This window comes from Pseudomonas sp. CLCA07 (genome assembly GCF_053615335.1).
Genome location: NZ_CM132131.1, coordinates 976,261 through 1,206,946, shown reverse-complemented (window position 1 = coordinate 1,206,946; position 230,686 = coordinate 976,261). Strand labels below are relative to the sequence as shown.

General features: G+C 58.7%; 191 protein-coding genes, 5 tRNA genes, 1 other RNA gene and 5 pseudogenes. 96 read left to right on the top strand and 106 right to left on the bottom strand.

Going from position 1 to position 230,686, the window contains the following annotated elements:
- Positions 1-13 precede the first annotated feature (13 nt).
- Entirely contained in the window at positions 14-565 is a 552-nt protein-coding gene (locus ACWGZX_RS05515) for a glutathione peroxidase (protein WP_452627582.1), read from the top strand.
- Between the two features lie 89 nt (positions 566-654).
- Here ACWGZX_RS05515 and ACWGZX_RS05510 read toward each other — a convergent pair whose 3' ends face one another.
- The 3 genes from ACWGZX_RS05510 to ACWGZX_RS05500 form a co-directional block, all read right to left on the bottom strand.
- A complete protein-coding gene (locus ACWGZX_RS05510; RefSeq protein WP_452627581.1) occupies positions 655-1,926 on the bottom strand; it encodes an OmpP1/FadL family transporter in 1,272 nt (423 codons plus the stop codon).
- Between the two features lie 146 nt (positions 1,927-2,072).
- Positions 2,073-2,555, bottom strand: a complete 483-nt coding sequence (locus ACWGZX_RS05505; RefSeq protein WP_150778613.1) for a hypothetical protein — start codon at positions 2,553-2,555, stop codon at positions 2,073-2,075.
- A 276-nt stretch (positions 2,556-2,831) separates the two neighbouring features.
- Positions 2,832-3,056, bottom strand: coding sequence for a hypothetical protein (locus ACWGZX_RS05500; protein ID WP_007945191.1), 225 nt, complete (start codon positions 3,054-3,056; stop codon positions 2,832-2,834).
- 952 nt (positions 3,057-4,008) lie between these two features.
- Here ACWGZX_RS05500 and ACWGZX_RS05495 point away from each other — a divergent pair.
- Together ACWGZX_RS05495 and rmuC are read left to right on the top strand one after the other, a co-directional pair.
- On the top strand, positions 4,009-4,332 hold the full coding sequence (locus ACWGZX_RS05495; protein ID WP_452627580.1) for a sel1 repeat family protein: 324 nt from the start codon (positions 4,009-4,011) through the stop codon (positions 4,330-4,332).
- A 175-nt stretch (positions 4,333-4,507) separates the two neighbouring features.
- Positions 4,508-5,872 (top strand): DNA recombination protein RmuC, encoded by a 1,365-nt coding sequence (gene rmuC, locus ACWGZX_RS05490; protein ID WP_452628969.1) that lies wholly within the window; start codon positions 4,508-4,510, stop codon positions 5,870-5,872.
- Between the two features lie 113 nt (positions 5,873-5,985).
- On the opposite strand, the gene ACWGZX_RS05485 is transcribed toward rmuC, so the two are convergent.
- Both ACWGZX_RS05485 and ACWGZX_RS05480 read right to left on the bottom strand, forming a co-directional pair.
- Positions 5,986-9,456, bottom strand: a complete 3,471-nt coding sequence (locus ACWGZX_RS05485; protein WP_452627579.1) for a hybrid sensor histidine kinase/response regulator — start codon at positions 9,454-9,456, stop codon at positions 5,986-5,988.
- A gap of 165 nt (positions 9,457-9,621) precedes the next feature.
- Entirely contained in the window at positions 9,622-10,158 is a 537-nt protein-coding gene (locus ACWGZX_RS05480) for a TetR/AcrR family transcriptional regulator (RefSeq protein ID WP_452627578.1), read from the bottom strand.
- 154 nt (positions 10,159-10,312) lie between these two features.
- Between ACWGZX_RS05480 and ACWGZX_RS05475 the strand changes: the two are divergent.
- The 4 genes and pseudogenes from ACWGZX_RS05475 to ACWGZX_RS05460 all read left to right on the top strand — a co-directional run bounded on the left by ACWGZX_RS05475 (position 10,313) and on the right by ACWGZX_RS05460 (position 15,090).
- A pseudogene (locus tag ACWGZX_RS05475) lies at positions 10,313-11,506 on the top strand (MFS transporter).
- Between the two features lie 42 nt (positions 11,507-11,548).
- A complete protein-coding gene (locus tag ACWGZX_RS05470) occupies positions 11,549-11,860 on the top strand; it encodes a cupin domain-containing protein (protein ID WP_452627577.1) in 312 nt (103 codons plus the stop codon).
- A 105-nt stretch (positions 11,861-11,965) separates the two neighbouring features.
- Positions 11,966-13,117, top strand: coding sequence for a TDT family transporter (locus ACWGZX_RS05465; protein ID WP_452627576.1), 1,152 nt, complete (start codon positions 11,966-11,968; stop codon positions 13,115-13,117).
- 98 nt (positions 13,118-13,215) lie between these two features.
- Positions 13,216-15,090: an MFS transporter gene (locus ACWGZX_RS05460; protein WP_452627575.1), complete on the top strand. Its 1,875-nt coding sequence runs from the start codon at positions 13,216-13,218 to the stop codon at positions 15,088-15,090.
- A 124-nt stretch (positions 15,091-15,214) separates the two neighbouring features.
- Here ACWGZX_RS05460 and sugE read toward each other — a convergent pair whose 3' ends face one another.
- From sugE to rdgC, 3 genes are all read right to left on the bottom strand, one after another.
- Positions 15,215-15,529, bottom strand: coding sequence for a quaternary ammonium compound efflux SMR transporter SugE (sugE, locus tag ACWGZX_RS05455; protein WP_007945200.1), 315 nt, complete (start codon positions 15,527-15,529; stop codon positions 15,215-15,217).
- Positions 15,530-15,648: 119 nt separating this feature from the next.
- Positions 15,649-16,614 carry a bile acid:sodium symporter family protein gene (locus ACWGZX_RS05450; RefSeq protein ID WP_452627574.1) on the bottom strand — a complete coding sequence of 322 codons (966 nt, stop codon included), beginning with the start codon at positions 16,612-16,614 and terminating at the stop codon, positions 15,649-15,651.
- A 176-nt stretch (positions 16,615-16,790) separates the two neighbouring features.
- Positions 16,791-17,711 (bottom strand): recombination-associated protein RdgC, encoded by a 921-nt coding sequence (gene rdgC, locus ACWGZX_RS05445; RefSeq protein WP_452627573.1) that lies wholly within the window; start codon positions 17,709-17,711, stop codon positions 16,791-16,793.
- Positions 17,712-17,872: 161 nt separating this feature from the next.
- Between rdgC and ACWGZX_RS05440 the strand changes: the two genes are divergently transcribed.
- The 4 genes from ACWGZX_RS05440 to ACWGZX_RS05425 all read left to right on the top strand — a co-directional run bounded on the left by ACWGZX_RS05440 (position 17,873) and on the right by ACWGZX_RS05425 (position 18,411).
- Positions 17,873-17,948: transfer RNA gene (locus tag ACWGZX_RS05440), tRNA-Val, on the top strand.
- Positions 17,949-17,967: 19 nt separating this feature from the next.
- Positions 17,968-18,044 (top strand) — tRNA-Asp (locus tag ACWGZX_RS05435).
- Between the two features lie 199 nt (positions 18,045-18,243).
- Positions 18,244-18,319: transfer RNA gene (locus ACWGZX_RS05430), tRNA-Val, on the top strand.
- Between the two features lie 15 nt (positions 18,320-18,334).
- Positions 18,335-18,411, top strand: a tRNA-Asp gene (locus tag ACWGZX_RS05425).
- Between the two features lie 143 nt (positions 18,412-18,554).
- Here ACWGZX_RS05425 and ACWGZX_RS05420 read toward each other — a convergent pair.
- Both ACWGZX_RS05420 and ACWGZX_RS05415 read right to left on the bottom strand, forming a co-directional pair.
- Positions 18,555-19,688, bottom strand: a complete 1,134-nt coding sequence (locus tag ACWGZX_RS05420; protein WP_452627572.1) for a catalase family protein — start codon at positions 19,686-19,688, stop codon at positions 18,555-18,557.
- A complete protein-coding gene (locus ACWGZX_RS05415; RefSeq protein WP_452627571.1) occupies positions 19,685-21,493 on the bottom strand; it encodes a di-heme-cytochrome C peroxidase in 1,809 nt (602 codons plus the stop codon). Before ACWGZX_RS05415 ends, ACWGZX_RS05420 begins: the two co-directional genes overlap by 4 nt.
- 271 nt (positions 21,494-21,764) lie before the next feature.
- Between ACWGZX_RS05415 and ACWGZX_RS05410 the strand changes: the two genes are divergently transcribed.
- The 6 genes from ACWGZX_RS05410 (at position 21,765) to ACWGZX_RS05385 (ending at position 25,280) form a co-directional block, all read left to right on the top strand.
- On the top strand, positions 21,765-22,478 hold the full coding sequence (locus ACWGZX_RS05410) for an FKBP-type peptidyl-prolyl cis-trans isomerase (protein WP_452627570.1): 714 nt from the start codon (positions 21,765-21,767) through the stop codon (positions 22,476-22,478).
- A gap of 293 nt (positions 22,479-22,771) precedes the next feature.
- Positions 22,772-23,236, top strand: a complete 465-nt coding sequence (locus tag ACWGZX_RS05405) for a YkvA family protein (RefSeq protein WP_223513997.1) — start codon at positions 22,772-22,774, stop codon at positions 23,234-23,236.
- Between the two features lie 104 nt (positions 23,237-23,340).
- Positions 23,341-23,682, top strand: a complete 342-nt coding sequence (locus ACWGZX_RS05400) for a helix-turn-helix domain-containing protein (protein WP_452627569.1) — start codon at positions 23,341-23,343, stop codon at positions 23,680-23,682.
- On the top strand, positions 23,679-24,050 hold the full coding sequence (locus ACWGZX_RS05395; protein WP_007945207.1) for a hypothetical protein: 372 nt from the start codon (positions 23,679-23,681) through the stop codon (positions 24,048-24,050). The genes ACWGZX_RS05400 and ACWGZX_RS05395 overlap by 4 nt, the downstream gene beginning before the upstream one ends.
- Positions 24,051-24,458 (top strand): sel1 repeat family protein, encoded by a 408-nt coding sequence (locus ACWGZX_RS05390; protein WP_452627568.1) that lies wholly within the window; start codon positions 24,051-24,053, stop codon positions 24,456-24,458.
- A 498-nt stretch (positions 24,459-24,956) separates the two neighbouring features.
- Positions 24,957-25,280 carry a hypothetical protein gene (locus ACWGZX_RS05385; protein WP_452627567.1) on the top strand — a complete coding sequence of 108 codons (324 nt, stop codon included), beginning with the start codon at positions 24,957-24,959 and terminating at the stop codon, positions 25,278-25,280.
- Between the two features lie 230 nt (positions 25,281-25,510).
- On the opposite strand, the gene ACWGZX_RS05380 is transcribed toward ACWGZX_RS05385, so the two are convergent.
- Positions 25,511-27,301 carry a bifunctional diguanylate cyclase/phosphodiesterase gene (locus tag ACWGZX_RS05380; RefSeq protein WP_452627566.1) on the bottom strand — a complete coding sequence of 597 codons (1,791 nt, stop codon included), beginning with the start codon at positions 27,299-27,301 and terminating at the stop codon, positions 25,511-25,513.
- 148 nt (positions 27,302-27,449) lie between these two features.
- Positions 27,450-29,531: a carboxy terminal-processing peptidase gene (locus tag ACWGZX_RS05375; protein WP_452627565.1), complete on the bottom strand. Its 2,082-nt coding sequence runs from the start codon at positions 29,529-29,531 to the stop codon at positions 27,450-27,452.
- Between the two features lie 139 nt (positions 29,532-29,670).
- Between ACWGZX_RS05375 and ACWGZX_RS05370 the strand changes: the two genes are divergently transcribed.
- Complete coding sequence (locus tag ACWGZX_RS05370) at positions 29,671-30,633, top strand: zinc-binding dehydrogenase (RefSeq protein ID WP_452627564.1); 963 nt, start codon at positions 29,671-29,673, stop codon at positions 30,631-30,633.
- Between the two features lie 103 nt (positions 30,634-30,736).
- On the opposite strand, the gene ACWGZX_RS05365 is transcribed toward ACWGZX_RS05370, so the two are convergent.
- The 6 genes from ACWGZX_RS05365 to ACWGZX_RS05340 all read right to left on the bottom strand — a co-directional run bounded on the left by ACWGZX_RS05365 (position 30,737) and on the right by ACWGZX_RS05340 (position 36,102).
- On the bottom strand, positions 30,737-31,390 hold the full coding sequence (locus tag ACWGZX_RS05365; protein ID WP_452627563.1) for an HAD family hydrolase: 654 nt from the start codon (positions 31,388-31,390) through the stop codon (positions 30,737-30,739).
- 34 nt (positions 31,391-31,424) lie between these two features.
- Positions 31,425-32,414, bottom strand: coding sequence for an ABC transporter ATP-binding protein (locus ACWGZX_RS05360; protein WP_452627562.1), 990 nt, complete (start codon positions 32,412-32,414; stop codon positions 31,425-31,427).
- A complete protein-coding gene (locus ACWGZX_RS05355; RefSeq protein WP_452627561.1) occupies positions 32,411-33,211 on the bottom strand; it encodes an ABC transporter permease in 801 nt (266 codons plus the stop codon). The genes ACWGZX_RS05360 and ACWGZX_RS05355 overlap by 4 nt, the downstream gene beginning before the upstream one ends.
- A complete protein-coding gene (locus ACWGZX_RS05350) occupies positions 33,198-34,043 on the bottom strand; it encodes an ABC transporter permease (RefSeq protein ID WP_452627560.1) in 846 nt (281 codons plus the stop codon). Before ACWGZX_RS05350 ends, ACWGZX_RS05355 begins: the two co-directional genes overlap by 14 nt.
- Positions 34,040-34,846, bottom strand: coding sequence for an alkaline phosphatase family protein (locus ACWGZX_RS05345; protein WP_452627559.1), 807 nt, complete (start codon positions 34,844-34,846; stop codon positions 34,040-34,042). Before ACWGZX_RS05345 ends, ACWGZX_RS05350 begins: the two co-directional genes overlap by 4 nt.
- A 191-nt stretch (positions 34,847-35,037) precedes the next feature.
- Complete coding sequence (locus ACWGZX_RS05340) at positions 35,038-36,102, bottom strand: ABC transporter substrate-binding protein (RefSeq protein ID WP_223513964.1); 1,065 nt, start codon at positions 36,100-36,102, stop codon at positions 35,038-35,040.
- Positions 36,103-36,463: 361 nt separating this feature from the next.
- Here ACWGZX_RS05340 and ACWGZX_RS05335 point away from each other — a divergent pair, with 361 nt between their 5' ends.
- Positions 36,464-37,177 carry a UTRA domain-containing protein gene (locus ACWGZX_RS05335; protein WP_223513962.1) on the top strand — a complete coding sequence of 238 codons (714 nt, stop codon included), beginning with the start codon at positions 36,464-36,466 and terminating at the stop codon, positions 37,175-37,177.
- Between the two features lie 131 nt (positions 37,178-37,308).
- Here the strand turns inward: ACWGZX_RS05335 and ACWGZX_RS05330 are convergent, their stop codons facing one another.
- The 7 genes from ACWGZX_RS05330 to minC form a co-directional block, all read right to left on the bottom strand.
- On the bottom strand, positions 37,309-39,465 hold the full coding sequence (locus ACWGZX_RS05330) for a mechanosensitive ion channel family protein (protein ID WP_452627558.1): 2,157 nt from the start codon (positions 39,463-39,465) through the stop codon (positions 37,309-37,311).
- Between the two features lie 77 nt (positions 39,466-39,542).
- Positions 39,543-39,719 (bottom strand): hypothetical protein, encoded by a 177-nt coding sequence (locus ACWGZX_RS05325; RefSeq protein ID WP_452627557.1) that lies wholly within the window; start codon positions 39,717-39,719, stop codon positions 39,543-39,545.
- Between the two features lie 225 nt (positions 39,720-39,944).
- The gene (locus ACWGZX_RS05320) at positions 39,945-41,234 is read right to left on the bottom strand and encodes a M18 family aminopeptidase (protein ID WP_223513957.1); all 1,290 of its coding nucleotides are present in this window, start codon (positions 41,232-41,234) and stop codon (positions 39,945-39,947) included.
- A gap of 189 nt (positions 41,235-41,423) precedes the next feature.
- Entirely contained in the window at positions 41,424-42,059 is a 636-nt protein-coding gene (locus ACWGZX_RS05315) for an RluA family pseudouridine synthase (RefSeq protein ID WP_007944430.1), read from the bottom strand.
- 181 nt (positions 42,060-42,240) lie between these two features.
- Positions 42,241-42,495: a cell division topological specificity factor MinE gene (minE, locus tag ACWGZX_RS05310; RefSeq protein WP_007944431.1), complete on the bottom strand. Its 255-nt coding sequence runs from the start codon at positions 42,493-42,495 to the stop codon at positions 42,241-42,243.
- Positions 42,495-43,307, bottom strand: coding sequence for a septum site-determining protein MinD (gene minD / locus ACWGZX_RS05305; protein ID WP_452627556.1), 813 nt, complete (start codon positions 43,305-43,307; stop codon positions 42,495-42,497). Before minD ends, minE begins: the two co-directional genes overlap by 1 nt.
- 201 nt (positions 43,308-43,508) lie before the next feature.
- Positions 43,509-44,246, bottom strand: a complete 738-nt coding sequence (gene minC / locus ACWGZX_RS05300) for a septum site-determining protein MinC (RefSeq protein ID WP_223513952.1) — start codon at positions 44,244-44,246, stop codon at positions 43,509-43,511.
- Between the two features lie 118 nt (positions 44,247-44,364).
- Here minC and ACWGZX_RS05295 point away from each other — a divergent pair, with 118 nt between their 5' ends.
- Entirely contained in the window at positions 44,365-45,297 is a 933-nt protein-coding gene (locus ACWGZX_RS05295; protein WP_452627555.1) for a lipid A biosynthesis lauroyl acyltransferase, read from the top strand.
- 35 nt (positions 45,298-45,332) lie between these two features.
- Positions 45,333-46,505 carry a patatin-like phospholipase family protein gene (locus tag ACWGZX_RS05290; RefSeq protein ID WP_452627554.1) on the top strand — a complete coding sequence of 391 codons (1,173 nt, stop codon included), beginning with the start codon at positions 45,333-45,335 and terminating at the stop codon, positions 46,503-46,505.
- Between the two features lie 138 nt (positions 46,506-46,643).
- Here ACWGZX_RS05290 and ACWGZX_RS05285 read toward each other — a convergent pair whose 3' ends face one another.
- From ACWGZX_RS05285 to puuE, 7 genes are all read right to left on the bottom strand, one after another.
- The gene (locus tag ACWGZX_RS05285) at positions 46,644-47,429 is read right to left on the bottom strand and encodes an outer membrane protein OmpK (protein WP_452627553.1); all 786 of its coding nucleotides are present in this window, start codon (positions 47,427-47,429) and stop codon (positions 46,644-46,646) included.
- Between the two features lie 590 nt (positions 47,430-48,019).
- A complete protein-coding gene (locus ACWGZX_RS05280; protein WP_452627552.1) occupies positions 48,020-49,378 on the bottom strand; it encodes a nucleobase:cation symporter-2 family protein in 1,359 nt (452 codons plus the stop codon).
- 163 nt (positions 49,379-49,541) lie between these two features.
- Complete coding sequence (locus ACWGZX_RS05275; protein WP_452627551.1) at positions 49,542-50,843, bottom strand: urate hydroxylase PuuD; 1,302 nt, start codon at positions 50,841-50,843, stop codon at positions 49,542-49,544.
- Positions 50,844-50,893: 50 nt separating this feature from the next.
- The gene (locus tag ACWGZX_RS05270) at positions 50,894-51,397 is read right to left on the bottom strand and encodes an ureidoglycolate lyase (protein WP_452627550.1); all 504 of its coding nucleotides are present in this window, start codon (positions 51,395-51,397) and stop codon (positions 50,894-50,896) included.
- 122 nt (positions 51,398-51,519) lie between these two features.
- Positions 51,520-52,515 (bottom strand): allantoicase, encoded by a 996-nt coding sequence (gene alc, locus ACWGZX_RS05265; RefSeq protein WP_121733428.1) that lies wholly within the window; start codon positions 52,513-52,515, stop codon positions 51,520-51,522.
- An 87-nt stretch (positions 52,516-52,602) separates the two neighbouring features.
- Positions 52,603-53,118: a 2-oxo-4-hydroxy-4-carboxy-5-ureidoimidazoline decarboxylase gene (uraD, locus tag ACWGZX_RS05260; protein WP_452627549.1), complete on the bottom strand. Its 516-nt coding sequence runs from the start codon at positions 53,116-53,118 to the stop codon at positions 52,603-52,605.
- Positions 53,115-54,041 (bottom strand): allantoinase PuuE, encoded by a 927-nt coding sequence (gene puuE / locus ACWGZX_RS05255; RefSeq protein ID WP_452627548.1) that lies wholly within the window; start codon positions 54,039-54,041, stop codon positions 53,115-53,117. The genes uraD and puuE overlap by 4 nt, the downstream gene beginning before the upstream one ends.
- 428 nt (positions 54,042-54,469) lie before the next feature.
- On the opposite strand from puuE, the gene uraH reads away from it, so the two are divergent.
- Complete coding sequence (gene uraH, locus ACWGZX_RS05250; RefSeq protein WP_007944445.1) at positions 54,470-54,823, top strand: hydroxyisourate hydrolase; 354 nt, start codon at positions 54,470-54,472, stop codon at positions 54,821-54,823.
- Between the two features lie 220 nt (positions 54,824-55,043).
- Here uraH and ACWGZX_RS05245 read toward each other — a convergent pair whose 3' ends face one another.
- The 5 genes from ACWGZX_RS05245 to ACWGZX_RS05225 all read right to left on the bottom strand — a co-directional run bounded on the left by ACWGZX_RS05245 (position 55,044) and on the right by ACWGZX_RS05225 (position 59,228).
- Positions 55,044-55,670: a LysE family translocator gene (locus ACWGZX_RS05245; protein WP_452627547.1), complete on the bottom strand. Its 627-nt coding sequence runs from the start codon at positions 55,668-55,670 to the stop codon at positions 55,044-55,046.
- A 79-nt stretch (positions 55,671-55,749) separates the two neighbouring features.
- Positions 55,750-57,099 (bottom strand): NCS2 family permease, encoded by a 1,350-nt coding sequence (locus ACWGZX_RS05240; RefSeq protein ID WP_223513925.1) that lies wholly within the window; start codon positions 57,097-57,099, stop codon positions 55,750-55,752.
- A 431-nt stretch (positions 57,100-57,530) separates the two neighbouring features.
- The gene (locus tag ACWGZX_RS05235; protein ID WP_452627546.1) at positions 57,531-57,902 is read right to left on the bottom strand and encodes a glutathione S-transferase N-terminal domain-containing protein; all 372 of its coding nucleotides are present in this window, start codon (positions 57,900-57,902) and stop codon (positions 57,531-57,533) included.
- Positions 57,903-58,006: 104 nt separating this feature from the next.
- On the bottom strand, positions 58,007-58,552 hold the full coding sequence (folE, locus tag ACWGZX_RS05230; protein WP_452627545.1) for a GTP cyclohydrolase I FolE: 546 nt from the start codon (positions 58,550-58,552) through the stop codon (positions 58,007-58,009).
- Between the two features lie 22 nt (positions 58,553-58,574).
- Positions 58,575-59,228: a site-specific integrase gene (locus tag ACWGZX_RS05225; protein ID WP_452627544.1), complete on the bottom strand. Its 654-nt coding sequence runs from the start codon at positions 59,226-59,228 to the stop codon at positions 58,575-58,577.
- Between ACWGZX_RS05225 and ACWGZX_RS05220 the strand changes: the two are divergent.
- The 3 genes and pseudogenes from ACWGZX_RS05220 to ACWGZX_RS05210 form a co-directional block, all read left to right on the top strand.
- Positions 59,228-59,374: pseudogene (locus ACWGZX_RS05220) on the top strand (DUF2514 family protein); the annotation flags it as partial. The gene ACWGZX_RS05225 and the pseudogene ACWGZX_RS05220 overlap by 1 nt on opposite strands.
- A 128-nt stretch (positions 59,375-59,502) precedes the next feature.
- Positions 59,503-59,658, top strand: a pseudogene (locus tag ACWGZX_RS05215) (DUF2514 family protein); the annotation flags it as partial.
- Positions 59,659-59,678: 20 nt separating this feature from the next.
- Positions 59,679-60,851 carry an acyltransferase family protein gene (locus ACWGZX_RS05210; RefSeq protein ID WP_452627543.1) on the top strand — a complete coding sequence of 391 codons (1,173 nt, stop codon included), beginning with the start codon at positions 59,679-59,681 and terminating at the stop codon, positions 60,849-60,851.
- Positions 60,852-61,763: 912 nt separating this feature from the next.
- Here the strand turns inward: ACWGZX_RS05210 and ACWGZX_RS05205 are convergent.
- The 3 genes from ACWGZX_RS05205 to ACWGZX_RS05195 all read right to left on the bottom strand — a co-directional run bounded on the left by ACWGZX_RS05205 (position 61,764) and on the right by ACWGZX_RS05195 (position 63,455).
- A complete protein-coding gene (locus tag ACWGZX_RS05205) occupies positions 61,764-62,321 on the bottom strand; it encodes a Smr/MutS family protein (protein WP_452627542.1) in 558 nt (185 codons plus the stop codon).
- Positions 62,322-62,407: 86 nt separating this feature from the next.
- Positions 62,408-62,728, bottom strand: coding sequence for a hypothetical protein (locus tag ACWGZX_RS05200; protein ID WP_223518693.1), 321 nt, complete (start codon positions 62,726-62,728; stop codon positions 62,408-62,410).
- A gap of 136 nt (positions 62,729-62,864) precedes the next feature.
- Entirely contained in the window at positions 62,865-63,455 is a 591-nt protein-coding gene (locus ACWGZX_RS05195) for a cysteine hydrolase family protein (protein WP_223518694.1), read from the bottom strand.
- A gap of 239 nt (positions 63,456-63,694) precedes the next feature.
- Here ACWGZX_RS05195 and prmB point away from each other — a divergent pair, with 239 nt between their 5' ends.
- Entirely contained in the window at positions 63,695-64,603 is a 909-nt protein-coding gene (gene prmB / locus ACWGZX_RS05190; protein ID WP_452627541.1) for a 50S ribosomal protein L3 N(5)-glutamine methyltransferase, read from the top strand.
- 125 nt (positions 64,604-64,728) lie between these two features.
- On the opposite strand, the gene ACWGZX_RS05185 is transcribed toward prmB, so the two are convergent.
- Together ACWGZX_RS05185 and ACWGZX_RS05180 are read right to left on the bottom strand one after the other, a co-directional pair.
- A complete protein-coding gene (locus ACWGZX_RS05185) occupies positions 64,729-65,520 on the bottom strand; it encodes a hypothetical protein (RefSeq protein WP_452627540.1) in 792 nt (263 codons plus the stop codon).
- Between the two features lie 95 nt (positions 65,521-65,615).
- Positions 65,616-66,615: pseudogene (locus tag ACWGZX_RS05180) on the bottom strand (alpha/beta hydrolase).
- Positions 66,616-66,699: 84 nt separating this feature from the next.
- On the opposite strand from ACWGZX_RS05180, the gene aroC reads away from it, so the two are divergent.
- The 3 genes from aroC (at position 66,700) to ACWGZX_RS05165 (ending at position 69,635) form a co-directional block, all read left to right on the top strand.
- On the top strand, positions 66,700-67,791 hold the full coding sequence (gene aroC, locus ACWGZX_RS05175; protein WP_452627539.1) for a chorismate synthase: 1,092 nt from the start codon (positions 66,700-66,702) through the stop codon (positions 67,789-67,791).
- 28 nt (positions 67,792-67,819) lie between these two features.
- On the top strand, positions 67,820-68,971 hold the full coding sequence (locus ACWGZX_RS05170; RefSeq protein WP_223518702.1) for an MFS transporter: 1,152 nt from the start codon (positions 67,820-67,822) through the stop codon (positions 68,969-68,971).
- Positions 68,972-69,089: 118 nt separating this feature from the next.
- Positions 69,090-69,635, top strand: a complete 546-nt coding sequence (locus ACWGZX_RS05165) for a 1,2-dihydroxy-3-keto-5-methylthiopentene dioxygenase (protein ID WP_452627538.1) — start codon at positions 69,090-69,092, stop codon at positions 69,633-69,635.
- A 165-nt stretch (positions 69,636-69,800) separates the two neighbouring features.
- On the opposite strand, the gene ACWGZX_RS05160 is transcribed toward ACWGZX_RS05165, so the two are convergent.
- Positions 69,801-70,079, bottom strand: coding sequence for a DUF3509 domain-containing protein (locus ACWGZX_RS05160; RefSeq protein WP_223518706.1), 279 nt, complete (start codon positions 70,077-70,079; stop codon positions 69,801-69,803).
- A gap of 341 nt (positions 70,080-70,420) precedes the next feature.
- On the opposite strand from ACWGZX_RS05160, the gene ACWGZX_RS05155 reads away from it, so the two are divergent.
- The 9 genes from ACWGZX_RS05155 (at position 70,421) to ACWGZX_RS05115 (ending at position 78,361) form a co-directional block, all read left to right on the top strand.
- A complete protein-coding gene (locus ACWGZX_RS05155; protein ID WP_452627537.1) occupies positions 70,421-72,259 on the top strand; it encodes a long-chain-acyl-CoA synthetase in 1,839 nt (612 codons plus the stop codon).
- Positions 72,260-72,355: 96 nt separating this feature from the next.
- Positions 72,356-72,874 (top strand): ankyrin repeat domain-containing protein, encoded by a 519-nt coding sequence (locus ACWGZX_RS05150; RefSeq protein ID WP_223518709.1) that lies wholly within the window; start codon positions 72,356-72,358, stop codon positions 72,872-72,874.
- Between the two features lie 114 nt (positions 72,875-72,988).
- On the top strand, positions 72,989-73,519 hold the full coding sequence (locus ACWGZX_RS05145) for a hypothetical protein (RefSeq protein WP_452627536.1): 531 nt from the start codon (positions 72,989-72,991) through the stop codon (positions 73,517-73,519).
- A gap of 80 nt (positions 73,520-73,599) precedes the next feature.
- On the top strand, positions 73,600-73,791 hold the full coding sequence (locus tag ACWGZX_RS05140; protein WP_452627535.1) for a PLDc N-terminal domain-containing protein: 192 nt from the start codon (positions 73,600-73,602) through the stop codon (positions 73,789-73,791).
- A gap of 210 nt (positions 73,792-74,001) precedes the next feature.
- Positions 74,002-74,235 (top strand): hypothetical protein, encoded by a 234-nt coding sequence (locus ACWGZX_RS05135; protein WP_223518716.1) that lies wholly within the window; start codon positions 74,002-74,004, stop codon positions 74,233-74,235.
- Positions 74,236-74,448: 213 nt separating this feature from the next.
- Positions 74,449-74,790 carry a ribonuclease E inhibitor RraB gene (locus ACWGZX_RS05130; RefSeq protein WP_223518717.1) on the top strand — a complete coding sequence of 114 codons (342 nt, stop codon included), beginning with the start codon at positions 74,449-74,451 and terminating at the stop codon, positions 74,788-74,790.
- Positions 74,791-75,182: 392 nt separating this feature from the next.
- Positions 75,183-76,592 (top strand): circularly permuted type 2 ATP-grasp protein, encoded by a 1,410-nt coding sequence (locus tag ACWGZX_RS05125; RefSeq protein ID WP_452627534.1) that lies wholly within the window; start codon positions 75,183-75,185, stop codon positions 76,590-76,592.
- A 12-nt stretch (positions 76,593-76,604) separates the two neighbouring features.
- Positions 76,605-77,555, top strand: coding sequence for an alpha-E domain-containing protein (locus tag ACWGZX_RS05120; RefSeq protein ID WP_452627533.1), 951 nt, complete (start codon positions 76,605-76,607; stop codon positions 77,553-77,555).
- A complete protein-coding gene (locus ACWGZX_RS05115) occupies positions 77,552-78,361 on the top strand; it encodes a transglutaminase family protein (protein WP_223518722.1) in 810 nt (269 codons plus the stop codon). The genes ACWGZX_RS05120 and ACWGZX_RS05115 overlap by 4 nt, the downstream gene beginning before the upstream one ends.
- 120 nt (positions 78,362-78,481) lie before the next feature.
- On the opposite strand, the gene ACWGZX_RS05110 is transcribed toward ACWGZX_RS05115, so the two are convergent.
- Entirely contained in the window at positions 78,482-79,303 is an 822-nt protein-coding gene (locus ACWGZX_RS05110) for a c-type cytochrome (RefSeq protein ID WP_223518724.1), read from the bottom strand.
- A gap of 594 nt (positions 79,304-79,897) precedes the next feature.
- On the opposite strand from ACWGZX_RS05110, the gene ACWGZX_RS05105 reads away from it, so the two are divergent.
- The 3 genes from ACWGZX_RS05105 to ACWGZX_RS05095 all read left to right on the top strand — a co-directional run bounded on the left by ACWGZX_RS05105 (position 79,898) and on the right by ACWGZX_RS05095 (position 84,093).
- A complete protein-coding gene (locus ACWGZX_RS05105; RefSeq protein ID WP_027922518.1) occupies positions 79,898-81,103 on the top strand; it encodes an acetyl-CoA C-acetyltransferase in 1,206 nt (401 codons plus the stop codon).
- 27 nt (positions 81,104-81,130) lie between these two features.
- Positions 81,131-83,275 carry a 3-hydroxyacyl-CoA dehydrogenase NAD-binding domain-containing protein gene (locus tag ACWGZX_RS05100; protein ID WP_452627532.1) on the top strand — a complete coding sequence of 715 codons (2,145 nt, stop codon included), beginning with the start codon at positions 81,131-81,133 and terminating at the stop codon, positions 83,273-83,275.
- 95 nt (positions 83,276-83,370) lie between these two features.
- Positions 83,371-84,093, top strand: a complete 723-nt coding sequence (locus tag ACWGZX_RS05095; RefSeq protein ID WP_452627531.1) for an amidotransferase — start codon at positions 83,371-83,373, stop codon at positions 84,091-84,093.
- A gap of 169 nt (positions 84,094-84,262) precedes the next feature.
- Here the strand turns inward: ACWGZX_RS05095 and ACWGZX_RS05090 are convergent, their stop codons facing one another.
- The 3 genes from ACWGZX_RS05090 to ACWGZX_RS05080 form a co-directional block, all read right to left on the bottom strand.
- Positions 84,263-85,237, bottom strand: coding sequence for a magnesium and cobalt transport protein CorA (locus ACWGZX_RS05090; RefSeq protein ID WP_452627530.1), 975 nt, complete (start codon positions 85,235-85,237; stop codon positions 84,263-84,265).
- Positions 85,238-85,384: 147 nt separating this feature from the next.
- Positions 85,385-86,107, bottom strand: coding sequence for a lysophospholipid acyltransferase family protein (locus ACWGZX_RS05085; RefSeq protein ID WP_452627529.1), 723 nt, complete (start codon positions 86,105-86,107; stop codon positions 85,385-85,387).
- A gap of 213 nt (positions 86,108-86,320) precedes the next feature.
- Entirely contained in the window at positions 86,321-87,010 is a 690-nt protein-coding gene (locus ACWGZX_RS05080) for a crotonase/enoyl-CoA hydratase family protein (protein WP_222585383.1), read from the bottom strand.
- A gap of 65 nt (positions 87,011-87,075) precedes the next feature.
- On the opposite strand from ACWGZX_RS05080, the gene ACWGZX_RS05075 reads away from it, so the two are divergent.
- Together ACWGZX_RS05075 and ACWGZX_RS05070 are read left to right on the top strand one after the other, a co-directional pair.
- Positions 87,076-87,213: a hypothetical protein gene (locus tag ACWGZX_RS05075; protein WP_452627528.1), complete on the top strand. Its 138-nt coding sequence runs from the start codon at positions 87,076-87,078 to the stop codon at positions 87,211-87,213.
- 105 nt (positions 87,214-87,318) lie between these two features.
- Positions 87,319-87,408, top strand: a tRNA-Ser gene (locus ACWGZX_RS05070).
- A 390-nt stretch (positions 87,409-87,798) separates the two neighbouring features.
- Here the strand turns inward: ACWGZX_RS05070 and ACWGZX_RS05065 are convergent.
- The 8 genes from ACWGZX_RS05065 to ACWGZX_RS05030 all read right to left on the bottom strand — a co-directional run bounded on the left by ACWGZX_RS05065 (position 87,799) and on the right by ACWGZX_RS05030 (position 96,624).
- A complete protein-coding gene (locus ACWGZX_RS05065; RefSeq protein ID WP_452628968.1) occupies positions 87,799-88,686 on the bottom strand; it encodes an IS630 family transposase in 888 nt (295 codons plus the stop codon).
- A 129-nt stretch (positions 88,687-88,815) separates the two neighbouring features.
- Positions 88,816-89,193, bottom strand: coding sequence for a hypothetical protein (locus tag ACWGZX_RS05060; protein ID WP_452627527.1), 378 nt, complete (start codon positions 89,191-89,193; stop codon positions 88,816-88,818).
- 64 nt (positions 89,194-89,257) lie between these two features.
- Positions 89,258-90,052 carry an SDR family NAD(P)-dependent oxidoreductase gene (locus tag ACWGZX_RS05055; protein ID WP_452627526.1) on the bottom strand — a complete coding sequence of 265 codons (795 nt, stop codon included), beginning with the start codon at positions 90,050-90,052 and terminating at the stop codon, positions 89,258-89,260.
- 58 nt (positions 90,053-90,110) lie between these two features.
- Entirely contained in the window at positions 90,111-91,349 is a 1,239-nt protein-coding gene (locus tag ACWGZX_RS05050; protein ID WP_452628967.1) for a thiolase family protein, read from the bottom strand.
- Between the two features lie 209 nt (positions 91,350-91,558).
- Positions 91,559-93,115, bottom strand: a complete 1,557-nt coding sequence (locus ACWGZX_RS05045; RefSeq protein ID WP_452627525.1) for a class I adenylate-forming enzyme family protein — start codon at positions 93,113-93,115, stop codon at positions 91,559-91,561.
- 21 nt (positions 93,116-93,136) lie between these two features.
- Complete coding sequence (locus ACWGZX_RS05040) at positions 93,137-94,267, bottom strand: saccharopine dehydrogenase family protein (RefSeq protein ID WP_452627524.1); 1,131 nt, start codon at positions 94,265-94,267, stop codon at positions 93,137-93,139.
- 40 nt (positions 94,268-94,307) lie between these two features.
- Positions 94,308-95,588, bottom strand: coding sequence for an acyl-CoA dehydrogenase family protein (locus ACWGZX_RS05035; protein ID WP_452627523.1), 1,281 nt, complete (start codon positions 95,586-95,588; stop codon positions 94,308-94,310).
- A 61-nt stretch (positions 95,589-95,649) separates the two neighbouring features.
- Entirely contained in the window at positions 95,650-96,624 is a 975-nt protein-coding gene (locus ACWGZX_RS05030) for an NmrA family NAD(P)-binding protein (protein ID WP_452627522.1), read from the bottom strand.
- A gap of 252 nt (positions 96,625-96,876) precedes the next feature.
- Here ACWGZX_RS05030 and ACWGZX_RS05025 point away from each other — a divergent pair, with 252 nt between their 5' ends.
- The 8 genes from ACWGZX_RS05025 (at position 96,877) to ACWGZX_RS04990 (ending at position 110,648) form a co-directional block, all read left to right on the top strand.
- Entirely contained in the window at positions 96,877-97,731 is an 855-nt protein-coding gene (locus tag ACWGZX_RS05025) for a helix-turn-helix domain-containing protein (protein WP_452627521.1), read from the top strand.
- 334 nt (positions 97,732-98,065) lie between these two features.
- Complete coding sequence (locus ACWGZX_RS05020; protein WP_452627520.1) at positions 98,066-100,672, top strand: LuxR C-terminal-related transcriptional regulator; 2,607 nt, start codon at positions 98,066-98,068, stop codon at positions 100,670-100,672.
- A 174-nt stretch (positions 100,673-100,846) separates the two neighbouring features.
- The gene (locus ACWGZX_RS05015; protein WP_452627519.1) at positions 100,847-102,010 is read left to right on the top strand and encodes a thiolase C-terminal domain-containing protein; all 1,164 of its coding nucleotides are present in this window, start codon (positions 100,847-100,849) and stop codon (positions 102,008-102,010) included.
- A 68-nt stretch (positions 102,011-102,078) separates the two neighbouring features.
- Positions 102,079-103,908 carry a DUF1302 domain-containing protein gene (locus tag ACWGZX_RS05010; protein ID WP_452627518.1) on the top strand — a complete coding sequence of 610 codons (1,830 nt, stop codon included), beginning with the start codon at positions 102,079-102,081 and terminating at the stop codon, positions 103,906-103,908.
- Positions 103,909-103,941: 33 nt separating this feature from the next.
- On the top strand, positions 103,942-105,303 hold the full coding sequence (locus ACWGZX_RS05005; RefSeq protein WP_452627517.1) for a DUF1329 domain-containing protein: 1,362 nt from the start codon (positions 103,942-103,944) through the stop codon (positions 105,301-105,303).
- 77 nt (positions 105,304-105,380) lie between these two features.
- Positions 105,381-106,445, top strand: coding sequence for a WD40/YVTN/BNR-like repeat-containing protein (locus tag ACWGZX_RS05000; protein WP_452627516.1), 1,065 nt, complete (start codon positions 105,381-105,383; stop codon positions 106,443-106,445).
- A gap of 36 nt (positions 106,446-106,481) precedes the next feature.
- Complete coding sequence (locus ACWGZX_RS04995; RefSeq protein WP_452627515.1) at positions 106,482-108,917, top strand: efflux RND transporter permease subunit; 2,436 nt, start codon at positions 106,482-106,484, stop codon at positions 108,915-108,917.
- 96 nt (positions 108,918-109,013) lie between these two features.
- On the top strand, positions 109,014-110,648 hold the full coding sequence (locus tag ACWGZX_RS04990; RefSeq protein WP_452627514.1) for a 3-(methylthio)propionyl-CoA ligase: 1,635 nt from the start codon (positions 109,014-109,016) through the stop codon (positions 110,646-110,648).
- A gap of 4 nt (positions 110,649-110,652) precedes the next feature.
- Here the strand turns inward: ACWGZX_RS04990 and ACWGZX_RS04985 are convergent, their stop codons facing one another.
- The 4 genes and pseudogenes from ACWGZX_RS04985 to ACWGZX_RS04970 all read right to left on the bottom strand — a co-directional run.
- The gene (locus ACWGZX_RS04985) at positions 110,653-111,921 is read right to left on the bottom strand and encodes an anaerobic sulfatase maturase (RefSeq protein ID WP_452627513.1); all 1,269 of its coding nucleotides are present in this window, start codon (positions 111,919-111,921) and stop codon (positions 110,653-110,655) included.
- 58 nt (positions 111,922-111,979) lie between these two features.
- Positions 111,980-114,343: an arylsulfatase gene (locus ACWGZX_RS04980; protein WP_452627512.1), complete on the bottom strand. Its 2,364-nt coding sequence runs from the start codon at positions 114,341-114,343 to the stop codon at positions 111,980-111,982.
- 79 nt (positions 114,344-114,422) lie between these two features.
- The gene (locus tag ACWGZX_RS04975) at positions 114,423-114,899 is read right to left on the bottom strand and encodes a 2,4'-dihydroxyacetophenone dioxygenase family protein (protein ID WP_452627511.1); all 477 of its coding nucleotides are present in this window, start codon (positions 114,897-114,899) and stop codon (positions 114,423-114,425) included.
- Positions 114,900-115,054: 155 nt separating this feature from the next.
- Positions 115,055-115,224, bottom strand: a pseudogene (locus ACWGZX_RS04970) (IS5/IS1182 family transposase); the annotation flags it as partial.
- 165 nt (positions 115,225-115,389) lie between these two features.
- Here ACWGZX_RS04970 and ACWGZX_RS04965 point away from each other — a divergent pair.
- From ACWGZX_RS04965 to ACWGZX_RS04925, 9 genes are all read left to right on the top strand, one after another.
- On the top strand, positions 115,390-115,593 hold the full coding sequence (locus tag ACWGZX_RS04965) for a hypothetical protein (RefSeq protein WP_223516784.1): 204 nt from the start codon (positions 115,390-115,392) through the stop codon (positions 115,591-115,593).
- 147 nt (positions 115,594-115,740) lie between these two features.
- Positions 115,741-117,033 (top strand): serine hydrolase domain-containing protein, encoded by a 1,293-nt coding sequence (locus tag ACWGZX_RS04960; protein ID WP_452628966.1) that lies wholly within the window; start codon positions 115,741-115,743, stop codon positions 117,031-117,033.
- A gap of 27 nt (positions 117,034-117,060) precedes the next feature.
- The gene (locus ACWGZX_RS04955; RefSeq protein ID WP_452627510.1) at positions 117,061-117,381 is read left to right on the top strand and encodes a YbjQ family protein; all 321 of its coding nucleotides are present in this window, start codon (positions 117,061-117,063) and stop codon (positions 117,379-117,381) included.
- Positions 117,382-117,544: 163 nt separating this feature from the next.
- A complete protein-coding gene (locus ACWGZX_RS04950) occupies positions 117,545-117,733 on the top strand; it encodes a hypothetical protein (protein ID WP_452627509.1) in 189 nt (62 codons plus the stop codon).
- A gap of 328 nt (positions 117,734-118,061) precedes the next feature.
- Positions 118,062-118,433 carry a bacteriocin gene (locus ACWGZX_RS04945; protein ID WP_223516780.1) on the top strand — a complete coding sequence of 124 codons (372 nt, stop codon included), beginning with the start codon at positions 118,062-118,064 and terminating at the stop codon, positions 118,431-118,433.
- A gap of 113 nt (positions 118,434-118,546) precedes the next feature.
- The gene (locus tag ACWGZX_RS04940) at positions 118,547-119,023 is read left to right on the top strand and encodes a glycine zipper domain-containing protein (RefSeq protein WP_452627508.1); all 477 of its coding nucleotides are present in this window, start codon (positions 118,547-118,549) and stop codon (positions 119,021-119,023) included.
- A gap of 126 nt (positions 119,024-119,149) precedes the next feature.
- The gene (locus ACWGZX_RS04935) at positions 119,150-119,377 is read left to right on the top strand and encodes a hypothetical protein (RefSeq protein ID WP_452627507.1); all 228 of its coding nucleotides are present in this window, start codon (positions 119,150-119,152) and stop codon (positions 119,375-119,377) included.
- 69 nt (positions 119,378-119,446) lie between these two features.
- Entirely contained in the window at positions 119,447-119,659 is a 213-nt protein-coding gene (locus ACWGZX_RS04930; RefSeq protein WP_452627506.1) for a hypothetical protein, read from the top strand.
- An 81-nt stretch (positions 119,660-119,740) separates the two neighbouring features.
- Positions 119,741-120,064, top strand: a complete 324-nt coding sequence (locus ACWGZX_RS04925; protein ID WP_452627505.1) for a hypothetical protein — start codon at positions 119,741-119,743, stop codon at positions 120,062-120,064.
- A gap of 55 nt (positions 120,065-120,119) precedes the next feature.
- Here the strand turns inward: ACWGZX_RS04925 and ACWGZX_RS04920 are convergent, their stop codons facing one another.
- From ACWGZX_RS04920 to ACWGZX_RS04905, 4 genes are all read right to left on the bottom strand, one after another.
- Complete coding sequence (locus ACWGZX_RS04920; RefSeq protein ID WP_452627504.1) at positions 120,120-120,518, bottom strand: hypothetical protein; 399 nt, start codon at positions 120,516-120,518, stop codon at positions 120,120-120,122.
- A 3-nt stretch (positions 120,519-120,521) separates the two neighbouring features.
- On the bottom strand, positions 120,522-120,938 hold the full coding sequence (locus ACWGZX_RS04915) for a hypothetical protein (RefSeq protein WP_452627503.1): 417 nt from the start codon (positions 120,936-120,938) through the stop codon (positions 120,522-120,524).
- Between the two features lie 67 nt (positions 120,939-121,005).
- On the bottom strand, positions 121,006-121,386 hold the full coding sequence (locus tag ACWGZX_RS04910) for a hypothetical protein (protein WP_452627502.1): 381 nt from the start codon (positions 121,384-121,386) through the stop codon (positions 121,006-121,008).
- On the bottom strand, positions 121,379-126,169 hold the full coding sequence (locus ACWGZX_RS04905; protein WP_452627501.1) for an RHS repeat-associated core domain-containing protein: 4,791 nt from the start codon (positions 126,167-126,169) through the stop codon (positions 121,379-121,381). Before ACWGZX_RS04905 ends, ACWGZX_RS04910 begins: the two co-directional genes overlap by 8 nt.
- Before the next feature lie 252 nt (positions 126,170-126,421).
- Between ACWGZX_RS04905 and ACWGZX_RS04900 the strand changes: the two genes are divergently transcribed.
- Complete coding sequence (locus ACWGZX_RS04900) at positions 126,422-127,117, top strand: HAD-IA family hydrolase (protein ID WP_452627500.1); 696 nt, start codon at positions 126,422-126,424, stop codon at positions 127,115-127,117.
- Positions 127,118-127,243: 126 nt separating this feature from the next.
- Here ACWGZX_RS04900 and ACWGZX_RS04895 read toward each other — a convergent pair whose 3' ends face one another.
- The gene (locus ACWGZX_RS04895; protein WP_223516766.1) at positions 127,244-127,990 is read right to left on the bottom strand and encodes a 3-oxoacyl-ACP reductase family protein; all 747 of its coding nucleotides are present in this window, start codon (positions 127,988-127,990) and stop codon (positions 127,244-127,246) included.
- A gap of 124 nt (positions 127,991-128,114) precedes the next feature.
- Between ACWGZX_RS04895 and ACWGZX_RS04890 the strand changes: the two genes are divergently transcribed.
- Complete coding sequence (locus tag ACWGZX_RS04890) at positions 128,115-129,038, top strand: LysR family transcriptional regulator (RefSeq protein ID WP_452627499.1); 924 nt, start codon at positions 128,115-128,117, stop codon at positions 129,036-129,038.
- A 177-nt stretch (positions 129,039-129,215) separates the two neighbouring features.
- On the opposite strand, the gene ACWGZX_RS04885 is transcribed toward ACWGZX_RS04890, so the two are convergent.
- Positions 129,216-129,956: a phosphoadenylyl-sulfate reductase gene (locus ACWGZX_RS04885; RefSeq protein WP_452627498.1), complete on the bottom strand. Its 741-nt coding sequence runs from the start codon at positions 129,954-129,956 to the stop codon at positions 129,216-129,218.
- Positions 129,957-130,129: 173 nt separating this feature from the next.
- On the opposite strand from ACWGZX_RS04885, the gene thrH reads away from it, so the two are divergent.
- On the top strand, positions 130,130-130,747 hold the full coding sequence (thrH, locus tag ACWGZX_RS04880) for a bifunctional phosphoserine phosphatase/homoserine phosphotransferase ThrH (RefSeq protein ID WP_452627497.1): 618 nt from the start codon (positions 130,130-130,132) through the stop codon (positions 130,745-130,747).
- Positions 130,748-130,877: 130 nt separating this feature from the next.
- Here the strand turns inward: thrH and pabB are convergent, their stop codons facing one another.
- The 4 genes from pabB to rloA all read right to left on the bottom strand — a co-directional run bounded on the left by pabB (position 130,878) and on the right by rloA (position 135,505).
- Positions 130,878-132,215, bottom strand: a complete 1,338-nt coding sequence (gene pabB / locus ACWGZX_RS04875) for an aminodeoxychorismate synthase component I (protein WP_452627496.1) — start codon at positions 132,213-132,215, stop codon at positions 130,878-130,880.
- A 226-nt stretch (positions 132,216-132,441) separates the two neighbouring features.
- A complete protein-coding gene (locus tag ACWGZX_RS04870) occupies positions 132,442-133,428 on the bottom strand; it encodes an alpha-L-glutamate ligase-like protein (RefSeq protein ID WP_452627495.1) in 987 nt (328 codons plus the stop codon).
- Entirely contained in the window at positions 133,428-134,963 is a 1,536-nt protein-coding gene (rloB, locus tag ACWGZX_RS04865; RefSeq protein WP_452627494.1) for an osmotic stress tolerance membrane protein RloB, read from the bottom strand. Before rloB ends, ACWGZX_RS04870 begins: the two co-directional genes overlap by 1 nt.
- A gap of 5 nt (positions 134,964-134,968) precedes the next feature.
- Positions 134,969-135,505 (bottom strand): retropepsin-like aspartic peptidase RloA, encoded by a 537-nt coding sequence (gene rloA, locus ACWGZX_RS04860; RefSeq protein ID WP_223516750.1) that lies wholly within the window; start codon positions 135,503-135,505, stop codon positions 134,969-134,971.
- A gap of 302 nt (positions 135,506-135,807) precedes the next feature.
- On the opposite strand from rloA, the gene ACWGZX_RS04855 reads away from it, so the two are divergent.
- From ACWGZX_RS04855 to prpD, 6 genes are all read left to right on the top strand, one after another.
- Positions 135,808-136,524, top strand: coding sequence for a GntR family transcriptional regulator (locus ACWGZX_RS04855; protein ID WP_404942948.1), 717 nt, complete (start codon positions 135,808-135,810; stop codon positions 136,522-136,524).
- Positions 136,521-137,411 (top strand): methylisocitrate lyase, encoded by an 891-nt coding sequence (gene prpB / locus ACWGZX_RS04850; protein ID WP_027922545.1) that lies wholly within the window; start codon positions 136,521-136,523, stop codon positions 137,409-137,411. Before ACWGZX_RS04855 ends, prpB begins: the two co-directional genes overlap by 4 nt.
- Before the next feature lie 42 nt (positions 137,412-137,453).
- A complete protein-coding gene (prpC, locus tag ACWGZX_RS04845; RefSeq protein WP_452627493.1) occupies positions 137,454-138,581 on the top strand; it encodes a bifunctional 2-methylcitrate synthase/citrate synthase in 1,128 nt (375 codons plus the stop codon).
- A 204-nt stretch (positions 138,582-138,785) separates the two neighbouring features.
- Positions 138,786-141,380: a Fe/S-dependent 2-methylisocitrate dehydratase AcnD gene (gene acnD, locus ACWGZX_RS04840; RefSeq protein ID WP_452627492.1), complete on the top strand. Its 2,595-nt coding sequence runs from the start codon at positions 138,786-138,788 to the stop codon at positions 141,378-141,380.
- 66 nt (positions 141,381-141,446) lie between these two features.
- On the top strand, positions 141,447-142,637 hold the full coding sequence (prpF, locus tag ACWGZX_RS04835) for a 2-methylaconitate cis-trans isomerase PrpF (protein WP_452627491.1): 1,191 nt from the start codon (positions 141,447-141,449) through the stop codon (positions 142,635-142,637).
- A 204-nt stretch (positions 142,638-142,841) separates the two neighbouring features.
- A complete protein-coding gene (gene prpD / locus ACWGZX_RS04830) occupies positions 142,842-144,326 on the top strand; it encodes a 2-methylcitrate dehydratase (RefSeq protein ID WP_452627490.1) in 1,485 nt (494 codons plus the stop codon).
- 122 nt (positions 144,327-144,448) lie between these two features.
- On the opposite strand, the gene ppsR is transcribed toward prpD, so the two are convergent.
- Positions 144,449-145,267: a posphoenolpyruvate synthetase regulatory kinase/phosphorylase PpsR gene (gene ppsR / locus ACWGZX_RS04825; RefSeq protein WP_223516734.1), complete on the bottom strand. Its 819-nt coding sequence runs from the start codon at positions 145,265-145,267 to the stop codon at positions 144,449-144,451.
- Between the two features lie 174 nt (positions 145,268-145,441).
- On the opposite strand from ppsR, the gene ppsA reads away from it, so the two are divergent.
- The 8 genes from ppsA (at position 145,442) to ACWGZX_RS04785 (ending at position 153,654) form a co-directional block, all read left to right on the top strand.
- Positions 145,442-147,817 (top strand): phosphoenolpyruvate synthase, encoded by a 2,376-nt coding sequence (ppsA, locus tag ACWGZX_RS04820; protein ID WP_452627489.1) that lies wholly within the window; start codon positions 145,442-145,444, stop codon positions 147,815-147,817.
- A 248-nt stretch (positions 147,818-148,065) separates the two neighbouring features.
- Positions 148,066-149,055: an alpha/beta fold hydrolase gene (locus tag ACWGZX_RS04815; RefSeq protein ID WP_452627488.1), complete on the top strand. Its 990-nt coding sequence runs from the start codon at positions 148,066-148,068 to the stop codon at positions 149,053-149,055.
- Positions 149,056-149,175: 120 nt separating this feature from the next.
- Entirely contained in the window at positions 149,176-149,667 is a 492-nt protein-coding gene (gene rraA / locus ACWGZX_RS04810) for a ribonuclease E activity regulator RraA (protein ID WP_027922555.1), read from the top strand.
- 24 nt (positions 149,668-149,691) lie between these two features.
- Positions 149,692-150,687, top strand: coding sequence for a zinc transporter ZntB (locus ACWGZX_RS04805; protein ID WP_452627487.1), 996 nt, complete (start codon positions 149,692-149,694; stop codon positions 150,685-150,687).
- A 63-nt stretch (positions 150,688-150,750) separates the two neighbouring features.
- Positions 150,751-150,999 carry a CrfX protein gene (locus tag ACWGZX_RS04800; RefSeq protein ID WP_223516729.1) on the top strand — a complete coding sequence of 83 codons (249 nt, stop codon included), beginning with the start codon at positions 150,751-150,753 and terminating at the stop codon, positions 150,997-150,999.
- Between the two features lies 1 nt (position 151,000).
- Positions 151,001-151,825 carry a mechanosensitive ion channel family protein gene (locus ACWGZX_RS04795; RefSeq protein WP_008027407.1) on the top strand — a complete coding sequence of 275 codons (825 nt, stop codon included), beginning with the start codon at positions 151,001-151,003 and terminating at the stop codon, positions 151,823-151,825.
- An 87-nt stretch (positions 151,826-151,912) separates the two neighbouring features.
- A complete protein-coding gene (sigX, locus tag ACWGZX_RS04790) occupies positions 151,913-152,503 on the top strand; it encodes an RNA polymerase sigma factor SigX (protein ID WP_223516727.1) in 591 nt (196 codons plus the stop codon).
- A gap of 107 nt (positions 152,504-152,610) precedes the next feature.
- Positions 152,611-153,654, top strand: coding sequence for an OmpA family protein (locus ACWGZX_RS04785; protein WP_452627486.1), 1,044 nt, complete (start codon positions 152,611-152,613; stop codon positions 153,652-153,654).
- An 85-nt stretch (positions 153,655-153,739) separates the two neighbouring features.
- Here the strand turns inward: ACWGZX_RS04785 and cobA are convergent, their stop codons facing one another.
- From cobA to ACWGZX_RS04745, 8 genes are all read right to left on the bottom strand, one after another.
- Complete coding sequence (cobA, locus tag ACWGZX_RS04780) at positions 153,740-154,504, bottom strand: uroporphyrinogen-III C-methyltransferase (protein WP_452627485.1); 765 nt, start codon at positions 154,502-154,504, stop codon at positions 153,740-153,742.
- A 10-nt stretch (positions 154,505-154,514) separates the two neighbouring features.
- Positions 154,515-157,232, bottom strand: coding sequence for a nitrate reductase (locus ACWGZX_RS04775; protein WP_452627484.1), 2,718 nt, complete (start codon positions 157,230-157,232; stop codon positions 154,515-154,517).
- Positions 157,232-157,549, bottom strand: coding sequence for a nitrite reductase small subunit NirD (gene nirD / locus ACWGZX_RS04770; RefSeq protein WP_452627483.1), 318 nt, complete (start codon positions 157,547-157,549; stop codon positions 157,232-157,234). Before nirD ends, ACWGZX_RS04775 begins: the two co-directional genes overlap by 1 nt.
- On the bottom strand, positions 157,546-159,999 hold the full coding sequence (gene nirB / locus ACWGZX_RS04765; RefSeq protein ID WP_452627482.1) for a nitrite reductase large subunit NirB: 2,454 nt from the start codon (positions 159,997-159,999) through the stop codon (positions 157,546-157,548). The genes nirD and nirB overlap by 4 nt, the downstream gene beginning before the upstream one ends.
- 452 nt (positions 160,000-160,451) lie before the next feature.
- Positions 160,452-162,122 carry a protein kinase domain-containing protein gene (locus ACWGZX_RS04760; RefSeq protein ID WP_452627481.1) on the bottom strand — a complete coding sequence of 557 codons (1,671 nt, stop codon included), beginning with the start codon at positions 162,120-162,122 and terminating at the stop codon, positions 160,452-160,454.
- A gap of 7 nt (positions 162,123-162,129) precedes the next feature.
- Complete coding sequence (locus ACWGZX_RS04755; protein WP_452627480.1) at positions 162,130-163,341, bottom strand: nitrate/nitrite transporter; 1,212 nt, start codon at positions 163,339-163,341, stop codon at positions 162,130-162,132.
- Positions 163,342-163,713: 372 nt separating this feature from the next.
- Positions 163,714-164,289 carry an ANTAR domain-containing response regulator gene (locus ACWGZX_RS04750; RefSeq protein WP_223516712.1) on the bottom strand — a complete coding sequence of 192 codons (576 nt, stop codon included), beginning with the start codon at positions 164,287-164,289 and terminating at the stop codon, positions 163,714-163,716.
- A 15-nt stretch (positions 164,290-164,304) separates the two neighbouring features.
- Positions 164,305-165,516, bottom strand: a complete 1,212-nt coding sequence (locus tag ACWGZX_RS04745; protein WP_452627479.1) for a CmpA/NrtA family ABC transporter substrate-binding protein — start codon at positions 165,514-165,516, stop codon at positions 164,305-164,307.
- 226 nt (positions 165,517-165,742) lie between these two features.
- Here ACWGZX_RS04745 and ACWGZX_RS04740 point away from each other — a divergent pair, with 226 nt between their 5' ends.
- On the top strand, positions 165,743-166,762 hold the full coding sequence (locus tag ACWGZX_RS04740; protein WP_452627478.1) for a quinone-dependent dihydroorotate dehydrogenase: 1,020 nt from the start codon (positions 165,743-165,745) through the stop codon (positions 166,760-166,762).
- Positions 166,763-166,978: 216 nt separating this feature from the next.
- On the opposite strand, the gene rmf is transcribed toward ACWGZX_RS04740, so the two are convergent.
- Positions 166,979-167,197, bottom strand: a complete 219-nt coding sequence (gene rmf, locus ACWGZX_RS04735; RefSeq protein WP_007948532.1) for a ribosome modulation factor — start codon at positions 167,195-167,197, stop codon at positions 166,979-166,981.
- A 529-nt stretch (positions 167,198-167,726) separates the two neighbouring features.
- On the opposite strand from rmf, the gene rlmKL reads away from it, so the two are divergent.
- Both rlmKL and ACWGZX_RS04725 read left to right on the top strand, forming a co-directional pair.
- On the top strand, positions 167,727-169,997 hold the full coding sequence (gene rlmKL, locus ACWGZX_RS04730) for a bifunctional 23S rRNA (guanine(2069)-N(7))-methyltransferase RlmK/23S rRNA (guanine(2445)-N(2))-methyltransferase RlmL (protein WP_452627477.1): 2,271 nt from the start codon (positions 167,727-167,729) through the stop codon (positions 169,995-169,997).
- Between the two features lie 140 nt (positions 169,998-170,137).
- The gene (locus ACWGZX_RS04725; protein ID WP_452627476.1) at positions 170,138-172,537 is read left to right on the top strand and encodes a sensor domain-containing diguanylate cyclase; all 2,400 of its coding nucleotides are present in this window, start codon (positions 170,138-170,140) and stop codon (positions 172,535-172,537) included.
- Between the two features lie 150 nt (positions 172,538-172,687).
- On the opposite strand, the gene dacB is transcribed toward ACWGZX_RS04725, so the two are convergent.
- Positions 172,688-174,148 (bottom strand): D-alanyl-D-alanine carboxypeptidase/D-alanyl-D-alanine endopeptidase, encoded by a 1,461-nt coding sequence (gene dacB, locus ACWGZX_RS04720; RefSeq protein ID WP_452627475.1) that lies wholly within the window; start codon positions 174,146-174,148, stop codon positions 172,688-172,690.
- Positions 174,149-174,382: 234 nt separating this feature from the next.
- Between dacB and ACWGZX_RS04715 the strand changes: the two genes are divergently transcribed.
- Positions 174,383-174,727, top strand: coding sequence for a YggL family protein (locus tag ACWGZX_RS04715; RefSeq protein WP_007896965.1), 345 nt, complete (start codon positions 174,383-174,385; stop codon positions 174,725-174,727).
- Between the two features lie 135 nt (positions 174,728-174,862).
- On the opposite strand, the gene ACWGZX_RS04710 is transcribed toward ACWGZX_RS04715, so the two are convergent.
- Positions 174,863-176,053 (bottom strand): benzoate/H(+) symporter BenE family transporter, encoded by a 1,191-nt coding sequence (locus tag ACWGZX_RS04710; protein WP_452627474.1) that lies wholly within the window; start codon positions 176,051-176,053, stop codon positions 174,863-174,865.
- A 358-nt stretch (positions 176,054-176,411) separates the two neighbouring features.
- Here ACWGZX_RS04710 and ACWGZX_RS04705 point away from each other — a divergent pair, with 358 nt between their 5' ends.
- Positions 176,412-177,176 carry a GntR family transcriptional regulator gene (locus ACWGZX_RS04705; protein ID WP_223511768.1) on the top strand — a complete coding sequence of 255 codons (765 nt, stop codon included), beginning with the start codon at positions 176,412-176,414 and terminating at the stop codon, positions 177,174-177,176.
- 184 nt (positions 177,177-177,360) lie between these two features.
- Here ACWGZX_RS04705 and guaD read toward each other — a convergent pair whose 3' ends face one another.
- The 4 genes from guaD to xdhA all read right to left on the bottom strand — a co-directional run bounded on the left by guaD (position 177,361) and on the right by xdhA (position 183,482).
- Positions 177,361-178,665 carry a guanine deaminase gene (gene guaD / locus ACWGZX_RS04700; protein WP_452627473.1) on the bottom strand — a complete coding sequence of 435 codons (1,305 nt, stop codon included), beginning with the start codon at positions 178,663-178,665 and terminating at the stop codon, positions 177,361-177,363.
- A gap of 8 nt (positions 178,666-178,673) precedes the next feature.
- A complete protein-coding gene (gene xdhC / locus ACWGZX_RS04695) occupies positions 178,674-179,519 on the bottom strand; it encodes a xanthine dehydrogenase accessory protein XdhC (protein ID WP_452627472.1) in 846 nt (281 codons plus the stop codon).
- A 116-nt stretch (positions 179,520-179,635) separates the two neighbouring features.
- Positions 179,636-182,035, bottom strand: coding sequence for a xanthine dehydrogenase molybdopterin binding subunit (gene xdhB, locus ACWGZX_RS04690; RefSeq protein ID WP_452627471.1), 2,400 nt, complete (start codon positions 182,033-182,035; stop codon positions 179,636-179,638).
- Positions 182,028-183,482: a xanthine dehydrogenase small subunit gene (xdhA, locus tag ACWGZX_RS04685; protein WP_452627470.1), complete on the bottom strand. Its 1,455-nt coding sequence runs from the start codon at positions 183,480-183,482 to the stop codon at positions 182,028-182,030. Before xdhA ends, xdhB begins: the two co-directional genes overlap by 8 nt.
- A gap of 266 nt (positions 183,483-183,748) precedes the next feature.
- Here xdhA and ACWGZX_RS04680 point away from each other — a divergent pair, with 266 nt between their 5' ends.
- The 6 genes from ACWGZX_RS04680 (at position 183,749) to ffs (ending at position 193,291) form a co-directional block, all read left to right on the top strand.
- Positions 183,749-184,408 (top strand): GntR family transcriptional regulator, encoded by a 660-nt coding sequence (locus ACWGZX_RS04680; RefSeq protein ID WP_452627469.1) that lies wholly within the window; start codon positions 183,749-183,751, stop codon positions 184,406-184,408.
- Between the two features lie 2 nt (positions 184,409-184,410).
- Positions 184,411-187,899, top strand: coding sequence for a chromosome segregation protein SMC (gene smc / locus ACWGZX_RS04675; protein ID WP_452627468.1), 3,489 nt, complete (start codon positions 184,411-184,413; stop codon positions 187,897-187,899).
- 258 nt (positions 187,900-188,157) lie between these two features.
- Complete coding sequence (gene zipA / locus ACWGZX_RS04670) at positions 188,158-189,012, top strand: cell division protein ZipA (protein ID WP_452627467.1); 855 nt, start codon at positions 188,158-188,160, stop codon at positions 189,010-189,012.
- A 166-nt stretch (positions 189,013-189,178) separates the two neighbouring features.
- Positions 189,179-191,536, top strand: coding sequence for an NAD-dependent DNA ligase LigA (gene ligA, locus ACWGZX_RS04665; RefSeq protein WP_452627466.1), 2,358 nt, complete (start codon positions 189,179-189,181; stop codon positions 191,534-191,536).
- A gap of 184 nt (positions 191,537-191,720) precedes the next feature.
- A complete protein-coding gene (locus ACWGZX_RS04660) occupies positions 191,721-192,887 on the top strand; it encodes a zinc-binding metallopeptidase family protein (RefSeq protein WP_452627465.1) in 1,167 nt (388 codons plus the stop codon).
- A 307-nt stretch (positions 192,888-193,194) separates the two neighbouring features.
- Positions 193,195-193,291: signal recognition particle sRNA small type (ffs, locus tag ACWGZX_RS04655), an RNA gene on the top strand.
- Positions 193,292-193,411: 120 nt separating this feature from the next.
- Here ffs and ACWGZX_RS04650 read toward each other — a convergent pair.
- Positions 193,412-194,179: a substrate-binding periplasmic protein gene (locus tag ACWGZX_RS04650; RefSeq protein ID WP_452627464.1), complete on the bottom strand. Its 768-nt coding sequence runs from the start codon at positions 194,177-194,179 to the stop codon at positions 193,412-193,414.
- A 143-nt stretch (positions 194,180-194,322) separates the two neighbouring features.
- On the opposite strand from ACWGZX_RS04650, the gene dnaX reads away from it, so the two are divergent.
- From dnaX to ACWGZX_RS04625, 5 genes are all read left to right on the top strand, one after another.
- Positions 194,323-196,398, top strand: coding sequence for a DNA polymerase III subunit gamma/tau (dnaX, locus tag ACWGZX_RS04645; protein WP_452627463.1), 2,076 nt, complete (start codon positions 194,323-194,325; stop codon positions 196,396-196,398).
- Between the two features lie 66 nt (positions 196,399-196,464).
- Positions 196,465-196,803 carry a YbaB/EbfC family nucleoid-associated protein gene (locus ACWGZX_RS04640; protein WP_027921723.1) on the top strand — a complete coding sequence of 113 codons (339 nt, stop codon included), beginning with the start codon at positions 196,465-196,467 and terminating at the stop codon, positions 196,801-196,803.
- Positions 196,804-197,067: 264 nt separating this feature from the next.
- Positions 197,068-198,102: an NADP-dependent oxidoreductase gene (locus ACWGZX_RS04635; protein WP_452627462.1), complete on the top strand. Its 1,035-nt coding sequence runs from the start codon at positions 197,068-197,070 to the stop codon at positions 198,100-198,102.
- Positions 198,103-198,167: 65 nt separating this feature from the next.
- Positions 198,168-198,770 (top strand): recombination mediator RecR, encoded by a 603-nt coding sequence (gene recR, locus ACWGZX_RS04630; RefSeq protein ID WP_452627461.1) that lies wholly within the window; start codon positions 198,168-198,170, stop codon positions 198,768-198,770.
- Positions 198,771-198,969: 199 nt separating this feature from the next.
- Positions 198,970-200,118 (top strand): acyl-CoA dehydrogenase family protein, encoded by a 1,149-nt coding sequence (locus tag ACWGZX_RS04625; protein ID WP_452627460.1) that lies wholly within the window; start codon positions 198,970-198,972, stop codon positions 200,116-200,118.
- A 177-nt stretch (positions 200,119-200,295) separates the two neighbouring features.
- On the opposite strand, the gene ACWGZX_RS04620 is transcribed toward ACWGZX_RS04625, so the two are convergent.
- The 18 genes from ACWGZX_RS04620 to ccoN (ACWGZX_RS04535) form a co-directional block, all read right to left on the bottom strand.
- Positions 200,296-200,844, bottom strand: coding sequence for an adenine phosphoribosyltransferase (locus ACWGZX_RS04620; protein ID WP_452627459.1), 549 nt, complete (start codon positions 200,842-200,844; stop codon positions 200,296-200,298).
- A gap of 79 nt (positions 200,845-200,923) precedes the next feature.
- Entirely contained in the window at positions 200,924-201,658 is a 735-nt protein-coding gene (gene fnr / locus ACWGZX_RS04615; RefSeq protein ID WP_223511748.1) for a fumarate/nitrate reduction transcriptional regulator Fnr, read from the bottom strand.
- A 126-nt stretch (positions 201,659-201,784) separates the two neighbouring features.
- Positions 201,785-203,167, bottom strand: a complete 1,383-nt coding sequence (gene hemN, locus ACWGZX_RS04610) for an oxygen-independent coproporphyrinogen III oxidase (RefSeq protein WP_452628965.1) — start codon at positions 203,165-203,167, stop codon at positions 201,785-201,787.
- A 216-nt stretch (positions 203,168-203,383) separates the two neighbouring features.
- The gene (locus tag ACWGZX_RS04605; RefSeq protein WP_452627458.1) at positions 203,384-204,067 is read right to left on the bottom strand and encodes a sulfite exporter TauE/SafE family protein; all 684 of its coding nucleotides are present in this window, start codon (positions 204,065-204,067) and stop codon (positions 203,384-203,386) included.
- Positions 204,060-204,278 (bottom strand): cbb3-type cytochrome oxidase assembly protein CcoS, encoded by a 219-nt coding sequence (gene ccoS / locus ACWGZX_RS04600; protein ID WP_223511746.1) that lies wholly within the window; start codon positions 204,276-204,278, stop codon positions 204,060-204,062. Before ccoS ends, ACWGZX_RS04605 begins: the two co-directional genes overlap by 8 nt.
- A gap of 25 nt (positions 204,279-204,303) precedes the next feature.
- Entirely contained in the window at positions 204,304-206,754 is a 2,451-nt protein-coding gene (locus ACWGZX_RS04595; RefSeq protein WP_452627457.1) for a heavy metal translocating P-type ATPase, read from the bottom strand.
- 143 nt (positions 206,755-206,897) lie between these two features.
- Positions 206,898-207,437, bottom strand: a complete 540-nt coding sequence (locus ACWGZX_RS04590; protein WP_223511743.1) for a FixH family protein — start codon at positions 207,435-207,437, stop codon at positions 206,898-206,900.
- 11 nt (positions 207,438-207,448) lie between these two features.
- A complete protein-coding gene (gene ccoG, locus ACWGZX_RS04585) occupies positions 207,449-208,864 on the bottom strand; it encodes a cytochrome c oxidase accessory protein CcoG (RefSeq protein WP_452627456.1) in 1,416 nt (471 codons plus the stop codon).
- Between the two features lie 205 nt (positions 208,865-209,069).
- Positions 209,070-209,480, bottom strand: a complete 411-nt coding sequence (locus tag ACWGZX_RS04580; protein WP_223511741.1) for a type II toxin-antitoxin system VapC family toxin — start codon at positions 209,478-209,480, stop codon at positions 209,070-209,072.
- Positions 209,480-209,734, bottom strand: a complete 255-nt coding sequence (locus ACWGZX_RS04575) for a type II toxin-antitoxin system Phd/YefM family antitoxin (protein WP_223511779.1) — start codon at positions 209,732-209,734, stop codon at positions 209,480-209,482. Before ACWGZX_RS04575 ends, ACWGZX_RS04580 begins: the two co-directional genes overlap by 1 nt.
- Positions 209,735-209,911: 177 nt before the next feature.
- Positions 209,912-210,895, bottom strand: coding sequence for a cytochrome-c oxidase, cbb3-type subunit III (gene ccoP, locus ACWGZX_RS04570; protein WP_223511740.1), 984 nt, complete (start codon positions 210,893-210,895; stop codon positions 209,912-209,914).
- A complete protein-coding gene (locus ACWGZX_RS04565) occupies positions 210,892-211,077 on the bottom strand; it encodes a CcoQ/FixQ family Cbb3-type cytochrome c oxidase assembly chaperone (RefSeq protein WP_003175465.1) in 186 nt (61 codons plus the stop codon). The genes ccoP (ACWGZX_RS04570) and ACWGZX_RS04565 overlap by 4 nt, the downstream gene beginning before the upstream one ends.
- 5 nt (positions 211,078-211,082) lie before the next feature.
- A complete protein-coding gene (gene ccoO, locus ACWGZX_RS04560; RefSeq protein ID WP_223511739.1) occupies positions 211,083-211,691 on the bottom strand; it encodes a cytochrome-c oxidase, cbb3-type subunit II in 609 nt (202 codons plus the stop codon).
- Positions 211,691-213,133, bottom strand: coding sequence for a cytochrome-c oxidase, cbb3-type subunit I (ccoN, locus tag ACWGZX_RS04555; RefSeq protein ID WP_452627455.1), 1,443 nt, complete (start codon positions 213,131-213,133; stop codon positions 211,691-211,693). Before ccoN (ACWGZX_RS04555) ends, ccoO (ACWGZX_RS04560) begins: the two co-directional genes overlap by 1 nt.
- A 482-nt stretch (positions 213,134-213,615) precedes the next feature.
- Positions 213,616-214,569 carry a cytochrome-c oxidase, cbb3-type subunit III gene (gene ccoP / locus ACWGZX_RS04550; protein WP_452627454.1) on the bottom strand — a complete coding sequence of 318 codons (954 nt, stop codon included), beginning with the start codon at positions 214,567-214,569 and terminating at the stop codon, positions 213,616-213,618.
- Positions 214,566-214,763, bottom strand: coding sequence for a cbb3-type cytochrome oxidase subunit 3 (locus ACWGZX_RS04545; RefSeq protein WP_452628964.1), 198 nt, complete (start codon positions 214,761-214,763; stop codon positions 214,566-214,568). Before ACWGZX_RS04545 ends, ccoP (ACWGZX_RS04550) begins: the two co-directional genes overlap by 4 nt.
- Positions 214,764-214,781: 18 nt before the next feature.
- The gene (gene ccoO / locus ACWGZX_RS04540) at positions 214,782-215,390 is read right to left on the bottom strand and encodes a cytochrome-c oxidase, cbb3-type subunit II (protein WP_223511736.1); all 609 of its coding nucleotides are present in this window, start codon (positions 215,388-215,390) and stop codon (positions 214,782-214,784) included.
- A 10-nt stretch (positions 215,391-215,400) separates the two neighbouring features.
- Entirely contained in the window at positions 215,401-216,825 is a 1,425-nt protein-coding gene (gene ccoN, locus ACWGZX_RS04535; RefSeq protein ID WP_223511735.1) for a cytochrome-c oxidase, cbb3-type subunit I, read from the bottom strand.
- Positions 216,826-216,936: 111 nt separating this feature from the next.
- Between ccoN (ACWGZX_RS04535) and ACWGZX_RS04530 the strand changes: the two genes are divergently transcribed.
- Positions 216,937-217,614 carry an alpha/beta family hydrolase gene (locus ACWGZX_RS04530; RefSeq protein ID WP_452627453.1) on the top strand — a complete coding sequence of 226 codons (678 nt, stop codon included), beginning with the start codon at positions 216,937-216,939 and terminating at the stop codon, positions 217,612-217,614.
- Positions 217,615-217,805: 191 nt separating this feature from the next.
- Here the strand turns inward: ACWGZX_RS04530 and ACWGZX_RS04525 are convergent, their stop codons facing one another.
- Entirely contained in the window at positions 217,806-219,371 is a 1,566-nt protein-coding gene (locus ACWGZX_RS04525; RefSeq protein WP_223511731.1) for a methyl-accepting chemotaxis protein, read from the bottom strand.
- A 322-nt stretch (positions 219,372-219,693) separates the two neighbouring features.
- On the opposite strand from ACWGZX_RS04525, the gene ACWGZX_RS04520 reads away from it, so the two are divergent.
- Both ACWGZX_RS04520 and ACWGZX_RS04515 read left to right on the top strand, forming a co-directional pair.
- Entirely contained in the window at positions 219,694-227,256 is a 7,563-nt protein-coding gene (locus tag ACWGZX_RS04520) for an SDR family NAD(P)-dependent oxidoreductase (RefSeq protein WP_452627452.1), read from the top strand.
- Positions 227,257-227,264: 8 nt separating this feature from the next.
- A complete protein-coding gene (locus tag ACWGZX_RS04515) occupies positions 227,265-228,614 on the top strand; it encodes an aminotransferase class I/II-fold pyridoxal phosphate-dependent enzyme (RefSeq protein ID WP_452627451.1) in 1,350 nt (449 codons plus the stop codon).
- A gap of 51 nt (positions 228,615-228,665) precedes the next feature.
- Here the strand turns inward: ACWGZX_RS04515 and ACWGZX_RS04510 are convergent, their stop codons facing one another.
- Entirely contained in the window at positions 228,666-229,124 is a 459-nt protein-coding gene (locus tag ACWGZX_RS04510) for an REP-associated tyrosine transposase (protein ID WP_452627450.1), read from the bottom strand.
- Positions 229,125-230,686 lie beyond the last annotated feature (1,562 nt).

Here is a 230,686-nt window from a genome sequence, read left to right as displayed (position 1 = left end):
AGGATGCACCGACATGTTGAAGCGCTGGATTGCAGTCCCCGCGTTGCTGGTGGCGTTTACCGGGCTGGCCCACGCGGGTGAGTGCCCGGAACTGTTGCAAGGCTCGTTGCAAAAGCTGCGCGCCAAGGAATCCATCGACCTGTGCCAGCGGTTTGAGGGTAAACCGCTGGTGGTGGTCAATACCGCAAGCTTCTGCGGTTTCGCCCCGCAGTTCAAAAGCCTTGAAGCGCTCAATCAGCGTTTTAAAGGGCAAGGGCTGGAGGTGATCGGTGTTCCGTCCCATGACTTCAAGCAGGAGGCCATGAACGGCGCCGAGACGGCCAAGGTCTGTTACGTGAACTACGGCGTGACCTTCACCATGACCGAGCCGCAGAAAGTGCGAGGCGATGACGCAACGCACCTGTTCAAGGTCCTGGCCAAACAGACCAGCGCGCCGAAATGGAATTTCTACAAATACGTGGTCGATCGCAAGGGCAACGTCATCGCCAATTTTTCCAGCCTGACCAAACCCGATGATCCCGAGTTCATCGCAGCGGTGGAGCAAGCCCTGGCTTCCCAGCCCTGATCAGCGCCCACTAAAAAGCCCCGCCTCTGTAGCAGAGAGCGGGGCTTTTTTTATTCAGTCGGCGAGTATTTCAGGCTCGCCGTGAATCATCAGAAGCGGTAGGTCGCGCCGAGACCGAAACCGTTCGCCGAGTTTTCATACTTGGCGTTGTAGGTCTGGCCACGGTCGTTGCTGTTGTTGATCTTGACCGACTCTTCGCGCAGGTACGAATACGCCAGGTCGATGGTCAGGTCGTCGGTCGGGCTCCAACCGGCGCCCAGACTGAATGCCTTGCGATCGCCTGTCGGGATGCGTGGGGAGCGGTCAACGTTGTTGGTCGGTGCCTGGTCAACGGACAGACCGCCACGCAGTACCCATTGCTTGTTCAGCTGGTAGGCTGCGCCGATGGCGTGAGCCCAGGTGTCGTGCCAGTTCTGTTCTTCGGTGATGGTACCGAATTGGCCGTTCAGAACGGTTGGAACTCCACTGTTTTCAACGGTGATATCTTTCAGGCGGCTCCAGCGAGTCCAGGTGCTGCCTGCGTAAAGAGTCCACTGGTCGTTGAGCTGGTGAGTGACCGAGAAGTCCACCGATTCAGGCGTGGTCACGTCCAGCGAAGCGTCGTATTTCTGGTTCGGGTTCTGGCCGATCAAGCCCAGTACGTTGTAGTTGACCTTGGTGTTGCCATCGAGCGTGTAATCCACTTTCGAGTGGTAGGTCAGGCCGACGCGAGTGCTGTCGGTCGCTTGAACCAGCACGCCGATGTTGTAGCCCAGCGCGGTGTCGTCACCGGTGATCTTGACCTTGCCGTCTGGCGCGGCCTGGGTGATCGACAGGTTCGATTCCAGGGTGCCGTTGATGTGGTTGATGGTCGGACCGAAACCGATGGAAACCTTGTCGTTGAAGGCGTAGCTGACAGTCGGTTGCAGGGTGACGACTTTTACTTCGCTCTTGCTGCCGAAGTAACGACCGGCAAAGCCGTTTTCGTAGTCAGTCACCAGACCGAACGGTGCGTAGACGCCAATACCGAAGGCCCACTTGTCGTCGATTGGCTTGACGTAGTAGCCCATAGGTACGGCGATGAACGGAACCATGTCGCCGTCGTTGCTGCCGCCGTTCGGGAAGGAGCTTGCGTCGCTGATGTCAGTGTGTGCGTCGATCATCGCAAGACCGCCGGTGACTTGTTCGCGCTTGATGCGGGACATGCCGGCAGGGTTGCCAAAAATTGTACTTGCGTCATCGGCAGAGGAAGATCGCCCGGCAAAGCCTGTACCCATCCCGCTGATGCTTTGTTCGTTAATGGCAAAGCCACTTGCAAAGATCTGGGTGGACGCCATGGTAACGGCGAGGCTAAGGGTGGTTTTGAGCATTACTTTTTTCATTATTCGAACTCGAGGTGATCACCGGGGCGAAAATTACCAACATTTTCGTCCCAGCGCCATAGGCTGTATGCCTTGATTTAGAGCGGTTTTGTAGGACAATCCAACCAGGTTGACGACCGATTGCACGAACTTGTGAAACTGGTGGGTCAGCAAGCGACCTGATTCAGGGGTGAAACACAGGTTTGCCAGGCGCTGGTGAAATCGCGCAGACGCCCTTGAGGCTGAAAGGTCTGACGCCAGATGCGGGCCATGCCTAACAAGTCATCGGCGGCGGGGAGGGGGGTGTTCTGTTCTTCTACCAGCAGCCAGGCGATGGCGGTGGCGTAACGCAGGTTAACGGTCAATTCCAGGTGTGGCCCGCTGAGAAAGGCATGTTGGCTGGCCAGGCCGCGGACAAGGCTCGCCCGTTCGGGGTCCAGTGCCAGATAGTGATCCCAAAGTGCCTGGTGGCGGGGTTCGGCGATTCGGTAGAGGCCGTGTCCACGGCGGTCATGCAGGGCGGAGCCAAGGGCTGACTGACTGGCGGCGATGCCCAGCAGCAAGGATTCGGCAGTTGCGCTATGGCGTCCGAGGTAAATCAATGTCGGACGAATCACATAACGGCACAGTTCGCTGGCAGCGATACCCATAAAGCCCTCGAAACATGAAGTAGGCGGCGATACCTGAGGGACGCGTTGGCAGCGGTGGATCGAATCAGGCTCGCCGGAAGCGGATCAGGCCGCTTGAGTTGAAGTGTAGTGTCATATTCGCGCTGTAAAGGTATGTTTTTAAAATATTTCCAGCTTCGAGTTATAACCGTTATATCGGTTAGTGCTTAGCGGCTATCTGCGAAAAGAGAAATAACGGGCAATAAAAAGCCCCGCTTTTTGAGCAGGGCTTTTGGGTTTTTCAGTCTTTCTGGTGTCTCAGGCAATCAATGCCTGGCGGGTACGCTCGATCACGGCCTGCAGCGGTTCTGCGCTGGAGTATTGATCGGGGTACAGGCGTTCACTGTGACGAGCGATGCCGTGTTCATTGACCAGAGTGAAACTGAAGCAGCCTTTGCGAGCAGCCATGATCAGGCAGTTCATTGGTGCAAAAGCGTTGGTTAGGGTGCGGATTGCATCCTGGGTATGGATTTGAGTAGTCATTATTTGGGTGTTCCTACAAGCGACACGGATAAGAACCGTGCAAAGTTAAAACGTTCCAGTGACGACGACCACCATTGGTCGAACGAAGAACCCGACTGGAACAAAGCAGCCAGTTTGAAGCGCTGATAATTGGCGCGCTTGGGCTGGCAGGTAGGTACTTAGGAGGGCAGGCAACACATCAAGGGCAAAGGTTCTGGGCCCGGGGTGAAGATCCTGATCAATTTGCAGGCTGGTTCGGTCAGAGTAAGTGAGCTTCGCAACACCCTTCGCAATTGTTCGAAGGCTGTGTTGGCGCAAGGTTTACCTGGAAACCATCGAGGTGGTCGATCCTGTTTTGTCGGTGGAGGCTTCTCTTGAGGGAAGGCTGACCGCGAGGATTTGTTCGACCAGAATTGACTTTCAGCTTGGTACTAACGCCGCGGATACTAACGGATTGAATTTGAGAATGGAAGTGTGTTAGCAAAAAAGATAAATCAGCCCGGGCAACGCGCCCTGCAAATGCTCACATTTCGACCGGTGGTTGCAGTCACTCATCGGACCGCGATCTGCCTGGATCAAGGGTTTTCCCGGTTTATCCCCAGAAGTCACGCAAAAACGCGCCGAAAAAGTGCGTCCATATAACTTCCTCGAAGGGAGTTGTGCACATAAGTTGCGCTAACTGTAACCCCACTGTCATTCAGGCCCACGCCGTCGTGGGTGCCTGTATTGAAAATTTAAGTCAATGAAAAACATCGCTTTTTTTTACTGGTGAAAAAATCGTCAGTTTGACTGCGAGCCCCGTCCCACAGGGCTTTGCGCGAGTTCAAGGGCGGTTGTCCACTGAGTTATCCACAGCTTCTGTGGATTGTCCCGAGCGCTTGCTCTAGGACGGGCGTGCCGGGATTTTTTGGGCTTTACCTGTAAGAAAAAAAGAGTAGAGTTGCGCGCCTTCCGATCTGTCCCACAGTGCTTTATGAAGTTTCGCTCAGTATCAATCGCTGCTACCTCCACACCTCCCAATGTGACCCCGCCCAAGCGCTTTTCGATGCGCGTGGCCGAGTGGCTGCTGGACAGTCCGCGACTCGGGGATAACCCCAACATCAAGCACTTCGCCGGACGCTTGCTCAAACAGCCTGCCCGTGAAGGCGTCGTGGCCGCGCAAAGCCGCCTTGGGCAACTGATGTGTCGCGAATGCGGCAATGCCCGTGATCGGCGCATTGGTCAGGATCTGCTGCGCCAGGCCGCGCGAGCAGGGGACGCGCGTGCCCAACAGGAACTGGGGCTGATCGAAGACTGAGCTGTCCAAGTCTGGTTGCCTTGGTTAACCTTCAAGCTTTATCTCATCGGCAGGAATCCCTATGGCTATGGACTTGACCAGCCTCTTACTCGGTCTGGCGGGCGCTGGTCTGCCGTTGCTGGTACTGGCCTGGCAAATTCAGCGCCGTGCGAGCGTCTCGCAAGCCGGGGTAGCGCTGCTGGAGGAGCGTCTGGCCATGGCGCAGTTGGCGCAGGACGGTTTGAATGCCCAGCTCGACGCCAGTCGCGATGAAATCGGTGATCTGAGCCAGGCTAACGCCGCCAGGCAGGCAGACCTTGCCGCTGCGCGCCGTGAAGTCGAACTGCTGCAAATCGAACGCGACGATGCCCGCGATGCAGCTCATGCCTGGAACATTGAGCGCGCCGGTAAAGAAGCTGAGCTGCGTCGCCTGGACATGCAGGCGGCCTCACTCAGCGCCGAGCTGCGCGAGCAACAGGAAAGCCATCAGCAGCGCCTCAGTGACCTGCAAGGTTCGCGAGACGAGCTGCGCGCACAGTTTGCCGAACTGGCGGGCAAGATTTTCGACGAGCGTGAGCAACGCTTTGCCGAAACCAGTCAGCAGCGACTGGGTCAGCTGCTCGACCCTTTGAAAGAACGCATTCAGTCCTTCGAAAAACGCGTCGAGGAAAGTTATCAGGCCGAAGCTCGCGAGCGTTTCTCGCTGGCCAAGGAACTGGAGCGCCTGCAACAGCTGAACCTGCGCTTGAGCGACGAAGCCACCAATCTGACGCGCGCCCTCAAAGGGCAGAAAACCCAGGGCAACTGGGGCGAGCTGATTCTTGAGCGAGTGCTTGAACACGCGGGTCTGGAGAAGGGCCGTGAGTACCAGACCCAAGTCAATCTCAAAGGCCCGGACGGTGAGCGATTCCAGCCGGATGTGATTATTTACCTGCCGGGTGACAAGCAGGTGGTGGTCGACTCCAAGGTCAGCCTGACGGCCTATCAGCAATACGTGGCAGCCGAAGACGACGCGATCGGCCAGATCGCCATCAAGCAGCACGTACTGTCGCTGCGCAATCACATCAAAGGCCTGGCCGGCAAGGATTACAAACGGCTCGACGGCTTGCACAGCCTGGATTTCGTGTTGCTCTTCGTGCCAATCGAAGCGGCGTTTTCCGCCGCCTTGCAGGCGGAACCGACGCTGTTCCAGGAGGCGTTCGACCGTAACATCGTGATCGTCAGCCCCACCACTTTATTGGCGACTCTGCGGGTCATCGACAGTCTGTGGAAACAGGAGCGCCAGAGCCAGAACGCCCGGGAAATCGCCGAGCGCGCCGGGTGGCTGTACGACAAGTTCGTGTTGTTTATTCAGGACCTGGACGAAGTCGGCAATCGCTTGCAGCAACTGGACAAAGCCTACAGCTCTGCGCGCAACAAGCTGACAGAAGGCCGCGGTAATCTGGTCAGTCGTAGCGAACAGCTGAAATTGCTCGGCGCGCGAGCCAGCAAGAGCTTGCCGGCAGATTTGCTGGAGCGGGCGATGACTGATGTGGATGGCCTGGTCGAGTTGCCGGAGTAATCCGAAAAGCATCGCGAGCAGGCTCGCTCCCACATGAACTGCGCAAAACCCTGTGGGAGCGAGCCTGCTCGCGATGGTGGCAGTTGCCCCCTGCAAGGCTAAAATCTGCCGCGCTACAGCGGCAAATGCCGACTCAACAACGCCCTTAACGCCGCCGGTTTCACCGGTTTGGTCAAATAATCCAGCCCTGCCGCATGTACTTGCGCCACCGTCTCCGGCCGGCCATCGGCGCTGATCACCACCCCCGGCACCGGCTCGCCCAGTTGAGTGCGTAACCACGCCATCAGCTCGGTCCCGGTTTCGCCATGGTCCAAGTGGTAATCCACCAGCGCCAATTGCGGACGCATACCGTTGTTGAGCAGCGCGGCACATTCCTCTCGGTTGCGCGCCGTCCAGACTTGGCAACCCCAGCGCGTCAGCAGGCTGTTCATGCCGATCAGGATGCTGTCTTCATTATCGATGCACAGCACCTGCGCGCCGCTCACCACATGGCCGTTGAGTTCAGTGGTCTGTGTCGGCGCCACGGTTTGTGCCTGGGCCAGCGGCACACTGACGCTGAACACGCTGCCGCGCCCCGGCCAGGAACGTACGCGCAGCGTGTGACCCAGAACACGACATAAACCATCGGCAATCGCCAGGCCCAACCCCAGACCTTTCTCGGCGCGAGTCTGGTGACTGTCGAGGCGTTTGAATTCTTCGAAAATTACCTGCAGTTTGTCTTGCGCAATGCCCGGTCCCCGGTCCCAGACCTCCAGGCACAGCTCACCCTTGTGCCGCCGAACGCCGAGCAACACCGGCCCTTTGGCATAGCGGAACGCATTGGTCAGGAAGTTTTGCAGGATTCGTCGCAGCAGTTTGACGTCGCTGTCGACCCGTAACGTGCTGCCCCGAACACGGAAGGTCAGCCCTTGTTCCTGAGCCAGCGCCTTGAACTCGGCACCGAGGGGGGCGAACAGTTCGTTGAGCGCGAAAGGCTTGGTGTCGGGGTTAATCTTGCCGTTTTCCAGGCGGGAAATGTCCAGCAGGTCGCTGATCAAATCCTCTGCCGAGCGCAACGAGCTGTCCAGGTGATGGACCAGTTTCTGCGCCTCGCCAGACAAGCCATCGTCCTGGTGGGACAACGCTGCGGAGAACAGGCGCGCGGCGTTCAGCGGTTGCATCAAGTCATGGCTGACAGCCGCCAGAAAGCGGGTTTTCGACTGGTTGGCGGACTCGGCGGTGCCCTTGGCTTCAGTCAACGCGACGTTGAGTTGCGACAATTCGTGGGTGCGCTCGGCCACCCGCTGCTCCAGGCCCTCATTGGCTTCGGTCAGCGCTTGTTCGGCTTCGCGGAACGCGGTGATGTCGGTGAAACTCATGACGAAACCACCCCCGGGCATCGGATTGCCGATCAGCTCGATCACCCGCCCGTTGGGGAACAGTCGTTCAGAGGTATGGGCGCGGCCCTGACGCATCCAGTGCAAACGTCGGGCAACGTGGACTTCCGCCTCGCCAGGGCCACACAGACCGCGTTCGGCGTTGTAGCGAATAATGTCGGCAATCGGCCGCCCGACACTGATCAATCCGTCCGGGTAGTTGAACAGCTCCAGATAACGCCGGTTCCAGGCCATCAGTTTCAGTGACTGGTCGACCACGCTGATGCCCTGGGTGATGTTTTCGATAGCGCCTTGCAGCAAGGCGCGGTTGAACTGCAGCACTTCCGAGGCCTCGTCGGCGATTCGGACTACATCCTCCAGCTGCATTTCCCGACCTTCGATGGCGGCTTTTACCACCGCGCGCGTCGAAGAAGCGCCGAGTACACCTGCCAGCAAGCGTTCGGTGTGGGCGATCCATTCGCCGTCGGCGTTTTGATTCGGGTTGAAGCCTTTGCCCTGGCGGTAGGCGAAACGGATGAAGCTCTGACGCGCGCGTTCTTCGCCGACGAATCGTGCGGCCAGTTGCAGCAGATCGTCGATTTGCACGGCAAGCATCGAGCGGGCACTGGGGCGTGCGCTGATTTCTTGACCGATGAAGCGGCCCGCCTGCCAGTGCTCCGACACCCGCGTGCGCGACAACACCGACACCCAGGCAAACAATGTGAAGTTGCCAGCCAGCGACAGCACCACGCCTTGGGTCAGCGGGGTGATCGGCAGGTGCAGCGGGTTGCTGTGCAGCCACGCCAGCCCCGGGAAGCTGTCCAGCGACCAGCCGAGGCTTCGGGCAGCGATCGGCAAGATCAGCGTGTAAAACCACAGGAACGTCCCGGCGGCGAGGCCGGCGAATACGCCGCGACGGTTGGCCTGCTTCCAATACAGCGCGCCGAGCATGGCCGGGGCCAGTTGCGTCACGGCGGCGAAGGCGATCTGGCCGATGGTTGCAAGGCTGGCGGTCGAGCCCAGCAGGCGATAACTGACGTAGGCCAGCAGCAAAATCACCACGATGCTGATGCGGCGCACCGAGAGCATCCAATGACGAAACACTTCGAACGGCCGCTCGGCGTTGTTGCGTCGCAGCAACCACGGCAACAGCATGTCGTTGGACACCATGGTCGACAACGCCACGCTGGCAACAATCACCATGCCGGTCGCCGCCGAGGCGCCGCCGATAAACGCCAGCAAGGCGAGGGCAGGGTGAGACTGGGCCAGCGGCAAACTGATGACGAACGAGTCCGGCAATACTGAACTGGGCAGCATCATCTGACCGGCGAGAGCGATCGGTACGACAAACAACGCTGCCAATGCCAGGTAGGCCGGAAACACCCATTTGGCCAGGCGCAAATCCTGAGGATCAATGTTTTCCACCACCGTCACGTGGAACTGCCGGGGCAGGCAGATGATCGCCATCATCGCTACGCCCGTCTGCACCACCATCGAGGGCCAGTTGATGGTTTCCTTCCAGTATTCTTCGAGGCGGGGGGCGAGCATGGCTTGGTCGAACAGGTCGTCGAACCCGTCGTACAGGCCGAAGGTTACGAACGCGCCGACGGCGAGAAACGCGAAAAGCTTGACCAATGACTCAAACGCGATGGCCAGCACCATGCCACGGTGGTGTTCCGTGGCATCGAGGTTGCGGGTACCGAAAACAATAGTGAACAGCGCCAGCACCAGCGACACAATCAACGCCGTGTCCTGGGCTCGAACCCCCATGGCGTCGGCGCCCGCGCCAATCAGCAAATTCACCCCGAGCACGATGCCCTTGAGCTGCAAGGCGATGTAGGGCAACACGCCGACCAGGCAGATCAGCGCCACCACCACCGCCAGTGACTGGGATTTGCCGTAGCGTGCGGCGATAAAGTCAGCGATGGAGGTGATGTTTTCCTGTTTGCTGATCATCACCATTTTTTGCAGGACCCACGGCGCGCCCACCAGTAGCAGGATTGGCCCAAGGTAGATTGGCAGGAAAGACCAGAGCTGTTCCGCCGCCTGGCCCACGGCGCCAAAGAATGTCCAGCTGGTGCAATAGACCGCCAGCGACAGGCTGTACACCCACGCGCGCATTCGCGGCGGCAACGGCGTGCTGCGACGGTCGCCGTAAAAGGCGATGGCGAACATGATGGCCATATAGGCCAGGGCGACGGCGGCGATCAGCCCGCTGGACAGCGACATGGGAACTCCAGACAAAAGACACCCGGGACTCCCACCCGGTCAGACAGTCTCGCACGATGGCCCCGGTTAGTCAGTGTCGACCAAGGTCGTGGCGTGGCGGGGTGTCGCAGGCTTTATGTCGGTCAGATTCTGGTTGTCTGTGCCGGTCTCTTCGCGAGCAGGCCCTTACTGATTCAACGCAATCCCGATCAACCGATGCAATTCCTCAACTTCCAGCGGAGCCTCGGAAAACAGGATTCGAAACACGATAGGGGCCGCCACCATGTTGATCAGCCGATCGACACTCGGTTTGGGCTCATTCGGATAACGATCCAGAATCATCTGCAACTGTCCGCCAATGATCGTCGCGCAATAGCTCGGCTTGAGGCTCGCCTGCACGTCGCGCAGCATGTTGCGGCCAGGTTCGGAGCTCATCTCGTCCAGATACTGTTCTGCCCAGGCCTGCATGTCACCGCACAGGCTGCCGGTATTGGCTGATTCGGTTTCCGGTTGCATGCGGGCGAGGGCGACGTCCGCCAGCAGTGCCGACAAATCACCCCAGCGCCGATAAATGGTCGAAGGTGTAACCCCCGCACGCGCGGCGATTTGCGGCACGGTCACAGTGGCGCGGTCCTGCTCTTCGAGCAATTCGCGTACAGCCTTGTGAATCGATTCCTGCACCCGGGCGCTGCGGCCGCCGGGACGTAAAGTGGGGCCTGTCATTAGGTGTTTCCTGTTCTCGCCGAGACTTGCCGTAAAGGCAAAAGCCCCGGCTCTAAAAGCCATGCACCGGACCTTAACACAAAGAATTTGCTTTAAGCGCCAGCCAATAGCACACTCCGCAAAAGCGAAAAATTAGCTTTTGCGGAGTGTGCCGATGTCCAGTTCTCGTTCAAATCGTGCAAGCCTGTGGTTTCTGGCGATCACTTTACTCAGTTTTCTGGCGGCTTCCACGGCACCGACGCCGTTGTATCGCTTGTACCAGGAGCAGCTGCACTTCTCGGCCGCGACCCTAACCCTGATTTTCGGCGTCTACGCCTTCAGCCTGCTGGCTGCGCTGCTGACAGTCGGTTCGCTGTCTGATCACCTTGGACGCAAACCGGTGATTTTCACCGCCGTGGTGCTGAATGGTCTGGCGATGTTGCTGTTTATCCACGCTGACAGCGTTGCGTGGCTGATCAGTGCCCGGGTGTTGCAAGGGTTTGCCACCGGCATGGCGACCGCCGTGCTCAGTGCAACGCTATTGGACACAGACCGTCAGCAAGGGCCGCTGATCAACAGCGTTGCGCCGTTGCTCGGCATGGCCCTGGGTGGTTTGGGCTGTGGTTTGCTCGCTGAATTTGCACCGGCACCGTTGCATTTAACCTATTGGCTGCTGCTCATCGTGTTTGCGTTGCAGGCGTTGTACATCTGGCGTTTGCCGGAAAGTGTCTCGCGACAGCCTGGGGCATGGGCGTCGTTGCGACCGACCCTGCATGTGCCAGTTCAGGCGCGCCCCACCTTGTGGCGGGTATTGCCGCTCAACACCGCCACGTAGGCGCTCGGCGGTTTTTATGCGTCCCTTGCGCCGTCTTTGGTGCGCACGGCCACTGGTTCCACTTCGAACCTGATTGCCGGGTCAACCGTTGCTGCGCTGACGGTGACGGGGGCGCTGATGATTTTCACCTTGCGCAATCGTCCCGCCGCGATGGCGCTGCAATTGGGGGCGAGTCTGCTGCCGACGGGGATCGTCCTGGTCTTACTGGGCGTGCACAGCGCCAGCCTGCCGTTGTTTTTCTTCGGCACGCTCGTCGCTGGCTGTGGTTTCGGCGCCGGCTTTCTCGGTGCCGTGCGCAGCCTGGTGCCGTTGGCTCTACCCCATGAGCGCGCGGGTCTGATGTCGGCGTTTTATGTGCTCAGCTATCTGGCGTTCTGTTTGCCGTCGTTGCTGGCGGGGAACCTGACGCGATCCTTCGGCCTGGTCGCGACCACCGACGGTTATGGCACAGTGTTGATCGTGCTCTGCGTTGGCGCTTGGCTGGCCTTGATGCGTCAGCGATCGTTGAAAGCCTGTGGCGCTGAGGTGCGTTGATCGCTAGCCTTGGCGTCGGCACTCATTGGACGGACCGCCTTTATGAAGATCATCCGCAGCAAATCCTTCACCGCTTTACGTGCCTGGGGCGCGTTGGATATTGCCAACATGAACGGCATCACCACCCGGTTGCACTGGACGGATCAGCCTTATAAATGGCACGTCAACGATGGCCAGGAAGTGTTTGTGGTGCTGGATGGGCGGGTACAGATGCGTTATCGCGAAGAGGGCATTGAGAAGGACGTGCTGCTGGAGGTCGGTGACATTTTTTATGCGTCCGTTGGCACCGAGCATGTGGCGCATCCGCAAGGCGCGGCGCGGATACTGGTGATCGAATCGGAAGGCAGCGTCTGACGCTATATCTGCAAAATAGATAAGATATAGAGATATTACCCGTTATATAGATATTCGATTCGGTTCTACCATGGCCTCTACCTCACCCGAGGACAGGAGTCTGCCATGACATGCACCAACAGCCTCAAAACCGGCATCAAGCCGTTTAGCCACTTGCACCACCCGCGTGAAGTCATCCGCCAATTCACGCCCAACTGGTTCGCCGCGACCATGGGCACCGGGGTGCTGGCGTTAGCGCTGGCGCAATTGCCCCTCGCCATGCCCGGCTTGCGTGTGTTCGCCGAAGGGTTGTGGCTGTTCAATATTTTCCTGTTCGTGCTGTTCACCGCCGTGTACGCGGCGCGCTGGGTGCTGTTCTTTGAGGAAGCCCGGCGAATTTTCGGCCATTCGACGGTGTCGATGTTCTTCGGCACCATTCCCATGGGGCTCGCGACCATCATTAACGGTTTTCTGGTGTTTGGTCTGCCACGCTGGGGCGACGGTGTGGTTCATGTCGCGGAAATGCTCTGGTGGCTGGATGTGGCGATGTCTCTGGCGTGCGGCGTACTGATTCCCTACATGATGTTCACCCGTCAGGAACACAGCATCGACCAAATGACCGCCGTTTGGCTGTTGCCGGTGGTGGCCGCAGAAGTAGCCGCTGCCAGCGGTGGCTTGCTGGCGCCGCACTTGGCGGATGCCCATTCGCAACTGGTGATGCTGGTGACGAGTTACGTGCTCTGGGCCTTTTCCCTGCCGGTAGCCTTCAGCATTCTGACGATCCTGTTGCTGCGCATGGCGCTGCATAAACTGCCGCACGAAAACATGGCAGCCTCCAGTTGGCTGGCGTTGGGCCCGATTGGCACCGGAGCGCTGGGCATGTTGCTGCTGGGGGCGGACGCTCCGGCCATCTTCGCCGCCAACGGCCTGCCAGGCATCGGTGAAATCGCCGCTGGCCTGGGGCTGGTGGCCGGGATCACCCTGTGGGGTTTTGGTTTATGGTGGATGCTGATCGCGGTGCTGATTACCTTGCGTTACCTGCGCGGCGGCATCCCGTTCAACCTCGGCTGGTGGGGGTTTACCTTCCCGCTGGGCGTCTACTCACTGGCAACATTGAAACTGGCCAGCACCTTGAGCCTGACGTTTTTCAGTGTGTTTGGCTGCGTGCTGGTGGCGTTGCTGGCGGTGATGTGGCTGATCGTTGCCCGGCGCACGCTGCAGGGCGCGTGGCGCGGTGAGCTGTTTGTCTCGCCGTGCATTGCAGGATTAAAGAAATAACCTGCAAAGATTAGGTAATGTGTGGCCTGGATCGACGTTCGGTATTCCAATAACTGTATCCACGCCACTCGCTACCTAACATCAGGGACACATGGAAGATGAGTCACCCCTCACAGTTCACCTTGCTCCGCACCCGGCGCTTCCTGCCGTTTTTCGTGACCCAGTCCCTCGGGGCGTTCAACGACAACCTCTTCAAGCAGTCGTTGATCCTCGCCATTCTGTACAAGCTGACCCTCGACGGTGACCGTTCGATCTGGGTCAACCTCTGCGCGCTGCTGTTCATCCTGCCGTTCTTTTTGTTCTCGGCACTGGCCGGTCAGTTTGGTGAGAAGTTCGCCAAGGATCGCCTGATCCGTCTGATCAAGCTCGGCGAAATCGTCATCATGGCGGTCGGTTCCGTCGGTTTTATCTTCGATCATCTGTCGTTGATGCTGGTTGCGCTGTTCGCCATGGGCACCCACTCGGCGCTGTTCGGGCCGGTGAAGTATTCGATCCTGCCCCAGGCCCTGCGCGAAGAAGAGTTGGTCGGCGGCAACGGGCTGGTGGAAATGGGCACCTTCCTGGCGATTCTCGCCGGGACCATCGGCGCCGGGATCATGATGTCGTCCAGTCACTACGCGCCTATCGTCTCCGGCGCGATCATCGGCGTTGCCGTGCTCGGCTACCTGGCCAGTTGCAGTATTCCACGGGCGGCGGCCGCTTCGCCGGAAATGCGCCTGAACTGGAACATTTTCAGCCAGTCCTGGTTCACCCTGAAGTTGGGTCTTGGGCAGACCCCGGCAGTGTCGCGTTCGATTGTCGGCAACTCGTGGTTCTGGTTTGTCGGGGCGATTTATCTGACGCAGATCCCGACCTATGCCAAAGAGTGGATGCACGGCGACGAAACCGTGGTGACGCTGATTCTGACGGTGTTCTCGGTGGGTATCGCGCTTGGTTCGATGCTGTGTGAAAAACTATCCGGGCGCAAAGTCGAGATCGGCCTGGTGCCGTTCGGCTCGTTCGGTCTGACCGTGTTTGGCTTGCTACTGTGGTGGCATTCCGGTGGAATTCCGGACAGCGCGACGGGCCATGGCTGGGTCGAAGTCCTCGGGTTTGGTCACACCTGGCTGGTGTTGATCGACATCCTTGGCTTGGGGATCTTCGGTGGTTTCTACATCGTGCCGCTGTATGCGCTGATCCAGTCGCGCACCGCCGAGAACGAGCGGGCGCGGGTGATTGCCGCCAACAACATTCTCAACGCGCTGTTCATGGTGGTGTCGGCGATTGTCTCGATCATCTTGTTGAGCCTGGTCAAACTGTCGATTCCGCAGTTGTTCCTGGTGGTGTCGCTGCTGAACATCGGCGTCAACGCCTACATCTTCAAGATCGTCCCCGAATTCAGCATGCGCTTCATGATCTGGCTGCTCAGCCACTCCATGTACCGCGTGGAGCATCGCAATCTGGATCTGATTCCCGATGAAGGCGCGGCGCTGCTGGTGTGCAATCACGTGTCCTTTGTCGATGCGCTGCTGATCGGCGGCGCAGTGCGTCGACCGATTCGCTTTGTGATGTACTACAAAATCTACAACTTGCCGGTGCTGAACTTTATCTTTCGCACGGCCGGGACGATTCCGATAGCGGGACGTCAGGAAGACATTCAAATTTACGAAAGAGCCTTCAAGCGGATTGCGCAGTATCTGAAGGACGGCGAGCTGGTATGCATCTTCCCCGAGGGCAAGTTGACCGCCGATGGTGAGATCGACGAGTTCAAGGGCGGGTTGACGCGGATTCTTGAAGAAACACCGGTGCCGGTCATTCCGCTGGCGTTGCAGGGATTGTGGGGGAGTTTCTTCAGCCGCGATCCGGGCAAGGGGCTGTTTCATCGGTTGTGGTCGCGGGTGACGTTGGTGGCGGGACCGGCTGTGGCGGTTGAGGCGGCGGAGCCGGCGAAGTTGCAGGTGTTGGTGGGGGATTTGCGTGGTGCGGTCAGGTAGTCGGTGATTTTGATGGCCTCATCGCGGGCAAGCCCGGCTCCCACAGGTTTTTTGGTGTGCCACAGATTGTGTGCACTCCATCAATCTTGTGGGGGCCGGGCTTGCCCGCGATGGCGGTAGTGGTTTAAGCGCTGACCTTGAGCCCAACCAACCCGGCAATAATCAACGCCACACTGGCCAGCCGAAACAGCGCCATCGATTCACCAAACAGTATGATTCCGGCAATCACCGTACCGACCGCACCCACCCCCGTCCAGATCGCATAGGCTGTGCCCAGCGGCAATTCCTTCATCGCAAGACCCAGCAAACCAAGGCTGACGGCCATGGCTGCAACGGTCAACGCGGTGGGCAGAGGGCGGCTGAAACCGTCGGTGTACTTCAGGCCAACGGCCCAGCCGACTTCGAACAGGCCGGCGAAAAACAGGATGATCCAGGACATGAAAGACCTCCATCGATTGACGGGGTCGTCCCCAGATTAATGACTCGATCGAGCCGCGAGGTCGTCCTCGCGTTGCGCCATAGAGTGCCCATCATTAACCCGGGGATCAAGTTTTCGGCTTATTCGGTTTCCTGCCGCGCAGCGAATTCCCGGTCTTCTTTCTCGCTCATCCGCCGGAAATACGTCGAGAGCAGCGCCCCGGAAATGTTGTGCCACACGCTGAACAAAGCACTCGGCACCGCCGCCAGCGGCGAGAAGTGTGCACTGGCCAGCGCGGCACCCAGCCCGGAGTTTTGCATGCCGACTTCCAGCGCAAGCGATTTACGTTGGGCCAATGGCAGCTTGAACAGGCGCCCGGTGAAGTAGCCCAGCAGATACCCGAAGCTGTTGTGCAGCATCACCACCGCCATGATCAGCAGACCGGACTCGGCAATCTTCGCCTGGCTGGCGGCCACCACGGCGGTGACGATGATCACGATGCTCACAACCGAGATCAGCGGCAACACTTCCACCGCGTGGCGAACCCTGGCACCCAGTACACGTTGAGCCACCACGCCCAGGATGATCGGCAACAGCACCACTTGCAGAATCGACCAGAACAGCTCCATGAAGGACACCGGCAACCAGGCCGAAGCCAGCAGCCAGATCAACGCAGGGGTCAGCAACGGGGCGAGGAGGGTGGTGACGGCGGCAATGGCCACCGACAGGGCCAGATCGCCGCGTGCCAGCCACGTCATCACGTTCGAGGAGGTGCCGCTTGGGCAGCAACCGACCAGAATCACACCGACGGCGATTTCCGGTGGCAGGTGAAACGCCTGGCAGAGCAACCACGCCACGCCGGGCATGATCACGAAATGCGCAACCACGCCCAAGGCCACGCGCCATGGATGGCGGGCGACTTCGGCGAAGTCTTCAAGTTTGAGGGTCAGGCCCATGCCGAACATCACCAGCCCCAGCAGCGGCACGATCGCGCCTTTGAGGCCGATGAACCACGCCGGTTGCAGGAAGGCCACGACCGCGAAAATCAGTACCCAGTAAGCGAAGGTGTTGCCGACAAAACGACTCAATGCAGCCAATGCGCGCATGGCCTGATCCTTGTTGTTAATTAGCGATCCCAGGGTGGAAACCCAATCAATGTAGGAGCCGGGCTTGCCCGCGATGGCGGTGTGTCAAGCAGCTGAAATGTAGACTGGCCCACCGCCATCGCGGGCAAGCCCGGCTCCTACAGGTGAACCGGTTTCTTCAGGGGGGAGTCGGTTTTTTAGATCCCCTGCCGAGTCTCTTCGCCGCCCAGCGCTTCAACCAACGCCGGCAGGAAGTCGCCGAAAGTCAGCATCATCAGGGTGAAGCTGGCGTCCAGTTGGCCCAGGGCTTCTTCGCCACCGTCCTGTTCCGCCTGGTCTTGCAGCAGGTCTTCGAACTTCAGGCGCTTGACCACCATCTTGTCGTCGAGCACGAAAGACAGCTTGTCTTGCCAGGCCAGAGACAACTGAGTGACCACTTTGCCGGTGCTCAGGTGCAGCTGGATTTCTTCGCTGGTCAGGTCCTGACGCTTGCAACGCACGATCCCGCCGTCTTCGTGGGTATCACGCAGCTCGCATTCGTCCAGTACAAAGAAATCGTCCGCAGCTTTTTGGGTGGTGACCCATTCAGTCATGGTGGCAGTTGGCGACATTTTTACGGTCAGTGGACGTACCGGCAGGGTGCCGATCACTTCACGCAGGGTGGACAGCAAGTCTTCGGCACGTTTCGGGCTGGCCGAGTTGACCAGGATCAGCCCCTGTTTCGGCGCGATGGCGGCGAAAGTCGACGAGCGACGAATAAAGGCGCGCGGCAGGAAAGCCTGGATGATTTCATCCTTGATCTGGTCGCGCTCCTTCTTATAGACCTTGCGCATTTGCTCCGCTTCGATCTCTTCGACCTTTTCCTTCACGGCGTCACGCACGACGCTGCCCGGCAGAATGCGTTCTTCTTTACGCGCAGAGACCAGCAGAAAGTCGCCGCTGACGTGGACCAGCGGTGCATCTTCGCCCTTGCCGAATGGCGCGACGAAACCGTAGGTGGTCAACTCCTGGCTTGCACATGAACGCGCCAGTTTGGTGGCCAGTGCAGTTTCCAACGCCTCGGCATCAACAGGCAGATCTTGGGTCAGGCGATAGATAAGCAGGTTTTTGAACCACATGGGGTAAGTCTCTCCTTATATACAAAGGGGGGCATTATTCTCTTCGCGGCGCCATAGGCCAACCCTTCGCTAAGCCTTTGGAAGGCCTGAGAAAATTATTTAAAAAAGTGCTTGCCAGAGGTGAGGTCGCTCCGTAGAATGCGCGCCACACCGAACGTGAAGGGTGATTAGCTCAGCTGGGAGAGCGTCTGCCTTACAAGCAGAATGTCGGCGGTTCGATCCCGTCATCACCCACCATTCGCATTCAGTGTTACGCGCAGCGGTAGTTCAGTCGGTTAGAATACCGGCCTGTCACGCCGGGGGTCGCGGGTTCGAGTCCCGTCCGCTGCGCCATATTCGGTTACCTGGAACGCTGAACGCCAGGTCACCACGGAAAAGCCCGCAAACGCGGGTTTTTTTCTGTCTGTAGATTGTCCGTTGTTCCTGCAGGTTGCATCGTTTCACCGGTTTTCGGATTTTTTTGAAAAATAATTCAATTAAATCAACACTTTACGAAAACCTGTGGCATAATGTGCCCCGCAACGAAGGTAAAGGGTGATTAGCTCAGCTGGGAGAGCGTCTGCCTTACAAGCAGAATGTCGGCGGTTCGATCCCGTCATCACCCACCACTTTCAACGCTACGCGCAGCGGTAGTTCAGTCGGTTAGAATACCGGCCTGTCACGCCGGGGGTCGCGGGTTCGAGTCCCGTCCGCTGCGCCATATTCGGTAACCTGGAACACTGAACGCCAGGTCACCACACAGAAAGCCCGCTTAATGCGGGCTTTTTGCTGTCTGGCATTTGGAAAATCCCCGATTTTTACTGAAAAAGCGACCTTCGGGCCGCTTTTTTCGTTTTTGCTGGCTTACTTCTCAGCGTTGCGACTGTGGCGGTAATCGCTTACGGCTTCATACACCGCTTTGCGCAGACGATTGATGCCCCCAATCGGCCGATGGGCCTCAAGACCAAACCATGGGTTGAACGACAGGTTGTCGCATTGCAGGTTCAGCGCCGGTGTATCGAAGTCTTGAGCGGGCAGTTTGATCCGCGCGACCGTCTCGAACGGCGCATCGTTTTCGCTCCATTCGATGCTGGTGTCTTCGATGGGCATGTATTGGCTCGGGTCCTGGCGCTGAATCTGCAGGACGAAGCAGGCTGGCACCTGGTCGGTCGACAATTGCTGGTTCAGTGCATTGCGCAAGAAGTTAGGCAGTTTCTGGTTTTGTGCGGGCAGGGTATAGGTCGGGCAGCTATCCGGGTCCGGCATTACCCGGAATTTTGCATTGGCTTCCCCGAACTTGTAGGGCGAAACCGAAAAGTAAGTCGTCTGTGTCGGGCTTTCCGGTGCGATGGAAAGTGTCGCCAGGGCGATAAACAGATGGCGAACCTGCCAGGTGCGCGGGTCCCAATCAGGAAAAAACGCCATCAGCTTCTGGCCGTCAGCCTGCGCCGCCACATTCTGACGGTACTCGGCGACATCGCTGACGAAGAAATTTGGATGGCTGAACATCACAAAGTCCTGTTCACCGCGGCGCTGTTGATCGGCGAGCAGTTTCTTGCCGGGCACATCGTGCAATTTGATCGCCATGCCCCGGGCATCGCGAATACTGTCGAACTGCGGATACGCGTTGCCGTTGGACAGACGCATCGTCGCTTGCCAGGTTTTGCCGGGTTCGCTGAACACGCCTTGGCGCAGTGCTTCTGAAAGATCCGGCAGCACCTGAACCTCGGCTTTTACGCAGCCATGGGCCTTGGCATGGGCGTCGCGCAGGTAGCGGGTACTTTCCCGGTGTTGATCGACGATGCGCACCGCGGTTTGAATGACGTCCTTGGTCATGGCGGCTTCGCCGTCCGGTATCAGTTCTTGCGCCGAAACCGGTCCGCTGTGCTGCCAGGCAAACCACGCCGTGACCAGCGCCCAGCCGAGGAATCCAAGGCCAAGCAACCACAAAAGGGACTTGCCGAGAATCGCGCCAAAGCGCATCCAGAGTGTGCTCATGGCAATTGTGCCTCCAAGGGGCCGCCCAATACTTTCAGGTACTCAAGCAGCGCCCAGCGTTCCTCCGGTTGCAGCAAGCGGCCAATTACGCCGTTGCCGCGCTTGCCGGCACGGAACTCATGACCGCTGTTGTGATTGCCGGTGATGCGCGTGTCGAACACAAAGCCATTGGTGAAGGCCTCGGTGCGATAGCCAAGGTGTTGGGGGTCGTACTCGAACGTGCCTTTATAGAAGGTGGTGGCGCGTTCATCCTCGGGCGAGAGCAATTGATAAAGGCTCGGTACTGAGCCGTTGTGCAGAAAGGGTGCTGTCGCCCAAACTCCCGCGAGGGGGCGTGCCTTGTAGGCGCGCAACTCACGCACGCCAATCGGCAGGCCGAAGCCATTCATAGCTGGTTGTTCAGCGGTAGGAATGTTCGCATCACGGTAGGCACGATTTCCGACGAAAGCGGTGATGTAGGCCAACCCTTTGGCCGACGACAACTTGCTCAAATCCAGCGGTTCAGTGGGTGTCGGTTGCAAATGCACCTCCATCTGCTTGAGCTCCGCGAGATCCCATTGCAGGGCGGAAAGGTCAAAACGATGGTCGGCGATGTTGTTGGCGGCCCCCGGGTCTGTGCCAATGAATTCGACCGGGAGCATTTTCAGATGTTGTACCCAGCGTCCGTCGCTCTCGACTGAGCGCGGGTTATGGCAACCGGCGCAATTTTCGCTGAACAACTCTCGACCTTTGGCTGCCAGCGGCTTGTCGACTGCACCGAGCAGCGCTTCAGGCCAGGCGGGTGGTTTGAGCCGTTGCAGGGTTTGTTCGATCTGGTGCAAATCGTGCAATCGGACACTCGACGGGTAGCGCTCATCACCTTTGAGCGGTTGGCCGTTGGCATCGAAGAAACTCAGTGTGGCGCCCACCCCCAGGGACTCGCCGATGTTGCGAGCCATGGGTTGTTGCGCCGAACCGTTCCACTGCACCCAGTCGAACGTCCACATGTCCCACAGTTGCGGGTAATCCACCGGGGCATTAGCCACGCGGTAATTGTCGGCTGAAATCGCATCGCCAAACGCGGCGTTGGCAATGCGTCCGAAGGCGTCGGTGCGGCCCGGTCCTTCCTCGGTGGGGTAGAGACCGCGGTGAGTATCGTTCCAGGCAACTTTCACGAAGGTATCGAGAGACGCTTTCAGGTCCTTGCGCAATTGTAGGTGCCGGGCGTCGTAGTTCTCGGCCAGCACATTGCGAGCGAAGCGTTCGAATTTCAAGGGGTTCAGGTACGTCGAGGTCAGACTGGCGACCAGCGATTGCCCGAAACTGCCCCCTTTCAACGTCGGAACACTGGAAGGCAAAACATGCTGCGCCGAGCCGCCGTCAATGCGGATCGCCTGGCCGTTGAAGCGCAACTCACCGGTGTGGCAAGCAGCGCACGTGATGTCCAGAAACACGTCCGGACTGTCGGGGTTTTGGTGACGGGCAAAGCCTGCGGGCAAATTGCCTGGATTGTTTGGCGCGGGCTTCTGGCCGGGGTCAATCAGGAAGCCAAAGCGAGCGAGGTAGTCGGGCGAAGCGAATCGTTGCTGGGAGAAGGGCAGTTCGAGGGCGGTGAACCAGTCATAGCGCAAGCCTTTGACCTGAGTGCCTTGGGGGGTGAAGTAGTAAGTCTGGCGGTCTTCAGCGCTCCACTGCTCCAGGTAATGCACCTGCTGCGCGGGTGACCAGGTCGGTAATTTTGGGTTGGCGACGTAGTACAGAACCACGATGAGGCCCAGTCCCAACAGCACAGCGGCCAGCATCAGCAGGCGAAATAAAAGGCGCACGATAAACTTCCTTGTTAATTTGTCGCTCTCTTATGTCTCAGAGCACCGAGGTGCGGCAAGAGGCCATTACGCCATATGTTGTGGGATACAGGATCAGCTGTTGTAGGCACCAAGATGACAGAAGCTTCATGCTGCCAATGCTGAAATGAGTTAAAACACCTGAACTTATCAGGAGAATCCTGCTCTCATCCCGGTAGCCATTGGTCGTGGCCGCCTGATAAGCTCGCGGCTTTACTCGATTGCCCTTTAGGCGCATGAACAAGGAAATAGCATGAAACAGCATCGGTTGGCAGCGGCGGTGGCCCTGGTTAGCTTGGTACTCGCGGGTTGTGATTCGCAGACCAGCGTAGAGCTGAAAACTCCGGCGCAAAAAGCTTCCTACGGTATTGGCCTGAACATGGGCAAAAGCCTGGCTCAGGAAGGCATGGATGACCTGGATTCCAAAGCCGTAGCCCAGGGCATCGAAGATGCCGTCGGCAAGAAAGAGCAGAAGCTCAAAGACGAAGAGCTGGTCGAAGCCTTCGCCGCCCTGCAAAAGCGTGCTGAAGAGCGTATGGCCAAGATGAGCGAAGAGTCGGCAGCTGCCGGCAAGAAGTTCCTCGAAGACAACGCCAAGAAAGCCGGCGTAGTGACCACCGCTTCGGGCTTGCAATACGAAGTGGAAAAGAAAGCCGATGGCCCACAGCCTAAGCCGACTGACGTAGTGACTGTTCACTACACCGGCAAGCTGACCAACGGTACCGTTTTCGACAGCTCCGTCGAGCGCGGCAGCCCGATCGATCTGCCAGTCAGTGGTGTGATTCCGGGCTGGGTTGAAGGCCTGCAACTGATGCACGTGGGTGAGAAGTACAAACTGTACATCCCTAGCGAACTGGCCTACGGCGCCCAAAGCCCAAGCCCGGCGATTCCAGCCAACTCGGTGCTGGTATTCGATCTGGAACTGCTGGCGATCAAAGATCCAGCCAAAGAAGACGCCGCCAAGTAATCAGCGCCTGCTTTGACAACAACGCCTCGCTAATGCGGGGCGTTGTTGCATCTGGTATTCAGTGACGGTAAACAAAGCGAACGGTTGCTGTACGCTGGAGTCATAGCCATTGAGGACGCCTGTGCTAGCCGCGCCGGGGTTCCAAGTCAATGAAATCTTGGGTTTTTTTATGTGAGTAAAAAACGCCCGATCTGAGCTGGCCCCTTATAAAACGGGGCTTTCAGCCGTGAAAAGCAGCTCTGTTCACAAGGTTATCCACAATTTGTGTGGATAACATTTCAGTGGGAGGAATGATGAAAGCACCCTGGAGTTTCGCTCGATTCTTGCCACTCGCCGGGCGCCTGCTCGCACGCGGGCGCTTGCCGACACTGCTGTTCGCCGTCGCCAGTAAAGGTGCGAGTCAGGGTTATCGCCTGGGCAAGATTAAAGATGATCTGCGCTTGTTGCAGGCACTGTGCCTGGCCTACTGGCGTGGGGAGTACCGTGCCATCAGCCCGAAGGCGCTGATTTCGGTGGTCGCAGGCCTGATGTACTTCCTCAGTCCGGTGGATGCCATTCCGGATTTTCTCCCCTTGTTTGGCATGCTCGACGACATCGCCGTGCTGGCCTGGTTGATGAAAGTGCTCGACGACGAACTCAATGCCTTCCGCGCCTGGCGCAAGCGTCAGGTGCCGGAAAAGTTGGCAGTGGTCGAGCGTCTGCCCGATACCGCGGAACAACTTCGGCTCCAGAGCCCGAAAAAGAACCGGGCCGATTGAGAATCCCCTTTATTCATGCCCCCGCGCGACCTTGGCCGCTGTTAGGATTACACTTCTAGGGAAAAGTGCCGACTCGCAATGTGTCGTTGTCCTACGGGGAAGTCATGGATATTCAGATAATCACACGCGAAGGCGAGCCCGAGTATGCAGTTTTACCGTGGGCTCAGTATCAGGCTCTACTAAAAGCAGCAGGCATTAACGAGCAACCGGCGCCCGACGCGCCAGTGCGTCACGCGCCACCACCAGACCAGATTCTTCCGGGTCTGGATCAACTACGCAGTTTGCGCGAAGGGAAGGGCATCGCCATTGAAGCGTTGGCCCGCACGGTAGGCATCAGCCCGTCTTATCTGGCCTTGATTGAAAGTGGCGAGCGTCAACCCGACGCTGCGATTCGCCGCAGCCTGGCCTGGGAATTGACGGTGCCAGGGTGGAGGGATGAATCGTGAGCGTACGCATCAGTCGTCACCATTGGGACGGATTACTGGGGGAGCTGGACCAGGCACGACGTCAGCGCCATCTTTTGACGTATCGCGCGTTGCTGGAGCGTTTGCAATTGCCCACGCCAGCCATGCAAACCCTGACCGCTGCACTCGAACATCTGGCCGCACTGGACGCCAAGGCCGAGCAGCCACTGCGCAGCTCGCTGGTGATCAGCCAAGGTGCCAGCCGCCTGCCGCGCACCGGCTTCTTCGAATGTGTCGAGCGTCTGGGGCGTTTCTCCGGGCCGTCTGACGGGGTCGCCGCCGCTTCCTGGCATGCTTCGGAAGTGGTGCGAGTGTTTGAATACGAATACCCCGAATCGGCAGAGGCCTGAGTGTTTTTAAAGCTCAAGGCCCGGGCCGGCTACTGGCTGGCCCGCCGGTTGTTTCACTGGTCATGGTTTGTGCGCCAGCCGCGGGGCTGGAGCTGGCTCGAAGGCCAGTTTGCGCGCATGGCGAACCTGGGTGACGTCGGCGCCCAGAGCTTCTATGGCCACATCCTGACCTTTCGCGGCGTCGGCCTTGGGGCTCGCGAGGAGGGCGTACGATTGCTGCGCCTGGCGGCGCTGGCGGGCGATGGGAAAGCGGCGTATCAGGTGGGGGTGATTAGCCTGGCAGGTACGCCGAGCAAGGCGCCGGATCCAGTTGAGGCTGCTCGCTGGTGGGGCATGGCTGCGAAGGCCGGGCATCCGTTGGCTGAGCTCAAGCTGAAAGAGTTGGCGGCTCGTGGTGATGCGCGGTAAATAAATCGATGTCCGATACACAAACGTGGCGTGAGGGAAACCTCACGCCACGTTTGCGTTTCTGGCCCTTGGTTTTATTAATGTCGACGTATTAGAGAATTGCCCTACACCAATTTCATCCTTCACTGGCTTCTTTTCTGATTGATCCCCCTCAAAGTCCTGCGCGTTTAATGCCGCCTAGATACATCGGAGATTTCCTTCAAGTTGTAGCGAATTGCATGAACTGGTGCGAAGCGAGTTCACCCGATAGCCTTTGATGGTCACTGAAAATTCAGTGGTGGGGTGTAGGAACCCTTTCTCAGCATCGGTAATGCGTAAGCGTCGAAACGTGGTTTGCGGTCGTCAATGTGCGTCCGTAATATCTGTTGCGGCGGCTGTGCGCGGGCACGCTTCGGCGTGGTCGAGTCTCCGATGCTCGGTATTCCTACCCCGCGTATAGCTGCCACCCAGCCTGTAGGAAGGCTTTCGGCAGCTCCTATTTTCATCGGAAGGTCTCAAATGCCAACACTTCATCCTGATCCACCCTATGTAAAGCCTGTTTCGCATCCCGACAAACGCTTCATGGCCCTCACCAGCAACTGCACCGACATGCCCACGCTGTTCGTTGATACCCACGCGCCGCTCGATGTTTTGTATGACGCTGCCAACTATCGAATCCGCGCCGTCACCCAGGTGCTGGAGAACATCTCCATGCGTGGCTCAGTTGAGTGCGAATCCTTCATCCTCAGCGATTTTGCGTTGCTCTGCGCCATTCCGTTGCGCGATGGCTGTGATGTGCTGGATGTGATTGGGCGGCGGTTGCGGGCACGGCCTTCGGAGTAGCGTCGAGCGCTATTGTGGTGAGGGGACTTGTCTGTGGCGAGGGGGCAAGCCCCCGTTCGGCTGCGAAGCAGTCGCAAGACCAAGCCCCGCGGTATGTCTGAAAAACTGGATTGTAGGTTTTGGGGCCGCTTCGCAGCCCAACGGGGGCAAGCCCCCTCGCCACAGACAACAAGCCCCCTCAGCACAGGAGTTGGGGTGTTGAGGGGGTGTTGCCTTGTCACGAAACAGGATCAGCGATGCCCGGCGACTAATGCGTCTGCTTTCTCAGGCACCGCCAGGCTATCAATCACGTACACGCTGTAACCCTGCACGTTTTTCGCGTGGTGTTTGGCCTGCGATGCCATCTCTGCCAACTGGCTCGCATCGAGTTGCCCACAGGCCTGTGGATGCAGATGCACCACGCCGATCGACAATGACAACAACGCAAACTCCTGCCGCACACCCTGACGGTTGGGGGCAATGAAGCAGCCGGCTTCCAGGTGTTCGCTGCGGTAGAAACGTCGGCATTGGCTGTGGAAGTCGTCCAGCAACTGGTTCAAGCGTTTGCGCCAGTCTTGCGGGCCGAGCACCAGCAGGAAGTCGTCGCCGCCGATATGGCCGACAAAGTCGCGGGAAGGGTCGACGCGTTCATTCAGGCATTGCGCCAGGCACAACAGGACTTCATCCCCACGGCCGTAGCCGTAGAGGTCGTTGAAGGGTTTGAAACTGTCGATGTCGACGTAACAGATCACTGACTCCCGTTCCTGTTGCAGCAAGCGCGTCAGGCATTGCTGGATCGGTACGTTGCCGGGCAACAGGGTCAGTGGGTTGGCGTAGCGGGCTTGCTGGATTTTCAGTTCGGTAATCAGCCTGAGTACATCAATGACCCGACCCAATCCCAGATAGCCGCCATTGAGGGTGATGATGAAGTCTTCTTCAATGCGTTGGCGCGCGCGGCTGGTGATCAAGCGGCTGACCTGTTGCAGTGACTGGCTCATTTCCACGGCGAGAAAGTCGTCGCTCATCAAGCGGCTGATCGGTTTGCGGGCGAACAGGTCGGTGGCAAACGGCTTGAGCAGGGCGTCTGAGAGCGAATGTCGGTGAACGATGCCGCAGGGCTGTCCTTGTTCGTCGAGCACCGCCAGGGAATTCAGGTTGGCCTGACGGCGGAAAGCTTCCAGCACGGTGGCGGTCGGTGTGTTGCGTGCCACGGCCGGTTGATCGTTGAGCAGTGGACTGAGATCGCTTGCTTCGTCATTCAGTGCCACGGCGCTGCTGTCGTGTTTGGGCATCATGTGGCGAGCATCCAGGGGCGGATGTTCCTGAGGACGGCACAGCAGATAGCCCTGGACCAGATCAACGCCCATCTCGGTCAGCACCGCGAGCTCTTCTTGCAATTCAATGCCTTCGGCAATCACTTGAGCCCGCGAAGCTTTGGCGATTTGCAGGATCGAGCCAACAAACTCGCGTTTGAGCGCGTCCTGGTGAATGCCGTCGATAAAGTGTCGATCGATCTTCACGTAATCCGGGCGCAGTTCGGACCACAATCTCAAGCTTGAATACCCCGCGCCCAGATCATCCAGTGCAATGGAAAACCCCATCGCCCGATAGTGATGCAGCGCGTTTTGCAACAACTGGAAGTCGTCGGTCGGGGTCTGTTCGGTGAGTTCGATCACCACCTGGCTCGGCGCAATGCCGAAATCCTGCAGCAGTTGCAAGGTGCGACCGGGTTGGTGGGCAGCCTCAAGCAGCGATTCCGGGGAAACGTTGAGGAACAGTTTGCCCGGCAGTTGATGCTCGTTGAAACGTCGGCAAGCACTTTCACGACAAGCGATTTCCAGCTCGCTCAACCGACCGGCCTGGCGGGCCACCGAGAACAATGCGAGGGGAGCGTGCAGCGGGCTGTTCGAGGGACCACGGGTGAGGGCTTCATAGCCGACTATACGTCGCTCGGAGAGGGAAATGATCGGCTGGAACAGGCTGTGCAAACCGCTTTGAGCCAATATGGAACTCAAGGCACTCAGCTGTTCTGTCGTGGTCATGGCAATCTCTGGGCGATAAAAAAGGACTGGGAGCAGACTCTTGTTAAAGAGGTGCTCCCAGTCCCTTATTTCACGACAGAACGATGACTGTTTGATGACGCTCCGGAGAGCGTCAGCATTAAATTGCCATCATCTTGCTTGTAACAACTTAGTGCTTGGCGACGGCGCTGTTGAGTTTCAGGTAGTCCAGCAGGATCCGACCGGCCTCGCTCAGATACGCATCGTCTTCTGGCTTGGTCTTGTCCGGCTCGGCCGCAATGGCGTCTTCGTCTTCTTTCTTCAGCTCTTTGAGCGGTTCTTCGCCTTTGGCCTTGCGACGGATGTTTTCCATCACCAGCTGTTTGGCTTCGATGTCGGTGTGCTGCGCCCGACGCTCCACTTCGTTGAGGCTGACGGTTTTTTCATCCATCAGCTTCTGTGCCAAGGCCAGCTTGTCGCGGATGAACACGAACTCCGCGTCTTTGGCCGAGCGTGCATCATGCTCGGACTTGAGCTGGGTGATGTACGGCTTGAACGGATCAACCGCAGGCTTGATGGCCGGCTTGATGGTGTCCCATGGCATGGCTTCCGGCAGGGCGCTTTCGCCGATTTCCTTGGTGTCGATGATCGACGGGTAATCGATGTCTGGCAGTACGCCCTGATGCTGGGTGCTCTGGCCGGAAACCCGGTAGAACTTGGCCAGGGTCAGTTTCAGTTCGCCATGGTTCAGCGGCTGAATGGTCTGCACGGTGCCTTTACCGAAGGTCTGGCCGCCGATGATCAACGCGCGGTGGTAATCCTGCATCGCGCCAGCAAAAATCTCCGAAGCAGAAGCGGACAAACGGTTGACCAGCAACGCCATAGGGCCTTTGTAGAAGGCGCCCGGGTTTTCATCTTCCAGTACATCGACGCGGCCATCGGCGTTACGCACCAGGACCGTAGGACCCTTGTCGATGAACAGACTGGTCAGCTCGGTGGCTTCCTGCAAGGAACCGCCGCCGTTGTTGCGCAGGTCGATGACCACGCCGTCGACCTTGTCTTTCTGCAATTCGGTCAGCAGTTTCTTGACGTCGCGCGTAGTGCTCTTGTAGTCCGGATCGCCGGCACGGAAAGCCTTGAAGTCGAGATAGAAGGCCGGAATCTCGATGACGCCGAGCTTGTAGTCCTTACCATCCTGTTTCAGGTTGAGGACCGACTTCTTCACCGCCTGATCTTCAAGCTTCACCGCTTCGCGGGTGATCGGCACGATTTTGGTGGTCTGGTCGTTCGGCGCATTGCTGGCCGGAATGACTTCCAGGCGCACGACGGTGCCTTTCGGACCACGGATCAGTTTGACCACTTCGTCCAGGCGCCAGCCGACCACGTCGACCATCTCTTTGTTGCCTTGGGCAACGCCGATGATCTTGTCGGCAGGGGCAACCATTTTGGTCTTGTCGGCCGGGCCGGCAGGCACCAGACGCACGACTTTTACCTGGTCGTTATCGCTCTGCAACACGGCGCCGATGCCCTCCAGGGACAGGCTCATGTTGATGTCGAAGTTTTCCGCGTTGTCCGGCGACAGATAGTTGGTGTGCGGGTCGTAGGACATGGCGAAGGTGTTGATGTACGCCTGGAAGATGTCTTCCGCACGGGTCTGGTCCAGGCGCGCCAACTGGTTCTTGTAGCGCTTGATCAAGGTTTCCTGAATTTGCTTGGAATCCTTGCCCGCGATCTTCTGCCGCAGCACTTCGTCCTTGACGCGTTTGCGCCACAGGTCGTTGAGTTCGGCGGTGGATTTGAGCCAAGGTGCGTCCTTGCGGTCGATCAGCAAGGTTTCCTTGGTGGTGAAGTCGATCTTGTCGACGCCTTTGTTCAACTCGGCAAGGGCGAAGTCCAGACGCGCCTTGACGCGGTCCAGGTAGCGCTTGTAGATGGTGAACCCGGCGTTCAGGTCGCCGCTTTTGAGGAAATCGTCAAACTCGGTTTTCCATTTGTCGAATTCGGCAATATCGCTGGCCATGAAGTAGCTACGCGACGGGTCCAACAGCTTGAGGTAGCTGTCGTAGATGATCACGGAGCGCGCGTCATCGAGCGGCGGCTTGCTGTAGTGATGGCGTTTAAGCAATTCGACGACGTTCAAGCTGGCGATTACTTCGTCACGATCAGGCTGAAGCTTGTCCCAGCTATTGGCTGCAAACGTATTGGTCGATAACGGCAAAAGGCCGATACCGATGAAGAGGGCTAGGGCGGTGCCAGGAAAAAAATGCTTCATGCTGATTCGACGCGGGGACAATTGATCACGCATATTAGGCCGTCTTTGAAGTCGCCGGATCCACGAGAACCGGTCGCATAATGCAAGAAAGCCCGGCGCTACAGATACGGGCTCAGTCCAGACTCACTATGGAGGCACTGTGAAAGCATTGCAAGGCGTTGAAGGTCAAGTGGAGTGGCTTGAAGAGCCCAGTCCTACATGTGATGTAGGACAAGTTCGTATCCGAGTGGCGGCAGCGGGACTCAATCGTGCCGATTTGTTACAGAAAGCGGGCCTCTATCCACCCCCGCCGGGAGCCAGTCAAGTACTGGGTCTTGAGTGTTCAGGGGTGATCAGCGAGGTAGGCGCGGGGTCCGCCTGGCAGGTCGGTGATCGAGTTTGCGCCTTGCTGGCCGGGGGTGGGATGGCCGAAGAGGTAGTTGTCGACGGACGGCATGTGTTGCCGGTTCCCGAAGGTCTGTCCTTGGTCGAAGCGGCCGCGTTGCCCGAAGTGTATGCGACCGTCTGGCTGAATTTATTTCAGCTCGCTGCGCTCAAGCCGGGTGAGAAAGTTCTTCTGCACGCCGGAGCAAGTGGAATTGGTTCAGCAGCCATTCAGCTATGCAAGGCGTTTGGTAACCCGTGCTGGGTCAGCGTCGGTTCCGCTGAGCGTTTGGCTTACTGTGAAGCACTGGGCGCGCAGGGTGGGGTGGTACGCAAGGGCGGCCTGGACAGTTTGAATGATCTGGGGCCGTTCGATGTGATCCTCGACCCGGTAGGCGGCAACTACGCCGCGCTGAATCTGAAGCTGCTGACCCGTGATGGTCGTTGGGTGCTGATCGGCCTGATGGGGGGCCGTGAGGCGCAGCTGGATCTGGCGCAGGTGCTGGCCAAGCGCGTGCAACTGCTGGGCTCGACCTTGCGCAGCCGCGACGAGCAGTTCAAGGCGGATTTGTTCAGTGATCTAAGCCAGCATGTCTGGCCGTTGTTTGCCGAAGGACGCTTGAGCCCGCAATTGGCCAAGACATTCCCGATCAAGGATGCCGAAGCGGCGTTTGCGGAGTTGGCGAGCAATATGGTGGCTGGAAAGCTGGTGTTGGTGATTGACGAAAGCCTGACCTGATTCCTGTGGGAGCGTGGCTTGCCCGCGATTCAGGCGACGCGGTGTATCTGTCAGACCGCTTCATCGTTCATCGCGGGCAAGCCACGCTCCCACAGGTTCTCCATTACTTCCAGATATGGATCGGCCAGCCGGCTTTTTCGGCGTGCTCAAGCAGGACCGGGTCGGGGTTTACCACATGTGGGAAATCCACCTTTAGAAGTAGCGGTAAATCGTTACGTGAGTCGGAATAAAAGCTCGCGCCTTCGAGGTTTTCCTCTTCCGCATCCAGCCATTCCAGCAGACGGGTGATCTTGCCTTCGCGGTAGGTCAGCGTGCCAACGGTGTGGCCGCTATACACCCCATGCGCGACTTCGAGTTCGATACCGAGAATCTCGTCGATGCCCAGGCGTTCGGCAATCGGCCGCACCAAGTGCGTGCCGGACGCCGAGATAACCACAATCCTGTCGCCAGCCTTGCGGTGGGCGGCAATGGCTTTGGTGGCATCGCTGAAGATGATCGGCTCGATGAAGTCTTCAACCCATGGTCCGACCAGGTGATCGACCTCTTCGGGCGTCCTGCCGATCATCGGCTCGAGGCTGAACTCCATGTACTCTTCCATGCGCAACTTGCCGTGGCTGTAAGCGTCCATCAGATCGTTGTTCTGACGCATGAACGACTCAGGGTCGACCCAGCCCAGGCGGCCCATTTGCTCGCTCCAGAGGGTGGCGCAGTCGCCGTGGATCAGGGTTTCATCCAGATCAAAAATTGCCAGGGCCATCAGTGCAGTTCTCTCTTCAACTTCAGCAAGGGCATCAGGCTACCTCACAGAGGGCCGTCGGATCGATGGAAAGTGCCAGGCGCTGACCATCGGGATGCAGGTCGGCCGCCGAGCGGTTCAGCACATCGACTACCAATTCCACGCCCCGCGCTTCGACCCGATAACGAATCACGTTGCCGAGCAAGCTGTGGCTGCGTACCTGGGCGTCCAGTTGACCGTTCAGGCTCAGCTCGATGGCTTCCGGGCGAATTGCAATGCGGTGGTTGATTGGTCGTTGCAGCAGCTTTGAAGCACTGTCGGCGTCCAGCAGGTTGTAGTTGCCGATGAAGCCGGCGGCGAATACATCCACCGGCGCGGTATACAGGGTTTCGGCGTCGCCGCTTTGTACGATCTTTCCCTGATTCATCAGGAAGATCCGGTCAGACATGGTCAGCGCTTCTTCCTGATCGTGTGTGACGAAAATCGTGGTCAGGCCCAATTCGCGCTGGATCTGACGGATCTGTTCGCGCAAGTGCTTGCGAATCCGTGCGTCAAGGGCCGACAGCGGTTCATCCAGCAGCAACAGCCGTGGACGGGTGACCAGCGAGCGGGCGAGGGCGACACGCTGGCACTGGCCGCCAGACAATTGATGGGGAAAACGCACGGCGAAGTCGTTCAGTTCCACTAGTTTGAGCACTTCGGCGACGCGCCTTTGGCTGTCGTCGGCGTTGACCTTCTGCATCCGTAAGCCGAAGGCGATGTTTTGTTCCACGGTCATGTTCGGGAACAGTGCATAACTCTGAAAGACCATGCCGATTCCGCGTTTCTGCGGGCTCAATGGAACGAGGTCCTGACCCTCCAGCAGAATCTTGCCACCGTCGACCGATGTCAGGCCGGCGATGCAACGCAACAGCGTGGATTTGCCGCAACCAGACGGGCCGAGCAGGGTGACGAACTCACCTTTCTGGATCTCGCAGTTGATGTCGCTGAATACCGTCGTACCTGAGTAGTTTTTCTGCAGGTGTTGGACGCTCACATAGCTCATTCGCTTTTGTCCTTGTTCAAGATATTGGCCGCCCAGGTCATAACCAGCACAAAGAAGAAATAGGAAATCACCAGCGCACTGGTGAAGTGGCCGCTGCTGTTACGCATGTTATTGAGGTAGACCTGCAGGGTTTCGTAGCGGGTTCCGACCAGGATGTTGGCGAACACGAATTCCCCGAACAGGAACGAGAACGACAGCAGCAACGCCACCATCAAGCCCTTGCGCAGGTTCGGCAGCACCACCAGAAATGCCGCTTGCCAAGTGCTGGCGCCGAGCAGCTGTGCGGCGTCCATCAGGTCGCGCAGGTTGATCGCTTGCAGGTTGTTGGTGATCGCCCGGTACATGAACGGCAACGCAATCGTGAAATAGCAGCCAATCAGAATCCATGGCGTGCCGACCATCGCAAACGGTCCGGAACCGTAAAGCTGCAACAGCCCCACCGTCGACACTACCGGCGGCACCGCGAAGGGCAGCAGGATCAGAATGTTCATCAGCGCATCGAGTTTCGGGAAGTGGTAATGCACCACAAACAGCAACGGCAGAATCAGCACCACCGACAAGATCAACGAGCCGACACAGACCAGCAGCGACTGACCGAACGCACTGAGAAAGCGTGGGTCGCTCCACAGCTGGATGTACCACTTCAAGGTAAAACCGCTGGGCAGAATGGTCGCCGACCAACTGCTGGCGATCGAGTAGATCAGCGTCCCGAACAGCGGCAACAACAGAATGGCAAACAGCAGATACACCACCACGCGGTGGTAGACACCGACGGGGCCCAGTTCAGCGCGAGACATGGTAGCTCCTCTTCAACAGCAGCTGATGCACGAGGGTCACCAGGGTCATCAATGCCACCAGCACCACCGCCAGGGCACTGGCGAGGTTCGGGTCCAGGGAAATATCGCCGGACACCATCGCCGCGATGCGGATGGTCATCACGTTGAAGTTGCCGGTGGTCAACGCGTAAACCGTCGCGTAGGCGCCGAGGGCATTGGCCAGCAGGATCACGAACGTACCGAGCAACGCCGGCGTCAGTACCGGCAAGCCGATGTGCCGCCAGAACTGCCAGCCGTTGGCGCCGAGCAATTCGGCGGACTCGCGCCAGTCTTCGCGCAAGGCATCGAAAGCCGGGTAGAGCAGCAACACGCCGAGCGGAATCTGGAAGTAGGTGTAGAGAATGATCAGCCCGGTTTTCGAGTACAGGTTGAAATCCTGAATGATCCCGGCCTGCTTGAGCATGATGGTGAAGCTACCGTTGAAGCCCAGCAGGATGATGAACGCGAAGGCCAGGGGCACGCCGGCGAAGTTGCTGGTCATGTTGGCGAAAGCGTTGACGAAATTGCGCAGTTTCGAGTCGACCCGGCGCAGGGAGTAAGCACCCAGCACCGCGATAATGATCCCGAAAACGCTGGACCAGAAACTGATCTCGAGGCTGTACTGGATCGCCTGCAAGTAGAACTTTGAATTGAAGATCTTGGTGAAGTTGGCGAGCCCCCAACCGAACTCTTCCGATTGCAGACTGTTAATCATCACCCAGGACAGCGGGGCGATTTCGAACACGATAAAAAACAGGGTGAAGGGCAAAAGGCACAAGGCTGCCAACCACTTCCCACGGGTATTCGAATTCACTTGAGCAGCTCCCTGCACACAGGTTTGTCGTGGGCCACGCCCAGCAGTTCGCAGACTGTGCCGCAGATGTCGGTCTGTTTCGGCGTGGCGTCGGGGTTGAGACTGAACGCGTCACCGAGGACAAACAGCGGCACTTCGCGTTCTTCCGGCAACAGGCCGTTGTGGGAACGGTCGTTGTTCATGCCGTGGTCGGCGGTCACCAGCACTTGATAGCCGGCGTCGAGCCAGGTGCGCAAGTAGTCAGCGAGGATGATGTCGACCGTGCGGGCGCTGTTGCGGTACTGCGGGGTGTCGAGGCCGTGTTTGTGCCCGGCGTCGTCGATGTTCATCGGGTGGATCAATAGAAAATTCGGCGCATGACGCAGACGCAGGCTTTCGGCATCGGCGAACAGGTGCGAATCCGGGTAGTGATCGTTCCAGTAGAAGTGACCGTGCTGGATTGGCAGGTCCTCGTCGTGGGTGTGGCGATCCCGTGCAGCCACAAACGGCGAACGGTTATACAGCTCGCTGACCCAGTGATACGCCGCGGCGGCGGTTGTAAGGCCGGCGTCCGTGGCGTAGTGATAAATGCTGCGCTGGTTGGACAGGCGCGAGACGTTGTTGTGAACGATGCCGCTCTCGATGGGCGGGACGCCGGTGAGAATGCATTCGTAGAGTGGGCGGGACAGGGACGGCAATTCGCACTCCAGTTTGTAGAGCGCGGCGCGCCCTGCGCCGACATAGGCCTGCAGGTGCCCCATGGTGTGGCGCGCGACTTCGTAATTGAGGCCGTCGAGCACGACAAGGATGACGTTGTGCTTCATAGGGGCAAAAACTCCGCGAAACAGTTATTTCAAATACGCAACCAATCCCCTGTGGGAGTGAGCTTTTGTGGTGAGAGGGCTAGCCCCCGTTGGGTCGCGAAGCGGCCCCAAAATCAGTAATTCCGGAACTGCTGCGCAGTTCAACGGGGGCAAGCCCCCTCGCCACAAGGCTCCCACAGGGATCTACTGCATCATTTCATTTCTACGATGACTTCTTCGTTCCACTTCTGAGGAAGGGCTTTGGAGGTCTTTTCCCATGCGTCGGCGTCTTTGATCGGCGTTACGTTTTTGTACTGCTCGTTAGGCAGCAGCTTGGACTTCACATCTTCTGGCAGTTTGATGTGCTCGGCACGGATCGGACGTGCGTTGCCTTTTGCCAGGTTGATCTGGCCGGCGTCGCTGAAGATGTATTCGCGGGTCAGCTTGGCGGCGTTCGGGTTTTTCGCGTATTTGTTGATGATGGTGGTGTAGCCAGAGATCACCGAGCCATCGGATGGAATCAGCACGACGTAGTCATCCGGATTGGCCATCTTGGCCTTGTAGCTCAGGCCGTTGAAGTCCCAGACCACACCGACTTCAATTTCACCCTTTTCCATGGTGGCAATCGTCGGGTTGGCCATCGACAGGCGACCCTGTTTGGCGATTTCTGCGAACAGTTTCAGGGCTGGATCAAGGTTTGCCTCGTTACCGCCATTGGCCAAAGCCGCCGCCAGTACGCCGTTGGCCGCCTGGGCCGCGGTGCTCACGTCGCCGATGGAAACCTTGTATTTGCCACCCTTGAGGTCAGCCCATTTGGTGGGTGCTTCGGAACCGTGCAGCAGTTTTTTGTTGATGATAAACGCGATGGAGCCGGTGTAGGCCAGCGCCCAGTTGCCGTCCTTGTCCTTGGCCCAGGCCGGAACCTGATCCCAGGTCGTCGGCTTGTACGGTTGAACCACGCCTTGCTTGACCGCGATCGGACCAAAGGCTGCGCCCACGTCACCAATGTCAGCGCTGGCGTTGTCTTTTTCAGCGGCGAACTTGGCGATTTCCTGGGCCGAGCTCATGTCGGTGTCAATGTGCTTGAGGCCGTAGGTTTTGGCCAGGTCTGCCCAGGTGCCTTTCCAGTTGGCCCAGTCATCGGGCATGCCGACGCTGTTGACTGCGCCTTCCGCTTTCGCAGCGGCTTCGAGGGTTTTCAAATCGTCAGCCGCCATGGCGGCGGTGCACATGGCAATGGTCGAGCCTAACAGTGATGCCAGGAAAAGCTTTTTCATCCGAAGCTCCTTTGGGCGTTTTCAACGCTGCGATTGCGGTTGTGTTGGTCTAGGTCAGCAATACCTGAGCCAATTTAGGCGGGCTCGATGACACTTTCATGTCGGTGGTCGCACGGCAGCACAGTTATTTGCCCGGTATTGGGCAGGTGCCCGGTAAGCGTAGACCATGGGTAAAGACCCCGTGTGCAAGGGACTTGGCGGATGTATTGCGTGGGGGCGGCGACAGCGGGAATGACCGTTGGGTTGCTTTGTCATCGATCAGTCATCTGCATTGCCTACGCTTGCAGGATGTCGATGAACCGGTTTTACCGCGCGGTTCTGCTCCGAAACAGCGCTGGTCTAGTCCAGATAGGTAACGTTGATGCGTGATGAGGCAACGAAAGCGGTGACGGCCATTGGTCAGGTCTTGCAGGAGCAGCTCGACCACGGTTTGTTGGCGTCCGGCAGCAAACTACCGGCCGAGCGCAAGCTCAGTGAGTTGTTCGGGACCACGCGGATTACCGTGCGCGAGGCGTTGTTGCAGCTGGAAGCGCAGGGCCAGATTTATCGCGAAGAGCGCCGTGGCTGGTTCGTTTCGCCACCGCGCCTGGCCTATAACCTGATGCAGCGCAGTCACTTTCACGCGATGGTCAGCGCGCAGGGGCGCGTGCCGTCCACCGAAGTGATTTCGGCGCGGTTGCAACCTGCCTCAGCCGCGGTGTGCGCCTGGTTGCAGTTGCCGGCGCTGTCGAGCGTGATCCAGATTTGCCGCGCGCGGCGCATTGATGAGCGACTGGTGCTGTACGTGGAGCACTATTTGAATCCGCAGTATTTTCCGGGGATTCTTGAGTTTGATTTGAATCAGTCGATCACCGAGTTGTACGCACGGCATTACGATTTGCACTACGGGCGGGTGCGTTTCGAAATAGTGCCGACGTCGCTCTCGGCGGATGCGGCCGCCGCGTTACGGGTGTCGGTGGGCAGCCCGGGTTTGCGCATTGCCCGTGTTAATTACGATCAGCATGAGCGGCTGATCGACTGTGACCTGGAGTTCTGGCGGCATGATGCGATTCATGTCGGTGTGGATGTGGTTTAGCCTGCTGAAACCGCGTCGACCCCTTCGCGAGCAGGCTCGCTCCTACATTTGATTTGTGTCGTTCACAAAACCCCATGTAGGAGTGAGCCGGCTCCGGGCGGCGTTCCGACGATGGCGGCCGACAGCCGAAGCTATTCCTTCTGCTGCCCACCGGTAGCCGTAGCAACCTGAACACTCATACGCGGCATCGCCAGATCCAGCCCCGCCTCATCCAGATGCCGCTTGAGCGACAGGTTGAACGCCCGCGAAACTTCCCACTGCTTGATCGGCGCGGTTTTGAACCGGGCGCGAAGGATCGCGTTGCCGGACTCGAAACTTTCGACACCCTGGAACTCCAGCGGTGACCAGATGTTGCGACGTTGCAGCGGGTCGGTGCGCATTTTCTGGCCGACTTCGCGCATCAATTTGATCGCTTCGTCAATGTTCATGCTGGCGGGCACCGCCACCCGGAAAATCGCGTAGCCGAATTCCCGTGAGTAGTTCTTGATGCTTTTGATCTCGCTGAACGGAATGGTGTGGACGATGCCGTCGATGTCCCGCAGGCGTACGGTGCGGATGGTCAGCCCTTCGACGGTGCCCAGGTGGCCGCCGACGTCCACGTAATCATCGATGGCCAGGGAGTCCTCGATGATGATGAACAGACCGGTGATCAAGTCCGCCACCAGCGACTGAGCACCGAAACCGATGGCCAGACCGATCACGCCGGCACCGGCCAGCAATGGCGTGACGTTCATGCCCATGTTCGCCAGCGCGACGATCAGCGCGACAATGAAAATCGCTACGAACAACACGTTGCGGATCAACGGCATCATCGTCTGCGCACGGGTATTGGCCAGGCCTTTGCGTGAGCGGGTGAGCGCGAGGTGCACGGCGGTGTCGCTGAGGATCCAGATCAGCCAGGCGAAAATCAGCGTGCCGGCGAGGCTGAACAGTTTGACGCTGACCTCATGGCCTTCACCTTCGGTGAACGTGATCAGCGACATGCCCCAGACCCGCAGGCCGAGTTCGATGAACGCCAACCACACAAGCAGATGAACGAGGGTGTAGAAAAAATTCTTCAGGCGTTCCGAATACAGTGCATGGCGCTTTACACCGCGTTGCGGTTTCAGGGCGTGGCGCCGCACCAAGCCATTGATGACCATGCTCAACACCAGCAACACGGTGCAGATCAGCGACTGGCGCAATGCGGTGCTGGTGTCGCCCGCCGAGACGAACGTGGCGAACAGCGAGACGGCTACCAGCACCAGTGCCGGGACGTACCAGAAGGTGCCAAGAATTTCGATGGTATCGCTCAGGGCGCGCCGGGTCAGGCGCCGGGACAGCGGCTGATTGCGGATCAAGTGCGCGATCGGTCGACGGAACCGCAAGATAAACAGCCCGGTAGAAATCGCGGCCAGCACGTTGGCAGCCGTCGCCGCCGTGTGCGCCAGGTGACTGCCAAGACCGGCGACCAGTCGCGGATCGTTCAGCGCCTCACCAAACGCGGCGAAACTGCCGATCAACCACAACGGCCGAAAGGCTTGGTGCCGCAGGATATACAAGGCGCGGTGGCGGTGCGGGCCATCGAGCAGGGAGAAGGCGATCACACAGATCGCCGAGAAACACGTGCCGACCACCAGCGCGTAAGCCAGCACCATGGCCAGGCTTTTGCCCAATGACGAGGGCAGCGCATAGCTCATGTAGACGGTGATCACCAGGGCGACCATCCATGGCCCGAGCTTGCGCAGGGCGAAGCGCAACATGTCCAGCGCCTTGGGGTGTTGCGGCAGTTCTTCGGTCAGGCCGAAGCGCGTGCGTACCCGGTGACTGACCCAAATCAGAGCCGCGGCAAGCAGGCTCCAGACCATCAGGATCATGGCGAATGCGAAGATGATCGGCAGCCACTCACTGGCCGGCATCATCAATGCCGTCAGTTCGTCCCTGGCCAGCGCGAGTTCGTCAGACCAGCGGGTAAGCGGGCTATCAGCGCCGGAGAATTGCTTTTCGAGCGTGGCCAGCGTGCCGCCGATCAGTCCCAGCACACCTTCTTCGGCGGCGGGTTGCGCCTTTTTGGTGGCGTCGCGCAGTTTCTTCAGGTCGGCCAGCAGTTTACTGCGCTGCTGATCGTTTTCCAGCGATTTGATGACTTCATCCAGCGATTGGCCTAACGGTTCTTGCGCCTCGGGCTGGGCTTTCGTCGAACTGCCGAGCAGGCTCGGCAAACCGGCCGCCTGGGCAGGCGCCATCGGTAGCAACGTCATGAGGCAGACAAGGAAGAAACACGGCAGGGCGAAAAGACGGGCGAGCACTAGGCGGTCAACCTCGGGATGAACGGATCGACCGAGTGTACGAGCCCGTCTAAATCAATGCGAGTCAGGGGGAGGATTTATTCGTTGAGTTTGGCGAGGATCTTGAAAATCACGGTGCCGAAAATGGTCAGCATGCCAATCCACATGGCAAATACACCGGCGTTTTTGTCGCGAAAGTTGAAGCCGATTGCCAGCATGAGCATCCCGGCGAGGATCGGGACCAGCATGGCGTGAAACGCAGACATCGAGATCATGGAGACGGCCTTGTCAGAAGGATAATTTAAGTCTAGGTGGCTTTTGGATGATGGTTGCTGATGCACATCATTGTGGCGAGGGGGCTTGCCCCCGTTCGGCTGCGAAGCAGTCGTAAACCCGGCAAATCCGGTCTGGTTGACGAACCGCGCTGGTTGGTTTTTGGGCTGCTGCGCAACCCAACGGGGGCAAGCCCCCTCACCACATTTGTTCTTCGCAGGATTGAGTTACGGCAATTCCTGGCAGGCGTAAAACGCGCTCAGCACTTTGACCAGGTGCGCCAGGTCGTGGCTGCCGCACAGTTCGCGGATCGAGTGCATGGCGAACGTCGGTAGGCCGATGTCCACGGTGCGCACGCCCAGGTGGCTGGCGGTGATCGGGCCGATGGTCGAGCCACAGCCCATGTCGCTGCGTACCACAAAGCTTTGCACCGGTACTTCCTCGGCCATGCACAGATGACGGAAGAAGCCGGCGGTTTCGCTGTTGGTGGCGTAACGCTGGTTGCTGTTGACCTTGATCACCGGGCCGGCGTTGAGTTTCGGGCCGTGGTTGGCGTCGTGTTTGTCGGCGTAGTTGGGGTGCACGCCGTGGGCGTTGTCGGCCGAAACCAACAGGGACTTCTGAATGGTGCGCACGAACTCGTCACCTTCAGGCAGCAGGCGACGCAACGTCTGCTCAAGCATCGGGCCATCAGCGCCGCAGGCCGAACAGGAACCGACTTCTTCGTGATCGTTGCAGACCAGCACACAGGTTTCGTCGGTTTCGGCGGTCAGCAGAGCTTGCAGACCTGCGTAGCACGACAGCAGGTTATCCAGGCGCGCGCCGGCAATGAAGTCGCCATGCAAGCCGATGACCGCTGCGCTTTGGGTGTCGTAGAAACTCAACTCGTAATCAAGCACGACGTCGGCGTTCAAGCCATGTTCCAGTGCCAGCTGGTTGGTGAGCACGGCGCGGAAGTCCACGCGCTCGTCCCCGGCGAATTGCGCGAGGATCGGCGGCAATTCGGTCTGCGCATTGATTGCCCAGCCCATGTTGGCTTCACGGTTAAGGTGAATCGCCAGGTTCGGAATGGTCGCGATGGGCGCCTTGAAGTCGATCAACTGGCTCTCGACCTTGCCGTCACGGCGGAAGGTCACGCGGCCCGCGAGGGACAGGTCGCGGTCGAACCACGGCGCCAGCAACGCTCCGCCATAGACTTCGACGCCCAATTGCCAGAAACCCTGACGCTGCAGCTCTGGCTGAGGTTTGACCCGCAGGCAAGGGCTATCGGTGTGCGCGCCTACCAGGCGAATACCGCCATGCAGCGGTGAATGACGCCCCATTTTGATCGCGACGATGGAGGAATCATTACGGGTGACGTAGTAACGACCGTTGGCTTCGGTGGTCCAGGGCTCGCGCTCGTCAAGGCGCATGAAGCCCGCCGCTTCCAGGCGTTGTACAAGGCTGGCAGTGGCATGGAATGGGGTAGGGGAGGCCTTGAGGAAGTCGATCAGGCCTTGGTTCAACTCTTCGCGCATAAGAAGCTCCAGACAGCAGTGGCGCCAGTTTAACGTATTGGTCAGAGAATTGGCGGTGGACTGCGGGTGTGGAAAATCACTTGTAGGAGCCGAGCTTGCTCGCGATGACGATGCCACATTCAACGTGGATGTCGGCTGACAGACCGCTATCGCGAGCAAGCTCAGCTCCTACAGGTTAATCATCGGCTGTCAGAACGGTGCCGGGCACTCGAAGCGCAAGCGTTCGCCGGTTTGAGGGTGGGTGAAGCTGAGCATGCTGGCGTGCAGGCACAGGCGCGGCCAGGCGGCCAGGGCTTGCTCGTGGGCATAGAGCCCGTCACCCAGTAGCGGGTGGCCGATAGAGAGCATGTGCACACGCAATTGGTGCGAGCGGCCGGTGATCGGTGTGAGTTCAACGCGGCACCAGTCGCCACAGCGTTCCAGCACACGCCAGAAGGTCAGGGCGTGTTTGCCGAATTCATGGTCGACCACATGGCGTGGCTTGGTCGGCGGGTCATAGCGCAAGGGCAAGTCGATGCTGCCGCTGTCCAGTTCCGGCTGGCCCCAGCACAACGCCGTGTAGGCTTTTTCGGTTTCGCGGTCGTGAAATTGCCGAGACAGCTCGCGATGAGTGTCCGGGTCACGGGCCAGAAGAATGATGCCGGAGGTTTCCCAGTCCAGACGGTGGACGATTCGCGCTTCCGGGTAGCCGTTTTCTTGCAGGCGGGTAATCAGGCAATCCTTGTTGTCGTCAGCCCGGCCAGGGACGGAGAGCAACAGGGTCGGTTTGTTCACCACCAGTACGGCGGCGTCCTGATGGATGATGTGGACGTTGGACAACGGCATTAAAACAGCCTCGTAACAAACGCCAACGGCGGCTCAGAACCTCGCACTCTGTAGGAGCCGAGCTTGCTCGCGATAGCGGTTGGTCATTCAACATCGTCGTTGAATGTAAAACCGTCATCGCGAGCAAGCTCGGCTCCTACACAAGGCAGGTTCTGGGCCGCCGTGGCTCCGACCGGATCGATTAACGATCTGGCAGGGTGATATTGAGTTCCAGAATCGAGCAGCTGCCCTGGTTTTCCAGAGCGACGTGCACGTCATCGGACCCGATATTGACGTACTTGCGGATCACTTCCACCAATTCCTTCTGCAAGGCTGGCAAGTAGTCCGGCGTACTGCGTTGGCCGCGTTCATGCGCCACGATGATCTGTAGACGCTCTTTCGCTACCGATGCGGTACTTGGCTTCTTGTTGGCACGAAAGAAGTCAAAAATGTTCATTATCTACCTCCAAACAGGCGCTCGAAGAATCCCTTCTTCGTGACATCGAGGAAACGATGTTCCACGTTTTTGCCCAGCAGACGATCGACTGCATCGCTGTACGCCTGACCGGCGTCGCTTTGGTCGTCGAGAATCACCGGCACACCGGAGTTGGAGGCCTTGAGCACCGCTTGCGATTCCGGAATCACACCCAGCAGGGCGACAGCCAGAATCTCTTTGACGTCTTCGACGCCGAGCATTTCGCCATCGTTGACGCGTTGCGGGTTATAGCGAGTCAGCAGCAAGTGTTCCTTGATCGGCTCTTCGCCTTTTTCAGCGCGGCGCGATTTGCTGGCCAGCAGGCCCAGCATACGGTCCGAGTCACGAACCGAGGACACTTCCGGGTTGGTCACGATAATCGCTTCATCAGCGAAGTACATGGCCAGGTGGGCGCCTTTTTCGATACCCGCCGGGGAGTCGCAGACCACGAATTCGAAGTCTTCTTTCAGCGCCATCAGGACTTTTTCCACGCCTTCCACCGTCAGCGCGTCTTTGTCGCGAGTCTGACTGGCGGCCAGGACGTAGAGGTTCTCCAGGCGTTTGTCTTTGATCAGGGCTTGCTGCAGGTTGGCTTCGCCGTTGACCACGTTGACGAAGTCATACACCACGCGACGCTCGCAACCCATGATCAGGTCGAGGTTACGCAGGCCCACGTCGAAGTCGACGATCACTGTTTTGTGACCACGCAGAGCGAGGCCGGTACCGATAGCGGCGCTGGTGGTGGTCTTACCCACACCACCCTTGCCGGATGTAACCACGAGAATCTTGGCCAAGGTGTTTCACCCCTAAGGAAAAAGGACATTTAGCCCCTGAAAAACATCTCTTGAAAAACTACTGCAGTCGGACAGCCTTGGCTGAAATCCGGTTCTGAGCGGCGCTTACCCCCGGTAAACACTGCTTGTGGCCGTTTTCCTACTTCGCTTGAGCCGTTTTCGCTAGGTTTTAGAGATGTTTGGAAAATGCGGCAGTATCCGTTAAAGCCGAATGATGTTCAACACGTCGCCGGACAGGCTGACTTGTACGCCCGCACCCCACAAAGGATCGCGACGCAGATCCTCGGAGACCTTGTAGTGGCCTGCGATAGACACCAGTTCAGCGCTCATTTGCTGGCAAAAAATCCTGGCTTTCGTGTCGCCTTTGACGCCGGCCAATACACGACCGCGCATAGGGCCGTATACATGGATATTGCCATCGGCGAGAAGTTCCGCCCCCGGGCTGACCGATGAAATCACCACCAAATCGCAACCCTGGGCATAAATCTGCTGGCCACCACGTACTGGCGAGGTGATGATTTTCGTCGGTTTGATGGTCGGTTCCGGCGGTTTTTCCGGTTTTTTCTTCACCTGGCCTTCGAGCGGGTCAAGCGCACGCTCACGGGCACCGGACGGCGGCAGCACGGGCAGATCGACCGCAATGGCGGCAGCGATGTCTTCGATACGGCTGGCGCGGATGGCCAGCGTGCGCAAGCCATGCTGGCGGCAAACGCGCATCAGCCCTGGCAAATCCACCGCGCCTTCGCCGGCCGGAAGTTTGTCCAGGGCCAGCACCAGCGGCGCATTGCTGAAAAAGTTAGGCGCCTGAGCGACCTTGGCGGCCAGTTGCCGATCAAGGTTCTCGAGGTCGTTGCGGGCCAGTTCCAGCACCGTAATGGCGAGCATGCTGCCCTTCAACTGGAACACGGGATCCTGGTCTTGCGGTTCGGTTTGGCTCATGGTCGGCATACAACGGCTTGTCACTAAAAGTGCCGAGACTTATAACGAGAACGCCCGCAAGCCGCAAGCCGGGTCGAACGATGTAGAATGCGCGGCCATTGTCTTTCCGGAACCTTTAATGGATCGCCCGCGTTTTCGAAAAACATTTCTTATGCCGCGTTTCTGGCCGCTGTGGTGTGGCTTGGGGTTGTTGTGGCTGATTGTTCAGTTGCCGTATCCGGCGTTGCTGTTTATTGGTCGCCTGCTCGGTGCCGGGATGTATCGAGTGGCCGGCGACCGACGGCGCATTGCCAAGCGCAATCTTGAACTGTGTTTCCCTGAAAAGTCCGCCGCCGAGCGCAAGCGCCTGCTCAAGGAAAACTTTGCCTCCACGGGCATCGCCTTTTTCGAAATGGCCATGAGTTGGTGGTGGTCGCGTCAGCGTCTGGCCAAACTGGCCCATGTCGAAGGCCTGGAGTACCTGAAAAAGGCTCAGCAAGATGGCAAGGGCGTGATTCTGATGGCGGTGCATTTCACCACGCTGGAAATCGGCGCGGCGCTGCTTGGTCAACAGCACACCATCGACGGCATGTACCGCGAGCACAAGAATCCGCTGTTCGACTATGTCCAGCGTCGTGGTCGTGAGCGGCACAACCTCGATTCGCTGGCGGTGGAGCGCGACGATGTGCGCGGCATGCTCAAATTGCTGCGCGCGGGCCGAGCGATCTGGTACGCACCGGATCAGGACTACGGCGCCAAACAAAGCATTTTCGTGCCGCTGTTCGGCATTCAGGCGGCCACCGTGACCGCCACCAGCAAGTTTGCGCGGCTGGGCAAGGCGTTGGTGGTGCCCTTCACTCAGGAGCGCCTGGCCGATGGCAGCGGTTATCGACTGGTGATTCATGCGCCGCTCGAAGGCTTCCCCGGCGAAACCGAAGAAGCCGATTGCATCCGCATCAACCAGTGGGTCGAAAGCGCCTTGCGTGAATGCCCGGAGCAATACCTCTGGGCCCATCGCCGCTTCAAGAGCCGCCCACCGGGCGAGCCCAAGCTGTACAAAAAACGCGGTTGAGTCACCGATTCCTTTAAGCGCCATGGAGTGTTGCGATGAGTCCTGCAGAACCGGTTACAGGGTTGATTCTTTCCGGCGGCGGGGCTCGGGCGGCGTATCAGGTAGGCGTGCTGGCGGCGATTGCCGAACTGTTGCCGATGGGGGCAAGCAATCCGTTTCCAGTGATCGTCGGCACCTCGGCCGGGGCGATCAATGCGGTCAGCCTCGCCAGTGGCGCGATGGATTTTCGCGGCGCCATCGAGCGTTTGACCGCGTTCTGGCAGGGCTTTCGCAGCCATCGGGTGTTGCGCAGCGACTGGCCCGGCGTCATCAGTCAGGCCACCCGGTTTGTCAGTCACAGTTTGCTGGGGCTTGGCGCTCACGTGCCGGTGGCCTTGCTCAACAGTTCGCCACTGCGTGGTTTACTCAACGACAAACTGAACATGGCCGGGATCGCCGAAGCCATTGCACAGAAGCAGTTGCAAGCGGTGGCGGTGACGGCGTTTGGGTATGAATCCGGTCAGGCTGTCACGTTCTATCAGGGTGGCGGCACCATCGAATCGTGGTTACGCCATCGGCGCATCGGCGTTCCGACTCAATTGAGTGTCGAGCATTTGCTGGCCAGTTCCGCCATTCCGTTGCTGTTCGCCCCGGTGAAAATCGGCGAGGAATACTTCGGCGACGGTGCGGTGCGCCAATCCGCCCCGATCAGTCCGGCCCTGCACCTGGGCGCCAGCCGGGTGCTGGTGGTGGGCGTCAGTGGCAACCCGCGTGGCGTCGACCCGCAGCAGCCGCTGCAACGCGCTTATACCGGGCAACAGCCGACGCTGGCGCAGATTGGCGGGCACATGCTCAACAGTACGTTCATTGACAGCCTGGAAAGCGACATCGAGTTGTTGCAGCGTCTGAATCAGTTCAGCCACCTGATGCCCGTGGGTACACCGACCCGTGCGCTGGGCGTGGCGCCGGTGGAGGTGCTGGTGATTTCGCCGAGTCAGCCGATCGATGAGATTGCTGCGCGGCATCGACAGGAATTGCCGGCGGCACTGCGCCTGTTTTTGCGCGGACCGGGGGCGACCAAGACGAGTGGGGCAGGGGTGTTGAGTTATCTGTTGTTCGAAGCGGGGTATTGCAGCGAGTTGATCGACCTGGGGCGGCGGGATGCGTTGGCCAAGCGTGGGGAGCTTTGCCGGTTTCTTGGGTTGGCGGAGACTGTGGTTACTGCTTGAGATTGGTGGTGAGGCCATCGCGGGCAAGCCACGCTCCCACAGGTTTTGCGTCGTTTACATAAATTGAGAACGACCTCAAACCTGTGGGAGCGTGGCTTGCCCGCGATGGCGTCCTTGCAGACGCCACTTACTGCCAGATCAGAAGTGAACCTTGACCAGCAAGCTGGTCGCGCTCTGATCAGTCTTGAAGCCCTGGCTGTCTTCGATGCCGTACTTGTTTTTCCAGTAGTCATACTCGACACCGACGTACAACTGCTTGGCGCCCAACTTCAGTGCCTTGCCCAGGTCGTATTTGACCTGTGGGTTGAAGTGCAGGTTGGCGTGGTATTCGCCTTCTTTGTTCACGTCGTTGTCGACTACCCAGTCCATGAAGCCGTCGATCACCACGTCCGAGCTACCCGCCGGGATGGTGTAGGACCAGACCGGAGAGACCTGCCAGATATCGTCACCCGGGCGGCCGCCTTCGGAGTGACGGTTGTAGAAGTTCAACTGGAAGTAGTCGAAGCCAGGGATAGCCAGGTCAAAACCCGGACCGATCAGGTACGACTCGGTGTCGTCCTCGCCGAACTCATAGGTCATGGCCAGCAGGACGTCTTTGATCGGACCGAACTCCAGCTTCTGGTCGAAAATCTTGTTAAACGACAAGCGCGGGCTGAGTTCGCCATAGTGGGTGTTGTCGCCGGCGAAGGCGTCTTCCTTGCCGTTGTAGAAGATCTTGTCGATGAAGAAGTAGTTGTCGCCGTATTTCCAGCCATCGGCGTGTTCGAAGGTCACCGTCTGCTGAATGCGCGGGTTGACCTGGAAATCCTTACCGTACAGGTAAGACAGGCTGTTGGTTTGCCATTGCAGCAAGTCGCCGGCCATGGCCTGACCCCCAGCCAGCATTGATCCCGCCAGCATCAGGCTAGTGCACGTACGTTTCATTCGGTTGCTCCCAAAAAGTAGGTGATTCCACGTTATTTTTTTAAGTTCGGCGCTCTGGTGTGGCGCCTCTATCTGTAGCGGTAAAAAATCATCCAGTCGGTCAGCTTTAATGCTCATAGCAAGAGCTGCGCCAAGGCTTTCAAAAAACAAATAAACTCCCGCTCGGCTGCTCAAAAACAGTCGATTGAGAGGGGGTATGGAGTGCCTTGGTATTGTCCAGAGCCGGGATAAGTTGGCTTTCTGGTCAGAAATTAAATCCGGGCTTTTTTTTAACGAGGATTCAGGCGGCCGCGGAGAATACTGACTACTTGGCCAGGTCTCAAGTGCCCCGCAACAGCGCACCGACGACAGGTGTGGGGCATGGTTGGCGGCGCTTGGCCTGGCGTCGTTAAACGACGGGCTTGAGTGGGTAAAAACCATCTGTTGCTTCCTCTTGTTTTTATTGTTGAGGCGCAGGCAACCCCCCTGTAGGAGCGGGCTTGCTCCGGGCGGCGTTCCGACGAAAGCGTCGGGTCAGTCAACACAAGTGTTGAATGTCATACCGTCATCGCGAGCAGGCTCGCTCCCACAGGGTTTGGTGCTCGTCTGAGTTAATGCGTGTGAGCGGTGCAGTCGTTGATGGCCGCGCGTTCGGCGCCACCAAGAATGTTGAACAGCAGGTTCAGCGTCAGGGCGCTGATCGTGGCCATGGCGATGCCGCTGTGGGTGATCGGGCTCATCCATAGCGGGAGGTGGGCGAAGAACTCCGGGCGCACCACTGGAATCAGGCCCATGCCGATGCTCACCGCCACCAGCAGTTGGTTGCGACGGTCGCCGATGTCGGCTTCCTGAAGAATCTTGATCCCGGTGGCGGCGACCATGCCGAACATCGCAATCGCCGCACCGCCCAGTACCGCTGGCGGAATCGACGCCACCAGGAATGCGGCTTTCGGCAGCAGGCTCAACACAATGAGCAACCCGCCTGCGACGATGGTCACCGAACGGCAACGCACACCCGTCATTTGCACCAGGCCGATGTTCTGCGCAAATGAGGAGTGGGTGAAGGTGTTGAAGAACCCGGCGAAAAACGAAGCGCCGGCATCGCACAGCAAGCCGCGACGCAGCATCCGTGGGCAGACTTCCTGCCCGGTGATTTTGCCCAGGGCGAGGAACATCCCGGTGGACTCGACGAAGATGATCACCACCACCAGGCACATTGAAAGGATCGGCGCGAGTTCAAACTTGGGCATGCCGAAATGCAGCGGGGTGACGAATTGCAGCCACGGCGCTTGCGCCATGCCGCTGAGATCGACCATGCCGATCAGGCCGCAGAGCACGTAGCCCAGGCACATGCCGATCAGCACTGAAATATTGACCCAGAACCCGCGCATGAAACGGTGCACCAGCAAAATGGTGCCCAGTACCAGCGCAGCAATGGTCAGGTAAATCGGCGAACCGAATTGCGTGGCGCCTGCGCCACCGCCGGCCCAGTTCACAGCCACGGGGAACAGCGACAAACCGATCGAGGTGATGACTGTGCCGGTCACCAGAGGCGGGAAGAAGCGTACGACTTTGGACATGAATGGCGCGATGATCATGCCGAAGAATCCGGCGGCGATGGTTGCACCGAAGATCCCTTGCAGGCCGATGCCCGGCATGCCGGCCATGGCGACCATGCTGCCGACGGCGGCGAAACTGGCGCCCATCATCACCGGCATACGGATGCCCATGGGGCCGATGCCCAGCGACTGGACGATGGTGGCGATGCCGGCGACCAGCAGGTCGGCGTTAATCAGAAAGGCGATCTCTTCACGACTCAGGCCAGCGGCCTGTCCGATGATCAGCGGCACCGCGATGGCGCCGCCGTACATCAGCAAAACATGTTGCAAGCCGACCAGGATCAGTTGCAAAAGGGGCAAACGCTGAATGGCGGGTGCGTCGGGGATGCGCGCTTCGGATAGCTCGGACATGCAACACCTCGGATCTTTTTTATTCTTGTGATTTTGTGCATCAGGTTGACCGCGGTGCGGCCAATCGCTGGCAAGCCAGCTCCTACAGGGTTATGTCGTTCATCGGTTATGCGACCGACATGGAACCTGTAGGAGCTGGCTTGCCAGCGAAGCTTTTCAACGATTAGTTGGTCTGAGCTCCCTGAACAATCCAGGCACCAATCAGGTCACGTTCCTGCTGGGTCATCTGCGTGATGTTGCCCAGAGGCATGATCTGGCTGGTAACGGCCTGAGCCTGGATGCGCGGGGCGTTCTGGCGGATCTGCTCGGGGGTGTCGAACATCACACCGGCAGGGGCCGCGCTGAACAGTGGGCTGGTCGGTTTGGCCGAGTGGCAAACCGCGCAACGCTCTTGAATCACGCTGTGCACCTTGTCGAAGCCCGGACCTGCGTTGGACGCCTGAGCCGGTGCGGCTGCGGGCGCTGCCGCCGGTGCAGCTTCAGCCGGTTTCAAACCACCGCCCACTGCGGTTTCCGGCAGCGGTTGGTACTCGATCTTCGCAGGCGCCTTGGCCACTTCCGGGCTGGTCATCGGCGCAGGGCCGGTGACGTAAGCCAGGCTGATCATGCCCACAGCTGCCACTGGCAGCGTCCAGGCAAACTTGTGGCTGTCATGACGGGTGTTGAAGTAGTGACGCACCAACACCGCCAGCACCGCGATCCCGGCCAGGATCAGCCAGTTGTATTGGCTGCCGTAAGTGCTCGGGAAGTGGTTGCTGATCATGATGAACAGCACCGGCAAGGTGAAGTAGTTGTTGTGACGCGAACGCAGCAAACCTTTGGCCGGTAGCGCCGGATCCGGCGTGCGGTTCTCGGCGATCGCCGCTACCAGTGCGCGCTGTGCCGGCATGATGATGCGGAACACGTTACCGACCATGATGGTGCCGATGATCGCGCCGACGTGCAGGTAAGCACCGCGTCCGCTGAACACTTTGCTGAAGCCGTAGGCCGCGCCAATGATCAGTACGAACAGGATGAAGCCGAGCAGGGCAGGGCGTTTGCCCAGGGCCGAGTCGCAGAGGAAGGAGTAGACGAACCAGCCGACGAACAGCGAGCCGATGCCCAGCAGTACGCCTTCAGGACCGCTCAGGCTACTGCCCGGTGCCAGCAGGTACAGCGTCGGGTTGGAGTAGAACACCACGCACAGCAGCGCGACCCCTGACATCCAGGTGAAATAGGCTTCCCATTTGAACCAGTGCAGGTTGTCCGGCATGGTCGGTGGGGCCAGTTTGTATTTTTCCAGGTGGTAGATACCGCCGCCGTGGATCGCCCACAAATCGCCCGCCAGCCCGCTTTTCGGGTTGACCCGATTGAGGTTGTTTTCCAGCCAGACGAAATAGAACGACGCGCCGATCCAGGCCACGCCAGTAATCATGTGAACCCAGCGCACGCTCAGGTTCAGCCATTCAAACAGATGTGCTTCCACAGTCTTTACCTCTCGCCTGTCACTCTGTTGTCGAGTGATCAGACCTTCTCTTATTGGTGGGGGGCGAGGATCAAACGCTCATCCTCTTTGAAAAAATGCTCATCGCAGTTATTGCCTGTGCCACTGCGATCAACCACCAGGAAGTCATCCCGCTTTTCGATCGTCAGCACCGGGTGGTGCCAGACGCCGCGATGGTAATTAATGCCCTGCCTGCCGTTGGTGACGAAGGCGCGGACCAAGCCTGATACAGGTTCATCGCCAAGTGGCGCGACCACGATCAGAAAAGGGTTGCAGAGCAGCGGAATAAACGCCTGGCTGCCCAGCGGGTGACGCTCCAGCATGCTGACGGTCAGCGGCATGTCCTGCGCGTCGGCGCGGAAGATGCTGATGATCGCGTTGTCCTCTGGCGTGGCGGTTTGCACCGTCGCCAGTTTATGGAAGCGCATGGTCGAACCGTTGTTGATCATGAAGTGATCGCTGCCGTCGGTTTCGATCACGTCACCGAAAGGGGCGAAGGCTTCTTTGGTCAGCGGTTCAATCGTCAATGTGCGCATGCTGGTCTTCTTACCTTGAATTCGTTGATGTGTTGCTTTTGTAGGAGTACGGCTTGCCGGCGATGGGGTCCTTACTGACGCCATCGCCAGCAAGCTGTGCTCCTACAGGTTTTCTTCAGCGCTTATTTAGCGACCTTGCCGAGAACACGCAGGCGGCTCACACCACCATCCGGGAACACGTTCAGGCGGATGTGGGTGATTGGCCCCAGCGCCTTGATCTGCTCGGCGAAGGTGTGTTCAGCGTGCATTTCCAGTTTCTGCGCCGGCAGCAGCTCGCGCCAGAACAGCGATTGGGTTTCGATCTGACTGTCAGTGCCGCCCTTCACGAACGCGCCCTGGATCGAGCAAGTGTCCGGGTAGTTGCCTTTGAAGTGCAGAGTGTCGACGATGACTTTCTCGACTTCACCGGCATGACCCAGCGCGACGATCACCCAGTCGTTGCCAGGAGTACGACGACGTGCGGTTTCCCAGCCGTCGCCCATGTTGATGCCACGGCCGGGGTTGAGGATGTTGCTCATGCGGCCAAAGTGTTCGTCGGAGCAGGCGAGGGCGCGACCACCATTCAGCGCTGCAGCCAGGTCAATTTGCTCGTTGTCGCCGACGGCCGACCAGTCGCGGTGCGGAACACCGTACACACGCAGACGGGCCACGCCGCCATCCGGGTAGATGTTGAAGCGCAGGTGGCTGAATGCCTGATCGTTGTTGATTTCGTGGAAGTGGTGGCTGTTGCCTTGCAGCTCTACAGCGGACAGCACTTCAACCCACTGGGTGTTTTCAGTCGGTTCGCCTTCTGCCAGGAAGCAGGCTTCCAGGGAGGCCGACGGCGGGAAGTTGCCGGTGAAGAATGAAGTGTCGATGTCGACGCCTTTGATCGAGCCCGGCACGCCGAGGCGGATCACCGCGCTGTCGTAGCCTTCGAAGCGCTTGCGGCGCGACTCCCAGCCGTCCATCCACTTGCCGTTGTCATCGAACACGCCTTCTTTCCACACAGCCGGGGTCGGCTGGAACAGGCGGTTGGCATCAGCGAACCAGTCATCGGTGACCGAGATGATTTTGGTGCCCAGACGGGCGTCGGCCAGGTTGACGAACTTCTCGAAAGGTACGGCGTAAGCTTTCATTCTTCTTGTCTGCCTTTAAATTAGTTGGCTTGGGATGCTTGCAATGCCCTGGGTGTTTTCGCGTTGTGAACACTCGGGCAAGGCTCGCTATAGGGTCAGTAAACGGAACAACGCAATCTTGTTGATCTCCGCCAGCGCGCATTTGAATTCGGTGTCGACCGAGTTGTGAATGCGCGTTTCAAACGCCGCGAGGATCTGATGCCGGTTGCTGCCTTTTACCGCCATGATGAAGGGAAACTTGAACTTGGCTTTGTAGGCGTCGTTCAGCTCGGTGAAGCGCTGGAACTCTTCGGCCGTGCATTGGTGAATACCGGCGCCAGCCTGTTCGTTGGTGCTGGCTTCGGTCAGTTGGCCCTGGACGGCCGCACGGCCTGCCAGGTCCGGGTGAGCGTTGATCAAGGCCAGCTGGCTGGCGTGATCGGCGCTCAACAGAATGTCGCTCATGCGCTGGTGCAGGGTTTCGATCTCGTCGATCGAGGCGTCCTGGCCCAGGTCGAAGGCCTTTTCGGCCACCCATGGCGAATGTTCGTAGATGTCGGCGAAAGCGGCGACGAACGCATCGCGGCTCAGGCTTGATGGTTTGACGGTTTGAAAGGTGCTCATTTCGCGGCCCCTTGGAATGGGTGGGTTTCGTGCCAGTGGCGCGCGATGTCGACGCGACGGCTGAACCACACCTGTTCATGACTTTTAGCGTATTCGATAAAGCGCTTGAGCGAAGCCAGACGCGCCGGACGGCCGATCAGGCGGCAGTGCAGGCCGATCGAGAGCATCTTCGGTGCTTCTGCGCCTTCGGCGTAAAGCACGTCGAAGGCGTCTTTGAGGTACTCAAAGAAATCGTCGCCCTTGTTGAAACCCTGGACTTGGGTGAAGCGCATGTCATTGGTGTCGAGCGTGTACGGGATCACCAGGTGCGGCTTGCCGGTCGGGTTGTTCGGTTCCCAGTAGGGCAGGTCGTCGTCGTAGGTGTCGCAGTCGTAGAGGAAACCGCCTTCTTCCATCACCAGGCGACGGGTGTTCGGGCCGGTGCGGCCGGTGTACCAGCCCAGTGGGCGCTCACCGGTGATTTCGGTGAGGATGCGGATCGCTTCGAGCATGTGCTCGCGTTCCTGTGCTGCATCCATGTACTGGTAGTCGATCCAGCGATAGCCGTGGCTGCAAATCTCATGACCGGCATCGACCATCGCGCGGATCACATCCGGGTGGCGCTGGGCGGCCATGGCAACGGCGAAGATGGTCAACGGAATATCGAATTCCTTGAACAGTTTCAGAATCCGCCAGACGCCGGCACGGCTGCCATACTCGTAAAGAGATTCCATGCTCATGTTGCGCTCGCCTTGCAGCGGCTGCGCCGAGACCATTTCGGAGAGGAAGGCTTCGGACTCTTTATCGCCGTGCAGGATATTGCGCTCGCCGCCTTCTTCGTAATTGAGTACGAAAGACAAGGCGATGCGGGCATTGCCCGGCCAGTGTGGGTGAGGAGGGTTACTGCCGTAACCGATCAGGTCGCGTGGGTAGTCAGCGCTCACTGCAGTCTTCCTTCTTGTTCGTGTCGACGTGTTCAAGGTTGTGTGGCGGCCTTGCGATGAGATATCAGGCTGGCGTCACTGCGATGGAGTGATTGTATACAACTTTATATTCAATTTGTAAGCCTGATTTTTTGCATTTTTCTCGAAACGTCATGAATTGATGATACTGCAAGAAACCTGCCTGAGTGGTCAGCTAAAGGATAGAAGGTCCGCTGATCTTATGGTGCGGCGTTAAATTCGCTGTAAAACCCCGACTGGCGGGCATCGAGGTAAATAGGTCGTTTTTATTGTGTACAATTTTTTTGAAAAGTGTCTTAATCAATCGCTCGCCGTAGTGATTCGTGCTCCGAATCGGTGCGGTCTCCTTTTTAACTGACTTCGGGAGGCGCGAGGCCTGACTGCTCTACGCAGGCAGGCGCGCAGAATCAATGGGACGTTTGACTACACACGTTTTGGACGCTGCACACGGTTGCCCGGGCAGCTCGATCAAGGTCGAGTTGTACCGCGTAGAAGGTTCGCACCTGGAATTGGTCGCCAGCGCGACAACCAATAGCGATGGCCGTGTCGATGCACCGCTACTGCAAGGCGATGACTACCGTACCGGGGTCTATCAGGTTCAGTTTCATGCGGGCGACTACTACCGCGCCCGTGGCGTTCAGTTGCCGGAGCCTGCGTTTCTCGATGTAGTGGTGCTGCGTTTCGGCATCTCTGCGGAGCAGGATCACTACCATGTGCCGTTGCTGATTTCGCCGTATAGCTATTCCACGTATCGCGGCAGCTGATCCCCCAAGCAGCTGCCTCAACCTGGAAGCGACTGCGCATATAGCTTCTTTGGTCTTTCGCCCGCTCACACTGCGGGCTTTTTTTCGTCCTTGAGAAATGAGTTGTTGCTGCTGACGCCTTCGCGGGCAAGCCTTGCTCCTACAGGGTGTGTGTCGTTCACAAAGCAGGGGGCGACACCAATCCTGTAGGAGTAGAGCTTGCTCGCGATGCTTTTTGGCTTCAGCGGCTCAACAGAGATGCCGCGCCCGCACCACTGAACAACCCCGCACTCACCCGATTGAACCAACTCTGCCCTTTGCCACTGCGCAGATATCGAGCCGCACCATGCGCACCCAGCCCATAAGCCAATTTGCACAGCAGATCCAACACCGTCCAGGTCGCTATCATCACCAGCAACTGCGGCAGGAACGGCTGCTCGGCGCTGAGAAACTGCGGCAGGAAGGCTGCAAAGAACAGAATGTCTTTCGGATTACTCGCACCGAGTACAAACGCACGGCCGAACAGCGCACGAAAGCGTGGCACTGGCGCCGCCTGAGGCACCTCGGCGCCCACCGACGGCTGGCGCGATTGCTGCCAGCTCTGCCAGGCGAGATAGAACAAGTACAGCGCCCCGACGATTTTCAACGCGCTGAACAGCTGCTCCGATGCGAGCAGCAAGGCGCCCAAACCCAGCGCAGAGGCACTGAGCAAGCAGATCGATGCGACCACGCCACCGAGAAACGCGGGGTAAGAACGGCGCAAACCGTAATTCAGACTGTTGCTGATCATCAGCAACGACAGGGGCCCCGGGATCAGGATCACCACCAGCGCAGCGCCGCTGAACAGCAGCCAGGTTTCCAGACTCATCACTTTCCTCCATTTGTGCAAAAGCCCCACCCGGCGGGGTGAGGCTGTTTTGAAACACTGTTTTTGAAACGTAGGCGGCTTACAAGAAAATGAACTTGGCGATGAAGATCGCGCAAAGCACCCACAAGCTGACGGAGATTTCCTTGTATTTACCGGTACCGGCCTTCAGCGCCACATAAGTGATGAAGCCCAGCGCGATGCCGTCGGCGACCGAGAAGGTCAGCGGCATCATGATTGCGGTGACGATGGCCGGAATGCTGTCGGTCGCTTCGTCCCATTCGATGTGCTTCATACCGCCCATCATCAGCATCGCCACATAAATCAGCGCGCCGGCGGTGGCGTAGGCTGGGATCATCCCGGCTAGTGGTGCGAAGAACATCGCGGCAATAAATAGCACACCCACGGTCACGGCGGTAAGCCCGGTCCGACCACCCGCCGCAACGCCCGCGGCACTTTCAACGTAACTGGTGACCGGCGGAACACCCACCACCGCACCAAATACGCTGGAAGCACTGTCGGCTTTCATGGCGCGGGAGAGGTTTTCGATCCGGCCGTCTGCGCCGACCAGGTTGGCGCGCTGGGCCACACCCATCAGGGTGCCGGCGGTGTCGAACATGTGCACAAAGAGGAAGGCCAGGACCACGCTGATCATGCTGACGTTGAATACGCCGGCCAGATTCATGGCCATCCAGGTCGGGGCCAGGCTCGGCGGGGCCGACATGATGCCCTCGTAGTGCACCAGGCCAAGACCCCAACCGGCCAGGGTGACGGTGATGATGCTGATGAGGATTGCGCCGAACACTTTGTGATAGCTGAGAATGGCGATCATCAGGAAGCAAACGGCGGCGAGCAGCGGGCCGGGTTCGCGCAGGGAGCCGAGCTTGATCAGGGTCGCCGGGCTATCGACGACAATGCCCGCTGTTTTCAAACCGATCAGCCCCAGAAACAAACCGACGCCGGCGCCCATGGCGAAGCGCAGGCTCACTGGAATGCTGTTGAGCAGCCATTCGCGAATCCGCGAAAAGGTCAGGATCATGAACAACACACCGGACACAAATACCGCACCGAGGGCGGTTTCCCAGTTGTAGCCCATGGTGCCGACCACGGTGTAGGTGAAGAAAGCGTTCAAACCCATGCCCGGCGCCAGGCCGACGGGCCAGTTGGCGTAGAGGCCCATTAACAGGCAACCCAGCGCAGCCGCGATGCAGGTCGCGACAAACGCGGCACCGTGATCAATCCCGGCGTCAGCCATGATATTGGGGTTGACGAAGATGATGTAAGCCATCGTGATGAAGGTTGTCAGACCGGCAATCAGCTCGGTCTTCACCGTGGTGCCATGCAAGCTGAGTTTGAAGATGCGTTCAAGCAAGCCATTGCGTAATGGCGGCGAGAGATCCAGCGTCGATGCTTCGGATTTGCGGCTTTCCACAGCGAGTACTCCTCAAGAGTTTTATTGTTATTTCCAGGACCGGACCCATGAGGGTGGCAGCGGCCCTTTGAGGCAAGGCACTTGCGAATATGTTGATCACGCGGTCAAGAACTCGCACGAAGTGGATTATGCTTTTGTATACAAAAAAAGCAAATAATGTTTTCCATTTTGTTTGCGAAAAGTTTGGCGATTGAGCTATATCGCCTGTGCCGACGCCATCGCGAGCAGGCTCGCTCCCACAGGGACAAGCGCCGAGCCTGAGGGGGGATGGCAAAAACAAATAAACCGGCCATTGGGCCGGTTTATTTTTGACTGGGATTTGTGGTGGCCTCATCGCGAGCAGGCTCACTCCCACAGTGGATTTGTGGCGTTCACAAACCTGTGGGAGCCAGCCTGCTGGCGATGGCGTCAGTCAGGGCACCACAAAACCATCAGGCTGCCGCGAAACGCTTATCCAGATAATCAATGATCACCTTGGACTCATACATCCAGGTGGTCTGGCCGTTCTCTTCAATACGAAGGCACGGCACCTTGATCTTGCCACCTTGCTCCAGCAGGGTCTGGCGATCCTGTTCGCTGTTTTTCGCGTCACGCAACGCCACCGGAACATTCAGGCGGCGCAGGGTACGGCGGGTCTTCACGCAAAACGGGCAGGCGTGGAATTGATACAGAGTCAGGCCTTTGGCAGCGGAGTTGACCTTGGCCTGAGCCTCGGCGGGGCGTTGCTTCTTGCCGGGACGAGTCAGGAAGTCGATGAAGATGATCAGTTGGCCAAGGCCGACACGAAGCGCTTTTACGAACACGTTGAAAGCCTCACGGAGCGAATGAAGAAGGGCGCGCAGCTTACCTGATTTTTTGCAGACGAAAAAAAACCGGCGATGAATGCCGGTTTTCTTCGTGCCGCACATTACTTGATCAGGCTGAGAAACTCGCTGCGGGTGGCCGCGTTTTCGCGGAACTCACCGAGCATCACCGAAGTGATCATCGACGAATTCTGTTTCTCCACACCGCGCATCATCATGCACATGTGCTTGGCCTCGATCACCACCGCAACGCCCAAGGCGCCGGTGACTTGCTGGACCGCTTCCGCGATCTGGCGGCTGAGATTTTCCTGGATCTGCAGGCGGCGGGCGTACATGTCGACGATTCGCGCCACTTTCGACAGGCCCAGCACTTTGCCGCTCGGGATGTAGGCGACATGCGCCTTGCCGATGAACGGCAGCATGTGGTGTTCGCACAACGAGTACAGCTCGATGTCCTTGACCAGCACCATTTCGCTGTTGTCGGAGCTGAACAAGGCACCGTTGGTGACCTCTTCCAGCGTCTGTTCATAACCGCGGCAGAGGTACTGCATGGCTTTGGCGGCACGCTTTGGCGTGTCGAGCAGGCCCTCGCGGGAGGCGTCCTCGCCCAGTTGGCCGAGAATCGCGGTGTAATTCTGTTCCAGTGTCACAGAGCTTTATTCCGTATGGGTTCTAGAGGGGTACGGGTTCTGTCTGTACCAATTGTGTACCAATCAGGCTTTGTTCAAGCTTCCCGACTTCGCTCCAGTCTTCACTGGAACTGATCCACCGGGCGTAAGTCGACAGTAGCATTTGCACGCTGTGGCCGAGCTGATTCGCAATGAACCCGAGGTTCATGCCTGCCATGAGGCACATGGTAGCGTAAGTGTGCCGGCAGTTGTATTGCCGTCTGGCCCTGATCTTCAGTGCGACCAGTGCCGCCTTGAAATGTTTGTCTGTCACGCTGGCCTGCTGGATGAACTCAAAGTTCTTGGTCGGCGGGAACACATAAGGCGACTGCTTTTGCTGTCGCCGGCTCTGCTTCGCCCTCAACTCGGCCACACTCTTGGCCACCTCAATCGCATTTAATGCCCTGCTGTTCAGCATGACTCGCCGCGCTTCACGGGTTTTCGTGCGCTCCTCGATCTTGTAGTCCGCGACGATCCGACACACGTTGGCGACGCGCCCCTCTGTATTCACCTCATCCCAGCGCAACGCCGCTATCTCCCCTGGCCGCATGCCGGTGTAAAACGCGAACTCGAAGTACGCCGCGTACACCAGCATCGAACCGGTCAGCACCTTATATAAGTGCCCGATAATCAAATCAGCCTCAACCACCGTAGACACTGGCCAATGCCGATTGGCAGGCGAAGTGGGATGACCGTGACAAGCAGGGCGCTGAAGCTCGGACGCTCAACGAAGCAGCCGAGCGCACCAAAGAGCAGACCTACCAACAATCAATCAACAAGTCGGTTCAAGATGGTCAACGCGCGATCGATCAAGCAACTGCTGATGCTGCCGCTGCTCGCGCTTCTGCTGACGTACTGCGCGGGGGGGGGGCAACGCCCTTGCCGCTCGATACGCAACCAGTGAAGCCAGCGGCAATTCCTGTACTGCCGCCGCAAGCAAGGCAACTGCCCGCGCCGCAATGGTGCTTGCCGACGCGCTCAAGCGCGCTGATGAAAGAGCGGGAAACCTGGTGGAGTATGCTGAGCAAAGCCACGGACGCGGAGTGACCTGCGAACCGGCGTATGACGGAATTCAGATCGCCAGATAATGGTAATCTGGCGCCTTTCTGTGATTCGTCATCGGGTGTGTAAAGTGGTAAGAGAGTTCGAGTTCATCAACTTCTTCAGGGCAATCGCTGCGCTTTGGGTGTTGGTGGCACATTGCATGATTTGGGGTGGGTGGTATGGCATCCCACTGCCATCGGCGAAGATTGCAGTGAATCTGTTCATGCTGATCTCGGGCTTTCTGATGATGGCGAATGCCACCGCGCGGAAGCACTCGGAGCCGCTGACTACGGGAAGGAGCTGGGCGCGTTTTTGGGTTCGTCGCTACTTCAGGCTGGCTCCGGCCTACTATCTGTCCCTGGCGCTGGCAGTAATGTTCAGCTCCTACTTTCTCCTTGGCTACAAAGAACTCCAGCACTTGAACCCGGCCCTGTGGGCTGGCGGTGATGGTGGGGTTTATGATCCGATGCGGATCGAGTACACCGCCACAAACATGTTTCTGCACCTCACTTTCCTGTTTGGACTACATCCTGAGTACTCATTCTCGACATTCCTTCCGGACTGGAGCCTCAGCCTGGAAATGCAGTTTTATGCAGTTTTCCCCCTGCTGTTCCTGGTGTTTCGTCGGATTGGCGTCGCAAAGGCGTCGCTGCTGATCGGCGTTCCGGTGTTTCTGGTGGGGGCGTGGATATCCTCAAAAGCCCACTATTTCGAGCCCTCACTAATCGTTCTGCGGCTCAATTACTTCCTCGCGGGCATGGTTTTGTTTGCGGCGATGAAGGAGGGAGTTTCCAAAGCTCGGCAAGCCAGCCTGATCACCTGCGCAATGGTGCTCGTTTATATTGGTTCGAGGGTTGATCCTGATTTCCTTGTGCTTCCAGGCATCCTGCTGCTGATGCTGGCCATCGGCTTGGCCGAGAAGTCTGGCCGGGCTCCGTCCTGGCTAATCAGCATGATCAACAATAAGCCGGTTCGGTTCGCCTCGGACACGTCCTATGGTGTCTACCTTTTCCACGGTTTCTTTATTGCAGCCTCCGGACTCATCATCACGCGGGTTCCATTCCTTCTTGGACTGACACCGCCGCAGCGCGTCGGCGTTATGTTGGTCTTTGTCCTGGCGGGTGCGTACCTGACTGCCTATCTGGTTTACAAAGCTGTTGAGCTGCCAGGTATCCGGCTCGGGGGACGAGTGAATCGGTCGATGCTTTCGATTGAGCGAAAGCCGGTTGTTACTTGATTGATTTTGTTCGGCCGGCAGGACGCCGGATAGGGATGGGCCAATTCTTGGGCCAATTTATCGGGGTGTGTTGGAGTAAGGCGGGGAATCGCCGGGGATTGGCCCTTGAATTCAAAGGCCGATTCCCCGTCTATCCCCGTTTAGAACAGCAGGGAAGGGGACAGATCTGAATTTGGCATGTGCTAATTCTCCGCAGACGAGGAAAGCGTAGCAGTCGATAAGACGATTTGAATGGAATGGTGCTCGGTCGGCAGAACGCCGGTAGAAGGGATGGGGCTGGGCGGCCACGTCCGTGCACATGGCCTCCCTGGTTTTACAACACCGCCAAGACGACAGTAGCCAAAAGAGCCAGTGCAACAGCGGACACTGGATCTATGCCCATCAAGCCGAAGCTAATGGCCATGCCACCGAACGCACGAATGCGTTTGTGCAAAACTGCTGAACCAGCTTGATTAGATATACCCAAAGGTAATCCTCCCTTGCTGTTCTCCGAGTCTCATAGTGTGGCCGGCGCGGAGGTTCAGACTGTTGCTGTTTCTCTGTGTGTTCTCTGGGCACAAAGGGTCAGCAGCCCAACCAGTACTTAGGCAGCAACAGTAGATGCTGATGCTGTCAAAATTACGTGCGGAGAATGACGAGATTCTATTTGAAAAGTAAGGTCTTCAATTTCTCGACTCCGTGTTCGCAGTGCTATCCCGTACCAATTTTTGTACCACTGACCGTGTATTCAGGGTATGAGCCGGGTATTCCCAAGTAACGAAGTGCCCGGTTTCATTGGTTCTGCGTACTTTGGCTTACCCCTTTAGAATCGCGGTGTAATTCTGTTCCAGGGACATGAAACTACCTGTGGGGATTTTCGCAAAGGCAAGGGTATGGTGGCAAACACGGCGCTGCAAGCGTGACGCGACAGCTTTACTCGTCACGACCTTCCATCATGGTGCGTTTGAGCATCACATACACCGCTCCGGCGCCGCCATGTTTAGCCTGGCACGAGGTGAAACCAAGCACTTGTGAATGCTGGCGCAGCCAAGTGTTGACGTGACTTTTGATCATCGGCCGCTTGCCGTCCAGACGCACGGCTTTGCCGTGGGTGACGCGCACGCAGCGAATTTCGAATTTGGTCGCTTCGGCGAGAAAGGCCCAGAGGGTTTCTCGCGCTTTTTCCACGCTCATGCCGTGCAGGTCGAGGCTGCCCTCGAACGGAATTTGTCCGATCTTGAGCTTGCGCATCTGGCTTTCCTGAACCCCGTCACGAGCCCACATCAACTCGTCTTCCGGGCCGACATCGATGACGAACTGATCGGACAGCCCATCAACGGTGGTGGCATCGGTGCGAATGGTCGCGGCTTGACGCAGCTTGGCGATTTGCGCGCGGTCGGCCTTGGGTTTGCCGGTTTCGGCGCGATCGTGCTTGATCGGCTTGACGCCTTGGATCGCACTTTTGAACAGGGAAAAATCGTTGTCTTGCATGTCAGCCTCCGCGAAGGGCGGCCAGTTTACCCAAGTCGAGTCGCTATCCATAACAATTGAGGCCCGGCAAATACCAGGCCTTCTGTTCAGTCGTGTTTTTTCATCAGGTGTGGAGACATGTTCAGCCCGCGCGACTGGCGCGAACGGCGCCGGCACCGACGCCAAAGCCATACACCGAGGTACAGCATGAACAGGCCGATCGCCAGAATCACTGCCGCACCGATCCGGCTGGTGTTCAGTTCGCCCAGCGCGGGTACGTGGCCAAACAGGCTGGCGGCAGCGGCCATGGCGAGCAAGACACCGCACGTTGCCAGCAACGCGGCAAACGCGGCGCCAATTCGAAAACGCCAGTTGCGTTGGCCTTTGGGCCGCAAGCGGCGAGCGTCAAAACCATCGGATAACTTCATTCCGACCTTCCTCAATGGGTATCGGCCCTTCGACCGGGAGTTGACCGGGATGTTCCTGAGGCTAAGACAATTGCGGCAAATGGGTGACTTTTGCGGATGAGCGGCAGTATTGGCCGCTCATCAAGGGCCGATCAAATCAAATCAGATCGTGAGTGAGCGCGAGCGTGGCGAAGTTGTCCGCCATAATCGCCATTTCGGTCTGTTGAACGTGTTCGGCGCTCAACACGCCGCCCTTGTAAGGTAAATCGCGCGTGGCACAGGCGTCTTCCACCAGCGTGCAACGGAAACCCAGATTCTTAGCAGCGCGCACCGTGGTGCTGACACTGGAGTGACTCATGAAACCGCAGACGATCAGGTCAAGGGCGCCGAGGTCTTCCAGGCGCTTTGCCAGTTCAGTGCCGTGGAACGCACTTGGCAGCAATTTGCCGATGATGGTTTCGTCGGGCAGTGGTTCAAGGCCGGGGATGAACTCACCACGCTCGCCTTGTGGATCGAACAGCCCGCCGACCGTGCCGAGGTGGCGTACATGCACGATGGTGCGACCGGCCGCGCGGGCAGCCGCCAGCAATTGCTTGATGTTCGCGACGGCAGCGTCCATGCCGCTCAGGGCCAGCGGACCGCTGAGGTACTCCTTTTGTGCATCGATGATGACAAGGGTCGCATGGCTCAGATTGGCTGCTGCGTAACCGCGGCCGCTGAGTTGAAACATCGTTTTTGGAACGGACATTCTGGGGCTCCTTGGAGTGGGGCTTTTGCGCCATTGTCCTCTGGCTGAGCGGTTCTGTGAATCGCTACTATTGTAGATGTCGTCTTTACTGGCTTGCAGCCTTGTCATTTTGCTCGTTTTGTTCAATAGCCAGCGGTAAAAAGGGATGGATCCTACATCTGGTCCGGTGTTTTTCCTGCGTCGTCGTGGCGCGTTTTGGCTGTTAGAATCGCCAGTCGTTTTTTCTGGAGTTTGCCGCCGTGATCACTTCCCGACTTCGTACCCTGCGTGACCATATCCGTTGGGCCGTCAGCCGCTTCCATGGGGAGGATCTGTTTTTCGGCCATGGGACTGACAACGCCTGGGATGAAGCCCGTCAACTGGTATTGGGTGCCTTGCACTTGCCATGGGAAATTGCCGACAGCTACCTCGACTGCGCGCTGGAAGAAGATGAACTGGTCCACTTGCAGCTGTTGCTCAAACGCCGTATCGAAGAGCGCGTACCGACCGCCTACCTGTTGGGCGAAGCCTGGTTCTGCGGCATGTCATTCATCGTCGATGAGCGTGTGTTGATCCCGCGTTCACCGATTGGCGAACTGATCGAAAACCGCTTCACACCATGGCTGGGCACCGAGCCGGCGCGCATTCTTGACCTGTGCACCGGCTCAGGTTGCATCGGCATCGCCTGTGCCTATGAATTCCAGAACGCCGAAGTGGTACTGGCCGACCTGTCGTTCGAAGCGCTGGAAGTGGCCAATCAGAACATTGAGCGTCACGGTGTCGATGAGCGGGTGTACACCGTTCAGGGCGATGGGTTTGATGGCTTGCCGGGTCAACGTTTCGACCTGATCGTGTCGAACCCACCCTACGTCGATGCGGAAGATTTTGCGGATATGCCGGACGAGTATCAGCACGAGCCGGAGCTGGGACTGGCCTGTGGCGATGATGGTTTGAACCTGGTGCGTCGCATGCTCGCTGAAGCCGCGGATCATCTGACCGAGAAGGGCTTGCTGATTGTCGAAGTGGGCAACAGCCAGGTTCACGTCGAGGCGTTGTACCCGGAAGTCGATTTCGCCTGGCTCGATTTCGAGCGCGGCGGGCATGGGGTATTCATGTTGACGGCTGACCAGTGCCGCGATCATCAGGCACTGTTCGCTTCTCGCGTCTGACTTTAGAAAGCCATCGCGGGCAAGCCCGCTCCCACAGGTTTTGTGTGTGCCACATAATTTGAGCACGTCATAGAACCTGTGGGAGCGTGGCTTGCCCGCGATGGTCGCGCCTCGGTCTCAAACTTTTACCGATGCGTAGCAATCCAGATCAACAACCCCGCCTGAAACACCGCAAACGCCACCAGACACGTAATGGTAAAGCGCAGCCCGGCGTCTTCTCGCCTGTACTTGCTGACTTTTTCTTCGTGCGTCTGCAGCTTCACTTCCTGCTCGGCCAGGTTCTGTTCGGCCTGCTGAAGCATCTGTGCGGCTTCAAGAATTTCCACCTGCTGCAGCTTTTCAGTGTTCCAGTCGCCCGACAGGTCGCCGATCCGTACGGCTTCGACGCGGCCCTTCAAATGCTGGGCATCGGCATACACCACCTCAAAACCATGGGCCCCGAGAAAGTGATCGCGGCGTAGGCGAGTGTCTTCGTTCAGCGCATCTTTGTTGTTCAGGTCCATGCCGTCGACGGTGTAACCAGACCAACGCTTCTTCGCCCAAGTGATCCCTTGAGCGGCCATGTAGCGGCCGATGCCACGGTTCATCGGTTCAATCTGCAGGCCACTGTCGGGCCCGAAATGCACTCTTTTGGTGGTGTGATCGACCCACACGTCCAGATGATTCTGTTCTTTTCGCACACGCTGACCGGGCAGGGTGATGCTCATGCGCATCAGGCTTTGATCCGTGCTGTGGCGTTCGGCATAGCCGAATTCGACAAAGCGCAGCGGCCGCCCGCCGGTGTTGCGGTCGGTTTTCAGCGGCGCCAGACGAAGCATTTTGTGGTGCTCGACGTGGACATCCGCCCACGGCAGCTCAACCGCTGGCGGTGCGTCTTGTTCAGCGGTGGTGTCGGGTGAAGTCTGGGTATCAGTCATAACGGCGAGATCCTGTCCAAGCCCTGCTGCCAGCCAGTGCGCTGGCGACAAAGGCTTATCGGCCGTTTTTGACAGGACTGGAGGGCCAACAGCGCTTAACGGGTGCGAAGTCCGTCAATAAACCCGAGGATTCGTGTGCCAAGTTCGGCAGCCAGCGGCAATTGTGGATCTTTATAAGAGGCCAGTTGGCGTTTTACATCGTTGGGCACGATGCGCATGACGTGATTCATGCCTTCGATCAGCGCCAGTTCGGCGTCCGGTTTGGCGGCCTTCAGCAGCCTGGCGTCACCGACACCGACCTGAATGTCGTTGCTGCCCTGAATAATCAGCGCCGGCATCTTCAATCGGGCAAACGCCGCTGCCGGATCCTGGCGGAACAGCGAAATCAGGTACGGCTGCACACTCGGGCGGAATATCCCCTGCAATGGCGGTGGCACGTTGTCGTCGGTGTGGCCGGCCTTGAGGGTGTCGAGCAGCTCATTACTGCGCTGCATCAGCGCAGGCGGCAGGTGATTGCTCAACTGCTGACGCAACACCTGATCGACCGGTCGCGCGCTGCCGGACAGGGAAATGACCCCGGCGGCATCCACGCTCGGTGCCGCCAGAGTGGCAATCAGGGCGCCTTCGCTGTGGCCGAGCAAAATCAGTTGGCTAAAACGTGGATCGGATTTGAGCTTGCGCCCCCAGGCTTCGGCATCGGCCACATAGGCCTCAACCGACAGATTACGTTCGTCCGGGGTGGCGGCAAGGCTCGCCGCCACCCCGCGTTTGTCATAACGCACACTGGCGATGTTGTGTTTGGCCAGCACCCAGGCCAGCCGTTTCAGGCTGTCGTTGCGTCCGCCATCGGTGTTATTGCCGTCGCGATCCGTAGGACCGGAGCCGGATATGATCAGGACAACCGGCACAGGCGTGTCGGACTTGGGCAGCAGCAACGAGCCGAAAAGCTCACCGCTGCCGGTATCCAGGGTGACGGGGCGTTGCAGGACGGTGGCCTGCACAAAGCCGGTAAACAGGGTCAGGCTCAAGGCTAAAACTCGCAGCATCATCACGCCATCATTCACAAAGATGCCGTTTGGACTCACCGGCACCCATAAGGTTCGAGGATGAACTACTCGGGTAGCCTGCGTATACTGGCGCGCATTACGTATTCAGGTTCTATTTCACGGAGCGTCCTGCATGTCCGGCAATACCTACGGCAAGCTGTTCACTGTCACCACCGCGGGCGAAAGCCATGGTCCGGCGTTGGTCGCCATTGTCGACGGCTGCCCGCCAGGGCTGGAGATTTCCCTGGAGGATCTGCAGCGTGATCTGGACCGTCGCAAGCCCGGCACCAGCCGCCACACCACGCAACGCCAGGAAGACGACGAAGTCGAAATCCTCTCTGGCGTGTTCGAAGGTCGCACCACCGGTTGCCCCATTGGCCTGCTGATCCGCAACACCGACCAGAAGTCCAAGGACTACTCGGCGATCAAGGATCTGTTCCGCCCGGCCCACGCAGACTACACCTACCACCATAAATACGGTGAGCGCGATTACCGTGGCGGCGGTCGCAGCTCGGCCCGGGAAACCGCCATGCGCGTGGCTGCCGGGGCGATTGCGAAAAAGTACCTGGCGACGCAAGGCATCATCATTCGCGGCTACATGAGCCAGCTCGGCCCGATTGAAATCCCGTTCAAAACCTGGGATTCGGTGGAAGAAAACGCCTTCTTCAGCCCTGACCCAGACAAAGTCCCGGAGCTGGAAGCCTATATGGACCAGCTGCGTCGCGATCAGGATTCGGTCGGTGCGAAAATCACTGTGGTGGCTGAAGGTGTGATGCCAGGCCTGGGCGAGCCGATTTTCGATCGCCTCGACGCCGAACTGGCCCATGCGCTGATGAGCATCAACGCAGTGAAAGGCGTGGAAATCGGCGCCGGTTTCGCCAGCGTTGCCCAGCGCGGCACCGAACACCGCGATGAAATGACCCCGGAAGGTTTCCTCAGCAACAATTCCGGCGGCATTTTGGGCGGCATCTCGTCCGGTCAGCCGATCGTCGCGCACCTGGCGCTGAAGCCGACGTCGAGCATCACCACGCCGGGCCGCTCCATCGACATCCATGGCAACCCGGTGGAAGTCGTCACCAAGGGCCGCCACGACCCGTGCGTCGGCATTCGTGCCACGCCGATCGCTGAAGCGATGATGGCCATCGTGCTGATGGATCACTTGCTGCGTCACCGTGGGCAGAACGCCGATGTGCGCGTGAGCACCCCGGTGCTGGGTCAGCTTTAATGGCTGACCTGACAGCCGCTGCAGTCTGATGACGGCAGCGGCGCTCCCGTACTGGCGGCTCTCCAGTTTCTATCTGTTCTATTTCGCCTTGCTCGGATCGACGGCGCCATTTCTGGCGCTGTACTTCGATCACCTGGGCTTTTCCAGCGCGCGGATCGGCGAACTGGTGGCGATCCCGATGCTGATGCGCTGCGTCGCGCCGAACATCTGGGGCTGGTTGGGTGACTACACCGGCCGACGGCTGGCTATCGTGCGTTTCGGTGCGGTATGTACGCTGCTGACGTTCTCGCTGATTTTCGTCAGCAAGACCTACGCCTGGCTGGCAATGGTCATGGCGCTGCACGCGTTCTTCTGGCACGCGGTATTGCCGCAGTTCGAAGTCATCACCCTGGCGCACCTGAAAGGGCAGACCTCGCGTTACAGCCAGATCCGCTTGTGGGGTTCCATCGGTTTCATCATCACCGTGGTTTTGCTTGGCCGATTATTCGAATGGCTGAGCCTCGACATCTATCCGGTGGCATTGGTGTTGATCATGGCCGGTATCGTCGTCAGCAGCCTGTGGGTGCCCAATGCCCAACCGGCTCAGGGTGAGCGGCTGGCGGGTGACGGTTTTCTCAAACAATTGCGCAGCCCCGGCGTCCTGGCGTTTTATGGCTGCGTGGCGTTGATGCAAATGAGCCACGGGCCTTATTACACGTTTTTGACCTTGCACCTGGAACGTCTCGGCTATAGCCGAGGCGTGATCGGCATGCTCTGGGCCGTCGGCGTGGTCGCTGAAGTGTTGATGTTTCTGGCCATGACCCGAATCCTCACGCGGTTCTCGGTGCGCCGGGTGCTGTTGGCAAGTTTCCTGCTGGCCGCCCTGCGCTGGGTGCTACTCGGTTCGTTTGCCGAGTTTCTTTGGGTGTTGCTGTTCGCCCAAGTGCTGCATGCGGCCACCTTCGGCAGCTTTCACGCGGCTGCCATTCAGTTCGTGCAACGTAGCTTTGGCGCCCGTCAGCAGGGGCAGGGCCAGGCGCTATACGCGGCACTGGCCGGCACCGGCGGCGCTTTGGGCGCGTTGTATTCCGGCTACAGCTGGAATGCCCTCGGCGCCCCATTGACCTTTAGTATTGCAAGCGTCGCATCCCTGGCGGCAGCCGTTATCATTGCCACACGACTGCAAGAGGACAGGCCATGAGCCTTACCCGTGGACACCTCGTCCAGGGCAGATCGAGGCCTTTGAATTTTTTCGAGTGCGAGTTGAAGACGCGCGCGCTCTTTAACCGTAAAGCATGAACCGTTAAGGAGTTGCCCTGATGAGCAGCCTGTCCGTTTACCACGTCTCAAGCCCTGACTTGCCGAACAAGGTGCTGACCCATTTCGAAGACATCGCCTCGACCCTGGCCGAGCAGGGCGTGCGCTTCGACCGCTGGCAAGCGGCGGCGAAAATCCAGCCCGGTGCCACTCAGGAAGAAGTGATCGCCGCGTATCAGGCACAAATCGACCAACTGATGACCGAACGCGGTTACATCACCGTCGACGTTATCAGCGTGAACAGTGATCACCCGCAAAAAGCCGAACTGCGCGCCGAGCTCCTCGATGAACACTGTCATGGCGAAGACCTCGTCAGATTTTTCGTTGCAGGCCGTGGCTTGTTTACCTTGCACATCGACGATTACGTCTACGCGGTGCTCTGCGAAAAGAACGACCTGATCTCGATACCGGCCGGTACGCCGCATTGGTTTGACATGGGCGAGCATCCACACTTTGTGGCGATCCGCCTGTTCAATAACCCTGAAGGCTGGGTGGCCAACTTCACCGGCGAAGACATCGCCAGCCGCTTCCCGCGTCTTGAGGACTGACCGTTTCGCGCGGATCAATCCTTCAACTTTTTAAGAACAATGCACATAACCCTGTAGGAGCGAGCTTGCTCGCGAAAGCGGTGTATCAGTCAACATTAATCTCGACTGATACGCCCTCTTCGCGAGCAGGCTCGCTCCCACAGTGGTTTGTACTGTCCTGACGAATTACGCCGTGTGATAGGTCGGCAAAGCAAACCGTTGCTGGCTTTGCAACATGGAGATCTGCGGCAGTTCACTGGCCTGTTCCGCAAGGTCACGACGAATCGCACTGATCACCCACGACAACTGATCGCCAGCATGCAATTGCTGGTAGGAAATCGAACGCTTGAACACCCGGCCTTCGGTGCTGCGCAGGGTCAGCAGAATCCCGCCGTCAGGACGCGCTTGGGTGGTCACTTCGAAGTTGGAGAACAGGGACGAAAATTTTTCTTGGATCAGGTTCATGTCTATCAGCTCCGTGTGCACATGATTGGCAAGCATGGAGAGGTAGTTGCAGCGATTGTGCCAGTATTTTAAGTTTAAAAAATCTATATAAATCAATCAGTTAAACTTTTACCGGATTTTCGGTTTCGTGCAATCTGCATGAATGGCCATCGTGCATCCTGCATTTTGAAAGATCGTTGCTGTTTCGATGGAGCCAATTGGCAGGTCGAGGTTCATCGTTCGTTAGTCCGGGCTGCGGATACAAAACATTGCAAAAACCGCGTGTACAGCTCAAGAACCGCTGACGTATTTTCGAGCTCGAAGAACGCCGCCCGACAATAAAAAAATCAGCGGGAACACGCATGAAACGCACGCCGAACGACACGATTACCTGGGGCATGATGCTCCGCAAGCTGCCGACGATTGCCAAAGCCATTCCCCGCGTGGTGAAAGGCCTGAAAGTCGCCAACATCAAGGATCCGACCCAACCGTGTGGCCTGGGCTGGTGTTTCGAGCAGGCGACGTTGCGCAATCCCGATGGCCCCGCGTTACTGCAGGGCGACGTGGCACTGACGTATACGCAGGTCAATCAATGGGCCAACCGCATCGCTCATCATCTGATTGCCCAAGGCATCGGCAAGGGTGACGTGGTCGCGGTCTTCATCGAAAACCGTCCGGAGTTGCTGGTGACGATTCTGGCGGTGGCCAAGGTCGGCGCGATTAGCGCGTTGCTCAATACTTCGCAGACCCGCGATACCCTCCTGCACAGCCTGAACCTGGTGGCGCCCTTGGCGATCATTGTCGGCGGCGAATTGGTCCCGGCGTTTTCGCAGGTCCGCGAACGGGTGTCCATTGCCCCGGCGCGAACCTGGTATGTCGCCGATCAAGCCACCTACAACCATCCGGGCATTGCGCCCGACGGTTTCGTCAACCTGATGGCGGCCAGTGCCGATGCAGCCGACGACAACCCTGCCAGCAGCCAGCAGGTTTTTTTCGACGATCCTTGTTTCTATATCTATACCTCGGGCACCACCGGGCTGCCCAAGGCCGGCGTCTTCAAGCACGGGCGCTGGATGCGCAGCTCTGCCAGTTTCGGCCTGATCGCCCTAGACATGCAGCCGCACGACATCCTCTATTGCACCTTGCCGCTGTATCACGCCACCGGGCTCTGCGTGTGCTGGGGTTCGGCCATCAGCGGCGCCTCGGGGTTCGCCATCCGCCGCAAGTTCAGTGCCAGCCAGTTCTGGAGTGACGTACGCAAATATCAAGCGACCACCCTCGGCTATGTGGGCGAACTGTGCCGCTATCTGGTGGATCAACCACCCAGTGCCGAGGACAGCCAACACGGCGTGACCAAGATGATCGGCAACGGTTTGCGTCCTGGCGCGTGGAACGCCTTCAAGACCCGTTTTGGCGTTAAGCATATTTGCGAGCTGTATGCGGCCAGCGACGGCAACATCGGCTTCACCAACATTCTCAATTTTGACCACACCATCGGTTTCTCGCTGATGGCCTGGGAATTGGTGACCTACGATCATGACAGCGGCCAACCGATTCGCAATGCCAAGGGTTTCATGAACAAAGTGGCCAAAGGCACGCAGGGTCTGTTGTTGGCGAGAATCGACGACAAAGCTCCGCTGGACGGCTACACCGATCCGCAAAAAACCGAAAAAGTCGTGCTGCATGACGTGTTCAAGAAGGGCGACCGTTACTTCAACACCGGTGACCTGCTGCGCAACATTGGTTTCGGCCATGCACAATTCGTCGACCGATTGGGTGACACCTACCGCTGGAAAGGCGAAAACGTCTCGACCACGGAAGTCGAAAACATCCTGCTGCAATATCCGCAGATTGCGGAAGCCGTGGCGTATGGCGTGGAGATCCGAAACACCAACGGGCGCGCCGGCATGGCTGCGATTACCCCGGCCGAATCCCTGGCCACCCTGGACTTCAGCGAATTGCTGGATTTCGCTCGTCAGCAAATGCCTGCCTATGCGGTGCCGCTGTTCCTGCGGGTAAAAGTGAAAATGGAGACCACCGGGACGTTCAAATACCAGAAGACCCGGCTCAAGGACGAAGCCTTCGACCCCGACAAAACCGGTGATGACCCGATCTACGCCTGGCTACCTGGCACCCAGACTTATGTGCAGGTAACCGAGCAGGTGCTGGCGGATATTCACGGCGGCAAGTACCGCTATTGAATGTAGCTATGGTTACCCTTGAGAAAAAACAAGTGACAGCATGGGGGCTGCTCGGGAAACTGTCGGCTTTGCGAATAACCCAACGTGGAGCCCCCGATGTCAGACCAAAGCCGCCAGATGACCCCCGAAGAAGCCGCTGAATTTGCCGAACAGGTCTTCAACAAAGCGCGCGAGGGTGATGCGGCCATGATGGCTGCGCTGCTGACCAAAGGCCTGCCGCCTAATCTGCGCAACCACAAAGGCGACACCTTGCTGATGCTGGCCGCCTACCATGGCCATGTGGATACCGTAAAAGTCCTGCTTGAACACAAGGCCGACCCGGAAATTCGCAATGACAACGGCCAAAGCCCGATTGCCGGTGCCGCGTTCAAGGGCGACCTGGCAGTGGTCAAGGCACTGGTAGACGGCGGGGCGCAAGTGGAGGGTTCATCGTTTGATGGCCGAACCGCGTTGATGATGGCGGCGATGTTCAACCGCGTCGAAATCGTCGACTACCTGATCAGCAAAGGTGCCGATCCAAAAGCCAAGGACGCCAATGGCGTGTCGGCACTCGATGCCGCGAAAACCCTCGGCGCCACCGACACCATCGCTCAGTTGGAAAAACTGCTCGGCTGATCCTTTGTGGTGGGGTACCAAACCCCTCACCACAGGTCTCACCCTGCTCGGTAACTTCATCCGAATGCGCTATCCTTCGCGCCCTCAAAAATCATTCGCTACAGGATCCACCTCATGAAAGCCGCACTCGTCGAACTCCTCAGCAAAATCAGCTCCGGGTGCATGGGCGATGACGAAATCCTCAAGGTCGCTGACGAAGCGGCTCAGGCTTACGCCGATCCTCAAGCTTTTCTGACGGCCAACCCGGATATCAACTACGACGACACGTTCCCGATCGCCTTGGGTGAATGGGTGGTTGTCGGCAGTCTGCCGGAGACGGTGCTGTTCCAGGCCGACACGTACATGGACCTGTTCGCCCGCATCGTCGCTTCGTTCGGCCCCGGTGTTGATTTCAATATCAAACCCAAGCAACTGGCCAAAACCGAAGCCCTGACCGCGCTCAACCGCATTCAGGTGCAAATGGGCAGCATGAACAAGGAAAACGGCGGCTACACGCTGATAAACTTCAGCCAGTTGCTCGACGACGAACTGCAAGTGGTGCTGGTCTTCGGCAACGACGTGCCACGGGTGCTTGAACTGTGCGCCGAGGTCGGCATTGCCGCTGCGCCATCCCTGGAAGCCTTGAAAGTGGCGATCCATATCTGACGTTAATCCAGTAAAAAATCGGAACCCTGGCATTGGGCGGCTATCCTAAGAGTGCAAAATCACTCTTAGGGAGCGTCACCATGGGTTCTACGTTCAACAGCCTGATTGCCTTGATCATTTTCGTGCTGGATATCTGGGCCATCATCAATGTGTTTAAAAGTGGCGCCACCACCGGGATGAAAGTCCTCTGGGTGCTGTTGATCGCGTGCTTGCCGGTGCTGGGGCTGATCATCTGGGCCATCACCGGGCCGCGGGCTGACGTACGGATCTGACTCATTCCCTGTAGGAGCCGAGCTTGCTCGCGAAAGCGGTGTATCAGTCAATACACATGTCGACTGATACACCGCTTTCGTGAGCAAGCTCGGCTCCTACATGAGGCATGTATTTTTCAGGCTCCAATCCCGTAATCCGTTGAACGAACAGTCCGCGAAAAAGTCCAGATGCATGTAAGCCCATTTATGGGCTTTATCGAGGAGGCACTGATGCAAAAGTGGAAAATCACTTTCGTGGATGATCACGGTGAAACAGTCGATGAAGTCTTTGAGTGCGACGAGTGCCCGGATAATGAGCATGCCGCCAAACTCATCAAGGCCCGACTGCTTCCTGTCGCCGCCGTACTGGATCTGAATGATCTGGAAGGGCGAACTCCCGATGCGACTGTCAAAAGTCTTAAAGCCCAGAACAGCATACAAATCCTCGGCATCACGCCAATCTGAACATCTCCTGTCACATTCTCATCCAGTCCTTGGCAGCGGCTCTCTCTTGAGGCTACTCTGCAATCGAGATCAGCGAATGGATCGCTAAGGTCTGGTCTTGTCAGCTACATGCTTGCTTCCCACCGGCAACGAGGTTGCCGCATCGCTCGCACCACTCGGTTGCGCGTGCCGGGAATACGGAAAGTCTATCCATCAATATGAGGGGGACGTTTCATGAGCACAGCCTATCAAGAAGACATCAGCAGCTCGGTGCTGCGCCGCATGAAAGAAGGCGGTTTCGACTTTTCAAGATTCCATCCCATTGAGTTCTACGCCATTTTTCCCGACGAGGAGCGGGCCCGCAGAGCAGCTGGTCATTACCGTGGTGAGTCCTTGAATGCGCAAATCAGTGTGCGCGACGACGGCGCATGGGCGCTCGAACTGAGTAAAGTCATGTACGCCACATACGATGACATCGGCGATTTCGAGCAATGTTTTGAGGCCGTGGTCGAGCCTCTGGGCGGCATCATTGAAGGATGGGGCGTCAAGCAGGAGGTACGAGGGCTACTCGCATAATCTTATGAACAGTGACACGCACTAACGGCTGGCCTTCGGGTTGGCCGTTTTAGTTTATGGGGCGGCAAAATCCTTCCGGCAAAACCCTGAAACAAGAATCCGGTGCAAAAAAACCGCCTGAGCAGGCGGCTAAAGGGAAGTTCTGACTGTTTTCCAGCGAATGCGCGGATTATCCGCACGGACGGGCGGGCAGTGAAATCAACTCTGACTATGCTGGTGATAGGCGACAACGTCGCCTTGCAATGAAGCGGGGGCAATCAAGTTGGGGCGTTTGCTGCACGGGATTGGTGCGGTATTAACGGTGTTGATTTCCAACTGATTGATATCAAAGCGTTTATGCCGATGGCACGGGCCTTGCGAAGCCTAGGTGTCCGGGTGACAAGGAGTACGGCATGATCCGCACCTATTTTGATGAAATGTACGATGCCGGCGGCCAGGTCCGCCCGCATTATCGGGAGTTTGCCCGTTGGCTGGCCGAAACGCCTGACGAGCTTTTGGCACAACGGCGACGCGAGGCCGATCTGTTGTTTCATCGCGCCGGGATTACTTTTACGCTCTATGGGGACGAGCAGGGGACAGAGCGCCTGATTCCCTTCGATACAATCCCTCGCAGCATCCCTGCCAGTGAATGGCGGGTCGTCGAGCGCGGCTGCATTCAGCGGGTCAAGGCATTGAACATGTTCCTTGCCGACCTCTATCACGAGCAGCGCATCATCAAGGCGGGCATCATTCCTGCCGAGCAAGTGCTGGCCAACGAGCAATACCAGTTGGCGATGCAAGGGCTGAATCTGCATCGGGATATCTATTCGCACATCTCTGGTGTCGATCTGGTACGCGACGGCGACGGCACGTACTACGTGCTCGAAGACAACCTGCGTACACCCAGCGGTGTGAGCTACATGCTTGAAGATCGCAAGATGATGATGCGGCTGTTTCCCGAACTGTTCGCGGCGCAACGCATTGCCCCCATCGATCACTATCCGAATTTGCTCCTGGATACCCTGAAAAGCTCCAGCCCGATCGACAATCCGAGCGTGGTGGTGCTAACGCCGGGTCGCTTCAACAGCGCGTTTTTCGAGCATGCCTTTTTGGCCCGGGAGATGGGCGTTGAACTGGTGGAAGGCGCGGACCTGTTTGTGCGCGATGACAAGGTGTTCATGCGCACCACAGACGGGCCGAAAGCCGTCGATGTGATCTACCGTCGCCTCGACGATGCATTCCTCGACCCGCTGGCGTTCAATCCGGATTCGATGCTGGGCGTTCCGGGCCTGCTGTCATCGTACCGCTCCGGCAATGTGGTGCTGGCGAATGCCATCGGTACCGGAGTCGCGGACGACAAGTCGGTGTATCCGTTTGTCACCGACATGATCCGTTTCTACCTCGACGAAGAACCGATCCTGAAAAACGTGCCGACGTTCCAGTGCCGCAATTCATCTGAACTGTCCCACGTGTTGGCCAATCTTCCCGATCTGGTGGTCAAGGAAACCCAGGGCTCCGGCGGTTACGGAATGCTGGTCGGGCCGGCGGCGACGGCGGCGGAAATCGAGTCGTTTCGCGCGCGGATCAAAGCCAAGCCGCACGCGTACATCGCGCAACCGACGTTGTCCCTGTCGACCTGTCCGACCTTTGTCGAAAACGGCATCGCCCCACGCCACATCGACTTGCGTCCGTTTGTATTGTCTGGCCGCGAAACCCGGGTTGTGCCCGGCGGTTTGACCCGTGTCGCCTTGCGTGAAGGCTCTCTGGTGGTGAATTCCTCCCAGGGTGGCGGAACCAAGGACACCTGGGTGGTCGAGGATTGAAGGAAGCTTGCCATGCTAAGTAGAACTGCCTCGGATTTGTATTGGATGTCGCGTTACCTGGAGCGAGCGGAAAACCTCGCACGGATGCTCGACATCAGTTATTCGCTGTCGCTGATGCCACAGGATGGTCGCGGTGACGGGCTGCACGAACTCGCCATGCCGCTGCTGATCACCGGCACCCTGGATGATTACCTGGAGCGTCACGGCGAGTTGCATGCCGAACGGCTGCTGCACTTTTTCGCCCTGGACGCGGCCAACCCGGCGAGCATCTACAGCTGCCTCGGCGCCGCTCGGGCGAGCGCCCATGCGGTGCGTGGGCGAATCACCGCCGACATGTGGGAAAACATCAACGCCACCTGGCTGGAGATTCGCGGGATCGCCGAACAGGGTTTGAGCCGCTACGGAATGAGCCGTTTTTGCGAATGGATCAAGGAACGTTCCCACCTGTTTCGGGGCGCATCCTACGGCACCATCATGCGTAACGATGCGTTCCGCTTCATTCGTCTGGGAACATTTATCGAACGGGCTGACAACACGCTGCGCCTGCTCGACGCTCGCTACGAAATGGCCGGCGATCAAGCTGAATCCGTCAGTGACAGTACGGCGCATGCCTATTATCAGTGGAGCGCATTGCTCCGTGCGCTGTCGTCGTTCGAGGCGTACACCGAGATCTACCGCGACGCCCCCGGTGCCCGGCATGTGGCTGAGTTGCTGTTGCTGCGGGCCGATGTGCCGCGCTCCCTGCGCGCCTGCACCGAGGAAATCGACCAGATCCTCGCCAGTTTGCCGGGGGCCAACGGCCGTCCGGCACAACGCCTGGCCGCTGAGATAGACGCGCGCCTGCGCTACACCGGCATCAACGAAATTCTCGACGAAGGCCTGCACGCCTGGCTGACCGAGTTCATCCCGCTGGTGCGCCAGTTGGGCAACGCCATTCACAGTTCTTACCTGGAGGCTGCATGAGACTTTCCATTAGCCACGAAACCACCTATCACTATGAAGATCAGGTGCGGGCGAGCATCCAGTACCTGCGACTGACACCCCACGACAGCGAGCGTCAGCACGTGCTCAGCTGGCAGCTCGACCTGCCGCGCCCGGTACGCGCGCAACTCGATCCGTTCGGCAACATATTGCACGTGCTGACCATGGACGAGCCGCATGAGGCGATCATCATCGGCGCCCGTGGTCAGGTCGATATCGACGAACTGCGCGAAGCCGAGCATGAAAGCCAGTCGGCGCTGCCGTTCCTGCGTTTCACGCGCCTGACCGAGCCCGACGAAGCGTTGCGAGCGTTCGCGCAAAAGGAATGCAAAACACGTCGGGATCGCACCGCGCTGATCGACTTGATGCATGGCCTTAACCAGCACATGACCTACACGCCCGGCGCAACCGAAGTCGACACCAGCGCGGCTCAGGCCTTCGCCGGGCGTTCAGGCGTCTGTCAGGACCACACCCATGCCTTTCTCGCCTGCGCGCGCAGCCTGGGCATTCCGTCGCGTTATGTGTCGGGTTATCTGTACAGCGAGAACAGCGAACACCTGGCCAGTCACGCCTGGGCGGAAGCCTGGCTCGATGACGCCTGGTACAGTTTTGACGTGACCAATGAACTGGCCCGACCGGAGCGTCACTTGAAACTGGCCGTGGGCCTGGATTACCTGGATGCCTGCCCGGTACGCGGAATGCGCCGGGGCGGCGGCTGCGAGCAGATGCATGCGAAGGTGTTTGTGTCGCCAACGCCGATGCCGGTTATCTCTGTCCAACAGCAATAATCTGCCGCACCACAAAAACCTGTGGGAGCGAGCCTGCTCGCGATAGCGGTCTTCCAGTCAGCAAACCTGTGACTGACACACCGCCATCGCGAGCAGGCTCGCTCCGACATGGATTCAGGGTCAGGGCTTAACCTTGCGCCCGGCCATATGCTTCAAATACCCCACCAGCATTTCCAGATCCCGCTCCGGTAACACCTGCGCGGTAAACCCCGGCATCTTCGCCTGCGGCCACTGGCGCAAGCTTTGCGGATCACGGATATACCGCTTCAGGAAGTCCGCCCCAAAATACTCGGTCGGGTTATACGGAATATTCAGATCCGGCCCGAATTGCGCATCTCCGGCGCCGTTCAGTCGATGGCACGCCAGGCAGTTCTTCTGAAACAGCGCAAAACCTAGATTGACCGGATCGTCCGCTTTAAAGGCCGGATCCGGCAGCAGGGCAGGGAAGCGTTCGGCCACCGGCGCCATGCGCTTGATGCTGGCGACCTGGTACGGCCATTGCTCGGGGCTGATATTGCCTGTTTGAGGATTCGTCCAGACCAGATAAAACGGCCCGGCACTCGGCTTGCCTTCAGACAACGCTGGCCACGGTTTGGCCGGGTCTTCAATCGCCAACCATGCCTGCGCACCTTGGGTGTTGAGCAACGGTGCAGCGGCCAGTTCGGCGGCAAATCCGTCCAGCGCCACGGCTTGTAGATGGTCAGCAGGCTTGATGCCGGTCAACAACGCCGCCAGCGGCACCGCTTGATAGCTCATGTCTCGTTTGTAGGAAACGTCGTCGGCAATGCGCAGGGTCTGGAGTTGCGGGTGCTTGAGCAGTTCCTCGGTCTGCCAGGTGCGACTGCTCGCGCCCAGCTCCAGGTTCAGCTGTGCGGCAAACAGAGGCGTGCTGAGCAGCAAGGCCCCGATCAGAGTGAGCGTTTTCAATAGATCGCCATCCATGTCGTGAAGGTGCCACAAAGGTTGGCACACCCACGCTGGCTCGGGTAGCGAGCCAGTCACATTTTTAAAATGACGATATAAATACCTGACGCCGTATTTTTTCCCGACTAGCCAATCACCTTGGTCAGATTCGGCAAAATCAACAACAGCGTGGTAGCGAAAAGAATGAGCCCGGCTTGACGTACTTTCGAATGTTTGAACATGGCTTGACCGCCTTTTTTGTTATTTCCTGATGCCTGCCTGCATATCTCCATGACGGCAGAGCGTTGCACTTCCTGTCAGACGAGCGCCTCGGCAAAACCCGACGACAACTTCGTACACTTCACCTTAGAGCCCGCGTCACCCGTGGTTTAGATCCATTTCGTATAGAGCTGCCGCTAAAAGCTCTAAAAATGATATGAGGCCTATTGCCAGCTTCTTGGGCGCCCTTTTACTAGACAGCTCCGTGTCCTGAATCGGTTAATCCTATTGCTCACTACCGTCCGTCTGAGCGTGTCCGTCAACGTCTGTGAGCGCTGCGGTCATTGAATCCGCGGCCGCTCGGCATAAGAGTGAGTGCTCAGTATTTACTCACCGCCCAGGTTCGAGGACGTCATGACCCAAGCTTTGATATTCGATGCGTTACGCACGCCCCGCGGCAAAGGCAAGGCCGATGGCGCCTTGCACAGCGTCAAACCGGTCAATCTGGTGGCCGGGCTGCTCACTGCGTTGCAACAGCGCACTTCGCTCGATACCAGCCAGGTCGATGATGTCGTGCTCGGTTGCGTGACGCCGATTGGTGATCAAGGCTCCGATATCGCCAAGACCGCGACCCAGGTGGCGGATTGGGATGTCAGCGTTTCGGGCGTGCAGATCAACCGCTTTTGCGCTTCGGGCCTTGAGGCGGTGAACCTCGGCGCGATGAAGGTGCGCTCCGGTTTCGAAGATCTGGTGGTGGTCGGCGGTGTCGAGTCGATGTCCCGCGTGCCAATGGGCAGTGACGGCGGGGCCTGGGCGCTGGACCCGGAGACTAACCTGCACAGTCATTTCACCCCGCAAGGCGTGGGCGCTGACCTGATCGCCACTCTTGAAGGTTTCAGCCGCCAGGACGTCGATGCCTACGCGCTGCACTCGCAACAGAAAGCAGCGCGGGCGCGGGCGAACGGTTCGTTCAACAAGTCACTGGTGCCGGTGCAGGATCAGAACGGCATCATCTTGCTCGATCACGATGAGTTCATTCGCGCCGACTCCACCCTGGAAGGCTTGGGCAAGCTCAAACCGAGCTTCGAGATGATGGGGCAGATGGGCTTCGATGCCACGGCGTTGCGCGTCTACAGCCATGTCGAACGGATTAATCACGTTCACACGCCGGGCAACAGTTCCGGGATCGTCGATGGCGCCGCGCTGATGCTGATCGGTTCCGAAGCCAAGGGGCGGGCGCTGGGCTTGCAGCCACGGGCGCGGATCGTCGCCACGGCGGTCACCAGCACCGACCCGACCATCATGCTCACCGGCCCCGCGCCGGCCACCCGTAAAGCTCTGGCCAAGGCCGGCCTGCGGGTCGAAGACATCGACCTGTTTGAAGTCAATGAAGCGTTTGCTTCGGTGGTGCTCAAATTCATCAAGGACATGGCCATCGACCCGGACAAGGTCAACGTAAACGGCGGCTCCATCGCCATGGGCCACCCGCTGGGCGCCACGGGGTGCGCGATTCTCGGCACGCTGCTCGATGAGCTGGAAACCCGACGCCTTCGCTATGGCCTCGCGACGCTGTGTGTCGGCGGCGGCATGGGCATTGCCACCATCATCGAACGCCTCTGAGCCCCCGACTTTCAAGGAAACATGTTCATGACTGAAGCCATTCGTTACGAAAAAGGTCAGGACCAGATCGTCGTCCTGACCATCGACATGCCAGGCCAGAGCGCCAACACCATGAACGCGGTCTACCGCGAAGCCATGGCCGCCTGCGTGGCCCGTCTGGTCGCTGAAAAAGACAGCATTGCCGGGGTCATCATCACTTCGGCGAAGAAGACGTTCTTCGCCGGCGGCGACCTCAATGAACTGATCAAAGTCGGCAAACCCGAAGCCAAAGCGTTCTACGACATGGTGCTGACGCTCAAAGGCCAATTGCGCACCCTGGAAACCCTCGGAAAACCGGTGGTGGCCGCGATTAACGGCGCAGCATTGGGCGGCGGCTGGGAAATCTGTCTGGCGTGCCATCACCGCGTGGCGCTGGACAATCCGTCCGTGCAACTCGGCCTGCCGGAAGTCACCCTCGGCCTGTTGCCGGGTGGCGGCGGGGTCGTGCGCATGGTGCGGATGCTGGGCATTGAGAAATCCTTGCCGTACCTGCTCGAAGGCAAAAAAGTCCGACCGCAACAGGCGTTGCAGGCCGGATTGATCGACGAGTTGGCGAAAGATCCTGGCGAACTGCTGAGCAAGGCACGGGCCTGGATTCTGGCCAACCCAACGGCGATTCAGCGCTGGGACGTGAAGGGTTATCAGATCCCGGGCGGTACACCGTCCAGCCCGAAAGTCGCGCAAATGCTTGCCATCGCGCCGTCGATCCTGCGCAGCAAAACCCAAGGCTGCATGCCCGCGCCGGAGAAAATTCTCTGCGCGGCGGTTGAAGGTGCTCAGGTGGATTTCGATACCGCGCACCTGATTGAAACCCGTTACTTCACCGAATTGACCACCGGCCAAATCTCGAAAAACCTGATCGGCACGTTCTGGTTCCAGCTCAACGAGATCAATGCCGGTGGGTCACGGCCGCAAGGTTTTGCCCCTTACGTGACGCAAAAAGTCGGGGTGCTCGGCGCCGGGATGATGGGCGCGGGCATCGCGTTTGTCAGCGCATCGGCGGGCATCGAGGTGGTGCTCAAGGACATCACCCTGGCGGCAGCAGAGAAGGGCAAGGCCCATTCGGCAGCGCTGCTGGACAAGAAAGTCGCGCGCGGCCAAATGATTGCGCAGCAGCGTGAGGCGATCCTGGCGCGGATCCGCACCACCGAAAGCGATGCGGACCTGGCCGGTTGCGACTTGATTATCGAGGCAGTATTCGAAGACCGTGAACTCAAAGCCAAAGTCTCATCGGCCGCGCAAAAAGTCGTCGGCCCGGATGCCGTGATCGCCTCTAACACCTCGACCTTGCCGATCAGCGGCCTGGCCACTGCGGTGCCGGATCAGACCAAGTTCATCGGCCTGCATTTCTTCAGTCCTGTGGAAAAAATGCCGTTGGTGGAAATCATCAAAGGCGCCCACACCAGCGACGAAACCCTGGCTCGCGGGTTCGATTTCGTCCTGCAAATCAAGAAAACCCCGATTGTGGTCAACGACAGTCGCGGTTTCTTTACTTCACGGGTGTTCGGCACCTTCACCAACGAAGGCATCGCCATGCTCGGCGAAGGTGTCAGCGCGCCGATGATCGAAACCGAAGCACGAAAGGCTGGCATGCCCATCGGGCCTCTGGCGATCTCTGACGAAGTTTCCCTCAGCCTCATGAGCCATATCCGCCAGCAAACGGCCAAAGACCTGCAAGCAGAAGGGAAACCGCTGATTGAACACCCGGCGTTTGCTGTGATTGACTTGCTGCTCAACGAATACAAACGGCCCGGTAAAGCGGCAGGAGGCGGTTTCTATGAATACCCGGCCGCCGGCCAGAAACATTTATGGCCGAAGCTGAAAAGCCGCTTCGAGAAGCCTGACGGGCAGATTTCGCCAAAGGATGTGCGTGATCGCCTGCTGTTCGTGCAAGCCATCGAGACCGTGCGCTGTGTGGAGGAGGGCGTGTTGATGTCGACGGCAGACGCCAACGTCGGCTCGATCTTCGGTATCGGTTTTGCGGCCTGGACCGGCGGTGCGTTGCAATTCATTAATCAATACGGCGTGCAAGACTTCGTCGCCCGCGCCCAATACCTGGCGGCGCAGTATGGCGAGCGCTTCAATCCGCCGGCCTTGTTGCTGGAAAAAGCCGCTAAAGGGGAGGCGTTTTAAGGGACCGGTGACGCCTCGCGGGGCTTGCCTTGGAACGGTGTTTCGAGGCAGGCTCTGGGGTGTGCATTATTCCCATCACGCGTCAGGTATTTTTTATGTCGTTACGCATCTGCATTCTGGAAACCGACCACCTGCGTCCGGAATTGGTCGACCAATATCAGGGCTACGGGCAGATGTTCAAACACCTGTTTTCGCAGCAGCCTATCGCCGCCGAGTTCACCGTCTACAACGTGGTGCAGGGCGAATACCCAAGCGACGACCTGACGTTCGACGCCTACCTGGTGACGGGCAGCAAGGCCGATTCCTTTGGCACCGACCCGTGGATCGAAACCCTAAAAACTTACCTGCTGACCCGCTACGAGCGCGGCGACAAACTGCTGGGCGTGTGTTTCGGCCATCAGTTGCTGGCGCTGTTGCTGGGCGGCAAAAGCGAACGTGCAACCCAAGGCTGGGGCGTCGGCACCCATAGCTACAAACTCGCCGCCAAGGCGCCGTGGATGAGCCCGGTCAGGGAAGAGTTGACCTTGTTGATCAGCCACCAGGATCAGGTGACCTCGCTACCGGAAAACGCCACGGTCATCGCTTCCAGCGATTTCTGCCCGTTCGCCGCTTACCACATCAACGATCAGGTGCTGTGCTTCCAGGGGCATCCGGAGTTCATTCACGATTATTCGCGCGCGCTGTTGGATATCCGTCAACAAGCGTTGGGCGAGCAAATCTACTCCAAAGGCGTGGCCAGCCTTGAGCATGAGCATCATGGCGCTACCGTTGCGGAGTGGATGATGCGGTTTGTGGCGCACAAGTCAGAAACGGTTTAACGGGCTGACACGAAACCTGTGGCGAGGGAGCTTGTGTGGTGAGGGGGCTTGCCCCCGTTGGGGTGCGAAGCACCCCCCCTGCATTTTTTCTGACAAAACGGGTCGCCTGAATTGCGCCTGCTGCGCAGCCTAACGGGGGCAAGCCCCCTCGCCACAGGTAAGCAAGCCGTTACAACCACCCCGACTTCTTGAAACTCGCCCACAACCCTGTGCATCCCACTGCAATAAACCCCAGCACCCCAAAGTACCCGTATTGCCACGCCAGCTCCGGCATGTTCTGGAAGTTCATCCCGTAAATCCCGGCCACCGCCGTCGGAAATGCCAAAATCGCTGCCCACGCCGCAAACTTGCGCTGCACCACGCTCTGGCGTGAAGCTTCCAGCAGCACTCCAATCTCAATCGTCTGGCTGGCAATGTCTGCCAGGGTTGTCAGGTCTTCCATCTGCCGCGTCACGTGAATCTGCACATCACGGAAGTACGGGCGCATGGTCTTGTCGATGAACGGGAAGCTCAGCTTCTGCAGCTCCTCACCGATCTCCACCATCGGCGCCGCATAACGACGCAGGCGCAATACGTCCCGGCGCAGGCCGTGAAGTTTCTGGATGTCACGTTCATTCAGCGCACCACACAACAACACGCTGCGTTCCAGTTCATCGATTTCGGCATGGATCGCTTCGCCCATCGGCTGGTAGTTTTCAATCACGAAATCGAGGAGGGCATAGAGGACGAAGTCTTCCCCGTGCTCAAGTAACAGGGGACGCGCCTCACAACGCTGTCTGACATAGGCGTAGGACGCCGAGTGGCCGTTGCGTGCGGTAATGATGTAACCGTTGCCGGCAAAGATATGAGTCTCGATGAACTCCAGTTTGCCTTCGTTACGAATCGGCGAATACGTGACGATAAACAGTGCATCACCGAACGTTTCGAGCTTCGGTCGGCTGTGCTTTTCCAGGGCATCTTCAATGGCCAGTTCATGCAGGTTGAACTGGCGTTGCAGGTTGGCCAGTTCCTGGGCATTCGGTTCTTCGAGGCCGATCCAGACAAAGTGACCAGGTTTTGCAGCCCAGGCAGCGCCTTCGTCGAGAGTGATATTGGTGACTCTCTTACCGGCGCTGTAAACCGCAGCAGCAACAACTCTACCCATGATTCAGGTTCACTTCTTATTAGCAGATGGCAGTGGCAGGCAATCTTCAGCTTAGCCTTGTCTGCTGCTTGAGAGTGAGCGAACTCTGCAGAGTTCGAAGGGAAAAGCTCGCAGGCAAAAGAAAACCCGCACCAGGCGGGTTTGTTTTTACGCGGATTGCAGTTGCCGATCCATCGAAGCGATGCACTCGCGCATCTGCTCGCGGCATTGATCCATCAGCATGGGCATGTCGTCCTGGCTCAATCCCGCTGTCGGTATCGCCGGCAACGAGCGAATCAGAATTTTCCCACTGCGCCAGCGGTTCAAACGCATGTGTTTGACGTAACTGCTGACACACACCGGCACGATCGGCACACCGGCAGCGATCGCCATCTGGAACGCGCCTTTCTTGAACGGCAGCAACTCTTCGCCAAGGTTGCGCGTGCCTTCCGGGAAGACCCAGATCGAAGTGTCTTCATGCTGCAAGGTGCGCGTGGTGGTCAGCATCGACTGGCGCGCCTTTTGCGCATTGCCGCGGTCGATCAACACGTTACCGGCCAGCCAGAACAGTTGCCCGAACAGCGGCACCCACTTAAGGCTTTTCTTGCCAATGCACACGGTGCGGCGGGGCACCACGTTGCCGAACACAAACAAGTCGTAGTTGGACTGGTGATTAGCGACGATGACGCAGCTGTCAGGCTTGTTCATCAATGGCGCGACATCGGTCTTCACCCGTAAACGCAAAATACACATCGCCGGCCACGCGTACAGGCGTGCGCACAAACGGCTGTTGTCCGGGTTGAACGGGCGACACAGGCCCAGAATCACCCCAAGCACACCGGCCAGAACAAAGTGCAGGCCCATCAAGAACATACGAAACACAAACAGCATTTGCAGGCCCCACCGGGACAAAAGGTGGCGCAGTGTACGGATGTGCACTGTTTTCGGCAATTGCCGCTAAAGGGGGGGGGGAAGGCGATGTTTGTGAGCATGTTTCTGACTTGTTGGTCAGATGCGGCCTAGAGCGGTTGCAGACTTTTCAACGCAGCGCGCAAGAAAAAGCCCGACACGACGGTCGGGCTTTTCGGTGCAGCAAGTTTAGGCTTAACCCATATGCTCCTGGTCCAGGATGATCGCGTTGTCCAGCGTCTCCAGCAACGCCTTGCGTACTTTCAGCTTGGTGTTCTTGTGCGCGGTCATGTTGATCTTCTTCAACTGACGAGCCGCCGCCAGCGCTGCACCTTGCAACTCTTCGGCCGACACCACCACGTCGAGGAAACCGGCATCCACGGCGCTCTGCGGGTTAAACATCTCACCATTGATCACGGATCGGTGGAACGCCGACTTGCGCAGACGATCACGTGCGATCTCGATACCGGCGTGGTGCATGGTCATGCCGATCTGCACTTCGTTCAGACCAATGCTGAACGGCCCATCGACACCAATGCGGTAATCCGCCGACAACAGCAGGAACGCACCCTTGGCCACGGCATGCCCAGGGCACGCCACGATCACTGGGAACGGGTGCGACAGCAGGCGACGGGCCAGGGTCGAACCGGCAGTGACCAACGCCACCGCTTCTTTAGGGCCGGACGTCATCACCTTCAAGTCATAACCACCCGACAGAATCCCCGGCGTACCGGTAATGATCACCACCGCACGATCAGTCACCGCCTGATCCAGCGCAGCGTTAAACGCAGCAATCACGTCGGGCGAGATGGCATTGACCTTGCCATTGCTCAAGGTCAGGGTCGCGATACCGTCTTCGAGATGGTAGGAAATCAACTCACTCATGACGCTATTCCTTGTATGAAAGTTGAGGCAGACGTTACCCACCGCGGCACGTCAGGTAAAGCGCTGTGACTGACCCGCCAGTCACCCTTTCCCCGCCGGACAAGCGTGGCCCGCCACACCCGCCGCGCATTCCCCTCTATATAGAAGAGGGCGCGAAGCCGGAGATTGGCAGGTTTGCCATGGGCAGCAACCCACCGGAATGACTAAAACGCTAAGCGCATGAAAATTCTGCAAAAAAAGTTTGCCATCGGAAAAGGTTTCGACTACATTAGCGCGCCTCGACAGACAGAACTTGTTTGACGAGATACGGTGAAGTGTCCGAGTGGCTTAAGGAGCACGCCTGGAAAGTGTGTATACAAGAAATTGTATCGAGAGTTCGAATCTCTCCTTCACCGCCACATTCTGCAAACACAAACCCCTGATTTTCCTAGAGAAAGTCGGGGGTTTGTGGTTTTTGGCGTCTGAAAAATGGCCATATGGGACCGATATGGGACTGAAGCGGCTTTTCTATCGAGAGTCGTGCGTCCGTAAAGCTCTCAGAAGGCGTCTGCTGCCACCTCCTTGCGCTTAGTCGAACCAGTCGAGCTTTTCCTGCTGATCAGTTCGGTGTTCGAAGGACCAGAAATTGGACCAGCACTATCACCCAATAAATGAAGGTACTGGCACCCAAAAACATCAGAATTCGCGCGATATTGATTTTCAGGGGGGACGTATATCGGAACCATGAGAGTCTGACGTTTTGCGCGGTGCATTCTGAGCAACGGACCACAAGGAGGGCCGGTAAGCGGTTAATCCATTAATTTGTTTTTTATCACGCTCGGCTTCGCTTTATGCACCGAACTAATGATGGATTCAGCCGTTTTATTCCACTTGAACGGCTTAGCCGAGTGTTCATTGTGAGCCTCGATAAATTGACGGATAGCCGCCTTCAGGTCGGCAACGCTGGTAAAGGCGCCGCGGTACAGCGCTCGTCTTTCCAGTTGTGCAAACCAGCCTTCCACGGCGTTCAGCCAAGACGCGATGGTCGGTGTGAAGTGCAATTTGAAACGCGGATGCTTTTCCAGCCACTGCGTCCGACACTCAACTTGACTTGGGCGTAGCGGCAGCATCGGTTGGGTGCGATCCAACGCATGGATCCGGGTTTTCTCGTCAACCGACAACACCAGGGCGTTATCCGGTGGGTTCAGATAGAGCCCGACCACGTCGACGACCTTGTCGGCGGAATGAGGATCGTGGCTGATTTTGAAGGTCTTCAGACGATGGGGTTTGAGGTCGGAAGCGGCCCAGACCTGGCGAACCAGCCATGTGGTGACCCGCGCATACTTGGCCATCAAACGAACGCTCCAGTGAGTGGCTTCCTGCGGGACACGCCGGGTGGTCAGTGTCAGGATTTCGGTGATTTTATCGGGCCCCAATTTGAGTGGCTGGCCGCTACGCGGCAGATCGCTCAACCCTTCGATCCCCGCCTCCAGATAACGTTTTCGCCATTTGAATACCGTCGGCGGCGTGACCTGCAACTGCTCGCTGACGGCCTTGGGCGTCAATCCATCAGCCAGTAGAAGCAGGATGCACGCTCGCTGGGCGAGGCTCTGTTCCAGCGTACTCATACGCAACCAACCTTGCAGGGCGATGAGATCAGAAGGCGTTAAAGCGAAGGGGGAAGTCGGTCGGGCCATGCGCATAGTCAATCCATGACATTGGACGCACAGTACATCGTTACCGGTAGACAAATGAATTAACCGCTCAGTCTACCAGGTGCTTTGTCGGTGAGCTTGCTGGTTCATTTCACAGCGTATGGATTGCACTTAATGCTCAGCACGCTGGTAATAACGCCAGAAGAGTAGTGAGTAGACGATGTCACCTGATGCCACCACCGGCAATGGCCAAGGTATGCTGCCAGCCAGCCAGTGGCCATAAACCACGACCACAAACAGTACTTTCAGGATCACCCCGAGCAGGATATAGGGACGATACTGCAGCGGATCGCGAGCGATCATCCAATAGGCCCAGCCGAATATGATAACCAGGCACGTGGTGAGTTGAATGAAGAGGGTTGAGGTGGGGGTAATTTGCAGCCCCAACAGCGCAGCTACGGGTCGCATAGCTACTAGTAATGGAAGACCCGCGAGTACGTTGAAACAAGCGGCAGAAATAAAAAGCTTGCGGGTATAACTGTCGGTCATGGGATTGTTCCTGAGAGGTGGTGACGCCTCGCACCATGCAGAGACATCTTGTAACTTTTGGGTCTCAGCCAAGCAGCTTGAGTAATGCCGGATAGCTATTGGGGAACAGCCTGCTTACCCAGAACAAGGTGCTCGACTTGTTCCCTGTGATAATGCGTTTGGTTCCGTTGCGGAGCCCCTTGATGATGTCACCGGCACAATCTGACGCTGGCGTCAGTAGCATTTTTTCTGCCATTGCCGTGAACCTTTCTTCTGTTTTACCAGCGGCTTTACAACGTCGTCCGGCCTTTTCAATATTGGTTTTGATTCCGCCAGGGTGCACACACACGGCGCGTACACCGCTACCCTCAAGTTCCGACCATAGGGCTTCGGTCAGACCACGTACGGCGAACTTCGACATGTTGTAAGCGCTTTGCATCGGGAAACCCACCAGGCCAAATACGCTGGAAATGTTGACGATGCAGCCTTCTCGCTGGGCCTGCATCATCGGCAGGAACGCTTTGGTACCGTACAACACGCCCCACATGTTGATACCGAGTTGCCACTCGTACTCATCGATGGAGGTGTTGGCAACTGTCCCGATGATTGCGGCACCTGCGTTATTGATGACGAAGTGCGCCGTGCCAAAATCTCGCTTCACCTCGTCAGCATGAGCCTGGAAGGCGTCCCAGGACGATACGTCCAGGATGTAACCTTTCGCTTTGCTGGCGTCAGGCAATAGCGTCATGGTTTTGTCGAGGCCAACTTGGTTGATGTCCGACAGTGCGACATGTGCGCCAGCTTCCACTAGTTGGATAGCCAACTCCCGCCCAATGCCTGATCCTGCGCCAGTGATGACGACTACTTTGTTTTGGAACATGTTTTTTATCCTTCTTGTTTTTATTGGTTTCGCCACTACAAATTTTTTCTGACAAGAATTATTTGCTGAGAATGTGGATCGCGACTGCTGCCTCCTCAATACCCTGCAAACCGCCGCCGTTCTCTTGGATTGCATGGCGTGCGCCATGTACCTGGCGTGCGCCAGCCTCCCCGCGCAGTTGCGTCACAAGTTCGTAGAGTTGGCCGATCCCGGTAGCACCGAGTGGATGGCCTTTCGATTCCAGGCCACCTGAGGTATTGACCGGGATGCGTCCGCCCAGGGTGAATTCGCCACGTTCAGCCGCAGGTCCGCCCTGACCAAACGGGACCAGACCCAGGTTTTCGACCTGAATTATTTCGCCCATCGCCGAGGCGTCATGGACTTCGGCGACATGCATGTCTTGCGGCCCCAGGCCCGCCTGTTCATAGGCCAGGTTAGCTGCCAGGTGACCGACGTTCAGTTCCGGCTGATCGAGCCGGCGATGGCTGAAGCTACGGATGACGCTGGCCGCGACCTTGATGCAGCGGCTCCTGTCGGCACCGATGCGTGTGAGTCCTTCCTCGGTGCACAGGATGGCTGCTGCTGCACCGTCCGACAGCGGCGCGCACATTGGCAGGGTGAGCGGGTAGGTGATCGGAGGGGCGGCAAGGATTTCGTCGATACTGAAGGCTTTGCGAAATTGAGCGTAAGGGTTATGTACCGAGTGGGTGTGGTTTTTCGCCGACACCGCTGCGATCTGCCGCTGCGTGGTGCCGTAGGTTTTCATATGCTGACGGCATAATGCGGCATAGATGGCCATAAACTTGCTGTAAGGCTTGTCCGATTCCGACCCGGCGGGTGATACCACGCCTTCGCCCATTTTCACCAACATCTGGTAATTCTCTTCGGCGCGAGAAACATCCCATCCAGCCTCGAACAGCGAGAGGGCCTTCAGTTTATCCGGGATATTCATCTTTTCCGCACCCAACGCCAGCGCGATACTGGCTGTACCGGCCTTGAGACTTTGCACGGCCAAATTGAAGGCTGAGCTACCCGAAGCGCAGGCATTCTCGACGTTATAGATAGGAATGCTTTCAATACCGATCTTGCTGAACACGACTTGACCGGGGATCGAAAGCTGGCCTTGCAATGGGCCATTGGTCATGCCTGCATAAAATGCGATATCGAGATCGGCGGCACTGCAGTCGGCGTCCTTCAACGCGCCATGGAAAGCCTCGCGTGCCAAGTCATCGAGGCTGCGTTCGTTGTGGCGACCGAAGACGGTCATGGCGATGCCTGCGATATAGATATTGCTCATTGAAAATTCCTTATATTCAGTTGGTCGGTGTCCAGTTCGCACCCACGGCGTGGTTGACGTTGGGTGCGCCTCGGCAGCGGCTTCCTGAAGTTGCTGGTCGTTGCCGGGTTCAGGCAGGCGTATCTCGGCCACGTGCAGGCTGAGGTTGAAGATCGACCTCGATTTTTTCCCAATCGGGTAGCCCGACGCGCCTGAGATCTCCGGTTGTGTCAGATATTCCGAGCTGAGTTTTCCCAATACGGCTGGCGCAGTTCTTTTTTCAGCACCTTGCCCACCGGACTACGTGGCAGGCTGCTAGTGAAGTCGACAGACTTCGGTGCCATCACGCTACCCAGCTTGACTTTGCACAGCTCGATAAGCTCCTGCTCTGTGGTTTCCTGGCCTGGGTTGAGCTCGACCACGGCCTTGACGGCCTCGCCCCATTTCTCATCGGGCACGCCAATCACGGCGCAGTCCTGAACGGCCGGATGTCCCCACAGCACTTGCTCGACTTGGCTGGGATAGACGTTGAAACCGCCGGAAATAATCATGTCCTTTTTGCGATCGGTGAGGTGCAGATAGCCTTCGACATCGATATGGCCGATGTCGCCGGTATGCAGCCAACCGTCGACGATGGTCTCGGCGGTCTTCTCCGGCTGCTTGTAGTAACCCTTCATGATCAGGTCACCGCGCACGCATATTTCACCGGTTTCACCGCGGGGCAGAATCTGGTTGGTGTCGCTCATCACTTCGACGCGGATCAGCGGGTTAGGGCGGCCGACCGAGGACAGGCGTTCGTCGTCGGCGAATTGACCACCCACCAGATGCTCGTCGGGGCGAAAGTTGGCGATACTGGCCGGTGCTTCGGTCTGACCATAGCCGCCGGTCATGACTGGACCGAAAATCTCGATAGCTTTCTTCAGCTTGTCTACCGACATCGGAGCCGCGCCGTACATCAGGTACCTCACCGAGGAGAAGTCCAGCTTCTCGATACCGGGAATTTCCAACAGCCTGTAGATCACCGTTGGCGGCAGAAAGAGCTCGCTGACCTTGTGCTGCGCAATGGCGTTCAACATCAATGCCGGATCGGGTTTGGTAATAACCACTACAGTGCCACCTTGCGCCGTGCAGGGTACGGCCAACAGGCCGGCAGTGTGGGTCATCGGTGCGGCGGCCATATTCACCGGCTTTTCACCATTGCGATAAGCACAGGTCAGCATGAAGTGGGCAATGAACGTCTGCACGCTGCGGTGGGTGTTCATCACTCCCTTTGGTGTGCCCGTAGTGCCACCCGTGGGTGATACCGCCACCACGTCGTCCATGTCATAGGCGACTTCGGGACGGCTCGCCGGCTGGCCGGCACTCCATAGTTCCAACGAAGGTGCATCGACAGCATCGGCATCAATACAGATCCAGTGCTTGATCTTCGGCAGCTTGGGCCGCAGCTCGGTGATGATTCCCGCGAAATCGTTTTGGTAGAACATCACCTCGCAGTCGAATGCGTCGAGGATGTAGTGATTCTCTTCGCTCGAGTTGCGCGCGTTGACTGGAATCCAGGTCATGTTGGCGCGCCATAGACCCAGTGTGCAGGCCCAGGCGGTGACGTCGTTACCTGACCAAACGGCACCCTTGGTTTCCTTCGGCAAGCCCAGTGCGAGCAGCTTGTTGGCGATGCGACACGAGAGCTCGCCGATTTCGTTGAAGGTGTAGGAGCGCTCACCCTGGATGTAGGCGACCCCAGCAGGGTTGATGCCCCAGCCGCGATCGTAAAAGTCAATGATGGCCATAAGTGGTTCCTGTGCCGGTAATCAGAGTTTGGTAACGGTGGCACGGGCCAGGCCGCGCTCTTCCAGGAAACCGAGCAGATAGCGGTGTCCAAAAGCCTTGGAGCCGGAAGCGAAGCCGACCTTGTTGGTGTCGCCATCGAGCAGCTTGACTGCCGCCGCGGCCTGTAGGGCACCGGTGGAGATATAGGGGGTGACACCATGCACGGTAGCGCGCACCGCGGCCAGGTGGCCGCGGCCGATAGCGATGTCGACGCTACGCTGCAAGGTGGTGCGTTCGCGGGGCGGCATGCTCGGCGTGGTGGCCTCTACCAGGCTCCTCACCACCGCGTCCTGCTGCTCCTTGGACAGGTGCTTGTATTCCGCTTCCCACTTCTGGCTCAGACCATGCACCATCGGCATCACATTGTTGTCGTAGAAACCGACTGCGGACGTGCAGGCGCGCACGCGCGGATCATGCTCAAAGTAAATCGGCAGCGAGGTTCCCCCCCAAGGCAGGGAGAAAACCGGCTGCATGAAGTTGGGGTCGACAATGTTGAACGAAGCGGTGGCTGGATGCTGAACCAGCTTGTTTTCCCACAGGTAGAACTGCTCCCTGTGGAACAATTCGAAAATCGAGGCTGCCGAGCCTAGGCTGACTCCTGCGACATCACGCGGGCCGCGGCACAGGGCGGCGGTTTCCAGCACGTCGATGCCGGGGGTTTCCAGCGCCAGTTCGGCGGCGATCTCGGAGAAGCTGAACATGTAGGACAGCGATGGCGAAACCAGTAAGCCAGCCTGACGATAGAGTTCGCCAAATTGCTCGCGAACCTGACGGACATAGCTTTGCTCGCCGGTGGTATCTATGTGGTGGCAGCCGGCCTTGAGCGCGGCCTCAACGGTGGTTAGACCGAAGTTGACGAAAGGGCCAACGGTGTTGCAGACAACCTTTGCCCCCTTGAAGGCGGCGCTCAGCGACTCGACGTTGTGCTCGGCCTCGATGATTTCGTAGGTCGCGGACTCCAGCCGTACCACCCGCTGCGCCATCATTTCCTGCGCACGCTTGGCATTGCGTGCCACAGCGGTGAAGGGGATGTTCTGGTCGATCAACCAATCCATCGTCAGCATGCCGGTGTAGCCACTGGCGCCATATACAACTACGGGATATTTAGCCATTTCTATTGTCTCCAAAGTTTATTGTTAGTCGGGTTTTGGATCAGTATTGGGGCCAGCCGTCTTCGTAGAGCTCCTGGACAAGGAACCCAAGGCGGGTGGTGAGCATCATGTTCTCGCCATCCTCGATCAGCGCAGCGCGGGCATCGCGGAACAACTTCTCCATGGGGTACTCGCGGGTTAGGCCGTTGCCGCCGAACAGCTGCATGGCATCGCTGACCACGCGCATAGCCTCTTCGGTCACGGTGACCTTGCTGGAAGCCGTGGCACAGGGGTGCCCCTGCGGGGTCAGTCGCGCATAGGCCAAAGAGCGGCGGGCGACAGCCCGGCAAAGCTCGACACGACGCATCATGTCGCCGATGCGGTAGCGGGTAAGCTGGTGGTTGATCAGCAGTTGGCCACCCTGCTTGCGCTCATGGCAGTAGGCCAGGGCCAGTTCGAAGGCGGAACGCGCCACGCCAGTGAACCATTGCGCCATGTGTGTGCCAGCGAACGACCAGGTCGACACGACGTTGCCGTAGTACTCGTCCTGCAGGGCCACGGCGAAGCGCTTGGGAATCCGCACGTTGTCGAAATACACCTCGCCCTGCGGCAGGGCGCGCTGACCGATCTTCTCCAGCGGCTTGCCCCTGCTGACACCGGGCAAGTCCAGGGGCACGATTACGGAGATGCCATAGGGCAAGCCATTGGCATCGTAGAAGCCGTTGCCATAGTCGGCGGTCATGTAGGCCAGGGCCACCTGGGCCACCGCGCCGTTGGACACCCAGGCCGAGCACTGGCCGTTAATGACGATCTCGTGCTCGCCGACCTTGGCGAAGAGATTGCCCTTGTTGCCTAACTGCCCCGGCACCCAGTCGCGCTGCATGTCGAAGGCGCCGGCGTCAGTGCCCTTGTCCGGATGGGTAATCATCCAGCAGCCGATTTTCCCGGCACTCAGATCGATCAGCTCCTGGTTCCCTACGGCTTTGGCCATCTCGTTCGGGAAGGTGCTGACGCCCAGGGAAACCGCCAGACCGGCATCACCCCAGCCCATTTCCTCGCCGATCATAGACTCGACGCGTACAGCCGTTTCCGGCGGCAGTTCGGCCAGTAGATCGGAATCCAGGCCCAGCTTGGCGGCTTCGCTGAACACGCTGTAGTACGGCGAGCCGGGGGCGACCACCTGCTCTGCGGTCATTTTGTCGAGTTCCTGACCAAGGGGACGCATGAAATCCTTGGCAAAGCGATGCACGCTGTCCTGGATGCCGCGCTCGACCTCGTTCAGGGGCGTTTCAAAGCCGGTTATTGAAATGTCAGGCAGGTTGATCCGGTTACTTAGTTTCATGATGGGTCTCGTCATATCACTCGGTTTTTCTTATGGCCTGCACTCTAGGCGTTGAGACCCGTCAGGCATTCGCCGGCAGTTCGCCGGCGGCGATCAGCGTGGCGCGCGTGGCCTCGACGAAAGGCTCTACGGTGTCGACGAACAGCTCTTGCAGCGGCGTCCCCTTGAACTCGGGGAGGAAGGTCTTGTTCCAGTGGCCGCACAGCGACATGCCCGCTGGGGTATCGATCATGGCGACACCGATCGCCAGTAGGGTCTGGATGGCACCGGGACTGGAAGCCGCGTAGGCCGAGCGCCACTGATCGGGCGTCAACACGTTACGCTCGATCGGGCGACCCACGGCCTGTTCGCGCGCGGCCAGCAGCTCGTTCCACGAACACCAAGCCGTGGTCGCGACTGGGCAGATCGCATTGCGCGAGGCCGGGTGGGCCAGCACATGCGGAATGATGCGGCCGACATCCGCGCCAGTCGACCAGGCCAGCTTGGCGTCGGGATCGCCCATCACCATCACCGGCTCGAGCATGTAGTACTCGATCCAGGCACCGGCCGGAATGATGGTGTAGTCCATGCCGGCCAATTCGATCATGCGTCGGATGAACGCCTTCTGCCGGGCCATCAAGCGGTGCGTGGTATCGGTCTGCCAGAACTGCTCGAACTCGTAGATCGCGCCGTACTCGGATGGCACAAAGCGTTCGACCCCGGCTTCCTTGGCGGCAAAGATCAGCGGCATCTGCGATTCGGTGGCGTAGAGGGGTACGCAGGACACCAGGTAGTCGGTGCCGCGCAGCGCCGGGACCAGCGCTTCGGCAATGGTGACGTCGACTTCCTTGATGGTCACGCCCTGGCGCGCCCATTCGGCGTACTGCTGCTGTTTCTGCGCCTCGCTTTTGCTGATGCCCGACGATGAACGTTCCACCTGACCGGAGCAGCGCGCTAGCACATTGATATTGACCAGGCCCTGGCGAATGAACTCATTGACGCAGGCGACGCCGGCAGTCCCGGTGGCGCCGAATACAGTGACGGTCTTCTTGCTCATGCTGTTCTCCTAGATGTGATGAGTGATGTGGGCGAGCGGTTGATACTGAAGCTACCTGGCGGCCAACCAGTTGCAGGGGCGCGTTGGAGACCATCAGCGAAATAGCCAGTCCGGTATCGCCGAGAGCTGGATCGGCCTGCCTCGCATTAAGGCGAGTGGCGGAATATTTGGCCGATTATTGTTCTTCCCGACATCGACAACTCACCTGAAAAGCGGTCATATTTATCAAAATATGCTCATTCTGAGATGCCCATGAATCCGCAGCTGCAAGTACATGAAACACTGGGACTACCCATGCTTGGCGGCATGGTGTGCAGTGAAATGCCCTTGTATGCAGAGCGCTATTTTCTACATGCAACTGATCGCTCCGCACCGCCGATTGACACCATGGTTCTGCTGACTCAATTCGGTGGCTCACGGGTGGAGGAGGGGACAGGGGGCGAGTTGCGCTCTACATCAATGCCTCGTTTATCAATGCTGGTGCCTGCGAGCTGTGCTACTCATTGGCACTATTCCGGCAGCATCGATTTCGCGATTTTTTATCTGCCCGAGCGCACTGATGGCGTGTTTCAACAATTGCGTGAGATATGCGTTGGCGCGCAGGCACCATTGCCCTTCAGTGATGGTTTGGTGAGCGCAGCGGCCCGGCAACTGATGGATGAGCTAAGTCTTGGGAAGGGAGCTGATCAGGGGTTCATGGCAAGATTGGCCATGGTCATGCTTGAGCAGGTGTATCGTGCGCTACGAGTTAACGCGAGCAGAGGTATTTATCCGCCGCATATTCATCTAGCGCGTCTACACACAGTACTGGCCTTCATTCGCGAGCATCTGGGGCGGGAACTTTCGATCAGCACGCTGGCTGGCCAGGCGGGTGTCAGCCCGGCTCATTTCCGAAGGCTGTTTCAGCGCGCCATGGGTATGCCGCCCCATCGCTATGTGATGAATGTTCGACTGGAACATGCGCGTGATCTGCTCATGCAGACCGATCTACCTATTTTGCATGTGGCACTTGAGTGTGGCTTCAGCTCCCAGAGCCACCTGACTGCAGCGTTCAAAGTTGCGCACGCAAGTACACCGGCTGAATACAGAGCCCTGGCTGGAAGGTAGAGGCGATCCTGAACGGATGCTTTGGCGTGGCGAGCAGGTCACTCCACCGAAAGTACGCACGCGGCTTGCATTGCACCGGGCTTCAAGTCCTCGGACCATTCCATGGTAGTGTTCGGCCGTCAGGGACTGCATCCAGCGGCGTTTGGCGAGAACTTGCAGAACTCAAGTCAGAAAATCACTAGCTTCAAAGTTGCCATCAAAGGCCACGACCAGCGACCTTCAGACGCTCTTTGGGTAAGCGTCTCTCAACCACCAGGGTCTGAAAAAAATGGATTGCATAGAGCCCCAACTGATCCTCAAAACGACACCGCCGCGTAGTCAGAAATCAGCACGGATGCGAAACCGCCTGGGTATCCATACCCAGGAACTGACAGACAAAGTGGTGATCGCCGTTCAAGCGCCGGCAGGCTTCGGCAAAACCTTTCTGCTGACCCAATGGCGCCGTGAATGTTTGTCTCACGGCGCAGTGGTGGCCTGGATGACGCTGGATGCACAGGATGATGGTGCTCGTTTTGTCCAGGGGCTGGGAGCTGCCATGGCAATTGGCAGCGGTCGGCCGTCGTTTGCCCGCGCATTCGAGCCTATTGCGGGACTGGGGCGTGACGAACAGGAAGGGCTGACGCAGTGGTTGGCGGAAGTGGCTGATCTGGGTAGCGAAACCGTATTGATTCTGGATGAAGTGGATACCCTGCCCGAGCTGACGATCCGTTACTCCCTGACGTACCTGTTGCACAACGCGCCGGCCAATTTGCGCATCATCATGGCCTCTCGCACACGGTTGAATCTGCAAGTGACGGACCTCGCGGCAAGAGGGCTTTTCACGTCGATCATGACAGCGGCTTTACGACTGAATGTGGAAGAGGCGATCGCCATCCTCAATGACCGTTTCGGCGCAAGGGTTGATGCCGACCTCTGCGTGCGGCTGCACGAGATAACCGAAGGCTGGCCGCTTGGCCTGCAATTAGCGATTTCGGCGTTGGAGAAGAGCCCGAATCGGAGTGCGGCAGTCGAAGAATTGTCGACTTGTCTGGGTGATATCCAGCGTTATTTCGTCGACAGTCTGGTCGCGCATCTTCGGGAGGAGCAGGTTCGCTTTCTGACCGGCATTGCATTGTTGGAAATGGTCCAGCCCTTGTTATGCGAGGCGCTGACGGGCAACTCTCGCTCGGGTGAGTTGCTGAAGGAATTGTGTGCCTCGACACCGATTTTTGTTGAAAGTATCGACAGTGACTGGGTGCGCATCCATCCATTGGCGCGGGAATTTCTGCTCGGCCGTTTTGCCGACTTGCCGTTGGAGGAGCGTCAGGGTTATCACCGGCGCGGTGCTGTGTGGCTGGAGCACCACGGTTTCCTGGAGCAGGCCGCCCGGCAATATCTGTTGGCCGGCATGCCCCAGCCGGCCTATACGTTGATCGGCAAATGCCTGTACGAAGTCATGTTGCAAGGGCAGTTCAGCCGGGTGCTGGAGTGGGTCGAGGAGCTTGGTCCCGCTGACGTGTTGTCGCATCCGCGCATCTGCCTGGCGGCGGCCTGGACATTAGCATTGGGAGAGCGTCAGGCAGAAGCGGCGCAATTGATTGCTGCTATTGAACAGCATCCGTCCGCCGACGAGGCGACACGTTGTGAAGCTGCCGCCATCGCCGCCGCCGCCGCCTACTTTGCGGACCATCCGGATGAATCGCATGAACTCATCATGCCTTGGGTCGATCGATTGCCTTCATTCTCAATCAAGGTGCAAGCCATTGTCGCGAGCCAGATCGCCCGGCTGACGCTGTTGCAGGGACAACCGGAGAAAGCCCGACGAATCCTTCAGCGAGCACCGCGTTACGCGGGTAGTCCTGGCCTTGATGCCATACGCGGGTATGGCGAGTGGGTGGTCGGTCTTGCTTATTTATACGAGGGTCGAATGGTGTCGGCGCGCACGGCGTTGCACGACAGCCTGTTGCATGCCGAACGGGACATAGGTCGGCGCAGTCCGGTGGCGGTCATTTTAGCGAGCGCTCTGGCGACGGTGTTGCTGGAACAGGGGGAAATTCAGGAATCCGCTACGGTGCTGGCGAACAGGCTGGATATCGTTGAACGATTGGCGTCCCCCGATGCCATTGTGCAGGGTTTTCTCGCCGCTGCTCGACTGGCTTCAATCCAGGGGCAGGGGCAGGGGCATCGCGGGCAGGATCTGCTTGAGGCGTTATTCGCCCTTGGAGAAGAGCGAAATATTCCACGATTTTGCATTGCCTCCCTGGGAGAGCAAATACGCCTGCATGCCTTGCAGGGACGCAGCGATACCTGTCAGGCATTATGGCGACGGCTGGACAGTTTCACGCCGGTTATTGCCCGTGAGCGAGCAGGGTTGCTTGGTCCGGAGCTGGACTTGCTGGCCGGGGTAGCCAACGCTTATGCCTTACTGGCCCAACGTGATTGGGAGGCTATGCTGGCGGTGCTGGACAAGGTTAGCGAAACAGCCGAATACCTGCGTCGTGGGCGAGACATCGTGCAGATCAAGCTGCTCAGGGCACTGGCACTTCGGGCGACCGGACAGGGCGGCACTGACTATTTGCTGGAGGCTGTCAGTCTCGCGCAAGAAAACGGTATGTTACGCGTGGTGCAGGACACCCATCCGGACCTGATCAAATGGGAGCAGACGCTCCAGCGTGATACGGTCAATTTGCTCGCGGCGACCTCTACGCCCGCACCTGTTCCGCGACCGGAATCCACCCCATTGAGCGTTTCCCCAAGTCGTCTTTTGACGCCCAAGGAGCGCGAGGTGTTGCAGTTGTTGGCTCGCAACCTGTCCAACAAGCAAATCGCCCTGGCGCTGAATGTCGGCGAGGAAACCGTGAAGTGGCACCTGAAAAACCTGTTTGGAAAATTCCAGGCCGGCACAAGACAGCATGTTGTCGCGCGTGCATACATGCTGGGAATTCTCGAGACAGCGGGCTAATGCGAGCCCACCATCCGAGGTGATCCGTTCGGATCATCCTTCAATCCCCCCCCCCCGCCCCCAAAAAAAATCGATTTCCAGCCGCCCCCCCAGTCAATGGGGGGTTCGCTTTTCGACTTCGCAATAGTCTGACCCCACAAAAGCGCCAACGTATCGGCGAGTGGGAGTCGGTTTATGTCTGAAAAAGTGCTGATCGCCGGTGCAGGAATGGTGCCGTTTCTACCGCTAGGTGGCTCTGACAGTCATGCGGCGTTGGCGGGGCAAGCCATACGTGCGGCGCTGGCCGATGCGCGGATCGACTATGACCTGGTCGACCAGGTGTTTACTTCCTGCGTACACGGTGAAGCCGGTATCGCCGAGCAGATGTTGTCGCAGATTGGCTACTCGGGCGTGCCGATTTTCAGCTTCGGCGATGGCTGTGGGTCGGCCAGTAGTGCTTTCCAGTTGGCCCGCAATAGCCTGCTGTGCGGCCAGGCTGAATGTGTCCTGTTGGTTGGCGTCGAGTGCATGCCGGCACGCATTTCCAATCGTGAGTTTTTCGGTTTGAAAGCTCTCGTTCGCGATGAGTCGGCAACGGTCAGGCAGGGTGAGAACCCCATCGGCTTTATCGAGCGTCGACAACAACCGGCGCTGCTGTTCGCTGCCCAAACCAGCTGGTTATTGACACGCATGGGCATTGCTCAAAGCAGCTTCGATCAAGTGCTTGAGCGGGCACGGGTCCAGGCCGGGCTCAATCCCTACGCCGTGTTGAACCGCGTGCCGGATCGCGACGGCTGGCTCCCGCCTTATCTGTGCCCGCCCGCCTGCGGTGCGGCGGCCATCTTGATCTGTACCCCGGCCTTCGCCCTGCGCTTCGGCGCTCGGGCGGACGTCACCGTGCTGGCCAGTGCCAGTGGCAGTGACAGCGCTTCAGAGCAGGAATCGGGTTGCGTGCTGGATGTACTCGGACAGGCGACTACCCGGCGAGTCGCGCAGCTGGCCTATCAGCAGGCGGGCCTCGGTGCGGAAGACATCGACGTGGTTGAACTGCACGACCAAAGCGTCGGCGACTTCATGATCAATAGCGCCGCGCTGGGCTTTTGCCGGGAGGACGAGATTGATCGATTTGTGCAGCAAGGACACCGCCTGAAAGGACAGATGAATGCGGTGTGCCCATCGGGTGGCTTGCTGGGACGTGGTCACGCCCCGGGTGCCACCGGGTTGGCGCAACTGGTCGAGTTGGTCTGGCAACTGCGCGACATGGCCGACGGCAGGCAAATTGCTGGTGCCCGCACGGCTTTACAACATAGCACCGCCCTGGGCCGGGCGGTGTCGGTCACTCTTTTGCAGCGCACCTGAAAGGAGGCTCATTACGCCGTGATTCACCCCATGACTTTTCGTAAACCATAGAGCAGGTGGCAAGCTAGATGAACAAAAATAATAAGATCTGCCATGCAAACCTTCGCAAAGGGTTGTTGGCCTCCGCCATTCTCACCGGCCTGGGCATCGCGCCCGTGGGGGCTGTGGAGATCAACACGGGGAATGAAGACTTTGCGGTTCGCTTCGACAACACGCTGAAGTTCAACTATGCCCAGCGCGTGGAAGCCCCCAACAGCAAGTTGGCCAATTCGTGGAACAACAATGACGGGGATCGCAACTTCTCCTCCGGCAGTCCCGTTTCTCAACGACTGGATGTGCTGTCCGAACTGGACGTGGTTTACAAAGAAAAAGTCGGTTTCCGTGTCAGCGCCAACACCTGGTACGACCACGCCTACGACGATATTGGCAGCGATAACGCCTCGACCAATCAGCTCAACAACGGTAAGCCGGACTCTCGTCATCAAAGCGGTTACGCCGATCGGTATTACAACGGTCCTTCTTCGGAAATCCTTGATGCCTTCGTGTTTGGCAGCACTGACGTCGGCGATGAATCACTGCTCAGCGGCAAGCTCGGCAAGCACACCGTTTACTGGGGCGAAAGCATCCTCGCCTTTGCCCATGGCAATAGTTATGGCCAGTCCGGCCTGGATATCTCCAAGTCGCTGGCGGTCCCGGGAACAGAAGCCAAAGAACTGTTCATTCCGCGTAATCAGTTGTCCACCAGCTTAACGGTCAACCCGGAACTGACCCTCGCCGCGCAGTACTTCCTGGACTGGGACGCCGCGCGGTTGCCGGAGTCGGGCACTTATCTGGGGTTCAACGACGGCATTCAAAATGGCGGGCACAACCTGTCATTGATCGGCGGCCGAAACCCGCTGTTCGGCACACCTGGCCCACTGGGTGCCAACCAGTTTTTACGGCTGTCCAATGGGCATACGTTTACCCCGGACAACCAAGGTGACTTCGGCCTGATGGCCAAGTGGAGCCCGGAATGGCTGCAGGGTACGCTGGGTTTCTACTACCGCAAAACCTCCGACATTCTGCCGAACCTGGTGTTGCAGCCAACGGCGGTCGGTCCTGCGCAACTGATCTCCGGCAATGCCGGCAGCTACAACCAGTTCTATGTCGACGACATCGATATCTACGGCATCAGCCTGTCGAAAAGCATCGAAGGTGTCAGCGTTGGTCTCGACCTGAACTATCGCCACAACATGCCGCTGGCCAGCGTGCCGGCAACGGTCAGTCCGGCAGCCGGTGCTGCCGGTTTGCCAGGCTTCATCAGCAGCTTTGATGGTGACAACGGCGTGTCCCGAGGCAACACCGTGCACGCGGTGCTCAACGGCTTGACCACTTTCGGTGCGACACCGGTCTGGGACAGCTCGACCTTGCTGGTTGAACTCGCCTACAGCCGCTGGCTGGACGTCACCGAGAACAAGCAGCTGTTCAAAGGCGAAGACTGGTATCGCGGTGTCGACAAGGTCACCAAGGACAACTACGTACTGGGCGTCAACTTCAACCCGACCTGGTATCAGGTGTTCCCCGGCATCGATATGTACCTGCCGGCCAGCTACGGCGTCGGCCTTGCGGGCAACTCGTCGGTTCAGCTCGGGGGTAACAAGGACTCCGGAAGTTACTCGGTGGGCGTTGGCATGGACGTACACAACCAGTACCGGTTTGACCTGAAGTACGTGGACAACTTTGGTCCGTTCGACACCTGCGGCTCAGCCGGTGGTTCAGGTGCACAGGGCCAGGGCGCAGCACCAGGGGCCAACGGCCAATACAACTGCGTACCGGGGCAGACCACTGCATTCGGCGGTGTTCAGCCTCAGCTCAAGGATCGGGGCATGGTCACTTTTACCTTCAAAACGACCATTTGATCGAAGTCTTTGCTTGATAGCAGGAGTCACTCCATGAAGTTCGTCAACACGTTTTTGTTCACTGCTTTGACCGTTGCCATCGCTGGTGTGGCACACGCAGCCGTGTCCCCCGATGAAGCTGCCAAACTCGGCAACAGCCTGACAGGCGTCGGCGCTGAAAAGGCCGGCAATACCGACAACACCATTCCGCCCTACACCGGCGGACTCACCACGGCGCCGGCCAGTTTTCAACCGGGTAGTTCGTTCCGTCCGGACCCTTACGAGGCCGACAAGCCACGCGTCGTCGTCGATGGCAAAAACGTCAGTCAATACACCGACAAACTGACCGCGACCACGCAAGAACTACTCAAGCGTTACCCGACGTTCCGGGTCGATGTGTTTCCGACCCATCGCAGTGTTGCGTTGCCCCAACGACTGTTGGATAACACCGCGAAAAACGCCGTCGGCACCAAAACACTCGAAGGCGGGGTAGCACTGGAAAACGCGTTGCCGGGCGTTCCGTTCCCGATCCCGAAAGATGGCTATGAGGCCATGTGGAATCACCTGCTGCGTTATCAGGGTTATGCCACCAATATCAAATATGACTCCTGGAACGTCGACAGTTCCGGGAGGGCAATTCTGGCCACGACCGGTAATGGCTATCTGGAGTACCCGCTGTACGATCCGAAGCGTACGGAACCGGCGAAAGAGACGGATCTGTTTTTCAAGACGAAACTCTATTACCAGGCCCCGGCCCGTCGCGCAGGCGAAGCCATCCTGGTGCAGGATGCTGTCAACCCTCTGAAAATGGAGCGTCGTGGCTGGCAGTACCTACCGGGTCAACGCCGCGTGAAACTCGCGCCGGACATCTCTTACGACACGCCCAACCCAGGCTCTGCCGGTGCCTCGACCTATGACGATGCCTGGGTGTTCAACGGCGCAATGGACCGCTTCGACTTCAAGCTGGTCGGCAAGAAGGAAATGATCATTCCTTACAACACTTACAAGTTGAACTATCACAAGGTCGCTGCGGATATCACCACGCCGCATCACGTCAATCCGGACCTGATGCGCTGGGAGTTGCACCGCGTGTGGGTCGTTGAAGCCACGCTGAAACCGGGCAAACGCCACATCTACAGCAAGCGCACCTTCTACCTCGACGAAGACAGTTGGATCGCCCTGGCTTCGGATGAATATGACGCCAGCGGCAAGCTGTACCGCGGATCCTTTGCACACCTGGCATACAGCTATGACGTGCAGGCGCCGAATTCCGATAACCACATGATTTATGACTTGGTCTCTGGCAGCTACAACATCACCGGCATCTACGGCCCGTACGGCGGCGTCAAGTACATCGACCCGCTTTCGAAAGCGCAGTGGGCACCTGAGTCATTGGCCGGCACGGGTATTCGCTGAGCCATAACGCAGGTGTTTTTTTGTCGCCGACAGTGTGTACCGCACTGTTCGGCGGCTTTTTTTGCCGAGTAAACCTCATGAATACATTTAGATGGATTGCGCTCACTGCGCTAACTGTGGCGTTGGCTGTGCCATTTACCAGAGCCGTAGTCGCCGCGGATTTTGTCGACGTGCTCTCGAGCCCTGCGATTCAGAGTGAAAAGGCGATTAGCGGGATGTTCACCGGGTTGACCAGTGCAGGTAAGCGCCTGGTCGCGGTGGGCCAACGCGGCCATATTTTTTATTCCGATGATAACGGCGTCCGTTGGCACCAGGCAGAAGTGCCGGTGAGTTCCGATCTGGTGGCGGTGCAGTTCCCGAGCCCGACGCAGGGGTGGGCGGTCGGGCACGACGGCATTGTGTTGCACAGCGACAACAGGGGTGAAACCTGGAAGCGTCAGCTCGATGGCCGTCAGGTGGGGCAGATCATGCTCGAACATTTTCAGAGGCAAGAAGGGCAACAGCCGAATGAGGCGTTATTAGCTGAGGCTCAACGAATTGTCGATGAAGGGGCTGACAAACCTTTTCTGGACGTTTGGTTCGCCAATGATAAAACCGGATATATCGTCGGCGCGTTCAATCTGATTTTCCGCACCGAAGACGGCGGCCAGAACTGGGTTCCGTTGATGGATCGCACCGACAATCCGGGGGCGCTGAATTTCTACGGGATACGAGCAATCGGCGATGACCTGTTCATTGTCGGCGAGCAAGGCCTGGTATTGAAACTGGACCCGGCAACGCAACGCTTCATCAACATCCCGACGCCCTACAGCGGCAGCTATTTCGGCATCACCGGCAAACCGGGCTCGGTGCTCGTTTATGGCCTGCGGGGCAATGTTTATCGCAGCGTCGATCACGGCGTGAACTGGGACAAGGTTGAACTGGGTCTGTCCTCAAGCATCACCGCGAGCACGATCACCGCCGACGGCCGAATCATCCTGATCAGCCAGGCCGGGCATGTGCTTGTCAGCACCGACGACGGAGCCAGTTTCACGCAAAAGCCACAAGACCGCCTGGGGCCCGTCGCTGCGGCGCAGGCCATCGTACCAGGGGCGGTGGTGGTCGCAGGCGCACAGGGCTTGCGCCAGTTGCCCTTCGAATGAGCCCACTCCACATAATAAAAAGAGACGAGCCACTTCATGGGTAACTACAACCTCGATACGATGCCGGTGATCCGAGAGCTGAAAGGCTTCGATGCACGCTCCGGCAATGTCCTTGAACGCCTGATTTTCAACAATCGCCTGCTGGTGGTGCTGACCTGCCTGATCGTGACGGTAGTGCTGAGCTATTTCGCGGCCACTGGGCTGACGCTCAATGCCAGCTTCGAAAAGATGATTCCGCAGAGTCAGCCGTACATCAAAAACTACCTTGAGAATCGCCAGTCGTTACGCGGGCTGGGCAATACGGTTCGGGTGGTGGTGGAAAACACCGACGGCGACATCTACGACCCGAAATACCTGGAGGTGCTCAAGCAGGTTAATGACACCTTGTTCCTGACCCCGGGCGTGGACCGGGCCTGGATAAAGTCATTGTGGACGCCTGCTGTGCGCTGGACCGAGGTCACGGAGGAGGGCTTCCGTGGTGGCCCGGTCATGCCGGACTCCTACGACGGCTCGGCCAGTGGGGTCGAGCAACTGCGCTTGAACATTGCCCGTTCCGGCATCATCGGCAGTCTCGTCGGCAATAATTTCAAATCGAGCATGATTGTGGTGCCGCTGCTGGAGAAGGATCCGGTCACGGGCGCCGCAATCGACTATCACAGTTTTTCGCGGATGCTTGAAGAGCAGTTACGCAACAAGTTTGAGTTTGCCGGCAGCAGCGCGGTACACGTTGCCGGTGAAGAGGGCAAAGGCCCGATCAAGATCCGCGTGATCGGTTTCGCCAAATTGGTGGGCGATCTGATCGATGGCCTGATGCTGATCATGATGTACTTCGGCGCCGCGGCGCTGATTGCCACTGCCATCATCTTTGGCTTTACCCGTTGCGTGCGCAGCACCGCGCTGGTGATTCTGTGCTCGTTGGTTGCGGTGGTCTGGCAACTGGGCCTGATCACCTTGTTCGGTTATGTACTCGACCCGTTTTCGATTCTGGTGCCGTTTCTGGTGTTCGCCATCGGCGTGTCCCACGGCGCGCAGAAAATGAACGGGATCATGCAGGACGTCGGACGCGGCACCCATCAGTTGATCGCCGCGCGTTACACCTTCCGCCGTCTGTTCCTGGCCGGACTGACCGCATTGCTGGCCGATGCCGTGGGTTTTGCGGTACTGATGCTGATCGACATTCCGGTGATCCAGGACCTGGCCGTCACCGCGAGCATTGGTGTGGCAGTCTTGATCTTTACCAACCTGGTGTTGCTGCCAGTACTGCTGTCTTATTGGGGTGTCAGTCCCAAGGCGGCGGCGCGCAGCTTGCGTCAGGAAAGGCAGGAGGTGAAGGGGAAAGGGCTGGGCAATGTGTGGAGCCTGCTTGACCGCTTTACCGAGCGTCGCTGGGCGACGGTGGCGGTGGTGGTGGCCGGGTTGCTGGCGGTAGGTGGCTTCATGGTCAGCACGCATTTGAAGATTGGTGATCTCGATCCGGGCGCACCCGAACTGCGCGCCGACTCACGTTACAACCGCGACAATGCCTACATCACTGCCAACTTTTCGCTGTCCAGCGACCAGTTTGCGGTCATGGTCAAAACCGCCAGTGAAGGTTGCCTGAAGTACGAAACCCTGGTGGAAGCCGATCGTCTCGGCTGGCTGCTGCAACAGCAACCGGGCGTGCAGACTACCGTGTCGCTGGTCAACGCTGTGCGCCAGATCACGGCGGGTTCCTATGAAGGCAACCCGAAAATGCTGACCATCGCGCGCAACCAGAACGTGCTGAACTACGGCGCGCAACAGGCCTCGGTGAACAATCCGGAACTGTTCGACAGTGATTGCTCGATGATGCCGGTGATCGCTTATCTCTCCGACCACAAGGCCGAAACCCTCGATCATGTGGTGAAAGTGGCCGATCAGTTCGCCCGTGAACACAGCAACGACGATCGGCAGTTCATGCTCGCCGCCGGTAGCGCCGGGATCGAAGCGGCGACCAATATCGTCGTGCGTGACGCCAATCGCACCATGTTGTTCTACGTGTATGGCGCGGTGATCGTGCTGTGCTTCATCACTTTCCGCAGCTGGCGGGCGGTGGTGGTGGCGGTCGTGCCGTTGATGCTGACGTCGATTCTCTGCGAGGCGTTGATGGTCTGGCTGGGCATGGGTGTGAAGGTCGCGACCTTGCCGGTGATTGCCTTGGGTGTCGGCATCGGTGTCGATTACGCGCTGTACCTGCTCAGCGTTCAGTTGGCTCAGCAGCGTGCCGGTCTGTCGTTGACCGAAGCCTACAAAAACTCCGTGGCGTTCACCGGCAAAGTGGTGGCGCTGGTCGGCATCACCCTGGCGGCGGGCGTGATCACCTGGGCTTGGTCGCCGATCAAGTTCCAGGCCGATATGGGCATTCTGCTCACCTTCATGTTCATCTGGAACATGGTCGGCGCCTTGGTGCTGATCCCGGCACTGTCGCATTTCTTGCTCCGTCGTGCTCCTTGAAACGGCTGCTTGCATGATTTATCCGCTCGGCTACCTGTGAGTCTCTGCCGTTTCTCAAACATCGACATCAAACAAGAATAAAAGGAACACAAAACCATGCTGGGCTTGATGCAAGATCAACCGCTGTTGATTTCTTCCGTTCTGGAACATGCGCTGAAGGCGCATCCGCACACTGAAATTGCCTCACGCACGGCAGATGGATCGGTGCATCACTGCACTTACGCCGACATCGGCGAACGCGCTAAACAAGTGGCTAATGCGCTGGTTGCGTTGGGCGTGCAACCCGGCGACCGAATCGGCACCCTGGCCTGGAACGGTTACCGGCACATGGAACTGTATTTCGGTGTGTCGGGCATGGGCGCGGTACTGCATACGATCAACCCACGGCTGTTCGCCGAGCAGATCGAATTCATCGCCAACCACGCCGAGGATCAGTACCTGCTTTTCGACCTGTCGTTCGCTGAGTTGGTCGAGCAGATCGCGCCGCGCCTGAAAACAGTCAAAGCTTTCATCGCGCTGTGTGACCGGGAACAAATGCCGGCAATCAATGTGCCTGGTTTGATGTGCTACGAAGACCTGATCGCCGAGCACAGCAACGACTTCATCTGGCCTGAGTTCGATGAGCGCACGGCGTCGTCAATGTGCTACACCTCGGGCACCACTGGCAATCCAAAGGGTGTGTTGTATTCGCACCGTTCATCGATCCTGCATTCGCTGGCGCTGTGTACCTCGGATGGCTTCGGTCTATCGGCGGCGGATTCAGCGTTGTTGGTCGTGCCGATGTTCCACGTCAATGCCTGGGGTATGCCGTATGCCGCCGCAATGTGTGGCGCCAAATTGGTGTTGCCGGGCGCCGCACTTGACGGCGAGAGTCTCTACACGCTGATGCGGGATGAACAGGTGACCCTGGCGCTGGGTGTGCCGACGGTGTGGATGATGCTGCAACAGCATGTCGAGACACAGGCTTTGCAACCGGCGAAAGAGCTGTGCCTGAACCGGGTGGTGATCGGCGGAGCCGCCGCGCCGCGCAGCCAGGTCGATACGTTTGAAACCCGTTTCAATGCGCGTGTTTTGCATGCCTGGGGGATGACCGAGATGTCCCCGCTGGGCACCATCTGCAATCCGTTGCCCAAACACCGTGAGGCTCCGCTGGAAGCAGTGCTCGACCTGCAGGCCAAACAAGGGCGGGCGTTGTTTGGGGTGTCGATGAAGATTGTCGACGAGCAAGGCGCTGAACTACCGCGAGACGGCAAGGCTAGCGGTCTTCTACTGGTCAAGGGGCCGTGGATCGCCAGCCAGTATTACGGCGGCGAAGGAGGGCAGATTCTTGATAGCGAGGGCTGGCTCGATACCGGTGACATCGCAACGATCGACACTGACGGCTACATGCAGATCACCGACCGCGCCAAGGACGTTATCAAGTCGGGTGGCGAGTGGATTTCCTCGATTGATCTGGAAAACGCTGCCGTCAGTCATCCGGCCGTCGCCGAAGCGGCGGTGATTGGCATCCCTCATCCCAAATGGCAGGAACGGCCGTTGTTGGTGGTGGTGCTCAAACCTGGTAGAACCGCGAGCAAAGACGATCTGCTGACGGTGCTGCAAAGCCGCGTGGCGAAGTGGTGGCTGCCGGACGATGTGGCCTTCGTCGAAGCGCTGCCGCATACCGCCACCGGCAAATTGCAAAAGATGAAGCTTCGCGAACAGTTTCGCGACTTCAGATTTCAGAGCTGAAAGGCTATTTATCCAGGGGCACGATCAGCGGGCCGGCGAAGGCCTGCATGATCAACGCCACGGGTTGCTGGTGGCTGACCAGTTGGGCCATGGCGTTCATATAGGGCGTCAGGTGACGAAAGTATTTCTTGTAGCTCGGGCACAGGTAGTTTAGGCCCGGCTCGCCGTTGGGCGCATTCATGAAGCGGTTTTTCGGGCATTCGCCATGGCAGGCGAAGCGGTAATCGCACTGCTGGCAATACGTCGGCAATGTCTCTTCTTTGGCGGCGCCAAAGGCTTGTTGCGCAGCAGAGGCGAGTAGCACGGCAGGATCATCGGTCTTCAGGTTGCCCAGTAGATACTCGGGATACATGTAGTGATCGCAGGAGTAGACATTGCCGTCGTGTTCCACGATCGCCGCTTTGCCGCAGCGCGGGCTGAACAGGCACACCGAGGCCGGCAGTTGACACCATGAGGCCAGTGCCCATTCGAAGTTCATGACATGAACCTCCCCGACATCCTGGCGCACCCACTCGTCAAAAATCGTGATGAGAAAATCGCCATAGGCCTCGGGTGCAACCGTTTGCTCCGTCACCATCGCGGGCTCCGGCACCACGTGCAAGCGCAATTCCGGCGGGATAGCAAAATGCAGACCCAGACTGACCTGTGAGGCGCTTGGCTCGCGTTCCACCACGGGGTTGAACTGAATATGACGAACGCCCTCAGACTTGAGGAATCGATAGATTTCCAAGGGAAATCTGGCGACATCGCGCGCCACGGTAACCAACACATTGAAGTCGACGCCATGCTGCTTGAGCAGTTCGAGACCGTGCATCACGTCATCGAAACTGGAGTCTCCGCGCTTGTCGGGGCGATAGAGGTCGTGGACGAATCGCGGGCCATCAAGGCTGATCCCCACCATGAAGCGTTCACGGGCGAGGAATGCGCACCAGTCGTCATTGAGTAACGTGCCATTGGTCTGCAACGTGTTACGAATGACTTTGTTCCCCGCGAACTGGTGTTGATACAGGACCGCGCGTTGGAAAAAATCCAACCCCAGCAACGTCGGTTCGCCGCCTTGCCAGGTAAATTCGACTTCAGGCGTGGGCTGGGCCTCGATGTAGCGCTGCACATACAGACGCAGCACCTCGTCGGTCATGCTGAAGCGTTCCCGAGGCGGGTAAAGCTGTTCTTTTTCGAGATAGAAACAGTAACTGCAATCGAGGTTACAGATCGGCCCGACGGGTTTGGCCATCAGATGCAAGCCCTGGGGCGGGGTTTCGTGGGTAGGCATGGGAGTAGGGTCCGGGAGTCATCAATCTGCCGCCCGGTTATCCGGGCGGCATTGAGGGTCAAGGCAAATACGTCACGTGTACATCCTTGACCTTGCCATTGAATGCGAAGGGCGCACGCTCGAAATAGTCCAGGGTGACGGGGGAACCGAGGTCTTGAGCCACGTCGAAGGTTTCGCTGGCGGTGAACGTCAGTGCCGGAGTGAACGGCGTCACCCCTTTGGCGGCTTCCTGGCCGTCAAGTCGCAGGCTCAGATTGGCCGGCGCTCCGGGCTTGGCTGACAACAGGGTCGTCAGCACTTCGATACTGACTTTGCCTGCGGGTACTCGTTCGGCCGAACGCAGTTTGACTCGAGAGATAGCCAGCGCGTTGTACTCGTAGATCAGGAAACCGTCATCCATGTACAGGCTGACCCCACCACCGATACCGCCCAAGGCATACAACACGCCGGTGGCGTTAGCTGGAATGTCGGCGTCGACGACAACTTTGCTGTTCTGATTGCGCAGGTTGGGGGCAGCAAATTCCGGAAAGCGATGGACGCGATCACTGAAATGCCATTCGCGTTGGCTGCTAGAGATTCGTGCAGTCGGATCGAGGAAGGGGTAGAGACCGGCACCAATCGGAAAGACATGGTTAGCCTTGGCCTGCACGTCAAACTCCGCCTTCAGCTCCGCAAGTTTTTCCGGATGACTCGCGGCTACATCGTTGGCCTGGGAATAGTCGTTTTGCAGGTTGTAGAGCGACCATTGATCATTCGCCGGATTCCAGCCCATGAACTGCGCAAAGCCTTGCACCCAGGGTTTGCGCGGGCCAAAAACCGAGGCCATCCAGCCATCCTTGTAGATGCCGCGACTGCCTAAGACTTCGAAGTATTGCGCCGGTTTTTTCGACTTCACCTGAGCGTCGTTGAAGGTGTAGCGCAGGCTGACTCCGTCCATTGGGTCCTGAGCGATACCGTTAACCTCTTTGGGTGGCGTGATCGACAGCACGTCGTAGACAGTTGGGGCAATGTCGTTGACATGGTGGAATTGTGCGCGAACTCTGGCGTCGGCCTTGATCTGTTTCGGCCAGGAAACGGCCAGCGGCGTGCGTGTACCGCCGAAGTAGCCGGCGACTAGTTTAGTGCCTACGAATGGCCCTGAACCTGCCCAGGCCCACGCGGCGTTGTACATGCTTTCAAGTTTAGGACCGCCGAGTGCGGACAAGCCGCCATACATCTCGTTGAGGACTTTCAACTGCTGCTCTTTGGGGACTGGAATCCCGTTTTGGGCCAGCAACTCATTTATCGTGCCCTCCATCCCCTCGGAGGAAGCGCCGTTGTCGCTGAACACATAAAAGATCAGCGTGTTGTCGAGCTTACCTTCACGCTCCAGTTCGTCGAGGATCTTGCCGGCCTGCGTGTCGGCATGTTCCAGGAAGCCGGCATACACCTCCATCAACCGTGCCTGATACTGTTTCTGTTCGGAAGACAAGCTGTCCCAGGCTGGGAGTTCCGCCGGGCGCGGCGTAAGGACGGCGTCCTGCGGGATAAAGCCCAGAGCTTTCTGGCGAGCAAACGTCTGCTCACGATAAGCGTCCCAACCACCGTCGAACTTGCCTTTGTATTTATCGGCCCATTGCGCATTCACTTGGTGCGGGCCATGCACGGCACCCGGTGTCCAATACATGAAAAATGGTTTTGCTGGCGCGTAGGTCTGATGGTCTTGCAGCCAGTTAACGGCCTGATTGGCAAGATCTTCGCTGAGGTGATATTTCGGATCTCGCGTCGGTTCGATTGGCGTTGTGCCGCGGTACAGACGCGGTTCGTACTGAGAGGTTTCGCCGGCCAGGAAACCGTAGAAATGTTCAAAACCGTAGGCCGTCGGCCAAGTATCGAAAGGACCGGCCGCCGTGGTGTCCATGGGTGGTGTGTTATGCCATTTGCCGAACGCGGCGGTGCTGTAGCCATATTGCTTGAGCACCTCGGCCATGGTCGCCGAGCTTTTGGGTATCTTGCCTGTGTAGCCATCCCAGTCGGTGGCCAACTCTGCGATGACGCCGTTGCCAACTCGGTGATGGTTGCGTCCGGTAAGCAATGCGGCGCGAGTAGCGGAGCTGATGGCAGCGGTATGAAAAGCGTTATAGCGCACGCCGCTGTCGGCGACACGGCTCAGAGTCGGCGTATGGACTGCGCCGCCGACGGTGTCAGACTGCGCGAAGCCGGCGTCATCAAGCATGATCACCAGAATATTGGGGGCCTCGACAGGAAGGTGAGATTGATACTGACGTTTCTGGTGTTTTGATTCTTGCAGCGTCGGTTTGGCGTCACTGGCCGAGGGCGTCGGTGGGAAGGGCAGTGAGTCTTGTGCGGATGCGACCGAGCTGGCCAACAGTGCGCAGAGTTTCAGGGTGAAACGTCCGGCGGGTTGCAGCTTCTGGGACATGGGTGTCTCCGTTTTTTATTCATTACAACGGCGCAGCCGCCCGGTCGAACACCGGACGGCTGAGAGATTCGAGGGCTGATCAGACCGCAAAGCTGGTGATGTCTTTGGGCTCGATATCATTGGCTTTGCAGAACGCCAGGTAACGATCCACGCTGGATTTCCAGTTCTCGACGGCAACGACGTTGTTGTTATCGTCGTAATACAGCAGGTCGCCCTGGGTGATATTCAAGGTGATCAGTTCATCGCCATATTCAGTCAGCGCGATAGGCGTATGGCTGGAACCTGCGGTTTCGAACACCACGCCGCCCTGTGTCGAGATCCAGTCGTGCTCCAGGTATTTCCAGCCACCCTTGATGGTGTAAACGATGACCGTGCCGGAGTGATAGTGCTTGGGCAGAGCAGACCCGGCCGGGGCCTTGAGCAGGGTGATGGTTTCCCCGCGAACCGGGTCGCATTTGATGTATTTGATGAAGACTTCATCGCTGTAAGGTGCGAACGGAACCCACGGTAGGTCCTCGTCGTTGATGGAGGAGGTGTCGATGTTTTCATAAAACATGCTTGTTGTTCTCTGTTGGACGGTGGAAGGATTTACACGGTGCGTTAAGAGCATCGTGAACAGGCTGTGCTCACACCGCCCCCCTCTTAAGGAGGGGTATCCACCCAATTGCGTTGAATCGCGGCATACGGAGTGCCGTGCAAATAACGCCAAAACAACAACGTATACGGATTGCGGCTACCGCCGGCCTTTGGGTAATACGGCTCGATCAACGCTAGCAAGTCGCTCCAAGGCACGACCTGATCCATCTCGGCCAGGAACCGTTCACGGCGGACTGCTTGCGCTTACCGGTGTATTCGAAGTCGGAAAAACTCATTCGGCTCATTGATGGCTCAGGTATCGCAATATACGGGCATCTTTTTTATGCGATTTATCCAAGGTGAAAACCGCTCCCAGAGCGCACTGTTTCCAGTGTCGTTGGACGAACTCATTCCCGATGACCATCTGGTTCGCGTCATCGACGCCTACGCGAGTTATGCAGGAAATGACTATGAAACAGGCCGAACTCGAAAAGGTCCACGTAGAGATCATCAAATTGCTCGCTGAGCAGCGCAAGCTGAATGCTGAAGCGGGCAAGCTGAGTGCCGAGGCGGGCAAGATGACCCGTGAAACCTTTTGGTATCCGGTGGCGATAGCCATTGGGATGATTGGTACGGTAGCAACCGTCACTGCGGTGTTGATTAAACTTCTTTAGCGCCTGATTTTTTCCCATCCGGTACGACCTCTTCAGTTCCTTGAAAAGCCCGATCTTCAGCCTCGCCACCTACCTGTTAGACTGCCGGACCCCTCGAACGGAATCGACACCATGTCCCCCCCTCGCGCTGCTTACCGTCGCAATGTCATGTCCATCGCTGCCGTATTGGCGTGCAGCCTGTCATCACTCGTCACCGCAACACCATTCCCCGACGCCGAAGCCAGCGATCCCGCAAAACTCGGCTGGATGGTCGGCTCGCCTCCTCCTGCCGATCGCACCGTGCGCTTCGAAGCTGGCAGCTATTTCCAATTTCCGGCGATGCGCTGGAGTGTCTCGAACTTCCGGCAGCTCATGCCGACGATCAACGTTTCACGAGGCCTGGGCGACCCGGTGCCGCTGGTTTCCGCGCTTCTCAACGATATCGACGCCCTCAGCTTCACACCGCTAGGCGCAACGCAGTCGATGACTTGGGATCAATCCCTTGCTGCGACTTACACGGACGGAATTGTAGTGATGCACAGGGGCAAGGTTGTTTATGAGCGCTACTTCGGCGTACTGAAACCCGAAGGCCAACACGCGGCGATGTCGGTGACCAAATCTGTGGTCGGCACGCTCGGCTCGATGTTGGTGGCTGAAGGGCGGATCGATGCGAACAAGCCTGTCGTCGATTACGTTCCCGAATTGGCGGCTTCTGCGTTCGGCAGCGCTACGGTGCGTCAGGTGCTCGATATGACAACCGCGCTCAAATACAGCGAAGACTATGCCGATCCGAACGCCGAAGTCTGGGCTCACGCAAAAGCTGGCAGTCCATTGCCCAAGCCAAAGGACTACACCGGGCCGCGAAATTACTACGAGTTTTTGCAGACCGTTCAACTGCAAGGTGAACACGGCAGCGCGTTTGGCTACAAGACTGTCAACACTGACGTTTTTGGCTGGATCATCGCTCGAGCGACCGGCCGTAATGTTGCGCAGTTATTGTCGGAGCGTATCTGGAGTCGCTTGGGCGCCGAACAGGATGCCTATTTCACGGTGGACTCCATCGGGACGCCGTTTGCTGGCGGTGGCTTGAACACTGGCTTGCGTGACCTCGCCCGGTTTGGCGAGATGCTGCGCAATGATGGCCGGTTCAACGGTCAGCAGATCGTGCCCAAAGCCGTCGTGGATGACATCCGCCGTGGCGGCGACAAACAGGTTTTTGCCAAGGCTGGTTATGACTTGTTGAAGGGCTGGAGTTACCGCTCGATGTGGTGGGTTACGGATAAGGAGGGCGGGGCATTCATGGCGCGTGGCGTTCATGGTCAGCGCATCTATGTCGATCCGAAAGCCGAGATGGTGATTGTTCGCTACGCCTCGCACCCGGTTGCGAGTAATTCGGCGAATGATCCGGTGACGTTGCCGGCGTTTGATGCGTTGGCTGCTTACTTGTCCAAGTTGCCTTGATCCACTGTTTATGAAGAAGGAATCCCCATGATCACCACCACAACCCACGCCATCGAAGGCCGCCAAATTACCGCTTATCTGGACATTGTCAGTGCCGAGTCCGTGCAGGGCATTAACGTTATCCGCGACGTGTTCGCCGGGATGCGGGATATTTTTGGGGGGCGTTCTCAGACATTGGAGCGTGCATTGAAGGAGGCGCGGATTCAAGCGACTGACGAGATCAAGGAACGGGCGCGGGTACTTCAGGCAGACGCGGTGGTGGGGCTCGATTTTGAGATCAGCATGCCGGCCGGCAAGGGTGGGATGGTGGTGGTTTTTGTGACAGGGACAGCGGTCAAGCTGAGGTGATTCATTCTGTGTGATCGCGCGTTGAGTGTGGGCCACTCGTCGGGCGTGCGGAAATCTGAATTACAAGTCCGATATTGACCGGCTAGTCTCAAAAGCCTTGGCGGTCGATATTTTTCAGGCAAAGGGCTTTGCCGGTGTCGACCCTTTTGAGAGGGGAAGAGGTATGGCTGATCCGTATATCGAAGACGACGGGGCTGAATTTCCGATCAACAATTGCGTTAATTGTGGCCAGACAGAGTATGTGGCGGGCTTTGGGGAAGACCCGGTCCAGATCAGCAAAGTGAAATCGACGACGCCCAGAGGCCCAAAGGCGAAATTTCTGCCAAAAGTGGCGGCGCCTTCCAGGAAATAACTGTTAACCGGACAGACCCCGCCTTCGAGCGGGGTTTTCATTTTCGCAGTATCGATTCAAAACCGGACCTCAGTCGCTCGGTCATGACGTTCCCTTTATTTTTCACAAACTTTTCACAAGCTCGTCCGTAGGCTCAAACCATCCGTTAGAAAGCTGTACCCTGGCCCGTTCCCCAGCGGGCTTTTTTTCGCCTGTCATAAAACCTTTTCCATAAAAGCTGTCCAACCGTCGCTAATTGCGAAGTGCGGATGATTTTTTGTGGACGTTTACTGCGTTACAGCATTCAATCCCCGGCTTTCTTTTTTCCCCTATTTTTGAGGTTTTCGTCATGCGTTTAACACTGCCTGCTCTGGTTCTTGGGCTTCTGGTTGCTCAAGGTGCGATGGCTGCCAGTGATGGCACCGCCGCGATCGGTGGCGGTCTTGGTGGTGCGCTGGGTAATGTGGTCGGCCAGAGCATGGGTGGCAGCACCGGCGCAGCGATTGGTGCTGGCGTAGCGGGCGCAGCCGGCAGCGCTGTTGCGGCGCCTAAAGGCCGCCGTACTGAAGCCGCCATTGGTGGCGGTGTTGGTGCAGCCGGTGGTTCGATGATCGGCCACAGCCTGGGCGGCAAGAGCGGCTCCACCATCGGTGCAGGTTTGGGTGGTGCGTTGGGCGGCGGCGTAGGCAGCAACCTGGGCAAAGGTCACAAGCGTCACTGATCCTGATCGATCAGCATTGAAGAGCCCGGCTAGATGCCGGGCTTTTCTTTTATGAACGATTCTTTAAACATAGTCTCAAAGCCCATATACCCCAGAAGAATACGAGGCGTCCTATGACACCGGTTAACAACGGCAAAAAGACTAGAAGCGTAAGTGCTCGACGTTTGGCACTGTCCGCGTTTGTGGTTGGACTGTTGATGGCTCAAGGAGCAATGGCAGCCAACGACGGCACCGCAGCAGTAGGCGGCGGTCTGGGTGGTGCGCTGGGTAATGTCGTCGGCGGACAATTGGGCGGCAGCACGGGCGCAGCCATTGGCGCCGGTGTCGGCGGCGCGGCAGGGAGCGCAGTCGGGGCAAATAAGGGCAGTCGCAATGAAGCGGCAATTGGCGGTGGCTTGGGAGCGGCAGGCGGCTCGGTGATTGGCAACAGTCTCGGCGGCTCTACCGGTTCGACCATCGGTGCCGGTCTTGGTGGTGCAGCGGGTGGTGGCGTCGGCAACAACCTGGGCAACGACGACAATGATCATGGCAGCTCCCATTCCGGTGGTGGTCACAAGCACAATCACAAACATAAAAACAAACATCACTAACTTGCTCTCGAGTAGAAAAAAACCCGGCCCCGCGCCGGGTTTTTCGTATCTGGGCTTCGCAAGCCGGAACGTTCCGCCAAAGGCAGTCTCGAACTTAATACACAACCAAATATTACGAGGCATGCCATGACGCCTGAAACCGAAGGCAACGAACAAAAAGGTCCGAGCGGGCTTCCGTTCATCAACGACCCTGGCAACGAAGATCCAGGTTCACTGATGGACGACGCCACGGTGCCGCTCAACGATTCTGATGATGCGGGCGATGTGGGGAACCTCGAGTACGACGAAGAGGACGAAGAGGACGTAGACGAAGACTTATCTTTGTCGCCGCGCTTCGACCGATCGTCTCTCTGATCGAACACTCCCCTGCATCATCCCCTCGAAGTATTAGGACCTGATTTTCAGGCCCTTCGAGAGGTGCTTATGAACACAGATCCGAAAGACACTGATATCGACGACACCCCTGAATATCCGCTGCCTTCACCGACCAACTCATTAAGTCGTGATCAACGTCCGCCGGATGACGATACGGCGGTGGAGCAACTGCCAGCTGATGATGTGAAGCGCGGTGATGTCGAGGCGGATCCTGAGGATCCGGACATTGCCGGTGATGATTACTCGGGCGAACCCGGCTGAAAAGCCGCTGGTCGCTTGTGCGGCAACTTTAAAAAGTGAGCGCTGCCAGATCAGGTATGCACCTTTTAAAGGAGATGCACCATGATCAGTTCAAAAATAACAGCCCTGATCATTGCAGGGCTGTTGTCTGTCGGTTCATTGAACGCCGTTGCTCAATCCAACGGGAACGATGCGCCTGTGGATAAAGGCGGAATGCCTCCGTATACCGAAATGAATGCGAATTCAGCGGATGGTAAGGCGCTGCCGCCAGGTTCTATCCAAGGCGGGAATGGTGGTGATGCCAATGGGAGCAGCACTAGGTTGGGGACGGGAAGTGGGGTGGTGAGTGGTGATAGGAATGGATCTGAAAGATCTGATAGTGCCGCGAGTGCTGGAAGTACCAGTGGTTCTGGTGGCCCAGACTGAGCGCTTACTAGATGAGCCCAGTATTCGAACTGGGCTTTTTACTAAAAGTAATGGGCTATGCATCGCATTTTTCAGACCAAAACCATCGCAAGAAAAACTCTTTTTGAACATCAGGGTCATTGGTTAAGTTGTTTTCCTCGTGATCAAAAATATTCACGATGTCATCCCGAAACGCTCGTTTTCCTGGCGTGAGCTCGTATGCTTTTACTCCAAGTGACATCTGTGAGGACATGGAGGAAGGGTGTACGTTGATTTTTGCACCTTTGCACAAAAAAATTATGTCGGGATGATCTTTTCTTACATTGCCTAGGCATTTGTAAAAATTGTCACCGGTGTAGGATTTTCGGTATCCATCTTCCATGCAGAAAGTGATGGCCAGATTTTTTATGTTGCAAAGAAGCTTAGCGGTTTGACGCTTGCTATCTTTGACTATCGATATTTTTACAGTCTCCATGGTTTAATAACTTTTGCTTTCGTGGCTGCTGTTTTTTAGAGATTTTAACCAGCGATGGAAAAAATCTGTTTGCATCTTTGGATCATTAATAATGTCTTGGTCGTCATACTGAAAGATGTTAACAAGGTCCTTTCTTGATGCTCGGATGCCTAATTTGTGCTCGTAAGCCATGACCCCACAGCTCATTTGTGAGGACATGCTGGATGGTCGCACGTTTATTTTTGCGCCTTTACATAGAAACTTAACATCCGGAAGCGATTTGATGATTTTTCCGAGGCATTCATAGATATCTAGCCCTGAGAATTTTTTCGTCCAGCCGCTCTCCAGTGTGATGTGGATGGCCGGCGCATCTGTATCGCAATCAAGTATCGCGGACTCTAATTTCTCATGGATCAATATAGAAACTCTTTCAATTGTCATTATCGTTTCCTTTGAGGGGCCGGTATCGAATGCCCAACAAGCTAACTTGGCTTTTTTGACTATAGACTTACTGCAAGAAATTTACATTAATTCGGTCAACTTTTAGTTTTATGAATTGGTTGTTTAAATCTGGATGATCATAGTGAATGTCTTCGTCGTGAAAGGTTGTAAAAGTTTCAAGGCTGTCGTCCTTTAGTGTTCCGTATAGAAAATAAGCGTAGCCTTTCGGTATTTTTTCAATTAATACAGAGTTGCTAGATGTTTTTTCTATTGTGTAAAATTCAGATAAGTTTAATGTCAGCTCTACCTCGTATGTTTTGCCGATTTCTATTTCGTAAGGGCATGAATTGATAAAGCATTCTACGGAGTGCCCATCAATCAGCAAGGTTGCGTCCTCTTCGTTTACGTCATTTAGGTAAAGAAGCTTTGCTGTTTTTATATTATTCATTGTGCGGCCTGATGGTTTTATCTTGAGAGTCGTTATTAATTGCTTTCCAGAAATCCTTCCCGGTTTTCGTATGGAGTGTAGTGATTTCTTGTTGGTTGTTGGTGCCGACGAACGAAAATTTTGCTATTCCCTTGCTGTTGTTACCCAAAAACATAACAAATCCTGTTCTTGTTTCAGTTTTGTATTGGTACTTGATTCTAATTCCGTTATTCATAATGTAGTGCGCTGTATCGAGGTAGTCATCTGAGTTTTTTGTCCCAAACTGTTCGCCGTGCTTCTTAAAATGATCATCGAGTTTATCTCTTGTACCAAAGTTAAGTGGCTGCTGAGTGGGGCGAGGTGATAATTGCTCACCCTCATCAACCTTAACCCTCCCCGCCGGATCCTCCTCCCCAAACGCCGGCCTCTTACACCCATCCCCTCCAGGACACTCACTCAACCCCAACGGATCAACCCACCCCGTCGGATTCCGCGTGTACTGATACCCGTTTATCCCACCCGCCAACCCACTCGGATCCGGCGTTAAATACCGCCCAAGATCCGGGTTGTAGTAACGATGCCGGTTGTAATGCAGTCCCGTCTCCGCATCGAAGTACTGCCCTTGAAACCTCAGCGGTTGATCCAGCACTTGATGTGTATCGCGGTTCAGTCGAGTCAGGCGGCCGTAGGCGGTGTATTGCGCGGCCCAGATGATCTCGCCGCTGTAGTCGGTGAGTTCTTGCGGTGTGCCGAGGTGGTCGAGTTGGTAGTAGAACGGGCAGGCCTGGCGCGGGCCTTTGCCGTCGAGCATGGCGAGTGGGCGGAAGGTGCCGGGTTCGTAGAGGTAGCTACGATGGTGGTCCTGGCTGTGTTCGGCGATGAGGTGGTCGCCTTGCCAGAAAAACTCGGTGGTTTTGCCGTCGACGGTTTTGCTGATGCGGCGGCCGAAGGCGTCGTAGCGGTAGGTCGCGCAGGTGCCGTTGGGCAGGGTGGCGCCGATGAGTCGGTGCTGGCAGTCGTAGCGGTATTCGGTGACGAGTTTTTGCGCAGTGCCTCGGCGTTCGCGGATCAGGTTGCCGAAGGCGTCGTAGTCGAAGTGGCGGTCGCCTTGCATCAGCAGGCGATTGCCTTTGACGGTGGACGGGCCGGGGCGATCCTGCATCAGCAGGTTGCCGGCCGGATCGTGGGCGAAGCTTTCGGGTTGTTGATCGCGGGAATGGCGAACGCGGATCAGGCGGTTGAGGGGATCGTATTGGTAGTTGCGTTGGCCGTGGCGGGTGTCAATGATGGTGTCGAGATTGCCGTTGGCGCTGTAGGCAAAGTCGCGTCGGTACAGCGATTGCTGGTGTTGGCTGACCGCGTGGGCTTTCAGGCGACCTTGTTCGTCGTGCTCGTACTGGCTGTGTAACAAGCCTTGCTGGCGCTGCAACTCACGGCCGAATTGATAGGTGTGGCTCGTAAGACGTGTGCCGTTAAGGTCGATGGCGGTCAGTGCGCCACCCTTGGCGCGGTGGTAAGCAAGTTTGCTGTTGTCCGGCAGGCGCAGGTGGCTGAGTCGGCCGCAAGCGTCGTAGCCATAACGCAGCGTGGCCCAACTCTGGTGTTCAGTGATCAGCCGGTTCTGGGTGTCGTATTCGAATTCCAGTGGGTGATCGTGGTTGTCATCGACGCTGACCAAACGGCCCAGGCTGTCGTAGTGGTATTCGGCCTTGATGCCGTCGGGCAGGGTTTTGATCAGCAGGCGACCGGCCGAGTCCCGTTGATAACGGGTTGTCAGCTGCGAGCCGTCATCGCCGAACTCGGTTTTCTCCAGCAGATGGCCATTGAGGTCGTAGGCGTACGCGGTGCGTCGACCGTCAAATCCGCTTTCGTGTCGGATCAATCCACTGGGCGTGTAGTCCAGCTGATAGCGTTCGCCGGATTCATTCTCGATTTCGGTCAGTTGTAGCCGTGCGTTGTCATAGCGATAACGCAGTTGCGTGCCGTCGGGGTTGATCCGGCGACTGACCAGGTGCAGGTCATCGTCGTACTCAAAACGCGTGATGCGACCCAGTTCGTCGCGTTCGGCGGTGATCTTGCCGTAGGCGTTGTAGCTGAAGGCACGGCTGGCGCCAGTAGGAAGAATGGTCTGAATCAGTCGGCCAACGGCGTCCCACTGGTAGTTGGTGACAGCACCGTGTTCGTCCTGACGGGAAATTTGTCGTCCCAGAACGTCGTAGGAAAACCGCCGCTGTCCGCCGTTCGGCAGGGTTTCCTCAATCAGTTGCCCGATAGCATCCCGAACGAAAACATGACGACTGTTGTCCGGATAACGGATCGACAGCAGGCGGCCTTGAGCGTCGTAGTGGTAGTGGGTGATCTGGCCGTCGGGATCGATGGCCTCAGTAACATCGCCCTGAGCATTGCGTTGATATTTCCATACCGCTTTGCCGCGATAGCACGCATGCAGGAAACCATTACGGTACTCGTAGGACGTTGGCTCATCTTCGGGTGGAATCAGCGCAATTAGCCGCCCGATTTCGTCGTAGCGGTATTGAGTAATTGCTCCCAGCGGCCCCTGTTCGGCAATCAGCTGACCCTTGTGGTCATACGTCTTTAGGTGCTCGGCACCATTCGGTTCAACCCGGCGCACCAGTCGCGCCGTGTCGTCATGGACATACACTTCCTCGCTGCCATCGACGTTTTTAACCAGTACTGCGCCGTTGTCGTCCCAGGCATAGCGCGTATCCATTTGCGAGAACGTCGCCCAGTGCCGAATGCATCGGGCGGCTTTGCCGGACCGTTCCCACTCCCAAAAGAAACTTGCCCCCCCGGCCAGTTGCCGCTGGAGAATCACGTGTTGGTCGTCGTAGTCGTACCGTTCGCTTTCCCCGGCGGCATTGGTCGACTCAATCAGTCGTTGTCGGGCGTCGTAGCGGTAGGCGATCAGCGTTTGCTCTGTGCGCCAGGTGTCATCCGCATTGTCAGCAGGGTGAAACGACTGATACTCGACGGCGATGATGTGCTGGCGCTCGTAGCGCAACAGCAGCGATCGACCTGCACCGTTGTCGAGGCGCTGAATGCGATCCTGACGGTCACGGGTGACGTGCAACCGGTTGTTGTAGGCGTCGCTGATCGTGGTCAGCCGCCCATTGCGAAAGTGATAAAAGCGCACCGTTTCGCCAGCCAGGGCGAGGACTAGTTCTTCAGGCTGATCCCCGAGATATATCGCGGCCCGGGATAGGCTGTTGTGAATGGCCGGGCGTTCCTGGCTGGGCAGCGGAAACGTCGTGCGGCGGTTTTCATGGTCGATCCAGACGACGTGTTCTGCGTCCAGCTCCAAGCGATGCGCCAGCGAATGACTCCAGCCCCAGCCCAGTCCGCAATCGATTTCCACGGCGCTGGTTCGATACAACCGGGTGAACGCAAACGGCAGTAAACCGTTGAGCGATCCATCGTCCAGGGTCAGCAACTCTTCGCCGGTCACCATCGACACCGGGCAACCGTTGGTGCAGGTCAGTGGTGCGCAATCGGCGCTATCACCATTGGGATTTTTCGCCTGCTCGGGGACGTCCTCACGGCGTTCCTGGCGACCCAGGCGGGTCATGGCGGCGGATTTGCTGCGCGCGATGGCGACCGGGTTGTTCACCAGTACAACCGGTGTGGAGCCCGCACTGATCTGCAACGGCACCGCAGGCGCAGGGTTCAGCGGAGCAGTCCGGACGTTGAGCGCGAGGGGTTTGAGTACACCCGCATGGGGCCTCAGGTCGGATTGGTCGGCCAGGCGCAAACTCGCGGCAGCCAGCCATTTGCGCGCTCGCTCCGATTTGATTTTGCTCAGCACCCTGGCGCTGATGCCGGACGTCAGTCCCAGAGGACTTGTAGCGCATGCCAGCAGGAATCCGATCAATATCCCTGTACGAATTTCCGCCACGACCTCGGCGATATGCTGCGGTGGCATCATCCGCAGCCAACTGGTGAACGCCGCCAGATGGATGAACATCAACGGCTCGTCACTCAACACCAACAACAGATTGGCAATCGATTCAGCCGAGGCCTTCAACAGCGTTTCAAGTTCGGTCTCGGTCAGGTATTCAAGGAGCTTTTCGCTGTTGGCTTGCAGGTCCGTGATTAGCTCGTAAATCTGCTTCACGTCGTCCCACAAACCATTCAGTGAATTCTCGAAACCTAGCCAGTCAGCCTGTTGCAGCAGGCCGTAGCGCTTGATGAATCCGGCCTCGGAATACGCTGCCCATGACGGTTCGAATTCGCTCGACCACTCATTGCGCAGCCAGCCTTCCAGGTCGTCGATGACGCCTTGATACGAGGCGTACAACGCTTTGACATGGTCAGTGGAAACATTCGGAAAGAAGGTTATGCGGTAACGCTGGCCGCGCTCGCACTCGGGAATTTCGAGGATGCCGCTGGGGCCGATCTCGTGGTTGACCGGCTCGCCAAAGGTGCCATCAGCGTTCAACGGCTCCAACATCACCGGCGTATTGCCAATCGGCACGAATCGCGCAGCATCGAACATGTGAACCAGCGTCAACGGGCCGCTGGCCTGACACGCCGCGACGGTTGCGCTGACAGGTGTCGTGGAATGTTTTGGCGCGACCAGCCGGACTTCGTTGCCGACCTTGAATACCTGCTCGATATCCAGCGCCTTGCCGGTCCAGAAACTCTCCGCCCAGGCGTCGTAGTCGTTGAGGCACAGCCGAAAGTCTGCGAGCAGCGCTTTGACGTCCGGCTGCTCAGGGTCCATGGCAGCGACCACCAGCAGCCCGATGGCGTTATTCAAGGCCAGTACCTTGTCAGGTACGAACATTCGCAGTCCCTCGCGCAGATCAAATGTGAGCGCGAGACTTTGCTTGGGATCAGCGGGTAAAGAAGTCGGGAAAGGAGGCGTTTTATGTAGGGAAAATCGCTAAATGACGACTAGCACTTTTTGTAACGGTCAGGCATTGCCCGTTGCCCAATGTCAGTCGCGCTCGCTATGCTGCTGAATCCTTTAATCGATCACGGACCCGGCCATATTTGAGCCGCCTCTGGGATGTCATTAGAAAACGGATCCGATGCGATGAATGCACCGCTCTATCAGTTCGGCCCGATCAAGGCTGTGATTTTCGACATGGACGGCTTGTTGCTGGACACCGAGGGCATTTATACCGAGGTCACGTCCCTGATCGCCGCGCGTTACGGTCGGGTTTTTGACTGGAGCATCAAGCAAAATATTATCGGTCGCGGTGCCGGTGATCTGGCGCGTTACGTGGTCGAGGCGCTCGATCTGCCAATCACCGCCGAAGAGTTCCTGGTGATCCGTGAGCCGCTGATGCGCGAGCGTTTTCCTACAGCTCTGGCGATGCCAGGTGCAGAGGAACTGGTACGGCACTTGAAGGCCAACCATATTCCGATTGCAGTGGGCACCAGTTCTTCGAGTCAGTCATTCGGTCAAAAAACCACGTTGCACCGTGACTGGTTTGCGCTGTTCGACTTCATCGTGACGGCCGATGACCCGGAAGTAGGCGCAGCCAAGCCGGCACCGGATATCTTCCTCACGGCAGCGCGACGCCTTGGCGTCGCGCCGGAGGATTGCCTGGTGTTTGAAGATTCACCGTTTGGTGTCACCGCGGCGAAAGCGGCGGGGATGACTGCGATAGCGATCCCGGACGCAGCCATGGCGGACGAAAAATACGCACATGCCGATGGGATTCTTCGTACTTTGAAGGCGTTCACGCCGAGCGTATGCGGCTTGCCAGCTCTCGAGTGGGCTTAACGCAACAGCTGACAAATGTGGGAGCGAGCCTGCTCGCGAAAGCGATAGGTCAGACAACAACAATGTTGCCTGACGCACCGTCTTCGCGAGCAGGCTCGCTCCCACCTTTTGATTGCGTCTAGCGCATCAGGCGCCGAAACCACCGTCGATGGTCAAACTGGCACCCGTGATGTAACCGGCTTCCGGACCGACGAGATAGGCAACGAAGCTGGCTATTTCTTCGGCTTTGCCGTAACGACCCACTGCCATCAACGGGATCAGGCTTTCAGCGAAGTCACCGTCGGCCGGGTTCATGTCGGTGTCGACCGGGCCGGGCTGCACGTTGTTGATGGTGATGCCGCGTGGGCCGAGGTCGCGGGCCAGGCCTTTGGTCAGGCCAACCAACGCCGCTTTGCTCATGGCGTACGGGCCACCGCCGGCGAAGGGCATGCGATCGGCGTTGGTGCTGCCGATGTTGATGATGCGACCGCCCTCGGTCATGTGTGTGGCGGCGGCCTGGGTGGCGATGAACACGCTGCGCACGTTGATGGCGAGGGTCTGGTCGAAGTCTTCGAGTTTGAAATCTTCCAGGGGGGCAACGGCCAGCACGCCGGCGTTGTTGACCAGGATGTCCAGGCGACCGAAGGCTTTGACGGTAGCGCTCACGGCGCTGCGAATGGCCTCGGCGTCGGCGCTGTCCGCCTTGATGGCCAGGGCTTTGCCGCCGCTGACGGTGATGCTGTTTTGCAATTCTTCGGCTTTGGTTGTGGAACTGACGTAGGTGAAGGCAACGGTCGCGCCTTCAGCGGCCAGGCGTTTGACGATGGCTGCGCCGATACCGCGAGATCCGCCTTGGATCAACGCCACTTTGCCGCTGAGGTTCTGAGTAGTCATATCGATCTCCAAAGTCCCGAGGCGGATGCCTCGGTTGATGGAGCCTAGTATCGATTGCGGATTACACGCTGAGTAGACGGTAATTGCGATAGTCTGTGTAAACCAAAAGTTTATAGTGGCGCTTATGGAAACCTTCAGCAGTATCGAATGCTTCGTGCGCAGCGCCGAGGTCGGCAGCTTTGCCGAAGCCGCTCGGCGCTTGAGTCTGACCCCGGCAGCTGTGGGCAAGAGTGTTGCAAAACTTGAGGCGCGGCTCGGTGTGCGGCTGTTTCAACGCAGCACCCGTAGCCTGACATTGACGGAAGCCGGTCAGCTGTTTCTCGGCGAGGTCAGTTCCAGCCTGCACACCATCCAGAATGCCGTGGCCAATCTGGCCAGCGCCGAAGGGCGACCGGCGGGGACGTTGAAGGTCAGCATGGGGACGGTGTTCGGGCGTCTGTATATCGTGCCGTTGCTGGGGGAGTTTTTGCGGCGCTTTCCGGCGATTGATCCGGACTGGCACTTCGATAACCGTCAGGTGGATTTGATCGCGCAGGGGTTCGACGCGGCCATCGGCGGCGGTTTCGAACTGCCCCAAGGTGTGGTGGCGCGCAAGCTGACGCCGGCGCATCGGGTATTGGTGGCGTCAGCCGGTTATCTGGAGGCGCACGACGTCATCGTCGAGCCCGATCATCTCAAGCACCACGATGGCATTCTGATTCGTTCGCCGCAGACCGGCCGGGTGCGTTCCTGGCAGTTGACCAGTCGCACGCAGCAGCACAGTCCGTTGACGCTGAAGGCGCGGATGACCATGAGCGATTCGGAAGCGGCGTGCGCGACGGCAGTTCAGGGGCTGGGGATTGCGCTGGTGAGCATGCCGTTCGCTTTGGGGTATCTGGAGGAAGGAAAACTACAGCGGGTGTTGCCGAACTGGTATGTCGACGATGGCAACATTTCGATCTATTACGCGGAACACAAACTGTTGCCGGGCAAGACCCGGGCGTTTGTGGATTTCATCATTGAGCAGTTTGCGGAGCAGGGGTTGGGGCAGCGGTTTAGTGCAGTTTGAGCCTGGCTTGATACCGAGGTGCTGCCATCGCGGGCAAGCCCGGCTCCCACAGGGATTTGTGAACGCCGCAAATCCCCTGTGGGCGCGAGGCTTGCCCGCGATGAACGATAACGCGGTCTACCCCCCCCCGGCCAGCCAATAAAGTGCCCCCACCGGGGAATATCACATGTCGGGGGATCAGTCCTTGGACTTGCTGATGATGTTCCCGGCATGCAACCCGCATTCTTTCTGCGTTGCCTCTTCCCACCACCAGCGACCTTCGCGTTCATGCTGATTCGGCAGCACTGGCCGGGTGCACGGTTCGCAGCCAATGCTGATGAACCCGCGCTCGTGCAGGCTGTTGTACGGCAACTCCAGCATGCGGATATAGCCCCAGATCTCTTCGCTGGTCATTTGCGCCAGCGGGTTGAATTTGTACAGGGTGCGCTCGGGGGTAGAGAACGCGGTGTCGATTTCCAGTACGGCGACGGCGCTGCGGGTGCCGGGGCTCTGGTCGCGGCGCTGACCGGTAGCCCAGGCGGTTACGCCGGACAACTTGCGGCGCAGCGGCTCGATCTTGCGGATACCGCAGCATTCGCCATGGCCGTCCTTGTAGAAACTGAACAGGCCTTTTTCCTTCACGAACGGTTCAAGTTTCGTGTAGTCCGGCGACACCAGTTCGATGTCGATCTTGTAGTGCTCGCGCACCTGATCGATGAAGCGGTAGGTTTCCGGGTGCAAGCGGCCGGTGTCGAGGCTGAACACCTTGACGTTCTTGTTCAGCTTCCAGGCCATGTCTACCAGCACCACGTCTTCGGCGCCGCTGAAAGATATCCACAGGTCATCGCCAAACTCGGCAAACGCGAGTTTCAGGATGTCCTGTGCGGATTTATTGGCATAGGTCGTGGCGAGTTCCACGACGTCGAACGTTGGGCTCATCAGGGCGGCTTCCTACAGGTCGGTGGCGCTGGGCGCTCTATATGGTCCCGATGGTAACAAAATCCTGCGGTCGCTGGCGCGCCCTCTGCGTTGCGCCGGTCAGCCTGAATCGCTAGAGTTCGGCAGTCTTTTTACTCGCTCGACTCAATAATCAATACAAATGGGAGTGTCTTGTGGAAATTGCCTGTCTGGATCTTGAAGGTGTACTGGTCCCGGAAATCTGGATCGCTTTCGCCGAAAAAACCGGGATCGAATCGCTCCGGGCCACCACTCGGGACATTCCCGATTACGACGTGCTGATGAAGCAACGTCTGCGAATCCTCGACGAACATGGCTTGAAACTCACTGACATTCAGGAAGTGATTGCCACACTCAAGCCGCTCGATGGCGCCATTGAGTTTGTCAATTGGCTGCGCGAGCGTTTTCAGGTGGTGATTCTGTCGGACACGTTCTACGAGTTTTCCCAGCCGCTGATGCGCCAACTGGGCTGCCCGACGTTGCTCTGCCATCGTCTGATTACTGACGATTCCGGTCGGGTGACCAGCTATCAGTTGCGTCAGAAAGATCCCAAGCGTCAGTCGGTTTTGGCCTTCAAGAGCCTTTACTACCGGGTGATCGCGGCGGGGGATTCTTACAATGACACCACGATGCTGGGTGAGGCGGATGCCGGGATTCTGTTCCATGCGCCGGACAATGTGATCCGCGAGTTCCCGCAGTTCCCGGCGGTGCATACGTTTGAGGAGTTGAAGCAGGAGTTCATCAAGGCTTCGAATCGGGCTTTGAGTCTATAACTCTAACTTGTGGCGAGGGGGCTTGCCCCCGTTGGGCTGCGCAGCGGCCCCAAAACCGGACACAGCATGTCGTCCTCCGGTTTACGACTGCTTCGCAGCCGAACGGGGGCAAGCCCCCTCGCCACAAAAGCTAGAGGTTCTGCAGAGTATCGAGCAACACCTTCACCTTGGTAATCGATTCCTGATACTCGGCCTGCCATTCGGAATCGGCGACAATCCCGCCGCCACCCCAACAACACACCTGCCCATCCTTGACCAGCAAGCTGCGAATCGCGATGGAACTGTCCATCTCGCCGCGCACATCCAGATACAGCAGTGACCCGCAGTACAATCCGCGCCGGGTCGGCTCCAGCTCATCAATGATCTGCATTGCACGAATCTTCGGCGCGCCGGTGATCGAGCCGCCGGGGAAGCTGCCGGCGATCAGGTCCAGCGCATCCCGGTCATCCGCCAGTTCACCGGTCACGCTGCTCACCAGGTGATGCACGTTCGGATAGCTTTCCAGGCTGAACAACTCCGGCACCCTTACCGAACCTATGCGGCAGGTTCGGCCGAGATCGTTACGCAGCAGGTCGACAATCATCAGGTTTTCCGCGCGGTCCTTGGGACTGGCCAGCAGTTCGGCGGCGTTCGCGGCATCTTCGGCTGCGGTCTGGCCGCGAGGGCGGGTGCCTTTGATTGGGCGGGTTTCCACATGACGTTCGCTGACTTTGACGAAGCGCTCCGGGGACAGGCTCAGCACCGCGCCGCCATCGGGCAGGCTCTGGAAACCGGAAAATGGTGTCGGGCACGCGGCTCGCAGGGCGACATACGCCGCCCATGGATCGCCTTGGCACTCAGCGCGGAAGCGTTGGGCGAAGTTGACCTGGTAGCAATCGCCGGCCTGGATGTAGTTTTGAATACGTTCCAGCGCCCGTCGATACTCGTCGGCGCTCAGATCGGCCTTCATCGGCGCTTTCAGTGTGAAGGGTTCAACGACTTCAGCGGTCGACTGACTGAACAGCGTGATCAGACGCTGGCGTTCGCTTTCAATCAACGAGGGGTGAAACACTAGTTGACTGGTCTTCAAGTGGTGATCGCTGATCAAGGCCCAGTCATACAGCCCGAAACGCGCGTCGGGTAATTGCAGATCGTCTTGCGCCTGGCTCGGCAGATGCTCCAGGTGCCGACCGAAGTCGTAGCTCAGATAACCGATCAGGCCGCCGGCGAAGGGCAGTTCTTGAGGAACAGCCGCTTCACCAAGTCGTGTCAGATTGTCGCGCAGGCGTTGCAGGAAATCGCTGCCGCTTTCGTCAGGCAGCACCGCCAATTGCTCCAGCGGCCAGGCGCTGAGCAGATCAAAACGGCCACGTTCGGCACTCGGCCGGCCACTGTCGAGCAGCACGGCACCGGGGGCATGACGAATCGCCGCGAAGTACTCGGCGGGGTTGGCGCGATAAGGGAGCGGGTGTACAGAACAGGTCAACATGGGCGGGGCAGATCAGCCATCGAGGCGGGGTGGCGATTGTAGTCCTCTGCAGGATTTGCTCCTAGAGGGGATGTCGGGGATTGGCAGGTTTTGGGGCAGAGTCGGAGGCTGTAGTGACTGGCAGTCAGTCTTCGCGAGCAGGCTCGCTCCCACATTTGATCTTCGGTGCGACAGAGATCCCATGTGGGAGCGAGCCTGCTCGCGAAAGGGGCGACTCGGTTACAGTTCAGCCCTCAACCACCGGAATATGCCCAAACATCTCCTGCGCAAATTCCACTCGCTCCTTCACCTTCTCGGTAATCCCGCGAGCCTTCAATTCTTCCAGACGCGCTTCGACCGCGTGCGTGCGCAAGGTCAGGCCGCAATCGTTGGCGATCTGAATGTTCAACCCCGGCCGGGCATTGAGCTCAAGGATCAGCGGGCCTTTTTCCTGGTCCAGGACCATATCAACGCCGATGTAACCCAATCCGCACAGCTCATAACAGCCAGCAGCGAGTTTCATGAAACCGTCCCAGTAGGGCAGTTGCACGCCGTCCACGGCGTTGGTGGTGTCCGGGTGTTTGGTGATGATGTTGTTCAGCCACGTACCGCGCAGTGTCTCGCCGGTCGCGAGGTCGACGCCGACGCCGATCGCGCCTTGGTGCAGGTTGGCCTTGCCACCGGATTGCCGGGTCGGCAGGCGTAACATGGCCATCACCGGGTAGCCCATCAGCACGATGATGCGAATGTCCGGCACGCCTTCATAGCTGATGCTCTTGAAGATCTGGTCCGGGATCACCCGGTATTCGATCAGCGCGCGGTCGCGGTGACCGCCCAGGGAATACAGGCCAGTGAGGATGCTGGAGACATGGTGCTCGATTTCCTCATGACTGATGATCTTGCCAGACACCGTGCGGTAGCGACCCTCGAAACGGTCGACAATCACAATGATGCCGTCACCGCCCGCGCCTTGGGCCGGTTTGATCACGAAGTCGGTGCGCCCGCCGATGATCTCGTCGAGGTTGTCGATTTCTTTCTCGGTAGAAATCACGCCATACAATTCCGGCACATGAATGCCGGCAGCAATGGCGCGCTCCTTGGTGATGATCTTGTCATCGACAATCGGGTACAGGCTGCGCTTGTTGTACTTGAGCACGTAGTCTGCGTTGCGCCGATTGATGCCCATGATGCCCCGGGCTTCCAGGGCCTTCCAGGTCTTCCAGAAACCGAACATCAGGCGTCAGCCTTCTTCAGGAACGCCTTGAAACGCACCAGTTCGGTCAGGCGGTAACCGCGATAGCGACCCATCGCCAGCATGAAGGCCACCAGGATCAGCAGGATCGCCGGGAATGTGAACACGAAGTACACCAGCTCCGGCACGGTCATGATCAAGTGCGCCAGGGAGGCGGCGAACAGGGTGCCGACAGCCACTTTCATGGCATGGCCCGAGCCGCGCTCTTCCCAGGTAATCGACAAGCGTTCGATGGTCATGGTCAGGATCACCATCGGGAACAGCGCCACTGACAGTCCGCGTTCCAGGCCGAGTTTATGGCTGAGCAGGCTAATGGTCGCGATCAGCACCACCACGAAGGTCAGCACTACCGACAGCCTCGGCAGCATTTGCAGCTTCAGGTGTTCCAGGTAGGAACGCAGCGTGAGCCCCAGCGCCGTGATGATCGTAAACAGCACGATGCCGAAGCCGAGCTGGGTTTCGCGGAAGGCGAGGGCGATCAGCACCGGGGTAAAGGTGCCGAGTGTCTGAATGCCGATCAGGTTGCGCAAGATCAGAATCACTAGCACGCCAATCGGGATCATCACCATGATCATGAACGTCTGCTGGGTTTGCAGCGGCAGGCCGTACAGCGAGTATTCGAGGAAGTTGGCGTCGGTGTTTTCGTCGGTCAGCTTGGCCAGGCGAATGGCGTTCATTTCGCTGTTGTTCAGGCTGAAAGTCACGTTGGCTTTTTTGCCGCCATCGACCGTGATCAGGTTTTCGTCGCCGGTCCACCACAGCAAGCGGTCGGTCGGCAGGCCTTGTTCCCCGGATTCCGGGTTGAAGTACAGCCAGTCGGTGCCGTTGAAGCTGCGCAACCACAATTCAGGCACTTGCGGCTGATCGGCCACCAGACGAATGGTGTGGACCTTTTCCACCGGCACGTGGGCGATGGACAGTACCAGCTCGACGATTTTGGCTTTGTTCGCGCTGGACGGATCTCCAGCCAGCAGCAGTTTCACATTGTCGTCGCTGAGGTTGTTGACCCGCTTGATCGCCTCACCAATGAACGTTTCGACGTCGGCCGAGTGCTGGCGAATCGGCGCGAGCAGGGCTTCAGCGGCGATTTTTTCCGGGCCTTCGACGGCGATGCTGTCGCGGAAGGTCGGGCCTTTGACTTTGGATTTTTCGCCGGAGTAGCGCTTGGTCAGCACCAGGCGGTAATACAGTGTCTGGTTGCCCTTGGCCCGGCGCGCCGACCAGGTGACCTTGCGGTTGCCGTCGACACGGTTCACCGCCACACCGTAATTATTGGAGATGAAGCTCTCGTTGAGACTGACGAAGTCGCGGCTCAGCGGCGGCACGAACATCTGGATCTTGACCGGGTCTTTGGCACTGGCGACGAACTCGACCTTGGCGTCGATGTTCCACAAGTCGTCGGTGGCGTCTTCGGTCACGGGAATGCCGAGCACGAAGATCTGATAGGCCGTAACTGAAATGCCCAGCACCACCAGGATGGCGATCAGCATTTTCAGATGGAGGTTAAGAGAGCGCATTGGAATTACTCTGCGGTATGAGCGTCGGTGGCGCAGGCGGGTTTGCCAGCAGCGTATTTAAGACTGGGGTCGACCAGCGCGTCGAAGCGTTTGAGCGCTTCGGAGCCGATCAACAGCGGGTATTGGAAAGCGCTGCGGTCGGTCAGGTTCACTTCGATGCTGCGTAAAGCCGAACCCATACAAATGTCCAGCTCGATCACCGGGCGGGCCGTGTACTTCTTGCCTTCTTCCGGGTCGTAGTCACCGGCCCGGCGCTTGATCTTGCTGACACGGGCCAGTGGGCGTTCGATCGGGTGCGAATGAGCGGCGTCGATAGCCAGGTAAAAGCGCACCCAGGACTCGCCATTGCGTTTGAAGCGTTTGATGTCGCGGGCACTCAGAGAAGCGGTCTTCGCTCCAGTGTCGAGTTTGGCCGCGACTTCAAGGTTGATGCCATCCAGGGACGCGTACTCGTTGAGGCCGTACACCGTCTTTTCCCCTGCCGCGGCAAAACCGGGCAGGCAAAGTAGATAAAGGAATGTCGGGAAGGGCTTGAGTCTCATAAATCCTGGCGCGCAGCGGTCCGTACTTCGATTCAAGGCCCTGGCATTGCTGCACAAGCTCCCTCGTATGCCTGTCAGCTATTTATGACAAGCAGTGCAGATGCCACAAACAAATGCGGGCGGCATTCTAGCACGGTGGTTTGATGGCGCCAGCGCTGGCAGGCGGCTATAAACCATTGTGCTGCTTTGTTATGGTGCGGTCGGTTATTAGACGATTGTCGACAATATCGAATTAACCTTTGACTGCGCGGCCTGTTTTCGCTAGTTTTTGCGGCATCAGCTTTCAAGGTGTCGACAATATGCTGGATCAACTGGATCCCCCGCTCACTACCCAAGACGATTCGGAGACACTTTCCGAAAACGTCTTTCGGCGTATTCAAGCGGCCATCGTCAAGGGCGAGATCGCCCCGGGCAGCAAGATCTCCGAGCCGGAGCTGGCGCGCACCTATGGCATCAGCCGCGGGCCGCTACGTGAAGCGATCCATCGCCTGGAAGGCCAGCGTCTGCTGGTGCGCGTGCCGCATGTTGGGGCACGAGTGGTTTCGCTGAACCATGCCGAGTTGCTGGAACTCTACGAAATCCGTGAGTCCCTTGAAGGCATGGCCTGCCGCCTGGCCGCCGAGCGCATGACCCTCGAAGAAATCGACGAACTGCGCCGCGTCCTCGAAACCCACGAGCGCGATGAGGCGTTTCAGGCCGGACGAGGCTACTACCAGCAGGAAGGCGATTTCGACTTCCACTACCGGATCATCCAGGGCAGCGGCAACCGCACGCTGACCCAAATGCTCTGCGGCGAGCTCTATCAACTGGTGCGCATGTACCGCATCCAGTTTTCCACCGTACCCAATCGCCCGCACCAGGCATTTGCCGAGCACCACCGAATTCTCGATGCCATCGCCGACCGTGACGGTGAACTGGCCGAGTTGTTGATGCGCCGTCACATCGGCGCCTCCAAACGTAATATCGCCCGTCATTACCAGGACGGCGCTAACCCGACAGCCAAACGAGGTGAGTCATGAGTTTGAACAAGAGCACTCCAGGCCAGCGTTTCCGCGATGCGGTCGCCAGCGAGCATCCATTGCAAGTGGTCGGCGCGATCAATGCCAATCACGCGTTGCTGGCCAAGCGCGCCGGTTTCAAGGCAATTTACCTGTCGGGTGGCGGGGTAGCTGCCGGCTCCCTCGGCGTACCGGACCTGGGCATCACTGGCCTGGATGACGTACTGACTGACGTGCGTCGTATCACCGACGTCTGCGACTTGCCGCTGCTGGTGGATGTGGACACCGGTTTCGGTTCCTCGGCGTTCAACGTCGCTCGTACCGTGAAGTCGATGATCAAGTTCGGCGCTGCCGCCGTTCACATCGAAGACCAGGTCGGCGCCAAGCGTTGCGGCCACCGTCCTAATAAAGAAATCGTTTCGTTGCAGGAAATGGTCGACCGCATCAAAGCCGCAGTGGATGCGCGTACTGATGACAGCTTCGTGATCATGGCTCGCACCGACGCCCTGGCAGTCGAAGGCCTGGAATCTGCCCTGGATCGCGCTGCTGCGTGCATCGAGGCTGGCGCCGACATGATCTTCCCGGAAGCCATCACCGAACTGGACATGTACAAGCTGTTCGCCAGCCGTGTGAAAGCGCCGATCCTGGCCAACATCACCGAATTCGGCGCGACCCCGCTGTACACCACCGAGCAACTGGCCGGTGCCGATGTATCGCTGGTGCTGTACCCGCTGTCCGCTTTCCGCGCGATGAACAAAGCCGCGGAAAACGTTTACACCGCGATCCGTCGCGACGGCACGCAACAGAACGTTATCGACACCATGCAGACGCGCATGGAGCTTTACGATCGCATCGACTACCACACCTTCGAGCAGAAGCTCGATGCGTTGTTCGCCGCGAAGAAGTAAGTCGAATAACTCCCTAATAAATTCAAGAAATTGGAGGCAGAAATGGCCGAAGCAAAAGTACTCAGTGGCGCCGGGCTCCGTGGCCAGGTTGCCGGGCAAACCGCACTGTCCACCGTGGGCCAATCGGGCGCAGGCCTGACCTATCGTGGCTACGACGTTCGTGAACTGGCGGCTGACGCTCAGTTCGAAGAAGTCGCCTACCTGCTGCTGTACGGCGAACTGCCGACCAAAGCGCAACTGGACGCCTACGTCAGCAAACTGAGCAAGCTGCGTGACCTGCCGCAAGCCTTGAAAGAAGTGCTGGAACGCATCCCCGCCGACGCCCACCCGATGGACGTGATGCGTACCGGCTGCTCGTTCCTGGGTAACCTGGAACCGGAGAACAATTTCTCCGAGCAGCACGACAAAACCGACCGTCTGCTGGCCGCGTTCCCGGCGATCATGACCTACTGGTATCGCTTCAGCCATGACGGCAAGCGCATCAGCTGCGTAACTGACGAACCGTCTATCGGTGGCCATTTCCTGCACCTGCTGCACGGTGAAAAGCCGAGCGAGTTGCACGTCAAGGTGATGAACGTTTCGCTGATCCTCTACGCAGAACACGAGTTCAACGCCTCGACGTTCACCGCACGTGTTTGCGCGTCCACCCTGTCGGATCTGTTCTCCTGCATCACCGCCGCTATCGGCTCGCTGCGTGGTCCACTGCACGGTGGCGCCAACGAAGCAGCGATGGAAATGATCGAGCGCTTCAGCTCGCCAGAAGCGGCGATCGAAGGCACCCTCGGCATGCTCGAGCGTAAAGACAAGATCATGGGCTTCGGTCACGCGATCTATAAGGACAACGATCCGCGCAACGAAGTGATCAAGGGCTGGTCGAAAAAACTCGCTGACGAAGTGGGCGACAAGGTGTTGTTCCCGGTCTCCGAAGCCATCGACAAGACCATGTGGGAGCAAAAGAAACTGTTCCCGAACGCCGACTTCTACCATGCCTCGGCGTACCACTTCATGGGCATTCCGACCAAGTTGTTCACACCGATTTTCGTCTGCTCGCGCCTGACCGGTTGGGCTGCCCACGTGTTCGAACAACGTGCCAACAACCGCATCATCCGCCCGAGCGCCGAGTACACCGGCGTCGAACAGCGCAAGTTCGTGCCAATCGAACAACGCTGAATGGTGGGGATGCCTGCACAGGTCACTGAATGAACCGGTGACCCTGTAGGAGCTGGCTTGCCAGCGAAGGCGGTTTGTCATCCAACATCTTCGTTGACTGACCCACCGCAATCGCCGGCAAGCCAGCTCCTACAGAGGTCCGCTTTCAGTTCAGGAGCTGTACCAGGCCCCACCCTTTGTAATTACCGTGACCGAGTCCTGACGATGAACACAAAATTTCGTAAATCGCTGCCCGGCAGCCATCTGGATTACTTCGACGTCCGCGCGGCAGTCGAAGCCATTGCCCCTGGCGCCTACGACACCCTGCCGTACACCTCGCGCGTGCTGGCGGAAAACCTTGTGCGTCGCTGCGACCCGGCCACGCTCACCGAATCCCTGAAGCAATTCATCGAACGCAAGCGCGACCTCGACTTCCCGTGGTTCCCGGCCCGCGTGGTGTGCCACGACATTCTCGGCCAGACCGCACTCGTCGACCTCGCCGGCTTGCGTGACGCCATCGCCCTGCAAGGCGGCGATCCTGCGCAAGTGAACCCGGTGGTGCCGACCCAATTGATCGTCGACCACTCCCTGGCCGTCGAGCGTGGTGGTTTTGATCCGGACGCGTTCGAGAAGAACCGCGCCATCGAAGACCGTCGTAACGAAGACCGTTTCCACTTCATCAACTGGACCAAGAAGGCGTTCAAGAACGTCGACGTGATCCCGCCAGGCAACGGCATCATGCACCAGATCAACCTGGAGAAAATGTCTCCGGTGATTCAGGTGCGTGACGGCGTGGCGTTCCCCGACACCTGCGTCGGCACCGACAGCCACACCCCGCACGTTGATGCGCTGGGCGTGATCGCGATCGGCGTCGGTGGTCTCGAAGCCGAGAGCGTGATGCTCGGGCGTGCCTCCTGGATGCGTCTGCCAGAAAGCGTCGGCGTCGAACTGACCGGCAAGCTGCAACCAGGCATCACCGCCACCGACATGGTGCTGGCGTTGACCGAGTTCCTGCGCCAGCAAAAAGTGGTTGGCGCATGGCTGGAGTTCTTCGGCGAAGGCGCTGCGGCGCTGACCCTCGGCGACCGCGCAACCATTTCCAACATGGCTCCGGAATACGGCGCCACTGCCGCGATGTTCTACATCGACCAGCAGACCATCGACTACCTCAAGCTCACTGGCCGTGAAGACGATCAAGTGCAGTTGGTCGAGAATTACGCCAAGGTCACTGGCCTGTGGGCCGACAGCCTGAAGGGCGCGCAATACGAGCGCGGCTTGACCTTCGACTTGTCCACGGTCGTGCGCAACATGGCCGGCCCGAGCAACCCGCACGCCCGCGTGGCAGTTTCCGATTTGGCCGCCAAAGGCATCTCCGGTCAGTGGGACGATGTGCCTGGCCAAATGCCCGACGGCGCCGTGATCATCGCTGCCATCACCAGCTGCACCAACACCAGCAACCCGCGCAACGTCATCGCTGCCGGCCTGTTGGCGCGCAATGCCAACAAGCTCGGCTTGACCCGCAAGCCATGGGTGAAATCGTCCCTGGCACCAGGTTCGAAAACTGTCGCGCTGTATCTGGATGAAGCCGGTCTGACCGACGAACTGGAACAGCTGGGCTTCGGCGTCGTTGCGTTCGCTTGCACCACCTGCAACGGCATGTCCGGCGCACTGGACCCGGTGATTCAGCAAGAGATCATCGACCGCGATCTGTACGCCACCGCTGTACTGTCCGGCAACCGCAACTTCGACGGCCGGATTCACCCGTACGCCAAGCAAGCGTTCCTCGCCTCGCCGCCGCTGGTGGTTGCTTATGCCATCGCCGGGACCATCCGTTTCGACATCGAAAAAGATGTGCTGGCTGTGGTCGATGGCAAGGAAATCCGCCTGAAAGACATCTGGCCGAGCGACGAAGAAATCGACGCCGTGGTCAAGGCATCGGTGAAGCCGGAGCAGTTCCGTCAGGTCTACATCCCGATGTTCGCCATCCACGAAGACACCGGCCCGAAAGTGGCGCCGCTGTACGACTGGCGCGAGATGAGCACCTACATCCGCCGTCCGCCGTACTGGGAAGGCGCTCTGGCCGGGGCACGTCCGCTCAAGGGCATGCGCCCGTTGGCAGTGCTGCCGGACAACATCACCACCGATCACCTGTCGCCGTCGAACGCGATCATGCTGGACAGCGCCGCCGGTGAATACCTGGCGAAAATGGGCCTGCCGGAAGAGGACTTCAACTCTTACGCGACTCATAGGGGCGACCATTTAACTGCGCAGCGTGCCACCTTCGCCAACCCGAAACTGTTCAACGAAATGGTTCTGGAAAACGGCAAGGTCAAGCAGGGTTCGTTGGCACGGGTCGAGCCGGAAGGCAAAGTGATGCGCATGTGGGAAGCCATCGAAACCTACATGGAACGCAAGCAGCCGCTGATCATCATTGCCGGCGCCGACTACGGTCAGGGTTCATCCCGCGACTGGGCGGCGAAGGGCGTGCGTCTGGCGGGTGTGGAAGCGATTGCCGCTGAAGGTTTCGAGCGCATTCACCGCACCAACCTGGTGGGCATGGGCGTGTTGCCGCTGGAATTCAAAGCCGGCACCAACCGTCACACCCTGGCCATCGACGGCAGTGAAACCTACGACGTGATCGGCGAGCGCACACCGCGCGCCGAGCTGACGCTGGTGATCCATCGCAAGAACGGCGAACGCGTCGATGTGCCGGTGACCTGCCGCCTCGACACCGCTGAAGAAGTGTCGATCTACGAAGCCGGCGGCGTGTTGCAACGCTTTGCCCAGGACTTCCTCGAAGAATCGGCAGTCGCCGTTTAACACACGCTGTACGGACACGGGACTTCAAGTCCCGTGTCTGTTTTCAAGGTAAGGAGTAACGAGCACATGGCTCACGCAGCTCAGATCAAAATCCCTGCCACCTACATGCGTGGCGGCACCAGCAAAGGCGTGTTTTTCAGCCTGAAAGACCTGCCCGACGTGGCACAAATTCCTGGCCCGGCCCGCGATGCTTTGTTGCTGCGCGTGATCGGCAGCCCCGATCCGTACGATAAGCAAATCGACGGCATGGGCGGCGCAACCTCCAGCACCAGCAAAACCGTGATCCTGTCGAAAAGCCTCAAGGCTGATCACGACGTTGATTACCTGTTCGGTCAGGTCTCCATCGACAAGCCGTTCGTCGACTGGAGCGGCAACTGCGGCAACCTGACGGCGGCAGTCGGTTCGTTTGCCATCAGCAATGGTCTGGTAGACGCCAGCCGCATCCCGTACAACGGCGTGGCCGTGGTTCGTGTGTGGCAAGCCAACATTGGCAAGACCATCATTGCTCATGTGCCGATTACCAACGGTGAAGTGCAGGAAACCGGTGATTTCGAACTTGATGGCGTGACCTTCCCGGCCGCCGAAGTACAGGTCGAATTCATGGACCCGGCGGCGGAAGAAGAGGGCGGCGGCGGTTCGATGTTCCCTACCGGCAACCTGGTGGACGACCTCGAAGTACCCGGCGTCGGAACCTTCAAGGCGACCATGATCAATGCCGGCATCCCGACGATTTTCGTCAATGCCGAGGACATCGGTTACACCGGCACCGAATTGCAGGGCGCGATCAACAGCGATCCGAAAGCGCTGGCGATGTTCGAGACGATTCGTGCTTATGGCGCACTGCGCATGGGCCTGATATCGAACCTCGACGAAGCAGCCAAGCGTCAGCACACCCCTAAGGTGGCCTTCGTGGCCAAACCGGCGGACTACGTGTCGTCCAGCGGCAAGTCAATTGCGGCGGGGGATGTCGACCTGCTGGTACGTGCATTGTCGATGGGTAAATTGCACCACGCGATGATGGGCACAGCGGCTGTAGCCATTGGCACGGCAGCGGCGATTACCGGCACGTTGGTGAACCTCGCGGCAGGCGGTGTTGAACGCAACGCAGTGCGCTTCGGCCATCCGTCCGGCACGTTGCGCGTTGGCGCCGAGGCCAGTCAGGTCAACGGGGAGTGGGTCGTGAAAAAAGCCATCATGAGCCGCAGTGCGCGGGTATTGATGGAAGGGTTTGTCCGCGTACCGGGCGACTCGTTCTGAGATAAGCGCACACACCCTATGTGGGAGCGAGCCTGCTCGCGAAGACGGACTGATATTCAACATTGATGTCGACTGATACACCGCTTTCGCGAGCAGGCTCGCTCCCACAAGGGACTGCATTTCAAAACAAGAATGGCTTCACCAACCGAGATCGATCCCTGAACCGAGGTCCCATCAACGAACCACGTGCAGAGTGAATCGAACATGAGCGCCAACGTTGACCTCAACAATCGTCCAGACTACGACCCGGTCTTGCAGGACATTGCCGATTACGTCCTGAATTACAAAGTCGAGTCCCGGGAAGCCCTCGATACCGCGCGCAACTGCCTGATGGACACCCTCGGATGCGGCTTGCTGGCGCTGCGTTTTCCCGAGTGCGCCAAACATTTGGGCCCGATTGTCGAAGGCACTGTTGTCCCGTTCGGCGCTCGCGTACCGGGCACAAGCTATCGCCTCGATCCGGTCAAGGCAGCCTGGGACATCGGGTGCATTGTGCGCTGGCTCGACTACAACGACACCTGGCTCGCGGCTGAATGGGGTCATCCGTCGGATAATCTCGGCGGCATTCTCGCGGTGGCGGATCACTTGTCGCAAAAGCGTCTGGCCAATGGTGATGCGCCATTGACGGTTCGCGTGGTCCTCGAAGCAATGATCATGGCCCATGAGATTCAAGGCGTAATCGCCCTGGAAAACTCCTTCAACCGCGTCGGTCTCGATCACGTCATCCTGGTAAAAGTCGCCTCGACCGCCGTCACCGCCAAACTGATGGGCGCCAACCGCGAGCAGATGCTCTCGGCGTTGTCCCATGCATTCGCTGACGGTCAGGCATTGCGCACTTATCGCCATGCGCCGAATGCCGGCTCACGCAAATCATGGGCGGCGGGAGATGCGTCCAGTCGTGGTGTACGTCTCGCGGACATTGCGATGCGTGGCGAGATGGGCATTCCCGGTGTGTTGAGTGCCAAGCAGTGGGGCTTTTACGACGTATTGTTCAGCCACACCAACAACGACCTGGCGCTTAAGCCCGAAGACAAACAGGCTTTCAGTTTCTCGCGGCCATACGGCAGTTATGTGATGGAAAACGTGCTGTTCAAGATCAGTTTCCCCGCCGAGTTCCATGCGCAAACGGCATGCGAAGCGGCAGTCACCTTGCATCCGCAGGTTCGAAACCGTCTGCACGATATCGACAGGATCGTCATCACCACCCACGAATCGGCGATTCGCATTATTTCCAAGGTTGGTCCGTTGGCAAACGCCGCCGACCGCGATCACTGTATCCAGTACATGACCGCCGTGCCGCTGGCCTTCGGCAATCTGGTGGCGGAGCACTACGAGGACGATTTCCACAAGGCGCATCCGATCATCGATGTGTTGCGCGACAAGATGGTTATCGTCGAGGAACCACGTTACACCCGTGAATATCTGGAGGCCGACAAGCGCTCGATTGCCAATGCGCTGCAGGTGTTTTTCAAGGACGGGTCCAGCACTGAGAACGTGGTGGTGGAGTACCCGATCGGGCATCGTCGGCGCCGGGTTGAAGGTATCCCGTTGCTGGAGGACAAGTTCAAGGCGAATTTGCTGACACGATTCACCGGTCAGCGCAGCGAGGAGATTGTCGCGTTGTGCAAGGATCAGCAGAAGCTTGAAGCGACACCGGTGAACCGGTTTGTGGATTTATTTGTTATCTAGGAGACCGTGTGATCGTTCATCGCGGGCAAGCCACGCTCCCACATTTGGAATACGTTCCCTGTGGGAGCGGCGGTGCGACGATTCGACTTGCCCGCGATGGCGATATAACAGGCGACGCAGAACTACTTGAACCGCCGCTCCACCCCTTTTTCCACAAGGATTTTCGCGGAAATCTCTTCCACCGAAAAATGCGTGGAATTGATGTGGGCAATGTTCTCGCGGCGGAACAGGTTTTCCACCTCGCGCACTTCAAACTCGCACTGGGCATAGCTTGAATAACGGCTGTTAGGCTTGCGCTCGTTGCGGATCGCGGTAAGGCGGTCCGGGTCGATGGTCAGGCCAAACAGCTTGTGCTGATGGGCGCGCAGGGCGCTTGGCAGGGTCAGGCGTTCCATGTCGTCTTCGGTCAGCGGGTAGTTGGCCGCGCGGATGCCGAATTGCATGGCCATGTACAGACAGGTCGGGGTCTTGCCGCAACGCGACACGCCGACAAGGATCAAATCGGCCTTGTCGTAGTAGTGCGTGCGGGCGCCATCGTCGTTGTCGAGGGCGAAGTTCACCGCCTCGATGCGTTCCATGTAATTGGTGTTGGCACCGATGGAGTGGGATTTGCCCACGGTGTAAGAAGAATGCTCGGTCAATTCCTGCTCAAGCGGTGCCAGGAACGTCGAGAAAATGTCGATCATGAAACCATTAGAGGTTGCGAGGATCTCACGGATGTCTTGATTGACAATGGTGTCGAAAATAATCGGCCGGAAGCCGTCGGTTTCGGCGGCTTTGTTGATTTGTTGTACCATGGCCCGCGCTTTATCCACGTTGTCGATGTACGGCCGCGTGAATTTGCTAAAGGTAATGTTTTCGAACTGCGCCAGGAGGCTTTGACCCAGGGTTTCGGCCGTGATGCCGGTACCGTCGGAAATAAAGAAAGCAGATCGTTTCATTTGCACCTTGGGCCTTAAGCTAATGACGAATCTTGGATATGATAGGCGCGGTTTGTCGGCCGCCAGTGGCCCGCATTCTCACTTATTTTCCAGGTCCAGGCCATACAGCTGGCAAACGCTCCTTTGAGCAGCCGGCTTCTGAGCTTTTCCAACACAGTTAGTGGAGAGATCACCTTGGTAGAGTACGTAGTTTCCCTCGATAAGCTCGGCAAACACGATGTTGAGCATGTGGGGGGCAAGAACGCATCCCTGGGCGAGATGATCAGTAACCTGGCAGGTGCCGGTGTTTCGGTGCCCGGTGGATTCGCCACGACAGCTCAGGCTTATCGTGATTTTCTGGAACTGAGCGGCTTGAACGATCAGATCCACGCCGCCCTCGATGCCCTGGATGTCGACGATGTCAACGCCCTGGCCCGCACTGGCGCCCAGATCCGTCAATGGATCATGGAAGCCGAATTCCCCGAGAAGCTCAACGCCGAGATCCGCACTGCGTTCGCCACGCTGTCGGCCGGCAACCCTGACATGGCCGTGGCCGTGCGCTCTTCCGCTACCGCCGAAGACTTGCCGGACGCGTCCTTCGCCGGTCAGCAGGAAACTTTCCTGAACATCCGTGGTGTCGAAAACGTCATTCGCGCCGCCAAGGAGGTGTTCGCTTCCCTGTTTAACGACCGTGCGATTTCCTACCGTGTGCACCAGGGCTTCGACCACAAGTTGGTGGCTCTGTCGGCCGGCGTTCAGCGCATGGTCCGCTCCGAGACCGGCACGGCCGGCGTGATGTTCACCCTCGATACCGAATCGGGCTTCCGTGACGTCGTGTTCATCACCGGCGCCTACGGCCTGGGTGAAACCGTCGTACAAGGCGCGGTGAACCCGGATGAGTTCTACGTGCACAAAGGCACGCTGGCTGCTGGTCGTCCAGCTATCCTGCGCCGCAACCTGGGCAGCAAAGCCATCAAGATGATCTACGGCGAAGTCGCCACGGCCGGCAAATCGGTCAAGACCATCGACGTCGACAAGGCGGATCGCGCTCGCTTCTGCCTGAGCGATGCCGAAGTCAGCGAACTGGCCAAGCAAGCGATGATCATCGAGAAGCACTACCAGTGCCCGATGGACATCGAGTGGGCCAAAGACGGCGACGACGGCAAGCTCTACATCGTTCAGGCCCGCCCTGAAACCGTGAAGAGCCGCACTCAGGCCAACGTCATGGAGCGTTACCTGTTGAAAGAAACCGGCACTGTGCTGGTTGAAGGTCGCGCCATCGGCCAGCGCATCGGCGCCGGCAAGGTCCGCATCATCAAGGACGTGTCCGAGATGGACAAAGTCCAGCCGGGCGACGTTCTGGTTTCCGACATGACCGACCCGGACTGGGAACCGGTCATGAAGCGCGCCAGCGCCATCGTCACCAACCGTGGCGGTCGTACCTGCCACGCGGCGATCATCGCTCGCGAACTGGGCATCCCGGCCGTGGTTGGTTGCGGCAACGCCACCCAGCTGTTGAAAGACGGCCAGGGCGTGACTGTTTCCTGCGCTGAAGGCGACACCGGTTACATCTTCGAAGGCGAACTGGGCTTCGACATCAAGAAAAACTCCGTCGATGCCATGCCGGACCTGCCGTTCAAGATCATGATGAACGTCGGCAACCCGGACCGCGCCTTCGACTTCGCGCAACTGCCGAACGCCGGTGTGGGCCTGGCCCGTCTGGAATTCATCATCAACCGCATGATCGGCGTTCACCCGAAAGCGCTGTTGAACTACGACGGTCTGCCGCAGGACATCAAGGACAGCGTCGACAAGCGCATCGCCGGTTACAACGACCCGGTCGACTTCTACGTCGACAAACTGGTGGAAGGCATCAGCACCCTGGCTGCAGCGTTCACGCCGAAAAAGGTCATCGTGCGTCTGTCGGACTTCAAGTCCAACGAGTACGCGAACCTGATCGGCGGCAAGCTCTACGAGCCGGAAGAAGAAAACCCGATGCTGGGCTTCCGTGGCGCTTCGCGTTACATCAGCGAATCGTTCCGTGACTGCTTCGAGCTCGAGTGCCGCGCCCTCAAGCGTGTGCGCAACGAGATGGGCCTGACCAACGTCGAAATCATGGTGCCGTTCGTCCGTACCCTGGGCGAAGCCAGCCAAGTGATCGATCTGCTGGCCGAAAACGGTCTGGCTCGCGGCGAAAACGGTCTGCGCATCATCATGATGTGCGAACTGCCATCCAACGCGATCCTCGCTGAAGAGTTCCTCGAATTCTTCGACGGCTTCTCGATCGGTTCCAACGACCTGACTCAGCTGACGCTGGGCCTGGACCGTGACTCCGGGATCATCGCGCACCTGTTCGACGAGCGTAATCCGGCGGTCAAGAAGCTGCTGGCCAACGCCATTGCCGCGTGCAACAAGGCTGGCAAGTACATCGGCATTTGCGGTCAGGGGCCTTCGGATCACCCGGACCTGGCCAAGTGGCTGATGGAGCAGGGCATTGAAAGCGTTTCGTTGAACCCCGATTCCGTACTGGAAACCTGGTTCTTCCTGGCTGAAGGTCAGGCTTCGGCTTGATCTGAATGAAGCCCCGGTCAAGTGGCCGGGGCTTTAAAACTCTGTGTCCTATCTCGGCAATGCGTTCAATTTTGACGTGTGGATTTTGCTGGCAGGCAAGGCGCCGCGACGAGTCATAGCTTGCTATGGCGAGGAGCGGCAACGCAGCATGCCAGCAAAAGACGCCGTCAAAATTGAACAGTCATTGTCGAGATAGGACTCATGGGCGGGCTCCAATTGGATGCCGCCCTTTTTTGTGCAAGAGCATTATGCAAAGCAGCAGCAACCTATTTCCTGTCGCCCTGATCAGCGCCGAACGACGCGGCGATCTGAGCGAAGATGTTTATCGATTGAAACCGGCCAACAGCCCGGACCCTAGCGTCGAGCTGGCCGTTACCCGGCTGGGCATGGCCGATGGACCGGTGGGGCGCGGTGTGCCGGTGATTCTGTTGCACGGCAGCTTCTCCAATCGGCGCTTCTGGTTTTCCCCGAAAGGGCTGGGGTTGGGTGCTTACCTGACGCGTCTGGGATTCGACGTGTGGATCCCGGAAATGCGCGGCCATGGCCTGTCCCAGCGTAACCAGGGCTACCGCAAGAACCGTGTCGCTGATTACGCTCGTTACGATCTGCCAGCCATTGGCGCGTTTGTGCGTGAGCAAAGCGGTCAGGTTCCGCACTGGATCGGTCACTCACTGGGCGGTATCACGCTGGCAGCGGCGTTGGGCGGTGAGTACATCGGCGAGCCTGTGGTGGCGTCTGCGGCGTTCTTTGGTGCGCAGGTCAGCCGGACCTACTGGCCATTGAAAATTCCACCGGTGGAATGGAGCGGGCGTTTTATTCTCAAGCGCTTTGCACAGCTGTCGGGATCCCGGCTCAAGCGCGGTCCGGAGGACGAGCCGATTGGCCTGGCCCTGGAAAGCATGCGCTGGTACGGCTTGTTTGGGCGATTCGGCGATGCCGACAAGGACTGGTGGGCCGGGTTGGCCGACGTTGCCATGCCGGTTTTGGCGGTGAGCGCTGTTGGGGATCATCAGGACCCGACGTGGGCGTGTCGCAAACTGTTCGACCAGATCGGTTCCGAGCACAAGCAATTCATCAGCCTCGGTCGCGAGCAGGGCTTTGGCGACAATTTTGGTCACGTTGAAATGCTGGTCAGCAAAGCCGCTCAAGCCGAAGTCTGGCCGTTGGTGGCGCGTTGGCTGGGCGATCAACAGACGCCTTTGATGGGCGACAAGCAGGATCTGGCCACGGCAATTTGAAGCCGATGCTCTAACAAGGGCATTCCGCTCTGTTCGGCTTGCGGCTAAGATATGACGCATTGAGCTATTTTGGTCACGTTCGACACCCTCGATTGTCTTCCTCTTTACAGGAGTTTCTCGATGAACCATTACCTCACGCCTGACCTGTGCGACGCCTATCCGGAGCTGGTGCAGGTGCTGGAACCGATGTTCAGCAATTTCGGTGGCCGTGACTCTTTCGGCGGCGAAATCGTGACCATCAAGTGCTTCGAAGACAACTCGCTGGTCAAGGAACAAGCCGAGCTCAAGGGCAATGGCAAGGTGTTGGTGGTTGACGGTGGCGGTTCCCTGCGTCGTGCGCTGCTGGGCGACATGATCGCCGAGAAAGCCGCGAAAAACGGTTGGGAAGGGTTGGTGATCTACGGTTGCATCCGTGACGTCGACGTCATTGCACAAACGGATCTGGGTGTTCAGGCGTTGGCCAGCCATCCGATGAAAACCGACAAGCGCGGAATCGGCGATCTCAACGTAGCGGTGACCTTTGCGGGAGTGACGTTCCATCCAGGCCATTACATCTATGCGGACAACAACGGCGTGATCATCTCGCCAAGCCCGCTGAAAATGCCTGAATAAACAGAAACCAACAAAGGGATGCGGATGTTCGAGGAAGAAAACGCGCAGTGGGGCCTGGTGCATGCCCTGGTGCTGGACGGTAAAGGCGGTGCGCGTTCGATAGCCCGGACTGAGCTCGATGACTTGCAGCTACAGGCCCATGAAAGCCTGTGGCTGCACTGGGATCGCAGTCATCCGCAAACCCAGACCTGGCTGCGTAAATCCAGCGGTCTGAGTGAATTCAGCTGTGACCTTTTACTCGAAGAAAACACCCGGCCGCGCCTGTTGCCCTTGCCGGACGCCGAACTGTTGCTGTTTCTGCGTGGGGTCAACCTGAACCCCGGCGCAGAACCGGAAGACATGGTCTCGGTGCGAATCTTCGCCTCGGCCCAGCGCGTTATCTCCTTGCGTCTGCGCCCCTTGCGCGCAACCGATGAATTGCTGGTGCAACTCACTGATGGCAAAGGGCCGAAAACCGCCTCCGAACTCGTCTTGTGTATGGCGCAATACCTCACCAACAAAGTGCAGGACCTGGTCAGTTGCCTCTCGGAAGTGGTCGATGAGGAAGAAGAAAAACTGGATGCCGACGAACGGTATACTCCCGAACACGGCGCCATATTGCAGATCCGTCGCAGGGCGGCTGCACTGAAACGTTTCCTTGCACCTCAACGGGATATTTTTGGGCAGATGACGCGTATAAAGCTGCCCTGGTTTGTCGACGACGACGGCGATTACTGGAACGAATTGAACAACAGCCTGACCCGCTACCTTGAGGAGCTGGAATTGACCCGGGAGCGGGTGGGGCTGGTCCTTGAGGCTGAAGACAGACGCTTGAGCGTGCGCATGAACCGCACGATGTATCGTTTCGGGATCATCACCGGGATCTTTTTGCCGATGAGTTTTCTGACCGGTCTTTTGGGGATCAACGTGGGTGGCATTCCGTTCTCTGCCAGTCCCTATGGCTTCCTGATTGCGTGCCTGATGATGGTCTCGGTGGCGCTCGGACAGTGGTGGTTATTTCGACGTTTGCGCTGGGTCTGAAGATGAGTCATGTGACCCGAGCAAATTTGATCGCGTCTTTCACAGACATCACGAGAGGTGCGTATGCACGATCCGTTTGAACAGTCTTTGCGCGACATGCTCAATGCATCACCGTCCACCCGGGACGACGATGCGTGCCTTGGGCGTGTACTGAAAACCGCCAACCGCCAGGTCGGCGCTGGTGATCTGTTCAGCCTGCTGGGTCGCTGGTTGCCCGCGCTGATGATTGCCCTCAATAGCGGCTCGGCCCACGTCTCGCCGGTATCCCGTCACCGTAAACCTACCGTTCGCACCGCTGATAAGGCTGATTAATATGGAACTTGATCTCTGGACTCAGAGCCTCGTCACTGCAATGACTGCGTTATGGACCAAGGTTGCGAACTTCATTCCGAACCTGTTCGGCGCACTGGTGGTGCTGCTGTTGGGTTTCGTCGTGGCGAAACTTTTGGACACTTTATTGTCCAAGCTGCTCGCCAAGCTGGGGCTCGATCGCCTGATGGGCGGCACCGGGCTGACTAAGTTGTTGTCCCGCGCCGGTCTTCAAGTACCGATCTCGACCCTGATCGGCAAAATTGTCTATTGGTTCGTTCTGCTAATTTTTCTGGTTTCTGCCGCAGAATCTCTTGGCCTTGAGCGAGTTTCAGCTACGCTGGATATGCTAGCTCTGTATTTGCCGAAGGTATTTGGCGCAGCACTGGTGTTGCTGGTGGGTGTTTTGCTGGCACAACTGGCCAATGGATTGGTGCGCGGCGCAGCAGAAGGCGTAGGACTGGACTACGCTGCAGGATTGGGACGAATTGCGCAGGGGCTGGTGATTATCATCAGCATTTCGGTTGCGATCAGTCAGTTGGAGGTCAAGACTGACCTCTTGAACCATGTGATCGTCATCGTATTGATTACCGTTGGTCTGGCGGTTGCGCTGGCCATGGGGTTGGGAAGCCGGGAAATCGCCGGTCAGATTCTTGCGGGAATCTATGTGCGAGAGCTATATCAGGTTGGGCAACAAGTGCGTGTTGGCGAGGTTGAGGGGCAGATCGAAGAGATCGGCACGGTTAAAACTACATTGCTGACCGATGAGGGTGAGCTAGTCTCTCTCTCGAATCGGATTCTCCTGGAGCAGCATGTAAGTAGCCGCTAACGCGGCAAACCCTGCTAACGTATGCCGCCGCAAAATGTCCTGAAAGGGCTGCGGCGGACATTGACCTGACTGTCGGCCCGACTTGTTTTGAATAAAGCTCAATCGCTCTCCACGCGCTACGACCCCCGCGAGCTCTCTGATGAGGAGTTGGTCGCGCGCTCGCATACCGAGCTGTTTCACGTAACGCGTGCATATGAAGAACTGATGCGGCGTTACCAGCGAACATTATTTAATGTCTGTGCCCGATACCTTGGGAACGATCGCGACGCAGACGATGTCTGTCAGGAAGTGATGCTGAAGGTGCTGTATGGCTTGAAGAACTTTGAAGGGAAATCGAAGTTCAAGACGTGGCTATATAGCATCACGTATAACGAATGCATCACACAGTATCGGAAGGAACGGCGAAAGCGTCGCTTGATGGACGCTTTAAGTCTGGACCCCCTCGAGGAAGCATCTGAAGAAAAGATGCCGAAACCTGAGGATAAGGGTGGACTTGATCGCTGGCTTGTGTATGTAAACCCGATTGACCGTGAAATTTTGGTGCTACGATTTGTCGCAGAGCTGGAATTTCAGGAGATCGCGGATATTATGCATATGGGATTGAGTGCAACAAAAATGCGGTACAAACGCGCTCTTGATAAATTGCGTGAGAAATTTGCAGACAGTGCTGAAACTTAGTTCAGCGCAAATATCTCTTACGTGTAGGCTAGTTCTGATAGACTAGCCGCCGAGTTGTCCCCCGGTTTGAGGGACTGCTTTACAATCACCAGATGGGGATTTAACGGATGAAACTGAAAAACACCTTGGGCTTGGCCATTGGTACTCTTATTGCCGCTACTTCTTTCGGCGTTCTGGCACAAGGCCAAGGCGCTTTTGAAGGCGAGCTTAACTACGGGAAAAAGTACAACGACAGCGTTAACGACGTTGAAGACGGTTACACTCCTGGCGCCTCCATCGGTTACTTCTTGACCGACGATGTATCGGTGAACTTCACCTACAACGCTGAAGACTACACCCGTTCGGACAACAACACTGGCAATCAGAAAATCGAAGGCGACAGCTTCGGTCTGAACACTCAATACCACTTCAACAACGCTGGCGACGCTCTGCGTCCTTACGTTCAAGGTGGTGTTAAGCACGGCAGCATGACCAACGTTAAAGCTAACGGCCACAGCGGTCGTGACCAGTCGACTTTCCTGACTGCTGGCGCTGGCCTGAAGTACTACTTCGTGGAAAACGTCTACGCCCGTGCTGGCGTAGAAGCTGACTACAAGCTGGACAACGGCCGTTGGGACTACATTCCTTCCATCGGCCTGGGCGTGAACTTCGGTGGCGGCAACAAGCCAGTTGCTGCAGCTCCAGCTCCAGAAGTTTGCTCCGACAGCGACAACGATGGCGTGTGCGACAACGTTGACAAGTGCCCAGACACCCCAGCCAACGTAACTGTTGACGCTGATGGCTGCCCGGCAGTTGCTGAAGTTGTTCGTGTTGAGCTGGACGTGAAATTCGCCTTCGACAAGTCGGTAGTCCAGCCAAACAGCTACGCTGACATCAAGAACCTGGCTGATTTCATGAAGCAGTACCCAGCCACCAGCACTACTGTTGAAGGTCACACTGACAACGTCGGTCCTGACGCTTACAACCAGAAACTGTCCGAGCGTCGTGCAAACGCCGTTAAGCAAGTTCTGACCAACCAGTACGGTGTTGAATCGTCGCGCGTTCAGTCTGTTGGCTACGGCGAATCCCGCCCAGTTGCTAGCAACGATACCGCTGAAGGTCGTGCTGTAAACCGTCGCGTAGAAGCGCAGGTTGAAGCTAACGCTAAGTAATTAGCGCACAGCTCTGAGAAAAGCCCGGCTTAGGCCGGGCTTTTCTTTGTCTGCGATTTGGTGAAATGGAGTGATTCAGGCAGCTTTACGCTGATTGATCCGCCGTCATCGCAGGCAAGCCGTGCTCCCACAGGGATCGAGTCGCACAGGCCGCGACCGCGCCAATCACCAGGATGGCCGGGCTTTTCAGTTCGAAGGCACAGGCATCTTCTTCCATCGCCTTTAAGCTGCTCCGGCATTCCCTTTGATGCGGCAACGATGCATTTTCAATCATCGCTACCGGCGTATCGGCTGCCATTGCACCAGCCAGCAGTTGCTCACGGATCTCGCTGAGCTTCGCCACACCCATGTAAATCACCAGTGTCGTGCCACCTTGGGCCAGCGCCTGCCAGTTAAGGCTGCTGCCATCCTGAGTGTGGGCGGTGACCAGCGTTACCCCTCGTGCCACGCCGCGCAGGGTTAGCGGAATATCGCATTGCGTCGCGCCAGCCAGCCCGGCAGTGATGCCATTGACCAGTTCAACCTCGACACCACGTTCGCGCAACCACTGTGCTTCTTCACCACCACGCCCGAAGATGCACGGGTCGCCACCCTTGAGCCGAACCACGCATTTGCCGTGACGGGCATAACGCAACATCAAACGATGAATGAATTCTTGCGGAGTAGAGCGACAGCCACCGCGCTTACCCACAGGAATAATCCTCGCGCCGCAGCAGTGCTCCAGCACCGCGTCGTTGACCAGATCGTCGATCAGCACCACATCCGCTTCTCTCAATGCCCGAACAGCTTTGAGCGTCAGTAATTCAGGGTCACCGGGACCCGCACCCACCAGCCAGACTTTTGCGCTCATAGTGTTTTCCTCACGAGATGGCGGCTTGCGGCTGCGCGGTGGCGGCCAGCAAACGCTTGATTTCCGGGACGCAGGAACCGCATTGCGTGCCGCAACCCAATTCTTGTTTCAACCCCTGCAAGTCCAGGCCACGACGAATGCCGGCGCAGACCGCGTTTTGGCTGACGTTTTTGCAGTTGCACAGGGTTTTGTTGCCGGTCGCTTCGGCATCGACCTGGCCCGGCGGGGCACTTAGTGGCGCGAGCAGCCAACGCCGTAGCTGTTCATCGGCGCGACCTTCGAGCCAGAGGTTCTGCAGCCAGTGTCGGGCGAGGGTTTCACCCGCCAAACGGATCGTAGTGATCCGGCCGTTCTCGATCCGCACCCGCTTACCGATGGAGCGTCGTGGGTCGTCGTAGGCCAGGACCGGGCCGTCATTGAGCCCCAGGCATTGATCGATTTCCCGTAGCAGTTGCGGATCTGGCGCGGTGGGACTGGCAGCGCGTATTAGCAGCGCAGGGCGCTCACGGCCGGCAAGGCTGAGGCTGACGTAGGAAAATGTCTCGCAGAGGGGTCGTAGAGTCTCAAAGTGCTGTTGGACATCGCCCTCTATCAGCGCGAAAAGGTGCCAAGGCAGTTGGACCGGTTCGAGGCGCACGCCGCTGTGTTTCAGCTCCGGTTGTTTCGACAACGGGTCGAAGGCGGGGAGCGTGAGCGTGTTTACGCCACCCTTCAGAAAACGGTCACCAAAATGCATCGGCAAAAAGGCTTGGCCCGGACGCACGCTGTCATCACTGGCGACCGGCACGATCACTGCGCCGCGGCGGCTTTTCAGGCTGATCAGATCACCGGATTGCAGGCGATGCCGGCGCAGTTCATCGGGGTGCAGGCCCAACACGGCTTCGCTGACATGTCCGAACAGCTGCGCGGCGGTGCCGGTGCGGCTCATACCGTGCCATTGATCGCGCAGGCGACCGGTGATCAACGTCAGCGGGAAGCGTGCATCCCGTTGTTCCTTGGCGGCGCGATACGGATCTGCCACGAACTGCGCGCGGCCACTGACGGTCGGGAAAATACCGTCCAGATACAACCGGGCGGTGCCTGCGCTGGAACCCGTAGGAAAAGGCCATTGTTGCGGACCGATTTTGTCGATCAGCGCGTGGCTGATTCCAGACAAATCCAGATCGCGGCCGCGCGTCAGCTGTTTGTATTCGTCGAAAACCTGCGCCGGGGTTTCAAAGGCAAACAGGCTGGGCGCTTCCGGGCGCAGACGTTTCTCCAGACGCTGTGCGAAATCCACCGTGATAGCCCAGTCCGAACGCGCTTCACCGGGTGCGATGATCGCCCGGCGGACGTGGGAAATACGTCGCTCGGAGTTGGTGACCGTGCCGTCTTTTTCACCCCAACTAGCGGCGGGCAGCAGCAGATCGGCGAACGCAGCGGTTTCGGTGGTGCGGAAAGCCTCTTGCAGCACCACGAACGGACAAGTCTCCAAAGCAGCGCGCACGGCAGTCTGATCGGGAAGGGACTGCGCGGGGTTGGTACACGCGATCCATAAGGCTTTGATCTTTCCGCTACCCACCTGCTCAAACAACTCGATGGCGCTCAGCCCCGGGTTTTCTGGCAGGTGATCAACGCCCCAATAAGTCGCCACCTCTGTACGGTGCTGCGCATTGGCGGCGTCGCGATGACCCGGCAGCAGGTTGGACAGACTGCCAGTTTCGCGCCCGCCCATGGCATTTGGCTGACCGGTCAACGAGAAAGGTCCTGCCCCCGGACGGCCAATTTGCCCGGTTGCCAGGTGCAAATTGATCAGTGCGCTGTTTTTTGCGCTACCGGCGGTGGACTGGTTCAGCCCCATGCACCACAACGACAGGAAACTTGGTGAAGTACCGACCCACTCGGCGCATTGCTGCAGTTGTTCACTGCTGATTCCGCACAGCTGCGACACCATCTGCGGTGTGTAATCGCGCACCAGACTCTTCAACTCGGCCAGGCCTTCGGTATGGGCCTTGATGTAGTCGCGGTCGATCCAGTCTTCCCACAGCAGCAGGTGCAAAATCCCATGGAACAAGGCGACATCGGTCCCCGGAAGAATCGCCAGGTGCAGGTCAGCCAAATCGCAGGTGTCGGTACGACGCGGATCGATGACGATGGCTTTCATCTGTGGGCGGCGCAATTTGGCTTCTTCCAGGCGGCGAAACAGTACCGGATGGGCGTAGGCCATGTTGCTGCCGACGATCATCACGCAGTCGCTCAACTCCAGGTCTTCATAGCTGCACGGCGGCGCATCGGCGCCCAGGCTGCGTTTATAGCCGACCACCGCCGACGACATGCACAGCCGCGAATTGCTGTCGATGTTATTGGTGCCCACCAGCGCTCGCGCCAGTTTGTTGAAGGCGTAGTAGTCCTCGGTCAGCAACTGCCCGGAAATGTAGAATGCCACGCTGTCCGGGCCGTGCTCGGCAATGGTTTGGGCGAAAACGCTGGCGGCGTGATCGAGGGCGGTGTCCCAGTCGGTGCGGCCACGCGCCAGGCCTTTGCCGAGGCGCAGTTCGGGGTACAACGCCCGCGCCGTCAAGTCGCCGGTCAAATGCAGGGTTGATCCCTTGCTGCACAACTTGCCGAAGTTGGCCGGGTGCGCCGGATCGCCGCTGACGCCGAGGATGCGCTCGCCGTCATGCTCGATCAGCACCCCGCAGCCGACCCCGCAATAGCAGCAGGTGGACGCGGTGATCTGGCGGTCCATCAGCCTGCGTCCCGCAGGGCCAGCATTACTCGGCCATTTTCGACCCGCGCCGGGTGGTGATGGGCGCAGCCGATGTCCGGGGCCAGGGCTTCGCCGCTTTCCAGATCGATCTGCCAGTTGTGCAGCGGGCAGGCCACACGCTTGCCGTAGATCAAGCCTTGGGACAGCGGCCCGCCCTTGTGCGGGCAGCGGTCGTCGAGGGCGAAAACCTCATCGTCGCTGGTACGAAAAATCGCGATGTCACCTTTGGGGCCGACGATGATCCGTGAACCCAAGGCGTTGATTTCTTCCAGTGCGCAGATATCCAGCCAGTTCATGCCAGCACCTCCAGGTTTTTCACGGGAATGACGTCGAATTCTTTTTTCAGTAGCGGCTGTTCCAGGCGTTCTTTCCACGGATCCTGTTCGAACGACAGAGAGAATTGCAGGCGATCATTGAGCGCCTTGCGTCGCTCCGGGTCTTCCAGCACGGCTTTCTTGATGTGGTCCATGCCGACCCGTTGCAGGTAATGCACGGTACGTTCGAGGTAGAAGGCTTCTTCGCGATAGAGCTGCAGGAACGCGCCGTTGTATTCGCGCACTTCTTCAGCGGTTTTCAATTTGACGAAGAACTCGGCGACTTCGGTTTTAATCCCGCCATTGCCACCGATGTACATCTCCCAACCGGAGTCGACACCGATAATGCCTACGTCCTTGATGCCCGCTTCCGAGCAGTTGCGTGGGCAACCGGAGACCGCCAGTTTCACTTTGTGCGGCGACCACATGTTGAACAGGTCATGCTCCAGTTCGATGCCCAACTGCGTGGAATTCTGCGTGCCGAAACGGCAGAACTCGCTGCCGACGCAGGTCTTCACGGTGCGGATGGATTTGCCGTAGGCATGGCCGGACGGCATGTCGAGGTCCTTCCAGACGCCCGGCAAATCCTGTTTCTTGATCCCCAGCAAGTCGATACGCTGACCGCCGGTGACCTTGACCATCGGCACGTTGTACTTGTCGGCGACGTCGGCGATGCGGCGCAATTCCGAAGGGTTGGTCACACCGCCCCACATCCGCGGGACAACCGAGTAGGTGCCGTCTTTCTGAATGTTGGCGTGGGCGCGTTCGTTGATCAGGCGCGACTGCGGGTCATCCTTGGCTTCGCCCGGCCAGGTAGAAATCAGGTAGTAGTTGAGCGCTGGGCGGCAGGTAGCGCAGCCGTTCGGGGTGCGCCAGTTCAAGTAGCTGATGGTCCCGGCGATCGTCAGTAAATGCTGATCGCGGATGGCCTGGCGGATTTGCCCGTGGTTGAGGTCGCTGCAACCGCAGATGGCTTTTTCGCTTTTCGGTTTGACGTCTGCCGCGCCGCCCACGGTGTTGATCAGGATCTGCTCGACGAGACCGGCGCAGGAGCCGCAGGAGCTGGCCGCCTTGGTGTGTTTCTTGACCTCGTCGACACTGAACAGCCCATGTTCCTGAATCGCTTTGACGATAGTGCCTTTGCACACGCCGTTGCAGCCGCAGACTTCGGCGGTGTCGGCCATGCTCATGGCTTTATCCTGGCCTTGATGTCCTACATCGCCGAGCGCGTTTTCGCCGAACATCAGGTGATCGCGGATCTCGCCAATGGCGTGATTCTCACGAATCTGCCGGAAATACCAACCGCCATCTGCCGTATCGCCGTACAGACAGGCGCCGACCAAAACGTCATCCTTGATCACCAGTTTTTTGTAGACGCCGCCAATCGGGTCGGAGAGGGTGATGGTTTCCGTGCCTTCGCCGCCCATGAAGTCGCCGGCGGAGAACAGGTCAATGCCGGTGACTTTCAATTTGGTCGACGTCACCGAGCCCTGATAGCGTGCGAAGCCCAATTGTGCGAGGTGATTGGCGCAAACCTTGGCTTGCTCGAACAGTGGCGCAACGAGGCCGTAGGCGATGCCGCGATGGCTGGCGCATTCACCGATGGCGTAGACCCGTGGGTCGTAGGTTTGCATCGTGTCGTTGACCAGAATCCCCCGGTTGCAGGGGATGCCGGATTTTTCCGCGAGTTCGGTGTTGGGGCGAATGCCGGCGGCCATCACCACCAGGTCGGCGGGAATGATGTCACCGTTCTTGAATTCAACCGAGCCGACCCGGCCACTGCCCGCATCGTGCAGCGCCTGGGTTTGCTCGCACAGGCGAAAGTGCAGGCCGCGTGCTTCAAGGGCGGTTTGCAGCAACTGGCCGCTGGTCTTGTCGAGTTGCCGCTCCAGCAGCCATTCGCCGATGTGCACCACGGTGACGTGCATGCCGCGCAACATCAGGCCATTGGCGGCTTCCAGACCGAGCAAGCCACCGCCGATGACGACGGCGTGCTTGTGGGTTTTGGCGGTGTTGATCATGGCCTGAGTGTCTGCGATGTCGCGGTAACCGATCACACCCTCCAGAGTGTTGCCGGGGATTGGCAGAATGAATGGGGTCGAGCCGGTGGCGATCAGCAGACGATCGTATTCAGCCTCGCTGCCGTCTTCGGCGATGACCCGGCGTTTGACCCGGTCGATCTCCACCACTTTGCGGTTGAGCAACAGTTTGATGTTGTTGTCCAGGTACCAGTCGAGGTCGTTGAGCACGATCTCTTCGAACGTCTGCTCACCGGCCAGTACCGGCGACAGCAGGATGCGGTTGTAGTTGGTATGGGGTTCGGCGCCGAAGACCGTGATGTCGTAGAGCTCGTTGCTCAGCTTGAGCAGTTCTTCCAGGGTTCGAACCCCGGCCATGCCGTTGCCGATCATCACCAGTTTTAGTTTTTTCATCAGGTTCTCCGGGGAGCTCCGACCCGCCTCATCAGGGCTTCAGGTCTGGCTCGACAAATTTTGCGCAAACAAAAAAAGGCGTCCCGCTAGTTGCCTAGCGAGGACGCCTTTGTCCTGGTCCCGTTCTCTCGGGAAGCGCAACCTTCGTCGTTGAAGGCCGGGCTTTATGTGTAGTGAAAAGGGTAATGCAGTGGTTGTGCCAAGTGCTTCAGGTGGCCGGGTTTATTGGGTTCGGTCGAAGACCTGGAATGTGAAAGGAGCGTTTTCGCACCGAATCAATGCACGATGCCCGCAATTGGCGCGGTCTCTGTAGCAGCTGGCGAAGCCTGCGTTCGGCTGCGTAGCAGTCGCAATTTCAGGCGACATGGTGTGCCAGGTACACCCTGCATACAGGGTTTATGACTGCTTCGCAGTCGAACGCAGGCTTCGCCAGCTGCTACAAGGGATCTGTGTCAGCCATGAAATACAAGAACCAGCAGCACCAGATTCAACAACAACGACACCAGCGCCATTGTCCGCCAGACCTTCAGCGGTTCGCGTTCCAGTAGCGGTCTGGGCCGCACGCTCAAACTGCGGCGCTCGCCTTGTTCCAGAAGCAGCAGCCATTCCTCCGCCGTTTCAAAGCGCTGAAGCGGATCTGCCGCGACGGCGCGTTCCAGGCATTGCGCAATCCACTCCGGCAAGTCCGGCCGATAACGACTGGCACTGACCGGTACACCGAACCGGGGTCGCTGGAACGCTTCGATTTCACCGTAGGGATAATGCCCGGTCAGCAGGAAGTACAGCGTCACGCCAACCGCGTACAGATCCTGTTGCGGGGTCGGTGCATCTCCGCGAAAGGCTTCCGGTGCAATGTAACTGGGCGTTCCAGGCAGCGCAGAAGGTTGATCCTCCGACAGGCCGGCGCAATACGCGAGGCCGAAATCCAGCAGGCGCAACTCGCCGTCGTCACCCAGCAGCAGGTTTTCCGGTTTGATATCGCGGTGCAGAATCTGCCGTCGATGCAGCATGCCGACCGCCCGTAGCAGGCGTTCGGCCAGATCCAGCCATTGCACAAGCGGTATGGGTCCTACAGCCGTATGCAGTTCTGCCAGCGTAGATCCGGAATATTCGCGCATCACGTAGTACAAATGCTGACGCTGACTGGCGGCATGGACCTCAGGGAAGTGCCGTCCCGCCACGCGTTTTAGAAACCACTCTTCCGAAAGCAGCGCTTGCCCCGCCAGGTGATCGTCGCGTAGCGCAGCGGGCAAGGTTTTCAACAGCCAGGGTTGTTGTTGCCCGTCGCGAACCCGGTAAAGCAGTGACTGTTGGCTGTGGCCGAGTACGCCTTCGACGTGCCAGCCTTCGAAGGATTGACCGGGTTTCAGCGTGGGGGGTAGTGGCCATTGTTGTAAATGCATCAGCGCATCGCCAATGCTTGTTTCACCCAAGGCATCGACCCGCACCAGCAGGGCGCTGGCATTGTCCTGACTGCCGGCCAGATGCGCGGCATTCACCAGGGTCTGTGCCGCGCTGTCCAGATCGGGCTGATCTCGCAGAATAGCGGCAATGGCGGTGTCGCCCAACACCGCCCAAACGCCGTCGCTGAGCAGCACGAAACTCTCATTCAGGCGCAATTCGCCATCGAGAAAATCCAGCACCAGATGTTGATCCAGCCCCAGCGCACGCTTGAGCACATGCTGCATGCCCGGTTGGTCCCAGACATGATCCTCACTGACGCGCTGCAACTGGTCCGCGTGCCAGCGATACACCCTGCAATCTCCTACATGGGCCAGGGTAAAACGCCTGCCGCGCATGACCAAAGCACTGACGGTGGTCAGCAACGGTTGTCCGCCACCGTTGGCCTGCAACCAGCGGTTTTGCGCCAGCAGCAAGCGGTCCAATGCTTGGGCGACGCCCCAGGTTTGCGGGGTGGCGTAATAGTCCAGCGCCAGGGCCTGCAAGGTCGAACGGGCCGCGAGCCCGCCGTCGGCGCATTGGCTGACCCCGTCGGCAATGGCGAACAAGTACCCCTTGCTGACCGCCAACGCCGGGGCCGGCGTCACCAGGCGCAGGGCATCCTGATTTTCCTCCCGCGGGCCGGTGGCGCTGGCTTGGGCAAAGCTCAGTTGCAGGCTCATCGAGGGCTCAGACCCGAGCTGCCGTCACGGCAGCCGAACCCCAGGTAGTTCTCCAGCGACGTTTCACCCCGTGCAGACCGAACCAGGCCAGAACGCCGAGGCTGGCGAACAACCACAAGGCCAGTTGATAGCTGCCAGTGCTTTGCTTGATCGCGCCCATACCTGCCGCCAGCGCGAAGCCACCGATACCGCCGGCCATGCCGATCAAGCCAGTCATCACACCGATCTCCCGACGAAAGCGCTGCGGCACTAATTGGAAAACCGCGCCGTTACCTGCGCCCAACCCGAGCATGGTGCAGACGAAAAGCGCCAGTGCCGCGTAGGAACTCGGCAGATTGAAACCCACCACCGAGATACAGATTGCCGCCACCGTGTACATCGCCAGCAACGTGCGAATACCGCCGAAACGGTCCGCCAGTGCACCGCCCAATGGACGCATCAGGCTGCCGCCAAATACGCAGGCCGCCGTGTAGTAACCGGCCGTGACCGGGCTCAGGCCGTATTGGTCGTTGAAGTAGCCGGGCAGGGCGCTGGCCAGGCCGATGAAGCCGCCGAAGGTCACGCTGTAGAAAAACATGAACCACCAGCTGTCGCGGTCGCCCAGGGCTTTGAAGTAGTCGGCCATGGACTTGGCTTTCGGTCGCTCAGGTGCGTTTTTCGCCAGCCAGGCGAAGACGATCAGGGTCAGGATCAGCGGGATCAGGGCGAAGCCGAACACGTTGCTCCAGCCGAAAGCGGCCGCCAATACCGGGGCGATCAGCGCGGCGAGCACCGTGCCCGAGTTGCCAGCGCCGGCAATGCCCATGGCTTTGCCCTGATGTTGCGGCGGATACCATTGCGAGGCCAGCGGCAGGGCGACGGCGAAGGACGCACCGGCCATGCCAAGGAACAAGCCAAGGACCAGCGCTTGTTCGTAACTGTGAATCCCGAGTTTCCAGGCGCCGAACAGCGCGCAGATAACGATTACCTGGCCAATCAGCCCAGCAGTTTTTGGCGACAGACGATCCGCCAGCATGCCCATGATAAAGCGCAGTACGGCACCGGCCAGAATTGGCGTCGCCACTACCAGCCCGCGCTGTTGGGTGGTCAGGTGCAGGTCGGCGGCGATCTGTACGGCCAACGGGCCGAGCAGGTACCAGACCATGAAACTCAGGTCGAAGTAGAGGAAGGCCGCAAACAGTGTCGGCGTATGGCCAGATTTCCAGAAGCTTGAATTCATCGCGCACCTCAGCTGTGAAGAGTCTCGAGAAGGAGTCATGAGCTAACAGGTGGGGCGCCTAGGGGCCGCACCACCGGCCCCGGGCTGTGGGGCCAAAACGAAAAAACGCCGCCACCCGATTCGCCAGAGGCAAATGGGGTGAGCGACGTCTTTGTCGTAGGTGGGGCAACCGCCGTTGGTTACCTGTGGTGATTACTTAGCCAGATCTGTGCCAACAATCTGCTTTTGTGGCGAGGGGGCTTGTCGGAACGCCGCATCGCCCCGTCCGGCGGCGAAGCCGTCGCAAGACCTGTGTGCAGGGTATGCCTGAGGGAATGCATGGGGCGGCTTCGCCACCCAACGGGGGCAAGCCCCCTCGCCACAATGATCGAGTTATCCAAGCAACTCACTCATGGCTATGATCTGCTCTGCAACCTGGATCAGCTTCTGCTGCCGGCTCATGGCCTGGCGGCGCATCAGGGTGTAGGCCTCTTCCTCATTGCAGTTTTTCATCTTCATCAGCAACCCCTTGGCCAGCTCGATGCGCTTGCGTTCGGCCAGTTGTTGGTCGCGGGCATGAAGCTGAGCGCGTAACGCCTGGTCACTTTCAAACCGTGCCATGGCCACGTCGAGAATCGGCTGCAAGCGTTGTGCGTGAATACCTTCGACGATGTAGGCACTGACCCCGGACTGGATCGCCTGACGCATCACGCCGGGGTCATGTTCATCGGTAAACATGACGATCGGCCGTGGTTGGTCGCGGGTCACCAGCACTACTTGCTCCATCACATCGCGGCTCGGTGACTCGGTATCGATCAGAATCACGTCCGGACGCACCATTTCGACGCGTTCGGGCAGGTCGATGGTCAGACCCGACTCATCGATCACCTCAAACCCGGCTTCGGTCAGGGCGGCTTTGAGGCGGCCGACTTTCTTCGCGGTATCGTTGATCAGCAGGATACGCAGCATGTTTGCAGTCTCCTGTCAGCGGTGAGCGAATCGTTGCGAGCTGTCGCTCAGGGCGTGCAACTTGAAGCTGCGGGCATAGCCGGACGGATCGGAGCCGTCCCAGACTTTGCCGTCGATCAACTGGCTGCTGCGCATTTGCTGCCCACTGGCTGCGACACCGACGGCGGTGGCGGCCTCACGGTACAGATCCAGTTGCTGAACCTGACGGGCCACGTCGAGGTAATCCGGATCGTCACGCAACAATCCCCAGCGCCGGAACTGAGTCATGAACCACATACCGTCGGACAGGTACGGCACATTGACCTCGCCGCCGGCATGGAAACGCAGCGCGTGCGGGTCCTGCCAGCGATTGCCCAGCCCGTCAGCGTAATCGCCCAGCAGGCGCGGCTCGATGCAGTCGAGGGGCGCGTCGAGGTAGTCGGGCGCGCTCAATAGTTGTGCGGTGCTGCGGCGGTTTTCAGGGTTTTGCTCGATGAACCGGCTGGCTTCCAGAATCGCCATCACCAAGGCTCGCGCGGTGTTGGGGTATTGCTCGACAAACGCACGAGTGCAGCCGAGGACTTTTTCCGGGTGATCGGGCCAAATGGTCTGAGACGTCGCCAGGGTAAAGCCGAGATTCTGCTGCACCGCGCTGGCGGACCACGGCTCACCCACGCAAAAACCATCGATACGTCCGGCTTGCAGGTGCGCGACCATTTGCGGCGGCGGCACCACCACGCTGTCGACATCCTGCAACGGGTGGATGCCCTGACTCGCCAGCCAGTAATACAGCCACATGGCGTGGGTGCCGGTGGGAAATGTCTGGGCGAAGGTGAGTTTTGAGCGAGTTTGGTGCACGTGGCGGCCGAGTGCTTCAGGACTGGTCACGCCCAAGGCCTGCAAACCGTGGGAGAGATTGATGCTCTGGCCGTTCTGGTTCAGGCCCATCAGCACGGCCATGTCGGTCGAGACCACGCCGCCGATGCCCAGGTGAACCGCATAAATCAGGCCGTACAGGCTGTGGGCGGCGTCAAGTTCGCCGCTGACCAGTTTGTCCCGCAGGTTGGCCCAGGACGACTGGCGCTTGAGGTTCAGGGTCAGGCCGTAGGGCTGGGCAAACCCCTGAGTCGCGGCGACTACGACCGAGGCGCAGTCGCTCAAGGCCATGAAACCGAGATTGATATCGGTCTTTTCCGGGGCATCGCTGCCATTGACCCAGGCCAGAGGGTTGGCTGGAACTTCAATCATCAATAAGCACCTTTTTAAAAAAAACGCCGCCACGGGCTGCTTGCCAGAGCAAGGCCCAGTGACGACGCCTTTGTCTTGCGACCCATTGCGCCGTTGGCATGAGTGCTGATACCGGTGACGGTGCAAGGCATATGCCATCGCAAGCTGATTTCATCGCGCGCCTCGCCTGCAACCCGATGCCCGGCTATAATTGCCGCCACTTTTCAGCCCAGAGTCAAACCCGCCCATGTACACCCTGGCCCGTCAGATGTTGTTCAAACTTTCCCCGGAAACCTCCCACGATCTGTCCCTGGACCTGATCGGCGCGGGCGGGCGTTTGGGCCTCAACGGCTTGTTGTGCAAGGCCCCGGCGAAAATGCCGGTGTCGGTCATGGGCCTGGATTTCCCGAACCCGGTGGGTTTGGCGGCCGGTCTGGACAAGAACGGCGCGGCCATCGACGGATTCGCTCAATTGGGTTTTGGTTTTGTCGAAATCGGCACCATCACCCCGCGCCCGCAGCCGGGCAACCCGAAACCACGGATTTTCCGTCTGCCGGAAGCCGAGGCGATCATCAACCGCATGGGGTTCAATAACCTTGGCGTCGATCACCTGTTGGCCCGCGTGGCGGCGGCCAAGTACAAAGGCGTGCTGGGCATCAACATCGGCAAGAACTTCGACACTCCGGTTGAGCGCGCGGTCGACGATTACCTGATCTGCCTGGACAAGGTTTATGCCCACGCCAGCTACGTGACGGTCAACGTCAGTTCGCCCAACACCCCGGGCCTGCGCAGCCTGCAATTCGGTGATTCGCTCAAGCAGTTGCTCGCTGACCTGGCCACGCGCCGCGCAGAACTGGCGTTGCGCCACGGCAAACATGTCCCGCTGGCGATCAAGATCGCGCCGGACATGACCGACGAAGAAACCGCACAAGTCGCACAAGCGCTGATTGAAACCGGGATGGACGCGGTGATCGCCACCAACACCACCCTGAGCCGCGTTGGCGTCGAAGGCATGGAATACGGTGACGAGGCGGGTGGCCTGTCCGGCGCACCGGTTCGCGACAAGAGCACTAACACCGTAAGAGTGCTGGCGGCGGAACTGGCGGGTCGCTTGCCGATCATCGCCGTGGGCGGCATCACCGAAGGCAAACACGCGGCCGAGAAAATCGCGGCGGGTGCGAGCCTGGTGCAGATCTACTCCGGCTTTATCTACAAAGGCCCGGCGTTGATTCGTGAGTCGGTAGACGCCATCGCAGCACTGCGCTAAACCCCTGTAGGAGCCCGGCTTGCCGGCGATGGCGTCCTTGAGATCGCTGTCGCCGGCAAGCCGGGCTCCAACAAAGGATTGTGTTTAGCCAGAGAGCAGGCATAAAAAAGGGCTCCTCGAAGGAGCCCCTGGGCCGAAGCCCGCCGTCCGGATGGGACGTGCGTGGTTAATTCAGTCAGTCATCAGATTTTCGTGTCGGAGTGTTAGGCCCTGTAATTAATTGCCGACGGCGTGAAGTTCGTTGAGTCTGTGGATTCCCGCAGTGCCGGTCATACCGTCCCAGTTGTCGCCGCGTCCCTCGCGCCAGCCGTTAATCCAGGCTTGGCGTACTGACGGTAGAGTAAATGGGCAAAGCTCACGGGATTTGCCACCAACGCCATATTGATATCCGCGCAAAAATGCTCTTTCCAACGGATCACGCTTAAGTCTTCTCATAGGGTGTTGCCCTCACTTGTTGACTGTATTCATCGCGTAGACCTCAATCGAGGTCTGGCAGAAAAAAACTCTGCCGTTGGGGCCCGCTGCCGGCGTCGCGAGCCAAGGTGTTGACGTCGTTGCGGCGTCAACCTGTATTGAGTTCTAACCAATGCGTCACATCGAGGGAATGATCGTTTTGTCATAAGGACGTAACGATAAAGATGCTATGGCGATAAGTAACACGATGTTTGCCCCGTGTTTGTTGGTAAAGCCCTGTATGATCGGCCCCCCGCAGGATGATGGGGTTAATCCTTAGTGAGAATGACTTCTGTTGCGTGGGAGCATTATTCGACGAAGGGTCGACTTGTGACATTTTGTTGCATCAACTTTTTTATCTGCCTGTGCATCTAAGCTCTTCTAACCTGAGCAGCACTGGTGGGACGGCACACCTTCGTGCCACGCGGGCGCTCTTTTAGAAAAGCGCCTGATTGAAATCCGGGCCGGCAATGCGTTGCCGGTTCACTTAGCTAAAGGCTTTGAAAATCCAATGTCCGATCAATTCGAAATCTTCCTCACTTGCCCCAAAGGCCTTGAAGGCCTGCTGATCGAGGAAGCCGTCGGGCTTGGCCTTGAAGAAGCGCGTGAGCACACCTCTGCCGTGCGCGGCATGGCGACCATGGAAACCGCTTATCGCCTGTGCCTGTGGTCGCGTCTGGCGAACCGGGTGTTGCTGGTGCTCAAGCGTTTCCCGATGAAGGATGCCGAAGACCTGTACCACGGCGTACTGGACATCGAGTGGCAAGACCACATGCTCAACGCCGGTACCCTGGCCGTCGAGTTCAGCGGCCATGGCTCGGGTATCGACAACACCCACTTCGGCGCTTTGAAAGTCAAAGACGCCATCGTCGACAAACTGCGCACCCCGCAAGGCGACCGTCCGTCGATCGATAAACTCAACCCGGACCTGCGCATTCACCTGCGCCTGGACCGTGGCGAAGCGATTCTTTCCCTCGACCTGTCGGGTCACAGTCTGCACCAGCGTGGTTATCGCTTGCAGCAAGGCGCGGCACCGCTGAAGGAAAACCTCGCGGCCGCGATCCTGATCCGTTCCGGTTGGCCACGCATTGCGGCCGAAGGCGGCGCGCTGGCTGACCCGATGTGCGGTGTCGGTACGTTCCTGGTCGAAGCCGCGATGATTGCCGCCGACATGGCACCGAACCTGCGTCGTGAGCAGTGGGGCTTTACCCATTGGCTGGGCCACGTCCCGGCACTGTGGAAAAAGCTTCACGAAGAAGCCACTGAGCGTTGCGCGGCCGGGTTGGCCAAGCCACCACTGTGGATTCGCGGTTACGAAGCCGACCCGCGCCTGATTCAACCGGGCCGCAACAACGTTGAACGTGCCGGCCTGAGCGAGTGGATCAAGATCTACCAAGGCGAAGTCGGCACCTTTGAGCCGCGTCCGGACCAGAACCAGAAAGGCCTGGTGATCTGCAACCCTCCGTACGGCGAGCGTCTGGGTGACGAGGCGAGCTTGCTCTACCTCTATCAGAACCTCGGCGAGCGTCTGCGTCAGGCCTGCCTGAACTGGGAGGCCGCGGTGTTCACCGGCGCGCCGGACCTGGGCAAGCGCATGGGCATTCGTAGCCACAAACAATATTCGTTCTGGAACGGCGCGCTGCCGTGCAAGTTGCTGCTGATCAAGGTCACGCCAGACCAGTTCGTCACGGGCGAGCGTCGCACCCCGGAACAGCGCCAGGTCGAGCGCGAGCAGGCGGAAGTCGAAGTCGCCGGCAACGATGTGGTGCCGGGCAAGTACGAGAAGTACAACAAGAACGGCAACCCGATCAAACCGGCCCCGGTGGTGATCGAGCAACCGCGCTTGAGCGAAGGCGGGCAGATGTTTGCCAACCGCCTGCAGAAAAACCTCAAGGCACTGGGCAAGTGGGTCAAGCGCGAAGGCATCGATTGCTATCGCGTCTACGATGCCGACATGCCCGAATATTCCATGGCCATCGACCTGTATCAGGATTGGGTCCACGTCCAGGAATACGCGGCGCCGAAATCCATCGATCCGGAAAAAGCCTCGGCGCGCATGTTCGATGCCCTGGCCGCGATTCCGCAGGCCCTGAACATCGACAGGAGCCGCGTGGTGGTCAAGCGTCGCGAGCGTCAGAGCGGCACCAAGCAGTACGAGCGTCAGGCCGCGCAGGGCAAGTTCGTCGAGGTCAACGAAGGTGGCGTGAAGCTGCTGGTCAACCTCACCGACTATCTCGACACTGGGCTGTTCCTCGATCACCGTCCGATGCGCATGCGCATTCAGAAAGAGGCGGCCGGCAAGCGCTTCCTCAACCTGTATTGCTACACCGCGACGGCCAGTGTTCACGCGGCCAAGGGCGGCGCACGCACCACCACCAGTGTCGACCTGTCGAAAACCTACCTGGACTGGGCGCGACGTAATCTGTCGCTGAACGGTTTCTCTGACAAGAACCGTCTGGAGCAGGGCGATGTGATGGTCTGGCTCGACGCCTGCCGTGACGAATACGACCTGATCTTCATCGACCCGCCGACGTTCTCCAACTCCAAGCGCATGGAAGGGATCTTCGACGTGCAACGCGACCAGGTGCAGTTGATCGACTTGGCCATGGCGCGTCTGGCACCCGGTGGCGTGTTGTATTTCTCCAACAACTTCCGCAAGTTCGCCCTTGAGGAAAACCTCACCGAGCGTTACGCCGTTGAAGAAATCACCGCCCAGACCATCGACCCGGATTTCGCCCGTAACGGCAAGATCCACCGTGCCTGGAAAATCACCGCACGTTGACACCTAAACGGTGGATCCACAGAGCCTTGATTTTTAAAGGCTCTTTGGATTTTTCAGTGCTGGTCAAATTAGTGGCTAATAGCTATAACACTTCTCATGGCCAATGGGTTTTCCCGCACCTGGCGTTTTGAGTCGCGTCTATGTCGTTGCACGCCGTGCGCCCCAGGATCCTGGGTATTATCAGCGAAGATGCCTCGGCCTGGCTGGTCGCGCTGCTGGTATTGATTATGGGTGGTGTTCTTACGGGGATACTGGCCTGGTCAACGCTCAATGTATTCCACCATCAACTCAAGCAACGCTTCCAGCTGCTGGCCAGTGAGCGTTTTAGCCGCATTGAAGAACGTTTCGTAGACCAGGAGCAGCGCCTCGACGGCCTGCGCCGGTTCTTCTCAAATTCCAGCTCGGTCTCTCGCGAGGAGTTCGACGGTTACACCCAAGCCCTGTTGCACCGGACTCAAGCCTATGAATTCGCCGCGCGAGTGACGCGTGCCGAGCGTGCAGAATTCGAGCGCAAGGCGCGGGACGAGGGATTGCGCGACTTCACCATTCGTGAACTTGACGGCAACGGTCAACTGCAATTGGCCGCTGAACGCGATGAATATGTAGCGGTGCTTTACAGCCAGGCGCAAAGTCGACTGGGCTCGCTGCTGGGTTACGACTTGCTGACCGAGTCGATGCGTCGATCCACCCTTGAACGGGCGGACAGACTGGGCACTATGGCGGTGTCGCAGCCGATGCATCTGGTCAGTATCGAGCCGGTCTATGCGCGTGGCGTGCTGCTGGTGGTGCCGGTGATGTTGCGCAACACGCCAAGCGCTGCGGGGGTAAAACCCTTCGGTTATGTCATGGCAGTGATCAGCATGCGCCAGTTGCTTGCAGATGGATTGCCGGATTCCATGCACGACTATCTCTCGGTGCGCATTCTCGACTTGTCGGTTGGCGAGCAACACGAAGTACTTTTTGAATCCTTCAACGTACCGGCCGCCAGTGATTTGTCTGCGAGCCGGCTGTTGCGACTGGGCGATCACGATTATCAAGTCGACATCACGCCGAGCGAAGCCTTTATAAAAGCCAACCATTCCTCGGTGAAGACCTTGATGGTGCTGGGCGGGTTGCTCAGTCTGCTGCTCAGTGTGTTGTTGTACGTGTTGGTCAGTCAGCGTCAGCGCGCGCTGAAAATGGTGGAGCAGCGGACCGAGGAATTACGTGCCCGCGAGCAGGAGCTACGTGGCGCTCACGGCCAGTTGCGTGGAGTGCTGAATGCGGCAACTCAGGTTGCGATCATCGCCACCGACCTGCGCGGGATCATCAATACGTTCAATGCCGGTGCCGAGCAGATGCTGGGTTACGCCAGCGTCGAGGTCGTGGGGCACAGGACCCTGGAAAACCTGCACTTGCGCCGGGAGTTGGTGGAGCGCGCGGCGGAGTTGAGTGCGCGGTATGGCAAACCGATTCCGACCAGTCAGGCGATGTTGGTCAAGGGGGGCGAAGAGGGCGGGCACGAGGCGCGGGAGTGGACGCTGGTGCGCCGCGATGGCAGCCATTTGGCGGTGAACATGCTCGCGACCCCGGTGCTCGACGAGCAAGGTCTGTGGGTCGGTCACCTGGCGATCTGCATCGACATTACCGAACGCAAGCGCGTCCATGAGGCACTGGCGGCGCGGGACGTGTTATTGAAAAAACTCAGCGCCCATGTGCCCGGTGGCATCTATCAATTCAAGATGGAGTTCGACGGTCGCTTCAGTGTGATCTATGCCAGCGACGGGATTCGTGAGATCTACGAACTCGAACCGGATGTGCTGCTGCTCGATGCCGAATCGATCTTCACGCGCATTCACCCACAGGACTCGACCCGGGTCCGTGCTTCGATCCTGGCGTCAGCGGACACCCTTAGCCCGTGGCGCGAGGAATACCGCGTGCAGTTGCCCATACGCGGCCTGCGCTGGGTTCGTGGTGAGGCGACCCCTGAAGAATTGCCCGGTGGCGGCGTGCTCTGGCATGGCTACATTTCCGACATCTCCGACTTGAAACGAGTGGAAGAAGAGTTGCGCGCGCTGTCGATCACCGACTCGCTGACCGGGATCCACAACCGCCGCTATTTCCAGGAACGCCTGACCACCGAAATGGTTCGGGTCCAACGTGGCGGGGGCGAGTTGTCGGTGATCATGCTCGATATCGACCACTTTAAACGCATCAACGACCAGCATGGCCACGCCATGGGTGATCGGGTGTTGCAGGCCGTGTGCGAGCGTATCGGTCATCGGCTGCGGCGCACGGATGTGTTCTGTCGCCTCGGGGGTGAAGAATTCATGGTGCTCTGCCCGGACACCGACAGCGAGCAGGCTCAAGTGCTGGCTTTGCAGTTGTGGCAAGCGCTGCGCAGTTCACCGATCGACGGCGTCGGGATCGTCACCGCGAGTTTCGGGATTGCCAGTCGGCGTGTCGGGGAGGGCGCGGATGCGCTGTTGCTGCGGGCAGACTCAGGGGTTTATGTGGCGAAGCTGGCTGGGCGGGATCGGGTTGAGGCGCAGATAAGCTAAGACCTGACGCGTACCCTTGTGGGAGCGGGCTTGCCCGCGATGAGGGAGTGTCAGTCGACATTAATGTTGACTGATGTTCCGCCTTCGCGGGCAAGTCGAATCGTCGCACCGCCGCTCCTACATTTGATCTTTGGTGTTCTTTAGACTGGGTTATAGAACCGAAGCCGTATCTGGCAGTTTCGGCTGACGGTACAGGTCCAGTAGCACCTGATCCAGTACCGAAGACGCGCCAAACGGTGCCTTGTCGTTAAGGATCGCCACCACTGCCCACGTGTTGCCATTGACGTCGCGGCTGAAGCCGGAGATGGCGCGTACGGTGTTCAGAGTGCCCGTCTTGACGTGGGCTTCGCCGCGCATCGCGGTGGTTTTCAGGCGTTTGCGCATGGTGCCGTCGGTGCCGGCAATCGGCATCGAGCTGATGAACTCGGCGGCATACGGGCTGTGCCATGCCGCTTGCAGCATGGCTGCCATTTCACGGGCGCTGACGCGTTCGGAGCGGGACAGACCGGAACCGTTCTCCATCACCAGGTGCGGCGCCGTGATGCCTTTCTTCGCCAGCCACTGACGGACCACACGCTGCGCGGCCTTGGCATCGTCACCGTCTGCGTCAGTGCGGAACTTCTGCCCCAGGCTCAGGAACAGTTGCTGAGCCATGGTGTTGTTACTGTATTTGTTGATGTCGCGGATGATTTCCGCCAGGTCCGGCGAGTAAGCCCGGGCCAGCAATTTGGCACCGCTTGGGGTGGGCGCGAGTACATCCTTGCCCTGAATGCTGCCGCCCAGTTCTTTCCAGATGGCCCGCACAGCGCCAGCGGTGTAAGTCGCGTGGTCAAGCAGCGACAGGTACGTCTGGGAGCTGCAGCCATCGCCCAACTGGCCACCGACCGTCACGGTCATGCTGCCATCGGCCTGGGTCACCGGGTTGTAACGCACGCCACCGGTGCATTGCTTGGAGTTGACGGCTTTGACCTGGTTTTCGATGCGGATGCTGGCAATCGGCGGTTCCACCGACACCAGCACCCGGCCGTTGTCGTTGCGCGCCACAAAGCGCAGGGCCTTGAGGTTGACCATCAGCGAGTCGGGCTTGACCAGGAACGGCTTGTTCTCGTCGTTGCCATCATCATTGAACTCGGGCAATTGCGGTTGGGTGAAAAAATTGCGGTCTAGCACCAGGTCGCCGGTGATTTGCGTCACACCGTTGGCGCGCAGATCGCGCATTAGCAGCCAGAGTTTTTCCATGTTCAGCTTAGGATCGCCGCCACCCTTGAGGTAGAGGTTGCCGTTGAGGATGCCGCCGCTGAGGGTGCCGTCGGTGTAGAACTCGGTTTTCCACTGATGGTTCGGGCCGAGCATTTCCAGCGCGGCATACGTGGTGACCAGCTTCATGGTCGAGGCCGGATTGACCGAGACGTCAGCGTTGAAAACGGTCGGGGTGCCTGGGCCGGTGAGCGGGATCATTACCAGCGACAGGGCGCTGTCTTGCAGTTTACTGGCCTTGAGGGCTTTTTCGACGTTGGGCGAGAGCGCGGTGTTGACCGGGGCGGCGGAAACGGAAAGGGCCAGAGGAAGAATGAAACTGGCCAGCAGCAATGGACGTAAAGACTTGATCATGTGCAATAAAACCCTACAGGCGAGGGGGAAAAAAACGAGGGCATGGCGATAAAATCCCTCAGTGGTCATGAAAGTGTCGGCATTATGCCCCAAGGCTTGAAGTCGTGTGCCGTGCCATACCCCTCTAATCCGCTATTTTTTTACCAGCGGTCAGACATGCACCCCAGAGAGTCGGGCAATTAGTGGCTTAAACTGCTAAAGTGCCGCCCGTTATTACTTTTGAGGATTGTTCCAATGGCGACTAACCGTTCCCAGCGTCTGCGCAAAAAACTGTGCGTCGATGAATTTCAAGAGCTGGGTTTCGAACTGAACCTGGATTTCAAAGAAGATTTGGCTGATGAAGCCATTGATGCTTTCCTCGACGCGTTCCTGAAAGAAGCCATGGAAGCCAACGGTCTGGGCTATGTTGGCGGCGACGACTTCGGTCTGGTTTGCCTGCAGAAGCGTGGCTCGGTATCCGAAGAGCAGCGTGCTGCTGTTGAAGCCTGGCTCAAAGGCCGCAGCGAACTGACTGAAGCAACCGTCAGCCCGCTGATCGACGTCTGGTACCCGGAAAAGCCGATCAATCCGGTAGCTTGATGTCATAAAAGAAGCGGCGACCCAAGGGTCGCCGTTTTTTTATGCGCGAGATCGCAGCCTCGTTGCACTCGACAGCTCCTACAGGGTGAACGCGTTCCATGTAGCAGCTGTCGAGTGCAACGAGGCTGCGTGCTTTTAGCTTTTACGCCAATTCAAAATCACCAGCGTCAACACCCCCGCGACAATCCCCCAGAACGCCGAACCGATGGAAAACAGCGTCAGCCCCGACGCGGTGACCATAAAGGTGACCAACGCCGCTTCACGTTCCTTCACCTCGGTCATTGCGATGCTCAAGCCATTGATGATCGAGCCGAACAACGCCAGCGCCGCAATCGACAGTACCAACTCCTTCGGCAACGCGGCAAACAGCGCCGCCAGCGTCGCGCCGAATACCCCGGCAATCCCGTAGAAAATCCCGCACCAGACGGCGGCCGTGTAGCGCTTGTTGCGATCTTCATGGGCATGCGGCCCGGTGCAAATCGCTGCGCTGATAGCCGCGAGGTTGATCCCGTGGGAACCGAACGGTGCCAGTAGCAGCGAGGCGATGCCAGTAGTGGTGATCAGCGGTGAAGCCGGCACGGTATAACCGTCGGCGCGCAGGACGGCGATGCCCGGCATGTTCTGCGAGGTCATGGCCACCACGAACAGCGGAATGCCGATGCTGATGGTCGCGGCCAGGGAAAAGTGCGGCGTGGTCCAGACCGGCGTCGCCACTTCCAGATGGAAACCACTGAAATCCAGCAGCCCCATGAACCCGGACAAAGCCGTGCCGATCAACAGCGCGGCCAATACGGCATAACGGGGCGACAGGCGCTTGACCAGTAGATAGGTGAAGAACATGCCCAGCACCAGTCCGGTGCGATGCTGGGCGGCGACGAAAATCTCGCTGCCGATCTTGAACAGAATCCCCGCCAGCAGCGCCGCAGCCAGGGACGCCGGAATCTTCTTCACCAGCCGTTCGAAGCTGCCGGTCAAGCCACAGATGGTCACCAGCACCGCACACGTGATGTAGGCGCCGATGGCCTCGCCGTAACTCACACCGCCCAGGCTGGTGATCAGCAACGCGGCACCGGGTGTCGACCAGGCAATCGTGATGGGGGTGTGATAACGCAACGACAGGCCAATCGAGCACACGGCCATGCCAATCGAGATCGCCCAGATCCACGACGAAATCTGTCCGCTGGTCAGGCCAGCCGCTTGTCCTGCCTGGAACATCAGCACCAGAGAGCTGGTGTAACCGGTCATCATCGCGATAAACCCGGCGACGATGGCCGATGGCGAGGTGTCGGTCAATGGTCGGAGCTGCGTGTGCGTGGCGTCGTTCATGACAGCGGTGTTCCTTGTTCTGATAAAGATGTCGAATCAACGCAGAACCCTGTAGGAGCGTGGCTTGCCCGCGAAGGCGTCCTGTCATTCAACATTGATGGCGACTGACACGGCGTCTTCGCGGGCAAGCCACGCTCCTACAGGGGATCGCGTTCAAGCGGCGGAATCTGCGTTCAAGCCTAAACTCAAACGTAGCGGATCGTTGCAATACAGCGGAAGCGACAAACAGCCGTACAGTCGTGTTGCCACCATCCATTGTGTACAATCGCCGTGTTTTTTACGCGATACTTGCCAGCGACCCACTGTGCCGTATTACAGTCACGGTCAATTCGCCGCAGTTCTCCCGACTCGAGTGCCCATGAACGAACAGTTGCAGCCCCTAAAGAAACAACCGCGTACAGGCAAAGCCGGTCGCAGCGGTACCCAGGACGATATTGTCTACGCGCATATCTTCGAGGCCATTCTCGAACAGCGCCTGGCGCCCGGCACCAAGTTGAGCGAAGAAGCGCTGGGGGAAATTTTCGGGGTCAGTCGCACCATCATTCGCCGCGCGCTGTCGCGCCTGGCCCATGAGGGCGTTGTGCTACTGCGTCCGAACCGTGGCGCGGTCGTCGCCAGCCCGAGCGTCGAAGAGGCCCGACAGGTGTTCTTTTCGCGCCGTCTGGTTGAGCGGGCGATCACTGAGCTGGCGGTGCAACACGCGACCGCTGAGGAGCTCGCCGAGTTGCGGCAGATGGTCAGCGATGAGCGCGACAGCTTCTCCCGGGGCGATCGCGGTGCCGGCATCCGTCTGTCGGGTGAATTCCACCTGAAACTCGCTGAAGCGGCGAAGAATGCGCCCCTGATCAGCTTCCAGCGCAGTCTGGTGTCGCAGACTTCGTTGATCATCGCCCAGTACGAAAGTGGCAACCGTTCGCACTGTTCCTACGACGAGCACACCCAACTGATCGACGCCATCGAAGCGCGCAACGCTGAGCTGGCGGTGAGTTTGATGATGCATCATATGGATCACATCGACAGCAAACTCAACCTTGACGAAGAAAGTGCGTCGGATGATTTGCACGCGGTGTTCTCGCATTTGTTGCAGACCAAGAAGCCAGGGCGGCCGAGCGCGAAACTCTGATAGACCGAGTTGCCCCATTCGCGAGCAGGCTCGCTCCCACAGGGTTTTGTGTTGAATGCAAAATTTGTGATCAGCGAAGATCCACTGTGGGAGCGAGACCGGCTTGCCGGCGATGGCGATCTGACGGACAATAAAAATCCCCCAGGCTGTTAAGCAATGGGGGATTTTTTATGCCCGGAAAAACTCAGCGCTGATGCACCAGATTCCCCGCGGCATACGTCTGCAGAACAGTGCGGTCATCCCCCAGCGTCATCAACACAAACAACGTTTCGGCGATGTTGTTCGCCTGCTTCAAGCGATAGCTCAGCAGTGGCGTGGCGTTGTAGTCCAGCACCAGGAAGTCCGCGTCGGTGCCCGGTTTCAGCGTGCCGATCTTGTCTTCTAGTCGTAGCGCTCGCGCACCGCCGAGCGTGGCCAGGTACAGCGACTTGAAGGGGCTCAGGCGCGCACCTTGCAACTGCATGACTTTGTACGCTTCGTTCAGGGTTTGCAGCAGTGAAAAACTGGTCCCGCCGCCAACATCTGTACCCAGGCCGACATTCAGTTTGTGTTTCTCGGCCATCGGCAGGTTGAACAAACCGCTGCCAAGGAAGAAGTTCGACGTCGGGCAGAACGCGATCGCCGAGCCGGTTTCTGCCAGCCGTGCGCACTCGTCATCACACAGGTGTACGCCGTGGGCAAACACCGAGCGCTCGCCCAGCAATTGGTAGTGATCGTAAACGTCCAGGTAGCCTTTGCGTTCCGGGAACAGCTCTTTGACCCACTCGACTTCTTTCAGGTTTTCACTGATGTGGGTCTGCATGTACAGGTCCGGGTATTCACTCAGCAACTGGCCGGCAAGGGTCAGTTGTTCCGGGGTGCTGGTCGGGGCGAAACGCGGGGTGACGGCGTAGTGCAAGCGGCCCTTGCCGTGCCAGCGTTCGATCAGCGCCTTGCTTTCGACGTAGCTGGATTCGGCGGTGTCGGTCAGGTAGTCCGGCGCGTTGCGGTCCATCATCACCTTGCCGGCAATCATCCGCAGGTCGAGCTGTTCGGCGGCCTCGAAAAACGAGTTCACTGATTGCGGATGCACACTGCCGAACACCAGCGCGGTGGTGGTGCCGTTGCGCAACAGTTCCTTGATGAAAATGTCGGCCACTTCATCGGCATGAGCCTTGTCGGCGAACTGGCGTTCGCACGGGAAGGTGTAGGTGTTGAGCCAGTCCAGCAGTTGCTCGCCGAAGGCACCGACCATGCCGGTTTGCGGCAAATGGATGTGGGTATCGATGAGACCCGGTGTGATCAACGCATCCTGATAATGAGTGATCTCGATATCGGTTGGCAGCGTCGGCAGCAAGTCGCTGGCGTGGCCGAGCGCACTGATCTGGCCGTTATCGACTACCAGCAAGCCGTCTTCGAAATACTCGTACGAGGCTTCGATCCCGACTTCGGCGGGGTCGGCGATGCTGTGCAGGATGGCGGCACGGTAGGCTTTGCGAGTCAAAGGCATGGGAGTTCTCAGTTAGAGGCTTGACTGCGGCGTGAAGCAGGCAGCAGTTTGGCAATCGATGATCCGGCGCTGGCGGTCTGCTGGCCGAAATTCGCGTTATAGGTGGCGATGATTTCGCTGGCGATGGAGATGGCGATTTCCACAGGCAACTTGCCTTTGACTTCGCCGATGCCCATTGGGCAACGCATGCGTTGCACAACGCTGTTGTCGAAACCGCGATCACGAAGACGATGTTCAAACTTCACCCGTTTGGTCTTTGAACCGATCAGGCCGAAGTAGGCAAAGTCGTTGCGCTTGAGGATCGCGGCGGTGAGTTCGAGGTCGAGTTGGTGATTGTGGGTCATGACGATGCAGTAACTGCCGACGGGCAGGTCGTCGATTTCATCCACCGGTTCTTCGCTGACAATCTTGCGCACGCCGTGGGGAATCTGTTCAGGGAATTCGTCTTCCCGCGAATCGATCCAGCGCACCCGGCAAGGCAGGCTGGCGAGCAGCGGCACCAACGCGCGGCCGACATGGCCGGCGCCGAACACGGCGATCTGCGCCTGGACCTGGCCCATCGGTTCGAACAGCAACACCGTCGCGCCGCCGCAGCACTGGCCCAGGCTGGCGCCGAGGCTGAAGCGCTCCAGGTGCGTGTCCTGTTTGCCGCTGGCGAGCATGTCGCGGGCGATCTGCATGGCCTTGTATTCCAGATGCCCGCCACCGATGGTGTCGAAGGTCTGGGTGGCGCTGATGACCATCTTCGAACCGGCATTGCGCGGTGTCGAGCCGAGCTCTTCGATGATGGTCACCAACACGCAGGGTTCACCTTGGGATTGCAGGTCGGCGAGGGCGTCGATCCAGTTGTACATGTTTCACCTCAACATCTCTGTTGTCTGTTCGGGCCTCTTCGCTGGCAAGCCAGCTCCTACAGGGGGAACGCAAAACCTGTAGGAGCTGGCTTGCCAGCGAACCAGGCGACGCGGTCCTAGAGCGAAGCCAGCTCGGTTTCAGCCTCAACAGCCTTCGCCACCTTCAACTGCCGCATCTGCTCACAGCCCCACAGCACCCGCTCCGGCGTCGCTGGTGCGTCGATTTTCGGTTGATGCTTGTAGTCACCGAGGCTCGCCACGGCATCCTTGATCGCACACCACGACGCAATGCCCAGCATGAACGGCGGCTCACCCACAGCCTTGGAATGGAACACCGTGTCTTCCGGGTTCTTGCGGTTTTCCACCAGCTTCACCCGCAGGTCCAGCGGCATGTCCGCCACGGCCGGGATCTTGTAGCTGGCCGGGCCGTTGGTCATCAGTTTGCCCTTGTCGTTCCACACCAGTTCTTCCATGGTCAGCCAGCCCATGCCCTGGATGAATCCGCCCTCGACCTGGCCGATGTCGATGGCCGGGTTCAGTGAGGCGCCGACGTCGTGGAGGATGTCGGTGCGCAGCATCTTGTATTCGCCGGTCAGGGTGTCGACGATCACCTCGCAGCACGCTGCGCCAAAGGCGTAGTAGTAGAACGGCCGACCCCGCGCCTGGCTGCGGTCGTAGAAGATTTTCGGGGTCTTGTAGAAGCCGGTGCTCGACAGCGACACCTGAGCGAAATACGCCTGCTGGATCAGCGCTTCAAACGTCAGGATGTGATCACGAACCCGCACGTGACCGTTGTGGAATTCCACGTCTTCTTCGCTGACCTTATAGTGCCGTGCGGCAAATTCGACCAGGCGTTTTTTGATGATTTCAGCCGCGTTCTGTGCCGCTTTACCGTTCAGGTCGGCACCGCTGGACGCCGCCGTTGGCGAGGTGTTTGGCACCTTATCGGTGTTGGTCGCGGTGATCTGCACGCGTTCCATTTCCACCTGGAATACTTCGGCCACGACTTGCGCGACTTTGGTGTTCAGACCCTGACCCATTTCGGTACCGCCATGGTTCAGGTGGATGCTGCCGTCGGTGTAGACGTGGATCAGCGCGCCGGCCTGGTTGAGGAAGCTGGCGGTGAAAGAAATACCGAATTTCACCGGGGTCAGCGCCAGGCCTTTTTTCAGGATCGGGCTGTTGGCGTTGTAGCGACGAATCGCTTCGCGGCGCTCAAAGTACTGGCTGCTTTCTTCAAGTTCGGCGGTCATTTCTTCGAGCATGTTGTGCTCGACAGTCTGGTAGTAATGCGTGACGTTGCGTTCGGTCTTGCCGTAGTAGTTGGCCTTGCGCACGGCCAGTGGATCGAGGCCCAGATGGCGGGCGATCGCATCCATCACTTCTTCAATCGCGACCATGCCTTGCGGGCCACCGAACCCCCGGTAAGCGGTGTTTGACGCGGTGTTGGTCTTGCAGCGATGACCGTTGATGGTCGCATCGCCCAGGTAGTACGAGTTGTCGGCGTGGAACATCGCACGGTCGACAATCGACGCCGACAGGTCCGGCGAGCAGCCGCAGTTACCCGCCAGTTCCAGCGCGATGCCGTGCAGGCGGCCGGTGCTGTCGAAGCCAACGTCGTACTCGACGTAGAACGGGTGACGCTTGCCGGTCATCAGCATGTCTTCAACGCGCGGCAGGCGCATTTTGGTCGGTTGACCGGTGAGGTGTGCGATCACGGCGCACAGGCACGCAGGACTTGCTGCCTGAGTTTCCTTGCCACCGAAACCACCGCCCATGCGGCGCATGTCGACGACGATTTTGTTCATCGACACATCAAGCACTTCGGCGACAAGTTTCTGCACTTCGGTGGGGTTCTGCGTCGAGCAGTAGACGATCATCCCGCCGTCTTCAGTCGGCATCACCGACGAGATCTGGGTTTCGAGGTAGAAGTGTTCCTGGCCGCCGATGTGCAGCGTGCCCTGGATGCGATGTTCAGCCGTTGCCAAGGCACCCGCAGAATCGCCGCGCTGATGCGTGTGGCTGTCGAGCACAAAGTGGCGCTTGCGCAGGGCTTCGACCACGTCCAGCACCGGCTCCAGATCTTCGTATTCGATGATCGCGGCCATGGCGGCCTTGCGTGCGGTTTCGAGGTCTTTCGCCGCAACGGCGAGCACCGGCTGACCGACGAACTGCACATCATCGATGGCCAGCAATGGATCGCCTGGCAACAGCGGGCCGATGTCTTTCAGACCCGGCACATCTTCGTGGGTGATGGCGATGCGTACGCCTTCGAAGGCATAGCATGGCTTGGTATCGATGCTGATGATTTTCGCGTGGGCGCGGTCCGACAAGCGTGCGTAAACGTGCAACTGGTTCGGAAACTCCAGGCGGTCGTCGATGTACTGCGCTTCACCGGACACGTGCTTGGCGGCGCTGTCGTGCTTGACGCTGCGGCCGACACCGGTGGTCAGGTCCTTGGCGAACAGTTCAGCCAGTTCGGCTTGGGTCTTCTCTACAGCGTGATGATTAGACATAAGCGGTCACCCGAGTCTCGATGTGCGGTGTTTGCAGTTCGATGAAGTATTTACGCAGCAGGTTTTGCGCGCTGAGCAGGCGGTATTCCTTGCTGGCGCGGAAGTCCGAGAGCGGCGTGAAATCTTCGGCCAGTGCGGCGCAGGCGCGTTCGACGGTGGCGTGATTGAACGGTGCACCGAGCAATACTTTTTCGCAGGCGCTGGCACGTTTTGGAATGGCCGCCATGCCACCGAAGGCCACGCGGGCATCAGCGATCACGCCGTTTTCCAGACGGATATTGAAGGCGGCGCAAACGGCGGAGATGTCATCGTCCAGACGCTTGGAAACCTTGTAGGCGCGGAACAGTTGTTCGGCGCTGGCACGCGGCACGATGATTTTTTCGATGAATTCGCTTTCCTGACGCGCAGTGACCCGGTAATCGATGAAGTAATCTTCAAGGGCCAGGGTGCGACGGGTTTCGCCTTTGCACAGCACGATTTGCGCGCCGAGAGCAATCAGTAGGGGAGGCGAGTCTCCGATGGGCGAGGCGTTGCCGATGTTGCCGCCGAGGGTGCCTTGGTTGCGGATCTGCAGCGACGCAAAACGGTGCAGCAATTCACCGAAGTCCGGGTACTCGGCGTTCAACGCTTCGTAGCAATCGGAGAGGGCGGTGGCTGCGCCGATTTCCAGGCGATCGTCAAAACGCTCGATGCGCTTCATCTCGGCCACGTTGCCGACGTAAATCATCACCGGCAAGGTGCGGTGGAACTGCGTGACTTCCAGCGCCAGGTCTGTACCGCCGGCCAGCAGGCGGGCTTGTGGATAAGCGTCATAGAGATCGGCCAGGTCAGCGACGGTCAGCGGCACCAGGCAGCGCTTGTCACCGCTGTTGAGTTCGCCAATGGACGTGGGGGCGATGGCTTTCAGGCGAGCAATGGTGTCGGCTTCGCGTGCATCGAACTGGTCCGGTTGCTTGCCGCAGCAGGACTGCTCGGCAGCTTGCAGAATCGGCCGATAGCCGGTGCAACGGCAAAGATTGCCGGCCAGCGCTTCGTGGGCTTTGTGTTGGTCCGGTGCATCGCTGTTCTTTTGCAGGGCAAACAGCGACATCACGAAGCCCGGAGTGCAGAAACCGCATTGCGAACCGTGGCACTCGACCATGGCTTTTTGCACGCTGTGCAGTTCGCCTTGGTGTTTGAGGTCTTCTACGCTGATCAGTTGTTTGCCGTGCAGTGACGACACAAACGTCAGGCACGAGTTGAGGCTGCGATAGCGAATGTGTTCGCGGCCATCGTCATCCGTTTGCAACTCACCGACCACCACGGTGCAGGCGCCACAGTCGCCGCTGGCGCAGCCTTCTTTGGTGCCGGGTTTGCCCACATGGTCGCGCAGATAGTTGAGCACGGTCAGGTTTGGGTCCAGGGCGTGCTCGCTACGGAGTTCCTGGTTAAGTAAAAACTGGATCACGGAAGGCCTCGCAGACTCATTATTGTTGTTAACCGACTAAGACCGAATTTAGCAGGTCTGACTTTTCGGTCAATGATTTTCTGACTTAAAGGTCAGGAAATAGCATTTTGTCGGTAAACCCTTCATTCCTTCATTATTGACCCTCGCGCACTTGCCTGCTTTTTTGCTTGAATCGTGCCAAAACCGCCGAGTGGGCCCTGCGCCATGACCTATCAAGTGCGCTACACTGCGCCGCCTGTGCAGATCGAAGAGTTTGAAGGACAACCATGACGTTCAAGGCACCGGACAGCCTCGCCGAGCAAATTGCTCACCACCTCGCCGAACGCATCATTCGCGGCGAAATGAAGCCCGGGGAGCGCATTCAGGAACAGAAGGTCACGCTGGCACTCAATGTCAGCCGTGGCTCTGTTCGTGAGGCCTTGCTGATCCTTGAGCGTCGCCACCTGATCGCGATCCTGCCGCGACGAGGCGCCCATGTCACCGAACTCACGGCGCACAAGGTGCGGAGCCTGTGCGCGCTGATGAGCGAGCTGTACATTCTGCTCGGCAATGCCGTGGCCAACGGCTGGAAAACCCAGGCCGACATGGCGCCGTTCGTGCAGATCCAGCAGCGCCTGACCGCCAGTTACGAGCGTCAGGACATCCGCACCTTCGTCGACGACAGCTTCAATGTGATGCGCGCTGCGTATCCGTTCGCCAACAATCCGTACTTGCAGGAAACCGTCGAGAATCTGCAGCCGGCCATGAGCCGCGCGTATTTCCTCGCCCTGGACCAGCGCAAGGCCTCGATGAGCGAATTCCTTGAACTGTTCGAACGCCTGCTCGCCGCGGTCCTGGGCCGTGACTTTGCGCAGATCCGCGAAGTGCTGACGGCTTACGGTCAGCGTAGTTGCGATCTGGTGGTTTCTGCCCTGACGGACGCTTAAGCGTGCGGCTCAAGTGCATCAAGCTGGCGGGGTTCAAATCCTTCGTCGATCCGACCACGGTGAACTTCCCCAGCAACATGGCGGCAGTGGTCGGGCCCAATGGTTGCGGCAAGTCGAACATCATCGACGCCGTGCGCTGGGTGATGGGCGAAAGCTCGGCCAAGAACTTGCGCGGCGAGTCGATGACCGACGTCATCTTCAACGGTTCGACCAGTCGTAAACCGGTGAGCCAGGCCAGCATCGAACTGGTATTTGATAACTCCGACGGCACTCTGCTTGGCGAATACGCCGCTTATGCGGAAATTTCCATTCGCCGCAAAGTGACCCGCGACAGCCAGACCACCTACTACCTCAACGGCACCAAATGCCGTCGTCGCGATATCACCGACATCTTTCTGGGGACAGGCCTCGGTCCGCGCAGCTACTCGATCATCGAGCAGGGGATGATCTCCAAGCTGATCGAGTCCAAGCCCGAAGACCTGCGCAACTTCATCGAAGAAGCGGCGGGCATCTCCAAGTATAAGGAGCGCCGGCGCGAGACTGAAAACCGCATCCGCCGCACCCACGAAAACCTTGCGCGCCTGACCGACCTGCGTGAAGAGCTTGAGCGTCAGCTTGAGCGTTTGCACCGCCAGGCCGAGGCCGCAAAGAAGTATCAGGAATACAAAGGCGAAGAGCGTCAGCTCAAGGCCCAACTATCAGCCTTGCGTTGGCAGGCGTTGAACGAGCAGGTTGGTCAGCGTGAAGCGGTGATCGGCAACCAGGAAGTCACCTTCGAAGCCTTGGTCGCCGAGCAACGCAATGCCGATGCGAGCATCGAACGCTTCCGGGACGGGCACCATGACCTGTCCGAACGCTTCAATCTGGTGCAAGGTCGCTTCTATTCGGTCGGCGGCGACATCGCCCGGGTCGAGCAGAGCATCCAGCACGGCCAGCAACGCCTGCGCCAGCTGCAGGACGATTTGAAAGAAGCCGAGCGCGCACGCCTGGAAACTGAATCTCACCTGGGCCACGACCGCACGCTGTTGCTGACCCTCGGCGAAGAGCTCGACATGCTCACCCCGGAGCAGGAAGTCACTAGCGCCGCCGCCGAAGAAGCCGCCGCCGCGCTGGAAGAATCCGAAACCACCATGCATGGCTGGCAGGAGCAGTGGGACACGTTCAACCTCACGGCCGCCGAGCCGCGTCGCCAATCCGAAGTTCAGCAATCGCGCATCCAGCAGCTGGAAACCAGCATGGAGCGTTTGGCCGACCGTCAGAAACGCCTCGGCGAAGAGCGCGCGCTGCTCTCGGCAGACCCTGAAGACGCTGCGATCATGGAACTCAGCGAGCAGTTGGCGGCCAGTGAGGCCACGCTTGAAGACTTGCAGGCCAGTGAAGAAGCGCAAGTCGAACGCCTTGAACAACTGCGTCAGGAACTGCAATTAGCCCTGCACAATCAGCAGCAGGCGCAAGGCGATTTGCAGCGCCTCAACGGTCGTCTCGCGTCCCTTGAAGCATTGCAGCAAGCCGCGCTCGATCCGGGCACCGGCACCGCCGAATGGCTGCGTGAGCAGCATCTGGCGGATCGCCCGCGTCTGGCCGAAGGCCTGAAGGTTGAAGCGGGTTGGGAGCTGGCGGTGGAAACCGTGCTCGGCGCCGACCTGCAAGCGGTGTTGGTGGACGACTTCGGCGACTTCGATCTGGCCGGTTTTGCCCAGGGCGATTTGCGTTTGCTCAGCCCCGCCAGTGATGGCGTGCGCGTGCCGGGCAGCTTGCTCGACAAGGTTGAGGCGCAGATCGATTTGTCGCCATGGCTGGGGCAGGTCAAGCCGGTCGACAACCTCGAGCAGGCGTTGGCGCTGCGTGGTCAATTGACGGCCGGGCAGAGCTTGATCAGTCGTGATGGTTACTGGGTCGGTCGGCACTTTTTACGCGTGCGTCGGGCCAGCGAAGCCGAAAGCGGTGTGCTGGCACGCGGCCAGGAAATCCAGCGCTTGACCGAGGAGCGTGAAGAGCGCGAAGCCACGGTCGAAACCCTGGAAACCCAACTTCAAAATCTCAGGGCGCAACAGCGTCAGCAGGAAAACGGTCGCGAACATCTACGCCGTCTGCTGCAAGACGAAGCGCGCCAGCAAGGCGAATTGAAAGCGCAACTTTCTGCCGGCAAAGCCAAGGCTGAGCAGTTGACGTTGCGTCGCACGCGCCTCGACGAAGAGCTGACCGAGCTGAGCGAACAGCGTGCGCTGGAACACGAAAACATCGGCGAAGCGCGCCTGCAATTGCAGGAAGCCCTCGACGCCATGGCGCTGGACACCGAGCAACGTGAGTTGCTGCTGGCCCAGCGCGACAGCTTGCGCGAGCGACTGGATCGGGTACGTCAGGAAGCCCGGCAGCACAAGGATCACGCGCATCAATTGGCGGTGCGTCTCGGTTCGCTGAAGGCGCAACACGACTCTACGCGTCAGGCGCTGGAACGGCTGGAGATGCAGTCCGAGCGCCTGACCGAAAAACGCGAACAACTCAGCCTCAATCTGGAAGAGGGCGAGGCGCCACTGGAAGAGTTGCGGCTGAAACTGGAAGAGCTGCTCGACAAGCGCATGACCGTCGACGAAGAACTCAAGACCGCGCAGATCGCCCTGGAAGACGCCGACCGCGAACTGCGCGATGCCGAGAAGCGGCGTAATCAGGCCGAGCAGCAGTCGCAGTTGATTCGCGGCCAGATGGAAACCCAGCGCATGGAATGGCAAGCCCTGACCGTGCGCCGCAAAACGCTCGAAGACCAATTGCACGAAGACGGCTACGACCTGCACGGCGTGCTTGCCACGCTGACTGTCGAGGCCAACGAGAAGGACGCCGAAGAAGAACTCGAACGCATCGCCGCGCGCATTCAGCGCCTCGGTGCGATCAACCTGGCGGCCATCGACGAATACCAGCAACAATCCGAGCGTAAGCGTTATCTGGATGCGCAGAACGATGATCTGGTGGAAGCGCTGGACACGCTCGAGAACGTGATTCGCAAGATCGACAAGGAAACCCGTAACCGCTTCAAAGATACCTTTGATCAGATCAATGGCGGTTTACAGGCACTTTTCCCAAAAGTTTTCGGTGGAGGACGCGCGTATTTGGAACTGACGGGCGAAGATCTACTCGATACAGGGGTAACGATCATGGCGCAACCGCCAGGGAAGAAGAACAGCACCATCCATTTGCTCTCCGGCGGCGAAAAAGCCCTGACTGCTTTGGCTCTGGTTTTTGCGATCTTCAAGTTGAACCCGGCGCCGTTCTGCATGCTCGATGAAGTTGACGCGCCGCTGGATGACGCTAACGTTGGACGCTACGCTCGGCTGGTCAAAGAGATGTCTCAGACGGTGCAGTTCATCTATATCACCCACAACAAGATCGCCATGGAAATGGCTGAACAACTGATGGGTGTAACGATGCATGAACCGGGTTGTTCGCGTCTGGTGGCTGTGGATGTCGAGGAGGCGATGGCGATGGTGGATGCCTGAGTTGGCGTTTGTAGGGTAAGTATTACGGGGCTGTAGAAAGTTTTTACTTGCCTCTACTTGCTGGCCAATCGACATATTCGCTCAAGCCTTGGTGGCAGACGGTGTAAAGTTGCCTTTGGTCGTGCTAGTTTAATGTCAATTTTTCGTATACGTGGGCAAAACGCCTGACAGAACATAGAGTTGGCGCCACGTTTTAAAGCGGTTTGCAGGTTGTAAACCCCTTATTTTTCAGCATTTTTTATAGAGGCACGGGATTACATGGAAATCGGTCTGCGCGAGTGGCTGATCGTCATCGGCATTATTGTCATTGCTGGTATTCTTTTTGATGGCTGGCGCCGTATGCGCGGCGGCAAGGGAAAACTGAAATTCCGTCTTGACCGAAGTTTGTCCAATTTACCGGAAGAGGACACCGGCGCCGAGCTGTTGGGCCCGCATCGTGTATTGGATACGCAGAAAGAACCGCAACTGGACGAGCACGATCTGCCGTCGGTGAGCATGCCTGCCCGTGAACCGCGTGAATCGGGTTCCAAACGCGGCAAGCGTGGTCATGGCGAGCCTTCCCAGGGCGACATGAACCTCAGCCTGGACCTGGACGGCGGCCCGAGCTTCAGCAGCCGTGACGACGATTTCCCGGATGACAGCAAGGCCTCGCCAGCCGTCAGCGAAAAAGATCATCCACAAGCTGAAGAAGTGCTGGTAATCAGCGTGATCTGCCGTGACACCGCCGGTTTCAAAGGCCCGGCGCTGTTGCAGAACATTCTGGAAAGCGGTCTGCGTTTCGGTGAAATGGACATCTTCCACCGTCACGAAAGCATGGCCGGTAATGGCGAAGTTCTGTTCTCCATGGCCAATGCGGTCAAGCCGGGTGTTTTTGATCTGGATGACATCGACCACTTCAGCACCCCGGCCGTGAGCTTCTTCCTCGGTCTGCCAGGTCCGCGTCATCCCAAGCAAGCCTTCGATGTGATGGTGGCTGCGGCGCGCAAACTGTCCCAGGAGCTGAATGGCGAACTGAAAGACGACCAGCGCAGCGTGCTGACCGCCCAGACGATTGAGCACTACCGTCAGCGCATCGTTGAATTCGAACGTCGCGCCCTGACCCAGAAGCGTTGAAATTGGCAACGTATGGGGGGCTGCACCGCGTCTCCCGTACCCTGTAGGAGCCGAGCTTGCTCGCGATGGCGATCTCAAAGACGCCATCGCCGGCAAGCCGTGCTCCTGCAATGATTTAACAGATAGAGCAGCCTCGGCTGCTCTTTTGCTTTATGAGAGAACACCCATGACCGCCGCCAAAAACCGCATTCTAGAGCTGCGCGCTGAGCTGGATCAGCACAACTATCGTTATCACGTACTGGATGAGCCAAGCATTCCGGACGCCGAATACGACCGTTTGTTCCACGAACTCAAGGCCCTTGAAGCGGCTAACCCCGAACTGATCACCAGCGATTCGCCGACCCAGCGCGTGGGTAGCGCAGCGTTGTCGGCGTTCACTCAAGTGCGTCACGAAGTGCCGATGCTCAGCCTCGGTAACGCCTTCGAAGAGAACGACATGCGCGAGTTCGATCGCCGGGTGACGGAAGGCCTGGACCTGCCGGCCGGTGATCTGTTCGGTGGCGGTGCGGCGGTGGAATACAGCTGCGAACCGAAGCTGGATGGTCTGGCGGTCAGCCTGCTGTATCAGGATGGCGTGCTGGTACGCGGCGCGACGCGCGGCGACGGCACCACCGGCGAAGACATCAGCGTCAACGTGCGCACCGTGCGCAACATCCCGCTCAAGCTGCACGGCACTGGCTGGCCCGCGACCCTGGAAGTGCGCGGCGAAGTGTTCATGTCCAAAGCCGGTTTCGAACGGCTCAACGCCACCCAACTGGAAATCGGCGGCAAGACCTTTGCCAACCCGCGTAACGCAGCAGCCGGCAGCTTGCGCCAACTGGATTCAAAGATCACTGCCAACCGCCCGCTGGAATTCTGCTGCTACGGCATCGGCCAGATCTCGGCGGACATTGCCGACACGCACATTGGTAATCTCAAGCAGCTCCAGGTATGGGGCATGCCGATCAGTCATGAGCTGAAACTGGCGCACGGCATCGACGAATGCCTGGATTACTACCGCGACATTGGCGAGCGTCGAAACGGGCTGGCGTACGAAATCGACGGCGTGGTGTTCAAGGTCAACAGCATCGCCTCCCAGCGGGAACTGGGTTTCCGCGCTCGCGAGCCGCGCTGGGCGATCGCGCACAAATTCCCGGCCATGGAAGAGCTCACCGAGCTGCTCGACGTCGAGTTCCAGGTCGGTCGTACTGGCGCTGTCACGCCGGTGGCGCGCTTGAAACCGGTCAAGGTGGCCGGTGTCACCGTGGCCAATGCGACCTTGCACAACATGGATGAGGTCGCACGCCTGGGCCTGATGATCGGCGATACGGTGATCATCCGTCGCGCGGGTGACGTGATTCCTCAAGTGGTGCAAGTGGTGCTTGAGCGCCGCCCGGAAGATGCTCGCCCGGTGCAGATTCCCGAGCAGTGCCCGGTATGCGGATCGCAGGTCGAGCGCACGCAATTGGTCAAGCGCAGCAAAGGCCGCGAGACCGTCAGCGAGGGCGCGGTGTACCGCTGCGTCGGGCGTCTGGCCTGCGGTGCGCAGCTCAAGCAGGCGATCATTCACTTCGTTTCCCGTCGCGCGATGGATATCGAGGGCCTGGGGGACAAGAGTGTCGAGCAACTGGTCGACGAAGGCCTGGTGAGTTCGCCGGCTGATTTGTATGCCTTGAAGTTCGACGACATTGTCGATCTGGAAGGGTTTGCCGAGGTGTCGAGCAACAAGCTGTTAAGTGCCATCGAGGACAGCAAAAAGCCGAACCTGGCGCGGTTTATCTATGCGCTCGGAATTCCCGATGTCGGTGAAGAGACGGCCAAGGTGCTGGCGCGCTCTCTCGGCTCGTTGGAGCGGGTTCAGCAGGCATTGCCGCACGTGCTCACGTACTTGCCGGATGTCGGTTTGGAAGTGGCGTACGAGATCCACAGCTTCTTTGAAGATGCGCATAACCAGCAAGTGATCGAGGAGCTGCTCAAGCACGGCTTGCAGATTCAGGATCAAGGCGAGCTTGGCGCCGAGTTTGCGGCGAGCACCACGCTGGGCGGATTCCTCGACAAGCTGCACATCCCTTCGGTAGGGCCGGGTGGCGCGCAGAAGCTGGCGGACAAGTTTGGTTCGCTTGAAGCGGTAATGAGCGCCGATTGGCTGGACATGCGTCAGGCGCTGCCGGAGAAGCAGGCCAATTCGGTTCGCGAGTTTTTTGCGGTCGAGGACAATCGCCAGCTCGCCGAGGCTGCCGAGAAGCAGCTGCGCGATTTTGGCATGCACTGGCAGAGCGAGAAAAAAGTCGTCGAAGGCTTGCCGCTGGCAGGGCAGACCTGGGTGCTGACCGGTTCGCTGGAGTTGATGAGCCGCGACATCGCCAAGGACAAACTCGAAAGCCTGGGTGCCAAGGTGGCGGGTTCGGTGTCAGCCAAGACTCATTGCGTGGTGGCGGGGCCAGGGGCGGGTTCCAAGTTGGCCAAGGCTAATGAGCTAGGGTTGAAAGTGCTCGATGAAGAAGCATTTGTCGAATTCCTCGGCAAGCACGATATTTCGGTGTGATGTCCTTCGCTGGCAAGTCGAATCGTCGCACCGCAGCTCCTACAGGGTCTACGCGATCCTTGTAGGAGCTGCGGTGCGACGATTCGACTTGCCAGCGAAGGCGATCTCAGCCCTCTCACAAGAAGTGGGAACGATCTTCACCGGAGAATGATCTAGTCTTGGCAAGCCCCAGGGAGAGATCGCCATGTACCGCTTCTTCGAACAGCTCAGCTCGCGCATCGCCGCGCCCTTCATCGGTGGAAGCTCGCGCAACAGCAAGGTCTGGCAATGCCGCTGCGGGCAGTCGCTGTTCTTCCGCAACAGCCAGTGCCTGGTCTGTTCCGCGGCGCTGGGTTATCAGCCCGAACAGAGTCGCTTGTCGTCGCTGCAACCGGGTTTGCGGGCTGATACCTGGCTGCTCGATGCCGACCCGCCAGCCGGTGTGTTCCGCCGTTGCGCCAACCTCGATTCCCCGGCTGCGTGCAACTGGCTGCTCCCGGCCAATGACCACGATGCGCTGTGCATCGCCTGTAGCCTGAATCACACCATCCCTGATCTGTCGATTGCGCAAAACCACGACCGCTGGTGCAAGGTGGAAACGGCCAAGCGGCGTCTGGTCGCGCAGTTGGTCAGCCTGGGTTTGCAGGTAATTCCAAAAACCGTCGATGAAGAAACCGGTCTGGCGTTTGATTTCGTCGGTGTCGACCTGGAAGGCAAGTCGCCGACCACCGGACACGCCAACGGCCTGATCACCCTCGACATCAAAGAAGCCGATGACGCCCACCGCGAGCAGGTCCGGGTGCAAATGCACGAGCCCTATCGCACGTTGCTCGGGCATTTTCGGCATGAGGTCGGGCATTACTACTGGGACCGGCTGATCGCCAACAGCCATTGGCTGGAACCGTTCCGCGGACTGTTCGGTGACGAGCGCGCGAGCTACGCAGAGGCGCTGGAGCGGCATTACCAGCAAGGCGCGCCGCTCGACTGGCAACAGCAGTGCGTCAGCGCCTACGCGACCATGCACCCGTGGGAAGACTGGGCGGAAACCTGGGCGCATTACCTGCACATGATGGATGCGGTGGACACCGCTCTCGGGTTTGGCATGAGTGCGCGGGAAATGGATTTCGATTGCCGGCCATTTCCGTCGAGCACGCTCTACGATCCGCAGCATCCAGGCGGCGCGGCGTTTCTGGTGTTCGTCAAGGCGTGGATCGAGTTGGCCGGGATGCTCAACGAGCTGTCGCGCAGCATGGGACAGCCGGATTTCTATCCGTTCGTCCTGCCGCCAGCAGTGATCGCCAAGTTGCACTTCATTCACCTGGTGATCCAGCAAGAGAGCGGCAGGGCGGATGAAGTGCTGCAGGACCTCTGACCATCACCCAAACGGCGTCGGCCAGTAGCAGCTGTCGAGCAGCGCGAGGCTGCGTTCGGCTGTGAAGCAGTCGCCAATTCGGTGATGGTGGTTTACCTGAAAAACTGCGTCGTCTGATTTTACGACTGCTGCACAGCCGAACGCAGCCTCGCGCTGCTCGGCAGCTGCTACAGAGTGCGGTGATTCAGAGGTATTGCATGTCCTTGAAGCCGCTCATATTTTTTAATCCGCGCCAACGGTTGTAACTTCGTCTCAGATAGGTACAATGGCGCGGCTCGCCGTCAGGTGAGCGTTGTTATGGTGACCCCATCGGTCCCCCCGCAACGATTACCCGTGAACCTGGTCAGATCCGGAAGGAAGCAGCCACAGCGGGAACATTGTGTGCCGGGGTGTGGCTGGTGGGGTTGCCTCCATAACGCAGCGCGAATCCTCTTTCGCGTTTTCTATCTGAAATATTTTTTGTCGTTCTGCCATGGATTATCTCCAGGGCGGCGTTTCATCGTTTCCGATTTTCAGAATGAACATTAATAAAGCTTGCTCACCGCCACGTTGGATGACTCATTGCCGATATACAGGCTAACAATGTCATCAATCTCTCCCGACATTTTCATCCGCAACAGCGTGTTCAGAATGCGCTGCACCGGCACCTTGGGGTCGTTGCGCACGTAGCAACCGACATTCTGTTCCTGCAACACCGCCACGGCTTTCAATTGCCGGTCGGCCAGCAGGCGCTGATTGAACCAGTCCAGTGTCCATTGATTGCTCACCGCATAGCGATAGCGCCCGGCGTGAAGTTTTTCCAGCACTTGTTCCTGATTGCGTGCATCCTCGCGGTGCAGGCGATCGGTATCGAACAAGGGTTGCAGCGTCGGATAGCTATAGCTGAGCACCGTGCCGACAGGTTGCCGAGGCAAATTGTCTGGCGCTATCGAGTCTGGCGATTCTGGCAGGCCGATCAGCATGTCGTGCTGATGCCACAGCGGAATGCTCCAGATGTAATCGCCTGACTGATTGGGTAGCCAGGACGGGGCGGCATAGCAACGCACATCGACCTCGCCGTGTTCCATGGCGTTTTGCACCCGTGCCCGGGGCATTACATGAAATTCGGCTGGCACACCGACCTGGGTGGCTAGACTGAGCATCACGTCAAACAGAATACCTTGGGTCGGGCGGCCGTGATCCAGTTGCACCATCGGCATCGCCCAACTGTCAGGCACGACAAAACGCAACGGCGCTTCGCCAGCGCTGACGTTCAGGCTTATCCATAGCAATGCCCCCAAGGCACAACGCATAAACGCTCCGGTACCTCTGAAACCCGAGCCGATTAAAGCCCGGAAAGTGCAGCTTAGCCAGATTAGACGAGCACACCGGATGCAATTTTGCCCTTGCTCCGCTAGCATTAGCCGCTTCTGTTCCTTCGTTGCGACGGTTTTCGATGAGTTATCAGGTTCTTGCACGTAAATGGCGTCCGCGCTCGTTCCGCGAAATGGTCGGCCAGACCCATGTGCTCAAGGCTCTGATCAATGCCTTGGACAGCCAGCGGTTGCACCACGCCTACCTGTTTACCGGTACGCGCGGGGTCGGCAAGACTACCATCGCGCGCATCATCGCCAAATGCCTGAACTGTGAAACAGGTATCACGTCGACGCCGTGCGGCGAGTGCTCGGTGTGCCGCGAAATCGATGAGGGGCGCTTTGTCGATCTGATCGAGATCGACGCCGCGAGCCGGACCAAGGTCGAGGACACCCGCGAGCTGCTCGACAACGTGCAGTACGCCCCGAGCCGCGGGCGCTTCAAGGTCTACCTGATCGACGAAGTGCACATGCTCTCCAGCCATTCCTTTAATGCGCTGTTGAAAACCCTCGAAGAGCCGCCGCCCTACGTCAAGTTCATCCTGGCGACGACCGACCCGCAGAAACTTCCTGCAACCATTCTGTCGCGATGCCTGCAATTCTCCCTGAAGAACATGACGCCGGAACGTGTGGTCGAGCATTTGACCCACGTGCTGGGGGTCGAGAACGTGCCGTTCGAAGACGACGCGCTGTGGCTGCTGGGTCGTGCCGCCGATGGCTCGATGCGCGATGCCATGAGCCTCACCGACCAGGCCATCGCCTTCGGTGAAGGCAAGGTCATGGCCGCCGACGTGCGGGCGATGCTCGGTACGCTGGATCATGGCCAGGTCTACGATGTTCTGCATGCGTTGATCGAAGGTGACGCCAAGGCGTTGCTCGAAGCCGTCCGTCATCTGGCCGAACAAGGCCCGGACTGGAACGGCGTACTCTCGGAAATTCTCAACGTGCTGCACCGTGTCGCCATCGCCCAGGCCTTGCCTGAAGGTGTCGACAACGGCCAGGGCGACCGTGACCGGGTGCTGGCGCTGGCCCAGGCGTTGCCGGCCGAAGACGTGCAGTTTTATTACCAGATGGGCCTGATCGGCCGTCGTGATTTGCCGCTGGCACCGGACCCGCGTGGTGGTTTTGAAATGGTGCTGCTGCGGATGCTCGCGTTCCGCCCGGCAGACACCGCGGACGCCCCGAGGCAACCGCTAAAGCCAGTGGGGATCAGCCAGGCCACAGTTGATTCCGCAAACTCAGTGGCTGCCGCGCCAGTTGTTGCGCCGGTAGTCGCTGCGGCAGTTGCACCTGCTCCTGTTGCTCCAGTTTCAGTCCCGGCTCCCGCGCCGGAACCTGAACCGGTTGCGCCCGTTGTCGTGCCTGAGCCTGTGGTTGAGCCCGTAGCGGTCGAGGAAGTCGTCGACCTGCCGTGGAATGACCCGGTCATGCCCGAAGTCGTGCAGCAACCCGCCGTCGAGCCAGTACTGGAAACCGCTGGCGAGCAGCCCGAGTTGCCGCCAATGCCGTTGCCAACGCCTGACAGCGTGGTGCCGGACGCGCCGGAATGGGCCGCGGCGCCGATCCCGGAACCTTCCGTTGCCGAAGTCGATGCCGCCACGCCGGGCATGGACCAGGACGACGAACCGCCGCTGGATGAGGATTACATCGAACCGGACATGGATTCGGCCTACAGTTACCTCGATGAACTGGCCAGCGAACATGCCGCCGACCCCGCGCCGGAACCGGAGCCTGAGCCGGCTGCGATGCCGGCCACCGGTCTGGCAGCGCAATGGCTGGAGCTGTTCCCGAAACTGCCGATCTCCGGCATGACGGGCAGTATCGCCGCCAACTGCACGCTGATTTCCGTCGAGGGCGATCACTGGCTGATGCACCTGGACCCGGCCCACAGCGCCTTGTTCAACGCGACTCAGCAACGTCGTCTCAATGATGCGCTGAACCAGTTTCACGGGCGCACACTGACCCTGAGCATGGAGCTGATCAAGCCCGAGCAGGAAACCCCGGCCCAGGCCGCGTCCCGGCGCCGTGCCAACCGTCAGCGCGAGGCCGAAGAGTCGATCCACGGCGATCCGTTCATCCAGCAAATGATGCAACAGTTCGGTGCGGTGATCCGTAACGATACTATTGAACCTGTCGACGCTCTGGTCAGTCAGGGCTAATAACTGAAGGCGTTCGGTCAAAAGGGCCGGACGCTGTTTAATCCAAGTACTTTTGAGGTGATTCCCATGATGAAAGGTGGCATGGCCGGCCTGATGAAGCAGGCACAGCAGATGCAGGAAAAAATGGCCAAGATGCAGGAAGAGCTGGCCAACGCCGAAGTCATCGGTAAAGCGGGCGGCGATATGGTCACCGTGGTGATGACCGGTCGTCACGACGTCAAGAGCGTGACCATCGACCCAAGCCTGGTTGAAGGCCTGAGCGAAGACGACAAAGAGATGCTGGAAGCCGTCGTCGCCGCCGCCGTCAACGATGCCGTGCGCAAGATCGAAGCCAACAGCCAGGACAAAATGTCCGGCATGACCGCTGGCATGCAACTGCCGCCGGGCATGAAACTGCCATTCTGATTCGCTAAAGCGCGTCGGATGAGCTACAAAAAAATGCCAGGCATCGCGCCTGGCATTTTTGTTTTTGCCTGTTACAAGTGTGATGCCTTGAGGTCGCCATCGCTGGCAAGCCAGGCTCCTGCAGGATTAAGGTGATCCCTGTAGGAGCCTGGCTTGCCAGCGATGAAGTCACCTCAGTACAACTGACGAAACATCGAACCCGACACCGATACAAAGGTCTGCTCCCCTATGCCGCCCAATTCTCGATAAAAAGGAGACGCTCACATGCCACAAGCATTGACCCTCAACCAACGTATCGTCCTGGCGTCCCGCCCGGTAGGCGCGCCGACGCCGCAGAATTTCCGCCTGGAAAGGGAAGCGCTTCCGGACCTCGCTGACGGCCAGGTGCTGCTCAAGACCCTCTACCTCTCGCTGGACCCGTACATGCGGGGGCGCATGAGTGATGCGCCGTCCTACGCCGCACCCGTCGAAATCGGTGAGGTCATGACCGGTGGGGCTGTCAGCCGGGTCGAGCGCTCGTCGAACCCAAAATTTCAGGAAGGTGATGTGGTGGTGGGTGCTACCGGCTGGCAGAGCCACAGCATCAGCGATGGTCGCAACATCATCCCGGTGCCGTCCGGGCTGCCGACCCCATCGATGGCCTTGGGTGTGCTGGGCATGCCGGGCATGACGGCTTATATGGGCTTGATGGACATCGGCCAGCCGAAGGCCGGCGAAACCCTTGTGGTTGCGGCGGCGTCCGGCGCGGTGGGTTCGGTGGTCGGCCAAGTGGCGAAGATCAAGGGCCTGCGCGTGGTCGGTGTAGCCGGTGGCGCGGAAAAATGCCGTTATGTCGTCGACGAATTAGGCTTTGATGCATGCGTTGACCACAAGAGCCCGAACTTTGCCGATGAGTTGGCGCAGGCGTGCTCCAACGGTATCGACATTTACTACGAGAACGTCGGCGGCAAGGTGTTCGACGCGGTAGTACCGCTGCTCAATGCCAAGGCGCGGATTCCGCTGTGCGGCCTGATCGCTTCCTACAACGCCCACGAAGCACCGACCGGCCCGGATCGCCTGCCGCAATTGCAACGGACGCTATTGACCAAACGCGTGCGGATTCAGGGCTTCATCGTGTTCGACGACTACGGCGATCGTCAGCCGGAATTCATCAGTGCCATGGCGCCGTGGGTCCGTGATGGCAAGGTGAAATTCCGCGAAGATGTGGTCGATGGCCTGGAGCAGGCGCCCGAAGCGTTCATCGGTCTGCTGGAAGGGCGCAACTTCGGCAAACTGGTGGTGCGGGTCGCGCAAGACTGAGTATTTGACGCTAAAGAGAGGCGCGGGTATAAACCGCGTCTCGTTGTTTTGTCGGACGTTTCCCCATGAGCTTCAGCCCTTTGATTCGCCAACTGATCGATGCCCTGCGAATTTTGCCGGGTGTGGGTCAGAAAACCGCCCAGCGCATGGCGCTGCAACTGCTTGAACGTGATCGCAGCGGTGGTTTGCGATTGGCATCGGCCTTGAGCCAGGCCATGGAGGGGGTGGGTCACTGCCGGTTGTGCCGTACGCTGACCGAAGACGACCTTTGCCCGCAGTGCGCGGATACCCGTCGCGACGACACCTTATTGTGTGTGGTGGAAGGGCCGATGGATGTTTACGCGGTGGAGCAGACCGGGTTCCGTGGTCGTTACTTCGTCCTCAAAGGGCATTTGTCCCCGCTTGATGGTCTCGGGCCTGAGGCGATTGGTATCCCCCAGTTGATGGCGCGGATCGAAGAGGCCGGGAGCTTTACGGAGGTCATCCTCGCGACCAACCCGACGGTGGAAGGCGAGGCGACGGCGCACTACATCGCACAGTTGCTCAGCAATAAAGGCCTGATAGCCTCGCGTATCGCCCATGGTGTGCCGTTGGGTGGCGAATTGGAATTGGTGGATGGCGGGACGTTGGCGCATTCGTTTGCCGGGCGTAAACCGATTACCTTGTAGTGCCTGAACTGGCCCCTTCGCGGGCAAGTCGAATCGTCGCACCGCCGCTCCTACAGGGTTTTTTGGCGTGACATAGATCCAGTGTAGGAGCTGGCTTGCCAGCGAAGGGCGCACCTCGGTTCCCCCTGATTCACACATTCCTGTTGAAAACCAAGCAAGCGCTCGGTTAACTTCGCTGAACCTTCAGTGGAGTTCGCCGATGCCTGCCTTTCAGGAATACTTCGATCCCAGCCACCAATTGGTCCGCGACAGCGTCAGACGTTTCGTCGAGCGTGAGATTCTCCCGGACATTGATCAGTGGGAGGAAGCTGAAAGCTTTCCCCGTGAGCTCTATCTCAAGGCCGGTGCCGCCGGGATTCTGGGCATTGGCTACCCCGAAGCGCTAGGTGGCAGTCATGAAGGTGATCTGTTCGCCAAGGTCGCCGCCAGCGAAGAGTTGATGCGCTGCGGTTCTGGCGGACTGGTGGCCGGTCTCGGTTCGCTGGACATCGGCCTGCCACCCATCCTCAAGTGGTCTAAGCCCGCAATCCGCGATCGTGTCGTGCCACTGGTGTTGTCCGGCGAGAAGATCAGCGCCCTGGCCGTCACCGAGCCAAGCGGCGGATCCGACGTCGCCAACCTGCAAACCCGTGCCGTGCGTGACGGCGATTTTTACCGGGTCAGCGGCAGCAAAACCTTTATCACCAGCGGCGTTCGTGCCGATTTCTACACCGTTGCGGTGCGCACCGGCGAGCCGGGTTTTGGTGGCATCAGCCTGTTGTTGATCGAGAAGGGCACGCCCGGTTTCACTGTCGGCCGTCAGTTGAAGAAAATGGGCTGGTGGGCGTCGGACACAGCCGAATTGTTTTTTGACGATTGCCGGGTGCCAGTCGGCAATCTGATCGGCGCAGAAAACATGGGCTTCGCCTGCATCATGGGCAACTTTCAGAGTGAGCGGCTGGCGCTGGCGCTGATGGCCAACATGACCGCGCAGCTTGCGCTGGAGGAGAGCCTGAAATGGGCACGTCAGCGTGAAGCCTTCGGTAAACCCATCGGCAAATTCCAGGTGCTCAAACACCGCCTCGCCGAGATGGCGACCGCGCTGGAGGTGTCCCGGGAATTTACCTATCGCCAGGCGGCGAAGATGGCGGCGGGGCAGAGTGTGATCAAGGAAATTTCGATGGCCAAGAACTTTGCCACCGACACGGCCGACCGGATTGTTAACGATGCGGTGCAGATCCTAGGTGGTTTGGGTTATATGCGCGAAAGCCTGGTGGAGCGGCTGTACCGGGATAACCGGATTCTGTCGATTGGTGGCGGGACGCGGGAAGTGATGAACGAGATTATCAGTAAGCAGATGGGGCTTTAATCAAATTGGAGCTGTGCGGTGTTGCTACTGACGCTATCGCGGGCAAGTCGAATCGTCGCACCGCCGCTCCCACAGGGGACTGTCGCCGGACACAAATCGTGTATACGACATAGATCACTGTGGGAGCGGCGGTGCGACGATTCGACTTGCCCGCGATGGCGTCAGTACAGGCGCCGCTTACTTGTCAGCCAACGCAAACTGCGTCAGGCAGAACGTCGGAATGCCCATATCTTCCAATCGCTGCGACCCACCGAGCTCCGGCAAATCAATAATCGCCGCCGCTTCATGAACCCGCGCGCCCATGCGCCGAATCAGGTTCGCCGCCGCAATCAATGTGCCGCCAGTGGCGATCAGGTCATCGAACATCACCACCGAATCGCCCTCGCACAGGCTGTCCGCATGCACTTCGAGGAACGCTTCGCCGTACTCGGTCGCGTAACCTTCGGCCAACACTTCGGCCGGCAGTTTGCCTTGCTTGCGGAACAGCACCAGCGGTTTGTTCAGCTGATATGCCAGCACCGAACCGATCAGGAAACCACGCGCATCCATCGCCCCGATGTGGGTGAAATCGGCTTCGACATAGCGATGGGCAAAGCTGTCCATCACCAGGCGCAGGGCCGTGGGTGATTGAAACAACGGGGTGATGTCACGAAAGATCACGCCTGGCTTGGGAAAGTCGATCACGGGGCGGATCAGGGATTTGATGTCGAAGGAGTCGAAGGCCATAGTCGAAGAATCCTGGCAGGCTGCAAACGTCGCAGTATAACGGCGGCTGAACGGTTTCGCTCAGCCGCAATGGTTGCAATCAGCCTTCGACAGAGCCGCCGGCCAACGCGCAGAGCTGGATCGGGTCGAGGATATGGATTTCCTTGCCTTCGGCAGCGATCAATTCGTTTTGCTGGAAACGGGTGAAGACCCGGGACACGGTTTCCACCGCCAGCCCCAGGTAGTTGCCGATTTCGTTGCGCGACATGCTCAGGCGGAACTGGTTGGCCGAGAAACCGCGGGCGCGAAAACGTGCCGACAGGTTCACCAGGAACGTGGCGATACGCTCGTCGGCGGTTTTTTTCGACAGCAGCAACATCATTTGTTGATCTTCACGAATCTCGCGGCTCATGACGCGCATCAACTGACGGCGTAGTTGCGGCAGTTGCAGGGCCAGCTCGTCGAGGCGGTCGAAAGGGATCTCGCACACCGAGGTCGTTTCCAGCGCTTGCGCGGACACGGGATGTTTTTCGGTGTCCATGCCCGACAAGCCGACCAGTTCACTCGGCAGGTGGAAGCCGGTGAGTTGCTCTTCACCGCTGTCGCTCAGGCTGAACGTCTTGAGGGCGCCGGAGCGTACTGCGTAGACGCAATCGAAGGTGTCGCCCTGGCGAAACAGGAACTCGCCTTTTTTCAGCGGGCGACCACGTTTGACGATGTCGTCCAGCGCATCCATGTCTTCCAGGTTCAGAGACAGCGGTAAACACAGGGGCGCGAGGCTGCAATCCTTGCAGTGGGCCTGGTTATGAGCACGCAGTTTGACTGGCTCGGACATTTCTTCAATCCTTGTGGGAAAACACACATAAGACGTAAGGGTAACCCACGGGAGGGCGTTCGGGCCAGTTTGCGCAGATATTGTCACGACACGATATAGGGTGGTGCCCAGCGGTGCTGGGCAAAGCTAGATCACCCGGGAAAACCGCTGGTGGTTGAGCTGTTGCAAATAGGCATCAAACGCCATGCACACCGACCGAACCAGCAAACGACCCGCCGGCAGAACGGTGATTCGCTCGTTGTCGAGCGTGATCAAGCCGTCATCGGCCATGGTCTGAAGCTGCGGCCAAAGTTGGCCAAAGTAGCCGCGAAAGTCGATGTTGAAAGCCTCTTCAATCTCGATGAATTCCAGGCTGAAATTGCAGATCAGTTGCTGTATCACCGCCCGCCGCAACCGGTCATCGGCGTTACACACCAGGCCACGACTGGTGGCCAGTTGAGCTGCGTCCAGGGTGTTCTGATATTGCGCCAGGTCGGTGGTGTTCTGGCAGTACAGATCACCGATCTGGCTGATGGCTGACACCCCCAAACCGATCAAATCGCAATGCCCGTGGGTGGTGTAGCCCTGAAAGTTGCGTTGCAGGGTCGATTCTTCCTGGGCAATCGCCAGTTCGTCGTCGGGCAGGGCAAAGTGGTCCATGCCGATGTAGCGGTAGCCGGCTGCGGTCAGTTGTTCGATGGTGCTTTGGAGCATTTCCAGCTTCTGCGCCGGCGTTGGCAGCTCGTCGCTGTTGATGCGCCGCTGCGGCATGAAGCGTTCCGGCAAATGCGCGTAATTGAATACCGAGAGCCGATCCGGTTGCAGGTTGATGACTTCATCGACTGTGCGGGCGAAGTTTTCGGGTGTCTGTCTGGGCAAGCCATAGATCAGATCGATGTTTATCGAACGAAATTGCAGGGTCCGGGCAGCGTCAATCACGGCACGGGTTTCTTCCAGGCTTTGCAGGCGATTGACTGCCCGTTGCACCTGCGGGTCGAGGTCTTGCAGGCCAATGCTGACGCGGTTGAAGCCCAACTCGCGCAGCAAGCCCATGGTCGACCAGTCGGCTTCGCGAGGGTCGATTTCGATGCCGTAGTCGCCGGAATCGTCATCCAGCAAGTTGAAGCTTTTGCGTAACTGGGCCATCAACTGGCGCAGTTCATCGTGGCTGAGAAAAGTCGGGGTGCCGCCGCCAAAGTGCAGTTGTTCGACCTTCTGCGTTGGGTCGAGGTGACAGGCGATCAACTGGATTTCCTGCTCAAGGCGCTGCAAGTAGGGCAGGGCACGGCCACGGTCCTTGGTGATGACTTTGTTGCAGGCACAGTAGTAGCAAATGTTCGCGCAAAACGGCACGTGCACGTACAGCGACAACGGGCGCACGGCCTTGCGGCTGTCGCGCAGCGCGTGGAGCAGGTCGAACGAGCCGACTTGACTATTGAATTGCACCGCAGTCGGATAAGAGGTGTAACGCGGTCCCGCCAGGTCATAACGGCGGATCAGATCGGTGTCCCAACGAATGGCGTCGAGCATCATGCGGGCATTCCCCCGGATAGGCTGGCAGTGACTGCGAGTCTAGGGGGCGAGGCGGTTGGGCATGTTGATTTGTGTCAAGGTCAAGATCTGCTCACTTGGTGAAAACCTCTTCGTCGGAACGCCGCCCGGAGCCGGCTCGCTCCCACAGGTTTTTTTTGAGCGCCGCAAATCCAGTGTGGGAGCGAGCCTGCTCGCGAATGGGGCACCGCTGATCTAATGCCCCATGAGCCAATGCTGATGCGGCCCCGGCAAGGTCCAAATCCCGAACAGCATCACCAGCAACCCACCCGTCATGCGCACGCTGCGTTTGCGCAACAGCGCCGTCACCCGCTCCGCGGCCAAACCCGTGGCGAGCAGCACTGGCCAGGTGCCCAGTCCGAAGGCGAGCATCAACAACGCGCTGTCCAGCGCATTACCCTGGCTGGCCGACCACAACAACGTGCTGTAAACCAACCCGCACGGCAGCCAGCCCCAAAGCGCCCCCAGCAGCAAGGCGCGGGGCAGGCTCGACACCGGCAGCAATGTGTTGGCGACCGGTTGGATATGTCGCCACAGGCCGCGGCCCAGGCTTTCGATGCGGGTCAGGCCGCTCCACCAGCCGGCGAGGTACAGGCCCATGGCGATCAACAGTAAACCGGCGATGACCCGCATAAACATGGCTGCCGGGCTGTTGGCCACGGCCCAGCCCGCCAGCCCGATCAGCAGGCCGGCCGTGGCATAGCTGAGGATTCGTCCCAGGTTGTAAGCCAGCAGCAGTCGAAAGCGCCGGCTGCGTTGTTCCTTGGGAATCGCCAGGGTCAGTGCGCCCATCAAGCCGCCGCACATGCCCAGGCAATGGCCGCCCCCGAGCAAACCGAGAATTACCGCGGACACCAGCAGTGGCGCCAATTCAAGCATGAGGCGGCGCCTTGTCGTCCGGCTTGGCCGGATGGCCGCTGGCTTCATCGACCGCTGCTTTGTGGGCCGGGTCCTGGTCGTCGAACAGAATGCTGTGGGCCGGGCCGTCGAGGTCGTCGTACTGGCCGCTGTCAACTGCCCAGAAGAAGATGTAGACAGCGATGGCCACGAGCAGCAATGCGGCCGGGATCATCACGTATAGAGCTGGCATGGGTGGACTCCATGCCCGCGCCGGCTCAGGCCGGCAGCGGGCGGGTTTCTGGCGTGGCAGAGGCGGCCTGCATGCTCGGCAGGCGAGTCAGGCGCAGGGCGTTCAGCACCACGGTCAACGAACTGATCGACATGCCGACGGCGGCCCAGACGGGGGTAATCCAGCCGAGGGCAGCGAACGGCAACATGAGGCCATTGTACAACCCGGCCCACAGCAGGTTCTCGATGATAATCCGACGGGTTCGCCGCGCCAAACTGAAGGCTTGCACTAGCGCATCGAGGCGGTTGGACAGTAACACGGCATCGGCGCTGGTTTTCGCCAGATCGGTGGCCGAGCCCATCGCCACACTGATGTCGGCAGCAGCCAGCACCGGCACGTCGTTGACCCCGTCACCGAGCATCAACACCTTGCGGCCTTCCTTGTGCAGTTGTTGCAGGACCTGCAATTTATCGTCCGGCCGTAAACCGCCACGGGCCTCGTCGATACCCAGCTCAGCGGCGACACTGGCGACCATCGGCGAGCTGTCGCCGGACAGCAGCAAGGTTCGCCAGCCCCGCGCCTTGCAGGCTTGCAGCAACGCCGGGGCATCGGCGCGCAAACGGTCGTCGAGGACAAACCACGCCAGTGGACCTTGAGTGTCGCCGAGCAGCAACCATTGGCCGGCTTCATCCGGCATCAAGGGCACGGATGCGCCACTGAGTTCGCAGACAAAACCTGGCTGGCCAATTCGCAATCGCTGGACGCCGACCTGGCCTTCAAGACCCAACCCCGGCGTGCTGTGGACTTCTTCGGCGGCCAGTGGCGCGCGGCCAAAGGCGCGGGCGATCGGGTGTTCGGAGCGGTTTTCCAGTGCGGCAGCGAGGCTCAGGCAGCGGTCACTATCGAGTGCGCCAAGGGGGCGGATTGAACGCAACGCCAGACGACCTTCAGTGAGGGTGCCGGTCTTGTCGAAGATTACCGTGTCGATCTGGTTCAGGCCTTCCAGCACATGACCGCGCGTCAGCAACAGACCGAGTTTGTGCAGCGTGCCGGTGGCGGCAGTTAGCGCGGTTGGCGTTGCGAGGGACAAAGCGCACGGGCAGGTGGCGACGAGCATGGCCAGCACAATCCAAAAGGCCCGGGATGAATCGAGTTCCCACCACAACAGGCCAATGGCAGCAGCGGCAATCAGCGACAACAGCAAAAACCACTGCGCGGCACGGTCGGCGATTTCCGCCAGGCGCGGCTTTTCGGCTTGCGCACGATCCAGCAAGCGGACAATGGCGGACAGTCGCGTGTCCTGACCCAGTGCCAACACTTGCACCGTCAACGCCCCTTCAACGTTCAGCGTGCCGGCGGTCACTGCATCGCCTGGCGTTCGCGGTTGCGGCAGGTATTCGCCGGTCAGCAGCGACTCGTCGATGCTCGACTGGCCATCGAGAATCTTGCCGTCCGCCGGCAGAATCGCGCCAGGGTGAACCAGTACCTGATCCCCCACACGTAACTCGGTGAGCAGGATTCGCTCGCTCTGGCCATCAGTGTTCAGACGCAGGCATGAAGCGGGCAGCAGGTTGACCAGTTGTGCGGTAGCGGCGGCGGTGCGCTCGCGGGCTCGGCGTTCCAGATAGCGGCCGGCAAGAAGGAACAGCGCAAACATCCCGACCGCATCGAAATACAGCTCACCGACGCCAGTGATCGAGGTCCAGATCCCGGCGAGGTAGGCGCTGCCAATCGCCAGCGACACCGACACGTCCATGGTCAGGTGGCGGGTGCGCAGGTCGCGCATTGCGCCTTTGAAAAAAGGTGCGCAACTGTAGAACACAATCGGTGTGGTCAGAAACAGCGCGACCCAGCGCAAAATGGTGTGCATTTCGGGGCTGAGGTCGATGTTGAATTCCGGCCAGGTGGCCATGGTCGCCATCATCGCCTGGAACCACAGCAGCCCGGCGACACCGAGTTGACGCAAGGCCAGACGGTTTTCGCTGGCCAGTTGTTCGCTGGCGCGGTCGGCTTGATAAGGGTGGGCGGCGTAACCGATATGGCGCAACTCACTGAGGACTTGGCTCAACGGCAATTGCGCGTCGGCCCAGCGTACGTGCAAGCGATGATTGGAGAGGTTCAGCCGTGCTTCGGCCACTGCCGGCAAGCCGCGCAGGTGTTTCTCGATCAACCAGCCGCACGCGGCGCAGCTGATGCCTTCCATCAACAAGGTGGTCTCGGCGAGGTCGCCGTCGTGGCGCACGAAAGGTGCTTGCACGTCGGCGCGGTCGTACAGCGCCAGTTCGTCCACCAACTGCACCGGCAAGGCTTCGGGGTTGGCCGAGGACTCGCTGCGATGCTGGTAATAGCTTTCCAGCCCTCCCGCCACGATAGCTTCGGCCACCGCCTGGCAACCCGGGCAGCAAAACTCGCGGGTATCACCCAGGACCGCAGCGGTGAAGCGGCTGCCGGCCGGGACGGGTAGGGCGCAGTGGTAGCAGGGGGTTGGAGTGGTCATGAGGTGGAGTCTACATCGTCTGGACGGGCCTCTTCGCGGGCAAGCCCGCTCCCACATTTGATCGGCGTTATGCACAAAATTTGTGTATCACAGCAGATCCACTGTGGGAGCGGGCTTGCCCGCGATGCGCGAAGCGCTGGGTCTTACTTTTTCAGGTCTTCGGCGCCTTGCAGCGGTTCATCGCCCAGCAGCAGGTCTTTGTCGTGGCTGACCGGTTCTTCTTCGAACATGCGCCAGGTCTTGTCGCCTTCGACCCCCAGCAACTCTACAAAGCGACGGCCTTCGACCTTGTCGCTCAGTTGACCAATGTAGCGGCCCTGTTCTGTGTCGCTGTGGACGAGGGTGATTTTGCGATCCTTCTCCGGCTGAGTCGGCGAGATCAGGTTCAGTTCGAGGGTTTTCGGTTGGCTGTTGCCGCTCAGGTGCAGGTCGACTTCACCGGTTATGCCATCCAGATGAACACTGGCGCGCAGTTGCAGGGTCTGGGCCAGCAGTTCACGGTCGAGTGAGCGATTGATGCCTTTGCCAGCCTCGTAGTAGTTGTCGTTCACCAGGTCGATCGGGTGATTCACCGCGATGGTCACCATGGACAAGGTCAGGGTCACCGAACAGGCCAGAATCCCGATGATGATCCACGGCCAAAGGTGCTTGTACCAGGGACTTGCGGCAGATGCTGCGGGCATGGCGACTTCTCTCAACGAATTTGTGGGCCGATGAATCGGCTCTTGGCTTCAACGTGAACGCTGTCGTCATCGGCATCCTTGAGGATGAATTTCACCTCGTTGGTGCTCGATGGCAGTTTTTCCGGTGCGCTGGACAACTCTACCGGCTGGCTGAATATTTCCCCGGCCGCGACTTTGATCTCGCGCTTGCCTTGCAGCTTGAGGTCCGGCAAACCGGTGGCCTCCAGCACGTAAGTGTGGTCGCGCTGGTCTTTGTTCATGATTTTCAAGCTGTAGACGTTTTCGATTCGACCTTCGGCATTCTCGCGGTACAGCACGCGGTCTTTACTGACGTCGAAACCGACCAGCGAACGCATGAAGAACGCGGTGATCAACAACGAAATCATCGTCAGCAGCACCAAGGCATAGCCGATCAGGCGCGGGCGCAGTTTATGGGTTTTTTGCCCGGACAGGTTGTGCTCGGTGGTGTAGCTGATCAGGCCACGTGGGTAGTCCATCTTGTCCATGATGGCATCGCATGCGTCGATACAGGCGGCGCAACCGATGCACTCGATTTGCAGGCCGTCGCGGATGTCGATGCCGGTCGGGCAGACCTGGACGCACATGGTGCAATCGATGCAATCGCCCAGGCCTTGTGCCTTGTAGTCGATGCCTTTCTTGCGCGGGCCACGGGACTCGCCACGACGTGGATCGTAGGAGACGATCAGCGTGTCCTTGTCGAACATCACGCTCTGGAAGCGAGCGTACGGGCACATGTAAATGCACACTTGCTCGCGCAGCCAGCCGGCGTTGCCGTAGGTGGCGAGGGTGAAGAAACCGACCCAGAAATACGACCAGCCATCTGCTTCGCCGGTAACGAAGTCGAACACCAGTTCACGGATCGGCGAGAAGTAACCGACAAAGGTCAGGCCGGTCACAAAACCGATCAACAGCCACATCGAATGCTTGCTGAATTTACGCAGGAATTTGTTGGCGCTCATCGGCGCTTTGTCGAGCTTGATGCGCTGGTTGCGGTCGCCTTCGGTGACTTTTTCGCACCACATGAAAATCCACGTCCAGACGCTTTGCGGGCAGGTATAACCGCACCACACGCGACCGGCGTACACCGTAATGAAGAACAGGCCGAAGGCACTGATAATCAAAATCCCCGACAACAGGATGAAATCCTGAGGCCAGAACGTTGCACCAAAAATAAAGAATTTACGCTCCGGCAGGTTCCACCAGACGGCTTGATGACCGCCCCAGTTCAGCCAGACCGTGCCGAAATACAACAGAAACAAAAAGGCGCCGCCCATCATCCGCAGATTGCGGAACAGGCCAGTGAAAGCGCGGGTGTAGATCTTTTCTCGAGAGGCGTAGAGGTCGACGCTGTTGTTCGCGTTCTTGTTGGGTGGAGTGACGTCGTGTACCGGAATCTGGTTGCTCATCGTTGCATCCCACGGCAGTGGAAAAATGCCCCGGTCAGTACATGCCAACCGCGGTCAAAAAGGGGTGTTGCAGTGGCGCAATGATACGCCTGAAGCTCTGGCACAAGGGTGCGACCTTTGGTCACGTTGGTGGAAATCAACTGACGGTGTAATGACTTGAATCAATTGACTTGTGAATTATGGACGGTTTTGCAGGGCGGCGGGTTCATTCGTCCCATGGGTTGATCAGCGCAACACCGCTGGATTGAAAGTCGCTGGTGTTACGGGTGACCACTGTAAGCCCGTGAACGAGTGCCGTCGCAGCGATCAGGGCATCGCTTTCGTTGGCGCGGTCCGGAACATGCAGGCTGGCACAGCGCAATGCCACGGCGGCATCGATCGGCAGGATTCTGGCATCGAAGGCCGGTATCACGTGTCGTTTTAGCCAGGTGCGCAATACCTTTCCCTGGACGGGATCGCGCCGCTCCATTCGCAGCACCCCGGTCTCCAGTTCCTTCAAGGTAATGGCTGAAATAAACATTCGTGGGGCGATGATACTTTTGGCCCAGGCGACGACGTTTGCGTCTGCCTGGGGTTTGCGTAATTCGGATATTACGTTGGTGTCGAGCAAGAACATCAGGACAGGTCCACGGGTCGATGATTGATGACGGCACGCTCGGTGTCGAACTCGATGTCTGCCGCTTCCGGCATCACCAACAGGTCGACAATGTTTGCGTTGATGCCGGTCAGTTTTTGGTACTCCTCAATGCTTAGCAGTACGTGGGCAGGTCTGCCACGGTCGGTGATGATAACCGGCCCCTGAAGCGTGGCTTTTTTGGCACTACTTGTGTCCTGATTGAATTCTCGGCTGGAAATGGTGGTGATGGCCATCATGTGTGTCCCTCCTGAAAGTGCTTTGTAGAAACGTTACTACTCGACAGGTTGTCAGGCAACCTCAGAAGGGATGCAGAGCGATACCATCGGTCGCTGTATTTATGCGATTGAAACAAAACGGCCCCGCCAATCTTCATTGGCGGGGCCGTTTTTTTGTTGCCTTAAGCGTGTGTCTTACTGAGCGTCTGTCGCCAGTGCTTTCTCACCTTGAGAGAGGCTGTAGACGTAAGCGGCCAGCAGGTGAACCTTGTCGTTGCCTTGCAGCTGTTCTTGCGCAGGCATCTGGCCCTGACGGCCGTAACGGATGGTCTGCTGCAATTGAGCGAAGCTCGAACCGTAGATGAACGCGCTCGGGTGAGTCAGGTTCGGTGCGCCCATCGCTGGCGTACCTTTGCCTTCCGGACCGTGGCAGGCCACGCAGTTGGCAGCGAATAGCTTCTGGCCGGCAACCGGGTCAGCCTTGGTGCCTTCCGGCAGTTTGCGGCCATCGAGGTTGGTCAGTACAAACGCTGCAACGTCGGAAACGCCTTGCTCGCCGATCACGTCCGCCCACGCCGGCATGACCGCGTGGCGGCCGCCCATGATGGTGGTCTTGATGGTTTGTGCTTCGCCGCCCCAACGCCAATCAGCGTCAGTCAGGTTAGGGAAACCGTAAGCGCCCTTGGCGTCGGAACCGTGGCAGACCGAGCAGTTGGAGGCAAACAGACGGCCACCCATCTTCAGGGCTTGCGGGTCTTTGGCGACCTCTTCGATAGGCATGGAAGCGAACTTGGCGAAGATCGGGCCGAACTTGGCGTCCGACTTGGCCATTTCCTTTTCCCACTCGTGAACGCCGGTCCAGCCGGTCTGGCCGTTGGCGAACGCGGTCTGCTTCTCGGTATCGAGGTAGCTGTAACCCGGCAGCAAGCCTTTCCAGTTGCCCAGGCCCGGGTACAACACCAGATAGCCCAAGGCGAAAATGATGGTGCCCACGAACAGCATGAACCACCATTTTGGCAGTGGGTTGTCGTACTCCTCGATCCCGTCGAAGGAGTGTCCAACCGTATCTTCCGTCTGCTCGGTGCGCTGACCCTTGCGGGTGGACAGCAGCAGCCAGGTCAGGGCGAAGATGGTGCCGAGAGTGAGGACTGTGACGTACAGACTCCAGAATGTAGTCATTCTTTGTTACTCCTAGAAGCTTGCTCGACGTGCTTGATGGCTTCGGGATCATCCGCGAAAGGCAGCAAGGTCGCGTCTTCAAACTCCGACTTGCGCTTGGGGCTGAACACCCACAACGCCAGACCGATGAAGGCCACCATCACAACAACGGTGCCCAGGCCACGAATCATCCCGATATCCATCTAAATCACCGTTTGCTTTTGATGATGGTGCCCAGGCCTTGCAGATAGGCCACCAGCGCGTCCATTTCGGTTTTGCCCTTCACAGCATCCTTGGCACCGGCGATGTCTTCGTCGGTGTAAGGGACGCCGAGCGCGCGCAAAACTTCCATTTTCTTGGCGGTGTCTTTGCCGTCGAGCTTGTTTTCCACGAGGAACGGGTAAGCCGGCATGACCGACTCAGGCACCACGTTACGCGGGTTGTACAAATGCGCACGCTGCCAGTCATCAGAGTAACGACCGCCGACACGGGCCAGGTCCGGACCGGTACGCTTGGAACCCCACAGGAACGGGTGATCCCAGACGCTTTCACCGGCGACCGAGTAGTGGCCGTAACGTTCGGTTTCAGCGCGGAACGGGCGGATCATCTGCGAGTGGCAGCCGACACAGCCGTTGGCGATGTAGATATCGCGGCCTTCCAGTTCAAGGGCGGGGCGCGGCTTCATGCCTTCGACCGGCTTGTTGGTGACGTCCTGGAAAAACAGCGGAACGATCTGGGTCAGGCCGCCGATGCTGACGGCGATAACCATGAAGAAGGCCAGCAGGCCAATATTCTTCTCGACTGCTTCATGCTTCATCAGTGAGCTCCAACTACAGCGATCTGTTCGGCGGCTTTGGCTTCTGCCGGGTTCGAGGCGCGTACGGTACGCCATACGTTGTAGGCCATGAACAGCATGCCGCTGGCAAAGAACGCACCGCCCAGGGCGCGAACGATGAAACCAGGGTGGCTGGCTTGCAGCGCTTCGACGAACGAGTAGGTGAGGGTGCCGTCATCGTTGATTGCACGCCACATCAGACCCTGGGTGATGCCGTTGACCCACATCGAAGCGATGTACAGAACGGTGCCGATGGTTGCGAGCCAGAAGTGCGCGTTGATCAGGCCGACGCTGTACATCTGCGGGCGACCGAACAGTTTCGGGATCATGTGGTAAACCGCGCCGATCGAGATCATCGCTACCCAGCCCAAGGCGCCGGCGTGTACGTGGCCGATGGTCCAGTCGGTGTAGTGAGACAGCGCGTTGACGGTCTTGATGGCCATCATCGGGCCTTCGAAGGTCGACATGCCGTAGAACGCCAGCGACACGACCAGGAAGCGCAGGATCGGGTCGGTGCGCAGCTTATGCCAGGCGCCCGAGAGGGTCATCATGCCGTTGATCATGCCGCCCCAGCTTGGTGCCAGCAGAATGATCGACATTGCCATGCCCAGCGACTGAGCCCAATCCGGCAGAGCGGTGTAGTGCAGGTGGTGCGGACCGGCCCAGATGTACAGGGTGATCAGCGCCCAGAAGTGCACGATAGACAGACGATAGGAGTAGATCGGACGCTCGGCCTGTTTCGGAACGAAGTAGTACATCATCCCCAGGAAGCCGGTGGTCAGGAAGAAACCGACCGCGTTGTGGCCGTACCACCACTGGATCATTGCGTCAGTCGCACCGGCGTAAGCCGAATAGGACTTGAACAGGCTGACCGGCAGCGACATGTGGTTGACGATGTGCAGCATCGCAGTCACGACGATGAAGGCGCCGTAGAACCAGTTACCGACATAGATGTGCTTGGTCTTGCGCTTGACGATAGTGCCGAAGAACACCAGTGCGTAAACGATCCAGACGATGGCCAGCAGAATAGCGAGAGGCCATTCCAGCTCCGCGTATTCCTTGCTGGTGGTGTAGCCCAGCGGCAAAGTAATGCCGGCACCGACGATCACCGCTTGCCATCCCCAGAAGTGGAAGGCCGCGAGGCTGTCGGAAATCAGTCGCGTTTGGCAGGTTCGCTGCACGACATAATAAGAAGTGGCAAACAGTGCACAACCACCGAAGGCGAAAATCACCAGGTTGGTGTGCAACGGGCGTAAGCGTCCAAAAGTCGTCCACGGCAGACCGAAGTTCAATTCCGGCCATACAAGCTGTGAGGCGATGAAGACACCGAGCCCCATGCCAAGGATCCCCCAGACCACCGTCATGATGGCGAACTGGCGGACTACCTTATAGTTATAAGCAGTCGGACTGATTGCTGTGCTCATTCTAAGGTTCCACGGTTTGGGTGTTTTATTAGGAGTAAAAATCGGCCGCAAGTATGGAGAAAGCAGGGGGTCATTGCAACGCGCCATGACCCCGGTCAAAGCTTTCTAAAGCTGATTCTGCGGCCTTTCCATGCGCCGCGTAGGGACAAAATCGCCCAAGGGAAAAATGTCGCCGCGGACGAAAATGGTAAGGGGGTCCGGTCAGTTGTAACGGGACGTGTTCAAACGCAACGATCGAGTGACCGACGGCAATTGGCGCGACAGCCGGTATCTACCAGCCTTTGCGGGTTGTCATCGAACAGAATCGTCGAACACATCGGCTAAAAACGACCCGGAACCGGCTCATGCCAGTCCGCACGGAGGAAGCTTAGACCCGAATCTGGTGAACCGAAAGAAAGAGCAAGGGGAGGGTGCGACAATGGGTCGCAAAGAAGCAGGGAACTGCCGCATCCGGGAGAATGCGGCAGCAGAGCGGTCGAGAATTATTTGGTTTTGCCTTCAGCCTGCAAACGCTCGGTGCCGGCACCGTGGGACAGGCTGTACACGTAAGCGGCCAGCAGTTGCACTTTGTCGTTGCCGAGCAATTCGTTCTGTGCCGGCATATGACCCTGGCGACCATGGCGAATGGTCTGCTCCAATTGCGTCAGGCTCGTACCGTAAATAAAGCCGGCCGGGTGCGTCAGATTCGGCGCGCCCATGGCTTCAGTCCCCTGGCCGTTTGCCCCATGACAGGCGACACAGGTGGTGCTGAACAGTTGCTGTCCGGCTTGCAGGTCGGCGCCGCTGTCGGCAGGCAACGGCAGGCCAGCCAGGTCATGTCGTACGTACGCAGCGACATTTTTCACGCCGGCCTCTCCGAGGATTTCACCCCAGGCCGGCATCGCCGCCATGCGACCGCCCATGATCGTGGTTTTGATCATTTGGGCGTCGCCGCCCCAGCGCCAATCGCTGTCTGTCAGGTTCGGGAAGCCAAACGCGCCCTTGGCATCCGAGCCGTGGCAGACCGAGCAGTTGGACGCAAACAGGCGGCCTCCCATTTTCAGCGCTTGCGGGTCCTTGGCCACTTCTTCTACCGGCATGGCGGCGAATTTGGCGAAGATCGGACCGAACTTGAAGTCGGCCATATCCATTTCCTTTTCCCACTCATGCACGCCGGTCCAGCCGTTTTCATAGCCCGGCAAAATGCCTTTCCAGTTGCCCAGGCCCGGATAAAGGATCAGATAACCCACGCCAAACACCAGCGTGCCGACAAACAGCATGAACCACCACCGCGGCAGCGGGTTGTCGTATTCCTCGATGCCGTCGAAGCTGTGGCCCATGGTCTGGTCGACGCTACCCTTGGTTTCGCCCTTGCGGGTGGCGATCAGCAGCCAGGTCAGGCCGATCAGGCTGCCGATGGTCAGTACGCAGATCCACGTACTCCAGAAGGTGGTCATGGCCGGGTACTCCTTGTTGCTGGTTTTTGGGTGGTGTCGGGTTGTGGCTCATCGGCGAACGGCAGCAGGCGCGCTTCGGCGAATTCTGAAGTGCGCTTGCTGTTGAACACCCACAGCGTCAGGCCGACGAAGGCCACAAACACCACGACCGTGCCTAAGCCTCGGATCATTCCAGTGCTCATTTCGCTCGCTATAAAAGACATGGGCATGCTTCACCTCTTGCTCTTGATGGCAGTGCCGAGCACTTGGAGGTAGGCAACCAAAGCGTCCATTTCGGTCTTGCCCTTGAGCGAGGCGACTGCGCCAGCGATGTCGTCCTCGGTGTACGGCACGCCGAGGGTGCGCATGGCGCGGATCTTGGTTTCGGTGTGGCTACTGTCGAGTTGATTGGCCACCAGCCATGGATAGGCGGGCATTTTCGATTCCGGCACCACGTTGCGCGGGTTGTACAAGTGCGCGCGATGCCAGTCTTCCGAGTAGCGACCGCCGACCCGTGCCAGGTCCGGCCCAGTGCGCTTGGAGCCCCACAGGAACGGGTGATCCCAGACGCTTTCCCCGGCGACCGAGTAGTGGCCGTAGCGTTCTGTCTCGGCACGGAATGGGCGAATCATTTGCGAGTGGCAACCGACGCAACCTTCGCGGATGTAGATATCGCGACCTTCCAGTTGCAGGGCGGTGTAGGGCTTCATGCCTTCCACCGGTTTGTTGGTCACGTCCTGGAAGAACAGCGGGACGATCTGGGTCAGACCACCGATGCTCACCGCCAGTACCATCAGCAACAGCAGCAGGCCGACGTTTTTTTCGATTGTTTCGTGTTTCATGGCGGACTCCTCAAGCCATCTGCGCGGCAGCGGCGACGTCGGCAGGCTGCGAGGCCTGCACGGTGCGCCAGGTGTTGTAAGCCATCAGGAACATGCCGCTGAGGAAGATCGCCCCGCCCACCAGCCGCACGATGAAGCCTGGGTGACTGGCCACCAGGGTTTCGACGAAGGAGTAGGTCAGCGTGCCGTCTGCGTTGACTGCGCGCCACATCAGGCCCTGGGCGATGCCGTTGACCCACATTGACGCGATGTACAGCACGGTGCCGATGGTCGCGAGCCAGAAGTGCGCGTTGATCAGGCCGACGCTGAACATCTGCTCGCGGCCAAAGACTTTCGGAATCATGTGGTACAACGCGCCGATGGAAATCATCGCCACCCAGCCGAGTGCCCCGGCGTGAACGTGGCCGATGGTCCAATCGGTGTAGTGGGAGAGGGCATTGACCGTCTTGATCGCCATCATTGGCCCTTCGAAGGTCGACATGCCGTAGAACGCCAGCGACACCACGAGGAAGCGCAGGATCGGGTCGCTGCGCAACTTATGCCAGGCGCCCGAGAGCGTCATCATCCCGTTGATCATCCCGCCCCAGCTGGGTGCCAACAGGATCAAGGACATCACCATGCCCAGCGACTGTGCCCAGTCCGGCAGCGCGGTGTAGTGCAAATGGTGCGGGCCGGCCCAGATGTACAGGGTGATCAGCGCCCAGAAGTGCACGATGGACAGGCGATAGGAATACACCGGCCGCTCGGCCTGCTTCGGCACGAAGTAGTACATCATCCCGAGGAAACCGGCGGTGAGGAAAAAGCCCACGGCGTTGTGGCCGTACCACCACTGCACCATGGCATCGGTTGCACCGGCATACACCGAGTAGGACTTGGTGAAACTCACTGGCAGCTCAATGTTGTTGACGATGTGCAGAATCGCCACGGTGACGATGAACGCACCGAAGAACCAGTTACCGACATAGATGTGCTTGGTCTTGCGCTTGGCCAGTGTGCCGAAGAACACGATGGCGTAGGCGACCCAGACGATGGTGATCAGAATGTCTATCGGCCATTCCAGCTCGGCGTATTCCTTGGAACTGGTGTAACCCAGGGGCAAGGTGATGGCCGCCAACAGGATCACCAGTTGCCAGCCCCAGAAGCAGAACGCGGCGATTTTCGGCGCAAACAGCTGGGTCTGACAGGTGCGTTGCACCGAATAGAACGAACTGGCAAACAAGGCGCAACCGCCGAACGCGAAGATCACGGCGTTGGTGTGCAGGGGGCGCAATCGCCCGAAACTGGTCCACGGCAAATTGAAGTTGAGTTCGGGCCAGACCAATTGGGCCGCGAGAAAAACCCCGAGCCCCATACCGACGATGCCCCACACCACCGTCATAATGGCGAATTGGCGGACCACCTTGTAGTTGTAGGCGGTACTGATAGAAGTGTTCATGGTTCCCCATCCACGGTTCAGCCGAAGTGAAGGCCCGTCTTCGCGAGTAAGCCGCGCAAGGCAGACGCTCCCTTCGCCTGGAGTTATAGGCAGACTAAAAGCGAGGCAAGCATGGACAAACAGCACATGGCCAGTATTGACGGGGATCAATGGGCGCGGTGCGTGCGGGATCACGGATGGTTGTGGAATGCAGCTGTAGCGCCGGCATCGGCGACACTGATCCTCGCCCACGGTGCCGGCGCGCCGATGGACAGTGGCTGGATGAACGACATGGCTGCACGCCTTGCCGATCAAGGCGTCAACGTGGTGCGCTTCGAGTTTCCGTACATGGCGCAACGGCGCATTGATGGGGGTAAACGCCCCCCCAATCCAGCCCCGAAACTGCTGGAATGCTGGCGTGAGGTGTATGCCCAGGTGCGACGCCATGTCACTGGGCCTCTGGCCATTGGCGGCAAGTCCATGGGCGGGCGTATGGCGAGTTTGCTCGCAGATGAACTGGGGGCGGATGCGTTGGTGTGCCTGGGGTATCCGTTTTATGCGGTGGGCAAGCCGGAGAAGCCGCGGGTTGAGCATTTGGCCGGGTTGAAGACGCGGACGTTGATTGTGCAGGGTGAGCGCGATGCGCTAGGCAACCGTGAGGCGGTGGAGGCTTACACATTGGCACCGGGGATCGAGGTGTTCTGGCTGGCGGCGGGGGATCATGACTTGAAGCCGTTGAAGGTTTCGGGGTTTACGCATGAGCAGCATTTGGCGGCTGCGGCGCGGAAGGTTGCCTCGTTTCTTCAGTGAGATTCTCGCCAACAGTCCCGGCCTCTTCGTCGGAACGCCGCCCGGAGCAAGCCCGCTCCTACAGGGGTTACACATTCCACTGTAGGAGCGGGCTTGCCCGCGAAGAGGCCCTGAAAGGCGACATAACTTTCAGATTGGCAACAAAAAACCCGGAAGCTTTCACTGTCCGGGTTTTTTCTATCCAGCAACAATCAGCGGTTAAACCGCTCCACCAACGAATACTGGGTATTCGCGGTTTTGGTCAGCTCTTCACTCAACAACGCCGAGTGTTGAGCCTGTTCCGATGTCTGATCCGCCAAGTGCGAAATGTTGCTGATGTTGCGGCTGATTTCCTCGGCCACCGCACTTTGCTCTTCAGTCGCCGCCGCGATCTGAGTGGTCATGTCGGTGATGTTGGCCACCGCTTCGCTGATGCCAACCAGTGCCTGATCCGCTTCCAGCACTCGCGCCACGCCTTCTTCGGCCTGACGATGCCCGGCTTCCATGGTTTGCACCGCCGTACTCGCCGTTTGCTGCAACTTGGCGATCAGGGCGTGGATCTGCCCGGTGGATTCGCTGGTGCGTTGCGCCAGTTGGCGAACTTCGTCCGCGACCACCGCAAAACCACGGCCCATCTCACCGGCGCGGGCCGCTTCGATGGCGGCGTTCAAGGCCAGCAGGTTGGTCTGGTCGGCGATGCCTTTGATTACATCGACCACGCCGCCGATTTCGTCGCTGTCCTTGGCCAGTTGGGTCACGGTCAGGCCGGTTTCACCCACCACCACCGACAGGCGCTGAATGGCTTCGCGGGTTTCCCCTGCGATGTCGCGGCCGCGACCGGTCAGGCGATTGGCTTCTTGGGTGGCGTCGGCGGTGCGCTGTACGTGGCTGGCGACTTCCTGAGTGGTAGCGGCCATCTGGTTGACGGCGGTGGCCACTTGTTCGGTTTCGACGCGCTGACGTTCCAGGCCGCTGGAGCTGTTGTGCGCCAGGGCGTCGGACTGCTTCGCTTGCTCGGTCAGGTGCTCGGCGGTGTCCTGCAGACGGGTCAGGCAGGTTTTCAGGCGGGCTTCCTGGCTGAGGATCGACATTTCCAGTTGCGCCTGAGCGCCACGGCTGTCGGTGTACATCTGCGCGATCAGCGGGTCGGACGTGGTCTGTTCGGCCAGGCGCAGCAGGCGCTTGAGTCCACGCTGTTGCCAGCTCAAGCCTATCAGGCCCAACGGCACCGACAGACCGGCGGCCAGGGCAAAGCCCCATTGGGACGACAGCGAGGCACCGATCATGAAGCTCACCTGGCTGACCAGAATGAACGGCAGCCAATCCTGAAGCACCGGTAGCCATTTATCAGTCGATGGAATGGCGGACTTGCCCTGGTTAATGCGTTGGTAGAGTGCTTCGGCACGCTGGATCTGTTCGGCGGTGGGTTTGATCCGCACCGACTCGTAACCGGTCACCTGGTTGCCATCGAAAACCGGTGTCACGTAGGCGTTCACCCAATAGTGATCACCGTTCTTGCAACGATTCTTGACGATGCCCATCCATGGCAAGCCTTGTTTCAGCATGCCCCACATGTGCGCGAACACCGCCGCAGGAACGTCGGGGTGGCGGACCAGGTTGTGCGGTGCACGGATCAGCTCCTCTCGAGAAAACCCGCTGATCTCGACGAACGCGTCGTTGCAGTAGGTGATCACGCCCTTGGCATCGGTGGTGGAAATCAACCGTTGCTGAGCCGGGAAGGTTCGTTCGCGTTGGGTTATGGGCTGGTTGTTACGCATGGCTATTTCAATCCGCAAGGCTTTTAAGCGTTGTCGGCCGCGTCGCGAATTTGATGAGCATTTTTTTTGCAGTATCTGACATCCGTTGTCGTAATTTCGCAGTGTGGGTGAAGGTCGATCTGTCCGGAAATTGAGCTTTCAGGTTTCCCTTGAGGCGATGCATGCGTATGATTCGTGGCACTTTTGTGTAGGAAATTTCCTACATTCGCGGTTGGATCAGTACATAGCACTCAAGGTGTAGCCGGATTTCCAGCATTTACATTAATAGAATTTGATTGTTGTTCAGCTTGGAAAAGGGCTGGGGATTAAAGGATTAGCTTCAATGCGTAAAAAAGTTGCAATCATAGGGACGTCTCTCCGGTTTCCAGGCTCTACTTCTGCAACTTTTTGGCCGCACCTGCTAGATAGGCAGAGCTTTATTACCCAGGTGGATTCTTCTCGCTGGTCTAAAGACGAATTCCTGCACCCGGACAAAGCAAACCCTGCAACGTCCTACACCTTTGCTTCCGGAACCCTGGGCGATATTTCGACCTTCGACGCCGGATTCTTCAATATTTCTCCTCGTGAAGCGACGGTCATGGACCCTCAGCAGCGTTTGTTGCTGGAGCTTGGCTGGGAAGTGTTCGAGAACGCCGGTGTCAAGCCGTCGAGCCTGCGTGGTAGCAATTGCGGTGTTTACCTGGGCATTGCCAGTGTCGACTACGGCTACCGTCTGGCCCATGACCTGTCGATGATCGACGCCGCCACCGCCACCGGCAATACCAACAGCATCGCGGCCAACCGGTTGTCTTTTTTCTATGACCTGCAAGGTCCGAGCATGGCCATCGACACGGCGTGCTCTTCTTCCCTGATCGCTTTTCACCAGGCTTGCCAGGCCATTCAGAGCGGTGAAATCGAACAGGCGATTACCGGTGGGGTCAGCCTGCACCTGCATCCTTTTGGCTTCCTGATCTTTTCCAAGGCTTCAATGCTGTCGCGCACCGGGCAATGCCATGTGTTCGATGAGTCTGCGGACGGCTATGTCCGCTCCGAGGGCGGTGGACTGTTCTATCTGAAGGATTACGACAAAGCGATCGAGGATGGCAACCAGATCCTCGCGGTCGTTGCCGGCAGTGCGGCCAATACCGATGGGCGCAAATCGACGCTAACCCTGCCGAGTGCAGATGCGCAGATTGCCCTGATGAAACAGGCCTACGACACCGCGGGCATTAATGCGGCAGATATCGATTACCTGGAGGCTCACGGCACGGGTACGCCAGTCGGCGACCCAATCGAGAGCCAGGCCATCGGTGAGGCGCTGGGTCAGCAACGCCCGGCGGATCAGCCACTTCTGATCGGCTCGATCAAAAGCAACATCGGCCACCTTGAGGCTGCCTCCGGTGTCGCCGGCCTGATGAAAGCGCTGTACTGTGTGATCGAACGCGAGGTGCCGGCAACCATTGGCATCAAGAAGCTCAATCCGAATATTCCTTTCGCCGATCTCAACCTGAGTGTGGTCACCGAAACCCTGGCCCTCAAATCCAGTGGAAAACTGGTGGTCGGGGTTAACTCCTTCGGTTTCGGTGGGGCCAACGCCCACGTGATTCTGGAAAGCCCGCCGCAGGCAACGCAAGCCCCGAGCCCAACGCAACACTTCGTGCCGCTGGTGGTTTCTGCCAAGGACAGCACCGCCCTGGCGGCCCAGTGTGAACAGCTCGCGCAGTTCATGTCCGTGCCGGACGCGGCAAGCCTTTATGATGTTGCCTATCAGTCACTGGTGCGCCGCGAACTGCACCCGCAAAGGGTTGTGGTGTTCGGTGCGCAGGCTCAGGACAGCGCTCAGGCACTCCTGGATTTCGCCACGGAACCCGGTGTTCCGGCGTTGTCGACGGTGCTGGAAAGTGGTCGCGCCCTGGATCAGGCCAAAGGACCTGTGTTCGTTTTCTCCGGTAATGGGTCGCAGTGGCAGGGCATGGGCAAGTCATTGCTGGCCGACCCGCTGTTCCATCAGGCAGTTGCCGAACTGGACGCGATTTTCCAACCGCTGGCCGGTTATTCGTTGATCGCCGAACTGGCGGGCGAGCTGGGCGAAGACCGTTATCAGCTGACTGAATTTGCACAGCCAGCGCTGTTTGCCTTGCAGGTGGGGGTTACCCGCATGCTGGCCGAAAAAGGCGTCGTGCCGGTGGCCGTCATTGGCCACAGCGTGGGTGAAGTCGCTGCCGCCTGGGCGTGCGGGGCGCTGACGCTGAGCGACGCCACCGCCGTGATCTACCATCGCAGTCGCCTGCAAGGCTTGACCAAGGGCTGCGGCAATATGTCGGCGGTCGGCTTGTCGGGTGCAGAGACCGCGAGCCTGTTGCAGACGCTTTGTCTGGACAACGAGCTGGTGGTCGCTGGCGACAACAGTTTCAAAGGGGCGACTGTCGCCGGTCTGCCGGCTGCATTGGAGCGCCTGGAGAATGCACTGACCGAGCGTCAGGTTTTTGCTCGTCGCCTGGGACTCGATTACGCGTTCCACTCGCCGGCGATGGATGTGATTGCCGATCAGGTGGTCGAAGCCTTGAGCAGCATCGTCCCGGGGCCTGCCCGTATTCCAATGTATTCGACCGTGACCGGCGACCTGTTGGCTGGCGAATATCTGGACGCCGAATACTGGTGGAAAAACATTCGTTATCCGGTGCTGTTCAAGTCTGCTAGTGAGGCCCTCGTCGAGCAGGGCTACAACGTCTTCGTGGAGGTCGGACCCCATCCGATCTTGCGCGCCTATGTGGCCGACGCACTGAGCAGTCAGGAGTTGGACGGTGTCGTGATCCCGACGGTGCTGCGCGGTGAGCAAACCTCACAGTTGATTGATCGCACGTTGGCGAAAGTGCTGATCGCCGGTGTCGACATCAATCTGCAATGCGTGTTTCCCGAGGTCGGGCGTTTCGTGCAACTGCCCAATTACGCCTGGCAGCGCGAACGTCACTGGCTTGCCGATTCGCCCGAGTCAAACGGCAACCTGCACCGTGAACGCGTCCACCCGCTGTTGGGTTACCCGCTGCCCGAGCACGAGTTCACCTGGGACAACCGTCTGGATACGCAACTGTTCCCCTCGCTTGGAGACCACAAGGTGGGTGACTCGGTGTTGTTCCCGGGGGCGGGTTTCACCGAGCTCGCGCTGGCAGCGGCATTGCAATATCAACCCGGCGAGTTTGTTGAAATCGAAGAGCTGGAAATTCACAGCCCACTCTTGCTGCATCCGGATTTCAGCAAAAAAGTCCGCGTAACCATCGACAGCAGTGACGGAACGGTTTCCATCGTGTCGCGCACCACCGCCCAGGCTGAGCCATGGGCGCAGCATGTGGTTGCCAGGCTTCCGGGTGAAGCACGCGGCGGCATGCTGGCCTGCGCTGCCCCGGCCTTGCCGACGCGCGCGCCGGATTTCAACGCGTCCGGGCACTTGGCGCTGACTCGGGCCGTCGGCCTGAATTATGGTCCGGCTTATCAAGTGGTCGAGGCCGGCTGGATCGAGGGCAACCAGGTATTGGCGCGCTTGACGGTCCCGGCGCTGATCGAGGCCGAACTGAACACTCTGAATCTGCACCCGGCGTTGCTGGACGGTGCTTTCCAATTGATCACCCAACTGTTGAGCCAGGATGCCGGGTGCCGCAAAGACCTGGCCTTTATCCCGGTGAAACTGGGGCGCATCTGCTTTGCTGCCGGCAGTCTTGCGCCTTGCCTGGCCCAGGTCACCCTGGTGAAACGCTCAGAGCATTCGTTGCTGGCGGATTTCACGCTGTTCGATGCCCAAGGCCGTGCCGTCATCTGCATCAAGGACGCGCGTTTTCGTGGAGTACGACTGCACAAGGATCGCAGTGGCGACATCAAGCTGGCGGATTTTGTCGGGGTTGCCAAACCCTATCCCGCCAATGAGCGTGCCATGCCAATGGCCAGTTCACAGCTGCAGGTGAAGCTGCAACAGCACCTCGGCACTCTCGCGGGTGATCACGGATTGGCCCGGTATGCCAATGAAATCGACCCGTTGCTCGATGGCCTGTGCGGCAGCTTCCTGCTTGAAGCCGTCGAGAAACTCGGCGGTCAACTGACGCGGCAGCAGTACACCACTTGGGAATCTGGCAGTTATCTTGACCATTTGTTGGATCAAGCCATAGAGGATGGCAGCCTGGTCACGGTCGGCAACGACGCCTGGCAGCTGGCCGACCAGGGTGAACGCTCGAGTGCACAGGACATCTGGCAGGAACTGTTCCGCAGTTATCCCGAGCACTTCCAGATCATTCATTCGGTTGGCCGCATCGGCATGCACCTGCTGGAGCTGATCAGCGGGCAGATGAGTCTTGCGCAACTTTTGCCGAGGGAAACCACGCCCGCCGTATTGACCCGCCTGGTGCTCGGAGCTTGCGGCCACTACGCATTGCTGGGCGGTCTGCGAGAGCACATTGCGCAACGCTTGAGCGCTCTGCCTGACGGGCAGCGCTTGCGTATTCTCGAGCTTGGCTTCGAGGGCGCGCCTTTGGCGGCTGATCTGTGTGTCGGGCTGGATTTTGATCGGGTCGATTATCAGTACGTGGCGCAGAACATTGAAGCGTCGTCGATGCTCCAGGCTGACTTCCCGGATCTCCAGGTGCTGAACCTGGAAGATGCGGAAAAAATCGACCGGGTGCCGGCGAACTGTTTCGATCTGGTCCTCGTCGCCACTGATCTGGCACCGCTGGAAGCACTCAGTCAAGGCCTGCAACAGGGTGCCGCAAGGTTGTGTGCCAATGGCGAAGTGTTGCTGCTCGCGCAACATCCTGCACGTTGGGCTGACTTCACCTTCGGCGCCGAACCTTCCTGGTGGCTGGCCCGCCAGGGGCAGCAGGCGCTATCGGTGCAACAGACGCCGGGCTTCTGGCAGCAGGAACTGCGGCGCCATGGCCTGACGGTATCCGGGCCGCTGGAGTTTATTCCGGATTCGGCATCCGGCAGCTATCTATTGGTGGCCGCCAAAGATGAGGTGAAGACCCTCGCGGTTGCTCCCGAGTATCCGCGTCATCGCTGGTTGCTGGTCGCCGACGAGCAAGGGCCTGAAGGCCCATTTGCCCAGGCACTGGCATTGGTCTTGCGCGAGCAAGGTCAGGACGCTGCACTGCTCGCACCGGGCTCGGCAGTGGTTCTGGCGCAACAGTTGATTGAAGAGGCCGCGGCGCCTCAGCACATTGTGATGCTCGCTGGTGTGTTCGCCACCCAAGGGCTGGATGCGCAGGCGGATCGGTGCATGCTCGCCGCAGCCATCACTCAGGCTTGTGAGTCGGCCGGCATCGCCGCCGATTGCTGGTTGCTGACCTTCGGCGCCGCTGTTCATCTGCTGCCGCAAGGCGCCCGGCCGGAAACGACTGTGCCGGACATCGCCGACGCAGCCTTGTGGGGCTTCGGTCGGACCCTGAGCAACGAAGCTGTCGGCTGTCGTGTCCGTCTACTCGATCTGGCGATGGGGGCCGGTGTCGAACATCTGGCTCAGGCACTGCTCAACGCTGATGAAGAAACCGAGCTGGCGATCAGTGCGGCAGGCGATCGCTATGTCGCACGGCTGCGAATCCAGCCCGATGAGTTGGCGCCTGATGCCGCGCTGGAGGCACCGGCGCAGGTCAAGCTCGGGTTCGATTTGCCGGGGCAGTTGCGCCATTTGCGCTGGGAAGCACGAGCGCCACGGGTGCCGGCTGACGACGAACTGGATATTGAGGTTCAGGCGACTGGCCTTAACTTCCGTGATGTCATGTACGCGTTGGGCCTGCTGTCCGATGAAGCAATCGAAAATGGCTTCTCGGGACCGACGCTTGGCTTCGAGTTTGCTGGCGTGGTGCGGGGCAAAGGCGCGCTGGTCGAAGGCGATTTCCAGCCGGGCGACCGAGTCGTCGGCTTCGGTCCGTCAAGCTTTGCCAATCGTCTGGTCACCAACGCCAATGCGGTGGCACGCATTCCTGACGGTATGTCTTTCGAGGCAGCGGCGACCATCCCGAGTACCTTCTTCACTGTGTACTACGCGGTGCATCACTTGGCGCGCCTTGAGCCGGGAGAGAAGATCCTGATTCACGGCGCAGCGGGCGGCGTGGGTATTGCCGCGATCCAGATTGCCAAATGGTGCGGTGCCGAAATCTATGCCACCGCGGGCAGCGACGAAAAGCGCGATTTCCTGCGGCTGATGGGCGTCGAGCATATCTTTGACTCGCGTTCGTTGGCGTATGCCGATGACATCCTGGCCATCACCGATGGCCGCGGCGTGGATGTGGTACTCAACTCGCTGGCGGGCGAGGCGATCAATCGCAATTTGCGGGTACTCAAGCCGTTTGGCCGGTTCCTCGAACTGGGCAAGCGCGACTTCTACCAGAACACCAAAATCGGTCTGCGACCTTTCCGCAATAACATCAGCTACTTTGGCATCGACGCCGACCAACTGATGAGCGAACGCCCGCAGCTGACCCGTCGGCTGTTCGGCGAAATGATGGAGCTGTTCCGCGAGGGCGTTCTGAGCCCGCTGCCTTACCGCGCTTTCGATGCCAATGAAGTGGTCGAAGCGTTCCGCTACATGCAGCAGGCACGTCAGATCGGCAAGATTGTCGTGACGTATCGCACGCCGATCCAGGGCGTTGTCGCGACGTCGGTCGCGCCAGCACCGGGGTTGACCCTGGCCGCGAACGCCAGCTACCTGGTCACCGGCGGTCTCAGCGGTTTTGGCCTGCGCAGCGCGCAATGGCTGGTGGAAAAAGGCGCTCGTCATCTGGTCCTGCTAGGTCGTCGCGGCGCCGCGACGGAGGAGGCGCAACCCTTGTTGGCGCTGTGGCGCGAGCAGGGTATCGAGGTCCAGGCGCTGGCCTGTGACATCACCGACCGCGCGCAACTGGCGTCCGTCATGGCGCGCATTGACGCCAGCGGTCAGCCATTACGTGGCGTGGTGCATGCGGCAACGGTGTTCGATGACGGTTTGATCCGCAATTTGACCCGCGAACAACTGCAACGCGTCCTGGAACCCAAGGCCAAGGGAGCGCAGTACCTGCATGAGTTGACGGCCCGTTTGCCACTGGACTTCTTCGTGCTGTTCTCTTCGGCAACCACCCTGTTCGGTAATCCGGGGCAGGCCAACTACGTTGCCGCCAACCATTGGCTCGAAGCACTGGCGCGTCATCGCCTGGCGCTGGGGTTGCCGGCCACCAGCGTGCTCTGGGGTGCCATCGCTGACGCGGGTTTCCTGGCTCGCAATCAGGACATCAAGGACGCTCTGCAAAGTCGCATGGGCGGTGCAGCCTTGCAGTCGCAAGCGGCGCTGCAGACCCTGGAGCGCTTGCTGTTGCAGCGTCGTTCGGGGCTAGGCGTGCTGGAGCTGGACTGGAAGGCGCTGTCGCGTTTCCTGCCGGCAGCCGGCTCGCCCAAGTTCAATGAGCTGGCCAGGTTACACGGTGGTGAGCAGGACGAAGAAAGCGATGCCGACGATATTCAGCGGCTATTGGCTGAAATGGATGACCCTGAGCTGATCGAGCTGTTCAGTGAAATGCTCAAGCAGGAAATCAGCGAAATCCTTCGTTTGCCAACCAGTAAACTGGACGCCACCCGACCGCTTCAAGAGTTGGGTCTGGACTCGTTGATGAGTGTCGAGCTGGTGGTGGCGGTCGAGGAGCGCTTTGGTGTTCGTCTGCCGGTCATGGAGCTGAGCGAAGCGTCGAGCATCGGCAAGATCACCGTTCGAATCCTTGAACTCCTGCGCGGTAATCAGCAAGGCGATGTGCAACCGGATGCCGAAAATAATCTGCAGCCTCTGGCGAGCGAAACGTTTTCACGTCATGGCGTCGACATTTCCCGTGACGAGATCGCGCAGTTGAGTGCGGGCCTCGACGCTCAGAATTCCAAACTTTCACGCTTGATTAATTGATTCGGACCATGACCCATAAAACCGCGCCCAAGCTTGCCGCTTCGATGAAAGACAAGCTGATCCAACAGGCTCTGGAACGGCGTCTGCGCAAGACCGGCGATGGCGCACCAAGCCCATCGCTGGAGGGCCTCAAAAGCGCCCCGCGCGAAGGGTTCGGGCAATTCTGCCGATTTGACCAGTTCCCCGGCTATCAGCAGTTACGCATTATGCTCGACGGCGCCGCGCGTTTTGGCCTGACTAATCCGTTCTTCAAATTGCACGAAGGGTTGGCGGGAGCCGAAACCGTCATGGACGGTAACCGTTACGTGAACTTCGCGAGCTATAACTACCTGGGCTACTCAGGACACCCGGTTGTCGCCGAGGCCGCTAAAGCCGCCATTGATCAATATGGAACGTCGGTATCGGCCAGTCGTCCGGTGTCGGGCGATCGGCCGATTCATCGCGAGCTGGAGCAGGAACTGGCTCGCCTCTATGAAGTGGACGACGCCATTACCTTCGTCAGTGGCCATGCGACGAACGTGACGACCATTGGCTACTTGTTCGGTCCGCGGGATCTGATTCTGCATGATGAGCTGATTCATAACAGCGTGCTGCAGGGCATTCAGTTGTCCGGTGCCCGGCGCCTGAGTTTTGCCCATAACGATTGGGAAGCGGTCGATCGTGTACTGAGCGATCAACGTCAGCATTTCGAGCGGGTGTTGGTGGTGCTTGAAGGCATCTACAGCATGGATGGTGATTTCCCGGATTTGCCTCGTTTCGTTGAACTCAGGAACAAGCACCAGGTATTGCTGATGGTCGATGAAGCCCATTCGCTAGGCGTCATGGGGCAGACTGGCAAAGGCATCCGTGAGCATTTCGGCCTGGCCGGCAGTGACGTGGATATCTGGATGGGCACCTTGAGTAAAAGCCTGGCCAGTTGCGGCGGCTACATCGCCGGTGAGTCGGCGCTGGTGGAACATCTCAAGTTCCTGGCCCCGGGCTTTCTCTACAGTGTCGGCATGCCGCCATCGGTGGCGGCGGCAGCATTAGCGGCGCTGCGTTGCCTGCCAGAAGATGGCGAGCGCGTCGCCACCTTGCAGGCGCGTGGCAGGCAATTCCTCGAACTTGCCAGGGAAGCAGGCCTGGACACCGGCACCAGCACAGGTCTGGCGGTAGTTCCGGTCATTACCGGCAGTTCGCTCAAGGCGACCCAATTGTCCAGCGCGTTGTCCCGTCGTGGAATCAACGCCCAACCCATCTTGCATCCGGCGGTGCCCGAGAAGTCGGCGCGAGTGCGCTTTTTCGTGTCATGCCTGCACACCTCGGAGCAAATTGCCGAAACCGTCGCCATCGTTGCGCACGAACTGCGAAAGCTCTAAGACGCGCGGCCAGAAGATCGAGGCGGCGTGCCTTCGCCGGCAAGTCAACCTCTACAGCCATAAGGCATCCCACAGCGGATAATCATGAACGCGCCTGACCAGGTCGGCGCGCAATGGGTTGGCGATGATGTAACGGGCCACCGTCAAAAGATTTTCTTCGCGGCGGATGGCGCGATCATGGAAGCCTTTTTGCCAAAATCGGCCTGAGCGACCCAGGTAGGCATTGATCTCTCTCGCGCTACGAGATTTGGTTGCAAGCATCAACTCCGGCAGCGTGCTGTTCTGGAGTTCGACCAGCCAGTGAAAATGATCAGGCATTACCACCCAGGCGAGGGAATCTGCCCGTCCTTCTGTCATGGCCAGACGAAACTGATCCACCACCAAACGTCCCGCTCGCCAATCGCTGAACACCGGTTCACGCAGGTGTGTCACGGCAGTGAGCAGGTAGATTTGTCCAGTTTGGGAGTGGCGACCGGTGCGCAGATGATAGGCGTGGGAACGAGTAGGCAATCCTTTGCCCTCCTGTATAGGTTGAAAGGGTAAGGCTAGGACGTAGACGATTGGACGTCGTAAAAGTTTGGAACCGGATGTGTACGGGCCGCCGCCTACGGGGTTTGTGTTGTCCACAAAATGAGGGTGTGCACGGCGATTTTGTAGGAGCTGGCTTGCCAGCGAAGGCGGCCTTGCGACGTGCGGCGGCAATGAGGACGCCTTCGCCGGCAAGCCGGCTCCTACGGGTTTTGTGTTGTCCACAAAATCAGGGTGCGCACGGGGTTGGTGTCGGCCACAAAATGAGGGTGTGCATGGGGTTGGTGTCGTCCGAAAAATGATGGCGTGCACGGCGATTTTGTAGGAGCTGGCTTGCCAGCGAAGGCGGCCTTGCGACGTGCGGCGGCAATGAGGGCGCCTTCGCCGGCAAGCCGGCTCCTATGGGTTTTGTGTTGTCCACAAAATCAGGGTGCGCACGGGGTTGGTGGCGTCCGGAAAATGAGGATGTGCACGGGGTTGGTGGCGTCCGGAAAATGATGGCGTGCACGGCGATTTTGTAGGAGCTGGCTTGCCAGCGAAGGCGGCCTTGCGACGTGCGGCGGCAATGAGGGCGCCTTCGCCGGCAAGCCGGCTCCTACGGGTTTTGTGTTGTCCACAAAATCAGGGTGCGCATGGGGTTGGTGTCGTCCGAAAAATGAGGATGTGCACGGGGTTGGTGGCGTCCGGAAAATGATGGCGTGTACGGCGATTTTGTAGGAGCTGGCTTGCCAGCGAAGGCGGCCTTGCGACGTGCGGCGGCAATGAGGGCGCCTTCGCCGGCAAGCCGGCTCCTACGGGTTTTGTGTTGTCCACAAAATGAGGGTGTGCACGGGGTTGGTGGCGTCCGGAAAATGAGGATGTGCACGGGGTTTGTGCCGTCCGAAAAATGATGGCGTGTACGGCGATTTTGTAGGAGCTGGCTTGCCAGCGAAGGCGGCCTTGCGACGTGCGGCGGCAATGAGGACGCCTTCGCCGGCAAGCCGGCTCCTACGGGTTTTGTGTTGTCCACAAAATCAGGGTGCGCACGGGGTTGGTGTCGTCCGAAAAATGAGGATGTGCACGGGGTTGGTGGCGTCCGGAAAATGATGGCGTGCACGGCGATTTTGTAGGAGCTGGCTTGCCAGCGAAGGCGGCCTTGCGACGTGCGGCGGCAATGAGGACGCCTTCGCCGGCAAGCCGGCTCCTACGGGGTTGGTGTCGGCCACAAAATGAGGGTGTGCACGGGGGTGGCGTCCGGAAAATGAGGATGTGCATGGGGTTGGTGGCGTCCGGAAAATGATGGCGTGCACGGCGATTTTGTAGGAGCTGGCTTGCCAGCGAAGGCGGCCTTGCGACGTGCGGCGGCAATGAGGACGCCTTCGCCGGCAAGCCGGCTCCTACGGGTTTTGTGTTGTCCACAAAATCAGGGTGCGCACGGGGTTGGTGTCAGCCACAAAATGAGGGTGTGCACGGGGGTGGCGTCCGGAAAATGATGGCGTGCACGGCGATTTTGTAGGAGCTGGCTTGCCAGCGAAGGCGGCCGTGCGACGTGTGGCGGCAATGAG

Bases quoted from the DNA above. Each gene is read 5' to 3' on its own strand.
- ACWGZX_RS04725 (WP_452627476.1), top strand. From the start codon at position 170,138: ATGTCGTTGCACGCCGTGCGCCCCAGGATCCTGGGTATTATCAGCGAA.
- ACWGZX_RS05035 (WP_452627523.1), bottom strand. From the start codon at position 95,588: ATGAAACTAAGTAACCGGATCAACCTGCCTGACATTTCAATAACCGGC.
- ACWGZX_RS05140 (WP_452627535.1), top strand. From the start codon at position 73,600: ATGGGTTCTACGTTCAACAGCCTGATTGCCTTGATCATTTTCGTGCTG.
- ACWGZX_RS05380 (WP_452627566.1), bottom strand. From the start codon at position 27,301: ATGACCACGACAGAACAGCTGAGTGCCTTGAGTTCCATATTGGCTCAA.
- cobA (WP_452627485.1), bottom strand. From the start codon at position 154,504: ATGAGCGCAAAAGTCTGGCTGGTGGGTGCGGGTCCCGGTGACCCTGAA.
- hemN (WP_452628965.1), bottom strand. From the start codon at position 203,167: ATGCTCGACGCCATTCGTTGGGACACCGATCTGATCCGCCGTTATGAC.
- ACWGZX_RS05185 (WP_452627540.1), bottom strand. From the start codon at position 65,520: ATGACTGATACCCAGACTTCACCCGACACCACCGCTGAACAAGACGCA.
- minE (WP_007944431.1), bottom strand. From the start codon at position 42,495: ATGAACATTTTTGACTTCTTTCGTGCCAACAAGAAGCCAAGTACCGCA.
- ACWGZX_RS05020 (WP_452627520.1), top strand. From the start codon at position 98,066: ATGCGAAACCGCCTGGGTATCCATACCCAGGAACTGACAGACAAAGTG.
- ccoG (WP_452627456.1), bottom strand. From the start codon at position 208,864: ATGAGCAACCAGATTCCGGTACACGACGTCACTCCACCCAACAAGAAC.
- ACWGZX_RS04635 (WP_452627462.1), top strand. From the start codon at position 197,068: ATGCCACAAGCATTGACCCTCAACCAACGTATCGTCCTGGCGTCCCGC.
- ACWGZX_RS04920 (WP_452627504.1), bottom strand. From the start codon at position 120,518: ATGGAGACTGTAAAAATATCGATAGTCAAAGATAGCAAGCGTCAAACC.
- ACWGZX_RS04900 (WP_452627500.1), top strand. From the start codon at position 126,422: ATGAATGCACCGCTCTATCAGTTCGGCCCGATCAAGGCTGTGATTTTC.
- ACWGZX_RS04740 (WP_452627478.1), top strand. From the start codon at position 165,743: ATGTACACCCTGGCCCGTCAGATGTTGTTCAAACTTTCCCCGGAAACC.
- ACWGZX_RS05200 (WP_223518693.1), bottom strand. From the start codon at position 62,728: ATGAAGTTATCCGATGGTTTTGACGCTCGCCGCTTGCGGCCCAAAGGC.
- ACWGZX_RS05050 (WP_452628967.1), bottom strand. From the start codon at position 91,349: ATGAGCAATATCTATATCGCAGGCATCGCCATGACCGTCTTCGGTCGC.
- ACWGZX_RS04975 (WP_452627511.1), bottom strand. From the start codon at position 114,899: ATGTTTTATGAAAACATCGACACCTCCTCCATCAACGACGAGGACCTA.
- ppsR (WP_223516734.1), bottom strand. From the start codon at position 145,267: ATGAAACGATCTGCTTTCTTTATTTCCGACGGTACCGGCATCACGGCC.
- ACWGZX_RS04985 (WP_452627513.1), bottom strand. From the start codon at position 111,921: ATGCCTACCCACGAAACCCCGCCCCAGGGCTTGCATCTGATGGCCAAA.
- ACWGZX_RS05465 (WP_452627576.1), top strand. From the start codon at position 11,966: ATGACATGCACCAACAGCCTCAAAACCGGCATCAAGCCGTTTAGCCAC.
- ACWGZX_RS05045 (WP_452627525.1), bottom strand. From the start codon at position 93,115: ATGGCCATCATTGACTTTTACGATCGCGGCTGGGGCATCAACCCTGCT.
- ACWGZX_RS05400 (WP_452627569.1), top strand. From the start codon at position 23,341: ATGGATATTCAGATAATCACACGCGAAGGCGAGCCCGAGTATGCAGTT.
- ACWGZX_RS05115 (WP_223518722.1), top strand. From the start codon at position 77,552: ATGAGACTTTCCATTAGCCACGAAACCACCTATCACTATGAAGATCAG.
- ACWGZX_RS04935 (WP_452627507.1), top strand. From the start codon at position 119,150: ATGACGCCTGAAACCGAAGGCAACGAACAAAAAGGTCCGAGCGGGCTT.
- rmf (WP_007948532.1), bottom strand. From the start codon at position 167,197: ATGAGAAGACTTAAGCGTGATCCGTTGGAAAGAGCATTTTTGCGCGGA.
- zipA (WP_452627467.1), top strand. From the start codon at position 188,158: ATGGAAATCGGTCTGCGCGAGTGGCTGATCGTCATCGGCATTATTGTC.
- ACWGZX_RS04955 (WP_452627510.1), top strand. From the start codon at position 117,061: ATGATCACCACCACAACCCACGCCATCGAAGGCCGCCAAATTACCGCT.
- ccoO (WP_223511739.1), bottom strand. From the start codon at position 211,691: ATGAAGCATGAAGCAGTCGAGAAGAATATTGGCCTGCTGGCCTTCTTC.
- xdhB (WP_452627471.1), bottom strand. From the start codon at position 182,035: ATGTCTAATCATCACGCTGTAGAGAAGACCCAAGCCGAACTGGCTGAA.
- ACWGZX_RS05410 (WP_452627570.1), top strand. From the start codon at position 21,765: ATGAAACAGCATCGGTTGGCAGCGGCGGTGGCCCTGGTTAGCTTGGTA.
- ACWGZX_RS05360 (WP_452627562.1), bottom strand. From the start codon at position 32,414: ATGAGCTATGTGAGCGTCCAACACCTGCAGAAAAACTACTCAGGTACG.
- fnr (WP_223511748.1), bottom strand. From the start codon at position 201,658: ATGTCCGAGCCAGTCAAACTGCGTGCTCATAACCAGGCCCACTGCAAG.
- ACWGZX_RS05320 (WP_223513957.1), bottom strand. From the start codon at position 41,234: ATGCGCGAAGAGTTGAACCAAGGCCTGATCGACTTCCTCAAGGCCTCC.
- ccoO (WP_223511736.1), bottom strand. From the start codon at position 215,390: ATGAAACACGAAACAATCGAAAAAAACGTCGGCCTGCTGCTGTTGCTG.
- ACWGZX_RS04705 (WP_223511768.1), top strand. From the start codon at position 176,412: ATGAACGAACAGTTGCAGCCCCTAAAGAAACAACCGCGTACAGGCAAA.
- ACWGZX_RS04800 (WP_223516729.1), top strand. From the start codon at position 150,751: ATGCACGATCCGTTTGAACAGTCTTTGCGCGACATGCTCAATGCATCA.
- ACWGZX_RS05510 (WP_452627581.1), bottom strand. From the start codon at position 1,926: ATGAAAAAAGTAATGCTCAAAACCACCCTTAGCCTCGCCGTTACCATG.
- ACWGZX_RS05065 (WP_452628968.1), bottom strand. From the start codon at position 88,686: ATGGCCCGACCGACTTCCCCCTTCGCTTTAACGCCTTCTGATCTCATC.
- ACWGZX_RS04620 (WP_452627459.1), bottom strand. From the start codon at position 200,844: ATGGCCTTCGACTCCTTCGACATCAAATCCCTGATCCGCCCCGTGATC.
- ACWGZX_RS05000 (WP_452627516.1), top strand. From the start codon at position 105,381: ATGAATACATTTAGATGGATTGCGCTCACTGCGCTAACTGTGGCGTTG.
- ACWGZX_RS05205 (WP_452627542.1), bottom strand. From the start codon at position 62,321: ATGCAAGACAACGATTTTTCCCTGTTCAAAAGTGCGATCCAAGGCGTC.
- ACWGZX_RS05420 (WP_452627572.1), bottom strand. From the start codon at position 19,688: ATGAGCACACTCTGGATGCGCTTTGGCGCGATTCTCGGCAAGTCCCTT.
- ACWGZX_RS05280 (WP_452627552.1), bottom strand. From the start codon at position 49,378: ATGTCCGAGCTATCCGAAGCGCGCATCCCCGACGCACCCGCCATTCAG.
- ACWGZX_RS04785 (WP_452627486.1), top strand. From the start codon at position 152,611: ATGAAACTGAAAAACACCTTGGGCTTGGCCATTGGTACTCTTATTGCC.
- ACWGZX_RS04905 (WP_452627501.1), bottom strand. From the start codon at position 126,169: ATGTTCGTACCTGACAAGGTACTGGCCTTGAATAACGCCATCGGGCTG.
- ACWGZX_RS05040 (WP_452627524.1), bottom strand. From the start codon at position 94,267: ATGGCTAAATATCCCGTAGTTGTATATGGCGCCAGTGGCTACACCGGC.
- minC (WP_223513952.1), bottom strand. From the start codon at position 44,246: ATGAGCCAAACCGAACCGCAAGACCAGGATCCCGTGTTCCAGTTGAAG.
- ccoS (WP_223511746.1), bottom strand. From the start codon at position 204,278: ATGCCAGCTCTATACGTGATGATCCCGGCCGCATTGCTGCTCGTGGCC.
- ACWGZX_RS04795 (WP_008027407.1), top strand. From the start codon at position 151,001: ATGGAACTTGATCTCTGGACTCAGAGCCTCGTCACTGCAATGACTGCG.
- ACWGZX_RS05195 (WP_223518694.1), bottom strand. From the start codon at position 63,455: ATGTCCGTTCCAAAAACGATGTTTCAACTCAGCGGCCGCGGTTACGCA.
- ACWGZX_RS04870 (WP_452627495.1), bottom strand. From the start codon at position 133,428: ATGTTCGGTTTCTGGAAGACCTGGAAGGCCCTGGAAGCCCGGGGCATC.
- ACWGZX_RS04750 (WP_223516712.1), bottom strand. From the start codon at position 164,289: ATGCTGCGTATCCTGCTGATCAACGATACCGCGAAGAAAGTCGGCCGC.
- ACWGZX_RS05505 (WP_150778613.1), bottom strand. From the start codon at position 2,555: ATGGGTATCGCTGCCAGCGAACTGTGCCGTTATGTGATTCGTCCGACA.
- ACWGZX_RS05345 (WP_452627559.1), bottom strand. From the start codon at position 34,846: ATGAAGCACAACGTCATCCTTGTCGTGCTCGACGGCCTCAATTACGAA.
- rdgC (WP_452627573.1), bottom strand. From the start codon at position 17,711: ATGTGGTTCAAAAACCTGCTTATCTATCGCCTGACCCAAGATCTGCCT.
- ACWGZX_RS05340 (WP_223513964.1), bottom strand. From the start codon at position 36,102: ATGAAAAAGCTTTTCCTGGCATCACTGTTAGGCTCGACCATTGCCATG.
- ACWGZX_RS05460 (WP_452627575.1), top strand. From the start codon at position 13,216: ATGAGTCACCCCTCACAGTTCACCTTGCTCCGCACCCGGCGCTTCCTG.
- prpF (WP_452627491.1), top strand. From the start codon at position 141,447: ATGGCTCACGCAGCTCAGATCAAAATCCCTGCCACCTACATGCGTGGC.
- guaD (WP_452627473.1), bottom strand. From the start codon at position 178,665: ATGCCTTTGACTCGCAAAGCCTACCGTGCCGCCATCCTGCACAGCATC.
- ACWGZX_RS05495 (WP_452627580.1), top strand. From the start codon at position 4,009: ATGAAGTTTCGCTCAGTATCAATCGCTGCTACCTCCACACCTCCCAAT.
- aroC (WP_452627539.1), top strand. From the start codon at position 66,700: ATGTCCGGCAATACCTACGGCAAGCTGTTCACTGTCACCACCGCGGGC.
- ACWGZX_RS05025 (WP_452627521.1), top strand. From the start codon at position 96,877: ATGAATCCGCAGCTGCAAGTACATGAAACACTGGGACTACCCATGCTT.
- alc (WP_121733428.1), bottom strand. From the start codon at position 52,515: ATGAAAGCTTACGCCGTACCTTTCGAGAAGTTCGTCAACCTGGCCGAC.
- ACWGZX_RS05245 (WP_452627547.1), bottom strand. From the start codon at position 55,670: ATGAGTCTGGAAACCTGGCTGCTGTTCAGCGGCGCTGCGCTGGTGGTG.
- rloB (WP_452627494.1), bottom strand. From the start codon at position 134,963: ATGCGCTCTCTTAACCTCCATCTGAAAATGCTGATCGCCATCCTGGTG.
- ligA (WP_452627466.1), top strand. From the start codon at position 189,179: ATGACCGCCGCCAAAAACCGCATTCTAGAGCTGCGCGCTGAGCTGGAT.
- ACWGZX_RS05145 (WP_452627536.1), top strand. From the start codon at position 72,989: ATGAAAGCCGCACTCGTCGAACTCCTCAGCAAAATCAGCTCCGGGTGC.
- ACWGZX_RS05130 (WP_223518717.1), top strand. From the start codon at position 74,449: ATGAGCACAGCCTATCAAGAAGACATCAGCAGCTCGGTGCTGCGCCGC.
- dnaX (WP_452627463.1), top strand. From the start codon at position 194,323: ATGAGTTATCAGGTTCTTGCACGTAAATGGCGTCCGCGCTCGTTCCGC.
- ACWGZX_RS04640 (WP_027921723.1), top strand. From the start codon at position 196,465: ATGATGAAAGGTGGCATGGCCGGCCTGATGAAGCAGGCACAGCAGATG.
- acnD (WP_452627492.1), top strand. From the start codon at position 138,786: ATGAACACAAAATTTCGTAAATCGCTGCCCGGCAGCCATCTGGATTAC.
- ACWGZX_RS04945 (WP_223516780.1), top strand. From the start codon at position 118,062: ATGCGTTTAACACTGCCTGCTCTGGTTCTTGGGCTTCTGGTTGCTCAA.
- ACWGZX_RS04520 (WP_452627452.1), top strand. From the start codon at position 219,694: ATGCGTAAAAAAGTTGCAATCATAGGGACGTCTCTCCGGTTTCCAGGC.
- ACWGZX_RS05155 (WP_452627537.1), top strand. From the start codon at position 70,421: ATGAAACGCACGCCGAACGACACGATTACCTGGGGCATGATGCTCCGC.
- ACWGZX_RS04895 (WP_223516766.1), bottom strand. From the start codon at position 127,990: ATGACTACTCAGAACCTCAGCGGCAAAGTGGCGTTGATCCAAGGCGGA.
- ACWGZX_RS04950 (WP_452627509.1), top strand. From the start codon at position 117,545: ATGGCTGATCCGTATATCGAAGACGACGGGGCTGAATTTCCGATCAAC.
- ACWGZX_RS05120 (WP_452627533.1), top strand. From the start codon at position 76,605: ATGCTAAGTAGAACTGCCTCGGATTTGTATTGGATGTCGCGTTACCTG.
- ACWGZX_RS05375 (WP_452627565.1), bottom strand. From the start codon at position 29,531: ATGAAGCATTTTTTTCCTGGCACCGCCCTAGCCCTCTTCATCGGTATC.
- ACWGZX_RS05365 (WP_452627563.1), bottom strand. From the start codon at position 31,390: ATGGCCCTGGCAATTTTTGATCTGGATGAAACCCTGATCCACGGCGAC.
- ACWGZX_RS05335 (WP_223513962.1), top strand. From the start codon at position 36,464: ATGCGTGATGAGGCAACGAAAGCGGTGACGGCCATTGGTCAGGTCTTG.
- ACWGZX_RS04910 (WP_452627502.1), bottom strand. From the start codon at position 121,386: ATGAATAATATAAAAACAGCAAAGCTTCTTTACCTAAATGACGTAAAC.
- ACWGZX_RS04565 (WP_003175465.1), bottom strand. From the start codon at position 211,077: ATGGATATCGGGATGATTCGTGGCCTGGGCACCGTTGTTGTGATGGTG.
- ACWGZX_RS04760 (WP_452627481.1), bottom strand. From the start codon at position 162,122: ATGAGCCTGCAACTGAGCTTTGCCCAAGCCAGCGCCACCGGCCCGCGG.
- ACWGZX_RS05485 (WP_452627579.1), bottom strand. From the start codon at position 9,456: ATGTCGCTGTCCAGCGGGCTGATCGCCGCCGTCGCCCTGGCCTATATG.
- ACWGZX_RS05480 (WP_452627578.1), bottom strand. From the start codon at position 10,158: ATGACAGGCCCCACTTTACGTCCCGGCGGCCGCAGCGCCCGGGTGCAG.
- ACWGZX_RS04575 (WP_223511779.1), bottom strand. From the start codon at position 209,734: ATGGCCATCACCACCATTTCCAGCCGAGAATTCAATCAGGACACAAGT.
- ACWGZX_RS05015 (WP_452627519.1), top strand. From the start codon at position 100,847: ATGTCTGAAAAAGTGCTGATCGCCGGTGCAGGAATGGTGCCGTTTCTA.
- ACWGZX_RS04960 (WP_452628966.1), top strand. From the start codon at position 115,741: ATGTCCATCGCTGCCGTATTGGCGTGCAGCCTGTCATCACTCGTCACC.
- ACWGZX_RS04710 (WP_452627474.1), bottom strand. From the start codon at position 176,053: ATGAACGACGCCACGCACACGCAGCTCCGACCATTGACCGACACCTCG.
- ACWGZX_RS05030 (WP_452627522.1), bottom strand. From the start codon at position 96,624: ATGAGCAAGAAGACCGTCACTGTATTCGGCGCCACCGGGACTGCCGGC.
- ACWGZX_RS05355 (WP_452627561.1), bottom strand. From the start codon at position 33,211: ATGTCTCGCGCTGAACTGGGCCCCGTCGGTGTCTACCACCGCGTGGTG.
- ACWGZX_RS04595 (WP_452627457.1), bottom strand. From the start codon at position 206,754: ATGACCACTCCAACCCCCTGCTACCACTGCGCCCTACCCGTCCCGGCC.
- ACWGZX_RS05160 (WP_223518706.1), bottom strand. From the start codon at position 70,079: ATGAACCTGATCCAAGAAAAATTTTCGTCCCTGTTCTCCAACTTCGAA.
- ACWGZX_RS05125 (WP_452627534.1), top strand. From the start codon at position 75,183: ATGATCCGCACCTATTTTGATGAAATGTACGATGCCGGCGGCCAGGTC.
- ACWGZX_RS04775 (WP_452627484.1), bottom strand. From the start codon at position 157,232: ATGGACCGCCAGATCACCGCGTCCACCTGCTGCTATTGCGGGGTCGGC.
- ACWGZX_RS05385 (WP_452627567.1), top strand. From the start codon at position 24,957: ATGCCAACACTTCATCCTGATCCACCCTATGTAAAGCCTGTTTCGCAT.
- ACWGZX_RS04650 (WP_452627464.1), bottom strand. From the start codon at position 194,179: ATGCGTTGTGCCTTGGGGGCATTGCTATGGATAAGCCTGAACGTCAGC.
- ACWGZX_RS04515 (WP_452627451.1), top strand. From the start codon at position 227,265: ATGACCCATAAAACCGCGCCCAAGCTTGCCGCTTCGATGAAAGACAAG.
- ACWGZX_RS04525 (WP_223511731.1), bottom strand. From the start codon at position 219,371: ATGCGTAACAACCAGCCCATAACCCAACGCGAACGAACCTTCCCGGCT.
- ACWGZX_RS05005 (WP_452627517.1), top strand. From the start codon at position 103,942: ATGAAGTTCGTCAACACGTTTTTGTTCACTGCTTTGACCGTTGCCATC.
- rraA (WP_027922555.1), top strand. From the start codon at position 149,176: ATGAACCATTACCTCACGCCTGACCTGTGCGACGCCTATCCGGAGCTG.
- ACWGZX_RS04805 (WP_452627487.1), top strand. From the start codon at position 149,692: ATGTTCGAGGAAGAAAACGCGCAGTGGGGCCTGGTGCATGCCCTGGTG.
- ACWGZX_RS04885 (WP_452627498.1), bottom strand. From the start codon at position 129,956: ATGAGCCCAACGTTCGACGTCGTGGAACTCGCCACGACCTATGCCAAT.
- ACWGZX_RS04930 (WP_452627506.1), top strand. From the start codon at position 119,447: ATGAACACAGATCCGAAAGACACTGATATCGACGACACCCCTGAATAT.
- ACWGZX_RS05060 (WP_452627527.1), bottom strand. From the start codon at position 89,193: ATGACCGACAGTTATACCCGCAAGCTTTTTATTTCTGCCGCTTGTTTC.
- ACWGZX_RS05470 (WP_452627577.1), top strand. From the start codon at position 11,549: ATGAAGATCATCCGCAGCAAATCCTTCACCGCTTTACGTGCCTGGGGC.
- uraD (WP_452627549.1), bottom strand. From the start codon at position 53,118: ATGAGCACCTTTCAAACCGTCAAACCATCAAGCCTGAGCCGCGATGCG.
- ACWGZX_RS05450 (WP_452627574.1), bottom strand. From the start codon at position 16,614: ATGCGCGCATTGGCTGCATTGAGTCGTTTTGTCGGCAACACCTTCGCT.
- sugE (WP_007945200.1), bottom strand. From the start codon at position 15,529: ATGTCCTGGATCATCCTGTTTTTCGCCGGCCTGTTCGAAGTCGGCTGG.
- uraH (WP_007944445.1), top strand. From the start codon at position 54,470: ATGGGACGTTTGACTACACACGTTTTGGACGCTGCACACGGTTGCCCG.
- ACWGZX_RS04605 (WP_452627458.1), bottom strand. From the start codon at position 204,067: ATGCTTGAATTGGCGCCACTGCTGGTGTCCGCGGTAATTCTCGGTTTG.
- ACWGZX_RS05500 (WP_007945191.1), bottom strand. From the start codon at position 3,056: ATGACTACTCAAATCCATACCCAGGATGCAATCCGCACCCTAACCAAC.
- ACWGZX_RS05095 (WP_452627531.1), top strand. From the start codon at position 83,371: ATGTCGTTACGCATCTGCATTCTGGAAACCGACCACCTGCGTCCGGAA.
- ACWGZX_RS05325 (WP_452627557.1), bottom strand. From the start codon at position 39,719: ATGATCTCGATGTCTGCGTTTCACGCCATGCTGGTCCCGATCCTCGCC.
- ACWGZX_RS04890 (WP_452627499.1), top strand. From the start codon at position 128,115: ATGGAAACCTTCAGCAGTATCGAATGCTTCGTGCGCAGCGCCGAGGTC.
- ACWGZX_RS05090 (WP_452627530.1), bottom strand. From the start codon at position 85,237: ATGGGTAGAGTTGTTGCTGCTGCGGTTTACAGCGCCGGTAAGAGAGTC.
- ACWGZX_RS04915 (WP_452627503.1), bottom strand. From the start codon at position 120,938: ATGACAATTGAAAGAGTTTCTATATTGATCCATGAGAAATTAGAGTCC.
- ACWGZX_RS05010 (WP_452627518.1), top strand. From the start codon at position 102,079: ATGAACAAAAATAATAAGATCTGCCATGCAAACCTTCGCAAAGGGTTG.
- ACWGZX_RS05515 (WP_452627582.1), top strand. From the start codon at position 14: ATGTTGAAGCGCTGGATTGCAGTCCCCGCGTTGCTGGTGGCGTTTACC.
- pabB (WP_452627496.1), bottom strand. From the start codon at position 132,215: ATGTTGACCTGTTCTGTACACCCGCTCCCTTATCGCGCCAACCCCGCC.
- ccoP (WP_452627454.1), bottom strand. From the start codon at position 214,569: ATGACCACCTTCTGGAGTACGTGGATCTGCGTACTGACCATCGGCAGC.
- ccoP (WP_223511740.1), bottom strand. From the start codon at position 210,895: ATGACTACATTCTGGAGTCTGTACGTCACAGTCCTCACTCTCGGCACC.
- rloA (WP_223516750.1), bottom strand. From the start codon at position 135,505: ATGAGACTCAAGCCCTTCCCGACATTCCTTTATCTACTTTGCCTGCCC.
- recR (WP_452627461.1), top strand. From the start codon at position 198,168: ATGAGCTTCAGCCCTTTGATTCGCCAACTGATCGATGCCCTGCGAATT.
- ACWGZX_RS04530 (WP_452627453.1), top strand. From the start codon at position 216,937: ATGGACAAACAGCACATGGCCAGTATTGACGGGGATCAATGGGCGCGG.
- ACWGZX_RS04660 (WP_452627465.1), top strand. From the start codon at position 191,721: ATGTACCGCTTCTTCGAACAGCTCAGCTCGCGCATCGCCGCGCCCTTC.
- ACWGZX_RS04815 (WP_452627488.1), top strand. From the start codon at position 148,066: ATGCAAAGCAGCAGCAACCTATTTCCTGTCGCCCTGATCAGCGCCGAA.
- ACWGZX_RS05290 (WP_452627554.1), top strand. From the start codon at position 45,333: ATGAGTCCTGCAGAACCGGTTACAGGGTTGATTCTTTCCGGCGGCGGG.
- ACWGZX_RS05295 (WP_452627555.1), top strand. From the start codon at position 44,365: ATGGATCGCCCGCGTTTTCGAAAAACATTTCTTATGCCGCGTTTCTGG.
- ACWGZX_RS05285 (WP_452627553.1), bottom strand. From the start codon at position 47,429: ATGAAACGTACGTGCACTAGCCTGATGCTGGCGGGATCAATGCTGGCT.
- ACWGZX_RS04680 (WP_452627469.1), top strand. From the start codon at position 183,749: ATGACGTTCAAGGCACCGGACAGCCTCGCCGAGCAAATTGCTCACCAC.
- ACWGZX_RS04580 (WP_223511741.1), bottom strand. From the start codon at position 209,480: ATGTTCTTGCTCGACACCAACGTAATATCCGAATTACGCAAACCCCAG.
- ACWGZX_RS04965 (WP_223516784.1), top strand. From the start codon at position 115,390: ATGAAACAGGCCGAACTCGAAAAGGTCCACGTAGAGATCATCAAATTG.
- ACWGZX_RS05315 (WP_007944430.1), bottom strand. From the start codon at position 42,059: ATGCCGTTGTCCAACGTCCACATCATCCATCAGGACGCCGCCGTACTG.
- ACWGZX_RS05080 (WP_222585383.1), bottom strand. From the start codon at position 87,010: ATGAGTGAGTTGATTTCCTACCATCTCGAAGACGGTATCGCGACCCTG.
- ACWGZX_RS04995 (WP_452627515.1), top strand. From the start codon at position 106,482: ATGGGTAACTACAACCTCGATACGATGCCGGTGATCCGAGAGCTGAAA.
- prpD (WP_452627490.1), top strand. From the start codon at position 142,842: ATGAGCGCCAACGTTGACCTCAACAATCGTCCAGACTACGACCCGGTC.
- ACWGZX_RS04990 (WP_452627514.1), top strand. From the start codon at position 109,014: ATGCTGGGCTTGATGCAAGATCAACCGCTGTTGATTTCTTCCGTTCTG.
- rlmKL (WP_452627477.1), top strand. From the start codon at position 167,727: ATGTCCGATCAATTCGAAATCTTCCTCACTTGCCCCAAAGGCCTTGAA.
- dacB (WP_452627475.1), bottom strand. From the start codon at position 174,148: ATGATCAAGTCTTTACGTCCATTGCTGCTGGCCAGTTTCATTCTTCCT.
- prpC (WP_452627493.1), top strand. From the start codon at position 137,454: ATGGCCGAAGCAAAAGTACTCAGTGGCGCCGGGCTCCGTGGCCAGGTT.
- ACWGZX_RS04625 (WP_452627460.1), top strand. From the start codon at position 198,970: ATGCCTGCCTTTCAGGAATACTTCGATCCCAGCCACCAATTGGTCCGC.
- ACWGZX_RS04715 (WP_007896965.1), top strand. From the start codon at position 174,383: ATGGCGACTAACCGTTCCCAGCGTCTGCGCAAAAAACTGTGCGTCGAT.
- ACWGZX_RS05085 (WP_452627529.1), bottom strand. From the start codon at position 86,107: ATGCTGTTTGTGTTTCGTATGTTCTTGATGGGCCTGCACTTTGTTCTG.
- ACWGZX_RS04980 (WP_452627512.1), bottom strand. From the start codon at position 114,343: ATGTCCCAGAAGCTGCAACCCGCCGGACGTTTCACCCTGAAACTCTGC.
- ACWGZX_RS04925 (WP_452627505.1), top strand. From the start codon at position 119,741: ATGATCAGTTCAAAAATAACAGCCCTGATCATTGCAGGGCTGTTGTCT.
- ACWGZX_RS05135 (WP_223518716.1), top strand. From the start codon at position 74,002: ATGCAAAAGTGGAAAATCACTTTCGTGGATGATCACGGTGAAACAGTC.
- ACWGZX_RS05405 (WP_223513997.1), top strand. From the start codon at position 22,772: ATGAAAGCACCCTGGAGTTTCGCTCGATTCTTGCCACTCGCCGGGCGC.
- nirD (WP_452627483.1), bottom strand. From the start codon at position 157,549: ATGAACTGGCTGGATATCTGCGCACTGGAAGAAATCAACGCCTTGGGT.
- ACWGZX_RS05165 (WP_452627538.1), top strand. From the start codon at position 69,090: ATGAGCAGCCTGTCCGTTTACCACGTCTCAAGCCCTGACTTGCCGAAC.
- xdhC (WP_452627472.1), bottom strand. From the start codon at position 179,519: ATGTACAACTGGATCGACGCCCTCGCCGACCTGCAATCCCAAGGTGAA.
- ACWGZX_RS05055 (WP_452627526.1), bottom strand. From the start codon at position 90,052: ATGTTCCAAAACAAAGTAGTCGTCATCACTGGCGCAGGATCAGGCATT.
- ccoN (WP_223511735.1), bottom strand. From the start codon at position 216,825: ATGAACACTTCTATCAGTACCGCCTACAACTACAAGGTGGTCCGCCAA.
- ACWGZX_RS05105 (WP_027922518.1), top strand. From the start codon at position 79,898: ATGACCCAAGCTTTGATATTCGATGCGTTACGCACGCCCCGCGGCAAA.
- ACWGZX_RS05270 (WP_452627550.1), bottom strand. From the start codon at position 51,397: ATGCGCACATTGACGATTGAACCGCTGACCAAAGAAGCCTTCGCCCCT.
- ACWGZX_RS04940 (WP_452627508.1), top strand. From the start codon at position 118,547: ATGACACCGGTTAACAACGGCAAAAAGACTAGAAGCGTAAGTGCTCGA.
- ACWGZX_RS05150 (WP_223518709.1), top strand. From the start codon at position 72,356: ATGTCAGACCAAAGCCGCCAGATGACCCCCGAAGAAGCCGCTGAATTT.
- ACWGZX_RS05110 (WP_223518724.1), bottom strand. From the start codon at position 79,303: ATGGATGGCGATCTATTGAAAACGCTCACTCTGATCGGGGCCTTGCTG.
- prpB (WP_027922545.1), top strand. From the start codon at position 136,521: ATGAGTTTGAACAAGAGCACTCCAGGCCAGCGTTTCCGCGATGCGGTC.
- ccoN (WP_452627455.1), bottom strand. From the start codon at position 213,133: ATGAGCACAGCAATCAGTCCGACTGCTTATAACTATAAGGTAGTCCGC.
- ACWGZX_RS04745 (WP_452627479.1), bottom strand. From the start codon at position 165,516: ATGATTGAAGTTCCAGCCAACCCTCTGGCCTGGGTCAATGGCAGCGAT.
- ACWGZX_RS05100 (WP_452627532.1), top strand. From the start codon at position 81,131: ATGACTGAAGCCATTCGTTACGAAAAAGGTCAGGACCAGATCGTCGTC.
- ACWGZX_RS04755 (WP_452627480.1), bottom strand. From the start codon at position 163,341: ATGAATTCAAGCTTCTGGAAATCTGGCCATACGCCGACACTGTTTGCG.
- ACWGZX_RS04590 (WP_223511743.1), bottom strand. From the start codon at position 207,437: ATGCCCGCAGCATCTGCCGCAAGTCCCTGGTACAAGCACCTTTGGCCG.
- ACWGZX_RS05170 (WP_223518702.1), top strand. From the start codon at position 67,820: ATGACGGCAGCGGCGCTCCCGTACTGGCGGCTCTCCAGTTTCTATCTG.
- nirB (WP_452627482.1), bottom strand. From the start codon at position 159,999: ATGAAAAAACTAAAACTGGTGATGATCGGCAACGGCATGGCCGGGGTT.